Origin of the sequence: Sphingomonas sp. S2-65, from assembly GCF_021513175.1 — a bacterium.
GTDB lineage: Bacteria > Pseudomonadota > Alphaproteobacteria > Sphingomonadales > Sphingomonadaceae > Sphingomonas.
Genome location: NZ_CP090953.1, coordinates 3,056,991 through 3,284,080, shown reverse-complemented (window position 1 = coordinate 3,284,080; position 227,090 = coordinate 3,056,991). Strand labels below are relative to the sequence as shown.

General features: G+C 66.0%; 215 protein-coding genes, 2 tRNA genes and 1 pseudogene (2 of these 218 cut by a window edge). 121 read left to right on the top strand and 97 right to left on the bottom strand.

Features of this window, described 5'->3' with window-relative positions; translation table 11 throughout:
• The 3 genes in view from LZ586_RS15460 to LZ586_RS15450 are tightly spaced (at most 10 nt apart) and all read left to right on the top strand, a layout consistent with a single transcriptional unit that may run on beyond the window.
• Positions 1-382, top strand: partial view of an alpha/beta fold hydrolase gene (locus LZ586_RS15460; RefSeq protein ID WP_235077205.1) — the 3' portion only. Its footprint begins 509 nt before the window's first position; 382 of the gene's 891 nt are visible here — the last part of the coding sequence; its start codon lies beyond the left edge, outside the window; the stop codon is at positions 380-382.
• The gene (locus tag LZ586_RS15455) at positions 379-1,785 is read left to right on the top strand and encodes an aldehyde dehydrogenase family protein (RefSeq protein ID WP_235077204.1); all 1,407 of its coding nucleotides are present in this window, start codon (positions 379-381) and stop codon (positions 1,783-1,785) included. Before LZ586_RS15460 ends, LZ586_RS15455 begins: the two co-directional genes overlap by 4 nt.
• 10 nt (positions 1,786-1,795) lie before the next feature.
• A complete protein-coding gene (locus tag LZ586_RS15450) occupies positions 1,796-2,647 on the top strand; it encodes an aldo/keto reductase (RefSeq protein WP_235077201.1) in 852 nt (283 codons plus the stop codon).
• Positions 2,648-2,748: 101 nt separating this feature from the next.
• On the opposite strand, the gene LZ586_RS15445 is transcribed toward LZ586_RS15450, so the two are convergent.
• Positions 2,749-2,913, bottom strand: a complete 165-nt coding sequence (locus LZ586_RS15445; RefSeq protein WP_235077199.1) for a hypothetical protein — start codon at positions 2,911-2,913, stop codon at positions 2,749-2,751.
• Between the two features lie 146 nt (positions 2,914-3,059).
• Between LZ586_RS15445 and LZ586_RS15440 the strand changes: the two genes are divergently transcribed.
• A complete protein-coding gene (locus LZ586_RS15440; RefSeq protein WP_235077197.1) occupies positions 3,060-3,932 on the top strand; it encodes a LysR family transcriptional regulator in 873 nt (290 codons plus the stop codon).
• Between the two features lie 550 nt (positions 3,933-4,482).
• A complete protein-coding gene (locus LZ586_RS15435; protein WP_235077195.1) occupies positions 4,483-5,496 on the top strand; it encodes a zinc-binding alcohol dehydrogenase family protein in 1,014 nt (337 codons plus the stop codon).
• A gap of 40 nt (positions 5,497-5,536) precedes the next feature.
• Here the strand turns inward: LZ586_RS15435 and LZ586_RS15430 are convergent, their stop codons facing one another.
• The gene (locus LZ586_RS15430) at positions 5,537-6,439 is read right to left on the bottom strand and encodes a LysR family transcriptional regulator (protein WP_235077192.1); all 903 of its coding nucleotides are present in this window, start codon (positions 6,437-6,439) and stop codon (positions 5,537-5,539) included.
• A gap of 19 nt (positions 6,440-6,458) precedes the next feature.
• Here LZ586_RS15430 and LZ586_RS15425 point away from each other — a divergent pair, with 19 nt between their 5' ends.
• The 6 genes from LZ586_RS15425 (at position 6,459) to LZ586_RS18320 (ending at position 11,203) form a co-directional block, all read left to right on the top strand.
• On the top strand, positions 6,459-7,361 hold the full coding sequence (locus LZ586_RS15425; RefSeq protein ID WP_235077190.1) for an SDR family oxidoreductase: 903 nt from the start codon (positions 6,459-6,461) through the stop codon (positions 7,359-7,361).
• 313 nt (positions 7,362-7,674) lie between these two features.
• Positions 7,675-8,556: an N-acyl homoserine lactonase family protein gene (locus tag LZ586_RS15420; protein ID WP_235077188.1), complete on the top strand. Its 882-nt coding sequence runs from the start codon at positions 7,675-7,677 to the stop codon at positions 8,554-8,556.
• On the top strand, positions 8,553-9,764 hold the full coding sequence (locus LZ586_RS15415; protein WP_235077186.1) for an MFS transporter: 1,212 nt from the start codon (positions 8,553-8,555) through the stop codon (positions 9,762-9,764). The genes LZ586_RS15420 and LZ586_RS15415 overlap by 4 nt, the downstream gene beginning before the upstream one ends.
• A 277-nt stretch (positions 9,765-10,041) precedes the next feature.
• On the top strand, positions 10,042-10,500 hold the full coding sequence (locus tag LZ586_RS15410; protein WP_235077184.1) for a response regulator: 459 nt from the start codon (positions 10,042-10,044) through the stop codon (positions 10,498-10,500).
• Positions 10,501-10,691: 191 nt separating this feature from the next.
• A complete protein-coding gene (locus tag LZ586_RS15405; RefSeq protein ID WP_235077182.1) occupies positions 10,692-11,057 on the top strand; it encodes a hypothetical protein in 366 nt (121 codons plus the stop codon).
• Between the two features lie 17 nt (positions 11,058-11,074).
• A complete protein-coding gene (locus LZ586_RS18320; protein WP_413777297.1) occupies positions 11,075-11,203 on the top strand; it encodes a hypothetical protein in 129 nt (42 codons plus the stop codon).
• An 821-nt stretch (positions 11,204-12,024) separates the two neighbouring features.
• On the opposite strand, the gene LZ586_RS15400 is transcribed toward LZ586_RS18320, so the two are convergent.
• Entirely contained in the window at positions 12,025-12,537 is a 513-nt protein-coding gene (locus tag LZ586_RS15400; protein WP_235077180.1) for a helix-turn-helix domain-containing protein, read from the bottom strand.
• A 311-nt stretch (positions 12,538-12,848) separates the two neighbouring features.
• Here LZ586_RS15400 and LZ586_RS15395 point away from each other — a divergent pair, with 311 nt between their 5' ends.
• From LZ586_RS15395 to LZ586_RS15360, 8 genes are all read left to right on the top strand, one after another.
• Positions 12,849-14,555, top strand: coding sequence for a hypothetical protein (locus LZ586_RS15395; RefSeq protein ID WP_235077178.1), 1,707 nt, complete (start codon positions 12,849-12,851; stop codon positions 14,553-14,555).
• A 340-nt stretch (positions 14,556-14,895) separates the two neighbouring features.
• The gene (locus tag LZ586_RS15390) at positions 14,896-16,839 is read left to right on the top strand and encodes a DEAD/DEAH box helicase family protein (protein WP_235077176.1); all 1,944 of its coding nucleotides are present in this window, start codon (positions 14,896-14,898) and stop codon (positions 16,837-16,839) included.
• Positions 16,839-17,057, top strand: coding sequence for a hypothetical protein (locus tag LZ586_RS15385; protein WP_235077174.1), 219 nt, complete (start codon positions 16,839-16,841; stop codon positions 17,055-17,057). The genes LZ586_RS15390 and LZ586_RS15385 overlap by 1 nt, the downstream gene beginning before the upstream one ends.
• A complete protein-coding gene (locus LZ586_RS15380) occupies positions 17,047-18,990 on the top strand; it encodes a hypothetical protein (RefSeq protein ID WP_235077172.1) in 1,944 nt (647 codons plus the stop codon). Before LZ586_RS15385 ends, LZ586_RS15380 begins: the two co-directional genes overlap by 11 nt.
• On the top strand, positions 18,987-19,439 hold the full coding sequence (locus LZ586_RS15375; protein ID WP_235077170.1) for a hypothetical protein: 453 nt from the start codon (positions 18,987-18,989) through the stop codon (positions 19,437-19,439). The genes LZ586_RS15380 and LZ586_RS15375 overlap by 4 nt, the downstream gene beginning before the upstream one ends.
• A gap of 86 nt (positions 19,440-19,525) precedes the next feature.
• On the top strand, positions 19,526-19,963 hold the full coding sequence (locus tag LZ586_RS15370; protein WP_235077168.1) for a hypothetical protein: 438 nt from the start codon (positions 19,526-19,528) through the stop codon (positions 19,961-19,963).
• Positions 19,960-21,273, top strand: coding sequence for a DGQHR domain-containing protein (locus tag LZ586_RS15365; protein ID WP_235077167.1), 1,314 nt, complete (start codon positions 19,960-19,962; stop codon positions 21,271-21,273). Before LZ586_RS15370 ends, LZ586_RS15365 begins: the two co-directional genes overlap by 4 nt.
• A gap of 163 nt (positions 21,274-21,436) precedes the next feature.
• The gene (locus tag LZ586_RS15360) at positions 21,437-22,537 is read left to right on the top strand and encodes a hypothetical protein (RefSeq protein WP_235077166.1); all 1,101 of its coding nucleotides are present in this window, start codon (positions 21,437-21,439) and stop codon (positions 22,535-22,537) included.
• A 23-nt stretch (positions 22,538-22,560) separates the two neighbouring features.
• Here the strand turns inward: LZ586_RS15360 and LZ586_RS15355 are convergent, their stop codons facing one another.
• The 5 genes from LZ586_RS15355 to dndB are packed head-to-tail and all read right to left on the bottom strand — an operon-like array spanning position 22,561 to position 28,640.
• The gene (locus tag LZ586_RS15355) at positions 22,561-23,733 is read right to left on the bottom strand and encodes a cysteine desulfurase family protein (protein ID WP_235077165.1); all 1,173 of its coding nucleotides are present in this window, start codon (positions 23,731-23,733) and stop codon (positions 22,561-22,563) included.
• Positions 23,730-24,101 carry a DNA sulfur modification protein DndE gene (gene dndE, locus LZ586_RS15350; RefSeq protein ID WP_235077163.1) on the bottom strand — a complete coding sequence of 124 codons (372 nt, stop codon included), beginning with the start codon at positions 24,099-24,101 and terminating at the stop codon, positions 23,730-23,732. The genes LZ586_RS15355 and dndE overlap by 4 nt, the downstream gene beginning before the upstream one ends.
• Positions 24,082-26,073, bottom strand: a complete 1,992-nt coding sequence (gene dndD / locus LZ586_RS15345) for a DNA sulfur modification protein DndD (RefSeq protein WP_235077162.1) — start codon at positions 26,071-26,073, stop codon at positions 24,082-24,084. Before dndD ends, dndE begins: the two co-directional genes overlap by 20 nt.
• On the bottom strand, positions 26,070-27,563 hold the full coding sequence (gene dndC / locus LZ586_RS15340) for a DNA phosphorothioation system sulfurtransferase DndC (protein WP_235077160.1): 1,494 nt from the start codon (positions 27,561-27,563) through the stop codon (positions 26,070-26,072). Before dndC ends, dndD begins: the two co-directional genes overlap by 4 nt.
• Before the next feature lie 9 nt (positions 27,564-27,572).
• Positions 27,573-28,640, bottom strand: a complete 1,068-nt coding sequence (dndB, locus tag LZ586_RS15335) for a DNA sulfur modification protein DndB (RefSeq protein WP_235077159.1) — start codon at positions 28,638-28,640, stop codon at positions 27,573-27,575.
• A 114-nt stretch (positions 28,641-28,754) separates the two neighbouring features.
• On the opposite strand from dndB, the gene LZ586_RS15330 reads away from it, so the two are divergent.
• The gene (locus tag LZ586_RS15330; protein ID WP_235077158.1) at positions 28,755-29,066 is read left to right on the top strand and encodes a helix-turn-helix domain-containing protein; all 312 of its coding nucleotides are present in this window, start codon (positions 28,755-28,757) and stop codon (positions 29,064-29,066) included.
• A 326-nt stretch (positions 29,067-29,392) separates the two neighbouring features.
• Here LZ586_RS15330 and LZ586_RS15325 read toward each other — a convergent pair whose 3' ends face one another.
• The 4 genes from LZ586_RS15325 to LZ586_RS15310 form a co-directional block, all read right to left on the bottom strand.
• The gene (locus LZ586_RS15325) at positions 29,393-32,326 is read right to left on the bottom strand and encodes a TonB-dependent receptor (protein WP_235077156.1); all 2,934 of its coding nucleotides are present in this window, start codon (positions 32,324-32,326) and stop codon (positions 29,393-29,395) included.
• A gap of 179 nt (positions 32,327-32,505) precedes the next feature.
• Entirely contained in the window at positions 32,506-33,894 is a 1,389-nt protein-coding gene (locus LZ586_RS15320) for an ATP-binding protein (protein ID WP_235077154.1), read from the bottom strand.
• Between the two features lie 75 nt (positions 33,895-33,969).
• On the bottom strand, positions 33,970-35,010 hold the full coding sequence (locus LZ586_RS15315; protein WP_235077152.1) for a FecR family protein: 1,041 nt from the start codon (positions 35,008-35,010) through the stop codon (positions 33,970-33,972).
• Positions 35,007-35,495 carry an RNA polymerase sigma factor gene (locus LZ586_RS15310; protein ID WP_235077150.1) on the bottom strand — a complete coding sequence of 163 codons (489 nt, stop codon included), beginning with the start codon at positions 35,493-35,495 and terminating at the stop codon, positions 35,007-35,009. The genes LZ586_RS15315 and LZ586_RS15310 overlap by 4 nt, the downstream gene beginning before the upstream one ends.
• A 519-nt stretch (positions 35,496-36,014) precedes the next feature.
• Between LZ586_RS15310 and LZ586_RS15305 the strand changes: the two genes are divergently transcribed.
• Entirely contained in the window at positions 36,015-36,272 is a 258-nt protein-coding gene (locus LZ586_RS15305; RefSeq protein WP_235077149.1) for a hypothetical protein, read from the top strand.
• 286 nt (positions 36,273-36,558) lie between these two features.
• Here LZ586_RS15305 and LZ586_RS15300 read toward each other — a convergent pair whose 3' ends face one another.
• The 6 genes from LZ586_RS15300 to LZ586_RS15275 are packed head-to-tail and all read right to left on the bottom strand — an operon-like array spanning position 36,559 to position 40,039.
• Positions 36,559-37,602 (bottom strand): HoxN/HupN/NixA family nickel/cobalt transporter, encoded by a 1,044-nt coding sequence (locus tag LZ586_RS15300; RefSeq protein WP_235077148.1) that lies wholly within the window; start codon positions 37,600-37,602, stop codon positions 36,559-36,561.
• Positions 37,599-37,991, bottom strand: a complete 393-nt coding sequence (locus tag LZ586_RS15295; protein WP_235077146.1) for a DUF302 domain-containing protein — start codon at positions 37,989-37,991, stop codon at positions 37,599-37,601. The genes LZ586_RS15300 and LZ586_RS15295 overlap by 4 nt, the downstream gene beginning before the upstream one ends.
• Positions 37,988-38,698, bottom strand: a complete 711-nt coding sequence (locus LZ586_RS15290) for an aquaporin (protein ID WP_235077145.1) — start codon at positions 38,696-38,698, stop codon at positions 37,988-37,990. Before LZ586_RS15290 ends, LZ586_RS15295 begins: the two co-directional genes overlap by 4 nt.
• Entirely contained in the window at positions 38,695-39,030 is a 336-nt protein-coding gene (locus LZ586_RS15285) for an SH3-like domain-containing protein (protein WP_235077143.1), read from the bottom strand. The genes LZ586_RS15290 and LZ586_RS15285 overlap by 4 nt, the downstream gene beginning before the upstream one ends.
• The gene (nthA, locus tag LZ586_RS15280; protein WP_235077140.1) at positions 39,030-39,713 is read right to left on the bottom strand and encodes a nitrile hydratase subunit alpha; all 684 of its coding nucleotides are present in this window, start codon (positions 39,711-39,713) and stop codon (positions 39,030-39,032) included. Before nthA ends, LZ586_RS15285 begins: the two co-directional genes overlap by 1 nt.
• Positions 39,710-40,039 (bottom strand): SH3-like domain-containing protein, encoded by a 330-nt coding sequence (locus tag LZ586_RS15275; protein WP_235077139.1) that lies wholly within the window; start codon positions 40,037-40,039, stop codon positions 39,710-39,712. The genes nthA and LZ586_RS15275 overlap by 4 nt, the downstream gene beginning before the upstream one ends.
• A 254-nt stretch (positions 40,040-40,293) precedes the next feature.
• On the opposite strand from LZ586_RS15275, the gene LZ586_RS15270 reads away from it, so the two are divergent.
• The 5 genes from LZ586_RS15270 (at position 40,294) to LZ586_RS15250 (ending at position 43,478) form a co-directional block, all read left to right on the top strand.
• Positions 40,294-40,998 (top strand): hypothetical protein, encoded by a 705-nt coding sequence (locus tag LZ586_RS15270; protein ID WP_235077137.1) that lies wholly within the window; start codon positions 40,294-40,296, stop codon positions 40,996-40,998.
• 2 nt (positions 40,999-41,000) lie between these two features.
• Entirely contained in the window at positions 41,001-41,837 is an 837-nt protein-coding gene (locus LZ586_RS15265) for a hypothetical protein (RefSeq protein WP_235077135.1), read from the top strand.
• A gap of 111 nt (positions 41,838-41,948) precedes the next feature.
• Complete coding sequence (locus tag LZ586_RS15260; protein ID WP_235077133.1) at positions 41,949-42,869, top strand: CHC2 zinc finger domain-containing protein; 921 nt, start codon at positions 41,949-41,951, stop codon at positions 42,867-42,869.
• 185 nt (positions 42,870-43,054) lie between these two features.
• Positions 43,055-43,225 carry a hypothetical protein gene (locus LZ586_RS15255; RefSeq protein ID WP_235077132.1) on the top strand — a complete coding sequence of 57 codons (171 nt, stop codon included), beginning with the start codon at positions 43,055-43,057 and terminating at the stop codon, positions 43,223-43,225.
• A gap of 28 nt (positions 43,226-43,253) precedes the next feature.
• The gene (locus LZ586_RS15250) at positions 43,254-43,478 is read left to right on the top strand and encodes a DUF5818 domain-containing protein (RefSeq protein WP_235077131.1); all 225 of its coding nucleotides are present in this window, start codon (positions 43,254-43,256) and stop codon (positions 43,476-43,478) included.
• Positions 43,479-43,711: 233 nt separating this feature from the next.
• Here the strand turns inward: LZ586_RS15250 and LZ586_RS15245 are convergent, their stop codons facing one another.
• The 7 genes from LZ586_RS15245 to LZ586_RS15215 all read right to left on the bottom strand — a co-directional run bounded on the left by LZ586_RS15245 (position 43,712) and on the right by LZ586_RS15215 (position 55,673).
• Positions 43,712-44,359 carry a hypothetical protein gene (locus LZ586_RS15245; protein ID WP_235077129.1) on the bottom strand — a complete coding sequence of 216 codons (648 nt, stop codon included), beginning with the start codon at positions 44,357-44,359 and terminating at the stop codon, positions 43,712-43,714.
• A 53-nt stretch (positions 44,360-44,412) separates the two neighbouring features.
• Positions 44,413-46,641, bottom strand: a complete 2,229-nt coding sequence (locus LZ586_RS15240; RefSeq protein WP_235077128.1) for a S8 family serine peptidase — start codon at positions 46,639-46,641, stop codon at positions 44,413-44,415.
• A gap of 415 nt (positions 46,642-47,056) precedes the next feature.
• A complete protein-coding gene (locus LZ586_RS15235) occupies positions 47,057-47,953 on the bottom strand; it encodes a hypothetical protein (protein ID WP_235077126.1) in 897 nt (298 codons plus the stop codon).
• Positions 47,954-48,140: 187 nt separating this feature from the next.
• Positions 48,141-51,284: a UvrD-helicase domain-containing protein gene (locus LZ586_RS15230; protein ID WP_235077125.1), complete on the bottom strand. Its 3,144-nt coding sequence runs from the start codon at positions 51,282-51,284 to the stop codon at positions 48,141-48,143.
• 11 nt (positions 51,285-51,295) lie between these two features.
• Positions 51,296-53,965 (bottom strand): PD-(D/E)XK nuclease family protein, encoded by a 2,670-nt coding sequence (locus LZ586_RS15225; protein ID WP_235077124.1) that lies wholly within the window; start codon positions 53,963-53,965, stop codon positions 51,296-51,298.
• Between the two features lie 104 nt (positions 53,966-54,069).
• Positions 54,070-54,912, bottom strand: a complete 843-nt coding sequence (locus LZ586_RS15220) for a hypothetical protein (protein WP_235077123.1) — start codon at positions 54,910-54,912, stop codon at positions 54,070-54,072.
• 38 nt (positions 54,913-54,950) lie between these two features.
• Positions 54,951-55,673, bottom strand: coding sequence for a hypothetical protein (locus LZ586_RS15215; RefSeq protein WP_235077122.1), 723 nt, complete (start codon positions 55,671-55,673; stop codon positions 54,951-54,953).
• 177 nt (positions 55,674-55,850) lie between these two features.
• Between LZ586_RS15215 and LZ586_RS15210 the strand changes: the two genes are divergently transcribed.
• Together LZ586_RS15210 and rpsU are read left to right on the top strand one after the other, a co-directional pair.
• Positions 55,851-56,177 (top strand): ArsR/SmtB family transcription factor, encoded by a 327-nt coding sequence (locus LZ586_RS15210; RefSeq protein ID WP_235077121.1) that lies wholly within the window; start codon positions 55,851-55,853, stop codon positions 56,175-56,177.
• Positions 56,178-56,316: 139 nt separating this feature from the next.
• Positions 56,317-56,517: a 30S ribosomal protein S21 gene (gene rpsU / locus LZ586_RS15205; protein WP_184086449.1), complete on the top strand. Its 201-nt coding sequence runs from the start codon at positions 56,317-56,319 to the stop codon at positions 56,515-56,517.
• Between the two features lie 222 nt (positions 56,518-56,739).
• On the opposite strand, the gene LZ586_RS15200 is transcribed toward rpsU, so the two are convergent.
• Positions 56,740-57,054, bottom strand: coding sequence for an HU family DNA-binding protein (locus LZ586_RS15200; protein WP_261346011.1), 315 nt, complete (start codon positions 57,052-57,054; stop codon positions 56,740-56,742).
• A gap of 101 nt (positions 57,055-57,155) precedes the next feature.
• Here LZ586_RS15200 and LZ586_RS15195 point away from each other — a divergent pair, with 101 nt between their 5' ends.
• Positions 57,156-58,721, top strand: a complete 1,566-nt coding sequence (locus tag LZ586_RS15195; RefSeq protein ID WP_235077119.1) for a hypothetical protein — start codon at positions 57,156-57,158, stop codon at positions 58,719-58,721.
• 192 nt (positions 58,722-58,913) lie between these two features.
• On the opposite strand, the gene LZ586_RS15190 is transcribed toward LZ586_RS15195, so the two are convergent.
• A complete protein-coding gene (locus LZ586_RS15190; RefSeq protein WP_235077118.1) occupies positions 58,914-59,237 on the bottom strand; it encodes a hypothetical protein in 324 nt (107 codons plus the stop codon).
• Between the two features lie 95 nt (positions 59,238-59,332).
• On the opposite strand from LZ586_RS15190, the gene LZ586_RS15185 reads away from it, so the two are divergent.
• The gene (locus tag LZ586_RS15185) at positions 59,333-61,612 is read left to right on the top strand and encodes a Rab family GTPase (RefSeq protein WP_235077117.1); all 2,280 of its coding nucleotides are present in this window, start codon (positions 59,333-59,335) and stop codon (positions 61,610-61,612) included.
• Between the two features lie 549 nt (positions 61,613-62,161).
• The gene (locus tag LZ586_RS15180; RefSeq protein ID WP_235077116.1) at positions 62,162-63,055 is read left to right on the top strand and encodes a hypothetical protein; all 894 of its coding nucleotides are present in this window, start codon (positions 62,162-62,164) and stop codon (positions 63,053-63,055) included.
• On the opposite strand, the gene LZ586_RS15175 is transcribed toward LZ586_RS15180, so the two are convergent.
• On the bottom strand, positions 63,052-64,266 hold the full coding sequence (locus LZ586_RS15175; protein WP_235077115.1) for a helix-turn-helix domain-containing protein: 1,215 nt from the start codon (positions 64,264-64,266) through the stop codon (positions 63,052-63,054). The genes LZ586_RS15180 and LZ586_RS15175 overlap by 4 nt on opposite strands.
• 364 nt (positions 64,267-64,630) lie before the next feature.
• Here LZ586_RS15175 and LZ586_RS15170 point away from each other — a divergent pair, with 364 nt between their 5' ends.
• The 6 genes from LZ586_RS15170 (at position 64,631) to LZ586_RS15145 (ending at position 72,015) form a co-directional block, all read left to right on the top strand.
• Positions 64,631-65,134, top strand: a complete 504-nt coding sequence (locus LZ586_RS15170; protein ID WP_235077114.1) for a hypothetical protein — start codon at positions 64,631-64,633, stop codon at positions 65,132-65,134.
• 139 nt (positions 65,135-65,273) lie between these two features.
• Positions 65,274-65,720, top strand: coding sequence for a hypothetical protein (locus LZ586_RS15165; RefSeq protein ID WP_235077113.1), 447 nt, complete (start codon positions 65,274-65,276; stop codon positions 65,718-65,720).
• Between the two features lie 115 nt (positions 65,721-65,835).
• Positions 65,836-66,672, top strand: coding sequence for a hypothetical protein (locus tag LZ586_RS15160; protein WP_235077112.1), 837 nt, complete (start codon positions 65,836-65,838; stop codon positions 66,670-66,672).
• A gap of 120 nt (positions 66,673-66,792) precedes the next feature.
• Positions 66,793-69,042, top strand: coding sequence for a DDE-type integrase/transposase/recombinase (locus tag LZ586_RS15155; protein ID WP_235077111.1), 2,250 nt, complete (start codon positions 66,793-66,795; stop codon positions 69,040-69,042).
• Positions 69,042-70,028, top strand: coding sequence for a TniB family NTP-binding protein (locus LZ586_RS15150; protein ID WP_235077110.1), 987 nt, complete (start codon positions 69,042-69,044; stop codon positions 70,026-70,028). The genes LZ586_RS15155 and LZ586_RS15150 overlap by 1 nt, the downstream gene beginning before the upstream one ends.
• Positions 70,021-72,015: a hypothetical protein gene (locus tag LZ586_RS15145; RefSeq protein WP_235077109.1), complete on the top strand. Its 1,995-nt coding sequence runs from the start codon at positions 70,021-70,023 to the stop codon at positions 72,013-72,015. The genes LZ586_RS15150 and LZ586_RS15145 overlap by 8 nt, the downstream gene beginning before the upstream one ends.
• 281 nt (positions 72,016-72,296) lie before the next feature.
• On the opposite strand, the gene LZ586_RS15140 is transcribed toward LZ586_RS15145, so the two are convergent.
• Positions 72,297-72,971 carry a hypothetical protein gene (locus LZ586_RS15140; RefSeq protein WP_235077108.1) on the bottom strand — a complete coding sequence of 225 codons (675 nt, stop codon included), beginning with the start codon at positions 72,969-72,971 and terminating at the stop codon, positions 72,297-72,299.
• Between the two features lie 375 nt (positions 72,972-73,346).
• Here LZ586_RS15140 and LZ586_RS15135 point away from each other — a divergent pair, with 375 nt between their 5' ends.
• The 5 genes from LZ586_RS15135 to LZ586_RS15115 all read left to right on the top strand — a co-directional run bounded on the left by LZ586_RS15135 (position 73,347) and on the right by LZ586_RS15115 (position 78,005).
• A complete protein-coding gene (locus tag LZ586_RS15135) occupies positions 73,347-73,946 on the top strand; it encodes a hypothetical protein (protein WP_235077107.1) in 600 nt (199 codons plus the stop codon).
• 90 nt (positions 73,947-74,036) lie between these two features.
• On the top strand, positions 74,037-74,849 hold the full coding sequence (locus LZ586_RS15130) for a hypothetical protein (RefSeq protein ID WP_235077106.1): 813 nt from the start codon (positions 74,037-74,039) through the stop codon (positions 74,847-74,849).
• Between the two features lie 214 nt (positions 74,850-75,063).
• A complete protein-coding gene (locus LZ586_RS15125) occupies positions 75,064-76,017 on the top strand; it encodes a DnaJ domain-containing protein (RefSeq protein ID WP_235077105.1) in 954 nt (317 codons plus the stop codon).
• Positions 76,018-76,194: 177 nt separating this feature from the next.
• Complete coding sequence (locus tag LZ586_RS15120; protein WP_235077104.1) at positions 76,195-76,836, top strand: hypothetical protein; 642 nt, start codon at positions 76,195-76,197, stop codon at positions 76,834-76,836.
• Positions 76,837-77,657: 821 nt separating this feature from the next.
• Positions 77,658-78,005, top strand: a complete 348-nt coding sequence (locus LZ586_RS15115) for a hypothetical protein (protein ID WP_235077103.1) — start codon at positions 77,658-77,660, stop codon at positions 78,003-78,005.
• On the opposite strand, the gene LZ586_RS15110 is transcribed toward LZ586_RS15115, so the two are convergent.
• Positions 77,961-78,677 (bottom strand): hypothetical protein, encoded by a 717-nt coding sequence (locus LZ586_RS15110; RefSeq protein WP_235077102.1) that lies wholly within the window; start codon positions 78,675-78,677, stop codon positions 77,961-77,963. The genes LZ586_RS15115 and LZ586_RS15110 overlap by 45 nt on opposite strands.
• Positions 78,678-79,606: 929 nt before the next feature.
• On the opposite strand from LZ586_RS15110, the gene LZ586_RS15105 reads away from it, so the two are divergent.
• The 3 genes from LZ586_RS15105 to dinB are packed head-to-tail and all read left to right on the top strand — an operon-like array spanning position 79,607 to position 82,286.
• Positions 79,607-80,443 (top strand): alpha/beta fold hydrolase, encoded by an 837-nt coding sequence (locus LZ586_RS15105; RefSeq protein WP_235077101.1) that lies wholly within the window; start codon positions 79,607-79,609, stop codon positions 80,441-80,443.
• A 60-nt stretch (positions 80,444-80,503) separates the two neighbouring features.
• The gene (locus tag LZ586_RS15100) at positions 80,504-81,160 is read left to right on the top strand and encodes a sulfite oxidase-like oxidoreductase (protein ID WP_235077100.1); all 657 of its coding nucleotides are present in this window, start codon (positions 80,504-80,506) and stop codon (positions 81,158-81,160) included.
• A gap of 46 nt (positions 81,161-81,206) precedes the next feature.
• Positions 81,207-82,286 carry a DNA polymerase IV gene (dinB, locus tag LZ586_RS15095; protein ID WP_235077099.1) on the top strand — a complete coding sequence of 360 codons (1,080 nt, stop codon included), beginning with the start codon at positions 81,207-81,209 and terminating at the stop codon, positions 82,284-82,286.
• Positions 82,287-82,388: 102 nt separating this feature from the next.
• Here the strand turns inward: dinB and LZ586_RS15090 are convergent, their stop codons facing one another.
• From LZ586_RS15090 to LZ586_RS15035, 12 genes are all read right to left on the bottom strand, one after another.
• On the bottom strand, positions 82,389-82,526 hold the full coding sequence (locus tag LZ586_RS15090; protein ID WP_235077098.1) for a hypothetical protein: 138 nt from the start codon (positions 82,524-82,526) through the stop codon (positions 82,389-82,391).
• Positions 82,527-82,592: 66 nt separating this feature from the next.
• Entirely contained in the window at positions 82,593-83,057 is a 465-nt protein-coding gene (locus tag LZ586_RS15085) for a GreA/GreB family elongation factor (protein WP_235077097.1), read from the bottom strand.
• Positions 83,054-84,115, bottom strand: a complete 1,062-nt coding sequence (mgrA, locus tag LZ586_RS15080; RefSeq protein WP_261346010.1) for an L-glyceraldehyde 3-phosphate reductase — start codon at positions 84,113-84,115, stop codon at positions 83,054-83,056. The genes LZ586_RS15085 and mgrA overlap by 4 nt, the downstream gene beginning before the upstream one ends.
• Before the next feature lie 188 nt (positions 84,116-84,303).
• Positions 84,304-84,660, bottom strand: a complete 357-nt coding sequence (locus LZ586_RS15075; RefSeq protein ID WP_235077096.1) for a HesB/IscA family protein — start codon at positions 84,658-84,660, stop codon at positions 84,304-84,306.
• A complete protein-coding gene (locus tag LZ586_RS15070) occupies positions 84,660-85,142 on the bottom strand; it encodes an SUF system Fe-S cluster assembly protein (protein ID WP_235077095.1) in 483 nt (160 codons plus the stop codon). Before LZ586_RS15070 ends, LZ586_RS15075 begins: the two co-directional genes overlap by 1 nt.
• On the bottom strand, positions 85,139-86,338 hold the full coding sequence (locus tag LZ586_RS15065; protein ID WP_235077094.1) for a cysteine desulfurase: 1,200 nt from the start codon (positions 86,336-86,338) through the stop codon (positions 85,139-85,141). Before LZ586_RS15065 ends, LZ586_RS15070 begins: the two co-directional genes overlap by 4 nt.
• Before the next feature lie 146 nt (positions 86,339-86,484).
• Positions 86,485-87,570 (bottom strand): SufB/SufD family protein, encoded by a 1,086-nt coding sequence (locus tag LZ586_RS15060; RefSeq protein ID WP_235077093.1) that lies wholly within the window; start codon positions 87,568-87,570, stop codon positions 86,485-86,487.
• A gap of 202 nt (positions 87,571-87,772) precedes the next feature.
• Complete coding sequence (gene sufC / locus LZ586_RS15055) at positions 87,773-88,516, bottom strand: Fe-S cluster assembly ATPase SufC (protein WP_235077092.1); 744 nt, start codon at positions 88,514-88,516, stop codon at positions 87,773-87,775.
• A gap of 14 nt (positions 88,517-88,530) precedes the next feature.
• Positions 88,531-88,962: a hypothetical protein gene (locus LZ586_RS15050; RefSeq protein WP_235077091.1), complete on the bottom strand. Its 432-nt coding sequence runs from the start codon at positions 88,960-88,962 to the stop codon at positions 88,531-88,533.
• 19 nt (positions 88,963-88,981) lie between these two features.
• Positions 88,982-90,445 (bottom strand): Fe-S cluster assembly protein SufB, encoded by a 1,464-nt coding sequence (sufB, locus tag LZ586_RS15045; RefSeq protein ID WP_235077090.1) that lies wholly within the window; start codon positions 90,443-90,445, stop codon positions 88,982-88,984.
• Positions 90,445-90,855: an SUF system Fe-S cluster assembly regulator gene (locus LZ586_RS15040; RefSeq protein ID WP_235077089.1), complete on the bottom strand. Its 411-nt coding sequence runs from the start codon at positions 90,853-90,855 to the stop codon at positions 90,445-90,447. The genes sufB and LZ586_RS15040 overlap by 1 nt, the downstream gene beginning before the upstream one ends.
• A gap of 41 nt (positions 90,856-90,896) precedes the next feature.
• The gene (locus LZ586_RS15035; RefSeq protein ID WP_235077088.1) at positions 90,897-91,829 is read right to left on the bottom strand and encodes a helix-turn-helix domain-containing protein; all 933 of its coding nucleotides are present in this window, start codon (positions 91,827-91,829) and stop codon (positions 90,897-90,899) included.
• A gap of 242 nt (positions 91,830-92,071) precedes the next feature.
• On the opposite strand from LZ586_RS15035, the gene LZ586_RS15030 reads away from it, so the two are divergent.
• Genes LZ586_RS15030 through LZ586_RS15020 form a run of 3 tightly spaced genes read left to right on the top strand, consistent with a single transcriptional unit; the run spans position 92,072 to position 96,661 of the window.
• Complete coding sequence (locus LZ586_RS15030; RefSeq protein WP_235077087.1) at positions 92,072-93,073, top strand: quinone-dependent dihydroorotate dehydrogenase; 1,002 nt, start codon at positions 92,072-92,074, stop codon at positions 93,071-93,073.
• A gap of 46 nt (positions 93,074-93,119) precedes the next feature.
• Entirely contained in the window at positions 93,120-94,838 is a 1,719-nt protein-coding gene (ggt, locus tag LZ586_RS15025) for a gamma-glutamyltransferase (RefSeq protein WP_235077086.1), read from the top strand.
• Between the two features lie 38 nt (positions 94,839-94,876).
• On the top strand, positions 94,877-96,661 hold the full coding sequence (locus LZ586_RS15020; protein WP_235077085.1) for an AMP-dependent synthetase/ligase: 1,785 nt from the start codon (positions 94,877-94,879) through the stop codon (positions 96,659-96,661).
• Between the two features lie 129 nt (positions 96,662-96,790).
• Here LZ586_RS15020 and LZ586_RS15015 read toward each other — a convergent pair whose 3' ends face one another.
• Positions 96,791-99,643, bottom strand: coding sequence for a M16 family metallopeptidase (locus LZ586_RS15015; protein WP_235077084.1), 2,853 nt, complete (start codon positions 99,641-99,643; stop codon positions 96,791-96,793).
• Between the two features lie 156 nt (positions 99,644-99,799).
• On the opposite strand from LZ586_RS15015, the gene LZ586_RS15010 reads away from it, so the two are divergent.
• From LZ586_RS15010 to LZ586_RS14945, 14 genes are all read left to right on the top strand, one after another.
• Positions 99,800-100,378, top strand: coding sequence for a NifU family protein (locus LZ586_RS15010; protein WP_235079827.1), 579 nt, complete (start codon positions 99,800-99,802; stop codon positions 100,376-100,378).
• A 29-nt stretch (positions 100,379-100,407) separates the two neighbouring features.
• The gene (locus LZ586_RS15005) at positions 100,408-100,998 is read left to right on the top strand and encodes a malonic semialdehyde reductase (protein WP_235077083.1); all 591 of its coding nucleotides are present in this window, start codon (positions 100,408-100,410) and stop codon (positions 100,996-100,998) included.
• A gap of 4 nt (positions 100,999-101,002) precedes the next feature.
• Positions 101,003-101,635 carry a tRNA (adenosine(37)-N6)-threonylcarbamoyltransferase complex dimerization subunit type 1 TsaB gene (gene tsaB / locus LZ586_RS15000; RefSeq protein ID WP_235077082.1) on the top strand — a complete coding sequence of 211 codons (633 nt, stop codon included), beginning with the start codon at positions 101,003-101,005 and terminating at the stop codon, positions 101,633-101,635.
• The gene (locus tag LZ586_RS14995; RefSeq protein WP_235077081.1) at positions 101,632-102,105 is read left to right on the top strand and encodes a GNAT family N-acetyltransferase; all 474 of its coding nucleotides are present in this window, start codon (positions 101,632-101,634) and stop codon (positions 102,103-102,105) included. The genes tsaB and LZ586_RS14995 overlap by 4 nt, the downstream gene beginning before the upstream one ends.
• Positions 102,106-102,212: 107 nt before the next feature.
• A complete protein-coding gene (locus tag LZ586_RS14990) occupies positions 102,213-102,629 on the top strand; it encodes a MucR family transcriptional regulator (protein WP_235077080.1) in 417 nt (138 codons plus the stop codon).
• A gap of 112 nt (positions 102,630-102,741) precedes the next feature.
• Positions 102,742-103,164, top strand: a complete 423-nt coding sequence (locus tag LZ586_RS14985; RefSeq protein WP_235077079.1) for a Fur family transcriptional regulator — start codon at positions 102,742-102,744, stop codon at positions 103,162-103,164.
• Positions 103,136-104,017, top strand: coding sequence for a lysophospholipid acyltransferase family protein (locus tag LZ586_RS14980; protein ID WP_235077078.1), 882 nt, complete (start codon positions 103,136-103,138; stop codon positions 104,015-104,017). Before LZ586_RS14985 ends, LZ586_RS14980 begins: the two co-directional genes overlap by 29 nt.
• A gap of 8 nt (positions 104,018-104,025) precedes the next feature.
• Positions 104,026-105,336, top strand: a complete 1,311-nt coding sequence (miaB, locus tag LZ586_RS14975) for a tRNA (N6-isopentenyl adenosine(37)-C2)-methylthiotransferase MiaB (RefSeq protein WP_235077077.1) — start codon at positions 104,026-104,028, stop codon at positions 105,334-105,336.
• 61 nt (positions 105,337-105,397) lie between these two features.
• A complete protein-coding gene (locus LZ586_RS14970) occupies positions 105,398-105,925 on the top strand; it encodes a hypothetical protein (protein WP_235077076.1) in 528 nt (175 codons plus the stop codon).
• 124 nt (positions 105,926-106,049) lie between these two features.
• On the top strand, positions 106,050-107,114 hold the full coding sequence (locus LZ586_RS14965) for an NAD(P)-dependent alcohol dehydrogenase (RefSeq protein WP_235077075.1): 1,065 nt from the start codon (positions 106,050-106,052) through the stop codon (positions 107,112-107,114).
• 224 nt (positions 107,115-107,338) lie between these two features.
• The gene (locus LZ586_RS14960) at positions 107,339-108,346 is read left to right on the top strand and encodes a PhoH family protein (protein ID WP_235077074.1); all 1,008 of its coding nucleotides are present in this window, start codon (positions 107,339-107,341) and stop codon (positions 108,344-108,346) included.
• Complete coding sequence (ybeY, locus tag LZ586_RS14955) at positions 108,339-108,848, top strand: rRNA maturation RNase YbeY (protein WP_235077073.1); 510 nt, start codon at positions 108,339-108,341, stop codon at positions 108,846-108,848. The genes LZ586_RS14960 and ybeY overlap by 8 nt, the downstream gene beginning before the upstream one ends.
• 8 nt (positions 108,849-108,856) lie before the next feature.
• Positions 108,857-109,792: a hemolysin family protein gene (locus LZ586_RS14950; protein ID WP_235077072.1), complete on the top strand. Its 936-nt coding sequence runs from the start codon at positions 108,857-108,859 to the stop codon at positions 109,790-109,792.
• A complete protein-coding gene (locus LZ586_RS14945) occupies positions 109,789-111,183 on the top strand; it encodes a PQQ-dependent sugar dehydrogenase (protein ID WP_235077071.1) in 1,395 nt (464 codons plus the stop codon). Before LZ586_RS14950 ends, LZ586_RS14945 begins: the two co-directional genes overlap by 4 nt.
• Positions 111,184-111,198: 15 nt before the next feature.
• On the opposite strand, the gene LZ586_RS14940 is transcribed toward LZ586_RS14945, so the two are convergent.
• Both LZ586_RS14940 and LZ586_RS14935 read right to left on the bottom strand, forming a co-directional pair.
• Positions 111,199-111,501, bottom strand: a complete 303-nt coding sequence (locus tag LZ586_RS14940) for a polyhydroxyalkanoic acid system family protein (protein ID WP_235077070.1) — start codon at positions 111,499-111,501, stop codon at positions 111,199-111,201.
• A gap of 8 nt (positions 111,502-111,509) precedes the next feature.
• Complete coding sequence (locus LZ586_RS14935) at positions 111,510-111,929, bottom strand: VOC family protein (protein WP_235077069.1); 420 nt, start codon at positions 111,927-111,929, stop codon at positions 111,510-111,512.
• Positions 111,930-111,984: 55 nt separating this feature from the next.
• Between LZ586_RS14935 and lnt the strand changes: the two genes are divergently transcribed.
• The 4 genes from lnt (at position 111,985) to LZ586_RS14915 (ending at position 116,808) form a co-directional block, all read left to right on the top strand.
• Positions 111,985-113,526, top strand: coding sequence for an apolipoprotein N-acyltransferase (gene lnt / locus LZ586_RS14930; RefSeq protein ID WP_235077068.1), 1,542 nt, complete (start codon positions 111,985-111,987; stop codon positions 113,524-113,526).
• A gap of 73 nt (positions 113,527-113,599) precedes the next feature.
• A complete protein-coding gene (gene metK / locus LZ586_RS14925) occupies positions 113,600-114,805 on the top strand; it encodes a methionine adenosyltransferase (protein ID WP_235077067.1) in 1,206 nt (401 codons plus the stop codon).
• 160 nt (positions 114,806-114,965) lie between these two features.
• A complete protein-coding gene (locus tag LZ586_RS14920; protein ID WP_235077066.1) occupies positions 114,966-115,979 on the top strand; it encodes a hypothetical protein in 1,014 nt (337 codons plus the stop codon).
• 109 nt (positions 115,980-116,088) lie between these two features.
• Positions 116,089-116,808, top strand: a complete 720-nt coding sequence (locus LZ586_RS14915) for an EAL domain-containing protein (RefSeq protein WP_235077065.1) — start codon at positions 116,089-116,091, stop codon at positions 116,806-116,808.
• 3 nt (positions 116,809-116,811) lie between these two features.
• Here LZ586_RS14915 and LZ586_RS14910 read toward each other — a convergent pair whose 3' ends face one another.
• Complete coding sequence (locus tag LZ586_RS14910; protein ID WP_235077064.1) at positions 116,812-117,462, bottom strand: phosphatase PAP2 family protein; 651 nt, start codon at positions 117,460-117,462, stop codon at positions 116,812-116,814.
• 167 nt (positions 117,463-117,629) lie between these two features.
• On the opposite strand from LZ586_RS14910, the gene LZ586_RS14905 reads away from it, so the two are divergent.
• Positions 117,630-118,451: an EAL domain-containing protein gene (locus LZ586_RS14905; RefSeq protein WP_235077063.1), complete on the top strand. Its 822-nt coding sequence runs from the start codon at positions 117,630-117,632 to the stop codon at positions 118,449-118,451.
• A gap of 36 nt (positions 118,452-118,487) precedes the next feature.
• A complete protein-coding gene (trmB, locus tag LZ586_RS14900; protein ID WP_235077062.1) occupies positions 118,488-119,168 on the top strand; it encodes a tRNA (guanine(46)-N(7))-methyltransferase TrmB in 681 nt (226 codons plus the stop codon).
• Positions 119,169-119,196: 28 nt separating this feature from the next.
• Here trmB and xth read toward each other — a convergent pair whose 3' ends face one another.
• The gene (gene xth / locus LZ586_RS14895) at positions 119,197-119,967 is read right to left on the bottom strand and encodes an exodeoxyribonuclease III (protein WP_235077061.1); all 771 of its coding nucleotides are present in this window, start codon (positions 119,965-119,967) and stop codon (positions 119,197-119,199) included.
• Between the two features lie 53 nt (positions 119,968-120,020).
• Entirely contained in the window at positions 120,021-121,121 is a 1,101-nt protein-coding gene (locus LZ586_RS14890; RefSeq protein WP_235077060.1) for a GNAT family N-acetyltransferase, read from the bottom strand.
• A gap of 74 nt (positions 121,122-121,195) precedes the next feature.
• Between LZ586_RS14890 and LZ586_RS14885 the strand changes: the two genes are divergently transcribed.
• Together LZ586_RS14885 and LZ586_RS14880 are read left to right on the top strand one after the other, a co-directional pair.
• On the top strand, positions 121,196-121,654 hold the full coding sequence (locus LZ586_RS14885; RefSeq protein ID WP_235077059.1) for a DUF2721 domain-containing protein: 459 nt from the start codon (positions 121,196-121,198) through the stop codon (positions 121,652-121,654).
• On the top strand, positions 121,651-122,052 hold the full coding sequence (locus LZ586_RS14880; protein WP_235077058.1) for a DUF4345 domain-containing protein: 402 nt from the start codon (positions 121,651-121,653) through the stop codon (positions 122,050-122,052). Before LZ586_RS14885 ends, LZ586_RS14880 begins: the two co-directional genes overlap by 4 nt.
• Positions 122,053-122,058: 6 nt before the next feature.
• Here LZ586_RS14880 and LZ586_RS14875 read toward each other — a convergent pair whose 3' ends face one another.
• The 4 genes from LZ586_RS14875 to LZ586_RS14860 form a co-directional block, all read right to left on the bottom strand.
• Positions 122,059-123,642 (bottom strand): amidase, encoded by a 1,584-nt coding sequence (locus LZ586_RS14875; protein ID WP_235077057.1) that lies wholly within the window; start codon positions 123,640-123,642, stop codon positions 122,059-122,061.
• A 106-nt stretch (positions 123,643-123,748) separates the two neighbouring features.
• Positions 123,749-125,107 carry an efflux transporter outer membrane subunit gene (locus tag LZ586_RS14870; protein ID WP_235077056.1) on the bottom strand — a complete coding sequence of 453 codons (1,359 nt, stop codon included), beginning with the start codon at positions 125,105-125,107 and terminating at the stop codon, positions 123,749-123,751.
• Positions 125,104-126,246, bottom strand: a complete 1,143-nt coding sequence (locus LZ586_RS14865; RefSeq protein WP_235077055.1) for an HlyD family secretion protein — start codon at positions 126,244-126,246, stop codon at positions 125,104-125,106. The genes LZ586_RS14870 and LZ586_RS14865 overlap by 4 nt, the downstream gene beginning before the upstream one ends.
• A complete protein-coding gene (locus LZ586_RS14860; RefSeq protein ID WP_235077054.1) occupies positions 126,247-127,908 on the bottom strand; it encodes an MFS transporter in 1,662 nt (553 codons plus the stop codon).
• Positions 127,909-128,451: 543 nt separating this feature from the next.
• Between LZ586_RS14860 and LZ586_RS14855 the strand changes: the two genes are divergently transcribed.
• Positions 128,452-130,350, top strand: a complete 1,899-nt coding sequence (locus tag LZ586_RS14855; protein ID WP_235077053.1) for a ribonucleoside-diphosphate reductase subunit alpha — start codon at positions 128,452-128,454, stop codon at positions 130,348-130,350.
• 61 nt (positions 130,351-130,411) lie between these two features.
• Here LZ586_RS14855 and LZ586_RS14850 read toward each other — a convergent pair whose 3' ends face one another.
• On the bottom strand, positions 130,412-130,687 hold the full coding sequence (locus LZ586_RS14850; protein WP_235077052.1) for a DUF2171 domain-containing protein: 276 nt from the start codon (positions 130,685-130,687) through the stop codon (positions 130,412-130,414).
• A gap of 98 nt (positions 130,688-130,785) precedes the next feature.
• Between LZ586_RS14850 and LZ586_RS14845 the strand changes: the two genes are divergently transcribed.
• From LZ586_RS14845 to LZ586_RS14830, 4 genes are read left to right on the top strand one after another with little or no spacing between them, the layout of a single operon-like run.
• Positions 130,786-131,109: a hypothetical protein gene (locus tag LZ586_RS14845; RefSeq protein WP_235077051.1), complete on the top strand. Its 324-nt coding sequence runs from the start codon at positions 130,786-130,788 to the stop codon at positions 131,107-131,109.
• Entirely contained in the window at positions 131,106-131,324 is a 219-nt protein-coding gene (locus tag LZ586_RS14840) for a hypothetical protein (protein ID WP_235077050.1), read from the top strand. The genes LZ586_RS14845 and LZ586_RS14840 overlap by 4 nt, the downstream gene beginning before the upstream one ends.
• On the top strand, positions 131,321-131,635 hold the full coding sequence (locus LZ586_RS14835; RefSeq protein ID WP_235077049.1) for a hypothetical protein: 315 nt from the start codon (positions 131,321-131,323) through the stop codon (positions 131,633-131,635). The genes LZ586_RS14840 and LZ586_RS14835 overlap by 4 nt, the downstream gene beginning before the upstream one ends.
• Positions 131,636-131,657: 22 nt before the next feature.
• On the top strand, positions 131,658-132,710 hold the full coding sequence (locus LZ586_RS14830) for a ribonucleotide-diphosphate reductase subunit beta (RefSeq protein WP_235077048.1): 1,053 nt from the start codon (positions 131,658-131,660) through the stop codon (positions 132,708-132,710).
• 730 nt (positions 132,711-133,440) lie between these two features.
• Here LZ586_RS14830 and LZ586_RS14825 read toward each other — a convergent pair.
• Positions 133,441-133,791 (bottom strand): annotated as a pseudogene (locus tag LZ586_RS14825) (GIY-YIG nuclease family protein).
• A gap of 461 nt (positions 133,792-134,252) precedes the next feature.
• Here LZ586_RS14825 and LZ586_RS14820 point away from each other — a divergent pair.
• Both LZ586_RS14820 and LZ586_RS14815 read left to right on the top strand, forming a co-directional pair.
• Positions 134,253-134,879, top strand: a complete 627-nt coding sequence (locus LZ586_RS14820) for an outer membrane protein (protein ID WP_235077047.1) — start codon at positions 134,253-134,255, stop codon at positions 134,877-134,879.
• A 157-nt stretch (positions 134,880-135,036) separates the two neighbouring features.
• Positions 135,037-135,672: a DUF4893 domain-containing protein gene (locus LZ586_RS14815; RefSeq protein WP_235077046.1), complete on the top strand. Its 636-nt coding sequence runs from the start codon at positions 135,037-135,039 to the stop codon at positions 135,670-135,672.
• 4 nt (positions 135,673-135,676) lie between these two features.
• On the opposite strand, the gene LZ586_RS14810 is transcribed toward LZ586_RS14815, so the two are convergent.
• A complete protein-coding gene (locus LZ586_RS14810; RefSeq protein WP_235077045.1) occupies positions 135,677-136,279 on the bottom strand; it encodes a thermonuclease family protein in 603 nt (200 codons plus the stop codon).
• A gap of 219 nt (positions 136,280-136,498) precedes the next feature.
• Here LZ586_RS14810 and LZ586_RS14805 point away from each other — a divergent pair, with 219 nt between their 5' ends.
• Complete coding sequence (locus LZ586_RS14805; RefSeq protein WP_235077044.1) at positions 136,499-136,645, top strand: hypothetical protein; 147 nt, start codon at positions 136,499-136,501, stop codon at positions 136,643-136,645.
• A 150-nt stretch (positions 136,646-136,795) separates the two neighbouring features.
• Here the strand turns inward: LZ586_RS14805 and LZ586_RS14800 are convergent, their stop codons facing one another.
• Positions 136,796-138,895: a S9 family peptidase gene (locus LZ586_RS14800; RefSeq protein WP_235077043.1), complete on the bottom strand. Its 2,100-nt coding sequence runs from the start codon at positions 138,893-138,895 to the stop codon at positions 136,796-136,798.
• A 76-nt stretch (positions 138,896-138,971) separates the two neighbouring features.
• On the opposite strand from LZ586_RS14800, the gene LZ586_RS14795 reads away from it, so the two are divergent.
• A complete protein-coding gene (locus tag LZ586_RS14795; protein ID WP_235077042.1) occupies positions 138,972-140,207 on the top strand; it encodes a S1 family peptidase in 1,236 nt (411 codons plus the stop codon).
• Positions 140,208-140,249: 42 nt separating this feature from the next.
• Positions 140,250-142,046, top strand: a complete 1,797-nt coding sequence (locus tag LZ586_RS14790; protein ID WP_235077041.1) for an aminopeptidase P family protein — start codon at positions 140,250-140,252, stop codon at positions 142,044-142,046.
• A 70-nt stretch (positions 142,047-142,116) separates the two neighbouring features.
• Here LZ586_RS14790 and LZ586_RS14785 read toward each other — a convergent pair whose 3' ends face one another.
• On the bottom strand, positions 142,117-142,260 hold the full coding sequence (locus LZ586_RS14785) for a hypothetical protein (RefSeq protein WP_235077040.1): 144 nt from the start codon (positions 142,258-142,260) through the stop codon (positions 142,117-142,119).
• Positions 142,261-142,352: 92 nt separating this feature from the next.
• Between LZ586_RS14785 and LZ586_RS14780 the strand changes: the two genes are divergently transcribed.
• Positions 142,353-142,427, top strand: a tRNA-Thr gene (locus LZ586_RS14780).
• 57 nt (positions 142,428-142,484) lie between these two features.
• On the opposite strand, the gene LZ586_RS14775 is transcribed toward LZ586_RS14780, so the two are convergent.
• Positions 142,485-143,093 carry a hypothetical protein gene (locus LZ586_RS14775; RefSeq protein WP_235077039.1) on the bottom strand — a complete coding sequence of 203 codons (609 nt, stop codon included), beginning with the start codon at positions 143,091-143,093 and terminating at the stop codon, positions 142,485-142,487.
• A gap of 160 nt (positions 143,094-143,253) precedes the next feature.
• Here LZ586_RS14775 and LZ586_RS14770 point away from each other — a divergent pair, with 160 nt between their 5' ends.
• Genes LZ586_RS14770 through LZ586_RS14745 form a run of 6 tightly spaced genes read left to right on the top strand, consistent with a single transcriptional unit; the run spans position 143,254 to position 148,264 of the window.
• Positions 143,254-144,366 (top strand): S-(hydroxymethyl)glutathione dehydrogenase/class III alcohol dehydrogenase, encoded by a 1,113-nt coding sequence (locus LZ586_RS14770; protein WP_235077038.1) that lies wholly within the window; start codon positions 143,254-143,256, stop codon positions 144,364-144,366.
• Between the two features lie 17 nt (positions 144,367-144,383).
• On the top strand, positions 144,384-144,740 hold the full coding sequence (locus tag LZ586_RS14765; RefSeq protein ID WP_235077037.1) for a cupin domain-containing protein: 357 nt from the start codon (positions 144,384-144,386) through the stop codon (positions 144,738-144,740).
• Between the two features lie 10 nt (positions 144,741-144,750).
• Positions 144,751-145,578, top strand: a complete 828-nt coding sequence (gene fghA, locus LZ586_RS14760; protein ID WP_235077036.1) for an S-formylglutathione hydrolase — start codon at positions 144,751-144,753, stop codon at positions 145,576-145,578.
• On the top strand, positions 145,575-146,810 hold the full coding sequence (locus LZ586_RS14755) for an NAD(P)/FAD-dependent oxidoreductase (protein WP_235077035.1): 1,236 nt from the start codon (positions 145,575-145,577) through the stop codon (positions 146,808-146,810). The genes fghA and LZ586_RS14755 overlap by 4 nt, the downstream gene beginning before the upstream one ends.
• Before the next feature lie 36 nt (positions 146,811-146,846).
• Positions 146,847-147,719 carry a TraB/GumN family protein gene (locus tag LZ586_RS14750; protein ID WP_235077034.1) on the top strand — a complete coding sequence of 291 codons (873 nt, stop codon included), beginning with the start codon at positions 146,847-146,849 and terminating at the stop codon, positions 147,717-147,719.
• A 59-nt stretch (positions 147,720-147,778) separates the two neighbouring features.
• Positions 147,779-148,264 (top strand): DUF1440 domain-containing protein, encoded by a 486-nt coding sequence (locus LZ586_RS14745; protein ID WP_235077033.1) that lies wholly within the window; start codon positions 147,779-147,781, stop codon positions 148,262-148,264.
• Between the two features lie 57 nt (positions 148,265-148,321).
• Here LZ586_RS14745 and LZ586_RS14740 read toward each other — a convergent pair whose 3' ends face one another.
• The 4 genes from LZ586_RS14740 to LZ586_RS14725 all read right to left on the bottom strand — a co-directional run bounded on the left by LZ586_RS14740 (position 148,322) and on the right by LZ586_RS14725 (position 151,783).
• Positions 148,322-149,086 (bottom strand): exonuclease domain-containing protein, encoded by a 765-nt coding sequence (locus LZ586_RS14740; RefSeq protein ID WP_235077032.1) that lies wholly within the window; start codon positions 149,084-149,086, stop codon positions 148,322-148,324.
• 77 nt (positions 149,087-149,163) lie between these two features.
• A complete protein-coding gene (gene pgmG / locus LZ586_RS14735; protein ID WP_235077031.1) occupies positions 149,164-150,567 on the bottom strand; it encodes a phosphoglucomutase/phosphomannomutase PgmG in 1,404 nt (467 codons plus the stop codon).
• 107 nt (positions 150,568-150,674) lie between these two features.
• A complete protein-coding gene (locus tag LZ586_RS14730) occupies positions 150,675-150,989 on the bottom strand; it encodes a J domain-containing protein (protein ID WP_235077030.1) in 315 nt (104 codons plus the stop codon).
• Positions 150,989-151,783, bottom strand: a complete 795-nt coding sequence (locus LZ586_RS14725) for a division plane positioning ATPase MipZ (protein ID WP_235077029.1) — start codon at positions 151,781-151,783, stop codon at positions 150,989-150,991. The genes LZ586_RS14730 and LZ586_RS14725 overlap by 1 nt, the downstream gene beginning before the upstream one ends.
• Positions 151,784-151,862: 79 nt before the next feature.
• On the opposite strand from LZ586_RS14725, the gene panC reads away from it, so the two are divergent.
• Together panC and LZ586_RS14715 are read left to right on the top strand one after the other, a co-directional pair.
• On the top strand, positions 151,863-152,711 hold the full coding sequence (panC, locus tag LZ586_RS14720) for a pantoate--beta-alanine ligase (RefSeq protein WP_235077028.1): 849 nt from the start codon (positions 151,863-151,865) through the stop codon (positions 152,709-152,711).
• 71 nt (positions 152,712-152,782) lie between these two features.
• Positions 152,783-153,079, top strand: a complete 297-nt coding sequence (locus LZ586_RS14715) for a hypothetical protein (RefSeq protein WP_235077027.1) — start codon at positions 152,783-152,785, stop codon at positions 153,077-153,079.
• Between the two features lie 139 nt (positions 153,080-153,218).
• On the opposite strand, the gene topA is transcribed toward LZ586_RS14715, so the two are convergent.
• Positions 153,219-155,792, bottom strand: a complete 2,574-nt coding sequence (gene topA, locus LZ586_RS14710) for a type I DNA topoisomerase (protein ID WP_235077026.1) — start codon at positions 155,790-155,792, stop codon at positions 153,219-153,221.
• A 195-nt stretch (positions 155,793-155,987) separates the two neighbouring features.
• On the opposite strand from topA, the gene LZ586_RS14705 reads away from it, so the two are divergent.
• Together LZ586_RS14705 and LZ586_RS14700 are read left to right on the top strand one after the other, a co-directional pair.
• A complete protein-coding gene (locus tag LZ586_RS14705; protein ID WP_235077025.1) occupies positions 155,988-157,013 on the top strand; it encodes an alpha/beta hydrolase in 1,026 nt (341 codons plus the stop codon).
• Between the two features lie 104 nt (positions 157,014-157,117).
• The gene (locus LZ586_RS14700; RefSeq protein WP_235077024.1) at positions 157,118-158,665 is read left to right on the top strand and encodes a DUF4403 family protein; all 1,548 of its coding nucleotides are present in this window, start codon (positions 157,118-157,120) and stop codon (positions 158,663-158,665) included.
• A gap of 4 nt (positions 158,666-158,669) precedes the next feature.
• Here LZ586_RS14700 and dprA read toward each other — a convergent pair whose 3' ends face one another.
• Positions 158,670-159,749: a DNA-processing protein DprA gene (gene dprA, locus LZ586_RS14695; protein ID WP_235077023.1), complete on the bottom strand. Its 1,080-nt coding sequence runs from the start codon at positions 159,747-159,749 to the stop codon at positions 158,670-158,672.
• On the bottom strand, positions 159,742-160,353 hold the full coding sequence (plsY, locus tag LZ586_RS14690; RefSeq protein ID WP_235077022.1) for a glycerol-3-phosphate 1-O-acyltransferase PlsY: 612 nt from the start codon (positions 160,351-160,353) through the stop codon (positions 159,742-159,744). The genes dprA and plsY overlap by 8 nt, the downstream gene beginning before the upstream one ends.
• A gap of 127 nt (positions 160,354-160,480) precedes the next feature.
• On the opposite strand from plsY, the gene murI reads away from it, so the two are divergent.
• Positions 160,481-161,278: a glutamate racemase gene (gene murI / locus LZ586_RS14685; protein WP_235077021.1), complete on the top strand. Its 798-nt coding sequence runs from the start codon at positions 160,481-160,483 to the stop codon at positions 161,276-161,278.
• Here the strand turns inward: murI and LZ586_RS14680 are convergent.
• On the bottom strand, positions 161,275-161,436 hold the full coding sequence (locus LZ586_RS14680) for a hypothetical protein (RefSeq protein WP_235077020.1): 162 nt from the start codon (positions 161,434-161,436) through the stop codon (positions 161,275-161,277). The genes murI and LZ586_RS14680 overlap by 4 nt on opposite strands.
• 247 nt (positions 161,437-161,683) lie before the next feature.
• Between LZ586_RS14680 and hemA the strand changes: the two genes are divergently transcribed.
• Both hemA and LZ586_RS14670 read left to right on the top strand, forming a co-directional pair.
• On the top strand, positions 161,684-162,928 hold the full coding sequence (gene hemA / locus LZ586_RS14675; RefSeq protein WP_319937994.1) for a 5-aminolevulinate synthase: 1,245 nt from the start codon (positions 161,684-161,686) through the stop codon (positions 162,926-162,928).
• A complete protein-coding gene (locus LZ586_RS14670; RefSeq protein WP_235077019.1) occupies positions 162,925-163,359 on the top strand; it encodes a DUF695 domain-containing protein in 435 nt (144 codons plus the stop codon). The genes hemA and LZ586_RS14670 overlap by 4 nt, the downstream gene beginning before the upstream one ends.
• 15 nt (positions 163,360-163,374) lie before the next feature.
• On the opposite strand, the gene LZ586_RS14665 is transcribed toward LZ586_RS14670, so the two are convergent.
• The 3 genes from LZ586_RS14665 to LZ586_RS14655 all read right to left on the bottom strand — a co-directional run bounded on the left by LZ586_RS14665 (position 163,375) and on the right by LZ586_RS14655 (position 165,678).
• Positions 163,375-164,037 (bottom strand): class I SAM-dependent methyltransferase, encoded by a 663-nt coding sequence (locus tag LZ586_RS14665; protein WP_235077018.1) that lies wholly within the window; start codon positions 164,035-164,037, stop codon positions 163,375-163,377.
• Positions 164,034-165,278 (bottom strand): DUF3419 family protein, encoded by a 1,245-nt coding sequence (locus LZ586_RS14660; RefSeq protein ID WP_235077017.1) that lies wholly within the window; start codon positions 165,276-165,278, stop codon positions 164,034-164,036. The genes LZ586_RS14665 and LZ586_RS14660 overlap by 4 nt, the downstream gene beginning before the upstream one ends.
• Positions 165,279-165,396: 118 nt before the next feature.
• Positions 165,397-165,678, bottom strand: coding sequence for a hypothetical protein (locus LZ586_RS14655; RefSeq protein ID WP_235077016.1), 282 nt, complete (start codon positions 165,676-165,678; stop codon positions 165,397-165,399).
• A gap of 49 nt (positions 165,679-165,727) precedes the next feature.
• Here LZ586_RS14655 and rpiB point away from each other — a divergent pair, with 49 nt between their 5' ends.
• From rpiB to LZ586_RS14635, 4 genes are read left to right on the top strand one after another with little or no spacing between them, the layout of a single operon-like run.
• A complete protein-coding gene (gene rpiB, locus LZ586_RS14650) occupies positions 165,728-166,174 on the top strand; it encodes a ribose 5-phosphate isomerase B (protein WP_235077015.1) in 447 nt (148 codons plus the stop codon).
• A 2-nt stretch (positions 166,175-166,176) separates the two neighbouring features.
• On the top strand, positions 166,177-167,487 hold the full coding sequence (gene glyA, locus LZ586_RS14645) for a serine hydroxymethyltransferase (RefSeq protein ID WP_235077014.1): 1,311 nt from the start codon (positions 166,177-166,179) through the stop codon (positions 167,485-167,487).
• Positions 167,487-167,948 (top strand): transcriptional regulator NrdR, encoded by a 462-nt coding sequence (gene nrdR, locus LZ586_RS14640; protein ID WP_235077013.1) that lies wholly within the window; start codon positions 167,487-167,489, stop codon positions 167,946-167,948. Before glyA ends, nrdR begins: the two co-directional genes overlap by 1 nt.
• Positions 167,945-168,661 carry an RNA methyltransferase gene (locus LZ586_RS14635; protein WP_235077012.1) on the top strand — a complete coding sequence of 239 codons (717 nt, stop codon included), beginning with the start codon at positions 167,945-167,947 and terminating at the stop codon, positions 168,659-168,661. The genes nrdR and LZ586_RS14635 overlap by 4 nt, the downstream gene beginning before the upstream one ends.
• A gap of 15 nt (positions 168,662-168,676) precedes the next feature.
• Here the strand turns inward: LZ586_RS14635 and LZ586_RS14630 are convergent, their stop codons facing one another.
• Positions 168,677-168,982: a chorismate mutase gene (locus LZ586_RS14630; protein WP_235077011.1), complete on the bottom strand. Its 306-nt coding sequence runs from the start codon at positions 168,980-168,982 to the stop codon at positions 168,677-168,679.
• A 177-nt stretch (positions 168,983-169,159) separates the two neighbouring features.
• Between LZ586_RS14630 and rpsD the strand changes: the two genes are divergently transcribed.
• Positions 169,160-169,774, top strand: coding sequence for a 30S ribosomal protein S4 (rpsD, locus tag LZ586_RS14625; RefSeq protein ID WP_235077010.1), 615 nt, complete (start codon positions 169,160-169,162; stop codon positions 169,772-169,774).
• Between the two features lie 66 nt (positions 169,775-169,840).
• Here rpsD and LZ586_RS14620 read toward each other — a convergent pair whose 3' ends face one another.
• From LZ586_RS14620 to LZ586_RS14610, 3 genes are all read right to left on the bottom strand, one after another.
• Positions 169,841-170,272 carry an NIPSNAP family protein gene (locus tag LZ586_RS14620; RefSeq protein ID WP_235077009.1) on the bottom strand — a complete coding sequence of 144 codons (432 nt, stop codon included), beginning with the start codon at positions 170,270-170,272 and terminating at the stop codon, positions 169,841-169,843.
• Between the two features lie 111 nt (positions 170,273-170,383).
• Positions 170,384-170,689: a ribosomal protein L7/L12 gene (locus LZ586_RS18315; protein WP_413777296.1), complete on the bottom strand. Its 306-nt coding sequence runs from the start codon at positions 170,687-170,689 to the stop codon at positions 170,384-170,386.
• Positions 170,690-171,000: 311 nt separating this feature from the next.
• Complete coding sequence (locus LZ586_RS14610) at positions 171,001-171,291, bottom strand: hypothetical protein (protein ID WP_235077008.1); 291 nt, start codon at positions 171,289-171,291, stop codon at positions 171,001-171,003.
• 475 nt (positions 171,292-171,766) lie between these two features.
• Between LZ586_RS14610 and LZ586_RS14605 the strand changes: the two genes are divergently transcribed.
• The 5 genes from LZ586_RS14605 to LZ586_RS14585 all read left to right on the top strand — a co-directional run bounded on the left by LZ586_RS14605 (position 171,767) and on the right by LZ586_RS14585 (position 176,143).
• Positions 171,767-173,401: a M28 family metallopeptidase gene (locus tag LZ586_RS14605; RefSeq protein WP_235077007.1), complete on the top strand. Its 1,635-nt coding sequence runs from the start codon at positions 171,767-171,769 to the stop codon at positions 173,399-173,401.
• Positions 173,402-173,752: 351 nt separating this feature from the next.
• Positions 173,753-174,724, top strand: coding sequence for an agmatine deiminase family protein (locus LZ586_RS14600; RefSeq protein ID WP_235077006.1), 972 nt, complete (start codon positions 173,753-173,755; stop codon positions 174,722-174,724).
• A 10-nt stretch (positions 174,725-174,734) separates the two neighbouring features.
• Entirely contained in the window at positions 174,735-175,583 is an 849-nt protein-coding gene (gene aguB / locus LZ586_RS14595) for an N-carbamoylputrescine amidase (protein WP_235077005.1), read from the top strand.
• On the top strand, positions 175,580-176,077 hold the full coding sequence (gene folK, locus LZ586_RS14590) for a 2-amino-4-hydroxy-6-hydroxymethyldihydropteridine diphosphokinase (RefSeq protein ID WP_235079825.1): 498 nt from the start codon (positions 175,580-175,582) through the stop codon (positions 176,075-176,077). The genes aguB and folK overlap by 4 nt, the downstream gene beginning before the upstream one ends.
• Positions 176,068-176,143 (top strand) — tRNA-Lys (locus LZ586_RS14585). The genes folK and LZ586_RS14585 overlap by 10 nt, the downstream gene beginning before the upstream one ends.
• A 55-nt stretch (positions 176,144-176,198) precedes the next feature.
• On the opposite strand, the gene LZ586_RS14580 is transcribed toward LZ586_RS14585, so the two are convergent.
• Positions 176,199-176,678: an SRPBCC family protein gene (locus LZ586_RS14580; RefSeq protein ID WP_235077004.1), complete on the bottom strand. Its 480-nt coding sequence runs from the start codon at positions 176,676-176,678 to the stop codon at positions 176,199-176,201.
• A 38-nt stretch (positions 176,679-176,716) separates the two neighbouring features.
• Complete coding sequence (locus tag LZ586_RS14575; protein WP_235077003.1) at positions 176,717-177,580, bottom strand: SDR family oxidoreductase; 864 nt, start codon at positions 177,578-177,580, stop codon at positions 176,717-176,719.
• Between the two features lie 173 nt (positions 177,581-177,753).
• Here LZ586_RS14575 and LZ586_RS14570 point away from each other — a divergent pair, with 173 nt between their 5' ends.
• Positions 177,754-178,092, top strand: a complete 339-nt coding sequence (locus LZ586_RS14570; RefSeq protein ID WP_235077002.1) for a hypothetical protein — start codon at positions 177,754-177,756, stop codon at positions 178,090-178,092.
• A gap of 69 nt (positions 178,093-178,161) precedes the next feature.
• On the opposite strand, the gene LZ586_RS14565 is transcribed toward LZ586_RS14570, so the two are convergent.
• Positions 178,162-179,268, bottom strand: coding sequence for an NAD(P)H-dependent flavin oxidoreductase (locus LZ586_RS14565; protein ID WP_235077001.1), 1,107 nt, complete (start codon positions 179,266-179,268; stop codon positions 178,162-178,164).
• Between the two features lie 253 nt (positions 179,269-179,521).
• Here LZ586_RS14565 and LZ586_RS14560 point away from each other — a divergent pair, with 253 nt between their 5' ends.
• The 3 genes from LZ586_RS14560 to LZ586_RS14550 all read left to right on the top strand — a co-directional run bounded on the left by LZ586_RS14560 (position 179,522) and on the right by LZ586_RS14550 (position 182,631).
• Entirely contained in the window at positions 179,522-180,808 is a 1,287-nt protein-coding gene (locus tag LZ586_RS14560) for a dicarboxylate/amino acid:cation symporter (RefSeq protein WP_235077000.1), read from the top strand.
• A gap of 96 nt (positions 180,809-180,904) precedes the next feature.
• Positions 180,905-181,867: a serine O-acetyltransferase EpsC gene (gene epsC, locus LZ586_RS14555; RefSeq protein ID WP_413777295.1), complete on the top strand. Its 963-nt coding sequence runs from the start codon at positions 180,905-180,907 to the stop codon at positions 181,865-181,867.
• A complete protein-coding gene (locus LZ586_RS14550) occupies positions 181,864-182,631 on the top strand; it encodes a gamma-glutamyl-gamma-aminobutyrate hydrolase family protein (protein WP_235076998.1) in 768 nt (255 codons plus the stop codon). Before epsC ends, LZ586_RS14550 begins: the two co-directional genes overlap by 4 nt.
• A 65-nt stretch (positions 182,632-182,696) precedes the next feature.
• On the opposite strand, the gene LZ586_RS14545 is transcribed toward LZ586_RS14550, so the two are convergent.
• From LZ586_RS14545 to LZ586_RS14505, 9 genes are all read right to left on the bottom strand, one after another.
• Entirely contained in the window at positions 182,697-183,494 is a 798-nt protein-coding gene (locus LZ586_RS14545) for a MetQ/NlpA family ABC transporter substrate-binding protein (RefSeq protein ID WP_235076997.1), read from the bottom strand.
• A 12-nt stretch (positions 183,495-183,506) separates the two neighbouring features.
• The gene (locus tag LZ586_RS14540) at positions 183,507-184,172 is read right to left on the bottom strand and encodes a methionine ABC transporter permease (protein WP_235076996.1); all 666 of its coding nucleotides are present in this window, start codon (positions 184,170-184,172) and stop codon (positions 183,507-183,509) included.
• Complete coding sequence (locus LZ586_RS14535; protein ID WP_235076995.1) at positions 184,169-185,137, bottom strand: methionine ABC transporter ATP-binding protein; 969 nt, start codon at positions 185,135-185,137, stop codon at positions 184,169-184,171. Before LZ586_RS14535 ends, LZ586_RS14540 begins: the two co-directional genes overlap by 4 nt.
• Complete coding sequence (locus LZ586_RS14530; protein WP_235076994.1) at positions 185,134-186,147, bottom strand: LLM class flavin-dependent oxidoreductase; 1,014 nt, start codon at positions 186,145-186,147, stop codon at positions 185,134-185,136. The genes LZ586_RS14535 and LZ586_RS14530 overlap by 4 nt, the downstream gene beginning before the upstream one ends.
• Positions 186,144-187,061: an ATP-grasp domain-containing protein gene (locus tag LZ586_RS14525; protein WP_235076993.1), complete on the bottom strand. Its 918-nt coding sequence runs from the start codon at positions 187,059-187,061 to the stop codon at positions 186,144-186,146. Before LZ586_RS14525 ends, LZ586_RS14530 begins: the two co-directional genes overlap by 4 nt.
• A 178-nt stretch (positions 187,062-187,239) precedes the next feature.
• Positions 187,240-188,253, bottom strand: a complete 1,014-nt coding sequence (locus LZ586_RS14520; protein WP_235076992.1) for a phytase — start codon at positions 188,251-188,253, stop codon at positions 187,240-187,242.
• 26 nt (positions 188,254-188,279) lie between these two features.
• Entirely contained in the window at positions 188,280-191,072 is a 2,793-nt protein-coding gene (locus LZ586_RS14515; protein ID WP_235076991.1) for a TonB-dependent receptor, read from the bottom strand.
• A gap of 150 nt (positions 191,073-191,222) precedes the next feature.
• On the bottom strand, positions 191,223-192,539 hold the full coding sequence (locus LZ586_RS14510; protein WP_235076990.1) for a sensor histidine kinase: 1,317 nt from the start codon (positions 192,537-192,539) through the stop codon (positions 191,223-191,225).
• A complete protein-coding gene (locus LZ586_RS14505) occupies positions 192,529-193,914 on the bottom strand; it encodes a sigma-54-dependent transcriptional regulator (protein WP_413777346.1) in 1,386 nt (461 codons plus the stop codon). Before LZ586_RS14505 ends, LZ586_RS14510 begins: the two co-directional genes overlap by 11 nt.
• 141 nt (positions 193,915-194,055) lie before the next feature.
• Here LZ586_RS14505 and LZ586_RS14500 point away from each other — a divergent pair, with 141 nt between their 5' ends.
• The 6 genes from LZ586_RS14500 (at position 194,056) to LZ586_RS14475 (ending at position 202,232) form a co-directional block, all read left to right on the top strand.
• The gene (locus tag LZ586_RS14500; protein WP_235076989.1) at positions 194,056-194,310 is read left to right on the top strand and encodes a hypothetical protein; all 255 of its coding nucleotides are present in this window, start codon (positions 194,056-194,058) and stop codon (positions 194,308-194,310) included.
• 17 nt (positions 194,311-194,327) lie between these two features.
• Entirely contained in the window at positions 194,328-195,623 is a 1,296-nt protein-coding gene (locus LZ586_RS14495) for an efflux RND transporter periplasmic adaptor subunit (protein WP_235076988.1), read from the top strand.
• Between the two features lie 28 nt (positions 195,624-195,651).
• The gene (locus LZ586_RS14490) at positions 195,652-196,332 is read left to right on the top strand and encodes an ABC transporter ATP-binding protein (protein ID WP_235076987.1); all 681 of its coding nucleotides are present in this window, start codon (positions 195,652-195,654) and stop codon (positions 196,330-196,332) included.
• A 49-nt stretch (positions 196,333-196,381) separates the two neighbouring features.
• Positions 196,382-198,850, top strand: a complete 2,469-nt coding sequence (locus LZ586_RS14485; RefSeq protein ID WP_235076986.1) for an ABC transporter permease — start codon at positions 196,382-196,384, stop codon at positions 198,848-198,850.
• A 10-nt stretch (positions 198,851-198,860) separates the two neighbouring features.
• Entirely contained in the window at positions 198,861-201,353 is a 2,493-nt protein-coding gene (locus LZ586_RS14480) for an ABC transporter permease (protein ID WP_235076985.1), read from the top strand.
• A 192-nt stretch (positions 201,354-201,545) separates the two neighbouring features.
• Positions 201,546-202,232: a DUF1353 domain-containing protein gene (locus LZ586_RS14475; protein WP_235076984.1), complete on the top strand. Its 687-nt coding sequence runs from the start codon at positions 201,546-201,548 to the stop codon at positions 202,230-202,232.
• A 34-nt stretch (positions 202,233-202,266) separates the two neighbouring features.
• Here the strand turns inward: LZ586_RS14475 and LZ586_RS14470 are convergent, their stop codons facing one another.
• Positions 202,267-202,764 (bottom strand): PIN domain-containing protein, encoded by a 498-nt coding sequence (locus LZ586_RS14470; RefSeq protein WP_235079823.1) that lies wholly within the window; start codon positions 202,762-202,764, stop codon positions 202,267-202,269.
• Positions 202,764-202,985 (bottom strand): type II toxin-antitoxin system Phd/YefM family antitoxin, encoded by a 222-nt coding sequence (locus LZ586_RS14465; protein ID WP_235076983.1) that lies wholly within the window; start codon positions 202,983-202,985, stop codon positions 202,764-202,766. The genes LZ586_RS14470 and LZ586_RS14465 overlap by 1 nt, the downstream gene beginning before the upstream one ends.
• Before the next feature lie 201 nt (positions 202,986-203,186).
• On the opposite strand from LZ586_RS14465, the gene LZ586_RS14460 reads away from it, so the two are divergent.
• Positions 203,187-204,551 carry a cation:proton antiporter gene (locus LZ586_RS14460; RefSeq protein WP_235076982.1) on the top strand — a complete coding sequence of 455 codons (1,365 nt, stop codon included), beginning with the start codon at positions 203,187-203,189 and terminating at the stop codon, positions 204,549-204,551.
• A gap of 64 nt (positions 204,552-204,615) precedes the next feature.
• Complete coding sequence (locus tag LZ586_RS14455) at positions 204,616-205,821, top strand: alginate export family protein (protein WP_235076981.1); 1,206 nt, start codon at positions 204,616-204,618, stop codon at positions 205,819-205,821.
• Here the strand turns inward: LZ586_RS14455 and LZ586_RS14450 are convergent.
• The 9 genes from LZ586_RS14450 to LZ586_RS18180 form a co-directional block, all read right to left on the bottom strand.
• The gene (locus LZ586_RS14450) at positions 205,818-207,350 is read right to left on the bottom strand and encodes a tryptophan halogenase family protein (protein ID WP_235076980.1); all 1,533 of its coding nucleotides are present in this window, start codon (positions 207,348-207,350) and stop codon (positions 205,818-205,820) included. The genes LZ586_RS14455 and LZ586_RS14450 overlap by 4 nt on opposite strands.
• Before the next feature lie 111 nt (positions 207,351-207,461).
• Positions 207,462-210,386 carry a TonB-dependent receptor gene (locus LZ586_RS14445; protein ID WP_235076979.1) on the bottom strand — a complete coding sequence of 975 codons (2,925 nt, stop codon included), beginning with the start codon at positions 210,384-210,386 and terminating at the stop codon, positions 207,462-207,464.
• A gap of 166 nt (positions 210,387-210,552) precedes the next feature.
• Positions 210,553-211,878, bottom strand: a complete 1,326-nt coding sequence (locus LZ586_RS14440; RefSeq protein ID WP_235076978.1) for a glycoside hydrolase family 27 protein — start codon at positions 211,876-211,878, stop codon at positions 210,553-210,555.
• A 2-nt stretch (positions 211,879-211,880) separates the two neighbouring features.
• Complete coding sequence (locus tag LZ586_RS14435; protein WP_235076977.1) at positions 211,881-213,302, bottom strand: glycoside hydrolase family 43 protein; 1,422 nt, start codon at positions 213,300-213,302, stop codon at positions 211,881-211,883.
• Between the two features lie 7 nt (positions 213,303-213,309).
• Complete coding sequence (locus LZ586_RS14430; protein ID WP_235076976.1) at positions 213,310-214,338, bottom strand: arabinan endo-1,5-alpha-L-arabinosidase; 1,029 nt, start codon at positions 214,336-214,338, stop codon at positions 213,310-213,312.
• A 68-nt stretch (positions 214,339-214,406) separates the two neighbouring features.
• Entirely contained in the window at positions 214,407-215,990 is a 1,584-nt protein-coding gene (locus LZ586_RS14425) for an alpha-N-arabinofuranosidase (RefSeq protein WP_235076975.1), read from the bottom strand.
• An 82-nt stretch (positions 215,991-216,072) separates the two neighbouring features.
• The gene (locus LZ586_RS14420; protein WP_235076974.1) at positions 216,073-216,999 is read right to left on the bottom strand and encodes a Gfo/Idh/MocA family protein; all 927 of its coding nucleotides are present in this window, start codon (positions 216,997-216,999) and stop codon (positions 216,073-216,075) included.
• A complete protein-coding gene (gene araD1 / locus LZ586_RS14415; protein WP_235076973.1) occupies positions 216,999-217,991 on the bottom strand; it encodes an AraD1 family protein in 993 nt (330 codons plus the stop codon). Before araD1 ends, LZ586_RS14420 begins: the two co-directional genes overlap by 1 nt.
• A 74-nt stretch (positions 217,992-218,065) precedes the next feature.
• A complete protein-coding gene (locus LZ586_RS18180) occupies positions 218,066-218,194 on the bottom strand; it encodes a hypothetical protein (protein ID WP_261346009.1) in 129 nt (42 codons plus the stop codon).
• 119 nt (positions 218,195-218,313) lie between these two features.
• On the opposite strand from LZ586_RS18180, the gene LZ586_RS14410 reads away from it, so the two are divergent.
• Positions 218,314-219,081, top strand: coding sequence for a FadR/GntR family transcriptional regulator (locus LZ586_RS14410; protein ID WP_235076972.1), 768 nt, complete (start codon positions 218,314-218,316; stop codon positions 219,079-219,081).
• 184 nt (positions 219,082-219,265) lie between these two features.
• On the opposite strand, the gene LZ586_RS14405 is transcribed toward LZ586_RS14410, so the two are convergent.
• The gene (locus tag LZ586_RS14405) at positions 219,266-220,573 is read right to left on the bottom strand and encodes a sugar MFS transporter (RefSeq protein WP_235076971.1); all 1,308 of its coding nucleotides are present in this window, start codon (positions 220,571-220,573) and stop codon (positions 219,266-219,268) included.
• 139 nt (positions 220,574-220,712) lie between these two features.
• Between LZ586_RS14405 and LZ586_RS14400 the strand changes: the two genes are divergently transcribed.
• The 4 genes from LZ586_RS14400 to LZ586_RS14385 all read left to right on the top strand — a co-directional run.
• On the top strand, positions 220,713-221,852 hold the full coding sequence (locus LZ586_RS14400; protein ID WP_235076970.1) for an aldose epimerase family protein: 1,140 nt from the start codon (positions 220,713-220,715) through the stop codon (positions 221,850-221,852).
• 10 nt (positions 221,853-221,862) lie between these two features.
• Complete coding sequence (locus LZ586_RS14395; RefSeq protein WP_235076969.1) at positions 221,863-223,659, top strand: IlvD/Edd family dehydratase; 1,797 nt, start codon at positions 221,863-221,865, stop codon at positions 223,657-223,659.
• A gap of 179 nt (positions 223,660-223,838) precedes the next feature.
• On the top strand, positions 223,839-226,166 hold the full coding sequence (locus tag LZ586_RS14390) for a glycoside hydrolase family 127 protein (RefSeq protein WP_235076968.1): 2,328 nt from the start codon (positions 223,839-223,841) through the stop codon (positions 226,164-226,166).
• Positions 226,167-226,628: 462 nt separating this feature from the next.
• Positions 226,629-227,090, top strand: partial view of an energy transducer TonB gene (locus LZ586_RS14385; protein WP_235076967.1) — the 5' portion only. Its footprint extends 54 nt past the window's final position; 462 of the gene's 516 nt are visible here — the first part of the coding sequence; its start codon is at positions 226,629-226,631; its stop codon lies off the right edge, out of view.

Sequence of the window (227,090 nt, the reverse complement as noted above, 5' to 3'; positions counted from 1 at the left end):
GTATCTTGAGCGCTACTACCATGACATGGCCTTCGACGCCTCGGCCATCGATTACGAGGCGTTCCAGAGCTACGTCCGTAACTTCTCGCAACCCGGCGGAATGCGAGCGGGCTTCGAACTCTACCGCTCGTTCGCCAAGGACGTATCCGACAACCGACGGCTTCAGGCAGAGCAAGGGGCGCTCCGGATGCCGGTGCTGGCACTCGCCGGCGCAGGCGGCAGATACGCCGACCGCATCGGGCCGATGATGGAGGAAGTCGCCGCCGACGTTTCCGTCGGCGTCATTCCGGGCGCTGGCCATTGGCTCGCCGAAGAAAACCCACAAGCAGTTGCAGACGCGCTCACCGCCTTCGCGAACGGGCGTTCAGGAGAAATCAAATGATGCATCGCCTTCTGATCGATGGAAAGCTCACCGATGGAGCGTCGGTCACCGACGTGATCGATCCCACCAGAGGCGAGGCATTCGCCCAGGCTCCCCGTGCCGACAAGGACCAGGCAGAGCAGGCGATCGCCGCAGCGAAACGCGCCCAGGTAGACTGGGCGGCGCTCGGATACGACGGGCGAAGACCCTATCTCGAGCGCTTCGCCGAGGCGATCGCCACGAACCGGGACCGCATCGCCGAGACGCTCACCCGCGAGCGTGGCGGACCGATCGCGGATTGCCGCTTCGAGGTGAGCAGGGCAGCCGATGCAATCCGCCACTTCGCAAGCCAGAAGATCGAAGACCGCGTGATCCGGCGCAACGAACAGGAGCTGATCGTCGAGCAGCGCTACGCCCAGGGCGTCGTGGTGGCGATCATGCCGTGGAACCGGCCGATGACCCTGCTGTCGTTCAAGCTGGGTCCGGCACTCATCACCGGGAACACCGTCATCGCCAAGCCCGCGCCTTCGACGCCGCTTTCGACGCTGCTTCTTGGCGAACTCGCAGCCGACATCTTCCCGGCAGGCGTGTTCCAGACGCTGGTCGACGCGAACGATCTCGGCCCCCTGCTGACGAGTCACGCGGACGTAGCCCATGTGAGCTTCACGGGATCGACCCCGACCGGCAAGAAGGTTCTCGACTCCGCAGCCGAGACGCTCAAGCGCTTCACGCTGGAACTCGGCGGCAACGACGCGGCGATCGTGCTCGACGACGTCGACGTCGAGTGGGTCGCGGACAAGATCTATGCCGCCGCCTTCATCAACGCCGGGCAGGTCTGCTACGCGACCAAGCGGGTCTATGCGCCGCGAGCAATCGTCGAGAGGCTCGCGACTGCATTGGCCAAGCGGGCGCAAGCCGCAGTGCTCGGCGACGGAATGGACCCGGCGACCACGATGGGACCGCTGCAGAACAAGATGCAGTTCGAAAAGGTGCTGGCATTCATCGAGAGCGCTCGCGAGGAGGGCGGGACCTTCCTCACAGGCGGCCAGCCCACGGGTGAAGGATACTTCATCGCCCCGGCCATCGTGACGGGACTGCCCAACGACGCACGCCTGGTGCAGGAGGAGCAGTTCGGCCCTGTCCTCCCGATCCAAGCCTACGACCATGTCGACGAGGCGATCGCCGAGGCGAATTCAAGCGACTATGGTCTGGGTGGCACGATCTGGACCGGAGACGTCGAGCGCGGCATCGAGGTCGCGAGCAGGATCGAAACCGGCACCATCTGGGTGAACCAGCACATGGCCCTTCCGCTCGACGTTCCGTTCGGCGGCGCCAAGGAGTCCGGCATCGGACTGCAGAACGGCGTCGAAGGCATGGAGGATTTCACGCAGCTGCGCATCCTGAACGCCAAGCTCGCAGCCTGAGAAGCCAATCATGCAATCCACATTCACGATCGGCGGCGACATGACCGTCCGCCGCCTGGGCTTCGGCTCGATGCGCCTGACCGGACCCGGAGTCTGGGGCCCGCCGCGCGATCGCGCCGGGGCTCTCGAAACCCTGCGCCGCGTTCCGGAGCTGGGCATCAACCTGCTCGACACGGCGGACAGCTATGGGCCCGACGTGGCGGAGCCGCTGATCCGAGAGGCCCTGTTCCCCTACCCGGCCGATCTCCACATCGCGACCAAGGCCGGACTGCGCCGTCCGGGACCGGACGGCTGGCTGCCGCATGGCGACCCGACCTACCTGATCGGGCAGGCGCATCGCAGCCGCGAGTTGCTCAAGGTCGAACGGATCGACCTCTGGCAGCTGCACCGGATCGATCCGACGGTTCCGGCAGGCGAGCAATTCGGTGCCATCCGCCAGCTCCTGGACACCGGCGTGATCCGGCATGCCGGGCTCAGCGAGGTGGGGATCGCCGAGATCGAAGCCGCTCGAAAGGTCTTTCCGGTCGCCACCGTGCAGAACCGGTATAATCTCGCGGATCGCGGAAGCGAGGCGATAGTCGATTATTGCGAGGAGAACGGGATCGGCTTCATTCCGTGGTTCCCGCTCGCGGCAGGGCGCCTCACCGAAGCCGGCTCGGTTCTCGACCGCATCGCGCGCAGCCATCGCGCGACGCCGGGCCAGATCGCCATCGCCTGGCTGCTGCGCCGAAGCTCGGCCATCCTGCCGATACCCGGCACTTCCAAGGCGGCGCACCTGGAAGAGAACGTCCGCGCCTCGGCCATCGAGCTGTCTGACGACCAGTTCGCCCAACTCGACGAGGCCGGACGCGCCTCGGGCTGAACTCGTGGTCCAGCGGCGGCGGACTCCCAGGCTTGCCGCCGGCCTGCGGATCGGCTCAGCGAACCGAGCGGCCCGCCGAGGTGGCGGCGGGCCGCGCGAAGTCACTCGTCCAGCAGACGCGCGCCCTGAGCCATCACATCGTAGTGGGACGGCGGTGGTGACAGCGAGATCGGATCGCTCGCCGGGAAGGTCTCATCGAGCGCCTCGTCCAGCAGAGCCTCCCGGTGCGATGCCGCTACGCCGTCGTCTGAGATCGGGGTTGTCATCGTATTCTCCATGTTGGACCTTCGGGAGAGTGCCACGCGTCCCGGACGGATCCCACATGTGCGATGGTATGGCGTGCACACCGGCGGCACCATCCCGCTGGTTGCGTACGGACCGATGGCTTGACCAATTGCGCGGAGGATAACGTTTGTCGATCAGCTGGGATGACCTGAAGCTCTTCCTGGAGATCGCCCGGGCGGGAACCCTCACCTCCGCCGCGACCCGCCTCAAGCTGAGCCAGCCGACTGCCGGACGTCGGCTCAGGGCTCTCGAAAGCTCCGTCGGAGCGGCCCTGTTCCAGCGGACTTCGAGCGGCTTTCGCCTGACCGACGAGGGGGAGGCGATGCTGCTACACGCCGAGCAGATGGCGGAAGAGGCGTTAGCCCTCGAGCGCAAGGTAGCCGGAGGCGCGCGTGGGATCGAGGGCGTCGTCCGCATGTCCGCGTCGGACTGGGTCTCCTCGCGCATCCTCGCGGAGCCGCTCGCGACCCTCGCGATCGCCCAGCCCGGTCTGACGGTTGAGATCGTCGCAGACTCCCGACTGCTCGACCTGCAGCGCCGGGAGGCCGATCTGGCCTTCCGCTTCGTGCCATTCTCAGGGTCGGACATCATACATCGGCGCTTCCGCCGGATCCGTTACGGCCTCTATGCCTCGCCTGCCTACATCGATCGCTGCGGCGATCCCCTTTCGTCGTCGAGCGGCGAGGGGCATCGACTCGTCACAATGGACAGCGCCCTTGATCGTCTCGTTGACGTGACCTGGCTGCGGGCGCGCTGGCCTTCGGCGGCTCTCACCTTCCGCAGCAACAACCGCGAGGCTCAGGGTGCGGCCTGCGCAGCGGGGGCCGGCCTCGCCGTGCTTCCCCGCGTGATCGGCGACAACCTGCCGCTCGAGCAGCTAGGCGGCGAAGAGCCACCCGCCCGTGACCTCTGGCTCGGCTACCATGAGGATCTGCGCCGGCTTCGCCGCCTTCGGCGCCTGGTGGAGCATCTGGACGAGGTCCTGCCGGCGGACCTGTAGATTCGGTCCCCAAGTCATACCCGAGTAGGGGTGACCTGAGGCGAGCGTAGAATGGCTGAACGTTTGGCGCCCCGGCAAGATAGGCGAACCGCACAAGTCGCGGAGGTCACGGAAGCGCCAACATGCAGGTTCAGACCGTAAGCCGATCATCGGACATCCCCAGGGACGGGGCGGCCGACGACTTCACGAGCCTCGAGTGGCTCGTCATCGCAATCGGAAGCCGCGACGGATCCAAGCCGCTCCAATGGTCTGCGTTCGGGCGCCTACTGTCGAGGCTGCTGGAAGACCCACCGCTACCTCTCGCGTCGTTGCGCCTCGAGGCGCTCCGTCGAACGGCAAGCCTGGCGCGACGCTATGGCTGGACCATTCCCGCGGTTGAGATCGGCGCTTTCCTTCGCGCCGGCTGGTCGGAGCCTCAGCTCGAGCGTCTGATCGACGCCGTCTCACAATCAGGGCCATGCATGAGCGCATGGCCGACGTGCGAAGCTGTCGATGGCGATTTCCTGACCCAAGGCCGATCTGAGGCACGAACAAGGATGGAGATATTTTCATGAAGGCCATTGGATATCACGCGGCCGGTAGCATCGACCGGGATGACGCTCTGCTCGACCTCGAACTTCCGACGCCGAAACCAGGCCCACGTGATTTGGTCGTGCGGGTGAAGGCGATCTCAGTGAATCCGGTGGACGTGAAGGTCCGGAGCAGCAGCGCACGGACCGACGGCGATCCTAAGATCCTCGGCTGGGATGCGGCGGGCGTCGTCGAAGCGATCGGTGACGAGGTGAGCCTCTTCAAGGTAGGGGACGAGGTGTTCTACGCCGGGGATCTGAGCCGTCCCGGCACCAACTCCGAGCTTCACGCCGTCGACGAACGCATCGTGGGTCACAAGCCGTCTTCCCTGAACTGGGCCGAGGCCGCCGCGCTGCCGCTCACCGCGATCACCGCATGGGAGATCCTCTTCGACCGCCTGCGCGTGCCCTATGGGCAGAAGAAGGGTCCTGGCACCCTCCTCGTCATCAACGGCGCCGGAGGAGTGGGCTCGATCCTGATTCAGTTGGCGCGCCGTCTGACGGGCCTAACGATCATCGCCACCGCCTCACGTCCCGAAACCATCGACTGGGTCCGGAAGATGGGCGCGCATGTGGTCATCGACCACCACAAGCCGCTTGACGAGGAACTCGCGCGCATTGGCCATTCCGAGGTGGACTATCTTGCAGGCCTGACCGCCAGCGACCACTACCTGTCCCTGTTCCCGAAGATCGTCGCCGCTCAGGGCCACATCGCGCTCATCGACGACCCGAAGAGCTTCGACATCGTCCCGCTCAAGCGCAAGTCGATCACCGTCGCGTGGGAACTCATGTTCACGCGCTCGCTGTATCAGACCGCCGACATGATCGAACAGCACAAGCTCCTCGAAGAGGTGTCGCACCTGGTCGACGCCGGAGTGCTGCGCACGACGCTCACCAAGACCCACTCTCCAATCAATGCGGAGAACCTCAAGCAGGTGCACAAGCTCGTCGAGAGCGGAAAGGCGATCGGCAAGACGGTTCTGGAGGGCTTCTGAACGAAGGCTCGGCGGCGGGTGGCGGTCACGCCTCCCGTCGCTACTCTCTGCCGAACGAGTCCTTCAACACCGACACCAGGGCACGCAGCACCGCCGGGACGTGTCGATGGCCGGGATAGAAGATGAAAAGGCCGGGATAGGCGGGGCACCATGCCTCAAGCATCGCCACGAGAGATCCACGCTCTAGATGCGGTGCGGCAAGCCGCTCGGGCACATAGGCTACACCGAGGCCGGACAGTGCGGCGTCGATCATCAGCTCGGTGCGATTGAGCGTCAAGGGACCGGCAACCGCAATGGTCGACGTCTCTCCGTCACGCTCGAACTCCCATTGGAACGGTCGGCCGCCCGGCGTGCGGGAGCATATGCACCGATGGAGACGGAGGTCCTCCGGGCTCTCCGGCGGCCGATGTCCGCTCAGGTAGGCGGGGGTCGCCACGGGAAGCATCCTGGAAGGCCCGCCTACACGAACCGCAACCATGTCGCGGGGCACGGCCTCCCCCAGCCGGATCCCCGCGTCAAAACCTTCGGCGACGACATCGACCAGATCGGCAGTCGCGACCAGGTCGAGCGATGCATGCGGGAAGCGTTCGAGGAAGCGAGGGACCGCCTCCCGCATGAGCAGCATGCACACCGTCTCGGATGCGGCGATCCTGACATTTCCACTAGGCTCGTCGCGCTCTCCTTCGAGATCCGACAGAGCATCGTCGATCCCACCGAGCAATGGCGCCAGCCGCTCCACCAGCCGGGCACCAGCCGCAGTCGTGGCCACGCTCCGAGTGGTTCGGTTGAGGAGGCGTGTCTGCAGCCGAGCCTCGAGCTGCGTCATCATGTGACTGAGGGTCGAGGGAGCCAGCCCCAGCACGCCCGCGGCGCGACGGAAGCTGCGATGCGAGGCGACCGCAGCGAGCGCTCGGAGCTCGAGAAGGCTCGGTTGGGATTTCATGGCAAATCACCATCAGTCCATGCCGAACCAGCCGGCTAATTACCACGAATTACCTGTCTTATCTACCTTGCGGAAGGAGAAAGTCATGAAGAGTTGGTTCATCACGGGGATCAGCAGTGGCCTAGGTCGCGCGATGGCCGAGCAGTTGCTCAAGCGCGGAGATCGGGTGTTCGGCACCGTCCGCAATCTGGACATTGTCGCCGAGCTGGTGGCGGAGCATGCGCCCCGCCTCAGCGTGGCGCAGCTTGATCTCAGTGAAACGGATGCGATCCGCGCGGTAGTGGATTCTGGGTTCTCCGAGGGCAAGATCGACGTCGTCGTCAACAACGCGGGATATGGGCTCTTCGGCGCTGCAGAGGGGCTGACGGGCGATCAGATCCGCCACCAGATCGACACGAACCTCGTCGGGCCGATCGAAGTCGCGCGTGCTGCCCTCCCCCATCTGCGCCAACAGGGCTACGGACGCCTCATTGCCATCTCCTCATATGGTGGACAGGCAACCCATCCGGGAGCGTCGCTATACCATGCGAGCAAGTGGGGCTTGGAAGGCTTCTTCGACTCTCTGTCTCAGGAGATCGCACCGCTCGGCATCGGCGTGACGATCGTCGAGCCTGGCGCCTCCCGCACCAGCTTCCGTTCCACTGCCTCGGAACGGCTGGGGGCCGGCGTCGAAGCATATAACGAAACCCCCATTGGCCATCTTCAAGCCGTTCTTACGGACCCGGCGCGCACCCCGAACGGAGATCCGGAGCGTATGGCTGCCGCAATCATCAGCAGCGCCGACGAGGAGCAGGCGCCGCTTCGCCTCGTCCTGGGGAGCGATGCTCAAGCCATTCTCGATCGCGTGCTGAGCCAACGGCTCGAAGCAGTTCGGGCGCAGTCGGCAACGGCGGCGGAAACCGACTTCCCGAAGGCAGGCTGACCAAAGTTTCCGAGGCCAGCTCGACGCGGCCGATTTCGCCGCGTCGAGTTCCCCTCCGAAATGCGAAGCTGTGTAAGCTGCGTCCTCCTCCTGAGCATGCCGCGTGGGCAACCTCGGCACCGAACGATCAAACTGGACACGTTCCCACCTGTCTTTTGGTATTGCTGATCCCAGACCGATGTCCGGCTGCTCGCCACGATCGAAACATCGGAAATGCCCAGTCTCGGCATCGACTCGCTGCTGAGGCGCCGCTCGACCCGACCTGCGTCTCTGCGCCGCGCTCGATCCAACACGAGCTGTCCAGGAGACGACCATGCCCCTGAAGATCCACCCGATTAACCTCGGCAACATGACCCTCGACGCCAGCGGCCTCGTCATGTTCCGCACTCCAGGCGTGCAGGTCACGATCCCCGTCCTGGGCTTCCTGATCACAGGTGGCCAGGAGCCTATCCTCGTCGACACGGGATCCCGCAGCGTCGAGCAATTCGAGGCGTTCGGCCTGCCCTACGAGGTGACGCAGGAGATGACGATCGACCACCACCTCGCCGCGAATGGACTGAGGCGCAGCGACATCCGCCATATCGTCCACACGCACGCCCATCTGGACCACGTCGGGCAGGATTTCACGTTTCCCATGACGACGCAGGTGAGCATGGCACGTCAGGAGCTGGAGTTCATGGCATCGGGCATCATGGGGCCCGGGATGTACACGGCTCTAGATACCAAGCACCTAATCGACCGCCTCCACACGCGCGGAAGCCTGCGCCTGTTCGACGTAGACGGCACGTTCGAGGAGGAGCTGATTCCCGGGGTGGCCGTCCGGCTCTCGGGCGGTCACACGCCGGGATCGATCTCGATCCTGGTCGAGACCGACGGCGGCCTGGCGAACATTTGCGGCGACATCGCCTACAACCTCACCGACCAGATCATCGAGCCGATCCTCGACCAGGCCGCCCACGAGCCCACGATCACTGCCAATCGCGCGATGTCGACGCTCGAAGAGAAGCGGGCGATCAAGAAGGCCTTGGCGGGCAGCCGGTTCCTTCTGCCGAGTCATGACGCCCCGGCCCTGATCGAGGGTGGAAGGATTGCGGGCCTTGCGCTCGACGCGATCTCCAATCCCGCGATCGATGTCACGGAGGTCGGCAGCTACTCGCCTCTTGCAAAGCCCGTCGTCCCCGAGACGGCCGCGTGAACGCCTCCGTCACTGAGAGGCGCGGCGGCTTTCCGCAACCCGAGCTAGCCCGTCAGATCGAGCTTTCCACGGGGACCCTGATCCTCCTGGGACTCACGTGCGCCATCTGCGTCGCGAACAACTACTACAGCCAGCCGCTCCTCATCGACATCGCTCGCGATCTAGGTCTCTCGAAGTCGCTCTCAGGAATGGCGCCTACGCTGACCCAGTTGGGCATAGCCTTGGGCATGCTCCTGCTTCTGCCGCTCGGCGACCGCATCGACAATCGTCTAATCACGACAAGTCTGCTCGCCGTGCAGGCGGCCACACTGATCGTAATGGCTACGGCGACCGCACCCGCCCTCTACATGGCCGCCAGCCTCGTAGCGGGCCTGTGCGGCATCGTGACCTATCTTCTGCCCGCCTACGCGACGCGTCTGGTCGCGCCGGAACGCAGAGGGGCGGTGACCGGCATGCTCGCAACCGGCATCCTGACCGGAATCATGCTCGGCAGATCGGTCGCCGGAATCGCCGGCTACGCCGTGGGCTGGCGCACCGTCTACGCCACGGCAGCGCTCGCCACGCTCATCATGGCTGTCGTTATGATCCGTGCGATGCCGCCCACGCCCGGCCTGCGGCCACAGAGCTACCGCGGCCTTCTACAGTCCGTCACGGCCCTTGTGAGTCAGTCCGCCCTGCTCAGACGGGCCACCCTGCTTCAGGCACTCAGTTTCGGCAGCTTCAACGCCTTGTGGGTGGGACTTACGCTACATCTCCAAGAAGCACCATTCCATCTCGACACCCGCCGCATCGGCGAGCTGGCGCTTCTAGCCGTGACATCGGCGATTGCGGCGCCGTTCCTCGGACGATTGGCGGACCGCTGGAGCATGGCAGCGGTGGTACGCCTCGCCTTCCTAGTGACCGCCGCAGGCTGGCTGGCGGCGCTCGTCCTGCCCAGCGACTACATCGGGATCGTCGCGGCGATGGTTCTTGTCGGGATCGGAGCCATCGGAACCGACGTGACGCTCCGCGCTGCCCTTTACGGGCTCGCGCCGGACATCCGGATGCGGCTCAACGCCGTATATTCCACCGGGACCTTCCTCGGAGGCAGCATCTTCTCGCTCTTGACCCCCATCCTCTGGAGCCGCCTGGGCTGGCCCGCAGTCGCCGGAGTCTCGTTGCTGGCGACGATGGCCGGCTTCCTTCTGGTCCGAGACCAGAAGGTCTAGAGCCACCCCTCGCATCCTCTTTCGTTGACGAGAGATCACGCGGTCGAGAGCGCAGGAGGGCTATGCCCTCAGCAAGACCGTCGAAGCGGCTCATCTCGCGAACGCCGCCCGGAAGAGACAGCAGTACGCTGGACGCCCGTGTGACCATCCATCTAGAATTCAAAGACACCTACCAGGGTATGGGGTCATGCTTCTGGAGGTGATAACACGGAACCGGGGAAGACGGTCCGCGCTTCAGTCGCATCGATCCGGGCGAGCACCTTCGGGAACTGCCTAGATGCGACGCCTCGTCGAGCGTGACGTGTCAGCTGGAGACTTAGAGTTCGTGTCAGCAAGAACAGAAGATCGAGCCGGTTCCCCCCTCATCGCGGTCGTCGATGACGACGAAGACGTTCGGGCCGCATTGGAAGGCCTGCTCGGCAGCCTAGGCTACCGAGCGGCGCTCTTCGCCAGCGCCGACAGCTTTCTGCGCGCGCAACGTCTCGACGAGGTCACCTGCATCATCAGCGACGTCCAAATGCCTGGTAAGAGCGGGTTGAAGCTGGCTGAGGAAATCCAGGCGCAGGCGACGCCGATCATCCTCATCACGGCATTCCCCTCACCTGAGGTCGAGCAACGTGCGAAGGCGGCGGGTGTAAGCCGCTTGCTGATCAAGCCCTTCGAATCCGGTGAGCTCATCGACCAGCTGTCGAAGCTCGCCGTACATCCAGGCACGGCTGAACCAGTGAATCTCTGAAAGCGACCCGCGCGGGCCTGCCTAGAGCGAGGTAGGTGTGCGACTTCAGCGAACATCACGCCCGCAGAACAGGCCCTGCCGACGGACCAAGCTCAAGATCACCACGGAATGCGCCAGGCGCTACCGGAGTATGATGTCGGGACATCGGATTGCCGGCTAGAACGGCTGCTCATCCCAGTTGAGGCGACCCCATGATCTACGGCTTCATCATACTCGCGGTGGCCTATCGGTTCGCGATGCTCGCGAAATCCATGCGCAACGAAATCACGCTGCGCCGAGATGGTGCGGTCGAACATGGAGCCCTCAATTCCAAGATCCTGGCAGCCGTGCACGTCGCGTTCTATCTCGCCGCTTCTGTCGAAGGCATCGTTCGAAAGACGCACTTCGATGCCATCTCCGCCCTGGGGCTGGCGGTTTATCTCTTCGGCGCCGTCATGCTCTTCGTCGTTGCTCGCCTCCTCGGCCGGCTGTGGACGGTAAAGCTGCTCGTCGCTCGTGATCACACCCTCGTCCTTCACCCATTATTCGGGCCGTTCGGCACCCCAACTACTACCTGAACATACTTCCTGAACTCGTGGGGTTCGCGACGACCCTTCACGCCTTCGTCACGCTCATCGTGGGAATGGCAATCTACCTCGTGCCGCTCTTAGCGAGGATCCGTCTCGAGGAACGCGTCATGCGCGAGCGATTCACCAGATACTAATCGGTGCGGCTCGCCATCAACGCCCCTCAGAGACGGAGAAACGGGAAATGATGGGCTGAACTAGTGGCTGCTTCAGGGCACACCGATTGCCCACCTGAGTGTCCCGTTTATGGGCGGAAGCCGACCGGCAGCTAAGCGGCCGCAAGGACCCACATGCGGTCATTCACGGCCTCCTCTCGTATCCCCACCTTCTGCCACTCGTTCATCTGGCTTGCGCCACGTGATCGCGGTTGCTCATCTGAAGCTCGATGACGCTGTTTGAGACTTCGCGACCGTTCGTAATTTCCTGTGAAAAGACCGCTTTCCGTCGAACGCCGACATCATGAGCGTAGCCGCTTAATTTCTGGTTTGTGGCAAACTTGTTTCTGCAATGGTAATCATTGCCGAGTGACTACGCGCACTTACGTGTGGTTTTACGTTGGTGAGTTCGCTAATTCCATCAGGAGTGGGTTTCCAGCCTGAAGAGAACGATATGAGCCTTCCCCCTTTGAACGAACGCGCCCTCATTATTCTGGATGCCGAGCGCAAGCGCCTTGGCGAAACCTATCAAAAATGCGCGGAGGCGTTCGGCCCAAGCATTAGTCCTAGCGGGGCTCGAGCGTTGGACCGTATCAACGATGCTATGGAAGCTATCGAACGGGAGATTGCTACTCGCACAGGCACCTTGGCCCCACAAGCCGCCACTGAGCGCCTCTAAGCCGTTGCCCAAAAGCAACCGCCCGTTCAGCTGCATCTAGAACGGCGTGGCGGCACGAAAAGCGACCGGCCCGGTGCCAACAATCACGTCGTAGACTGGGAAGCAGCTTGGAAGTTCGTACTACTCAAGATCCTTTGTCATCCTGCGGTGTGAAAGACAGACCTAGCCCAGGAATTTTCAACCGCTCGCGGGACGAGGGGTCGATGGCAAAACGAAACACAGGCGCCAGCAGGATCTCGCCTTTAAAGTCTCGCAGCGGCCCTTGAATCACCGATGGCGACCCGAAATAGTTTGTCTTAGGTGCACGACTACCCGCTGATGCCCAATATTCAAGAGCAAGTTGCAGAAGCTCATCCTCGTTCGCAGCCAATTCCGCTGTCAAAACCTTCCATCCTTCCGCGCGGAACAACTCGACGTGGCGATCGGCTGCCGCCATGACCACCGACGGATGCACCTCAAAACCAGCGCATACCCGAACGAATGAACTCAGCTTGAGCGGCGAACTTCCCATTTCAACCTTAGTCCACGCGCTTGGGGTTACCCCGAGCCATTCGGCGACTTCAGCTTGGTGTCGACCGCGCTCGCCCCTTAATTCGCGAAGCAGGGCAAGGCAGAAGGTCGCGAAGGTGGTCAGCATGAACCTAAAACGATAAAGCCAGCAGCATGTTCCTGATGGGAAGATCTGCGTTCTTCGGGGGAAGTTGCATGCGCGCCGAGGAACGGTCAGGAGCTACCCAGTACCGCGGGCCACAGCCGGGACGGCCCGTCGTCTAACGGCGTACCAGTCGCAAGACCCATTCTCGGCCGTTCACCTGTGCTGCGGCGCTTCCCGAGATCGGACGCTTGATCAGCTGAAACCATTGCATCGCTCCTTCGCTAGAACGACGTGCGCCACGGGGCCGTCGTAGGTGAGCGCGCCACCCTTTCCGAGCGATCGCATAAGGAGCTATGCATTCCGCGATCCCCGTACAGGGGGAGCGCGATCTTTTGGGAGTGGCAATGGGGAAGCCGTCGACGGTGGTGTTCTGGGGAGCCGGTGCAACGGCCAATCTGGGCATGCGCGTGACGGCGAAGCAGAGCGTCTTCATCCTGACACTGGCGGGGGTAGCGGACCTCTCGCCGGCCAGCCTAGCGAAACGGGTGGAAGTCGCGCTCGGCCCAGGTGCCAACGCGCCGCAGCGCAAGCTTCTGGTCGATCTGCTCACCATTCTGGGTGACGGTACCGCTTCCGCAGCCCTCCACGACCCCACGGGCAAGCAGCTTGCCGCGATGGGGAGGAACTGGCGGGCGGGCGCCAGCGGCGACGAGTTGCGGGCACGTGTGCGAGAACTACGGCTCGCCTACGACTGGCTGGCGCTGCAGGACGTGCTCCGGGTCTGCCCGGGCGCCGCGGTCGGCGATCTGAAGATCAACGACCTCTTCAACATGCTCGACATGCATGCCCCTCTTGGTCATGGCTTCCGTACCGAGCAAGGTGCGTTCTTGGACGCGCGTCGTCTCATGGGGGCGAAGGCCGCGCTCAGGATGATCCTGCACGCGATGTTCTACATCGACTGGCAGAACTGCGTGCGCGACCGCTGTCGCCCGCTGGAGACCTACGAACGGTTCGCCGAGTGGCTGGGTCGGAGGATGTATCAATCAGAGCCGTCTTTCTCCGGTCGTCTGGACCGTGCCGAGTTCATCCGCGGCGATATCGCCTTCGTTAGCCTCAACTACGATCCCATCGCCCTCTGGACTCAATTTGTCGCGAACCGGAGACTGAATGGAGCACCGGACGTCGGGAAAGTCGATGGTGCGTCACGACGTATCCAGCTTTACCACGACATGGGCCACTTCATCCCCTCGCGGCGAATTGAACCGGCAGGGCGTCCGGACCTCTGGTATCCGATGAACGAGGCGTCGGCGCAGCGGATCAATGAGATCGACGCCGCAGGGTCGGAGCGGATCAGATTGAGCAAGTTCCTCTTTCCACACGGATGCCTCTGCTGGCGCGAGTGCCCGGACTGCGGCAAGCTGTCGGCATACCACGGAGACGAATGGAGCCTCCGATCGCCGTCCCTCCTGCCGCCCCCGCCCCTTCGTTGCTTCGACCGGCGATCGGCTTACCCGGACTTGGCGGCTCTCGACCCTGTGGATCGTGACAAACGTGAGAAGGAGAGCGACCTGTGGAGCAAGGGGGTGGTCGACGCGAGGGCCTGTCTGCACTGCCACACCATTACGACCACGGAACACGCTCAGACCGTGATGCAGAGTTCCTTCAAGCAAACGCCGCCGTCGTTCATCGACGAGATCCAGCGTGACCTGCGTGCCATCGTCATGCAGGCGGACCACATCATCCTGATGGGCTACTCCCTCCCGCCGGATGACGTGGCCTACCGCGCCTTCTTCGCCGCGCGCCGTCGTCGAACCGCTGGAGGGACACCGGTGAGATGCACCGTCGTGGGCTTTGACCACGCCCTGCCGCCACTTGCTGGCCCCGGCGGCATCGACCCGGCCGTGCTTGCTCGGCAGCCTGCCGTCGCCAGCGCACGCGAGATCTTCGGCGAGGATAATGTGCGCTTCTGCGGAGAGGGTGTGCCCGGCGCCTTCTGCGGCGCGCCCGGCGTGCTTTCCAAACTCAAGCTCGATGCTCTCTTCGAGTGGAAGCCGGTGTGATCGGACCGCGTGAACGCATCGATCGGCGGGGTTCGTCGACGGTTTCGGTCAGAGTTGTTGCCGTGTGCTCGCTACGGCATCCGTTTCCGTAGGCGACCTGACCAGCGTCGAAGTGGTCTAACAGACGACCATCTCGACCCACTTCCAGTCTTTCGGAGCACCATTACAGCCTCCAAGTTTCCGCCGTTCGCTCATCCCTTCGGCCGCTTTTAGCGCTAAGGGGGCAAGCAGCTAGCCTCGCGATGACAGCAAGAGTCCCGCAAGAGTGGATGTCGGCGGTTGCCAACCGCTCTCCGGCGTTGCAGTTTCGTCATCCCGGCGTGACGGGGCCGGGGGATGGATGGCAGGGGTTGATTTAGGATCAGGGAAGGATACGGCCGGGCTGCGCTCGCTGCCGACCGATCCCAAGTTGGACACGTCGACCGATCAGCTCATGGCGCGGCTCTACGTGCCGGCGCTGGCGCGCTCGGTGTCGTACGACCGCGGCGTCGGCTTCTTCACCTCGGCGTGGATGCGGATGGCGGCCGCCGGACTTCGCGGACTCGCCGAAAACGGCGGGGTTGCGAGGATCATCGCGAGCCCTATGCTGGAGCCAGGCGACGTCGCGGCACTGGCCGAGGGCAGCGACGCAATCCGCGACGAGACGTTGCGAGCGACTCTCCAACGAAGCCTCGACGAGCTGGAGGCCGCACTTGAGACTGACACGCTCTCCGCGATTTCCTGGATGGTTGCGGACGGGCTGCTCGAGTTCAAGGTCGCCTCGCCCGCGAACGCGCTGGACGGCGACTTCCACGACAAGTTCGGCATCTTCACGGACCGGGCAGGCGATGGCATCGCCTTCCATGGCTCGCCGAATGACAGCGCGAAGGCCTTCCGTAACTACGAGTCTGTCAGCGTCTTCTACTCTTGGATCGACGAGCGCGAGGGGCAGCGCGTAGCGGCGGAGCGCCGCCGCTTCGAGCTGCTCTGGGAGAATGCCGATCCGAACGTGCGGACGTTCGGTATGCCGGAGGCGATCCGGCGCAACCTAATCCAGTTCCGCGACCGTGCGCCGCGACCATATAGTCCGCCGGAACGTCCGCGCGAGGATCCGCGGTGGCGTCACCAGAAGGAAGCGCTCGCGCGCTTCCTCGAGGAGCGCCGCGGCGTGCTGGAAATGGCGACGGGCACTGGCAAGACACGGACCGCGATCAGCATCATGGACGAGCTGTTCGAGCGCGACGCGGTCCGGACTTCGGTCATTGCTGCCGCAGGCACCGACCTGCTCGACCAGTGGTACGGGATTCTCGGCAGCGGATCGCGGCCGGTCTACCGCGCCTACGAGCGCCACCACGAGGCACAGGCCTACCTCAACGATCCCGAGGACGCCGTGCTGCTCACGTCACGCTTTAACCTCGCCTCGGTCCTTCCCCGGCTTGCGCCACGGCTGGTGCGCGATGGCCTGATCGTGTGCGACGAGGTCCACGGCATGGGGGCCCCTTCGATGGTCGAGAACCTGCCAGGGCGCATCGAGCCGTTTGGGTGGCGACTTGGCCTCAGCGCAACGCCCGAGCGCGAGTACGATCAAAATGGCAACGACTTCGTCGAGCGCGAGATCGGGCCGGTGATCTTCGAGTTCGGCTTGGAGAAAGCCATTCGGCGCGGGATCTTGTGCGAGTTCGACTACCTCGATCTGGAATACGAGTTCTCGCTCGACGATAAGGCGGCCGTCCGTCAGGCGATCAAACGATATCATGCCCGCGCCCGAGTGGCGGACGCGCCGCCGATCGAGAGCCTCTACCAGGAGATCGCGCGGATCAGGAAGCTGTCGAAAGAGAAGCTGCCGCCATTTGCCGACCTAGTCGCGGAGAGGCCTGAAATTCTCCACCGCAGCCTGATTTTCGTCGAGACCGCTGAGTACGGCCTGCTGGTGCAGGACATCCTCATGTCGACTGGGATCGACTTTCACACCTACTACGCAGACGACGACCGGGCAAACCTGGGGAGGTTCGCGCGCGGCGATCTTGACTGCCTGATCACCTGCCACCGGATCTCCGAAGGCATCGACATCCGGTCGGTCGGCACCATCGTGCTCTTCGCCTCTGCGAAGGCTCAGCTCGAGACGGTCCAGCGGCTAGGGCGGTGCCTTCGCGTCGATCCGGCCGATCCCGGAAAGCGCGCGCTGGTGGTCGACTTCATCAGGACCGACGACGTCGCGCACGACGACGTGGGTGGCGAGGCGTCGGCCGACATCGGCCGGCGGGACTGGTTCAGGGCGCTGGGCGCCGTGCGGAGGGAGGAGTGATGGAAAACGGCGGCGGCAGGACAGACGGCCTCGACCCCGGCATCTTAGCCGCCCTGGACGAGGTGCTGACGGCGGCGGACGGCGGCGACGCCGCTCTGTTCGGGCGCGTGCGGGCGCTTGTGGAGAACTGCCTTGCCGACAACTACGATCCGACCGACGTCAGATCGGTGATCGAGCTTGCGGTCAGCCTAGACGGAGGGCGGTCCGATGGAGCTTAGGGTTGTCGGCTGGCGCTACGAAAACATTCGCGGTGGCATACGCAACGTATCGGTCGCGCTTGACGAGGGACAGCGATGGACGCTCGTTCAGATGCCGAACGGCACCGGCAAGACGACGACCATGACGCTGATGCGCGCCGCGCTGACCGGCGCGGACCTCACGCCTGACGAGGTCGCCGCGCTCCGCGCCGACGATGATGCGGAGGAAGGCCTTTTCGAACTACGCCTCGCTATCGACGATAAGCCATACCGCGTGGAGCTGCACCTCGACTTCGTCGGGCGCCGCGCGAGCTACACGACGACACGCGCGCAGCTTCAGGGCGGGGGCAGCGAGGAGGGATGGAAGCTGCCGCCACTTCTGCGCCGGCTGCTCACGCCCGAGTTCACCAAGCTATTCGTGTTCGACGGCGAGTTCGCCAAGGACATCAGGTCGGAGGGCAAGGATCGCACCACGCGCGCTATCCGGACGCTCTACCGACTCGACCAGCTCGACACCCTGAAGTCCGAGATCGCCAAGCTGGTGACAAAGGAGCAGGAGAGCGCCGCCGCGCTGACGAGCGCGAAGGAGCAGAAGGGCGTAACCCGGCTGGCGAACGTGCTGGCCGACGCGGAGGCTTCGCTGGCCGCGCTGAAGGCAAAGCTCAAGTCGCACCGAGCCGAGAGGTCCAAGCTGGTCGCGCGCCAGGAGGAGATCGGGGGCCGGATCGCCGACCGCACCGCGCAGGACGAGAAGTTCGCCGCGCGCAAGTCGAGGCTGGACGGCGAGCTGTCGACGCTCACGATCCGCATCGCCGTGCTGTCCGCCGACAGTCTCGCGGCCGTCCGCTCGCCGGCCAAGGTCAGTCCGCTGCTGCTCGCCCGCCTCCGCGGACTGGGTCAGCGTCTGACGACGCTACAGCTACCGAAGACCATCTCGCAGGAGTTCTTCCACGAGCTGGCGCATGCCACCCACTGCGTGTGCGACCGCGAGATCGGTGAGACCGAGAGCGCCGCGATTGTCGCCGGTGCCAAGAAGTATCTGGCCGAGGACCAGATCACGATCATCAACCGCATGAAGCGTAACGTGCGCGAGAGTGAGGCGACGGGCGGGGAGTTCGCCGACAGCGCTGGCGAGCTCAAGGCGAAGCTACGCGAGCGCAGGTCGGTTTACCAGCAGCTCGAGCAGCTCCAGCAGGAGCAGATCGCGTCCGGCGACGACGAGCTGAAGCGCCTGGTCCTGGAGCAGCGCCAGAACGAGCTCAGGCTTGAGACTCTGGATGCCGAGATCTCCCAGCTGAACACGTCCGACAAGCTGACGCAGATCCTGGAGAAGCTGGGCGCGCGCAACAACATCCCGTTGTGCCAGGCCGAGGTCGACCTTGCCAAGCGGCGCCTCGCCGCCGCTACGCAGACGGTGAAGTTCACCGGCGCCGCCGACCGCATCTCCGCGCTCATCGACACGGTCGCCGCCCGGGCGCTCGACAATCTGCGCGAAAGCGTGCGCGTCGCGACAAACGAGAAGCTGACGCGACTGATTAAGGGGGAGCCGCTGCGCGTCGCGCGGATCGGCTCGTCGCTCGAGCTCGCCTCGCAGGGCGTCGCGAGCAAGGGTGGCGTCAGCGAGGGGCAGAGCCTCTCAGTCGCCTACGCGTTCATCACGTCGCTTCTGGGCGCGGCGCCGTACCGGCTGCCCTTCATCGTCGACAGCCCGGCCGTGTCGCTCGACACCCGCGTCCGGCGCGAGGTCGGGGACGTGATCCCGACGCTATTCGAGCAGATGATCATGTTCGTGATCTCGAGCGAGAAGGACGGGTTCGCCGACGCCTTCTATCCGCGCGAAGACGTTCGCTACGTGACGATCTGGCAGGACCAGGGGGAGGAGTCGCAGATGCGCGAGGGGCTCGACGAGTTCCGCCGCTTCCACGCGACCGAGCCCGGGGAGAGGGCAGCATGAACTTCACACTGCCCGGCAAAGCGCGGCCGTTCTTTAAGACCGTGACCGAGCGCACGCCAAAGTACCTGATGTTCGATAGCTGGTATCTCTGTGCGCTCATCGGCCTGCGGGAGCGGACTCTAGGTGCGAAGGAAGAGCTCGAGGACGAGTACTTCATCGACCACTATCCGGAGGACTTCAAGGCCCAAGCCGACTTCCTCGCCGGGCTGCTGATCGACGCCGAGCTCGATCGCAACCGGATCAACGTGGACGACAAGGCGAGCGTCGAGCGCGAGATGATCCTGCTGCTTGATCCTTCCCGGACGACGGGGTTGAGCGAGTCCGGCGTCGAGATACTGAACCGGTATGCCGTGGGCGGGTTCGCCAAGTTGGAGGATGCGATGTTGCCGCCCGCGAACGTGGAGGACCTTCTTGTGAAGTATGCGGAACTGTGGGGAGGCCAGGACTGATGCCGGCGGCTCCAACTAGAGGGTGGTCGGATTTCCGTTCGGACCTTGCGAGGCGGACAAGGGTTCCGTTCGCGCACGTCACCTTCGTGATCTACTTCGTGGCCAGCATCGTGCTGATCGGCGGGCTCGGCCTGTGGGTCGAGCTCATCAATTACGCTCGTTCCACCAATCAGGGCGACCTCACGTCGGTCAGGACGGCCGTCGCCACGTTCTTTCCAGCCTTGATTGGCTCGACATGCCTGCAGGTACAGATTGGCAGATTCCAGAAGCAGGCCCGGGCAGTCTCGTTTCTCTCGCTGCTGGTCTTTGCGGTGGTTGGCTTCTGGCTGATCTTCGATCGCGGTCTGGCGGATCGCACCGTCTTGGCGATCGGCACGCTGTGCTCGCTGTTTTCTCTGTGGTTCTGGTGGGTCGCGAACGCTGACAACGTGGACCTGTATGACGACGAGCCGCCGAACGCAGCAACTGGCGGCGAGGACACCGGTCGGCCGCTCGGTGGCGACCTGACGGAGTTCCAGGCATGACCGCGCCCACATTCACCTTCCCTCATCGCGTCAAGGCGCTGCATGTGCGCCAAGAGCTCGCAGACTGCTGGGTAGCGGCTCTTCCAGCTGCCCTCCTGCTAGACGTCTGCTTCACCGACCGGCTGCGGGCGGAGCACACAGGGGATCCGACGTCCCCCTATCTGCTCGACGGGATTCAGCGCGAGTTCCAGGAGAAGCGGCTGCGGGAGATCGGCGCCTATATCGACCGTGACGATACCGCGTTTCCTAACTCGATCATTCTCGCGGCGAACGCCCGGCCCTCAGATGGCTTCAGCGAAGACGAACCCGAGGATCAGGCGGCAGAGGATGCCGCCGCGCTTGCGGACGGGGATCCTGCCGTCGATGATGCCCCAGATCCCGACCATGCGCCGGCCGAGGTTGATAGGCGGTGGCGGGTCGAGCTGGGCGAAGATGGCTGCTACGAGCTCGTTATACCGACGGCTGACAAGCTCGCGGCGATTGTGGATGGTCAGCACCGTCTGTTCGGGTTCGCCAAGGCGAAGGTCGTCGACCGACTGTCGATGGAGATGATCTGCGCGATCTACTTCGACCTGCCGAAGCCTTTCCAGGCGCAGGTCTTCGCGACGATCAACTCGAACCAGAAGCCCGTCGGCAAAAGCCTCACCTATGAGATGTTCGGCTACAACATCGACGACGAGGAGCCTGCATTCTGGAGCCCTGACAAGCTCGCCGTGTTCCTCACCAGAAGGCTGGGGAGCGACACCGACTCGCCTTTGAGGGGGCACATCTCGATCGCGCCCAAGAAGGACGACGAGTTGACAGAACTTACGAGCGAAGCCGAATGGAAGGTTTCGACGGCTGTGATCGTGGAGGGCATCGCCCGCCTGATCACGAGCAATCCCAAGTCGGACTCGAACAACTTGCAGACGCCGACGCGACTGACTCGCTCTGAGCTGGGGGTAAAGCGCAAGGACCGCTCGCCGCTTCGCGAAGCCTACCTAAGCGGCCAAGACGTGGTCATCTACACAATGGTCCTCAACTACCTGAAGGCGTGCGACGAGCTTTTCTGGAAGGTCGCTCCGCTCGACTCTTTCATTCGGAAGACGGTGGGAGTTCAGGCTCTATTAGATATTCTGCGGCGGCTTGCTCTGGAAGCCTACAGGAGCAAGGTTATTTCGGTCGCCCACTTCCACCAGATCCTCGAGCCAGCCAGGAACCTCGACTTCTCCGCCGACAGGTTCCGGAACGCCTCCGGTTCCGGGCGTAGCATCATCCGCCGCGCCATCGAGGCTGAGCTCGCGCGTGCCGATTTAGGACTGCCGTCATGATGGGATGGGAGTCTGACGTGCAGTCTCGCGGCAGGGCAATCCGACCTTGAATCGAACGCTGGCGGTGGACGTGAGGCGCGCCACGTGGCCACGGCGCGGACCGCCCGACTTCCCGGCGACGTTCCCGCATGGTCAGTCCTCTTACGATCTCGATGTACCCGGCATGCTGCTGCTGCTCGGCTATCTTACCACGCCGACGTCTTCGACTGGCGTCTCGCTAAGCGAATTCTGGGCATGGGTGCGCTATCTCGCCGCGGTCACGGGCGACGACGACCTGCGTCTGACGCGAAGCTTCGCCGACCTGGACGCCCATCAGAAGACGATCCTCAGCGACGACTTCGGGATGGGTGTGCCCATGCTCTGGCTGAACGAGCGGCTCGCGTTCGACCGTATATGCGACGGCCGCTACTTCATGCAGCGCTTCGCGGCCGATGTCGGCGCGACCGCGCGGCGGACGGCCAAGCGGGGACCGAACAAGACCCCAGACTTCGTCGGCCGGGATGCGGCGGGCGTATGGCACGTCGTTGAGTGCAAGGGGACGCAGTCGGGCCCGGATTATTCCGAGAACCAGCTCGGCGATCCATGGCCGTTCGCTACCGGTGGCGTCGCGCAGAAGCGCTCGATCGTATTCCCGCGCGCCTACACGGGGCAGCGACTGGTCTGCGGACTCTCTATCGGCGTCCAGGAGGGTAAGTTTGCCAGCCGGCTTACCGTCGTGGACCCTGAGCCGGAGGATCCGTTCGAGGTGAGATCGGACCAGATGTTTGCCGCGGATGATGCGGTGACTCGTGCCGTGGTATCTAAGGTCCTTCGCCTGAGTGGCTTCGAAATCTCCGCCGAGGCGACGGCGGCTCCCTTGGGCCGCTTTCCCTACAGTGTCCGCTCCAAGTCCCGGCGCTTCGACGAGGCGCGCCAAGCAGGCGTCGACGACCGGGACCAGCGAGCGAGGGACGAACTAGGTGCGACCGTCCGGGGTCGTGATGCCACAGCGTTCGAGGGCCGGTTCCGAGGCCGCGAAAGGCTCTTCGACCTACCGCGCCCAATATTGATCCACGGCGAGCCTGTGACGCGCGCAATCATCCGGCAGGGCGTCGATCAGGACGTGCTTCTACAGCTGCGCGAGCGCCCGACTATCGACGAGCCCTTGGCCGAAAGTGGTGCCGACTGGACGCAGTCGCTGGGCCAGACCGTCGTGAAGGGCGACGAGCGTAGCTCCTCCATGACGATCGGCGGGCTCTACCGGTCGGAGCTTATTCTAGACTGAGGGTGGATGGCGCAGCCAAGACCTCAGGCCGCATAGCGCCGCAGGTCAACAACCGCTTCGACGAGCGTCTCCCCGAACGTCCTCATCTCTTCAGCCTCCGTGAAGCGGCCGGGCGAAACGCGAAAGGCCTGGCGCGCGCGGGTCGTGTCTCCGAACATCGCGATCAGCACCGGGCTGGTCTGCACCTTCTCAGTCGCGCAGGCGCTGGATGCCGAGAAGCTCGCCACGCCGTTCAGGCGGTGGATCAGCGCCAGCGGCTCCACACCGTCGATCGATAGCGACAGGTTGCCCGCAAGACGTTCGGTCGGGTGGCCGTTGCGATGCACGCCGTCGACGGCAGCGCGCAGCTGGGCAAGCAGCGCATCGCACATGGCCCGCAGGCGCACGTCGTCGGCTGCCCCTTGCCGCGTCGCGATCTCGAGCGCCTTGCCGAGGCCAACGACGAGCGGCGTCGCGACCGTTCCGGGTCTGAGGCCGCGCTCCTGTCCTCCGCCGAAGGTGATCGGCACGAGTTTGGGCCGGGGCGAGCGTGATCGGACGTAGAGCGCGCCGACGCCCTTGGGTCCATAGGCCTTGTGGCCCGACACGCTGGCGAGGTGGATGTGCTCGGCTATAACGTCGACCCGACGGTGAGCCATCACCTGCGCGAGGTCGGTATGGAACAGCACGCCGCGCTCCTCGCAGGCCGCGCCGATCTCGCTGATCGGTTGAAGGGTGCCGACCTCGTTGTTGCCGCCCATGACTGAAACCAGGCCGGTGTCGTCCCTTATCGCTTCGGCGACGGCGGCTGGATCAACCCGGCCGTGCTCATCGACGCCGATGACGGTGACCTCGAAGCCCTCGCGCTCCAGCTGCCTGAACGGCTCGATCACGGCGGGGTGCTCGACCGCGCTGGTCACTAGGTGCCGCTTCTCGGGCCGCGCCCGCGCCGCGCCGAGGATCGCGATGTTGTCCGCCTCGGTGCAGCTTCCGGTGAACACGATCTCGTTGTCGCGCGCGCCGAGCGCCGCGGCCACCTGGGCGCGCGCCGTGCCGACCGCTTGTTGGGCGCGGTTGCCGTGGACATGCTCGACGCTCGACGGGTTGCCAAACACCTCCTCTAAGTAGGGTCGCATCGCGTCGGCTACACGCGGGTCGACCGCAGTGGTGGCGTTGTTGTCGAGGTAGACGGGGCCCCGCGCACCCGCTGCGCTCATGCGCACACCGCCAGCCGCCCCAAATCGACTATAGACTTCGCGCGCACGCTGAGTGTGCCGACGCCGCGGTGGATATGGGCGCGCAGGCGCGCGACCATCTCGTCATCGCCAAGGGGCTGCGACTCGCCCTCCGTCTCCTCCACGTGGCGCAACATCGCGCCGATCAGCGCTGTGTGGTCTCCCGTCAGCGTGTAGGCGTTGAACTCGGGACCCTTCTCGTCAGGCGCAGGGACGCGGATCGGGCCCTCCTCCAACGACATCATGATCGCCACCCGGATGAGCAGGTTCGGCGTCACGCCGGTCCGCTGGCGGATCGAGCGCAGCCGGCTGTTCGCGTCCTCGGAGATCCTAAGCCTGTTGTAGCGCACGCTGGTCCTCCTGACCAAAGTAGCCTGGGGTGGCGGTGGTCGACCGCGTCTCGGGATCGTAGTCGAGCCGGTAGGAATGGCTCACGTTGGGCGACAGGCGCTCGAGCAGCTCGTCGTCGACCTCCGTGTCGGTCGACAGCACAATGACCTGGTGGCTGGCCTCCGCGAAGTAGCGCTCGACGATGGTCGCCCGGTGCTCGGAGTCGAGGCGCGCCAAGGGTGTGTCAATGATCATCGGCAGCGCCCGGCCGCTGGTGCGGGCGAGCGCCCACAGCATTGCGATCGCGTAGATCTGCTTCTCGCCGGCGGACAGGCTGGACTTGCGAATCTCGGTGCCGGAGCGGTCGATCAGCGTCGCGTCGAAGGTGGTGGGATCGATCCGCACGTCCGCGACGAACCCACCCTTGCGCGCGAGGTGGTTAAAGCGCTCGACGAACTCGGTGCGGAGCTGAGCCAACTTGTGGTGGAGGAGGCGCTCTTCGTACTGCTGTAGCACGCGGCCCACGCGCGTGGCGATGGCCGCCCTCTGCTCGCCGGCGTCGACCTCGTTCTGGGCGTTGACGAGGCGTTTCTCCTCGCGCTCCAGCGTGAGCTTCTGGTATTCGAGCTGCTTCAACTCCTCGCTGCGGGCCTTGAGCTCGGCTTCGGCGGCGCCGACGTCCTTCTCAGAGAGCAGCAGCTCGTCCAGCACAACGGTCGCGCCCTTTCCAGCGGCGCGGACGAGTTCGGCTTCGAGCGGGCGGATCCGGCGCTGCAGCGCGTCCAGGTCCCGGACGAGGACGCTGACCCGTGCCGGCACGGCGTCCCGCGCGTCAGCGACCTTGGCGGCCAGCCGCCGGCGTTCCGCGGCGTCCAGACCGGCGAGGTGACCCGCGGTTCCTGTCACGGCGGCCGCCTCGGCCGCGAGGAAAGCGTCGAGGTCCTGCCAATGCGCGTCCTTCCAGGAGGCCTCGCGAGCCGGCTCGCCCGCCATGCGCCATCCCAAAAGGCGCATGCGGAGCGCCTCGGCCTCCTCGCGGCGCCCGGTCTCACCGGTCTGCGACAGCGCGGTGGCGAAGCGGCGCAGCAGCCGGGGGGCGGCCGCAAACGGCAGCAGCCCGTTGGCCAGGTCCCGCAGCTCGGCCTCGCGTTGCGCGATCTGGTTGCGCACCTCGTTGCGTTCGGCCTCGGTAGCGGCGCGCCGGTCGGCCGCGTCGCCGCCTTCGGCGGTGAAGCGCAGCCGCACGTTGTTCGCTGCCCGCTCCAGAGACGTGTGCCGCGTCTTCAGCTCGGCCACGTGCTCGGCCAGGTCGCCGATCCGCTTCTGGAGGGCCACCCTGTCCCGCACGACCGCCTGGAGGCGCTCGGCGCTGCCGCCGTCGTCCTTGCGGTTCCGCCTGGCGAGGAACAGCCCGATGTCGGTGCGCAGACGTCCGACCAGCTCGATGCCGAGCAGCCCTCGGACTGCTTCGGCGAGCCCTTCGTCGGGATCGTCCCGCGCGATCTCGGCGATCTTTTCGCCGTCGAAGAAGAACAGCTGCGACACGCCGGGCGGGATCAACTCCTGCAGGAAGCCGTGCCACTCCTCGCGGGGGACGGCGTCAACCGGCGCTCCGTCCTTCTCTAGCGTGAGCGTCTCCACGACCTTCGCTCCACGGACGATCCACCGGCGGGACACGCGGTAGTGCTGGACGATGCCAGCCTCGGCGTAGTCAAACTCGAGCCCGACGGACGCGACCGCGCTGGCGCGTCCGTTGGCGTCAACATGCACGCGGTTGCGCAGGTGCTCGTCATATTCAGACTGGCCGACGCGGGCGCCGAGCGCCCGGCGGCCGTAGAGCGCGAGGCGCACCGCCTCGAGCAGCGTGGTCTTGCCCGCGCCGTTGCGCCCGCCAAACAGGACGACGGGCCGGTCGCGGGTCGGCATGAGATCGAGCCGCTGCCGGCCGGCGTACAGTCCGAAGTTCTCCAGCTCGATACTGCGGAGGATCATCGTCCACCCTCCTCTTCCGCGTCAAAGCCGAGCTCCGCCTCGTCCTCGTCCGTGGTGTCGCCATCGATGCCGAGGTCGCGACGGCGCTCGTCGACGATGACGTCGAGATCGCGCCAGTCCAGCCGGAATGCATCCTCGATGCGGGTGTGGACGGCGTGACGGCGCTTCAGGCCGTGCGATGCGCGCTCGATGTCGAGGAGCTTCATCACCAGCTCGGTCGGCACGTCGTTCTCGGCGCAGATCGAGTCCAGCAGCTCGCCATCGTCTGAGGTGAACGCGACCGAATCTTCGGCAACCCAGTCGAGGTCCTTGCCGAGTGTCTCGCGCACGATCCTGGGCACGCTGTCCGCCCAGTCGCCGCGCTCGGTCCGCCATAGGCGCCGGATCTCGTGCAACTCCTCCTCCTGGATTAGCAGCGGCGCCTCGCCGATCGGCGCCTCGCGCGCCACTTGGACCTGCGTCTCGAGAAGCTGGCGCAGGATCTCGCGGCAGAACTCGAGCTTGTAGGGCCCGGGCATGACCCGGTCGGTGTCCTTGATGAAGGAGATGTGCCCTGTCCGTCGGCGGAAATCGCGAAAGTCGCGCTTGCGAGCCGGGTCCTGCGTCGCCGACAATTTGTCTCGGAAGTCAAGCAGCGGGGTCAGCCACTCCTCGCCGCTGTCGATCATCGCCTCCATGGCCTTGTCACGCTCGACGACGGTGCAGACCCAACAACCAAAGCGCGAGTTGCCGCACGACGGCGTGGACGTGTCGACGACCAGCGGGCACTCGCCCGACGCGGCGTTCCTGTACATCGCCACTAGGTCGCGGTTGTCGTTGCCCCATGGGGATGGGTTCTGCAGCAGGTAAGTCCAGACGTCATCAGTCGAGAACGCCGCAATCGGCGCGTAGACGAAGGCGTTGAGCAGCGACGAGTGGCGGGACAGCCTCGATCCGGGGATGCGGTGGAGCGACATCACCTGCGCGCGGGTCGCCGATTCTTGCGAGCGCACGCCGAGCACCATGACGACCTCGCCGAACTCGGCGACCCGGCTCTTGATGAAGTCGTTGGCCGGCTCAATCTTCAGTCGCTCTGTGCACCACCGGAAGCGGCGGGACGGCGCAGGGTAGCCCCGTCCGATCATGTTCACCCAGAAGCTCTTGTCGACCTCGGGCACCACCTTGTGCGCGACGATAGGCATGCCCTGCTCGGCGGCGGCCGACGTGATCTTGTGGAGGGTCTGGTCGATGTAGCGTGACACGACAGGCGTCTCGACCAGCGTGTCGGAGCTGATAACGTAGATCGGCTTAGTGCGCCGCTCGGGCGGAAGCGCGATGAGGGATGCCCAAATGAGCTGGAGCGCGGTGGTCGAATCCTTACCGCCGGAATAACCCACCACCCAGGGACGGTCGTCCTCGAGGTATATTTCCCGCACGTCCTCCATAAGCCGCGGCAGCAGGCCCAGCCCCTTGGCTGCCTCGTCCCCTATTTTCAGCTCGTCCATGTTCATGGCGCCAGACTAGTCCAAGTGACGGTCGGCGTCAGCATCGTTCGTGCTCCGTTCATCGGATGTGATCGCGCGGTGGATCGCGTCCGCCGTCAGCAGCACGCTCGTACGCGACCGGTTGATCCGGCCGCCGAGTAGCGCTCGCCCCTCCCACTGGGCGGCGTTCGCCCGGTCCCAGTCGATGCCACCTAGGCGGCCAAGTGCCTCGCGCCAGCCGTCCGGCCGTTCGTTTATCACCCGGGCGCCGGCAATCGCGATCGCTTCCAGCGCAACGCCGTGCGCGTGAACCCGGTCGCGCCGCAGCTCGGCGGCGGCGAGCTGGCCCCGGCCGGCGAGCCGCCACTCGGGCATTCCGTCTACGACCGCGCGCCAGAAGTCCACGGCTTGGTCTGGCCTGTCGTGCGTGACCTCAAGCCCCGCGTTCTCGATCAGCACGGACGTCGCGGTGTGTAGGTTGCTGAACGCGAACAGCTTGCGCGACCCAGCCGTAAGGTTGGTCCGCGTAAGGTCGGTGAGGTCGCGAAAGATGGGAACTGCCTCGACGACCGCCCGCGTAACGCGTGCAGCTTCGTCGCGCGCGTCGTAGAACAGGCGTAGTGACCGCGATGGCTTCACGCCGTGTTGATTAAGATCGACGAACATCTGCTGCGATCGCGCGAGGCCCTCGTCCGGAAACAAGGTCACGGCGATGGTCTCATCGCCAAGATGGGGCCGTTCTCGAAGTGCCTCGACGATGCCTGCCCTGCGGTGCTGACCGTCATTGATCACGATGATGGCCGTCATGTCGACTAATAGCGTGCCAAGCGAGCGCTCGCCGGGCACAGTCTCGAACCGCAGCGCTCCGTCGATGGTCGCCGATAGCGCGGACAGCACGTACTCTGCCGTATTCTGCGTCAGGTAGCGGGCGATCGCCGGAATCCGCGTCTTGTTCAACTCGCGCTGGGCCCGGAGTTGCGGCGGAAGTTCTGCCTCGTCGAAGCGGAACAGCCTTTCCACAGTCTTAAGCGGCACCATGGCGACGTAGTAGGCTCTTCCCGCCTGGACTCCTCGTATCGCGGCAAAGCTGTAGCTGTTGGCCATCTAGTTGCCTCTATCAATTCCAATCCTACGATGCGCAGAGCGAAGCGAGTATGTCAATAAGCCGGGGATATATATACCGTGGACGATCCGCGGTCTGACGTGCACGGTCGTCAGATGGCCTTGTCGTTCCAGAAGGATTTTGGCGAACGTATGCGGGCGCTGCGCGTCGAGGCGGGACGATCGCAGGAGGAGTTCGCAGCCTTGGTAAACATCGACCGTGCCACTTATGGGAAGTTGGAGCGCGGCGAGATTAATCCAAGTTTGATCACGCTCGCCCGCATCGCGGTTGCACTCGACACTAGCCTGTCCAGCTTGCTCAATGGCATCACGCTCGACGCAGACGAAGTACGCAAGATCCCCCGATTAGCCCGCGGACCTACCCCCATTTCCGCACGGCTTCGGCAGGCTAAACCAAGATCCGACTGACGTGAGTGGTTGCTGTCACGGCTGATATGGAAGCTATGCACCTTCAGACGTACAACATCGCTTAAGCAGCTTTCCATTTACCTGAACGAACGGGAGAGAAGGCCCTTCGGCTACCGCAAAGCGGCCGTTCGGCTTTCCACCCAACGTGTCGATTACGGCAACAGCAACAAGTGGGGGACTTTTCAGTCGCTCCGAGTACTGGCTGAACGTCATGATATGCGGGCAAGCTGATCGGCGGCTTCCAAGATCGTTGGGCTAATACCGGATGCTTAGGGACGTGGCGGCTTCCAGGCAGAACGAGAATCACGGGCTGAAGCTGAGCAGACCTAGAAGCGCCCGGAAAGAGCCAGGTCGAAACGACGGCCTCGCACATCGCCGTAAGGACTGGAGCTAGCGTCGTTCGGCGCAAGCGGCAATCTTCGATCGAAGAGGTTGAGCACTGCGAAACGCAGCTCCAGAGGACGCTCCGATCGCGAGGCTCTCGCGAACGGAAGTCGGATCCCGCCGGTCAGGTCGACGTAGACCTGAGCAGGAACGACGTCGAGGTCCAGCGCAGACGCATAGGCCTTGGTAGAGTCGAAGTCCCACGAGTTCACGGCGTCGTAAGGCCCGATGAATTGGGCCGCCAAACCGATGTTCACTGGACCACGGCTCCACGCCACCCCCGCATTGGCACGCAGGCTGAGGGTGCTGACGCGCTGCCAGGGCATCAACGGCGTGCCGCGCGTTCTATAGCGGGGCGTCCAAGTCGCGTTCGCCGTAAGACCAAGCTCGTCACCGCCAAAGCGGAGGCGATGATCCAGTTCGACATCGATCGCCGCAACCTCCGAGCGCCCGGTGGCCAGATTTGTGCCGTCGATTGCGGTGATCACCCCTGCGCGCAGCCCCGCGGCCGCGTCAGCTGCAGTCAGAGGAGCGCGTGCCACCCGTGCAGGCATCCTGCCTTCGTTGGCCAGGATGAACGGGATGCCACCGCCGGAATCGCCGAGCCTGCGCCACAGAAGTATCTGGCTGACGTCGACCGAGAAACGCGGCAGCCCTCCGCCCTCCTCGTTCAACACGAACCCAACCGAGGTCGATCTGGACATCAGGGGCTTCAGCCCAGGAGCGGCTCCTGTGGCATACTCAAAGGTCCCCTCGCTGCCGGTCAGCCGCCCACCCCGGAGCAGGTCTGGGTAAGCAGCTGAGCTGGCATATCGTTGTACAGAGACCTGAGAGATCGGAGTGGGAGCAGCGCCGCTGGCGACACTTCCGCGGATCATAACTCCGGAGAACGGTCGGATCCTGGCGCCCACAGTTGAGACCAGGGCCTGCTGACGCAGCACTGTCCTTGAGGCCTGGCTCCCCGCAGGCTCACCATCCGATCCGCCCCGATAACGAAACACCCGATCGTGGCGCAAGGCGAGCTGCAATTCGGCTGCCGAAACCCCCGGGCCAGCACCTTCGATCAGAGGCAGACGAAGCTCACCATATATCGATCGAGTGCGCTCCCCGAAGGGTTGAACCCGTGAGGTCTCTCTCGGCAGAGCATTACGTTCAAACGTCTGAAGCGCAGCAGGCGCATCCTCGCGACGATGCTGAAGGAGACCGGTGAACGTCGCTGCTCCCCCGGGCAAGTCCAGGATCGGACCGGCCATCCTTAGGCTCACGTCGGTCATCCTGTTCCGGAGCGTCACCCGTCTGAGGTAGGGAGCAGCGTAAGCCCGCAGTCCCGACACCAGCTCGGACCAGTCGCCCAGCGGATCGATCGGCGGCCTACCGCCGGGTGACCCGGCCAGAGCGTCCTCGATCCATCTGATGACCAGGACCCTTCCCTCGGTCTCTTCCCGGACTCGAGTCCATCCCTCCGCCAGATGAGCCACGGCGCTCCAATTGTCTCCAAGACGGGCGATCAAGCCGCCGGTCAATCTCACCTGAGCAAGATCCGTCGCCATCTCACGGCCCACATCCGAAGACGTGAAGGAGACGGTCACGTCCTGGCTGAACCGATTCAGGGGACTTCCCGCAGCAAGCAGTGCCTCGATCTGCCGCTCGGGAGCCTTCGCCCGCCCCCTGTCTTCGAATGCAATCAGATCCACGAAGGCCTGAACGCCCTCCCCTAGCTGTCGTCGCAGGTTGAACCGAAGCGATGTGGCCGAAGTGCCGGTCAGCAGGCTCTGACCTGCACCCGACCGATCTCTCGGCAGCGCGGCCTGGTCGGCTGGAGAAGTTCGGAGGCTGCTCAGAGTGAGCCCCTCGCTTCCCCGCGGCAGCAGCACGGAGTTCGTCCCGAGAGGCACAATGCCGTCAGCTGTCATCAGCGTCAGCGGCTCCGAGCCGCTGTATACGCGCACGCCGTCCGACGCGAAGTAGCGAGACAGAATGGTCCCGGGGCTGTTGCCTACCGCCTTGGCCCGGGCTCGCGCGGCATAGTTGCGCTCGCCTGCGAGGAGGCCGTCCCGCCGGTTCAAGCCGATGGACAGTTCGGCGGACGTTCGCCCTGCACTCCAGTTCAGACCGGCGCGTGCGTAGGCCCGGAAGGAACCTCCTGCGCCTTGCTCCGCCAGACCACGCTGAACCGCCGCATCCCCCCCTTCATACTCGTGGCGCATCACGACGTTCACGATACCGCCGAGCGCGCCCGTGCCGTAGATGCCGCCTGAGGTGAGGTTCAGAATCTCCATCCGCTCGACCGCCTCGACAGGCAATCCATTCAGATCGGGCTGGTGGAAGTAGCCATTAGCGTCGGGAACCAGCGGCATGCGGCTGCCGTCGACGAGGATGAGGGTCAGGCCCTCGCCAGTGCCACGTATGCTGATCTCGGACCGCGGCGTGGCGTTGAACAACGCCGGCTGCTGCAGCGGGGTCTGGACCTGGGCGTTGCTGGGCACACGCGTGCGAAAGAAGTCGTCGATCGCGCCAGCATGTGATGCCGCCAGCTCACTCCTGTCGACGACCCGATATGGCTGAACGTCATTCCGGGTGCGCGGAATGTCTACGTTCTGGGTCCTCGTGCCGACCACGAGGATCTCTGGAATCGCAGGCGGCTCGGCCGCCGCTCGGACGATCAGGATGGCGCCGCCTTCCGTGTGCCGAAAAGTAAACGGCGTGTCCGCGAGCAGCCGACTGAGAGCCTCCTCGAGGGTCATGCGGCCGCGTAGCGGGACACTGGCGGTAGAACCGATCTCGGATGGAGAGAAGAGAATATCCGCGCGAGTCTCCCGCGCGAGCTGGTTCAGCGCGTCCACAAGACGTGCGTGCGGGATGACAAGGTTGCGCACCGTCCCAGGGGCAATCTGACCCGAGGCAGGGGACGAAAGCGCGAAGCACCCCGCCAACACGGCGGCCGCGCCCAACGCTCCGCCCCTGTGCCGCTGCCCCACCATGAGTCAGATGAGGAAGCATGCAGACGACCCGAGTGCAACGCCTTTGTCGACACGGAGCGGTCCCGCTCCTCGGATCAGCCAGCGGCGAGCGGCAGTGTTACTTCGAAGATCGCCCCCCGCTGCGACGAGTTGGCACCCGAGACCTTGCCGCCGTGCAGTTCGATCATGGTCCGTGCGATGCTCAGCCCGATTCCCAGACCGTCGCTACGGGTGGTGAAGAAGGGCGAGAAGAGCTTGTCCCGCACATCCTCCGCTATGCCGGGGCCATTGTCCTCCACCTCGATGACGACGAACTCACCCCGCCTGCGATATCGCACGACGACGTGCGGATGGTCGGTCCCGGCCGCCTCCATCATCTGAGCCGCGTTCATGATGAGATTGATCAGCGTCTGCTCGATCTGGACAGGGTCCGCCGATATCAACAGCGTCTCGGGTCCGGGCTCAAGGACAAGTTCGATTCCCCGCCTTCCCAGATCATGAGCCACGAACGAGCTAGTTTCGAGCACGAGCGCATCCACGCACACCGGTTCGCGCAAGGGGGCGCTTCGCCGCGCCATGCGTCGGACGCGCTCGGCCACGGACGTCACCCGCGCCGCCTGCGAGATGATCCTCTCAAAGAATGTCGCGGTCAGCACGGGGTCGGCGTCACCGCGCTCCGCGAGGCCGAGCGCCGTCTGCGCATTCAGCTTGAGCGCAGTGAGCGGCTGGCCGATCTCATGGAAGATGGAGGCTGACAGCTCCCCGATCATCGACATGCGGGAGGAGTGGGCGAAGTCCTCCGGAGGGACGGGAGCATCAGGCAGGTCGCGTCGACCTTCCACCACGTCGGTGATCGCAATCGTCCATTCCCCCGACTTGAGAATGCCTGCCGACGTCACCGTGCAGGACGTCGCCCGAAAGCAGCGACCATCCTGCTTCAAGTGCTTTGAGCGGCGCTGAACGACCGGAACGCCGCGGCTGAAGCCGATCATGGCTTCCAGGAGAGCGGGGCATCGAGGATGATAGAGGTCCGCCACCTCCCTGCCGAGCAACTCATCAAGCTCGACCGCGCCGAACATCTCCAACGCTCTGGCGTTTGCACCGAGGACGGTCATGCCGACGAGTAACCCTCGATCGGCGCCAGGAGTGGCTCGAAGGCGACGATTTACTTCAGCCACTTCGGACTGGCTCATCTTCGCGAAGCGCTCGATTGCCGCGCTGGCGTCTACCCGCAGGACGGCCGCGGAAGGAAGAAAGCTGAAGAGAGCATCCCCTTCAGCTTCCTCATCCTGCAGCGCAGGATCATCCCCAACGCCGAAGCCAACCCTAGCGCTGGCTTCCGTCGGCAACCTGGAGGAGCAGCCTTCATCCGCCCGGGGCGGCCGAGCGGGCGCGCTGCCCAATCGATGCAGGGGCTTCGCCGGCAATGCCGCTACGCCTCTCGCGCCGCTTGTCCCGCTGCTCAAATAGCTGAGTGCCGCCATGCCCGTTTCCGTTCAGATCCAGGCACCGAAGCAGGTGCCCCTACCTTGAATTGAACGCAGGCTGTGCGGAAACCCTCACCTGCCGTTGCGGGGCAGCAGGATCAAGCTACCATCCGGCTGGCGGCGAACCCGTAGCGAATACAGGTCCGCCACCACCCGAGCGAAGCGGGCGCTGTCCGCCGCTCGGAACGAGCCGCTTATCCGAAGGTCACGAAGCCGTGGATGGGCGACAACCTTGACGGAAGAACCCTCGTTCATGCGTTCGATCGCGGTCGCAAGCGGTTCCTCCTTCAAGAGGATGCGGTCCGACGCTTCCTGCAGCGGCGCTCGGCCACCAGACACAACCCGCGCGCCCGACGAGTCCGCCTCGAAGGTGTCACCAGGCGCGAGAACGAAACTTCTCGAGGCATTCGCTATGTCGACCTTCTCACCGTCGAACACTGATACTCGACCGTGAATGAGACTCACCCGAAGGCGCGACCCGGCATGTTCGACCGAGAAGATCGTGCCTAGATCGGCGATGGTGCGCCCGCCGGCGAACACGCGGAACGGACGCGTCGGCGCGGAGGCGACGTCGAACGTCGCCTTCCCGTGCGAGAGGCGTACCACTCGAGCCGTGGCCGTGTATGTCGCCTCGATGGCACTGCCGCCCTCCAAGGTCGCTTTCGTGCCGTCGGCGAGGGCAAAGGTCCGCCGTTCGCCGGCCTCGGAAGCATACCGCCCGTTAGCGACCTCTGCAGCGTCGCGCGACGCTCCTCCGTCGAACGGCCAACGCTCGACGCTGAGAGCAAGCACGCCAGCTCCCGCTACTATGGCCACGCTTGCGGCCAGCGACATGGATAGCCAGCGTTGCCGCCGTGCACCGAAGGATAAGGACAGGGCTTCTTCCCGCATCGCTACCAGTGCCCCGTCCATCTCCCAGCCTTCGAAGCGATCCCAAGCGTCCCGCGCCTTCGACCAGGCCCAACGGTTAGCGTCGCTCTCCGCCAGCCAGCGATCTATCAGGGCCTCGCTCACTTCGGGGGGCGAGCGCTCGGCGCGATCGATGATGAGCGCCGCGGCGTCCTCCGCGGCCAGACCGGCAATTTCGCTCCAGGTGAGTTCGGCCTGGCTCAACGCTCGTCCTCCCCGCCAGCCGCAAGCGCCGTCATCGCGCGAACGACATGCTTCTCGACGGCACTCACCGAAATCCCGAGACGCACCGCTATTTCCTTGTGCCGCATGCCTTCCAGTCTTCGGAGAATGAAGATGGTGCGGGTCCTCTCCGGCAGCCTCCCGAGCGCCTCCGCCGAGGCCGCAAGGGCCAATCGCGCCTCCAGCTCCCGGTGCGGATCGATCCCATCCGTGGGCTGGCCGACCTCCTCGAGACCGACGTGATCCTCAATGTGGCGAGCCCGCCGCCGACGATGGCGATCGATCAGGATGTTGGCTGCGACGCGGTAGGCATAGCCTTCAAGATGCTCCAGCTCGTCAACACCTTCCTTCTGGACGATGCGCAGGAAGCTCTCTTGCACTAGGTCCTGCGCCTCGCTTAAATCCCCTGTCCGTCGCTTGAACCACACCGTCAGGCCAGATCGGAGCCGTTCAAGCCGCTGGATCACGCTCCCGCTTCGTTGCTCCTGAGTGCGTGACTGGTGCATTGCGTCGGCGACAGCTCGTAGAAGGCTGGGGAGCAGAGGATTCCGTGACGGGAAAGTAGCGGCTGAACTCTGCATTGCATTAGATCGAACGCATCAGCCAGGCAAATCCACATGCCGGCTACTCCACAGAGTGCGATGTCTGCTATCCGGCGCCGGTCCTCTCGTCGAGCAAATAGCAGACCCGATGCCGTCTTCATCGTCACGATGCCCCAGGTGCGTCTGCCGCTCACCAGAGCGCGCGATGTATCCCGGGGAGACGCAGCAACATGCCTTGGTATGGTCTACCCCACTCCTCCTTCCTGTCGATCCTAACATGCCGACCGAGTAGGGTGTCATCGATACTGTTCTCGCAGAAGAAAGTCGGTGAGATCTTCGCAGGCCTGAGCGCGATTGCCGTCATCTGTGTCGGTCACGCCCTGACCGAGACTGAGGCGCGTAAGACGCCGATGGAAGCATCCTGCCAGAGCCAGGAGATATAGCGTGGGTTATTGGGATATCGGACTGCGGCACATCGTCGATGTCGACGGTCAACTTCTCGCGATCGACGACGAGACCATCGAAGCGATCGATCTCCTTGCCCGAGCTAACCGCCCGACGGGCTCGCAGCTCTGGCTGCTTCTCGACGGCGAGCGCGTGCCGATAGGCCCCGAACAGCGCCTGTCCCTCTCGGAAGATGAGGTCCTCTTCTTCGAAACTTCCGACCGCGCATCGGGAGCCGGATGTCTGCTCGCCGCATGAGCACCGAAGCGTGCCGCTCGAACTCGCAAAGCATGGAAGTCGAACTCCCTAACCTGCGCTAGGGACGCTGAAACTTCAGTCCGCTCTAGAGGCTGAGCCTGACCTCGCCGTCCGCCACCGGCACGGGCTCATCCCGGTCGCGTGAGTGGGCTGGGACATTACAGCAGCCGACCACCGCAAGGCCGAATGCCACCAAGTTCCTTCCGTGGCACACGTTCAGTGGCCGGAGCTGATGGAGAAGTTGGCGCGTCCGCCGAATACGAACATCAAGAATGCCTCTCTAGGTTCAGGCCGCTAGTCGGCGATGCTCGACGGATCGGAAGATCAGGTAGGAGAGCCCCCAAGCCCCGGCGAACACGCCGATGATCGCGAAGCCGAGCGCGTTGAAGTTCTCGTTGAGCGCTATCGCCCAACGCGCCGCAGGACCTTCAAGCCCGAGCCGCCGCACCGCCAGCGCGACCATCTCCACTCCGCCGATGAACAGCGCCACTGCGATCGACATCAGCGTGATCGTCATGTTGTAGTAGAGCTTGCGCAGCGGCTTCACGAAGGCCCAGCGATAGGCTCCGACCATCATCACGCCATCCGTGGTGTCGAGCAGCGACATGCCCGCGGCGAACAGTACCGGGAACACAAGCGCCGCTCCGATGGGAACGCCCTGTCCCGCCTGGGTCGCCGACAGGCCGAACAGAGTCACTTCGGTGGCGGTGTCGAAGCTCAGCCCGAACAGAAAGCCCAGCGGCGCCATGTGCCACGAGCGGCTGATACAGGCGAAGAGCGGGCGGAACAGCCGAGACAGCGGTCCGCGACCGGCAAACATCAGGTCGAGGGCACCGTCCTCCATCGCCTCGCCGTCGCGCACTCGCCGGAGCGTGCGCAGTATCGTAGCAAGGATCATCAGGTTCATACCCGCGACCACCAGCAGGAACAGCGCCGAGACGCAGGTGCTGAACGTTCCGCCGACGTCTCGAAACTCCTCAAGGGCTTCGAAATTGCTCGCCGCGGCGATCACCGCGGCAGTCACCAGGACCACCACCGCCGAATGACCGATTGCAAACCAGAAGCCGACGGCGACCGGCTGCTGACGCTCCTGGATGAGCTTGCGCGTAACGTTGTCGATCGCGGCGATGTGGTCGGCGTCGACGGCGTGGCGCAGGCCGAGGCCGTAGACCAGCAGTGCGACGCCGAGCATCGCAGGTCGATCATGGAACAGCGCCAGCGCCCAGGCCCAGCCGCCGAGGTTCAAGACCGCGAGCACCGCGTAGACGAACGCGAGGTTGCGCCGGAATCCTTGGTCGGCGGGCAGCAGCGCGAGAAGGCGGGCGATCATGCCGCAGCCTCGTTCGCGAGCGCTTCGAGCAGATTGCGCATCGTGGCGGGTATCGTCCCGTCGGCGTCACCGCCATGGCGTTCGACCAGCCAGGCGGGATTGTTGTAGCCGATCCGCACCGCACCTTCGGCCTCCCAAACCAGCAGCTTTAGCGGCAGGTCGATCCCGAGGCTCGGCCGCGCCTGCATCAGCGGGGTGCCCGTTCGGGGATTGCCGAAGATCAACAGCGTCAGCGGCGCCAGCGCGAGCCCCGCCTCCGCGGCGGCGGCGGCATGGTCGATCCTGGCAAGCGGCACGAGACCGTGGCCGACCAGCGCCGCTTCGACACGGTCGAGCACTTCGGTGAAGCCGCCCCTGGCCTGCCTCTCGACCAGTCCCGCCGCGGTCATACGCCGGCCTTCGTGCGAGGAAAGAGGAGCACGACGACACACAACGCGACCAACGCGCCGGCGGCTTCGCCAAGCAGATAGGGCAGCGCCGAGCCTGCGCCGAGCGCAAGCGGCCCGCCAGCCACCAGCGCGCCAGCGATCACGGCAGGGTTTGCATAGGAGGTGGTCGGCGTCGCCAGCACGCCTGCGACCAGCCATGCGCCGACTGCGAATGGGCCCGTCGAGGCGCGGCCGCTCCGCGAACAGGCGAACACCACCAGCATAAGCCCGGCGCTGGCGACGAGTTCGCCGCCAAGTCCCTGCCAGCCAAGCCCTCCACTACCCGCAGCTTCGACCTGCCAGAGCCGGGCGGCGCACCAGCCGCCCGCCACGCCACCGATCAGTTGGGCGGCGACATAGGCGAGGGTGCACATGCCGCCCCGCTCGCCGGCGAGCCATTGCAGCAGGGTGATCAGAGGGTTGAAATGCCCGCCCGAAACGCTGCCCAGAGCCACTATCAGCGAAACGAGCGCGCCGGCGAGCACCAACGCCAGCACCGGGAGCACGAGACCCGGCACCGCGGCGAACAGGCGCGAGGCCGCAATCCCCGCGCCTGCCGCCGCCAGCACCAGCAGCAGCGTTCCCAGGGCCTCGGCCGCCGCGCGCCGCCACAGCGGCAGCGAAGGATCGGCCTCGTGGAAGCAGGTCGGCTGTGTCGGCCGCGTCACGCCGCCTCCTGGTCCGCGAAGCGCGCTTCTACCTGCGCCATCTTCTCGGCCAGCTCGGTGGGCGTGAAGAAGCCCTTGGTAAAGCTGATGTTGGAGAAGGCGACGATCCAGCGCTCGTAGTAGGGCAGCTTGCCGATCAGGCTTTCGCCCAGCGCCTCGACGCCCTTTCGCTTCTCCTCGGTGTTGATGAGCTTCTTGAAGTCGAGCACGTCGGCAAGAGCGTGGCAGCGCTTCTCCCAGGGCTCGAGCACATGCTCGACCCGCAGCACCGATCCAGCCTCGAATCCACCGATGTCGTTGGGCAGGCGGCTGGTGAAGTCCTGGGTCGCCATCACGCGGCCTCCTTGTCCAGTGTGACGGGGATAACCCCGATCATCGCGTCGCGCGTGACCAGCGCCGCGAGCTGCTCCTCGGACCAGCCTTCGGTGCCTTCCGGGCGGCGCGGCAGGACGAGGTAGCGCACCACCGCAGTGGAATCGCTCACGCGGATTTCGACCTCGTCAGGTATGATCGTGCCGAACTCCGCGAGCACCTTGCGCGGCTCGATCACGGCACGGGCACGGTAGGGCTTGAGCTTGTACCAGTCAGGCGGCAGCCCGAGCACCGGACGCGGATAGCAGGAACACAAGGTGCACACGATCAGGTTGTGCACGTCCGCCGTGTTCTCGAGCACGATCAGCTGGGTGTCGTCGTAGAAGCTGATTCCCAGCTCCTCGCACCCCTTGCGTCCGTCCTCGAGCAGCCGCGACTTGAACTCCGGATCGGTCCAGGCGCGCGCGACCACCGCGGCTCCGAGCGCTGGGGTGCGGCTGTCGAGCACTTCGATCTGGTGGCGGATGTCGTTGCCGGTGATGTAGCCCTTCTCGGTCAGGAGCTCTCGCACCGCGATCTCCATCACTTCGTGATAGCCGGGCTTGACGTCCGCAGCGATCGGGGCGTGGTCGTCATGATCGCGGCCGTGGTTGTGATCGTGATCGTGATCGTGATCGTGAAGATGCGGTTCGCTCGACATCATGCGCGCTCCAGCCAGGATTCGTAGATTTCGACGTGGAGCTCGTCGCGAGGCGATCCCTGATAGTCGTGCCAAAGTGACGGCAGCGAGATGGACACGCGGTAGTAGTGCCGCTTGTTGCCGGCGTTGCGCCCGTAGCCCTCCTCCTCGTTGTCCACTAGCGCGGGCTCGATCACACGCTCGATGGTGCCGGTGCTGCCGCGCAGGTAGACGGGGACCCGGTAGTGGCCAATCGGCGCGCGCGTGGCTACCCGCACCCGGTCGCCGGCAGCGAATGCCGGCAATTCATTCAAGGCCGGCTTGATCTGTTCCAAGATCGAAGCGCTCATGGCTTTCGCTCCTCATTTCCTCGATCGAGAGGATGCTCGAAGCGTTGCGAAGAGGCCATTCTACCGAGTCAGGAACGACCCCATACCACCGTCCAGATAGAAGACCGGCTTTGCCCCACGGCGCGCAGGGGCAGCACTTCGGACCGGCAGGCCAACTGCTCCGCTCGCTTCCAATGTGCTCTCCGGAACGACCGGCATTTCAGGACCGCCCATCCTAAATCCGCCTGCTCCTCAAACAGCATGGAGCAGCGCGCATGGCGAGCGGAAGAAGCAGGACGACGGCAGCCACGGGAACCGCGATCGCGGTGACGTCTAAAAGAGCCGGCACCCGAAGGATCGGAAATTACCTCGTCCCCGTCGAAGCGGTCTTCCACGTCCCCAGGATCGCTCCGGCGGCCAGAGGCCCGTGGAATGCCGAAGCAGAAAAGGTCGCCTGGTGGGACGAGATGTCCGGCTACGGCTGCATCATCCGGCGATCGGCGAAGAACGGCGCACTGGCAGGCTTCGTCGGCGTCGGTCCCGACCATCCGCTGTTCAACTTCGACCAGAGGGCAATCGAGAGCCTCGGGGTGCGCATCCATGGCGGCGTGAACTATAGTTGGCCATGCCAGGAGAGCGAGCCGGAATGGCGCTCGGTCTGCCACGTGGGGGACGCCAATCGCCGGGGGCAGGTCACCGCGAGGCTCGAGAGAACTTTCAATCAACCATTTCGCCATGACGAAATGTGGTGGGTAGGGTTCTCCTGCGACCAGCCGGACGACATCCTTCCGAACGACAAGAGGGACTATGCCGTGGAGTCGGCGCTCGATGGTCTGAGCCACCGCATCTACCGCGACGAGGCCTTCGTCTACGAGCAGTGCGTCTACCTCGCCGCGCAGTTCAAGGCGATCGCGGACAACCGCGATCCCGCCGAGGTGCCGGCCCCCTCAACCACCCCGGCAACGAAAACGGAGAGGTGATCATGCCCAAGGACATCGATCCCGAACTGCCCTGGGGATATTGGCTGCGCCTCGCGAACCGAACGAGCGGAACCGTCTACGTGGACGAGGACGGTAGCGAATGGGCAACGGTGCGCCAGGCTTTCTGGTGCGGCCGGCTTGGCATGCCGCTGATGCGCGACGAGACCCCGTCCGCGCTGCTCGAACTGCTGCATGCCGTCCTCGCTCACAAGACCCGGCATCCGCACCAACTCCTTTCGACAGACGACCTCTTCGAAGGGAACCGGCTCTTCATGCAGCACTTCACCTACTGGATGACCGCCACCGGCCTTCTTACCCCGCCGACGGACCGCACGAGTCTGGCGCTCGCCAGCATCAACGACGAAGCCGCATCGGTCCTGCTCATGCTTTCGGCAACTCGTCCCGAACCGGTGAAGCAGATGCGGCCGACCCATCCGTCGGTCCGCCAGCTGGTGGAACTCGGCCGCGGCCCGGTGCCTGGAGAGGAGCGACGCCGCGAAGTCGAAGATGCCGCCGGGCAGCTGAGCAGCGGGTTCGTCCGGCGCGCCCTGGGCAAGCCCGCGATCGTGCTCCGCCGCCGTGGCGACGGTCCAATGCCCGTCATCCGGACGACCTGGTCCCTGGCGTTCCGTGACGAGGAACAGCGCGACCGCTTCTACGGCTGGATGTGCGACCATCTCGATCGTTGGCCCGACTGGATCAAGATCGATGGCTCTCGCAACCTCACGGAGCACCTGCTGCGGGTCTTCGCATCCGAGCGCTTCGAGATGGCGGACGCGAACCATTCGGCGACGCCTGACCAGAGTTCCGCCAGGCCGCTGCTCGAACATCACCTCTGACCCGCCGAGCTCGCCGCCGATCCCAGCGGCGGACGTCAATTCATCAGCAACATCCGACGCCCTGGCGCACTCCACCGTGCGTCTGGGCGTCCCGTTCCGAGGTCGACCGCCATGCAGCATCCGCACCCGCGCGCCTTTCTCACCGACCCCAAGCAGATCGACACCGGGCGCCTGCGCGCGGCCGTCAGGATCTCCGAGGTGGCGGAACTGGGCACCAAGCTCCGCTTCGCCCAGGGGGCGCTTCGGGGCAGGTGCCCGTTCCATCAGGAGATGACGCCCGGCTTCATCGTCGACGACTCTGCCGGATCCTACCTGTGCCACGGCTGTGGCGCGCGAGGTGACGCACTCCGCCTCGCCCAGTTCCTGATCAAGTCCAGCTTCCTCGACACCTGCGACTGGCTCATGGCCAATCGCGCCGGGGCGAACCCCGCACGCCTTCCCAGCATCTCGCGTGCGGCGAAGCTGCGCCAGGCGGCGGTGACATCCGCCAAGCGATCGTGGCGTCACGCGAGACCACTGAGAGGCTCGCCAATTGATCCTATGGTCCAGAGGATGGGCTTCAGGTCCACGAAGATGGGATGCATGCGCTTCGAGTGGGCGACCAGGCTCGGTTCCGACGATGAACCCGGGCAGACGCATCCGAGTCTATCCATCGCGTTCCAGGACGTCGACGGCAGCGTCGTGGGCGTCGCGCGCTACCTGCTGAGCGACGACTTCACGTGTCAGATAGACGGCGATCCCGTGCGCGTCGGCCAGTTCAGCGGAGCGACGGCGCGCTTCGGGCCCGCACGCAGCAGAATCATCCTCGTCCCCGACATAGGCGACGTGCCCCTGACGATGCGCCAGTATCCGGGAGAAGCCGTGTGGGCCGTCCTGCAGCCCCAGGATCTGCATGACGTCGCCCTCCCCCACTGGGTAACGCACGTCACCATCTTCTCGACGGGCGAGCACATCGATCCGATCGCAAGAGTGGCGGCGCGCGTTTCCCTCGCGCCAAGCTGCGTGACGATTGACGTTGATGCTTCCTGTTGAAGGGATGACTCCCCTGCAGCTGGTCGAGCGGAGCCGCCATGGCCGCGCGTAAGCTGCGTTAGCGGAAAGGCGGCTCCACGAACCGGCGTTAAGCATCGAACGCAACGCGGTCCTATCTATGGCCATCCAACTCCGCTCCAATCGGCTGCCTTCCCTCGAAACTGGAAGCCCGCTAGCTTGCACCGATGATCGACCGCGAGACTTGGGGTTGCGCGAACCAGCTTCTGCGCCAGCACGGCGGCAACGCGCTGTCCTTGGCATCGCGGCGTGCGGCCGAGCTGCTCGCAGAAGGAACGGCGACGGCGACCAAACCTTCCTGCGCATCCTCCAGCGGCTTCGCGAGCTCGAGCGCATGATCACCCCTGGATCGGTTCAGTAGCCGCCATGCCGATGGGATCCAGGCACAGACTCACCGGACGGCTGGCGCGCTCCGCCCGCGGCCTGATCCTGAGGATGGACGATGGAGGCGTCTACGCGTTGGACGCGGACCGCAAGGCGGAGGGTCTCGTCGGATCGCGCGTCCTGATCGAGGGGACGAGGTCGGGCTTCGATCGCATCGACGTCGACTGGATCGGTCCGGCTGAACAGACTTCGCCGACCACGAGTTGAGCCTCCGGCCCTCCTCCGGCCCCGAGCTCGCCCGTGATTTGATCAACCCTGCCGGTCGAGCGAGGCGTGCGAGCGGGCCACCCACTCCGTCAGCCCGCGCTGCAGCGACCACGCCGCCGTAAGCGCTGCCACCAGCCTCCAGTCAGCGACGAGCTCACGACTGCGCGCGAGAACGCGATGCGCGCAAGCGCGTCGCCGACGATCCAGCCGAAGACGAACGGCACGGCGCGCCCTCAGAGCGCCGCGCCGCGCCTTTTCGGCGCCAACCTGTCCGCCTCGGCCTGCAGTGCGGCGTCGCGCGCACGGTCCCAACGGGCTCCCCGCGCGGCGGAGACGTCGACGATCGCTCCATTCGTGCGCACCGCGAACGTCGGCCCCTCGCTCATCAGAACCGCAGTGCCGCAGCGGTAGCCCGCATCGCACCAAGCGCCCGTTCGCATGGTGCCCACGGTCGGCCTTCCGAATTTGGTCCCGAGCTGGCGCAGCAGGTCGCCTTCCGCGACGATCCTCGTCTGCACGGTGAGGCTCAGTATCTTCACGACGGGACCCTCCCTGTCCTGTGCGAAGTCGATCCGCAGATGTTCCGAGTTCGGCCCTTTGCAGTTCAGCATCCCGGGCCCGCTGCCGCCCCACCGGATCGCTCGCTCCCCTCGGCGGCGCTTCACCTCGTCCTCCAGATCCTCGGCGAAGGTCACGCGCTTGCCTTCATCCGCGCAGGTGTAGGTGCCGGCGAGGACCGCCTTCACCTGCCGGTATGGCATGTTCAGCCGCACGCCTGCGACGTCGAAGGACATGACGCTTGCGGCAGGAGACTGCCGAGCCGAGGCGGGCGCGGCAGCGACGAGGGCCGCGACGGAAAGCGCGGCGATGGCATGCTTCATTGGAATGCTCCGCGGATCGTGGAAGTGCGAGAGGATGGAGGTCGCCAGGTCCGTCACCGCAAGGTGAGCGTGGCGAAGCCGGCGGTGTCGCTGACGCCGCGCACGTTGCCGGCGGAGATCGCATGCGCGAAGCCGAACCTCAGCCAGCCGTCGCGGGCGATCGCCGTTCCCCAAACAAGCTCGAAGTTCATCTCGCGCGAGCCGGGCGCCAGATCGAGTCGACGTGCATCCGACGAGATCGACCCGGCGTGCCAGTCGTAGGCGGTCGGCACGGTCAAGCGCATGCGCGCACGGTCGACGCGCAAAGGCGACGTCATGCCGAAGGTGCCGATGCCGCCGAGCGCCGGCGCGTCCGCCTGGAAGCGGAAGCCGGAGGAGAGGATCGGTCCGTCGAAGCGCATCACCGGCGAACCCGTGTCGACCGAGGTCGCGCCGCCCACCGCCTCGCCGGTCAGGATCATTCCGGCAAGGCTTCTGCTCCAGCCCAGCGTGAGCATCGTCGTCGAGCCGCCTGCGATCGCGAAGGCTCCCGAACCGCGCAGGCCCAGGGCGGAGCCGCGTTCGCGGTTGGAGGCCAAGCCGATCGTGAAGCCCTCCGGTGACGTCACCGTGACCCCGCCATAGGTCGCATCCGTGCTCGGCGCGCGGCGGGACCGGCGGCTCTGCGCCGCAGCGAACCCGATGCTCCATCCGTCGCGCACGAAGGCGACATCCGAGCCATCGGTCGCGATGCCGAGCGGACGCAGCATCGCGCCCGTGGCCAGGCCGCTCCGCTCGATCGAGCCTCCGACACGGCCCGTCACATAGCTGTCCGCCGAGGTGCGGAAGGCGAATGCGCCGGATTGCGTCGGGCGCGCCACCTGGCCACCGACAAGGCCGCTCGGATCGGCGGCCAGGCCGAGCACACCCGATTGGTTGATCGGTGCCGGCTGCCACGCGGCAGGGATTGGGCGAAGCAACCCGCCCACGAGAATGCCTCGCGGGGCGGCAGCCTGAGCCGACGCGATGCCGCCAAGGTTAGCGCGGTAGTCGCGCCCATAGCGGTCCATCACCACGACGTTCGACACTGCGGCATTCAGCCCGCCCGCCGAACCTGCACCGAAGACGCTCGGGAAGCTGAGCGAGCTGCCCGCGAGCGCGGCGGTTCCGAGGCCGGTCGTAAGGGCGGGCGCCTGCGCCTTCAGGGCGTTGTCGAGGTCGAGAAGACCGGCTCCATAGATCTCGTCCACGCCCGCCACGCCGAGATCACGAGCGGTGTCGAGCAGGATGCGGCTGATCTCCCTGCCGCCGAGCTGCGGCCAGTTCTGCTTGAGCAGGGCGGCGGCACCGGCGATGGCGGGCGCCGCGAAGCTGTTGCCGGTCACCGTCGTTGCCGCGCCGTTCTGATCGACGGTCTGGATGTTGGACGCCACCACGGCCAGCGTGCGGTCCGCGAGCGCCCCTGGAGTGCCGTTGCCCGGGGGCGGCTGCAGATTGGCGTCGACGCGGATGCCGAACAGGAACCAATCCTTATTGGAGAGGTCCGACCCGACCAGGTTCTCGGCCAGCTGCCCCTTGAAGCTGTCCTCGCCGACGTTGTTCGAGACGCTCTCGACGAACAGCAGGTTCTTCGCCCGCACCACGTCCATCGCCAACTTATGCTCGGTCGCGATCTGGCCCGTGGCCACGCCGTTCAGGCTCATCGTGAAGACGAACGCGCCCTTGTCCGCGCCATGCAGGATCGCAGGCGCGATCGCGGCCGCGTTGCCGCCCTGCCCCTCCCGGATCGGCGAGGTCGAACCCTCGGTGACGCCGCTAAGGTCGGGATTGGCGATCTTGAGCGCGATGATCGTCGACTCGTACGCGACCCCGTGCATGCCGCTCCCGTTCTTCGCGGCAGCGGCTATCGCCGCAGTCCCGCTGCCGTGTCCCTGGACGTCGTCGAGCGGAAAGCTGGCGGTCTCCGGCGCGCAGTTCGGGCAGCGCGCGATCCTCACGTCGAAGGACCTGCTGTCCGGCGAGATGCGGCCAGCGAACTCGCCGCCGTTCAGGTCGATGCCGGTGTCGACGACTGCGATGGTCACACCCTTGCCGGTAAGCCCCTTGGCGTAGGCGGCGTCCGCCTTCATGCCGACCGCCGCACCCGAAGCCAGATACTCGGCCGACTGCGTCGGCGCAGGTGCCGGGCTCGGCGTTGGCGTTTGGGGCGGAGCCGGCGTGGGAGCAGGCGCCGCAGGCGGCGCCGGGTTGGTGCCGGGCGAGTTGACGCCTCCGCCGCCGCTACCGCACGCGGCGAGCAGCATTGCGCCTGATATGACCGTGGAAATCTTTAGAACCGACCGGCTGCGGCCGTCATGGACCCTATGCATCAACGCCCCCGTGTCGGGCGGAGTCGCAGGCTCTCCCAGCCGGCGGCACCGCCTCATGTGATCGAGGCGATGCCGGCCCGAAAAGCCGGAGATTGGAAACCTGCGTTGAATCAGGCGCGAGCGTCTTTGGGCCCGAGGGCCTTGGACATACACGCCCGCTCCCCGGCCGAAACGGGTTCGACCGGGCCTTGCGGCTGCTCAACGACGAGGTTTCCACGCCTCGGTCCGCCTGCTGGCGAACAGTGCCATTCTAGGCGCGAAGCGTTAACATGTTCAACCGCCACGCGCGGCGGAGTCGATTTCGCGACGACCGGAGCCTCTTCGATGAAGGGGCCCCAGTTCTCCGCCGTCAGATAAGACGGGCCTCACGCAAATCGAACCGGCGAGGAAAGCCGCCGGCATCCGTGTCAAACTGCCCGCGCAGGTTGTATAGAGCGCCTGGCAGGAGGAGTTCACCGTCTTCCCGAAGGTCCTCGATCTTCACCAGGGCGCCCTCGCGGCCTTCCAGCTCGACGTAGAAGGCCCCTTCCAAAGCAACAAGGCGGCCGCTCCCGGACAACTCGCTCGCGCGGGATGCGGACGACAATCTGAGCGGTTCAAGCGCCACGTCCGGGAGTTCGGAGAATGCCGAAGGGGTGCGCCCCTCCAGCGCCGCCTGCCGACGATTACGATAGGCGGTGGCGGCCGCCCCATCGATCCGCAGGACCACCCCCACATCCGAATAGAGCGTCACCGCCTGCGCACCCTGCTCGATGACGATCTTGCTCGCCGTGCTGGCAACAGCACGCTGCGACGCCGAATCGTTCGCGAAGGTGCCGTAAAGGTCATTGAGAAGGCTGCCGAAGCTGAACAGGGTGCCGGCGACCGGCACCACCACCTTTAGGAAGTAGCTGCCCGTGCCCAGATCGACGACGTCCAGCCGGAAGTCCTGTCGCTCGCTGCGCCGAAGCCTGCGACGCGATCCACGCTCCAGCTGCGTAAGGAGCTCGCCAAGCACGCTCGCCGTGACTGGCCGATCAGTCTCGATGTGGATGATGAGGGATGGAAATTCCTTGCGATCATGACGCCCCCAACGAAAATCCGGCGGCAGCAGGAACCCCGGGGCTGCGCCTTCCAACCAGATCGGGGCTTCGCCACTCGCCCTGACGCGGAGGAAGCCACGCCCGTGGTCCTTCTCCATCAGCGAAAGCCACTGCTCCCGACCATCGGCCTGAGAAGCGTCATGGAGCGTTATCTCGTTCGTCAAAGATGCTTTCCCCCAAAACCCGGGCGCGCCGACATCGCCACCCGGCGGCAGGCCACCTAAATCCCAGCCCCTCCTACCCCGGTCACCTCCCTGGCGTAAGCACGACCAGCGCTGGATCGTCCACACCATCCATTCCCGAACCCTAGCTCACGATTCCCGCGCGTTCAGGTCAGAAGCGGTGCAAGCGTCAACAGGCATCCACGGCAATCCTGGTCATCACGCCGGCGATCGGCTGGTGAACCCAGAACTGATAGCACTCACGACCTGACGCCACGCGAAGGGCGCGGGAATACAGGTCAACCTGACCGGAGAACGCCCGAAGCCGTTCAGTGTCCATTGCCATCGAACCAGGGAAGCTCTTATGATCCATGATGGCGAAGCCATCCTCAAGCTCCACGAGGAGGTCGATCCTTCCTGAAATCACCTGTAGCGCCTCCACCGCGTGAACAGGGAGTTCGTGATGACGCGACGCACCGGGGAAACGTTCGTCGAGGAAAGCGCCAAGTCGGTCCGACGCCTCCACCAGATCGGCCGCTTCCACTTGCGAAGACTGCCACCGACGCAGAAGCTCCATTGCGATACGTTCACGGCGATCGCGATCGTTGCCGGGATCGTCACAGGCGAAGAACCGGTGGAACGCCTCTCCCACCGCCTGGAGGTCCGAGCTGCCGACGAGCGGAATGCGCTCACCCAGCAGGACCGTCTCGACGACTCGCGCCGCCCCTAGGAACCGGGTGCCGCTTGGACGCAATCGGAGCGGCGGATGACAGCTTTTCGGTGCTGAGGGACTTGCGAACTCAGACGCAAGCTCCGCAGGCTCCGGCGGCGGTTCCGAGCGTGGTGCCGACCGCAGCGGGAAGCATTGGCCGCCCACCTTGAGCTGGCTGCCGGTGAGGTCGGTCAGCGGCAAGCCATCATCCGATCGCAGTTCGTCGATCCAATCGGAGCCTCCGGCAAACGCAAGGGCGACGTGGTCCCGGGCGCGGGTCATGCCGACGTAGAGCAGCCGGGTCCGCTCCAGACGCTCCTCCCTAATCGCGGTCTCCCCCTCCCCGCTCGCCAGGGCGGCCTCATCCACACCGACGCCCTTGCCTTGCGTCCCGTAGGGCCACGGCCAGTAGCGCAGCACGCGTCCGGCGAGCGGATCCCACCAGTCGGGCGCCGCAACCTGTTCGGCCCGGATGCCGAAGGGGCTGCCCTTCGCCTTCGCCTCCAGTTCGGCGAGGATCACGATCGGCCACTCCAATCCTTTCGAGCCATGGTAGGTGAGCAGGTTCACCGCATCGGGATGCCGGCTCTCCGGCTGGGACGGCTCGTCCCGCGAAACGAGCCACTCGCAGGCGCCGACCAGTGTGACCGCCTGCCTCTCCGAGCGCCGTTCCTCCTGATAAGCCTCCAGGAGAACCCTGACGGCTTCGAGATTGGCAAGCCGCTGCTCCATCCGCCCCCAGCAGCCGATGGCCGGCAGCAGGCCGTCCGCGTGCAGGACGGCGTCGAACATCTCGACGGGGGTCAGCTGCGGAGCCTGGGCACGCAACGCCGCAAGCGGTTCCGCGAACGGCACGCAGTCGCGCAGAGCAGCCATGTTGTCGCTCGCGAACGCTGCGGTCAGCCAGGCATCGGAACCACAGGAAAGGCGGGCCACTTCGGTGAGAGCCAGGCTGTCATGCGGGTCCGCAACCCACCGCAACGCAGCCAGCACCAACTCCACCTCCGGCTGGTCCAGCAGCCCCGAACGCTCAACCGCCACCCTGACGCCCCTCGCCGCCAGTGCAACTGCGAGCTGGGCCACCTGCTCGTTTCCACGGCACAGGACTGCAACGTCACCGCCCCGGGCGGGTCGCAACGCGCCCCCTTCCAACCCGACCGGCCAGACCTCTCGATCCCTCAGAAGGCCTGCGATGCAGCTGGCCAAGTGGTCGCTTCGCTCCTCCTTCCTTCTTCCTTCCAAGCGCCAGACGGAGAGCGGCGAGCCATCGACCAGCTCGCCCCTCCCATATGCATCGAAGGTGACCTCCTCGACCTTCATGCCCGCGCGCAGGAAGTTTGGCGCGAAGGCCTCGTTGACGAATCGTCCGATGTCCGGCCGGGAGCGATAGGAGGTGCGCAGGAACTCGAATGCGCCGCCTGTGCCTGCTGTGATCGCCGCGGCCGCCGCCTGGGTCAGCGCGGGATCTGCATCCCGGAAGCCATAGATAGACTGCTTCGGATCGCCGACCCAGCAACTCGTCGAAGCGATGTCGGCGAGCGCCGAGAAGATGGCGATCTGGATGGGACTGCTGTCCTGATACTCGTCCACGAACACTGCGCCGATCATCTCCCGCAGACGTTCCGCGTTCCTATGGTCGCGCACGATCTCGAGCGCAAGCATCTCCTGATCGACGAAATCCACCAGTCCACGCTCGCGCTTGTAGCTGGCATAGTCATTCAGGCACCTGGCGGCGCACTCGAACTGTAGGCGGATGAACGCCTCCAGGTCCTCCCGCAGCCGCGGATGGCGGGGGTGGACGGCGGCCGCGGCCTTCACGTCGACGAACAGGACTTCGTCGCTCTTCGTGGCACCCAGCTTCGACAGCCTCGCCCAATTCGACCAGGACAGGTGCTCGCCGCGCCGGAGGACCGCAGCCGCCTCCTCGATGCACGGCAGGTCCTTGTCGAGCGTGCCCTTCTTCAGGGTCGCACGAAGCGGAACCAGCGCCTCCTCGCAGGCGAGCACCGCCCGCCCAAGCTGCTCGTCCAGAATGGATGCCGCCTGCTCCGCTGCCGTCGGCAGCAACCGGAGCATGCCTGTCACTGAGTGGTCGGCCGATGCCGCAAGGGCTTCCGCCCCAATTCCGTTCGACCTGGCGAGATCGACGATCCGCCGGATGTGGTCCTGCCAACCTTGCGCCATGCCGCGCGCGGAACGGCGGCCGCCCGGCTCCATGTCGAAGCGGCCTGCGATGGGCTGAATGCGCGGCACGAATTGAGACATCGCGGGCCCGATCGCGCGTTCGAACACCGTCTTGCGCCGCTCCTCGGGGATGACCTCTGCCACCGGGGATCTGCCGAGCTCGAAGGCGAATTCGGAGATCAGCGATCCGCAGACCGAGTTGACCGTGCCGATGCGGGCCGACAGCATCGCAGCTGCCACCTGCGGTCTTCCCTCCTCGATGAGCTTCGAGCGTATCCTTCCCGCAAGCTCGGCCGCAGCCTTCTTGGTGAAGGTGGTCGCCAGCAGACGGTGCGGAGGAAGTCCCGCGTCGATGGCAGCCTTGATGCGCCCGACCAGCGTGTAGGTCTTGCCAGTGCCCGCGCTCGCGACGATCGTGTCCACGCGGTTGCCGCCCATTCCGACCTCCATCACTTGAGCCCCCGCACGCGGCACAGGGTCTGATACTCACACCAGCCGCAGTTCGCCTCCAGGACAATGGGCAGATCCGCCGGAAGATGCTCTGCGGCATCGTCGACGCCGGAGGCGACGAGCCTGCCGGCCGATGCGGCGTTCGTCATCAGCCTCCAGGATTCCCTGACCGCCTGCCACGTCTCCGCATGCGCTCGGCCCCCGTTGACCAGCCGGCCGATCAGTCCGTCTTCCGACAGCGTGGCGAACTGGCGCTGGTTCAGCAGGAAGTAGCCTGCACGATACGGGGCGCCCTGCGCGACCATCGCGCCGTAGGTGGCGAGCTGGATTGCGGCCCCCTTTTCAAGCTCCGTCAGCCGTCCCTTGGGGTTGCGTGTCCATTTGAGGTCGATGATCACGTGCCGGCCCTCAGGATCCCGCGCGACCAGATCCACCGCGCCGCGCACCGCAAGCGCCTCGACGAAACTGGCGCTCACCTGCAGCTCCGAAGCCTCCACCACGAGCCGGTTCTCCGCAAGCGTGCGGGCGAGTTCCGCCATCGCGGACGGCAGCCGGTCCATGGCGTCGGCCAGTTGCGCCGCGAACTCCGGCAGGCGCAGAGGCGCAGCCATCGAGTCGACGAGTTCCGCGAGTATCACGCGAGCGCGTCGGGCAGCGTGCTCGGGCGCCGGAGGAGCGCCAGGCAGGAATATGTCGTGTGCGAGAGCATGCGCGAGATTGCCCAGGAGCTGGCTTGCATCCGGGATGGACCGCACCCGTCCCGAGCGCAGCCGCGCAACATGCTTCAGCGCCCACATCAACTGGCAGGCGAGACCGTTCTCGAAGGAGGTCGCCGAATGCTCCAGCCCACGAACCCGGTCGGCATAGCCCAGCGGCGTGGGCCACGTCGTCCTCCTCTCCGGGAGGGCGGCGAACTCCACCGCTTCGCGTTCCAGCGGGATGCCCGCGAGCGCCAGCGTCCGGGAGGACAACGCGTCCTCGATCCGGGTCGCCTCGATGAGGTGTTCGGCGGGCGCAATCCGATGCGCGAGCGGATGCATTGCGTCATCCTTGCCCGAATCCAATCTGCCCGCGACGAACACGATGCGTCCGCGAGCGTTGAGGACCGCGCGCTCCCACGCGGCGCTCGCCGCGCGTCCGGCACGGTCGGGAGCGTCGAGGGTGCAGCCTTGCTCAAGCAGCTCCTGTCTCTCCCGATCCGTCCAGGGCTGCCGTCGCGGAGCGTCCTCGTCGGCACCGAAGCCCCACCAGACGACACTCTCGACCGGTGCCCAGATCGAACCGGGATGCACGACGCTTCGCCAGGTCGCAGCCTCGGCCTCGACCGCCGGGTTACCTTGCCCCACGTCCAGAGCCTGATCGATCACCCGCTCGACCAAAGTGCGAGGGAGATGTTCGCGCCTGAGGGCCACGAGCGCGCGGCGAACGTCACCCGTGAGAGTCGCCGTGCCCAGATACAGCGCGTCGCCGTCAGCCGCATGGCGCACGCCGGCCCACGCGATCACGCGGTCGCATGTCTCCAACGCCTGCTCCAGCGGGATGCCCTGTTCCGCATCCACGATGGCAGGCTCCGCCCAAGCCCGCCACCGGCTCAGCCTAGCTTCGGCCTTCGCGAGGGCCGCTGCGTCCTGCTCAGCCGCGTTCCTCTCCGCGGCAGCCAGCTCGGACCAGGCATCGATCCAGGCAGGTCCTCCGCGTCCAGGTGCCTCCTCCAGTGCCGCAGCGAGCAGACGGCCTGCGCGCGGGGCGATCGGAGACGTCGGGAAAACGAGAAGCTCCATGAGGGCACTGGGATCGAAAGGCGCCCATGCGGCTTTGAAGGCGAGCAACAGAACCTGAAGCGATCCCCGATGGGCGGAAGCCCTGCTCCTTCCTGAGCGCGGGAGGCCCGCTCGGGCGAAGGCCTGGTCCAGCAGCTGCGTGTCGGCGTCCGGCGCCACGAGGACGACCTCCCCTTCGCCCTTGGCGGCGAACCAGTGGCTCGTCACCTCGGCGGCGAGCGCCTTGCTGACCGAGGTGGCGATCGTGACGGTCCCATCCGCAGCCCCTGCAAGGTCCTGCGAGCCGATCATCCACCTCTGCAAAGCGCCCAAGGCCGAACCATCCGGAGCGGCCGCAATCGGCTCGAGCTCGACAATGGCCACTCCGCAGGCTTCGACGCGGTCGAGCAGGCGCCGCCACCCAGCGGGATGTAGATGACGCGCATCGATCAGTCGGACCCGCCGCATCGGCAGCGGGGGCCTGTCTTCCAGAGCGGCCCATGCCGCAGCAATCCGATCCGCCTTCCCCGCAGGCAGGTCGCGGGCGGCAGCATGGGCTGCAGCGAGATCGGCAAGGCGGACGCCGTCATGGCCGGCACCCGGGCGCCACCCTGCTTCGATCAACTCATCGCGCCAACCGAGCAGCGTACGGGCCGTCGCCCAGCCGTCCACCCCGAGCGACCGGGACCAGAACCTCGAAGTGGAGGACATCGCTTCGAGAGCGGACTGGAAGGCTGCGATCCTCACCACCGCGGGAACCGAGGGCGAGCCGAGACCGCACGCGGTCTCGATCAGATCAAGCATGCCGTTGGGGCCGACGACGGGAGCTCCGAAGGATGCCGGGCCCTCTCCGCCGTGCTCCGGCCAAGCTCCAGCATCGGCCCAGAGGCCGAAAACAACGTCCATCATAAACATCCATCCTCGTTCCCAGGGAACACCGTCCCATCGGAGTCACGCAAGCCGCCGATCGAAGCAGCGCCTGCGAAGAAGGTCGGCTGGCCAGCGCCTCCCGGTCAGGCCTGCTCCGCCCGGACCGCCACGAGATGACGGGTTCCGCCATATACCCGCCGCATGAGCCAGGCGCGTTCATCCTCCACGCAGGCGGCCGATATGGACCGGATCCACGTTCTGCGCCCGGACGGTCTTCGGTAGCCCCGCTCCCGAAGCAGGGACGTCGCGCCTATCGGCACGGAGCCCGCCTCGACCATCAAGGCCGAGGCATCCTCCGGCTCCGACAGCGCCTGAAGCACCGAACGTCCGTCCGGAAGCCCAAGTTCGAGCAGATTGAGGATCACGTTCGTCCTGTCCCCGCCTGCATCCCCATCAAGGAACCAGCCGCATCCAGAGAGCAAGCCGCGGAGATCGCTGCGGGCGAAGCCGTGCGCATGCCAATCCACATCGTCGAGAGTGCACGTCCAGCGGGTCGCCGGAAGACAGAGGCGCCGATCGACGAAAGGGCGATGGTTAGATGCGCCGTGGCTGACGAGCATGTCGGCGGACGCGATCAGACCGAACGCCTCGCCATCGCTGATGGTGCGACCAGCCACGTCCAGCTGCGTGATGCCGGTCGCCTGAACCTGCTCGGGCGCAAGCTCGAAGCCCGGATCCTCGAACCAGCTCCGAGCCTCGTGCGTCTCCACGATGCGTCCGCAGGCATCCACGTTGGCTCTCTGGAGGGTGAGCCGGAGAATCCTGTCGCGCCGAACGTCGGGACCGGTGGTCACGAGATCGAGGACGCACAACGTGCGCTCGCCCTCGCGATTTCCACCGGAACGCCGTCTCCGCATCGGCTGAAGCCGCCTGAACACTTTGAAGTCGGGATCCTGCTCCAGGACGTGCGCCATGATCCGGGTCATGGCTGGAGCTGCCAGGAGCTCGCCCAACTGCGTACGCCTCATGCCACGCACCGCATGTCGAGGAACACCTCGAAGTCCGCACGGACCCGCTCCGGATATTGTGCGGCGCGGCACAGTGTCTCTAGGACGCCATCGGTCACCAGCGCGTCGGCCAGCGGATGCGACTCCTCGAAGCCGGAATACACCTCGATGGCGTCCCAAGCGTCCTCGCCGAAGCGCCTCAAGGCGCGGCCGCGAACCTCCTCCTCGTTCACGGCCATCGTGGCCCAGATCGCCTGTTGAGAGCCGTCGTGGAAATCCACGCAGCAGGTGAACAAGCCGAGCCCGGGGCCTTTCGCCTCGACTGTCGCCGGCCGACACACGGTAGGAGACCCGACGACTTCGCTTCCCGTCAGATCGCGATAGACTTCGGGATCTCCGTCCAACTCGGTCGACACCGCGTTGAACATCACGCCTCTGGCGAACAGCTCGTGGTCCTGAGCCGCCTCGATGGGCGCCAAGCGGTCGAAGACGCGGCGGGGCGCCAGCATCCAGGTCACTGGGTCGTGCGTGAACCCCAGTCTTTGGAACCGCTTACCAGTCTGGGCAGCCAACATGACGATCCGAAGAAGCTGACGCGCCGACATCGTCACCTCGGCGTCGCCCTCAAGATCTTCCGACAACGGATCCAGATCCACGATGCTCGAGAGTGGCTGCGGATCACTAGGAGCGACGGGCTGAACGACATCGGCTGGGCGATGGTGAACATCAAACAGGATCATATTCGATCTCCGCAAAGCTGACGGAACAGGACGTCCCGGCTTGTCGGTTCACAATACTATGGACCTCGACGCATATTTCAATATGTCCAGACGCGTGGACATATTGTATTTGATGGTTTATTGGTTCTTAGGCAATCGCCTTTGAGTTTCGTCCACCATCCTCCTATCAGCGGTGGAATGGATGCCGAGGAAGCCACGACCATGCTCTCCGCACTCGCGCAGTCGACCAGGCTGAACGTCTTCCGGGTGCTGCAGGATCAAGGCGCAGAGGGACTCGCAGCGGGCCTCCTGGCTCAAAAGCTCGGCGTTCCGCACAACACCATGTCGACTCATCTCAAGGTTCTCGAGCAGGCTGGGCTTGTGTCGTCACGGCGTATAAGCCGCTCTGTGATCTACCGCGCCGACGACCGGGCCTTCGGTCAGCTGGTCGACTTCCTGGGGCGGCGGATTGCACCGGAGGCAGAACCGCAGCCTGCCGCAGCGGAAGCGCGTCGGAAGGCATGAGGCACCACCTTCTTCAGGGTTCGCGACCGCCCGCGGTTGAACGAAGTTCCGAGCCGTGCGGACAGGCCCCTTGGCACGCGTCCAATGCGACCCTAGGGCCGCAGAATTTCACGCCAAGACAGCCGAAAGCCGATTTCGCATGCAGGTAATCGTCCGCGACAACAACGTCGACCAGGCACTCCGCGCTCTCAAGAAGAAGCTGCAGCGCGAAGGCGTCTACCGCGAGATGAAGCTCCGCAAGCACTACGAAAAACCATCGGAGAAGCGCGCCCGCGAACATGCGGCCGCGATCAGCCGAGCACGGAAGGCGGATCGGAAGAGAGCCGAACGGGATCGCTGATCGGGACCTCCCAGCGACGCCTCGTCAGCAGCGATCGTGGGATCCAGCACCATCATGGCGCTTCGGTAGCGGCAGGCCGGGCTCGCGCGACCAGGCCATGTGCGCGTCGCCTGAGGCCCGAAGGCCCTTGGATCTTCCGGCACACCTGGCGGGGGACGACGCGATGCAAGGAGCTGCGTCACCCGCGCTCGGTGGCCCGCCTTGAAGGCGGGCCTTGGAACCTCAGCCGTTCAGCTTGTCCTTGACGGCCTTGGCCGGCGTGAAGCCCAGCTTCTTGGACGCGGCGATCTGGATGGTCTCGCCCGTCGACGGATTGCGTCCCTCGCGCGCCGCGCTGTCCTTGACCTTAAACTTGCCAAAGCCGTTGATGGCGATCTCCTCGCCGGCGACCGCCGCCTCCGTCATCGCGACGAACACGGCGTCTACGATCTTGCGCGATTCAGCCTTGCTCAGGCCGTTGGTCTCGGCGATGCGATCGGCCAGATCAGAGTTGTTCATGTGGTGCCCTTTGGTTGTGGAAGCGGCTCTTAGCCACACCGGCCCGGGATTCGCTACCTTCGGCCTCGTTGCTCACACGCCTCGGTCACGACCGCAGAAGCCCGCTTGCGCGACACGCAGTCACCCGTGCCCTTCCGCGGGTGGACGGCACGCAAGTGACGGGCGCCTTCTCGACCGGTAGACGGAAGATCGTGCAAAGCCTTGGACAGCGCTATCACCGCGACAAGCTCGCGAAGCTGCTCTCGATGACGTCGTTCCGCGACATCGTCGGAATGAGCTGGAGCGCCTGGGCGATGCAGAACGGGCACGCGGACGCCGCCGGCAAATACATGAACTTCCCGCCAGAGGCCGCGGACGGGGAGGCTGGCGCAAAGTTGGTGATCTATCCTTGGCAGCTCGAGACGCTCGTGAACGAGGCGCTGGCACTGCAGCGCCGTGCCGACCCCCGAGGCCGGACCTTGGTGACCGACGACTTCTCCTCGATCCTGCGGCTGGTCAAGCTGGTCCAGCGGATCGAGGAAGCCGACGACGGCGCATTCCTGCAGTCCAACGACGTGCTCTACGAAATGCACCGCCTCACTCAGCGCCAGTTCGAGTGGCAGCGGGGCTTCGCCAACATGCCTCGCTTCTACCGCACCCTCCGGACGTTCGGAGGAAGCAGAACCGCCGAGCACTTCAAGCGGCAGGTCGGCTGCACGATTCCGGAGTTCATCGAAGCAGGGTTCTTCCTTTTTGCCGGCTCGACCAACTCCGCGACACGCATCTGGTCCAGCCACCATCTGCTCGAAGGCGTCACCGCAGAGCAACGCGATCTCGTGCTGCGGCGGATATCCACGACACCCGAACTCGCTTCGGTGGAAGCCGCGAAGCTGCGCCTGAACGGCGATCATGCCGGATACAAGCCCAGCGTGCTGCGAAAGCATCCGATCCTGCGCTTCGGCCTCGAAGGTAGGGAGGCGATGGCGCCCGTGCCGCCGCTGATCCTCCAGCGCATCACCTCCGGCCTCTACTTCGACATCGTGGACGGCGGCGGCGCGATCTGGGCAGAGGTGGGCAAGCAGTTCGAGGGATATTGCCTGGACTACATCGGAGCCATGCTCGACGCATACCGCGTCGCGCCTGAAACCCGCTACGGCCCGAAGGGGCGTGGTTTCGACACGCCAGACATCCTCGTCTCCGATGATCGCGCCGTCCGGCTCGCCATCGAATGCAAGGCCAAGCGGATGCCGATCGACGCGCGCTTCTCAGGAAACCCCGTGCGCGAGGCGTCGGGATCGTATGCGGAAATCGCCAAGGGTGTGTTTCAGGTCTGGCGCTTCTTCTCGCATGCGCGGCGGGGAATCTACGGCCCGCCGGTTGCCGAGGACTGCCTCGGCATGGTCGTGACCTCCGACCCGTGGCTCGTGATGGGCCAGAAGCTGCATCCCGAAGTGATGGCCATGGCCAACGCGATGGCCGATGCAGGGGATCCGGCGATTGCGGAGGTAGACCGCCGACGCGTCCCGATCGTCCTCGTCGATGACCTTGAATACCTCCTTCAGCACGCACCGCCCGAAGAGATGTTCGTCCGCCTGAGGGCGCTCTCGGCCGACGCGAGCGGCTGGGAGTGGTCGCTGGTGCATGGCCTCCCCGCCGGGTCCGAACGGTCCTACCCGTTCGCGCGCGAGCTAGGGCACATGCTCCCCCGAGCCTTTGCACGCGAATGACCACGTAGACCCTACTGCCACTGGCGGTCGCCACCCGGAGCGGAACGCACGGCGACCCCGCTGTCATGAGCCGATGCGATGCCGGGCGCGGCCGAAAGCTCCCGCTTGCGTAGATGCTGCGCCCGTCGCCGGCCCAGACAATGCCAGCGGGGCCGCACCTCATCGCTGGTCGGCCCCGCCAAGCCCCCGTCGTCACGGAAACCCGTGGCGTGCGATCGCCTGGCGGACGGCAGCGCGAATGCCAGGGTCACGGATGTCCATGCTCGATCGGCGGCTGACCGGAAACACGGCGATGTCGCCACGGGCGCCGATGATCGAGCGAATCCCCGCGCGCAGCCCGGCCGCATTCGAACGGGTCACGACCATGCGGGTCTGCTTGCACGGCCGAACCACCGCACCCACGGTCCGCAGATAGCCATCAACGCGCCGGTAGCGCAGGTCTCCCGGCGAGGGCTGATTGAGATCGAAGGTGACGATGTAGAGCCGCAGGCGGCTGAGCGGTAAGGGCTGAAGCATGACGATCCTCGTTGTTCCATGTTGTTCCAGGAGCCTCCTGGTTGCATGTCGGCCCTGACTGTGTCAATCCTTTCGGAACAACATGGAACAACGACATGGCGAAGCATCCGTTTACTGCATCCAAGACGAAGTCCGACCGCCCCGGATGGACCATCACGTTCCGCCACCCCCTCAAGCTCGACGGACAGAGGAAGCCGGGCAGGAAGGTGCGGCGCGGCCTGGGCACCACCGAGGCCGAAGAGGCCGACAGGATGGTTGCGCAGATGAACGAGATCCTCGGCGACGACACCTGGTGGAACCCCGTCCGGCGCCGCGAAGCCGAGACGAGGTTCGCCCCCGAGATCGTCTCGGCCTTCTATGACGGGATACAGGCCACGATGGCCGACGGCGAACAGCTGCGCGACGAAGTCATGCCGCTGCCCGGCGCTTCCGATGGATATTCGCGCGTGCTGTTCGTCGGAACCACCGGCGCGGGAAAGACCACCCTGCTGCGCCAGCTGATCGGGTCGGATCCCGACGAGGACCGGTTTCCTTCGACCGCCCCCGCCAAGACCACGATCGCCGACATCGAGGTGGTCCTCGCCGAGGGAGACTATTCGGCGGTGGTCACCTTCTTTTCGGAGCAGCAGATATCGACCCTCATCGAGGAATGCGTCCTGGACGCGGCCCTCGCCGCTCACGGCAACGCGGATCGAAGCAGGGTGGCCGAGCGCTTCCTGAACCATCGCGACCAGCGGTTCCGGCTCAGCTACGTCCTTGGTCCCTGGAAGTCCGACATCGATGGCGACGACTTCTCCTTCGACGATGACGAAGAGGTGGACGCCGGGCGCGACGGAGGAGATGGGGATGGCCTGAGCGAGGCAGAGCGCGAGCAGAACCGGCAGGCGCTCGAGGGCATGGTCGAGCGCATCGAAGGTCTGGCCCGGTCGATCACCCAGCGCGTCGCAGACGTGGTCGCGACCGGATCCGAAAACCTTCGGCCCGAAGACAGGGACGCGCTCGAGCAGCTTGTGGAGGAGGTCTTCGAGGCCGAGCTCTTCGATCAGGAGGACTTCAGCAACCTGGTCCACGACGTGCTGGACGCCATCAGATCGCGCTTCGCCATGGTCGAGGACGGGCAGCTGATCCTGTCACGCGGCGAGTGGCCGGACGGCTGGAGCTTCCAGACCTCGGACCGGACCGAGTTCATCCGGACCATCCGCTGGTTCTCGAGCAACTTCTGGCCGCATTTCGGCAGGCTGCTCACGCCCGTCGTTGACGGCGTGCGCGTGATGGGCCCCCTCTACCCAGCGATGCGCCCGCAAGGGGCTAAGCTCGTGCTCGTCGACGGACAGGGGATTGGACACACCCCGGACTACGGAGCCAGCATCTCGACGTCGGTTACCCGCCGGTTCGAGAAAATGGACGTCATCCTGCTCGTGGACAACGCGCAACAACCCATGCAGGCAGCCCCGCTCTCGGTGCTGCGCGCCGTCGCTTCGATGGGACATGGCGAGAAGCTGGCCATAGCCTTCACGCACTTCGATCTGATCAAGGGGCCCAGCCTCCAGAAGACGAGCGACCGGCGCGCTCACGTCATGGCCTCGGTGGTCAGCGCCCTTGCCCGCTTGAAGGACATCATCGGGGGCCAAGTGGTGAGCGCGATCGAACACGGCCTGGACGAGCGATGCTTCATGCTCGGCGGCACCGATCGCCGACTCGACCAGCTGCCACCCAAGGCTGCGACCTACATGCGCCGCCAGCTAGACGGGATGCTCACTCTGCTCGAAGCCGCGCATGCGGCGGAGGAGCCCGAAACCTCCGACGGCCCGACCTATGATGCACTCGGAATGCTCTTCGCGGTCCAAGACGCGGTGGCGAAATTCCGTCAGCCTTGGGCTGCCCGACTGGGCCTCGGAACCTACTCCAACGTGCGCAAGGAGCACTGGACCCGCATTAAGGCCCTCTCCAAGCGCATCGGCGGCGGATCCGCGGTCGAATACGACACCCTGCAGCCCGTGGCCGACCTTCATCGCCAGCTCCAGGAGGCGATCTCGCTCTTCCTCGACAATCCGACCAAGCCGCCCGCGGAGGACGCCGATCGCGTAGTCTCGCGCATCCGGCGGCTCGTGTCCGGAAGGCTGCTCCAGATAACCCGCCGGCGACTGATCGAAGAGGAGGCAACCGCCTGGTGGCACTCCTACTCGCTCGAGAGCGGCAAAGGCTCGACGGTGCGACGCGCAGAGCGGATAGCCGCGATCTACGCGAGGGCCGCGCCCGCGCCCGACGCCATGCTGACGTCCGAAGCCCGCGCGCTGCTCGACGAGGTGATCGAGGCCGTGTCGTCCAGCGTCGAGCTGGTCGGCGGCAAGATGGCATCCCGCGCCGGCCTCTGATCGCGTTGCCGTCCAGACGCTGCGGCGAGTGGCGGCTCGGCTCGCAGCGGACATGAGGACAGGGCCGTCTCGCCGCTCAGCCGCGCTTACGTCGTGGCTTCCAAGCCCCGGAGGCTGGCGACATCCCGCCGCGAGCGAGGGCAAGGCCATCAGTCCCGTGGCTAACGGTAGCACGCATGAACAAACCCGGCGAGCGGGTGTCGCGATCAACGATCTCGAACTGCTCCCCGCTCCTTACGCCGACCTCGGCCGGCAACATCCATCCGGCCAGCACCAGGCCAAATACGCCACCGCCTTTCTTAAGGTAGCGATGTTGGACCCCTAGGGACCGAGCGGCCCATGGGACCGCAGGTTTGCCGGAAAACCCTCACGTGGCACCCCGCCGTCTTGCAAACACGTCCTGCGGCGGAGCGTACGTCAGAGACGAAGTCGCCGATGCCGACTGATCACGCCGGCGCGTGACTGTCGCGCCGTGTTCCCCGCGATCAAGCTGAAGAAGGAGATGCAGATCGACTTGTCGCGGCAACGCCAAGTTGATGGAGGAATTAAGTGGACAGAGACGTCGCGATGCTGGCCGAGCTGCCGCCAGCAAAGTGGAGTGAAGCCCTGCGTCGCCTGGACGTGTTGAAGAGCTTCGACGCGCTGCCGGATCCGACCGGGAAAGATGTCGCGGAACACGCGGAACAGCTCGGACTCACGGTTCGGAGCTTCTACAGGCTCATCGAGGCTCACGAGATCCTCAAGATCACCGGCCGCGCACGCCGCTCTCGCCGCGGAAAGCGGCGCTGGCTGTCCTCCCAGCTCGAGAAAGTGATCCTCGAAACCATGCGGGACCTGGGGCCCGAGGCTCCCCAGCGGACAGTGCACCTAGAAGTCGTCAGGCGCTGCCGCGCTGCGGGGCTCGAACCGCCATCGGAGAACACGATCCGGACGCGGACGACCGGCACCGACGTCGACCTGCGCATCCGCCTTGGTCGACGCTTCGACATCGTCCTCGACGTCTGCCCCCTGTCGCTCGACGTGCTCGATGAAGCTGGAGAAGCGGCGATCGCGACGCTTGCCGGCGTCCAGGATGCGATCACCGGCAGGCTGCTGATCCACAGCCTGTCAGCAGGCGCTCCGAAACCTGAAGCACTCGCTCGAATGGTTGCTGAAGCGGCGGCCGAGGCTTTCGCCCAACGCGCGCTGATCGTCACCGGCGACCGCGCTCAAGCCTTGCTTCCTTACAGCGACGTGCTGAGCAAAGCCGGAGTGCGTCTGGACGCAGGCGCAAGCCACGGGGTGAGAGCGGGTTCGGCACTCATGTCGATCCTGGGACTGCGGATAGCCAAGGTGCCGTTCGCCCCCAGGCAGTCCAGGGCAGCCTCGCCGTCGCAAGCGGTAGAGCTGGCGGTGGCGCAGCGGGCGATCAGCCAATTCATACAGGAGCAGCAGTACCGCTAGGGTTGTGGCGCTTCGGTGGGCTCTGCAGGGAAATCCTCGCCGATCCTGCCGGCGCTCTCCCGCGCGGCAACGACGGCGTTGAGGGCCATGGCCGGCTCGAACACATCGATCAGCTGCTCCATGATGCGCTTCATCGAGGCTATCCGGCTCGGAGACGGCACCTTCCTAGAGCCTGGCGATATCGCCCAGCGAGACATGTAGTCATGCGAAAGCTGGATGTTGTAGTCGAGCACCTCAAGTGCCCGATCCATGCTCAAGGGTTCCGGATCTTCGTCGCGCCGCTCCACGAATGGTTCCGGAGTGGCGCGGATCATGATCTCCAGATCGCCTACGTAGCCTCCCAGGACCTTGGAAAGCGCCCCGCCGCGGCGATACTTGGCGCCGCCGACCGTTATGACCTCCACGGGCGGCTTCAACCCGGCGCCGCGGTCGACCACTCGATCCCCATCGTCATGCGAACGCTCGGGAAGCACCCAGGTAACCTTGCGCACGCGGCTGGCTACCTTCAATCGCGTGCGAAGCAGCGCGCCCATGCGACCAGCCGCGTGCGCAAGCGCCCATAGTGCAGCATCTTCCGTGCCGCTTGCGGGCCAGCGCCCGACGATGATCCCGCTGTCGGCATCCACCACGAAGGTCGCTACGAGCCAAGAGTAGCCTTGCTCCAATATCGGGATGCGAACCGCAGCCTGATCCACCAGCCATTCCCGGCCAAACTGCGCATCCGGCACCGGATCGTAGTACCTCCGATGGTGCAACGCCCGTCTGCGCACCGTCGAGGCTGAGGCGTCCGGATCAACCTCCCTGACACGCTTCACCAGTTCAGAAACCGAGAGATGCGGGCGCTGGACGATCGTGGCGGCGATGAGCTCATCAGCCTCTTCGGAGAGGGCCTGGTCCGCGTCGGCACGCTTCTTCCTGCCGGCGCCCGGAGTGGGCGCCAACGCGGCTACGGGCCCGAGTTCCTCCAGACGCTTGATCAAGCGATAGAGACTTCGGACCGTGACGCCCAAGGCGGCGGCGGCCGCTGCAGTATCGGCATTCCCGCTAGCCCGCGCCTCCAGATAAGCATCCAACTTAGCCAGGCGATCCACCACAAGTCGCTGCTTGGAGGCTGGCAATCGGGCGAACAGAGCCGTCTCCCGAGCTTCGTCCGAATTCCTGCCCGCCCTGCGGGAGAACATCTTCTTCAAAGCTGCGTCATCTTCCGCCATGCGGATCAGGTATAGCCGCCGCGTCGGCACAGCAAGCTACACAAGAGGCGCGGCCCCAAATCAGCAGGAGCGTTCGAGAGCCCGTCGGCGCGAGCCCGCCCACTTCCACCGGACGCCCAGAAGCTACCAGCCGCAAACCAGATCGAGCCAGCGAACGTGGCGCATAGGGCCTTCATCTGATTTTTCTTTCCCTCCTTCAAGTTGCAGAGATCATTAGACGATTTAGAATCAGTGACGTGATACCTGATTAGCCAAGTCAATTTTGCGTCGAAATGGCGCTTGACAACGGAAGCGCCCGTAAGCACCTTAGGGACACGATAGCGGAATTTCCTATCCAACCTAGTGTCTGCATAGAGGAGCTTACATGTCCTTCAAACATACCGCACTCGAGGAGGAACCTGGCCCTCCTCCCTCAGGAAGATCATGCGAGGTGGCCCCGCCGCCTTGCGGCAGCGAGATCAGGATCCGGTCCAGCCGCCTTCGACTGGTCGGCCGGGCAGGCTTCAATCTGATCCTGGCACATTCGACGCCGCCGTATGGCCTCTACCTGGTCGCGGATCGTGACGGCTGCCCGTCGCTGATGACGTGCAGCCAGTGGTCAGAACTGGCCCTTGTCGGCGAAGCCGAGGTGCTGCCCGCGATGCGGTCCTGCCAGGCTCCGGATCCGACCCTCAAGCTGCTCACCCAGGTTGAGCTTCTCGACGCGGCCGGCGTCAAGAACGGCGCGAAGGCAATCGCAATCTGGCTGCACCGGCACTGGACCGGGGATCTCCTCGCGACCTGGGGTCCTCACGACAACGTCCATACCATTCGCAAGTGGCGTGCCGGCGATCGTGCCCGCCGGGGCGGGGCCGCCCCGCAGAGCTAGGCGACGTCCAGCCTCAGGCGGAAAAGCCCCGCCTCATCCTTCTCGAACCATCTCCGCGCCGACCAGCACCCCTGCCCTGAAGGGCAGCGGAACGCCGTCCCGCGCCCGCAACCCAACCACCAGCACAAGGAACAGGAACATGAGCCACCGCAACCCCAAGCACGGCCTCCTCCAGCACGGGACCGTGCTGCTCGCCGACACCTTCCTCGAGGTCCGCCGCGTCGACGAAGGCAACAACGAGCTGCCGAAGGTCCGCCTGGTTGAGATCCCCCTCTACGCGCCCGAACCCAAGCGTCGTCCCATCGTCCGGAACATGGACGAGGCGCTGCTCAGCGCCGCCATCGATGCGGGCGAAGTGCTCGTCGTCGCAACGCGCAGATACGTGGAAGGCAAGCCCGTTCTCGCCTTCGATGCCGACATCGAGGCGCTGATGTCGCGCTGCTTCCGACCCCGCCAGCCGACCGCCAAGCCGACGATCGAGGATCTCTTCCGGCAGGGCGTCCTCTTCCGCGGCTCGGAACTCGCCGCGACGACCTACGCGTCGCGACCGCAGCGTGCAGGCAGGCGCAAACCGCAGAAGGCGTGATGCGGCGCTCCCGCCGTGAAGGTCGGGTGGCGCCTCGCCACCGGTCCGTGATGCCCAGGGCACCGCCACAAGGCGGAGCCCGCCACCGAATTCCACCAGACGATCAGAGGTCCAGATGAACAGCTTCGCCAACCACAACACCTCCTTCAATGCGAATGATCCGCAGCCGGATCATCCCGGCAACCGCCGCTCCGAATTCGTTCTGGGCGCCGAACGTGCAGCCATGTACCGCACCGACCCCCGGTTCGGAGCGTTCCCGCCGGTGACGAAGGTCGTCATCGTCCGCGCGCCGGACGGCGATCAACTCCGCACGCAGATCACCGGGCGCAAGAGCATCCGGACTATCGGCTATCCCTCCAAAAAGATGAGTAGGAACCGCTACGCGGAGGGCGCCACCGAAATCCTGCGCCTGCCCGAGGAGGAAGTGCGCGTCGACATCGTCAAGGCGATCGCCCAGCCCCTGCGCGTCGAGGCCTTGGTGGGAGGAGCATGGTGGTCCCACCTGCCCGACTTCTCCAACCTGATGGCCGACGGCAGCCGCGTGCTGATCGACGCAAAGCGGCACTGGAGTGACTTTCGCAGGCCCGAAGCCCGCAAGCAGTCGTTCCTCGGCCAGCTCGCCGCCGACGCGATCGGATACAGATACGAGCGGATCGTCCTCGCGAACGCGGGTGGCCAGCAGCGGCGGGAGAACATCGACGAGATCCAGGCGAGCCGGTTCGTGCATGTGCCCAAGCATCTCATCGCGCGGGCGGCGGCCGCCGTTTCCAGAGGCCCGATCTCCCTCGGCAGCCTCGCATCCATGCTCCACCCCATCAACGGCCGGTCGATGGCCTACGCCCTGATGGTGCAGCGCGTGGTCGAGATCGATCTCGAAGCGCGCCTGACCGAGCGCAGCGAGTGCCGGGCCGTACCGCCACTCCGGCTGGCCATGCCCAGCCTGCGCCGCTGAGTGCTCCACGACGGGCCTAGACCAGGACCGCCGATGCTTTCGAGGCCCGAAGTGGCCCTCTCCGAAATCGATCCACCCTCAGGCGCGCGGCCCGGCCGCGCGCAATCTCAGGAGCATTGCATGAACCTCAACATCTCCGGCGTCCTCGGGTCCACGTTCGTCGACAGCTCCGGCCTGAAGCTGCTGATCGAGCGCGATCTCGGCGACGGCCTCCTCCATGTCATCCGGCTGCCCTCCGGGGCGACGCACCGGGTTGAAAATCCCGAGACCGGCGAACTCCAGCTCACCGACTTTCCGTGGTTCGAGCGAAACCTCGCGGAAGGCGAGCTGCGCAAGATCGCGGACAGGAACGGGCCGGTGGCACCGGCACGGGCGCAGGCCCGGGTCTTCGACCGCGAATACATCCTCGAGAAGGACCCGATGGCCGAGGCGCGCCTCAAGCTGATCCTGGGCCTCGTGGAGCGGGGCGTCGACGCCAGCGACGCGCGGCTGGGCGCCGAGATCAAGAAGATCTGGACCGGCGACCTGGAGGAAAGGTTCGGCACCTGTCCCACGATCCCGAAGGTCCGTTCCTGGCTCGGGCGCATCATCGACACCGACATAACCCTCGAGCAGATGTTCTCGCTCAGCGGCCGCGTCGCGCGGCAGAACCGGCTCGCGTCCCAAATAGAGCAGATCATCCAGGAGGAGCGGCCCCGCTACTGGGCGAACCGCGGATACAAGATCATCGACGTCGAAGCCGCCGTAGTCACGCGCGTGCATCAGCTCAACATCCGCCGCGTGGCCGAAGGCGTGGATCCACTGCCCGTGCCGGGCAAGGAGACGATCCGGCGGCGCGTCAACGAGATGCTCTGCCGCGAGACCTACGCGGCCAAGTTCGGCGAGAAGGCCGCCAAGCGGAAGTTCGACGGGTCGGGCCGCGGCATCACCGCGACACGCATCCTCCAGATCGCGCTCATGGACGACACGATCGTCGATCTCGTCACCTGCCTGGACGTCGACCGGGGCCTCATCGCCGGACGGCCCTACCTCACGGTCATCCTGGACGTGCATTCGCGGTGCGTAATCGGGCTCACCGTCAGCTTCCTTCCGCCGAATTCGCAGAAGGCGGCGGACACGGTCCGAAAGGCGCTCCTGCCGGAGCGGTTCCGTGCCATCTCGGCCCAGTGCCTGCGCACCGCGAACTTCGCCAAGTTCGACGTCCGGCCCGACCGGCTGGCCCGGTTTCCGGCCCTGGCATATCTGTCCGGCAAGCCCGACAAGATCGTGACCGACAACGGGGCGAACTACGTGGCGCCGGCCTTCGGCGAGCTGCTGGCCGACCTCGGCATCACCCACGAACTCGCCCCGGTCGGCTCGCCCCGCCACAAGGGGATAATCGAACGCTTCTTCCGCACCCTCAACACCTTCCTCATCGACAAGCTGCCCGGCGCCACGCTGGATCCAAGCGTCCTGCGCAAGCTCGGCATCGATCCGGGGAGCGAGGCGGTGGTCACGGTCACCGAGCTGAAGGAGCTGATCGCGGACTTCCTGTTCGCGTATCACACCAACTTCCATTCCGGCATCAGTGCCGTTCCGCTGCAGAAGTGGGAACGCGGAATGACCGCAGGTCATCGCCAGATGATCCTCGACCGCCGGAAGATCGACATCGTCACGGGCACCACGGTGCACAACAAGCGCATCACGGTGGGCGGAGGCGCGCGCATGTTCGGCCTCACCTGGAAGGGGCCGAACCTTCCGGTCGTCACCGACAAGCTGGCAGCCAAGGAGCCGCATCGCAAGCGCCTCGACGCCACCGCCGCGATCACCACGAAGATCAAATACAACCCCGAGGACCTTCTGCGCGTCCAGGTCTTCGTCGGCGACGACTGGCTCGACCTCGAGAACACGCAGCCCGAATACGCAGACGGCCTCAGCCTCTGGCAACACAACCAGATCCGCGACTTCGCCAAGCGCGAAGCCCTGAAGTTCAGTTCGCAGGCCGAGCGCCTCGCGGCCAGATACGAGCTGAACAAGGCGATCCAGGAGGCGTTTCCCGACGCCGACGCCCGGGAGCGGCGTGCGATGGCACGGATGCTGGGAGGTTCGCCCGGCGCCTCGGCCGCATTCCCCGTCGAATACGCCGAGGCGGAACCGCGCCACGACGGCATGGCTCCCATCATCGAGCACGAGGCCCCCGCGAATGAGCGGGAAGACGCTCTGCGCGCCCAGAGCCGTCCGGGCTTCTCCACATCCGCCGAACTGGATGCCGATGCTGAAGGCGGCGAGGACCCGGAGGCGAGTTTCGACGCCGCCGGGCTCACCTTCCACATGCCCCCGCCGATCGTGGAACCCACGTCGAATGACGACGACTTCGAGGAGTTCAAGTGATGATCAGCCCCAAGCACAACCAGCTCTTCAGCGAGGCTGAGCTGCAGCCCGCCTCGGGATTTCCGGTCCCCTCTTCATCCCGGGAGAGGCTTGCGGCCCTGAAGGGCTGGAACGAGGTCCTGGAATCGATCTACGTCAACAATCCTAACCACGCCCCGGTCCTGAGGGCTCTCGACGAGATCGTCTCGCTGGGAAGGCCCGGATCCTGCTACGCGGTGCGCAACTCTGCCGCCAGCTTCGCAGGCAAGAGCGCCGCGGCAGACGAATACGCCCGCGTGATCGCCAGGCGGAAGACGTTTCCGGCGGAGGCCCGCCCCGTGGTGCGGGTGGAGCTCGAGCAGGCATGCACCTCGCGGCGCTTCTGGACCTCCATCCTCGATGCCTATGATGACGGATACACCTCGAAGAAGGACGAAGTGGCTCTCCGCAGGAGCGCCTACGACGCATTCGAGGAGCACGGCACCGTCCTGCTCATCATCGACGAGGTCCAGCACGCAGGCTACCGCTCGAGCGGCAACTCGGCCGCCACCGACGTCATCAAGCGGTTCATCAACGACGGCAGGGTCGGCCTGGGACTCTTCGGCAACGAGGAGGCAGGTAAGATCCTGCCCTCCAACAACCAGCTCAGCCACCGCCTGCGCCCGCCCTGCGACATCAAGCCGCTTCGCCTCGACGACACGGCAAGCCAGGCCACCTTCTCGAAGTTCCTCGGAAAATACGACCAGCAGCTCACCGGCAAGAAGCTCTTCGCCGAAACGTCCAACCTGACGGACCCCCGGGTCATGGCATGCCTGATGTCCATCTCGAGCGGCTACCTCGGCCGGGTGGTGGCCCTTCTGCGGGAGGCTGCACGCCATGCATTCCTTCGGAGCGCCGCGCGGATCGAAGTCTGCGACCTCTCTCACGCGACAAGCACCTGGGCGGTCGAGCAGAAGCTCGCGGCGAGCGACCCCTTCCGCTTCGGAGTGGTCAAGGCGAATGGATGACGTCGGCAGCAGCGCATCTGCGGAGCGGATGTCGGACGGCCCGGATGCACTGGCGCAGGCCAGTGCATCCGCGATCGCGCCCTCGCCGATCCAGGAACGCACCGGGCCCAGGATCCTGAGAGGGGTCACCCCGGTAGCGGATGAGAGCCTGATCGGTCTGATCGCGCGGTCCTGCGCCGCCAGCCACATGCCGCTCGTGACCCCGCTCCTCTCCTCAGTGGCTCCGGTGGGCCATGCCTACATGAACCTGGCCTGCCGCGAGGACGTAGACTTCGCGCAGCTCGCATGGGCGGCGCGCCTCACCGCGTGCGACGTGGAGGCCCGCCTCTATTCCAGGGTGGAGATCACATCCGACCTGCCCGGCTTCCGCTTCCACGGAACCACTATTGCCGCCTACGATCTGGGCCTCAAGCAGAGGCGCTTCGCGCCGGCATGGCTGGAGCGTGATGCACACCACTCCGCACTCGGCCATCTAGGGCTGCTCACGCATTGTCCGAGAACGGGTGAGGTGCTGATCGACCGGTGCCCGCGCTGTCGGACCGGCTTCACCTGGAGCAGCTCGGTCCTGCGCAACTGCCACCACTGCATGCTCGACCTGCGCACCTGCGACCGCGAACGCATCGCCGAGAACGACCTGCGATCGACTGCCCTGATGAGCACCATCCTCCACCCCGATCCCAAGCTGCATCTCGCGGCAGTCCGCCGCCTGCCGAAGCGCCTGACCAGCCTCGACCGCGGCGAGGTGTTCGAACTGGGCTGGCGCGTCGGCAGCATCTTCGCCGGGGTGGGCGTGGGAAAGCGCGACGGCGCAAGGAAGCTGCCGGCGACCACCCGCATCGAAATCCTGAAGGCGGGTTCGAAGATGCTGAGCAGCTGGCCGGAAGGCCTGCGGAAGGCATGCTCGGACGCGGCGTCCGCCGACGCGGCCGCAGGTCTGCGCCTGGCGAAGCAGCTGCGCCTGCTGGTCCGCGGGCGGAACTCGTGGCCCTGTCATGCGGACATCATGCTGGACGCCCTCCCCGGCCTCGCGTCCTCCGACAAGGCGACCTTGAAGAACGCAATCGGACAGGCCGGCAACTCCGCCGAGACCCAGCGTGTGCTGGGCGTTAGCCAGCGGACGTTCGAGCGACTGTGGAAGGCCAGCATCCTGTGTCCGATCGCCGTCGGCGGGACGATCAACCGCCACCAGATCTTCCGAACCGACAAGCTGCGCGCCACGGCCGCGCTTCTCGCCGACAGAATGGACCTCGGCTCCGCCAGCCAGCGCCTCGGCATCAGCCATCACGGCGTGGAGCAGCTGTGCGCCTTGAATCAGCTCAGCCTACTAGGCGATCCAGCGGTTCGCCTGGCGCTTCTTCGACGTCAGGTAAGCCGAAGCAGCTTCGACGCGCTGGTGGAAGCCTTGGAGAACAGCGCCGCCCAGCAGCTGTCAGGGGAAGAGCTTCCCCTGCGTCGGGCGGCCGCGGCGATCGGCGGACGCGAGAAGCCCTGGGGCGCGATCCTCGTCGCGATGATCGAGGGAAGCCTCGCCTTCCGGCTGGACGGCCAGCGAGATGCGCCTCTGACCAGCCGGGTCCTCGTGCCGAGACACCAGCTCGACGTCCTCACCGGCATGGACTTCGCGCGCCCGCGCCGATGCCGGATCGACTTCACCTCGCGCATCAACCGGCGAGACGCGGAGGAGCTGCTGAACCTCACGCCGCGGATCTTCCAGGAGGCCCTGATCGCCGGCGAGTTGCCCGCTTCGGAGAGCGGGACCTACGGCCGCGCCGACATTCTGCGGCTGGCGAGGCTTCACATCTCCGGGGGCGAGATCCTAGCCCGGTGGGGAGGACGCGGGCGCAAGATGCCCTCGCCGCTTCGTGCTCTGCCGCTCATCGGGAGCAAGGGGCGTCTGGGAAGGCTTCGACATGAGGTCGAGGCACTGATGGCCAAGCATGAGCGTGCTGACCGATATGATCTGAGCAGATTAGAAGCAGAGACTTGAGGGATAACCCGACTCCGGCCCATCTCCTGCCTGTAATCGGCCTTACGTTGCCCGCATTATTTCAAAGATATATTTCGCGGATGCGATCAGCTCCATTTACGAAATAAAGGAAGAATGATGGGAGATTATATTCTACTTGCCCTATGCATGACAATTGTCTCATGCGCAGGAGCATCGATACTTCTCGAAGGAGGAACGCCAGCCCGTAATCTTGCAAAGAGCGCATTTGCGATAACAAGCCTGGTGCTGTTTCTCGCCGTTCTTTCTGGAATCAGCGGCAGTTAAAACCATGCCCTGTCGAAGCGCTTCGGAGAACAAGTTGAGGGGCCTAGGTTAAATTCTCCGACGAAGGTGGATCTGTTAGTTGCAAATGCAATCGCTTCCCCCTTGATCACCACACCGCTAGGCAGCACGCCGTGCGCTGGGAAAATGGTCCACGGAAGAGCTTCGCCCGGTGCCAGTTCGAACGACGGAAACGTCAGCAGGTTCACGCCCAAAATGTTCTCAACCTTGAGACCTTCGATCTTTACTCGAGTTGACGCCAGATTTCGAATGCTGGCGGTCACCTCACCTGAGGTCGCATCGAGATCGCAACGGCAGGCGAGCGCATCTTCGCCGAACTTGCTTCGCTTCTCCTTGCCTTCCAAAAGACTTTTGTATCCCGCCAACAGCGCGATCAAACCAAAAAGTATCGCAACAAACGTGCCCACCACCCCGGTGCGCATGGATGCTAGATCCGCTGGAGGCGTGGAGGAGATTCGGGTCAGGTCGGGAACTGAGAATAGTCGGCGACACAGCCATGCCGCATCTCCCGGCGGCTTCGCTTCGGCGGCGATCTGCATCTCCGCCACGCAAGCCGACGATCCAACCTGCCACATAGCAATGCCGGCGATGAGGATCGGGGCCGTAAAAAGCCAAACCCAACCGATTCTCTTCACGAAGTAATCAATCTTCATCCTGCTGAGCTAGTCGAAAGAGGTTAATCAGATCTCCCTCCGCGAAGGCGAGGCCAGTCAATCATGAACAGGCGTTGCGGAGCCACCTGCTCTTCAACAACTCGGTGTGCTCCTCGAAATCACACGCAGTCATGCCGGACGGCGATTAGATCCGCCCCGATGTAAGGAGGATGGCGAAGTGAACGATTTCAATCCTTCAGGACAGTCTCAGGACAGTCTCAGGACGCTTGGAGAGGCAATGAACTGAAGTCGAGGCGGTGATGCCAAGGCCGGGCTGCGAGATGCTCGAAGCCCCCGCGCCATCTCGCGCAAAAGCGGCTTCACCCATGCCAGGCGGCAGCGTCACGCGATGAGCGAGAATATCGGAGGAAACGGATGTACTACCAGCCCGTGCAACATGTCCTGAGCGAACTGGAATCCGAGGCGCGACGCCTCCAGGCACGCATGCTCCAGGCGAGGTCCCGTGAGCAGATCGTGGCCTACAGGGCTCAGAGCGATGCTCTCCGAAGGCTCGCCGCGGAGTTCAGGGGAGACATGCGGGAGAGGGACGCAAGTGACAGGCGCTACGTCCTGATCACGATGATCGACTACGATCCCGTCGCCACGCTGCACATCGGCCTCCCAGCGCTGCAGGACGCCATCGACGAGTGCAACATGGAGCATCGCGATCGCATCAGGGACTGCGAGACGGTCTTCCAGTGGCACGAGATCGTGCTGCCCTCTAAAGAGCTGCACGATCCGGACGGCTCAGGTCCAGCGCCGGACAGGCGTCACGTGTTCATTGCCGAGCTACACGACGAACTGACCGCATCCGTGCACAACACCGAAGCCGACATGGAAGCGGCGATCGAAGCCTTCAGCGAAGAAAATGAAGAGGCCTACAGCGCCGGCTCCGCGGGCATCTACTATCACGAGATCGTCGTGCCGCCGCGGACCGCTGAGCGCCCTGAGCGAGCACTGCCAGGCTCACCTTGACCTAGTCGGGCGCCGCGGTCCCACTGCCGAACGAGTCTGCAGAATTTGGAAGACAAGGCGAGGAGCAGCGAACTGCGGAGGTGATGAAAGATGAACTCGACCCGCTCGCCAGAGGCTCAGCGCTTCGCCGTGCTGTGCTGCCTCTTGGCGCTCACATGCATCGCCGGCGAAGCACGCAGCGCACCCCTGGGACCCTCAAGGCATCAACTGCTTGATTACCCAGCCGTCCTCCCGCCTTTCGATCTCGATTTCTTCAAGGACCCGCCGATTGCCCTGGCTGACGGCCCTGCCCGTGATCCTGATGCGCCGAGAACGAGTCCTTGGCACTTTGATCCGAACTGCCTGCGTCGAAGACACCAGGTTGTCGTGATCAGCGGGCAAGTTCCTCAACAGGCAGCGATGCTTGAGATCGAGAGCGACCAACTCAACCTCCTGAACCCGCAGAGGATGGTGGTTTTCGCTTCGGACCGCGACTTCCCATCGTCGACCGAACCGGCCGCGGGGTTGGAGCGACATCACCAGACCGACCGTTCGCTCGATTGGAACCTGCGGAACCGCGGCGCGATCCCTCTCGGCGGCCACGCGTACTGCCTGACCGGCTACCACCAAGCTGAGAACGCTGAACGCAGTTTCCATCAAGATAAGCAGCAGCTTGTATCTGCTGATGTTCAGATTCGATCGACTCAACCGGTTCCCGATCGTCATCTCGCGGACGGCGGCCCACTGGGCGCAAAGATCGCTGTCCTCCCGATTCTGTGGATTGTTGCAACTGGGCTCATAGCCATAGGGGCGGTAGGGCTTGGACGCAGCCGCACCGGCTGGGGCCGACTGTTGGCCGTGGGACTGCTGCTCGCCGGGTTGGCCCTGCACGTGGCCGTTTCCCGCTCCCTCATCTTCAGCTGAAGCATCCGTCAGGACATACGGAACCCGCCGATGCATGTTGCTCCCACCAATCTTGACCAGCGGCGCTCTGCCGGATGAGTGCGGTTGAAGCATTGGAGCGGAGCTCGCCACCCCTCCAAACGTGGCAAACAGCCAAACAATGCTCGACGTCCCAGCGCGTCGTGTCGACTTGCGCCGGCCCTGATCTCGTTGCACCACAATGGCCGGAGGGGCGATGAACTACTACGAGACCATGGGCGTCGACAGGGGTGCGGAACCTGAGGTGATCGATGCGGCCTATCGCGCAATGATGCGCCGCTACCATCCCGACAGGTTCGATGGCTCCAAGGACGAAGCCGAACGCCGCTCGAAGGACCTAAACGAAGCCTATGCGGTGCTAAGGGATCCGGAGAAGCGGCGCGCCTACGATGCGACGCTCGCACCTGCCTTCCGCGCCCACCAAGGCACGGCTCCGGCACTCTCCAACCCCGCCTCGGCCCCGCGACGCGGATCAAGGCGCGCCGTACCCCTGGTCGCCTTGGGCTTGGCAGGCCTTGCCGCGGCCTACGCCTTCCCCGGTGGAACGTCGCGGCCTCCGAGGACGCAAGCGATAGCTCCGGACGTCGTCACGCCCACCCCACGGCCGACTGTCTCGGCGTCGCCGAGCTTGGCACCCACCCCCGCGGCGAGCCCGACGGATACGGCGAAGGCCGAATGCACCGGCGTTGCGTGCCGGGTGCTGACTCCGTTCGGATGGGGCGGCATCGAGGCCGGCGTGACGGTCGACAGCGCGCAGCATGCGACCGGTCTGCAGCTGCGCGACGATGGTCACTATACCGATGCGGGGGACGGCAGCTGCCTTGCCTATCAGGTGGTCGGCGGACCCAGGAACCTGCGCATGCTGGTTGAAGGCGGGGTAATCACGACGGTGGAGGTCCATGCCGCTCCATCACAACCGGTGTTCCGCACCGACACCGGGATCAGGCTGGGCGATCCGGAGGCGGCTGTGCGCGCGGCCTACAAGTCTCTCAAGCAGCTGCCAGACATCTATTCCGAGCCGCCCGACAAGAAGCTGTTCCACTACGAACCAGGAGGCGAGCGCGGGATCAAGTTCGACATCGTCGGCGGCAAGGTGGCCGGCATTTCAGTCGGCACGACCAGCATCGAGTATGTCGAGGGCTGCCTCTAGCCCCGCTCGGGTGAGCATCTGCTCCTGGGCAAGGCGAATGATCCGGAACAAGGTCTCTGACGGGATCATGGCGCAAGCCCCGCAAGACTGCGCCTCTCCCTTCGGGATGCCGAGCCAATCATCAGCAGCCAGGCGGGTCAGGCTGGTGGCGGCTCCAGGGCACCGATAAGCTGCAGCATGCGCAGAGACGATTTCAGCCAGCCGACCATCCAGCTTCTGGCCAAGCGTGTTGCCCATCGATGTTCGAATCCGGGGTGCAGAAAGCCCACGAGCGGGCCCGGAGGCGCCAGCGCCATAAACTTGGGCGTGGCGGCACATATCACCGCGGCGGCGCCTGGCGGCGCTCGGTTCGATCCAAGCCTCTCCGCCGCCGAGCGCGCCGACTTCGAGAACGGAATCTGGCTTTGCCAGCAGTGCAGCAGGCTGGTGGATGCGGATGAGTCCACCCACGAGATCTCGACGCTCCGCGAGTGGAAGGCGTTCGCGGAAGCAGCCGCCTTCATAGAGCTTCGCGGCTATGATGTCGTCCGCGCGCGAAACTTCGCCGACCTGGAACGCAAGATGCCGGAGCTGGTCGCTGAGATGCGCGCCGATCTGCGCCAGCAGCGCTTCACCCGCGAGTTCGTGGTGCTCTCAAAGGCATGGAGCTACAGTTCCGGACGAACGCCGCACTTCTCCTACTTCTTCGAGGACCACCCCGAGCTGCTCGGCAAGCTCCAGATCTGCGTCCACTATCGTGCGATCTATGACGTGAAGTACAATCAGGTTGATCGGTTCAACTTCTCCGAGGACTTCGCCGAGTATCTGCTGGATGCCTAGGTATGAGCTCCACGGGTGGCCCGCTCGGTCCTGGCCGAAGCGCTCTGGCCTCCGGTTCGCTCGATCCCCGGATTAGGGCGCCGATGAGCAGCCTCCGCTTGCCGACAGGCCGCACGACGAGGATCTGCGCAGCAGGCCGGGCGCCTGCTGCGCGCGACCTGCACGTCCTAAGAGGCAGACTCTCCGCGATGGCGAGAACGGCTTTGGCATGGCGGATCGAAGGCAGCTCTAAGCATCTGGTCTACCAGCAGCTGCTGGAGGCAGTAGCCAAGTCCATCCGGCTGAACGCAGCCGCTGCGGTGGTCTGGGGATTGCTATTCGTCTCGCTCGGCTACCCTTCGGCAGCGCGATCGGAGCGTCCTTTGGCGAGTGATCTCGGCCGAGAGGCATCTGCTCCAAGCGGGCGCCCCGATCATCGGCATCTGCTCGTGGCGCTGAGAGCCCATCGCGACCTCATGCGCTGACTTGGACGTCCCGGGGCGGTGCAAGGACACCCACCAGACCGTATTGGCGAGCGACGACGCACGCATAGCGAAAGTGGCGGCGCGCTTCCCTCTTCGCCAGCTGCATGACGGCGGACATGCGATAGTCCACCCGAGCGGAGCGGCACCTGCACTATCGGCAGCACATGCAGCGGTGCTCTGGATCCAGCTCAGTCGTCGGCCGCCGGTCGGATCCTAAGACCGATGGATCAACAACTTGTAGGGGGTTCGAAAGGGACGAGAGAGTCAGTCGGGGTGAGAAAAAAAGGCTGTCTGCTGACAGTCAGCCATCCAGACGCGGCAGATTGCGCAAGAGGAGTAGGACTAGAAATGAGTATTTTGCTGGATCGCGACATTTCTCCAGTTCCCTCCGCAGCCGAACGACTGACGGATCTGCGGCTTGCGGTCGATGTCTGGCTGACTCGCCACGAGGCGCAGGTGCGGGATCTCGGAAAACCAGAGGATGTCTCCTGCTTCCTCGGGGGACGCCGATTTGCGGGCTACGAATGCTTCGACTGCGACTTCGAAGGCGCCGGCGGGAAGCGACATGCGCTGACGGTAAGCGTGTGCTTCGAGAACCAACTCGCCAGTGGCGATGCCGAGGTCGTCGACGCGGTTTCCGCGATCACCCTGATCGCAATGCTACTTGAACGCGTCAAGATCAGGCCCATCCTCCGCGCGACGTGAAAGCCGGGCTGAAACCTCGACCAGCATGTGGAACGTCCGACGATCGGAAACGCGGACCGTGCCCGACTCGTCCAGGCGCCCGAAGCAGAAAAGAAGCAACTCGGCCCACTCTCCTTCCTGCCTTGAACTCATCGCCTCCTCGCCGGCGGCGAACATCGACCCCACGAACTGCCGGAACAATGAAGCACCCCTACCCCAGCCTCCAACATCCACTTCGACGCATGCGCCTCGCCGAAGCGCAAAGCGCACCACCGTTCCTGACCAGGATGGTCGGCTGCGCAGATTGACGCGAGACCACCAAATGCGCTGCTGACCGACCGGCAGGTCCGCGACACCAAGGTTCTTGAAGACCGTGCGATAGCGATCGATCGGCGCCTTCAGACCCGAAATGGCAAGCGGATTTCCTCGAGCTTCTGGAAACCTGATGAAGAACTCACACGCTCGGACGATGTCCTTGCCCGTGGATTCGGATTTCTCCCCCTCGCGCGCCTGAGCGGAACGCCTGTAGCGTCCTTTGCGAAGATCGCCGTCAACACCATCTTCCCCGACCGCGCCGAGGACCCTGCGCCTTTGCTGCCCAAAGTCTATCAAGCTGGGGCCGAATTCGGCTCTGCCCTTCTGCGATCGCACGGCGCGACTCTCAAGCGTCACCTCGACCGGGTCACGGTGCATGGGGCAACCCCGCACGTGACTAGATCTCTTTGCGACTCGAAAATAGTAGGATAGATGGTTGCACCCTTCGGCAGGCCTGCCGATCTCACAGCGCCCGCATGGCCATTTGACAACGTCAACGGGAACGGGAACTTCGCAAGTGGAACAGGTCCACGATCGGGCCTTCGCCTCTGCGAACGTATAGTATCCGACCGCCCGCTCGTGACCACCCTCTTCGACCGCCTTCTCCACCTCACCCCCGTTTCAGCTTGCCGAAGAGTCATGCCTGCCCGACGGTCGTCCAGCCGCGACGTAGCCCTCAGAAGTTGACAACAGGTGATCGACGCGGAACTCAGCCGGACCGAGGCTGGGCATAGATCGAAATCCAGTGCGGCCGCCGCCTGCAGGATGCTCTGAAGCCTCGCCTCATCGGGCGCCCTCATCGAAGGCTCAAATTAGCTGCGGAGGAGATCGAAGGCCTAAGTGGGTCTTCGACACCCAGCAGACATCCTAAGCGGGTTTGAAGCTGTGGGTCTTCGCGGAACGAGAGCATCTTTACGAGGGGAATGGAAAAAGTTCTTAATGGGTGCGATCACTCTTCCAAAGCTAGCGCCCGCCCCTTGCTGAGGTTTGACTTGCGCTGGGACAAGGCGCGGGATCCACTTGTCGCAGCAGCCGACTTGAGCGCAACGCAGATGCGCCGACCGCCCGCAGCACTTCATTCAAACTCATCCTCTGGCGACACTGCAGACTTGCTCCTGCAACCAAGCTGCGCATGTTTGCAGATGGCAGGGCGCGGTTCTCCGACTCAGAGGCGTCTCTTGCTCGATGCTGCAGCGTTCTAGAAAATAGAACGAAGCGTCGAACTTTTTACGGCTGATTGGGAGAGGGTCGGTCGGATATCTCCAAGCCACGGGCCGCGGCCCCACCACGCAGAGGGAGTTATCGTGATGAGCATCGTGACCACCAAGGACGGCGTCGAAATCTTCTTCAAGGATTGGGGGCCCAAGGACGCCCAGCCGATCATGTTCCACCATGGCTGGCCACTGTCGTCCGACGATTGGGACGCGCAGATGCTGTTCTTCCTCGCCCAGGGCTATCGCGTCGTGGCGCATGACCGCCGCGGCCACGGCCGCTCGGCCCAGGTCGATTTCGGGCATGACATGGATCATTATGCCGCCGACGCTTCCGCAGTCGCCGAGCACCTAGACCTGCGCAACGCCATCCATATCGGCCATTCGACGGGCGGCGGCGAAGTGGCACGCTATGTCGCGCAGCACGGCATCCCGCAGGGCCGCGTCGCCAAGGCCGTGCTGGTAAGCGCAGTGCCGCCGATCATGCTGAAGACCGAGGCATATCCGGGCGGCCTGCCGATCGATGTGTTCGACGGGCTTCGCAAGGCTCTGGCCGATAACCGCGCGCAGTTCTTCCGCGACCTGCCCGCCGGCCCCTTTTACGGCTTCAACCGCGACGGCGCGGACGTGAAGGACGGCGTGATCGACAATTGGTGGCGCCAAGGCATGATGGGCAGCGCACAGGCGCATTATCTCGGCATCAAGGCGTTCTCCGAAACCGACCAGACCGAGGACCTGAAGGCGATCACCGTACCCACGCTTGTCCTGCATGGCGACGACGACCAGATCGTGCCGTACAAGAATGCCGGCGTACTCTCGGCCGACATCCTGCCGAACGCGACGCTGAAGATCTACCAGGGCTATCCGCACGGCATGCTGACGGTGAACGCCGACGTCCTGAACGCCGATCTGCTCGCCTTCATCCGCAGCTAAACCATGAGCCGGGAGGATCCCGCAATCCCCCCGGCACACCATCAGCCCGAGGAGCATTCGATGGCCGACGACCTGCCCCCGCAAGATAGCAAGCTCACCCGCTCCAAGCGCGGCTGGGCCGAAGCGGGCAAGTTCCTGACGGGTCGGATCGCCCGGCAGGACAGCGAGCGGCTGCCGCCCGGGCAGCATCTGGTGAAGAACTGGCCGGTGCTCGACCTCGGCCGCCGACCCGATATCGGCCTGCATCGCTGGAAGCTTGCGGTCGACGGGCTGGTCGAACGGCCGCTGACGCTCGACTGGGACGGCTTTCTCGCGCTGCCGCACGAGGAGCGGGTGAACGACATCCACTGCGTCACGACCTGGTCGCGCTACGACAATCGCTGGAAGGGCGTCGCCACCCGCACGCTGCTCGACCTCGTCGATCCGCGCGACGAGGCAGTGGCGGTGATGCTGCACGGCTATGACGGCTACACCACCAACCTGCCGCTCGCCGACTTTGCCGCGGCCGACGCGCTGCTGGTGCGCGAATGGGAAGGCAAGCCGCTGACCCGCGAACATGGCGGACCGGTGCGGCTGGTGGTGCCGCATCTGTACTTCTGGAAAAGCGCCAAGTGGATCAGCCGCATCGAATTGATCGGCAAGGACAAGCCCGGCTTCTGGGAAGTGAACGGCTATCACATGCGCGGCGACCCGTGGGGCGAGGAACGCTATTCCTGAGGGATAGTGCGTTCCCCATCCGTTCGCATTGCGCTATAGCGCGGGCATGGCCTCGCCATCGGTCCGCAAGATTCTCCACGTCGACATGGACGCCTTCTATGCGTCGGTGGAGCAGCGCGATGCCCCCGAATTGCGCGGAAAGCCGGTCGCGGTGGGCTCGCCCAACGCGCGCGGCGTCGTCGCCGCGGCGAGCTACGAGGCGCGCACCTTCGGGGTGAAGTCCGCCCTGCCCTCGGTCACGGCGCTGCGCCGCTGTCCCGAGCTGGTGTTCGTGCGTCCCCGGTTCGAGGTATACAAGGCGGTGTCGCGGCAGATCCACGCGATCTTCGCCGACTATACCGATCGCATCCAGCCCTTGTCGCTCGACGAAGCCTATCTGGACGTCACCGACAACAAGCGCGGGCTGCCCACCGCCTGGACCACCGCCAAGGAGATCCGCGCGCGCATCCTGGAAGAAACCGGGCTGACCGCCTCGGCGGGAATTTCGTACAACAAGTTCCTGGCGAAACTCGCTTCGGACCACCGCAAGCCCAATGGCCAGTTCGCGGTCACTCCCGACACGGGCGCGGCCTGGGTCGAGACGCTGCCGGTGGCACGCTTCCACGGCGTGGGTCCGGTGACTGCGCGAAAGATGCAGTCGCTGGGGATCGAAACCGGCGCCGACCTGCGCGCCAAGTCGATCGAGTTCCTGCGTGCCCATTTCGGCAGCTCGGCCGGCTGGTATCACGCGATCGCGCGCGCAGAGGACGACCGTCCGGTGGATGGCGACCGCGTGCGCAAGTCTTCGGGATCGGAAACGACCTTCCACAACGACCTGACCGAGGCGGCGGAGATCGAGGCGGGCGTGCTGCGCATGGCCGACGATGTCTGGGAATGGTGCGGCCGGACCCACGCGTTCGGTCGCACGGTAACGGTGAAAGTGAAATATGCCGACTTCCAGCAGATCACCCGCAGCCGCAGCTATCCCGGCGTGGTGGACAGCCAGGCGGCGCTGCACGCCGCCAGCCTGGGGCTGATCCGCTCGGTACTGCCGGCGGAAAAGGGCATAAGGCTGGTGGGGGTGACGGTCTCGAACTTTGAGGCACGCGAAGAGATGGCCGCGGTGGAGTTGCCGTTGTTTGGGTAGCGCTGGGACTAACAGCTTAGAGCCGCGCTCGCACCAATCGGAAGCCAAGCGACCCACCGAACTCCCCGTCACCCCGGCCTTGAGCCGGGGTGACGAAGAGAGCTAGTCGTCCGACGGCGACTGCCGGTCTGGGTCGGTACCCGTAGCCGGCGTGTCGGTGTTGTCGCCGTCTTCCATGCCGAAGCGGGTGGTGTCGGTCTCGCCGGGTTTGGGAAGCACTTTCTCGGAATCGTCGGGCATGATGGCTCTCCTGCGTTTCAGCGACACAACGCGTTCGGCCCCTATCTGGTCCGCCAGAAACGGCGATCAGCCGAGCGGCTCGACCTGCAAGACTTCGATCGCCTCGGCGCGGCCGTTGAAGTCGACATGCTCGCCCTCCTCCGCGCCGATCAGCGCCTTGGCCAGCGGCGCCTGGAAGGAGAGCCGGTCGACGGTGGGTTCGGCTTCGTCGTGGCCGACGATTTCCAGCACGCGCTCCTTGCCGGCCAAGCGGATGCGGACGCGCGTGCCGATACCTGCAACGCCAGCTTCCGGCTGCGGTGTGATCTCGGCAGTGGTGCGGCGCGTGTTCCAGTAGCGCAGCTCGCGGCGAAGCATTTCGCGGGGCGCTTCCTCGGTTTCGGCGCCGATGGCTGCTTCCAGCTCGGCCACCTTGGCCTGGATCAGCGTGAGCCCGCGGGGCGTCACCAAGTTTGGACCCGGTACCATCGGGATCTCGAACTTCGGCTCCTTATGCTCCTCGTCGCTCTCCCGGCGAAAGGCGACGCTCATCGCTGGGGAAGCTCCTGAAGCGTTGACGAGACCTTCCAAAGATCGATCGCCCCCTCGGTCGCGTGACGGTCGATCTCAGCGAGCTCTTCGGGGCTGAAGGCCAGATTGTTGACGGCATCGAGCGAGTTGTCGAGCTGCTCGACCGTGCGCGCGCCGATCAGCGCGGAAGTGACGCGGGGATCGCGCAGCACCCAGGCGATCGCCATCTGCGCCAATGTCTGTCCGCGACGTTGGGCGATGTCGTTGAGCGCACGGATGCGGGCGAGGTTGTCCTCGCTGAGCAGTTTCTGCCCCAGCGAGCCGCCCTTGGCTGCGCGGGCATCCTGCGGTACGCCATTCAGATATTTGTTGCTGAGCATGCCCTGCGCGAGCGGCGAGAAGGCGATGCAGCCGGTGCCGAGATCATCGAGTGTATCGAGCAGATCTTCCTCGATCCAGCGGTTGAGCATCGAATAGCTCGGCTGGTGAATGAGCAACGGCACCTTATACTCGGCAAGGATCGCCGCTGCCTGGCGCGTCAACTCGGGCGAGTAGCTGGAGATGCCGACATAGAGCGCCTTGCCCTGGCGGTGGATTTGCGCGAGCGCGCCCATCGTCTCTTCGAGCGGGGTCTTCGGGTCGACGCGGTGCGAATAGAAAATGTCGACATAGTCGAGCCCCATCCGCTTGAGGCTCTGGTCGCACGAGGCGATCAGATACTTCCGGCTGCCCCCGACATCGCCGTACGGCCCCGGCCACATGTCCCAGCCCGCCTTGGTCGATACGATCAGCTCGTCGCGATGCGCGGCGAAGTCGGTCGCCATTACGCGGCCGAAATTTTCCTCGGCCGATCCGTAGGGCGGCCCGTAATTGTTGGCGAGATCGAAGTGGGTGACGCCGCGGTCGAAGGCGCGGCGGAGCATCGCGCGGGCGGTTTCGAACACGTCGGTGCCGCCGAAATTCTGCCAGAGGCCGAGCGAGATGGCGGGCAGATCGAGCCCCGAGCGGCCGGTGCGGCGGTACGGCATGCGGCCGTCATAGCGGGCGGGATCGGCGGTGTAGGGCTGCGGGAAGGACAAACGGACTCTCCAAACAAGTTGTCCAGCCGTGCCCAGTGCCGCCCCTCCCTGCAGGGAGGGGTTGGGGTGGGTGCGAGCCGGTGGCGAGCTTAACGCTTGGGGAAAGGAAAAGGGCCTGGGCATCGAGCCCCGCCCTTTTCAGAACCTGCCCCTTGATCTGCTCCCTTGCAGGGAGGGGAAGCCGGAGATCAGACGGTGAAGCTCTCGCCGCAGCCGCAGCTGCCCTTGGCGTTGGGGTTCTGGAACACGAAGCCAGCAGTGAAATCGTCTTCGACCCAGTCCATCGTCGAGCCGATCAGGTAGAGGATCGAGGCGCCGTCGACGAAGAAGATGCCACCCGGCGTCTCGATCCGCTCGTCGAACGGCTTGGCTTCGGTGACGTAATCGACCGAATAGGCTAGCCCCGAACAGCCGCGGCGCGGCGTCGACAGCTTGACGCCCACCGTTCCCTCGGGCGCCTTGGCCATCAGATCGGCGATGCGCTGCTCGGCCGCCGGCGTCAGGTTGAGCGCGGCGGGGCGAGCGCGGGTCTTCACGTCAGTCATCAGAGCATGCCCAGTTCGAGCTTTGCGTCGTCGCTCATCTTCTGCGGGTCCCATGGTGGATCCCAGACGAGGTTCACTTCCGCGTGGCCGATGCCGGGCACCGATCCAACGCGCAGCTCGACTTCGCCGGGCATCGATTCGGCCACCGGGCAATGCGGCGTGGTGAGAGTCATCTGCACGGCGGCGTGGCCGTCGCTGGAGATGTCGACGCCGTAGATCAGCCCGAGATCGTAGATGTTAACCGGGATCTCGGGATCGTAGATCTCCTTGAGCGCATCGATCACCGCATCATAGAGTTCGCCGCCGGGTTCGCCGGCCGGATGTGGCTCGGGCTTCTGCGACAGGAAACCGGACAGATAGTCGCGCTGGCGCTCCGGCTGCGCAGCTTCAACCGGAGCGGCCACCGCGTCGTCGACGCGGGCCCGGGGTGCCGCCTCAACCGCGTCGACCTCTTCCACCATGATCTTGCGCTCTTCGTTCATCCGAAGATCCTCGTCACTCTCTCGATACCCTTCACCAGCGCGGCGATGTCGTCCGCACCATTGTACACGCCGAAGCTGGCACGCGCCGTCGCCGGAACCCCAAGCACGTCCATCAGCGGCTGCGCGCAGTGATGGCCGGCGCGGATCGCGACATTGCCTTCATCCAAGATGGTGGCGACGTCGTGCGGATGCACCCCCTCCACCGCGAAACTGACGATCCCGGCGCTGTCGTCGGGACCGAACAGGCGTACGCTGTTGATCTGCGACAGCGCGTCGCGCGCCTGGGCGACGAGCGCAGTCTCATGCGCGTGGATGCGATCCAGACCGATGGCGTTGACATAGTCGATCGCGGCGTGGAGCCCGACGACGCCGACGATGTGGGGCGTTCCCGCCTCGAACCGGCCCGGCGGCGGTGCATAAGTGGTTTTGGCGAAGGTAACGCGATCGATCATCGAACCGCCGCCCTGGTATGGCGGCATCGCCTCAAGCAGGTCGTGGCGTCCCCACAGCACGCCGATGCCGGTGGGCCCGTAGAGCTTGTGGCCGGAGAACACGTAGAAGTCGCAGCCCAGCTCGGCGACGTTCACCGGCAGGCGAGGCACGGCCTGGCAGCCATCGAGCAGGATCTTGGCGCCTACGCCATGCGCCAGTTCAACCGCGCGCTTGGCGTCGAGCACCGAGCCGAGCACGTTGGAGACATGCGCCAATGCAACCAGCTTGTGCCGCTCGGTCAGCATCGCGGCCACCGCGTCAAGATCGATGCGGTGGTCGGGCGTGAGCGGGATCACGTCTATGTGCGCGCCGACGCGTTCCGCGACCATCTGCCACGGCACGATGTTGGAATGATGCTCGAGCGTCGACAGCAGGATGCGGTCGCCGACCTTCAATTGAGTGCCGGCCCAGCATTGCGCGACGAGGTTGATCCCCTCGGTCGCGCCGCGGACGAAGATCGTCTCTTCGGGCCTGCCGCCGATGAAGCGGGCAACTCGCTCGCGCGCGGCTTCGAACGCCAGCGTCATGTCGGCCGAACGCTGATACACGCCGCGATGCACGGTGGCATAGGTCTCGCCATAGCCGCGGGTGATCGCGTCGATCACCGACCGCGGCTTTTGCGACGTCGCTGCGGTATCGAGATAGGCCCAGCCCTGCGGGATCGCGGGAAAGTCGGCGAGGACGTCGAGGGGAGTGGTCTTCAAATCCTCCCCGGCACGGGGAGGGGGACCATGCGAAGCATGGTGGAGGGGGCCCTCCACCAGCGAACTGCCCAGGGAAGAACCCCCTCCACCACCAGCTTCGCTGGCGGTCCCCCTCCCCGTTCCGGGGAGGATTTGAGAGGTGTCACTCACAGCGCCGCGTCCAGCCAGCGTTCGGCGTCCGCCGAAAACGCTTCGCGTACCGTCTCTTCGCCGATGCGGCTGAGCGAATCCGCCACAAAGGCGCGCGTGAGCAGTGCCTTGGCGCGGTTTTCGGGGACGCCGCGGCTCTGGAGGTAGAAGAGCGCGCGCTTGTCGAGTTCGCCGACGGTGGCGCCGTGCGCGCACTTCACGTCGTCGGCGAAGATTTCGAGTTCGGGTTTGAGGTTCACCGTGGCGGTGCGCGCCAGCAACAGCCCGCGCAACGACTGTTCGCCGTCGGTCTGCTGGGCGCCGCGCGCGACTTCGACGCGAGCGGCTAGGCTGGCGACCGAACGATCGGCAGCGACCGCCCGCCAGAGCTGGCGCGACGTGCCTTCGAGCGCGTCGTGGCGCACGGCGACGGCCGCTTCCTGCTTCTGCGTGCCCGACGTGAGCAGCGCACCGCCCATTTCGGCGAAGGCACCCTTGCCGACCAGGGTCAGGCCGCCATCGATGCGGCTGGCCATGCCGCCGGCGGCGAGGAAGACCGAAACGAGGCTGGCTGCCTCGCCAATCTCCGCCTCGTCGCGGATCGACACGAAGCCGGTCGACTGGAGCAGCCGCACCGAGCGCATCAGCCGAGCGCCGCGGGCGAGCGTCACCTGGAGCAGGCGATTGGCCCAGCCGGCGCCGGCGAAGGTCTCGACCATAGAGGCGACGGCATCCTCGGCGAGGACGACCCGCGCGGGAACGTGGCTTTCGCCGCCCGAGCCGAGATGGACGATCTGGATATTGGTGACCGCGGCTTGCGCCACGAGGCTGAGGGTCCAGCCCTCCCCTTGTGCCAACTGGCCGAGCGGGTGCCCCGTTCCGGGCGTCCAGCGACTGATGCCGAGCGAGCCGGGGGTACTGCGCGACGGATCGAAGACGCCATCGACGAAGAGCAGGCGCGGACCTTCGAGATCGAGGAACAGGCTCGCGGGATCAATCCCGGTCGGCTGCGGGGCGCTATCGGCGGCAATGCGCAGCGCGGCCATGTCGGCCCAGCGCCATTCTTCCTGGCGGGGGGTCGGGAGCTGGAGCAGGCTGTTCATACCATTCCTCCCCTGCAAGGGGAGGTGGCAGCGCGAAGCGCTGACGGAGGGGTGTCGCCCTGTCGATAGCGGGTCACCCTTTCACCACGCCCTGCGGGCGATGAGCAGGTGACACGGCTCCCAGCCGTTCCAGCCACGCGCGGGGCGCGTGGCGACCTGTTCATCCCCCTCCCCTTGCCGGGGAGGATTTGAAGAAGCCCCCTCACGCCGCGATCGCTCCATAGCCTTCGCGCTCCAGCGCATGGGCCAACTCCGGCCCGCCCGAACGGACGATTCGGCCGTCGGCGAGGACGTGGACGAAGTCCGGCTTCACATAATCGAGCAGCCGCTGATAATGGGTGATCAGGATCACGGCCTTGTCCGGCGCGCGCATGATGCGATTGATGCCGTCGCCGACCGCCTTGAGCGCGTCGATGTCGAGCCCCGAATCGGTTTCGTCGAGGATCGCGAGCTTGGGGCCGAGAATGCCCATCTGGACCATCTCGTTCCGCTTCTTCTCGCCGCCCGAGAACCCGACATTGACCGGGCGCTTGAGCATTTCCTGGTCCATGCCGAGCGCATCGGCCTGGGCACGAGCGAGCTTGAGGAACTCGGCGCCTGACAGCGGCGTCTCACCGCGCGCACGGCGCTGGCTGTTGAGCGCCTCACGCAGGAAGTGGACGTTCGAGATGCCGGGGATCTCGACCGGATACTGAAAGCCGAGAAACAGGCCGACAGCAGCGCGCTGATCAGGCTCCATCTCGAGCAGATCCTGACCGTTCAGACTGACGCTGCCGCCCGTCGCTTCATAATTGCCGCGCCCGCCTAGCACATAGCCGAGCGTCGACTTGCCAGCCCCGTTCGGACCCATGATCGCATGCACTTCGCCGGCGTTCACCTGGAGGCTCAGCCCCTTCAGGATTTCCTTGCCATCGATCTCGGCGCGCAGGTTTTCGATTCTAAGCATGGTCATTCCAGGATTCAGAGCGGCACGGTCAGTAGGCGGACGCTGCTGAGCGGTTCGGGCGCGTTGTAGACGTCGACTCGGCCGCCATCGGGCAGCTGCCAGATGATCTTGTACTGCTTGGGCGTGACGATCGCCTCGGAGACATCGCGCTCGACGGCGTCCAGCGTGCGCTGCATGCGCTTCCACCAGCCGCCGCTCACCAGCCGGTCGCCCCGCTGGACGCGTCCCTGAGTATAGTCGCTCTCGATATAGGCCCGGCAGTCGCGCACGGCGGTGTCGATCGCGGTCTGGCGCGCGCCCTCATCCCGCGGCGCAACGCCGATGCGGCGGACGATGCAGCGGGCATGCCGCGTAGCGATGCCGATCTGTGGAACGTTGCTGACTTCGACGCCGCCGCTGACGGTCACGGTCTGCAAGGCGGCGGCGAGAAGGAATACGAAACTCATTAGACTATATCTCCGCGTCTTAGCCGACCGAGCCTTCGAGGCTGATACCCAGCAGCTTCTGCGCCTCGACCGCGAACTCCATGGGGAGCTGTTGCAGCACTTCCTTGGCGAAGCCGTTGACGATCAGTGCAACTGCAGCCTCCTGGTCCAGCCCGCGCTGGCGGGCATAAAAGAGCTGGTCCTCGCTGATCTTCGACGTCGTCGCCTCATGCTCGATCTGGGCAGAGGGGTTCTTGACTTCGATATATGGCACGGTGTGGGCACCGCACTGATCGCCGAGCAACAGACTGTCGCACTGCGTGAAATTGCGGACATTCTCCGCACCGGGCTGGACGAGCACCTGGCCGCGATAGGTGTTGTCACTGCGCCCGGCCGAAATGCCCTTCGACACGATGGTCGAGCGGGTGTTCTTGCCAAGGTGCAGCATCTTGGTGCCGGTGTCGGCCTGCTGGCGGCCGTTGGTGACGGCGACCGAGTAGAATTCGCCGACCGAACCGTCGCCCTTCAGGATGCACGAAGGATATTTCCAGGTGATCGCGCTACCGGTCTCGACCTGAGTCCAGCTGACCTTCGAGTTCTTGCCCTCGCACAAAGCGCGCTTGGTCACGAAGTTGAAGATGCCGCCGACGCCGTTCTCGTCGCCGGGATACCAGTTCTGGACGGTGGAATATTTGATCTCGGCATCGTCATGCGCGACCAGCTCGACCACGGCGGCGTGGAGCTGGTTCTCGTCACGCATCGGCGCGGTGCAGCCTTCGAGATAGGAGACGTAGCTCCCCTTGTCGGCGACGATCAGCGTGCGCTCGAACTGGCCGGTATTCTCGGCATTGATGCGGAAATAGGTGCTCAGCTCCATCGGGCAGCGCACGCCCTCGGGAATGTAGACGAAGGTGCCGTCGGAAAAGACCGCGGCGTTGAGCGCCGAGAAGTAATTGTCGCGCACCGGCACGACCTTGCCGAGATATTCCCGGATCAGGTCTGGATATTCGCGGATCGCTTCTGAGATCGAGCGGAAGATGACGCCGGCGGCCTCCAGTTCCTTGCGGAAGGTGGTGGCGACCGAGACGCTGTCGAACACCGCGTCCACCGCGACTTTCCGTGCACCCTCGACGCCGGCGAGAACCTTCTGTTCCTCGATCGGGATACCGAGCTTTTCGTAAACGCGCAGGATCTCCGGATCCAACTCGTCGAGCGACCCGATCGTCTTCTTCTGCTTGGGCTCGGCGTAGTAATACGCATCCTGATAGTCGATCTCGGGGATCGCCAGCTTGGCCCATTCGGGCAGCTCCATCGTCTGCCAGGCGGCGAACGCCTTCAACCGCCAGTCGAGCATCCAGACGGGCTCGCCTTTCTTGGCGGAGATATAGCGGACGGTATCCTCGCTCAGCCCCTTGGGCGCGAACTCCTGTTCGACGTCCGAGGCGAAGCCCCATTCATACTTCTTGTTCGCGGCGGCATGCGCCTCGGCATTCCTGGTGGCCATCAGGCTTCCCTACTCAAACTCGCGAGGCTCACCCCCGCCAACGCGCCCTTCACGGCGCCATTCACAGCGGCCCAGTGCGGGCGGACCCGGCACGAACCCTCGACTGCGCAATCGTGGCGGCTCACGTCGACACATGTCGTCAGCGCGATCGGCCCCTCGATCGCCTCGACGATGTCGGCAACCGAGATCGCCGCAGCCGGCCGGGCGAGGCGGAAGCCGCCGCCCGTGCCACGCGCACTTTCGATCAGCCCCGCCGCCGAGAGCTTGCTCACCAGCTTCTGAACCGTAGGCAGCGGCAAGCCGGTCTCACCTGCAAGGGCAGTAGCGGTCAGTCGGCACGACGCTCCGCAATGGCGGGCGGCGGCGGCCATCATCACCACGGCATAGTCAGTAAGGCTGGAAAGGCGCATCTTCTACAATCGGACGAATATGTTCCGATTGCGAGATGGGCTCAAATGACCCTGAGGTCAACCTCCTCGGGGAAAACTTCGGGGAGGAAGTGGAAGTCGGCATCGCCGAGCGTGACCGCCAGCACGGGGTCCACGCCCGAGCGCAGGCTGGTAGGGGTGTGTCCAGTGAAGTGCTTGACTTCGTTGATCATGTGCGACTGGTCGGCGAAGGGGCCGAGGATATCGGGCATCGGCGCGCCCTGATATATCTGCATCGCCGCGCGGATAGCGCGGAACTTGCGCTTCAGCTTGGCCGGCGAGCTGCCAAAATACTCGAGGCAGAGGCGCTGTACCTGACGCTCGCCCAGGCCACTGGACTGGAATATGGTGGCATAGAGCTGCTCGATCGTCGGATCGTCGCTGCTGGCCGCCCAGTCGCGCACCGCCGCGAGGAACGGGAAATGCGCCTCGGGAACCGGTTTCACTTCCTCCTGGCGCATGATCAGCAGGGGCGCGAGTGCGGAGATCATCTCGTCGAGCGAGGACATGCGCCGCAACTGGCTGAGCAGCATCGGCGCCTTTTCGCAGAACAACTTCTCGCCATCGATATTATGATCGGTGAACTTGTTGGCGGGAAGGCCAATCAGCGCCTTCCACCCTATCGCCCGCAGCGTGACGCCAAAGCAGGTGACAGGCCCCCGAAGCCGGTAATGAGCCGCAGCGGTGCCTGGACCCGAGACCATGATCGGCTTGCTGCGCTCGACATGACCGTCGGGATAGGTAACCTCGCCCTCCCCCTCGATGAGAAAGCGGATCTGGCCAAGATCGACGCGCTCGGTGCGTTCGAACTCCTCGGCATCACAGCGATACAGAAAATAGCTGTCGACGTGCGGCAAGAGACGGCCCGACGCCTTTTTCACTTCAATCGTGGCCTGCGCGACGGCGATCGTGCCGACGGGCTCAGGTCCTTCTTTTCGGCGAATGGCGGCCCGCATTGCTAGACCAAAGCTCCCAAAGGCAGACATTCTCTATCTGCGAGAGGGATATATCAGGAAGCTTAAGAAATAAAAGTAGCCCGGCCGGTTGCCCGGCCGGGCTAGGTAAAAGGGTTCCCCCCGTTGAAAGAAGAACCCCTCGGGTCGCAAATCCTGACTAGCGCGACTCGCTTCCCAGGTATTGGACGGAATCGACATTCGGCGCTTTGACGGCGGGAAATCGAGATGCGAAGGGCGTTTGCATGGCTTATCCCCTTAGATCTGCCCTGTTCAAGCTGGAAGCCGAGCGAGCGCACCGGGCCACGATCGCCGCGCTGCGTGGCTGGTCTGCGATCGGCACGCCGTTTCGGACCTCCATTTCGGATACGTCTCTGCGGGTGCAGGTGGCAGGAATCGACTTCCCCAACCCCATCGGGCTGGCGGCGGGGCTCGATAAGAATGGCGAGGCAATTGCCGGTCTGTTCGGACTTGGCTTCGGCGCGGTCGAGATCGGCACGCTGACGCCGCGCCCCCAGGCCGGAAATCCCAAGCCCAGGCTCTTCCGGCTGGCGGAGGACGAGGCGGTGATCAACCGGATGGGCTTCAACAATGACGGGCTGGATGCCGCACTGGCGCGAGTCGCGCGCTTGAGGCGGCACGCCGGGGTGCTCGGCATTAATGTTGGGGCCAATAAGGACTCGGCAGACCGGGTCGCCGACTATGCACTGGGCGTCGCCCTTGCCGCGCCGGTCGCGGACTATCTGACGATAAATGTCAGCTCGCCCAACACGCCCGGACTGCGCGACCTTCAGTCCCGGCCCGCGCTCGACGAACTGCTGGCCGTAGTGAACGCCGCGCGGGCGCTTCCCGATGGAAGCCGGCGGCCGGTGTTCCTCAAGATCGCACCCGACCTCGACCCGGCGGGCGTTGAGGGCGCGATCCAGGCCGCTACCGACAATCAGATCGACGCGTTGATCGTGTCGAACACCACCATTTCACGCCCGCCGCTCGGCTCGGCGCATGCCGCCGAAGCTGGCGGGCTCTCAGGCGCACCGCTTCGCGAACTCGCCCGAGCCAAGCTGGCAGAGGCGCATGCGATTGCCGCCGGCGCGCTGCCGCTGATCTCCGTGGGCGGGATCGACAGCGCCGATGAGGCCAGGCGGCGCCTCGACGGCGGCGCAGTGCTGGTCCAGATCTATAGCGCCCTGGTGTTCCGGGGTCCCGGATTGGTGCGCACGATGCTGGAAGGCTTGTCCGGCCATTGACGTAGCGCCTTTGCCACACGGGCAAACCGGGCTAGTCCCTGAAGCAATGAAGAAACTGGTCGCAGCGCTCGTCCTCCTGTTCCTGCCGGTGCCCGCATCGGCGCAGGGCATGGTCAGCGCGGCCGATCCGCGGGCAGCGGCGGCGGGGGTGGAAATTCTGCGCGCCGGCGGCAGCGCCACCGACGCGGCGATCGCCACCATGCTGGCGCTCAACGTCGTCGAGCCGCAGAGCTCCGGGATCGGCGGCGGCAGCTTCATCCTGCAATATGACGCCAAGTCGAGGCGCACGACCAGCGTAGACGGGCGCGAAACCGCGCCGATGGCCGCCGACGGGCGCTGGTTCTACGATGCCAACGGGCGACCGATGAGCCATGCGGCGGCGGTGCCGGGCGGGCGCAGTGTCGGGGTGCCGGGGGCATTGCGCGCCATGGCGCTGGCGCACGGCAAGGCGGGCAAGCTGCCTTGGGCCAGGCTGTTCGATCCGGCGATCCGGTTGGCGCGCGACGGCTTCCAGGTCACGCCCCGGCTCAACAATTCGCTCACCCAGTTCGGCGGCCATGTCGATGCCGGGCTGCGCGCGATCTTCTTTCAGCCGAGCGGTGCGCCGCTGCCGGTCGGCACCACCGTCCGCAACCCCGCACAGGCCGCGCTGTTCGAACGCGTGGCGACGCTCGGCCCCGACAGCTTCTATGTCGGCCCACAGGCGCAGAAGCTGATCGCGACCGTGAACGGCGCGCCGCGCAATCCGTCGAAGATGACCGCCGGTGACCTTGCCGCGTACTTGGCCAAGGAGCGCCCAGCGCTGTGCGGCAAGTATCGTGTCTACAAGATCTGCTCGATGGGTCCGCCCTCCTCCGGGGGCATCACCGTGCTGATGATCCTCCGGCAGCTCGAGCGGTTCGACATGGCCGGGCTCGGCAAGGACTCGCCGGCCGCCTGGCACGTGTTCGCCGAATCGTCGCGGCTGGCCTATGCCGACCGTGATCAGTATCTGGGCGATCCCGATTATCTGCGAGTGCCGCTCAAGGGGCTGCTCGACCGCCGCTACATCGCGCGCCGTTCCGCGCTGATCGATCCTACCTCGACGATGCCCGGCGTCCTCGCGGGCGTTCCTGCCGGGGCTCCGAAGCGAGTGCGGGTCGCGCCAAGCGAAGTGTCCGGGACCACCGATCTGGCGGTGGCCGATGACGCCGGCAATGTCGTGCAGGTGACCACCACCGTTGAGGGGCCGTTCGGCTCTGGCCTGTCGGTGGACGGCGTGGTGCTCAATAATCAGCTGACCGATTTCGACATCGTGCCGGAGAAGAACGGCTATCTGGTCGCCAATCGGCTGGAGCCGGGCAAGCGGCCCCGCAGCTCGATGGCACCAACCATCGTCTATGGCCCAGACGGCAAGGTGCGCCTGGCGATCGGCGCGGCCGGTGGGTCGACGATCATCGCTCAGGTTGCCAAGGCATTGATCGGCGTGATCGATTGGAAACTCTCGGCGCAGGACGCGATCGGGCTGGGGTTGCTGTACGCCCCTGGGCCGGGCGCGACGGTCGAGCAGGGCACGGCGCTGGAAACGATAGTGCCCGCGCTCCAGGCGCTGGGAGAGACCGTTCGGACCGCGCCGATGGGGCTGAAGGCCAATGCGATCGAACGGGTCGGCGGGCGCTGGATCGGCGCCGCCGATCCGCGCAGCGAAGGCGCGGCGATGGACCAGCAGGGCCGCACGACCGTTATCCGCCGGATAGGCACGCAGCCGAACCGGCCGTCGGAATAATCGGGATGCGCATAAGCGCACCCGAACAGGGGAGAAGGATGCGTACACTCGAACGGTTCGAAAACCTGGTGCAAATGTTCTTCGCGCGCGCGCGGGAGAAGGGCGAAGCACCATTTCTGTGGCACAAGACCGACGGTGCCTGGCAGCCGACCAGCTGGGCCGAGACGGCGCGCCAGGTCGCCAGCCTGGCGACCGCGTTCAAGGCGCTGGGGCTGAAATCCGGTGACCGGGTCATGCTGGTGGCGGAAAACCGGCCGGAATTCTGCATCACCGACCTGGCGATCATGGCCGCAGGCTGCGTGACGGTGCCGACCTACACCACCAACACCGAACGCGACCATCTGCACATCATCGAGAATTCGGGGGCGTGCGCGATCGTCGTCGCCAACGCAAAGCTTGCCAAGACGCTGCTGCCCGCCGCGATCCGGTCCTCCTCGGCGCGGATGATCATCGGCATCGAAGACCTGCGCATCGGCCAGCAGGGCAGCCTTGCCTTTCACGACTGGCGCCAGCTGATCGCGGACCATCCCGCCGACCCCGATCATGTCGATGCGCAGGCGACCTTCAACCGATCCGATCTGGCGTGCATCATCTATACCAGCGGTACCGGGGGATCTCCGCGCGGCGTGATGCAGCATCACGGCGCGATCCTGCACAACGTCAATGGCTGCTGCACCGTCATCTCCGAGGATTTCGGCTGGGAGGACGAGGTGTTCCTCTCATTCCTTCCCCTTTCCCACGCCTATGAGCATAGCGGCGGACAGTTCTTCCCGATCGGACTGGGCGCGCAGATCTATTATTCCGAAGGGCTGGAGAAGCTCGCCTCCAACATCGAGGAAGTGCGCCCTACGATCATGGTCGTGGTGCCTCGGCTGTTCGAAGTACTGCGCACCCGCATCACCAAGCAGGTCGAGAAGCAGGGCAAGTTTGCCAATTACCTGCTCGGCAAGGCGCTGGAACTGGGCGGCAAGAAGGCGGCGGGTACCGGTTCGTTGCTCGACAAGCCGACCCAGCTGCTGATCAACGCCACGCTCAAGCCCAAGATCTCCAAGCGCTTCGGCGGGCGGATCAAGGCGATGGTCTCAGGCGGCGCGCCGCTCAACCCGGAAGTCGGCATCTTCTTCGACTCGCTCGGACTCACTCTGCTGCAGGGCTATGGCCAGACCGAAGCCGCGCCGGTGATCTCGTGCAACCGGCCGCAGGCGGGGCTGAAGCACGACACCGTCGGCCCGCCGCTTGCCAACACCGAAGTGCGGATCGCCGAGGATGGCGAGATCCTGGTGCGTGGCGAACTGGTCATGCATGGATATTGGCGCAATGACGAGGAGACCGCGCGCGTCCTCAAGGATGGTTGGCTCCACACCGGCGACATCGGCCTGATCGACGACAAGGGCCGCATCAAGATCACCGATCGCAAGAAGGACATCATCGTCAACGACAAGGGCGACAATGTCGCACCGCAAAAGGTCGAAGGCATGCTGACCCTGCAGAGCGAGATCGTCCAGGCGATGATCGCCGGCGACAAGAAGCCCTATATGACGGCGGTGATCGTGCCCGATCCCGAATGGACCGCCGAATGGTGCGCGAAGAACGGCACGCGGTGCCACTTTAGGCACCTGAGCCGCGATCCCGAATACAAGGCTGCAGTCGGGCAAGCGGTTGAGCGTACGAACCGCGAGCTGGCGGTGACCGAGCGGGTTCGCAAGTTCATCATCGCCGACGAGCCGTTCACGATCGAGAACGAGCAACTGACGCCGAGCCTGAAGATCCGCCGACACATCCTGCGGCAGGTCTATGGCGAGCGGCTGGACGCGCTGTACTGACCGCCTGCAGCGACGCCCCTCCACCACTCGCTAACGCGATCCCCCCTCCCGTCGCGCGCGAAGCGTGACGGGAGGGGGCGTCACCGCAGGCTCAAGCCTCAGAGACCGCCGCCACGAAAGCTGCGGCACTTACTTCTCGGGCACCACCGTCATCGTCCAGTCCGCCTCCGGCCGCAGATACTTTGCCGCCAACGCCTGGATATCCGCCGGAGTAACGCGGGCATAATCCTCGGCCAGCGTCTGGACGCCGCGAACGATCGCGGGGTCATAGCTTCCACCCGCCACCAGCCGCATCCAGAACATGTTGCCACTGGAAGCGCGCAGGATCTGCTGCTTGAGCGGCGCGACGGCGCGGGCGAGTTCGTCGGCGTCGATCGGCTTGGCCACTAGGTCGCCGGCGATGTCGCGCGCAAGCTTGAAGAAGAACGCGGTCTTGTCCGGCGGCACCATGCCCAATGCGATCAGCTTGCCGCCCGCAGCCATGCCGAGCGGCCATTGGCTCGCCACGTTGGGCGAGTAACTGACGCCAGCCTGACTGCGCAGTTGGTCGATCAGCCGGTCGCGGAAAATCGCGGCGAGCAGGTCGAGCCGCCGGCTCTCGCTGATCCCGGAGGTGCCGCCACTGGTCGGCCAGGCGATCGCCGCCGCGGCCTGATCGTTCTTGCCGGTGTGGGTCCGCACCACCGGCGCCAGTACGTGCGCAGGGAAGCTTACCGGGGTGGCGGGAGTTGTAGCGACAGCGCGCGGCTTGAGCGCGCCGAAGGTTGCGGCGACTGCCTGGACCGTCGCCTCGGCATCCATGTCGCCGAACACTTCGACTTCGATCGGCCCGGTCGCAAGCAGCGGCTCCCAGAACTTGCGGAAGGACGCAGGCGTGGTCGCCTCGATCACTTCGCGGCTTGGCAGGCCGAAGCGCTGATCGCCTGAATGGCTGAGCCTTTCGAGATCCCGCCCCAGCACCCCGTCGGGGGACGCGGAGAGCCCGGCATAGCCCGACAGCATCGCCGCCTTCGCCCTCAGCACCGGGTTGGGGTCCCAGGTCGGATAGGCCAGCTTGGTCGCGAACAGCCGAAGCTGGTCGGCAAGGTCGGCCTTGTTGGTCTGGCCGAGGAAGCTGAACGCATCCTCCCCGATGTCGAAGTTGAGGCCGATCTGGCGGTTGCCGGTCAGCGCATCGAGTTCCTCCTGCCCGAGCTTGCCGATGCCGCTGGCCATCAGCGCAGGCTCGCCGGCCCAGAGCGGCGTCGGCCGGTCCCCTGACACTGCGTTCAGGCCTCGCCCAAAGCGCACATTGACATAGACCTTGCCGGTTTCCGAGGCGTCCTGACGCATCAGAAGCCGAACGCCGTTCGAGAGCACGACCTTCTCGATGTCGGTACCTGGCAGCAACGACTCGCGGCTGGTGACGGTCGCCGGCCTGCCCAGCTTGGGCAGCTGGTCGATGCTGACATTGCCGATCGCCCTGCGCTTCGCCGCGCCGGTGATGTTGGCGTTGAGCGCGGCGGTCACCTTGGTCACGGCTTGGGGGTCGGGGGTGCGGGTATTCACGAGCGCGCGCACCGCGGTACCTTCGAACACGCGCTTCGATGCAGACTGCACGGTCGCTGGCGTGAACATCTTGGCCGCGATCGCGGTCTTGAAGATGTCGTAGCTGGCCTGGGGCGTCGTAACGGTTTCGTTGATGTCGACGGCTTCAACCAAATCATCCGCGAGGCTGGCGCCAGCTTCGACCGGCGCGGTGTTGATCCGCTGCTGCATCGACGCGCCGATCTCGGCAAGTTCGCGGTCGATCTCGGCCTGGGTGGGCGGAGTCGCGGCGGCGTCGGCGATCATGCCGCGCACCTCGCGCAGCGCACCTTCCCAGTCGTCGCCCGACGGCAGCACCTGCACGGTCGTGATGTTGGCCGAACGCGCGATGTCGCTCAGGTCGGCGCCCGCGGCGATGAACGGCCCGCCCGAGCGCGCACGCGACTCGAGCCGCCGGTTGATGATCCGAACCGCAACCAGGTCGACCATGCGCTTCTGGTTGAAGATCACGGTGTCGGCGAACACGGTCCATGGGCGGACGATCGCCATCATCGCAACCGGCTGCAGCGCGGATTCGACCAGGCTGGCGGCGATGGGATGGCCAGTCTCCGGCTTGCCGAAATCGGGGTTCTTGGGCGCGTCGCCAACGCCCTTCCACGCGGTGAAGTGCTTCACCACCATCGCCTCGAGCACCGCTGGATCCACATCGCCGACAACGATCACGGTCGCGCGCTCTGGCCGATACCAGCGATCATGGAACGCCTGCACCGTCGAGGGCGTCGCCGCGGTCAGCGTCTCGGGCGTGCCGATCGGCTCGCGGTCGGCGAGCGGCTGGCCTGCAAACATCAGCTCGAGCATCTGGTCTTGCATGCGCTTTTGCGGCGCGGGCTGCTCGCGTCCTTCGGCGACGACCACCGGGCGCTCGGCATTCAGCGATGTCGCATTGATCACCGGCCCCGACATCATGCCCGCCAGGATCTTCATGCTCTCGTCCAGGCCAGCAGGCGTGGCCATCGGCAGATCGAGCTTGTAGACCGTCTGGGTAAAGGTCGTGCTGGCATTGCTGTCCGACCCGAAAGTCACGCCAAGCCGCTGCCAGATCCGCTTGGATTCGCCGTCGGGCACATATACCGAGCTGCGGAACGACAGGTGCTCGAGCAGGTGGGCGATTCCCCGCTCCTTCTCCTGCTCCATCAGCGATCCGGCATCGATGCGGACACGCACCGAAACCTGACCAGGCGGCACGCCGTTCTTGCGCACGGCATAGCGCAGGCCGTTCGACAGCCGCCCGAACTTCCATTGGGCGTCATGGACGAGGTCGCTGCCCTTGTAGAGCCAGGGATCATCGGCGGTCTGGACCTGACGGGGAGCAGTCTGCGCTTGAACCGGCAGCACCGGATTGAGCGAAAGAACGGCAAAAGAAGCGAGAAGCGCGGTGCGCAAGGAACGAAGCATGCGGCCTCATGTAGTGGGGAGCGGACAGCCTTGCCAGCGCGAAGCTTTCGCGGAGGTGTACGGGCGCGGCAGCCTAAAGCGGGCGGTGCCGGGGTGAAACCAACTGTTTCCGCGCCGCGGGTTGATCGATCGCGCACATGGGACCACATGGACATCATGCTGATCGAGACCGAACCGACGCCCAATCCAGCCACGCTCAAGTTCCTTCCGGGCCGTGCCGTCATGGAAGCGGGCACGCGCGACTTCGCCACGCCCGAGGAAGCCGAGGCTTCTCCGCTCGCGGACGCGCTGTTCGGACTGGGCGATGTGACGGGCGTATTCTTCGGCCGCGACTTCATTTCGGTCACCGCGGCGCCCGGCGTCGACTGGATCGGGTTGAAGCCCGACGTCCTCGGCATCCTTCTCGATCATTTCTCGGCCAACATGCCGCTGTTCCGCGCGAGCAATGCCGCCGGCTTCAGCGTCCCACCCGAGGCTGCCGACTTTGGCGGCGACAACCCCGAGGACGCAGACATCGTCGCGCAGATCCGCGAACTGATCGAGACGCGCGTGCGCCCCGCAGTAGCAAATGACGGCGGCGACATCGTCTATCGCGGCTTCGATGCGGGCAAGGTCTACCTTCAGATGCAGGGCGCCTGCTCGGGATGCCCGTCTTCTTCCGCGACGCTCAAGAACGGGATCGAGCAATTGCTCAAGCACTACGTTCCCGAGGTGACCGAAGTCCGGGCCGTCTGATCCCTCTCCCAATACAAAGGATATAAGGCATGGGCCAACCCCTGGACGATGCAGGGCTGGATACGATCTTTCGTACCGCGCGCAGCTATAACGGCTACACCGATGCGCCGATCACCGAAGACGATATCCGCCGTATCGACGCGCTCGCGAAGCTGGCGCCCACCTCGGTCAATCAGCAATCGGCCCGCTTCGTCTGGGTGACCAGCCCGGAAGCGAAGGAGAAGCTCGCCGCGCTCGCCACCGGCAGCAATCCCGACAAGATCCGCAAGGCGCCGGTCACCGTGATCATCGGCATGGACCTGGGTTTCCACGAGCATCTCGAGTGGCTGTTCCCGCATGCGCCAGGCGCGCGCGACTGGTTTCCGGAAGACAGCCGCCGCGATCACGCGTTGCGCAACTCTTCGCTGCAGGGCGCCTTCCTGATCGTCGCCGCCCGCGCGTTGGGCTTCGACACCGGGCCGATGTCGGGCTTCGACAATGCAGGCGTTGACGAGGCGTTCTTCAGCGACCAGCCCGGCGTGAAGTCCAACTTCATCTGCACGATTGGCCATGGCGATCCTTCCTCCATCCACGACCGGCTTCCCCGCCCCGAATTCGAGAAGTTCAATCGCCTCGTCTGAGGGCGTGACTACCCTCGTCATCGAAACGGCCACCGCCGCCTGCTCGGTTGCGCTGCTGCGCGACGGGGCGGTCGTGGCACACAGGCACGAAGTCGTCGGCCGCGGCCATGCCGAGCGGCTGATCCCGATGGTCGCGGAACTGCCCGCCCAGGGCCGGCCCGACCATATCCTGGTCGATGTAGGTCCGGGCAGTTTCACCGGCGTGCGTGTCGGACTGGCGGCGGCGCGGGGGCTGGCGATCGGCTGGGGCTGCGCGGTGCGGGGCTACTCATCGCTTGCGCTGCTCGCCGCGTCGGCTTTCCACGCCGACTCAGACCTCGAGTCGCTTGCTGTCGTCCTCGAAGGGGGCCACGGTGAAGTCTTTATGCAGAGCTTCGCGTCGTCTCCGTTTCGGGAGGAAAGCCCGCTTGCGTCGTACCTTCCGGTCGCCGCGCTCGAAGCGCTGGGCGGGCGGCGGGCCATCGGCAGTGGCGTGCCCCGCCTCGCAGCGTTGCAGGCCGGCCTCGACTTGCGTGAGGCATTGCCCGATGCGGCGGACGCCATACGCCTTCCGGCGGCTTTCGCCGCGCTGCCGCCGCGCCCGCTCTACGGCCGCGCGCCCGACGCTAAGACGCTCGCCGAGCGAGGGCTGGCATGACTCGTGTCCAACTGACCGAATTGCGCGAGGGCGGTAGTCAGGACATCGCATCGGTAAACGCGATCATGCAGGATGCGTTCGACCCGCAGTTCGGTGAGGCTTGGACCGGACCGCAATGCCTGGGCATGATGTCGCTTCCCGGGGTGTGGCTGGTCATCGCCAGCGCCGAAGGGGAAGATGCCGGCTTCGCGCTTGCGCGGGAAATCGCTGGCGATGCCGAACTGCTCCTGCTCGCGACCCGCCGTTCGGCACAGCGGCGCGGCATCGGCTCGGCGCTGGTCCGCGCGATACTTGCCGAAGCACAAGAGCGCGGAGCCCAGCAACTACACCTTGAGGTGCGTGCCGGTAACGATGCCGTCCGGTTGTACCGGAGTGAAGGCTTCGACAAAGTTGGTGAACGCAAAGACTATTATCGGGGCAAGACCGGTCAATTGTTCGATGCACAGACCTATGCTCGAAGGTTGCGCTGAAAAATTCCCCGAACCCAGGGTTAACGGCTTGCACGCTGTGCGAAATGCTCCGATAGGACCGGCGAGGGGACAGTAATAGTCGCCCATATCGGGTCGAAAGGAATATCATGGACTCTTCATCGGACATTCAGGAAACGCTCATTTCGTTGACGGCGGACATCGTCGCGGCACATGTCAGCAACAACAGCGTTGCCGTATCCGATCTTCCGCAGCTCATTCAAAATGTTCACGGCGCGCTGACCGGTCTTGGTTCGCCGCCAGCCGAGCCCGAAGTGAAGCAGGAACCGGCCGTGTCGGTCCGCTCCTCGGTAAAGCCCGACTACATCGTCTGCCTGGAAGACGGTAAGAAGCTGAAGATGCTGAAGCGGCACCTGATGACGCACTATCAGATGACTCCGGAGCAGTACCGCGCCAAGTGGAACCTGCCGGCCGACTATCCGATGGTCGCGCCCAACTATGCCGAGCAGCGCCGGACGCTGGCTAAGAAGATCGGCTTGGGCACCAAGCGTCGCAAGACGCGCTAAGCCCACCCCGTTCCCGCGCGAACGTCAAACGCCGGTGCGAGCGCAGGCCCGCACCGGCGTTTTGCATGTCCGCCCCTTTTCCCGTGCCGCCAATGCGGCTACATCGGCGCCCATGCCCCGCAAGATCGACCTCGAAGCACTGTGCCAGGAAAAAGGCCTGCGCATCACCGAACAGCGCAAGGTGATCGCGCGCGTCCTGTCGGACGCCGAGGATCATCCCGACGTCGAGAAGGTCTATGAACGCGCCTCCGCGATCGACCCCGGCATCTCGATTGCAACGGTGTACCGCACGGTGCGCCTCTTCGAAGAGGCCGGCATCCTCGACCGCCATGATTTCGGTGACGGGCGAGCCCGCTACGAGCCCGCGCCCGAGGCGCATCATGACCATCTGATCGACGTCGAGTCGGGCAAGGTCATCGAGTTCGTCGATCCCGAGCTCGAGCTCCTGCAGAAGCAGATCGCCGAGCGGCTTGGCTTCCGCCTCGTCGATCACCGCATGGAGCTCTATGGCGTCGCCCTCGACCGCAAGCCCTGATCCGCGGCGCGCGGCTGCCGCGGATGGGCACCGCATCACCCTGACGTTTGCCGAGCGGGCACGGATGTGGCGCCGCGTCGGCCTTTTGCTGCTGGCGGTGCTGACTCATGTGCCGGTGCACGGGGCCTGGCGGTTGTTCCGCCTCCCCTCGCCTTGGCCGCGGCGCTTTCTAGGCCGGGTCGCGCGGATCGTCGGAGCGCGGGTGGAGACGATCGGCACGCCGCGTGGGCGCGATGTGTTCTATGTCTCCAACCATGTCAGCTGGATCGACATATTGGCGCTGGGCGGCGCGAGCGGCACTGCTTTCGTCGCCAAGGCGGAGATCGGCGCGGCGCCGGTCGTCGGCTGGCTGGCCGGGCTGAACCGCACCGTCTATGTGAACCGCGAAAATCGAATGGGCGTGGCCGGGCAGATCGAACAATTGCGCGCCGCGCTGGACGGCAATTGGGCGATCACCGTCTTTCCCGAAGGCACCACCACCGACGGCAAGTCGCTGCTGCCGTTCAAGACGCCGATGCTCCGCGTGCTGGAACCGCCGCCGCCCGATGTAATGGTGCAGCCGGTTCTGCTCGATTACGGCGCGGCCGGCGAGGACATCGGCTGGGTCGGCGAGGAAAGCGGGCTCGACAATGCCCGGCGCGTGCTGGCGCGCAGGGGAAGCTTCCCGCTGCGGGTGCATTTCCTGGAACCGTTCGACCCCGCTGACTTTCCTGGCCGCAAGGCGATCGCCGCCGAAAGCCGCAGGCGGATCGAGGCGGCGCTGACCGCCGCGCTCGGCCACGCGCCCCGCCCCTTCGCCTATGTGGAACAAGCGCGCAGCAACCCTCCCCCTTCGGAAGAGAAGTCGGTATAGGCGCGCCGATGAAACCGACTCCCAAGACCTTCCACGTCAAGTCGTTCGGCTGCCAGATGAACGTCTATGACGGCGAGCGCATGGGCGAGCTGATGGCGGCGCAGGGCATGACCGCGACCGACGACGCCAATGCCGCCGACCTCGTCGTGCTCAACACGTGCCACATCCGCGAAAAGGCGACCGAGAAGGTTTATTCGGACATTGGCCGGCTGCGGAAGCACGGGCGCACGCCGATGATCGCCGTCGCCGGCTGCGTCGCGCAGGCCGAGGGCGAGGAGATCGTTCGCCGCGCCAAGGTCGATGTGGTCGTCGGCCCCCAGGCCTATCACAACCTGCCCGAGCTGGTGCGCGATGCCGCCGCTGGCACCGCCACACTCGACACCGACATGCCGGCACTCAGCAAGTTCGGCGCGCTGCCTGCCCGCCGCAAGGTGAGCCCGGGCGCGTTCCTGACCGTGCAGGAAGGGTGCGACAAGTTCTGCACTTATTGCGTGGTGCCCTATACCCGCGGTGCCGAGATCAGCCGCCCGTTCGCGGCGATCGTCGACGAGGCCAAGGCGCTGGTCGATGCCGGCGCGCGCGAGATCACGCTGCTGGGCCAGAACGTCAATGCGTGGGACGATGACGCGGGCACCGGGCTGCACGGGCTGATCCGCGCGCTCGACCGGATCGAGGGGTTGCACCGCATCCGCTACACCACCAGCCACCCCAACGACATGCGCGACGGCCTGATCCGCGCGCATGCCGAGGTGGAGAAGCTGATGCCGTTCCTCCACTTGCCGGTGCAGGCAGGCAGCGACCGCATCCTCAAGGCGATGAACCGCAGCCATAGCCGCGACTCCTATCTCCGCCTGCTGGAGCGGGTCCGCGCTGCGCGGCCCGACATTGCGCTGTCGGGCGACTTCATCGTCGGCTTTCCCGGCGAGACCGAAGCGGACTTTGCCGAGACGCTGAGCCTGGTCGACGCGGTGGGCTACGCCCAGTGCTTCAGCTTCAAGTACAGCCCGCGCGCGGGCACCCCGGCAGCGGACATGGCAGGGCAGGTAGCGGCCGAGGTGATGGACGCGCGGCTCCAGCGGCTGCAGGCCGCGCTCAATCGCGATCAGGCGGCGTTCAATGCCGCGACGCTGGGCAAGACGTGCCAGGTGCTGATCGAGCGCAAGGGCAAGCTGCCGGGGCAGATGCTCGGCAAGTCGCCGTGGCTCCAGTCGGTGCACCTGACGACAAGCGCGCAGATCGGCGACATGGTGGAGGTCGACATCGTCCGCGCCGATCCCAATTCGCTGGCGGGTATGGAGCGGGTGAAGGCGGCGGCTTGAGCTTATGGTTGAGTGCGAAGACTTGCTTCGTTACGGCAGCGTTCTGAAAATGCGGGGACCCATGATCGAGAAGCTTTGCGTCGCCGCGGCCCTGCTCGCGGCATCGTCCGCCGCACCGGCCGCGGAGCCCGCTGCCACGCCGGTGCCGGCATCGGTACGCGCGCTCAGCGGATGCTGGGAAGGGCGCGGCGAGGTGATGGGCAAGGCGGTGGCGGTGGCGATATCCGCTTATCCCATCGTGGGAGATGCGATGGTGGCGGTGGAGGCGGCAAGCAGCGCGATCGCCGATCCCGAGGATCAATATGCGGCGCACTTGATCCTGGGCGGCGGCGGCAAGCAGCCGAATAAGGCGGCGGAGCCTATCGTCGGATATTGGGCCGACAGCTTCGGGGGCGCGTTCGCGGCGTCCGCCCGTGGCGAAAGCCGCGCCGACGGGTTCGACATGACCTACCAATATCCCGACAATGCCTATGTAAACCGCTGGCGCATCGCGGGCGACCGCCTCACCTGGGAGATCGTCGCCCGAAGCAAGGGCGGCGTCCAAAAACCCTTTGCGAAATACGCGCTTCGCAAGGGGGCGTGCCGCTGACGGTCGCGCGCGGCAGCATTTTTGCCCGGAACGGCCCGCCTCCCCCTGAAACGCGGGCAATCCTCCCTATCTATGCTTCGCGCGATATCGCGCCCATTCCAAAGCAAAGATCAGGGAAGCCTCCATGCCGACCCCAGCCAAAGCCTATGCCGCGCACGATGCGGAATCGTCCTTCGCGCCGTTCGATTTCCAGCGCCGTGATCCCGGCCCGCGCGACGTAACGATCGACATCCTGTTCTGCGGGGTCTGCCATTCGGACCTGCACACCGCGCGTGGCGAGTGGGGCGGCACGCTGTACCCCTGCGTACCCGGCCATGAGATCGTCGGCCGCGTCAGTGCCGTCGGCAGCGACGTGACCGACCTGGCGGTGGGTGACATCGCCGGCGTCGGCTGCATGGTCGACAGCTGCCAGGATTGCCCGTCCTGCAATGCCGGCGAGGAGCAATATTGCGAGAAGACCGGGTTCGTCGGCACCTATAACGGTCCGGACAAGCATCTCGGCGGCCACACCTTCGGCGGCTATTCGGATCACATCGTCGTCGACCGGGGCTTCGTGCTCAAGGTCGGGCATGACGAAAAGGACCTTGCCGCGGTGGCGCCGTTGCTCTGCGCGGGCATCACCACCTATTCGCCGCTCAAGCACTGGAAGGTCGGCCCCGGCCAGAAGGTCGGCATCGTCGGCCTGGGCGGTTTGGGCCATATGGGCGTGAAGATCGCCGCGGCCATGGGCGCCGAGGTCTATGTCTTCTCGACCTCCCCGAACAAGCGCGACGATGCCAAGCGGCTGGGGGCGGCCGACCTGATCGTGTCCAGGGATGCCGACGCGATGGCGGCCCATGCCGGCAGCTTCGACTTCATCCTGAACACGGTGGCGGCAAGCCACGATCTCGACCCGTTCCTGGCGCTGCTCAAGCGCGACGGCACGATGACGCTGGTCGGCGTGCCGGAAGAGCCGCATCCCGCGCTCAACGTCGGCACGTTGGTGTTCGGGCGCCGCTCGCTTGCCGGCTCGCTGATCGGCGGCATCGCCGAGACTCAGGAGATGCTGGACTTCTGCCGCGATCACAACATCGTGTCGGACGTCGAGATGATCGACATCCAGGAGATCGACGGCGCGTACGAGCGGATGGTGAAGAGCGACGTCAAGTACCGCTTCGTCATCGACATGGCGTCGCTGAAGCAGGACTGACGCAATCGCATGGCAGGGGGAAGATCGATGCATCTTCCCCCTGTCCTTGTTGGAAATGCTCTGTCATCCTTCGCGGCGATCATGCGCAACGGAACCTCCGCTCCCGTTCCCAGTTACGGCCTCGATGGCCGCGCAGCCCCTTTTTGCATGAAGTTGCGAGACCCATGTGAGAACCGCAACTTTCTCAACTTCACTGATTTTCCCGTTTATTTTCAAGGAGCCGCATGAGCCGCAAGCCAGTCCCCGCCCAGTCCGGCGAACGCTCCCGGGTCGAGGTGACGTTCGACAAGCCGCAGCTCCTGCCCCAGCTGTTCGGGGAATATGATTCGAACATCCTCGCGCTCGAGGAACGTCTGGGCGTCTACATCCACGCCCGCGGCCAGCGCGTGGTGATCGAGGGATCGGCCGAAGCGGTGGCACACGCCCGCGAAGTGCTGACCGAGCTCCAGACGCGGGTGATCCGCGGCGAGGCAATCGACACCGGGCTGATCGAGGCAGTGATCGCCATGTCCGACGAACCGACCTTTGCCGGCATCATGCGCGCCGATCCCGAAGGCAGCGGCCCGCCGCCTTCGGTGATGATCCGCACCCGCAAGAAGACGATCGTGCCGCGTTCGGTGGCGCAGACGCATTACATGCGCGACCTGATCTCCAACGACCTGATCTTCGCGCTGGGGCCAGCAGGTACCGGCAAGACCTATCTGGCCGTCGCGCAGGCGGTGGCACAGCTCATCACCGGCAACGTCCAGCGGCTGATCCTGTCGCGCCCGGCGGTGGAAGCGGGCGAGCGGCTGGGCTTCCTGCCCGGTGACATGAAGGAGAAGGTCGATCCCTATCTCCGCCCGATCTACGACGCACTGTACGACTGCCTGCCCGCCGAACAGGTCGAGCGGCGCATCGCATCGGGCGAGATCGAGATCGCGCCGATCGCCTTCATGCGCGGCCGCACCCTGGCCGACGCGTTCGTGATCCTGGACGAGGCGCAGAACACCACACCGTCGCAGATGAAGATGTTCCTCACCCGTTTCGGCGCGAACAGCCGAATGGTGGTGTGCGGCGATCCGAACCAGACCGATCTTCCCGGCGGGTCCAACGCCTCCGGCCTGAACGACGCGGTGCGGCGCCTGGAAGGGCTGGAAGGCATCGCCATCAGCCGCTTCACTGCCGCCGACGTGGTCCGCCACCCGCTGGTCGGGCGCATCGTCTATGCTTATGAAGGCCCGGATGCTTGACGTTGCCGCCCTTCCCGAAGCGCCGTGGCCCGACGCCGACTGGGACGCGTTAGCGAACCGGGCTGCCGAGGCGGCGATCCGCGAGACGCCCTATGCCGAGTGGCTGGATTGGCCAACCGCGATCGAAATCGCGGTGCGGCTGACCGGCGACGAGGAAGTGCGCATCCTCAACCGCGACTATCGCCAGAAGGACAAGCCGACCAACGTGCTGTCCTTTCCGATGATCCAGCCCGATCTGCTCGAGGCCGTGACGCAGAACAGCGACGACGGCGAAGTGATCCTGGGCGACATCATCCTGGCGCATGACATCTGCGTCGCGGAGGCTGCGGAGCGCGGCATCTCGACGCAGGATCACGCCACCCACCTGATTGTTCACGGCGTGCTCCATCTGCTAGGCTATGACCATATGGACGATGCCGAGGCCGATGCGATGGAAGAGATGGAGCGCGCCGCGCTCGCCAAGCTCGGCCTGCACGACCCCTATACCGTTCGCGAGGATTGACCACGAACATGCCCGAGGGCCCCAGTACCGGCACCCCATCCGGTCACGCTAACACTCATCCCGAATCCAGCAGCGAAGGCGGCGGCATATGGCGCAGTATTCGCGCCCTCCTGTTCGGTGACGAGCAGGAGGAAACGCTGCGCGACCGCCTGGAAGAGGCGATCGACGAAGCCGACGAAGAAGGCGCCAAGACGCCCGTCGGCGACCTGGCGCCGATCGAGCGCCAGATGCTGCGCAACCTCCTCCATTTCGGCGAATGCGATGCCGGCGACATGGGCGTGCCGCGCGCCGACATCGTCGCCGTAGAGGAAGGCACCAGCTTCGCCGGACTCGTCGCATTGTTCGCCGAGGCCGGGCATAGCCGCCTGCCCGTCTATCGCGGCGAGCTCGATACCATCATCGGCATGGTCCACATCAAGGACGTGTTCGCGATCCTGGCGACCGAAGCGCCGCACCCGGAGAGCATCGCCGACCTGATCCGCCAGCCGCTCTATGTTCCCCAGTCGATGGGCGCGATCGACCTGCTGGCGCAGATGCAGCTGAGCCGCACCCATCTTGCCGTGGTGCTGGACGAATATTCGGGCACCGAGGGACTGATCACGATCGAGGACCTGATCGAGGAGATCGTCGGCGAGATCGAGGACGAGCATGACGAGACGCCGACGGCGCTGATCGTGCCGATCGAAGGCGGTGGCTGGGAAGCCGATGCCCGTGCCGAGCTGGAAGATATTGGCGAGATGATCGATTCGCGGCTGGCCAAAGTGGAAGAGGATGTCGACACGATCGGCGGCCTCGCCTTCGTGCTTGCGGGCCATGTGCCCAAGCCCGGCGACTGCCTGGAGCATAGCAGTGGCTGGAAGCTGGAAGTGATCGACGCCGACGGCCGCAAGGTGAACCGCCTGCGCCTGCACCCGCCCGTCCGCCTGGCCGAGGATGAAGAATGAACAAGCTCGTGAAGCGCCTGCTGATCGTACTGGCGGTCCTGATCGTCCTGGGCGGCGGCGCACTGTTCTGGCTGAGCCGGCCTGACCGGGCGCAGTTGAGCGAGCAGGCCGTGACCGGCCGCGTGCCGCAGCTGAGCACGACCCGCAGCCAGGCGCTGCTGCCCACGGTCGGCGTCGCCAAGCCGGTCGGCTGGAACGGCGGCAAGCCGACGCCCGCGGCGGGCCTGCAGGTCGCCGCCTTCGCCGACAAGCTCGATCATCCGCGCTGGATGTATCGCCTGTCCAATGGCGACGTGCTGGTGGCGGAGACCAACTCGCCGCCGCGCAAGGGCGGCGGCATCACCGGCTTCTTCATGCGCGTGTTCATGGGCCGCGCCGGCGCCGGCGTGCCTTCGGCCAACCGCATCACCCTGCTGCGCGATACGAACGGTGACGGCGTTTCGGACCAGCGATCGGTATTGCTGACCGGACTCAACTCGCCTTACGGCATGGCGGTCGTGGGCGACTGGCTCTACGTCGCCAATACCGACGCGCTGGTGCGCTTCCCCTTCAAGGCCGGGGAGACCCGCATCACCGCCAAGGCGGAGAAGATCGTCGACCTGCCTGGCGGCGGCAATCACTGGGCGCGCAACGTCGTCGCGGCGCCGGACGGCAAGTCGCTCTACGTCAGCATCGGATCGGCATCCAACATCGCCGAGAACGGGCTCGAGGCCGAAGGCGCGGCCTATAGCGCGACGACGCCCGCAGAGATGGCGCGCGCCAGCAGCAAGGCGGGCCGGGCGATGATCGTCCAGGTCTTCCCCGACACCAAGAAGCTGCGCCTGTTCGCCTGGGGCCTGCGCAACGTCAACGGCATGGGCTTCGAACCGCACACCGGCGCGCTGTGGGCGGTGGTGAACGAGCGCGACATGCTCGGTTCCGACATGCCGCCCGATTATCTGACTCAGGTCGATTTCGGCGGCTTCTATGGCTGGCCGTGGAATTTCTGGGGCGGCTATGTCGACAAGCGGGTGACGCCGGAGCGGCCGGACCTGCGCGAATATACCAAGCGCCCCGACTTCGCGCTGGGTGCCCACACCGCGCCGCTGGGCTTGAGCTTCGCGACCGACGCGAAGCTGGGTGGCACCTGGAGCAGCGGTGCGTTCGTCGGGCTCCACGGATCGTGGAACCGCGAGCCGCCTTCGGGCTACAAGGTCGTCTATGTGCCGTTTGCCGACAACGGCTTCCCGCTGCGCGACGCCAAGCCGGTGGACGTGCTGACCGGCTTCATCAATCCCGACGGCAAGACCGTGAAGGGGCGCCCGGTCGGCGTCATCACCGACGCCACCGGCGCGCTGCTGGTGGCGGACGATGTCGGCAACATGATCTGGCGGGTCAGCGCGGCGCGCTGACCCTTCAGCGGCCGCTTATTTGAGGAGCTTGGGCGCCTCGCGCGCGAGCTTCTCGCGGATCTTCGAGGCGAACAGCGCCAGCATCGGCGGCAGGTCGACCACGGCGTGAACCTTGTCCTCGAACACTTCCAGCCGGCTGGCGACCTTCTGCCCCATCGCGCTGACCGTGAAGTGCATGGTGTCGCCCTCCCAGCGCTGATCGACCGCCGCGCCGCCGGGGAACATGTCGGCCAGCTTGCCGATGCCGCCGCCTATGCGCGCCTTGGCGGCGTCGCGGCCGAGCTTGTGGGGGATGTCGAGCGAAATGGGATCAGCCACGGGTAACCTCAGCGTGCGAAAAGAAGGGAATCATCGGCAAACGCCTTGAACTCGAGGGCGTTGGCGCTGGGATCGCGGAAGAACATCGTCGCCTGCTCGCCGACCTGCCCCTTGAAGCGGACATGCGGCGCGATGCCGAAGGGAATGCCGGCGGCTTCGACGCGAGTCGCGAGCGCTTCCCAGTCGGGCATCGTCAGCACCACGCCGAAATGCGGGACCGGCACAGCATGGCCGTCGACGGCGCTGGCGGCGGTGACCGGCTGGGCGGCGGGATCGAGATGCGCGACGATCTGATGGCCGAACAAGTCGAAGTCGATCCAGTGGTCGGACGAGCGGCCCTCGGGACAGCCGAGCACGTCCGCGTAGAAGCTGCGCGCGGCGGCGAGGTCGTGGACGGGAAAGGCGAGGTGGAACGGGCGAAGAGTCATGCCTGTCGCATAGCCGATCCTTTGCCGCAGGGGGAGTATCCGGTAAGGCGCCGTCATGCTTCGCCGCCCGCTGCTCGTCGCCCTTGCCCTAGGGCTGCTCTCCCCCACCGGCTTTGCGCCGCTGAACCTGTGGTTGGTGACGCTGGGCTGTGTCGCGGTGCTGCTGTGGCTGGTGCATGCCGCCCCTACCCTCAAGGCCGCGTTGCTGCGCGGGTGGGTGTTCGGGGTCGGGCACTTTACGGTGGGCAACAACTGGATCCAGCACGCCTTCGACTATCAGGACCGGATGCCGCCGGTGCTGGGCTATTTCGCGGTGGTGGCGCTGGCGCTGTACCTGGCGGTGTTTCCGGCGCTGGCGCTGGGACTTGCCTGGCGGTTCAGCCGGGCGGTGGGGCCACGTTCCGACCGGCCTGACCTGGGCTTCGTGCTGGCTGCCGCGGCGGCGTGGATCGTCAGCGAGTGGCTGCGCGGCAGGCTGTTCACCGGGTATCCCTGGAACCCGCTCGGCGTGCTGTGGCTGCCGACGCCGTTCGCGCAGAGCGCGGCCTGGATCGGCACCTACGCATTGTCGGGGATGGCGGTGCTCGCCGCAGGCACGGTGATGCTCGCGGCCACGCGCCGCTTCGTGCCGCTGGGCGTGGCCGTCGCAGTGTTCGCCGCCACCTTCCTGCTTCCGTCGCGCGGGCCCGAACCGGCGGCCGACGCGCCGCATGTCCGCGTGGTGCAGCCGAACCTGGGGCAGGAGAATGTCGATGATCCCGACTATCCCGACCGCGCGATCGAGCAGCTGATGGCGGGCAGCGGGCAGCCAGGCACCGTGCCGCGGCTGATCGTCTGGCCCGAGGGCATGGTGAACCATTATGTCGAGGACGATTATCCCGACCCCCGCTTCTATCGCCGCGGCGACCCGCGGTGGCTGCGCGGGCGGATCGCGGGAATCCTCGGGCCGCGGGACATCGCGCTGATCAGCGGCAACGCGCTGTTCTTCGATGCGAGCGGCACGCTGACCGGAGCGGGCAATTCGGTGTGGCCGCTCGAAGCTTCGGGCATGCTCGGCCAGCGCTACGACAAGGCGCACCTGGTGCCCTATGGCGAATATCTGCCGATGCGCGGCCTGCTCGAGCCGCTGGGGCTGTCGCGGCTGGTGATGGGCGATGTCGACTTCGTTTCGGGACCCGGGCCCAAGACGCTGGCAGTGCCCGGCTTCGGCAAGGTCGGCGTGCAGGTGTGCTACGAGATCATCTTTTCCGGCCAGGTGGTCGACCCGAAGAACCGCCCGGATTTGATCTTCAACCCGTCGAACGACGCGTGGTTCGGCACTTGGGGACCGCCCGAGCATCTGGCGCAGGCGCGGCTGCGCGCGATCGAAGAGGGACTGCCGGTGCTGCGCTCGACCCCTACCGGCATCTCCGCGGTGATCGATGCCCGTGGCCGCATCCTGGCAAGCGTTCCGGCAAGCCATCGCGGCGCCATCGAGTCGCCGATGCCCCGCCCGCTGCCGCCGACGCTGTTCTCCCGGCTGGGCAATTGGGCGGCGTTCCTCGTCGCGGCCGCCATGCTGCTCTTGGCCGTTGCCTTCCGCCGCCGCGCGAGCTAGTGCCGTCATATAAGGAAAGCTTTATATGGCATGGCAACGGCCCGGCTGTCCTTCCCACGACCCGAGGAAAATCATGCGTTCCAATTATCTCTTCACGTCCGAGTCGGTCTCGGAAGGCCATCCCGATAAGGTCGCCGACCAGATCTCCGACGCCATCGTCGACCTGTTCCTGTCCAAGGATCCCGAGGCGCGCATCGCCTGCGAGACGCTAACCACCACCCAGCTGGTCGTGCTGGCCGGCGAGATCCGCTGCAAGGGCGTGTACGAGAACGGTGCCTGGGCCGAGGGCGCGCAGGAAGAGATCGAGCGCACGGTCCGCAACACGGTGAAGCGGATCGGATACGAGCAGGACGGCTTTCACTGGGAGAGCTTCCGCTTCGAGAACAACCTGCACGGCCAGTCGGCGCACATCGCGCAGGGCGTGGACGCCAGCGGCAACAAGGACGAAGGCGCCGGCGACCAGGGCATCATGTTCGGCTATGCGGCCGACGATACGCCCGACCTGATGCCGGCGACGCTCTATTACAGCCACAAGATCCTTGAGCGGATGGCCGCCGACCGCCACTCGGGCGCCGCGCCGTTTCTCGAGCCGGATGCCAAGAGCCAGGTCACGCTGCGCTACGAAGGCAGCAAGCCCGTCGCGGCTACCGCGATCGTCGTCTCGACCCAGCATGGCAAGGGCTATGACGAGGGCGACAAGGAAGCCGAGCTCCACGCTTATGTGAAGAAGGTCGTCGCCGACATTCTCCCCGCCGAGCTCCTCAGCGAGACGGTCTACCACATCAACCCGACCGGCAGCTTCGAGATCGGCGGCCCTGATGGCGATGCCGGCCTGACCGGCCGCAAGATCATCGTCGACACCTATGGAGGCGCAGCCCCGCACGGTGGCGGCGCGTTCTCGGGCAAGGATCCGACCAAGGTCGATCGTTCGGCAGCGTACATCACCCGTTATCTGGCTAAAAACATCGTCGCGGCCGGCCTCGCCCAGCGCGTTACGATCCAGCTGGCATATGCGATCGGCGTATCCAAGCCGCTGTCGCTCTATGTCGACACGCACGGCACCGGCACGGTGGGCGACGACAAGATCGAGCAGGCAATCCAGGGCATCGAGAAGCTGGGCGGCCTCACCCCGCGCGGCATCCGCACCCATCTGGGCCTCAACAAGCCAATCTACGAGCGCACCGCCGCCTATGGCCATTTCGGCCGTCAGGCCGAGGGCGACTTCTTCCCCTGGGAGAAGACCGACCTGGTCGATGATCTGAAGGCAGCGCTCGCCTGATCTTTTCCACCTGAACAAAAAGGGGCCGGAGGCGTGATCCTCCGGCCCTTTCTGTTTGCGGACGTCACGAACCGGCGCTCGTGGTGTCTGGAATAGCTATGCTTTACTAAGTCCGCTCGATCCGCGTAGCCTCCTGGCGACAGAAGGGGGAGAAGAACGGATGCGCATGTGGGTGCTGGTTGCGACGATGCTGCTCGCCATGCCGGCAGCGGCGCAGCGTACGCTGGAGGTTCCGGCAACGGCATCCTGGAAGCATGCAGAGACCGGACTGGTGCTGCGCCCCGCCATCATCGGTCTTGCTCGCACCAAGATCTCCGATCTGACGACTGCCGAACTCGACATCGCCGCGCAATATGGCAGTGTCGAGGACGTGGCGGTCACGCTGTACCTGTTCCGGCCGGCACTGTTCAGCGTCCCGGTGTGGTTCGACCGCGCCGAAACCCAGATCCTGCAACGAGACATCTTCGGGAACGCCGCACCGCAAGGTGAACCCCGCGCCTTCGCCCCGCCCGGCGGCACCGTCGCAAGCGCCTTGCGCAGGGCGTACAAGCCCGACAAGCCGGCCTTCAAGAGCACCGCGTTGGCCGTCATCCCTGTTGGTGATTGGCTGATGGCGATCCGCATCAGTGCGCGCGATCTGGACCCGGCGACGCTGGATTCACGATTGTCGGCGGTGATCGAGGCGGTCGGCTGGCCCAAGGGGATCGCCGAAGGCCCGATCGCAACGCCGATTGCCGCCTGCACCAACACCCTTGCCTACGCACGCAAGGCCAAGCTCCTGCGGCCAGAGCTGCAAAGCAGCATTTTCGGCGCGCTCGTCGCCGGCGTGGGTGCGAACCGCCGCCGAGACACCGCACAGGCCATGTTTTGCCGCGACGGCAAGGGCAACCTGGAATATGGGGTGTATCGTCAGCCGGACAGCACGGACAGCTACATGCTGGCAATCCAGGATGCCGGGCGTGTCATCCGCGTCTATCCTGCCATTTCCTTGCAAAAGGCGAATGCAGGGTTCTCGCTGAGCTTCGACAATCTCGCCAAGACGATGATCTACCCCAACTTCAACAGGCTCCCTGCCCCCGAAGCCGCGTGGAAGGCAGTGCGTACCATGGCGCCGGTATCGAGCACCTCCCTTCAGGGCACAAACCAGACTATCGAGGTTTCCGCGCCAAAATAGCGCGAGTCGGTCTTTGCGGACCTGGGCGTAAACGCTTCGGTAACCCAGTTTCTTCAGACAGGAGCTCGAAAGGAGCTGGGCAATGGAGTCGCAGGGGGAGCCCCGACGCATGTCCGAGAACGGAGCCACCATGGCGTTCCAGCCGATCGCCGATACCGGCGCTGGCAGGGTCTATGCCTATGAAGCCATGTTGCGCGGTCCCGATGGCGCGAACCTGGCCGACGTCCGCAGCTCGATGGATGCCGAAGCACGCGTGAACTTCGATCGCCGCTGCGCGGTCGGTGCGATCAAATGGGCCATGTCCGCTGGACTGGGCACCAGCGGCGCGCGGCTGTGCATTCCCACTTATGCCGACGCAGTGACGACGCCTGCCGAGCATCTTGTCCCGGCGCTGCAAGCGGCACGTGCCTGTGGCCTGATTCCGGAACGGCTGATCTTCGCAATCCACGACTACCAGTCCGTCAGCGGACCCCATCTGGCCGAGATCGTCCATGTCTATGGCAAGCTCGGCTGCCTGACCGCGTTTGTCGGCCTGGGCGAAGGCCAGTCCGGGCTGGGTGTCTGCGGCCGCTACAAACCCGATCTCGTGATGCTCGAACCCAGCCTGGTGTGCGGCATCGCCTCCAGCTGGTCGCGCCGGATCATTCTGGAGGACCTGACTCCGCGGCTACGCAGCCTGGGGCTGAAGACGGTCGCAACCGGAGTCGATTGCGACACGGTGCTTCAGCGGCTGGGCGGCTTCGACCTGCATCTGGTAAAGGGCGATGCCATCGCGAAGCCCGAAACGGCCAGCCTGCCGGTCCCGCAGTTGCGGCGGGCGGCCGCCTGACGCTCAGGCTCCGCGCGTACGAAGGATTACGGCCCCGGCGCCCATCGCCTGGTCGACGATAGCCTCGGCCACCAGCCCGACTATTGCGCCCGCGGCGACATCGCTCGAGAAATGGGTTCCTTTCGGCAGCTGGACGACCCCTACCGCCGTCGCCAACGCGGCGGCCGCGCCGGAGGCACCCGGATATTCGCGGCTGAAGGCGCGACCGACGGCGACTGCGCCGGCGGTGTGACCCGACGGAAAGCTGTTCCACGGCCCTTCGTTCTTCTGCGCCTTGCTGTCCTTGTGAAGCTGGTATCTTCCATCCTCCAGCATCTTGTGCGGTCGGGTGCGGGCGACATAGCGCTTGATCACCGCCTTCATGCCGGTCGCCACCGCTTCGCTTGCCAGCATCCTAAATCCGACGCGGGCGACGCGAGGCCGGCGCAGCAGCAACCCCGCAGCGAGCGTGACCGATGATGCGACGAGCAGCGGCGGCTGGTCCGAAGCGTCGCTCAACAAGCCCACTGCCCTGACTGCGAGATTGTCGCGGTGCTTCACCGCGGCGGCGGCAATTGCCGCGTCGATGCGCTCCGCCTTGCTCGCGCGCTCCGCGGCTTTCGGCGCCTTAAGCTTCTTCCTGGATCCCATGCGGTCATAACCCACCGCGTCCATGAAGGTTCGGCATGGCGCTGTGACAAACCGTTTCCGGGCGAGCGGAGCCATCCGACAGGTGCGGTTGCCTCGGGAGAATCCCTATCGGGGCGAACCCAATGCGGCGACGCACGGAGTGTCCTGACGCTGCGTTAACCAATAGTTCAGGACTCGAAAGGGGAAGCTCCATGACCTCCCGCACGATCTCCGCCATCGATCCCAGTCTCGCCCTTCGCATCGCCTTCCAGCCGATGCACGCCGCCGGGATCGCCCAGCCCTTTGCCTATGTCGCGCGCGCGACGCCGCAGGACGGGTGCAGCTTCAGTGCCGTTCGCGCCGCGCTTCCGCTCGAAAAGCGCTCCGCGCTGGAAGCCAGCCGCATCGCCCTTGCCCTGGCGGCGGCGGTTTCAACTGGGCTTCGCGACTCCGGCGCGCTGCTCGCGATACCCGTGGAGGCCACGGCGGGAATGGCCGAGCCGCTTCTTTCCCACCTGTTCCGCACCGCGCTTGCCTATCGCTTTCCGATCGATCGCATCGTGGTGGAGATCAGCGCAGACGAGGGTAGCAACTTGCCGTCCGCCGCCGCAATGGCACGGGCCTGCACCGGGCGCGGCCTGGCCATCGCTTTCGACAGCTTCGCCGCCGGGCCCGTCGCGCTCAAGCTGCTCGGCAGCTTCACGCCGCGCTACGTCAAGCTCGACCCGGCGCTGGTCCGCAACATCGACTCAAGCCCATCACGCCGGCTGGTCGCCGAGGGTGTCATGCGCCTGGCCCGCAGCATGGGAGTGACGGTGGTCGCACGCGGCGCGGACAGCGAAGCTGCGTGCGCGGTGCTCGCCGCGATCGGTGTTCGCCACGTTCAGGCTGAACGGCCGCTGCCGCTGCCCGCGCGAGACCTGCCGCGCCGCGAGGCCCGCACCGTCCAGCCGGCGCATCGCCGGCTTGCCCACCATCAGCGCGCCGCGATTTCGCCGCGCACGATCCCGCCGGTCATGGCGATGGCCATCTAGCTTGCACCTGCCGGCTGGGGCGCTAACAGGCGCTGCGTGTCCGATCCCGTTTCAATCCGTCGCCTGTATGGCCGTCGCCAGGGCCATAAGCTGCGCGCCGGCCAGTCCGCACTTGTCGAGGACTTGCTGCCTCAGGTCAGCGTGCCCGATAGCGGCCCGCTGACCGCCGAAGCGCTGTTCGGCGACGATCGTCCGCTCGAGTTCGAGATCGGTTTCGGTGGGGGCGAGCACCTCGCCGGACAGGCGGCAATGCGCCCCGGCCATGGCTTTATCGGCTGCGAGCCGTTCCTCAACGGCGTGGTGGGTGCGCTCAACCATATCCGCGACGAGAGGCTGGACAATGTCCGCCTGCATATGGGCGACGCCCTGGAAGTGATGGAGCGCCTGCCCGACGCCAGCCTGAGCCGCGTCTACCTGTTGCACCCCGATCCGTGGCGCAAGGCACGCCATGCCAAGCGCCGGATGGTGAACCACGGCCCGCTCGACCTGATTGCCGCCAAGCTCAAGCCGGGAGCGGAGTTCCGCCTGGGCACCGACGATCCGACCTATTGCCGCTGGTCGATGATGGTGATGAACGACCGCAGGGACTTTGCGTGGCAGGCCAAGACCGCGCAGGATTTCCTCAATCGGCCCGAGGATTGGCCCGAGACGCGCTACGAGCGCAAGGCGCGCCGCCAGGGGCATGAAGTCTGGTATTTTCGCTACATCCGCGTCTGATTTGCGCCGCCGGCGTGCGGACCTCTAGCTAGGATAGCTCCACCCAGACCGGGGCATGGTCGCTGGTCTTTTCCCAGCTGCGAACCGTCCGGTCGACCTCGGCCGCCTTGAGCCGCTTGGCCGCCGGGGCGTTGAGCAGCAGATGGTCGATGCGCAGGCCCGCATCGCGGCTCCAGGCGTTCCGGAAATAGTCCCAGAAGGTATAGATGCGTTCGCCGGGGTGAAGGGTGCGGAGCGCGTCGCTCCAGCCCTGGCCGAGCAGACGGGCATAGGCGTCGCGCGCTTCGGGGGCGAACAGCGCGTCGTCCAGCCAGCGCTCGGGCTTGTACACGTCGAGATCGGTGGGCATCACGTTGTAGTCGCCCGCCAGCACTACCGGTGCGTCCATGCCGACCAAAGTCGCGGCATGGTCGATCAGCCGCTCCATCCAGCGCAGCTTGTAGTCGAACTTGGGCCCGGGCTTGGGGTTGCCATTGGGCAAGTACAGGCCGCCGACCAGCACGCCGCCGACCGCAGCCTCGATATAGCGGCTGTGGGTATCTTCGGGCTCGCCGGGCAGGCCGCGGCGGGTCTCCACCGGATCGCAGCCCTTGGCGAGGATCGCGACGCCGTTCCAGCTCTTCTGCCCCTGCCAGATCGCGCCGTAGCCCGCGTCGCGGATCGCGGCTTCGGGAAACTTCTCGTCGGGCGCCTTCAGTTCCTGAAGGCACACCACGTCGGGCTGGCTCTCCTCCAGCCACCGCAGCAGGACAGGCAGGCGTCCATTGACGCCGTTGACGTTGTAAGTCGCGATCCGCACACAGGCTCATGCCCTGGCGAGGCGATCGGTTCCGCGTCGGCTGGGTTATCGCGTCAGCGGGCTTCCGGCCGGCCGCTGCGCCGCCATAGGCCCTTCAACAGAGTCGCGGCAGCGGCGGGCAGGCCCGGGCGCACGAACAGCCAGTCGCGGATGGCGGGGCCACGCTCGGCGCCGATCACTTGCTTGTAGCCGCTGTCGCCGGCACCCCAGTCGACCGCGGTGACGCCCTCTTCGATCGCCTGCACCAGATTGCGGTAATAAAGCAGCTTGCCCGGGGAATGCTTGGCAAAGGCCGGGTCGTAGCTGTTGGCAATCGCGTATTTGAGCGTGCCGGCGTTCAAGTCGAACGAGAAGGCCGCAGGCGCGCCGTCGACCTGGAGAGTGGCGGCCCACATCATCTTTGCGAGCACCGGGTCCTGCGCCGCCGCGCGCCAGAAGACGCCATGCCCCTCGCGCGTGAACTTGGCGTCCGAACCGTCGGTGCGCGCGGCGATCCAGCTTTTCTGCTCGACGGCGGCGAGGCTGTCGAACGCAGCCTCGTTCCAGTCTTCGCCGGACACGAAGCGCCAGGCGAGATCGCCGTGGCTGCCGAGGTGCTTCTCGTGAAAGCGGTTCTTGCGCAGCGTCGAATTGCGCGGCCAGGAGCCCTCTGCGCGCAACGCGGCAATATCGAGCAGGAAGCTGTCGGCGACGAACCGGTCGAGCACCGCCCATCCCGCTGCCTGCGCCGCTTCCTTGAGCAGCTCCAAGGCAGGATCGCCGTCATAGACCGGGCCCAGCCGCAATGCCCTGGCCTGGCTGGCGAGGCCGCTCAGCAGCGCCCCGGCCTCGGCCACCGCGGCATCGGCGCGCACCGGGAAACTGCGGAACGGCCAATAGCATCCGGGCACCGACACCAGGCCGAGCCGATGCGGACCCACAGGCACCACCGGCAGCGTCGCCATCTTTTCCCCCTCGCGCGTCACGATCAGGGTCCGGGCGGCTCCACCATAGGCCTTGAGCGCGGCGGCGAACCATCCGTAGCGCAGGAAGCGATGAGTCGGCGGCGCGGAAGCCGCGACCTGATCGATCGCAGCCGAAAGCCCGTCGACACTCTCGACCCCGAGCACGGGCGACAGGCGCGTGAAGCTGGCGAGCGGCATCGGCTTGGTCATGGGCCCGGTTGTAACCCCAGCGGGTTACCAACAGGTTTGACGCGGAGCGTTTGCCGCCGTCATAAGCAGATCACATGGAAAGCCCCTATCTCTCGACGGTCGCTGCGACGATCCAGACCGCCATCGCCCCGGTCTTCCTGCTGGCGGGACTAGGTGCCATCCTCAACGTCATGGTCGGCCGGCTCGCCCGCATCGTCGACCGGGCGCGCAAGCTCGAGCAGCTTCACCCCAGCTCGACCGGGCCCGAACATGACCGTCATGTCTGGGAATTGCGGCTGATCGACCGGCGCATCTCGGTGATCAACACCGCGATCTTCCTGTGCGTGTCGAGCGCGCTGGCGACCTGCTTCGTGGTGGCGCTGATGTTCGTGTCGCGGCTGTTCTCGCTCCATGTCGGCGCGATCATCGCGGCTGCATTCGTGGTGTCGATGGTGCTGCTGATGGCCTGCCTGATCTACTTCCTGTTCGAGGTACGCATGTCGCTGGGGGCGATCCACGTCCGCGAGGAACTGCTGGAGATGGAAAAGAAGTGAGCGCACGCGCCGAGAAGCGCCTGTTGCAGGCGGTGATGGCGATCACGCTCCTGTTGCCGCTAAGCGCCGCGCTGGCAGGGGTTGCCGGCGGCCCGCGGTTCCTCGGGCATCCACCCGTCATCCCTACCGATCTCGACAGCCATTTCCGCTATGTCTCGGGCTTGTTCCTGGGCATGCTGCTGCTGTTCGCGAGTTGCATCCCGCATGTGGAGCGCAAGGGACCGCGGCTGCGGCTGCTCGGCGCAATGGTTATGCTGGGCGGCGCCGCGCGGTTGTTGTCGCTGGTGGTTGTAGGCGTGCCGTCGGTGGGGCACCGGATCGGGCTGGGCATCGAGCTGATCGAAGTGCCGCTGCTCCTCCTGTGGCAGGCGCGTATCGCCAGGCGATCTCGCGCCTGACCGCTCCTAGCGGCCTCGCGGACCCAGATCCGCCGGCAAGCTCGCCCGGAACTGCGGCACGACCCGGGCATGGCTTGCCTGCTCATAGGCGTATCCGGCGTTCAGCAGCAGCGGTTCGGAATAGGCGGTGCCGATGAACGACAGGCCGGCCGGTAGCCCGTCGACCAGGCCCATCGGCACGGTCAGATGCGGGTAGCCCGAGACTGCAGGGAGTTCGCTCGCCGAAGGGCCGGTGAACTGGTCGCCATGGGCGGGGTCGCTTAGCCACGGCGTGCCGTAGGTGGGGGTCACCAGCAGCTGAACGTTCCCGGCCTTCAGCATCGCGTGGATGCCCTCTGCCCCCGCCTGACGTTGCGAGCTGGTGCGGGCGGCCAAGTATTCGGGATCGGCGAGCCCCTTGGTCTTCTCGGCGCGCAGGAAGCTTTCCTGGCCGAAGAAGGGCATCTCCTCGGCCCTGTGAGCCTCGTTGAAGGCGATCACGTCCGCAAGGGTGCGCGTCTTCACCGTTCCGGGGGTGGTGGCGAGATAGGCGGCCAGATCGGCCTTGAGCTCGGTGTAAAGGACCAGTGACTCGGCGTCGCCCAGCCCCTTGAGCTCGGGCATCTTCACTTCGACCAGGATCGCGCCGGCGAGGCGGAGCTGATCGAGAGCGGCGTCGAAGCTGGCACCCAGGCCTGCGTCCATCTGCGGACGCCAATAGCCGATCCGCATGCCGCGGAGCGCCGTATCCGAAAGGCTGGCGGCATAGTCCCTGCGAAAGCGCGCCGCATCCTTGGTCGCCGCGTCTTCGGGATCGGTGCCGACCATGGCCGAGAACAGGATCGCCGCGTCCTTGACAGTGCGGGCCATCGGACCCGGCGTATCCTGGCTGTGACTGATCGGAACGATCCGGGTGCGGCTGACAAGACCAAGCGTCGGCTTGAGGCCGACCAAGCCATTCATCGCGGAGGGGCAAACCACCGAACCATCGGTTTCGGTACCGATCGCCACTGGCGCGAGGCTGGCGGCCACTGCGGCGCCGGAGCCACTGGAAGAGCCGCAGGCGGTGCGGTCGAGGGCGTAGGGGTTCCTGACGAGACCCCCAACCGCGCTCCAGCCGCTCATCGAACTGGTGGAGCGGATGTTGGCCCATTCGCTGAGGTTGGTCTTACCGAGGATCACCGCACCCTGGGCGCGGAGTTGGGCAACGACCGGGGCGTCGTGGCGCGTCCAATTGTCCTTGAGCGCCAGGCTACCGGCGGTGGTGGGCAGTTCGCGGGTTTCGATATTGTCCTTGATGAGCACCGGGATGCCGTCGAGCGGCCCCTTGAGCTTTCCGGCCTTGCGCCGCGCGTCGCTGGCGCGGGCTTGCTCCAGCGCGTTGGGGCTGATCGCGATGACCGAACGGAGGGTGGGCCCGCGCTGATCGAGCAGCTTGATGCGTTGAAGGTAGAGCTCGGCAATCTCTGCGCTGGAGCGCTGTCCCGAAGCCATCATGCCACGCAATTCGTCGATCGAATTTTCTTCGAACGTGGCGGGCAGATCCTGCGCGGCGGCAGGGGCGGCGAGCGTCAGGGCCGTGGCCAGTGCCAAACAAGTCGTGCGCCGCATGCTTCCCCCAAAGCCTTCAGACTATAGGGACAATCCGGTTTGGCAACGATCTTGTCGGTGCGGATCCCGATGCTGGGAGCGGCGATGACCAGGCCATTACAAGGACTCAGCCGGCCCAGCCGCCGCCAAAGGCCCGGTAGAGATCCACGAGGGCGGTAAGGCGGTCCAGGCGTGCCTGGATCAACGTCAGATCCGCCGCCAACAGCCCGCGTTGCGCGTCCAACTGCTCGATATAGGACGCATAACCGGCCCGGTAGCGGCTGCTGGCATGGACCAGCGCCTCCGCCAGCGCGGCACGTTGGGCGCGCACTTCGGCCTCGACGCGCGCCTGGCGGTCGACGGCGGCGACACCGTCCTCCACCTCGCGGAACGCGGTGAGGACGTTGGTGCGATACTGAAGCACGGCCTGGTCACGCTGCGACGCGGCTGTTTCCACGCCGGCGCGCAGACGGCCGCTGTCGAAGATCGGCGCGAGGATGCTGCCGCCCAGCGAGAACAGCGTGATCGGATCAGCGAGTACCGAAGACAATGCCAGACCGGCAGTGCCGGTGAGGCTGATGCGCGGCAGAAACTGCGCGCGCGCCGATTCGAGGCGAGCGTCGCTGGCGGCGATGCGGGCTTCCGCGGCGAAGATGTCGGGCCGGCGGCGGAGCAGATCGGAGGGCAAGCCGCCGGGAACCGAGGGCAGGACGAAATCGGAAAAGGCGCGGCCGCGCGGGATGGAAGTGGGAGCGATGCCGAGCAGGACGCTGAGCGCGTTTTCGGAGCGGCGAATGGCCAATTCGGTCTGTGGCACGACCAGTGCGGTTGCCCGGTACTCGGCCTCGGCCTGATTGAGTTCGAGCCGCGAGGTATAGCCGGTTTCGGCGCGGCGGCGGGCGACGCGAAGCGCTTCGCCGCGCGCCGCAAGGGTGTCGCGGGCAACCTGAAGCCGCGCGTCGAGCGCACGCAGGGTGAGGTAGTTCGACGCGGTAGCCGACGCGATGGTCAGCGCAGCCGCGTCGCGGGCGGCTTGGGCGGCGACGGTGCCGAGCCGCGCAGCCTCCCGCGCAGGTCGGTTGCGGCCGAACAAGTCGAGTTCATAAGCCACGCTGAGCGACGGCGAGGCTTGAGTCTGTTCGATCGGCGTACCAAGTGCGCCCACCGAGCGCGCGCGTGCCGCGGAGGCCCCGGCGCCGATGTCGGGCGAAAGCGCCGCGCGGGCGAGCCGTTCCTGCGCCCTCGCTTCCTCGATCCGGACAGCGGCAAGTGCGATATCGGGATTGTTGGCGAGAGCCTGACGGACGAGATCGCCCAGCACCGGATCGCCGAACGCGTTCCACCATTCGGGCCGGACTGTGACACCGGCAGCCGACGCCGCATCGCGCCAGGTTGGCGGCACCTGCGGACCGGCCGGCGGCGGCGTGCGCGGGCCCGGACCGGCGCAGCTCGCCAGCAGCAGCGCCAGCGTCAGCGCGCGCTTCAACGCAGCCCCTCCACGCGGGCGCGCACCGACATGCCCGGGCGCAGCCGCTGCGCGAGCGGCTGGTTGGGATCGATGCGGATACGCAGCGCGATGCGCTGCGGGATCTTGACGAAGTTGCCGGTGGCGTTGTCCGGGCGGATGACAGCGAACTCCGAGCCGGCAGCAGGCGCGAGCTGTTCGACCCGGCCGGTCAGGCGGGCGCCGTCCAACGCATCGACCGTGAAGCTGGCGCGCTGACCAGGGCGCATCTTGCCGGTCTGGCCTTCCTTGAAGTTCGCGGTGACCCAGAGCATCCGCGGGACCACCGCCATCAGCTGGGTGCCGGCAGTGACATATTGGCCCTGGCGCACGCCGATCTCGCCGAGCTGGCCGTCGACGGGCGCGCGGATCACGGTGTTGGCGAGATCGATCTGCGCCAGGCGCAGCGCGGCCTGGGCGCCCTGCACCCCCGCCTCCAGCCCGCCGCGGCCGACCTGAACGGTGCGCACTTCCTGCTGGGCGATGGTGCGGGCGGCATTCGCCTGATTGACCGCGGCCTGCGCCTGGCGCAGCGAGGCCAGCGTCTGATCGCGCTCGCGCAGCGATACCGAGCCGTCCCGCACGAGATCGTTGACGCGCGCCATGTCGGCCTGCGCGCGCATCAGCTGGGCGCGGGCATTCTCCACCGCCGCCTGCTGCGAGCCGACGCTGGCCGCACGCGAGGCCGCGGCTTGAGTCGAGTTGGCGAGCTGTGCACGCTGGTTGGCGAGCGTGGCGAGCGCCTGATCGACGCGCTGGCGGTAGATGCGGTCGTCGATCCGGGCGAGCACGGCCCCTGCTCGCACGCTCGCGAAATCCTGAACCGGCACTTGCGTGACATAGCCGCTGACCTGAGGACTGATGATCGTCACTTGGCCGCGGACATAGGCGTTCTCGGTGGATTGCTCGTCGGTGGTGAAGGGCCCCACCCGCCACGCCATGAGGATTGCGATCAATGCCGCGACCAGGATCACCCCGGCGATGATCAGCGAACCGACAGTCGGACGGGGCGGGTTCCAGCGGCGCGCCGCGGGTGCCGGGGGCGGATCCCCGCCTTCGGTCGCGGCGGCGGTCGCCTGATCGGTTTCCGCCTGGGTGGACGGAGACGCCCGGTCAGCCATTCACTTCGCTCCTGCCTGTGCCGCGGCCCGAGCGAGATTCTCTCGCCGGATACGCATGATAGGGACCGAGGCCCAGATAAGGGTTCCCGCCGCGATCACCGCGATCAACAGAAAAACATCGTTATAAGCCAGAATGTTCGCTTCACGACTTGCTTGTTGCGCCAATATTGCCGCGCCCTCCGCCTGGCGCAGCGCGGGATCGACGAGGATGCGCGCATAGGCGGCGGCATTCTGCTGCACCCGCTGGGCGATCTGGGGGTCGGCGGCGATCAGGTTGGCGGCAATATCGGCGCTGTGGACGCGCTCGCGCAGCACCTGGAAGGTCCCGAGCATCGCCGAGCCGAACAGGCTGCCGACGCTCTGGGTGATGCTGAACAGCGCGAAGAAGCTGACGAAGTGCGTGGGGCCCCGCGCCAGTGCGCGGGTAAGGCCGATCATCATCGCCGGGCCGATGAAGATCGCGGTGGCGAAGCCAAGCAGCGCCTGGCTGAGGTACATGTCGTGCGGGCGCGTCAAATTGGTGGAATGCGAGTCGAGCAGCGCGCCGATGCAGATCAGTGCCAGCGCAACCATGATCGGCCGGCCGAGGAACAGCGGGTCCATGAGAAGCGCACTGACGATCGCGCCGGCCAACGTGGCGAGCAGCACGACCAGATAAAGAGTGCGGATCTGGTCGGCGCCCATCCCGACCACCGCAAGCAGCCCCGAGGCGCCGATGCTCTGTTCGGACAGCACCACGCGCACCAGCACCGAGACCAGCGCGAAGCGGAGGATGTCGCGGCTCGCCAGCCAGCGGGTGTTGAGCAGCGGATTGCGGCGGTTATGCTCGATGAAGAAGGCGATCGGCAGCAGGATGCCCGCGCCGATCAACGCCGGCGCTATCCACGGCGCCTCGAACCACCAGAGCGTGCGCCCCATGCCCAGCACCGCGACCAGCAGCGCCATGCCGCCGGCGAAAAAGGGAAAGGTGACGAAGTCCATCTTTTCGAAGGCCTTGATCCGCTGCACCGGCGGCAGCGCCAGCAGGCGCACTGCGGCAAGGCAGGCAAGCGCCAGGCCGAGTTCGAACAGGTACATGGTCTGCCAGCGATCGGGCTCGAACGCTTCGCTGGGGAACAGCCGCGCGAGCGGAATCGCGGTCTGCGGCAGCGCGATCGCGGCGACGATGCCCTTGAGCCGGTGGGCCGGGGTCGGGACCTGGACCATGTAGAGGAAGCCGACGGTGCTGCACGCGGCGGCCGCGACGCCGCTGATCGCGCGCACGGCGATGGCGGTGGCAAAATTATGAGTGACGAGGTGCGCCGCGGTGGTGAGCACGAACAGGATCAGAAATATTTGCGTGAACAGGCGGATGCCGAACTGCTGGCGGAACTTTATCAGCACCAGGTTCGCCGAGACATTGGTCATCACATAGACGGTCGGCAGCCACTGGATTTCGGCCTGGTATAGGCCGAGCGAGCCCTGGAGCGTGGTGAGATTGGCCGCGACGATCGCGTTGCCGAGCGAGCCTGCCATCAGCACCAGCGTGGCGACCGCGGCATAAGCGATGCGCCGCGCGGGAGGATGCCACGGCGTTGGGGGCGAGCCCGGGATCGGCGAGCGTTCGTGCGGGGCGGGCTGCCATTCCTGCTGGTCGCCTGCCGATGCCGCATGTGTCGCCATGAGCGCATAAAGCGGCAAGCGGACGTTCGATCCAGTGCCCGATGCAGGTTAGTGGTTGCAGGGCGCATAATTGCGGGGGTGGGCAGCTTTTGGGCTCGAGGGGCGTCCGGTGCGAGGCGAGCGGCGGCACTTCGCCGGGCACGTGATCGACCTGACCCACAAGAACCGGTGGCGGGCTCCGGGCCTTTAATTTTTTTTCGGTTCCGCGTCCGTTCTCTTGCCTTTCGCGGAGGCGAGGGTTGACCATGCGTCGCGCGGGTCTGACCGCTGTTCCGGCGGCGAACCGTTGGTCGCATGCTCCGATTGGGCCTTGTGCCCGGACGGACTTTGGCACAATTTGTAGTGGCTGCATCAGGGGGCAGCCTCAAGGAGTGGTAGAAGCCCGCGCGCATGCTTATATGTGGAAGCGGCTTCGAACACACCGAGCGCCAGGACGATGGACTTGTTTTGTTCTCAGGCCTAGGCTGCGGAGGCACCTGCTGATTCGCACCACGTCCTGCCCGACCGGGCCGGGCCGGTAGAGCGGGATCGAGGGGCTAAGTCATGGAATTCAGGGACACGGAAACCAGCGTGAACGATAGCGTCGCCGAAGCCACCGCCGCCCCCAGGGCGGCCCCCAAGGAGCGGGACAGCCGCGCCATCAATCCGCACCTATATGCCGTCGAGGTCGACCATAGCCGCGACGCGCTGCTCACCGAATTCGGCAAGGAGACGCTCAAGGATCGCTATCTGCTGCCGGGCGAGAATTTCCAGGACCTGTTCGTGCGCGTCGCCTCGGCCTATGCCGACGATGCCGGCCATGCGCAGCGGCTTTACGACTATATCTCGAAGCTGTGGTTCATGCCCGCCACCCCGGTGCTGTCGAACGGTGGCACCGGCCGCGGCCTGCCGATCTCATGCTTCCTCAATTCGGTGCCCGACAGCCTGAACGGCATCGTTGACACCTGGAACGAGAATGTCTGGCTCGCCTCGCGCGGCGGCGGCATCGGCACCTATTGGGGCAATGTCCGCGGCATCGGCGAGCCGGTGGGCCTGAACGGCAAGACTAGCGGGATCATCCCGTTCGTCCGGGTGATGGACTCGCTGACGCTGGCGATCTCGCAGGGCTCGCTGCGGCGCGGGTCGGCGGCATGCTATCTCGACGTCTCGCACCCCGAAATCGAGGAGTTCCTCGAGATCCGCAAGCCGTCGGGCGACTTCAACCGCAAGGCGCTGAACCTGCACCACGGCGTGCTGATCCCCGACGCCTTCATGGAAGCGGTGCGCGACGGCGCCGAATGGGAGCTCAAGAGCCCCAAGGACGGTTCGGTCCGCAGCAAGGTGGACGCGCGCGCGCTGTTCCAGAAGCTGGTCGAGACCCGGCTGGCGACCGGCGAGCCGTACATCGTCTTTGCCGATCATGTGAACTCGACGATGCCCAAGCATCACCGCGACCTGGGGCTCAAGGTCTCCACGTCGAACCTGTGCTCCGAAATCACGCTGCCGACCGGCAAGGATCATTTGGGCAATGAGCGCACTGCAGTGTGCTGCCTGTCGTCGATGAACCTCGAGACCTGGGACGAGTGGAAGGACGAGAAGGGCTTCGTCGAGGACGTGATGCGCTTCCTCGACAACGTCCTCCAGGACTTCATCGATCGCGCCGAACCGGGGATGGAAAAGGCGGCATATAGCGCCGCACGCGAGCGTTCGGTCGGGCTGGGCGTGATGGGCTTCCACTCGTTCCTGCAGGCGCGCGGGATCGCGTTCGAGGGCGCGATGGCGAAATCTTGGAACCTGCGCATGTTCAAGCAGATCAAGGGTCAGGTCGACGAGGCGTCGATGCAGCTCGCGGTCGAGCGCGGCCCTTGCCCCGACGCTGCCGACATGGGCGTGATGGAGCGCTTCAGCTGCAAGATGGCGATCGCGCCGACCGCGTCGATCTCGATCATCTGCGGCGGCACCAGTGCGTGCATCGAGCCGATCCCGGCGAACATCTATACCCACAAGACGCTCAGCGGCTCGTTCGTGGTGCGCAATCCGTATCTGGAGAAGCTGCTCATCGAGAAGAGCAAGAATTCCGAAGCCGTGTGGAATTCGATCCTGGAGATGGGCGGATCGGTGCAGCATCTCGACTTCCTGAGCGTGGAAGAGAAAGACTGCTACAAGACCAGCTTCGAGATCGACCAGCGCTGGATCCTCGAGCTCGCAGGCGACCGCGCGCCCTATATCGATCAGGCGCAGTCGCTGAACCTGTTCATTCCTGCCGATGTCGAAAAGTGGGACTTGCTGATGCTCCACTTCCGCGCCTGGGAGCTGGGCATCAAGTCGCTATATTATCTGCGCTCGAAATCGGTGCAGCGCGCGGGCTTTGCCGGCGGCGTGGAAGCGGACAATACGATCGAGAAGCCGCAGTTCAACCTGGGCGAGAGCACGGATTATGACGAATGCCTGGCGTGCCAGTGAGGTGGCCGGGCTAGGTCACCAGGGTATGCCCCTCCCCCCGATGGGGGGAGGGAGCATGGGGTCAGAGCGCCTGACCGCCTTCTTCTTCCTCGAAGGTGATCGCCACGTCGGCGTTCGCGCTCAGGCGGACCTGGTCGCCCTCGACTTCGGCGACGAGACCGAGCGAGATGAAGTGGTGATGCCCTTCATGAGACTGCTCGGCGCCTTCGATCTGCGCACCCGAGTCCTTCTTGGTGAGCTTGATCCGGTCGCCTTCGACCTTGTCGACGGTGCCGACATGGACGCCGTCGGCGCCGATGACTTCCATATGTTCGCGGATTGCAGTTGCGTCAGCCATTTGAACTCTCCGGTGGTTGGTTCGCGCACTGAACGCGCGCGGCAGCGAAACGATGCAGCACCGCGCGGACCTCGTCACTCATACGCAAGGATAGTCGCATGAAGCCGTATCGCACCGCAGCTACCCTGGCCCTCTTCGCCCTCCTGGCGGCGTGCGCGCGCCAGGCGCCGAGCGCGGTCGAGGCGGGCGCGCCGGGGCTGCTGTTCGGGATGTGGCATGGCTTCATCTTCCCGGTCGCGTGGCTGTTGAGCCTCTTCGTGCCCGACATCGCGGTCTATGCCGTGCCGAACAATGGCGGCTGGTACGATTTCGGCTATTTCCTCGGGATCGTGTTCTTCGGCGCCGGATCGTGGCGCGGCAAGAAGATCGTGTACCGCACCAAGGTGGTCCGCGACCGCGGCACGGTGATCGACCACCGATGACCCGCGGGCTCGCCATCATGGCCGGGATCGCCGGAGCCTCGGGCGCGGTCGGCCTCACCACGCTGGTGAAGCCGGCGCTGGTCCGCGACGCGCTGCGCCTCCCGGACGCGGAGGCGACCACCTATGCGCTGCGCATTGCCGGCATGATGCTGTTCGCGCTGGGGCTGTTCCTTGGCGGCTTTGCGACCGTTGCAACTCTGGCGGGGGCGGCATGAGCCTCACCGGGATTCCTGAGCTCAAAGAGAGCTATCGCGCACTTGGGGCAACGCGCTTCTGGCTAACGATGATCGGTTTGCTGGTATATTGCGGTGGGCTCGCCGCTCTAATGATTGCGACGGATCACCCGGAGAGTGCAGGCTCGACCTGCCGGCGCAAATGCATGATCGAAGCCTATTGGTTCAGCCCCCATCTGCTCGGCGGCGGGGCAATCGAATGGCTGGCGTTCGCGTGGCTTTGGTCAATTCCAGCCTTTGTCCTCGGCTTCATTCTCTATGCGCGCCTTAATAAGCGCCGCGACCGTCTTTAACAGTTTTTCTCGGAGTAACCCCATGCCGCTTCTCGAAGCCCGCAAGACCTACAAGCCCTTCGAATACCCCTGGGCGTTCGATTTCTGGAAGCGCCAGCAGCAGGTCCACTGGCTGCCCGAGGAAGTGCCGCTCGGCGAGGATTGCCGCGACTGGGCGCAGAAGCTGACCGAGCATGAGCGGAACCTGCTGACCCAGATCTTCCGCTTCTTCACCCAGGCCGACATCGAGGTGCAGGACTGCTACCACGAGAAATATGGCCGCGTGTTCAAGCCGGTCGAGATCAAGATGATGCTCGCCTCCTTCTCCAACATGGAGACGGTGCACATCGCGGCCTACAGCCATCTGCTCGACACGATCGGCATGCCCGAAAGCGAGTACGGCATGTTCCTCGAATATAGCGAGATGAAGGACAAGCACGACTATCTTCAGAAGTTCGGCGTGGACACCGACGAGGACATCGCCAAGACCCTCGCGATGTTCGGCGGCTTCACCGAGGGGCTGCAGCTCTTCGCCAGCTTCGCGATGCTGATGAACTTCCCGCGCTTCAACAAGATGAAGGGCATGGGCCAGATCGTCAGCTGGTCGGTCCGCGACGAGAGCCTGCACTGCGAAGGCATCATCCGGCTGTTCCACGCCTTCTGCAAGGAGCGCGACTGCCTGACCAAGGCGGTCAAGGAAGACATCATGGACACCTGCCAGACCACCGTGCGGCTCGAGGACGCGTTCATCGACCTGGCGTTCGAGCAGGGCCCGGTGACCGGCATGACGCCCAAGGAGATCAAGAAGTATATCCGCTACATCGCCGACTGGCGGCTGGGCCAGCTGGGGCTCAAGCCGATCTACATGATCGACGAGCACCCCCTACCTTGGCTCGCCCCGCTGCTGAACGGCGTCGAGCACGCCAATTTCTTCGAGCAGCGCGCGACCGAATATTCGAAGGGCGCGACGCGGGGGCAGTGGAACGACGTGTGGGATTCGTTCGACAAGCGCCAGAAGGTCAAGGTGATCCCAGCGGCGAACGAGGAAGTCGGCGAGGGCGACATGTTCTCGCAGGCCGGGGTGGCGGCGGAATAAGGTCGCTCCCACGAGCCGAGGCTCCCCTCCTCTTTACGCTGTCGGGAGCCAACGGTCCCTTCGGGGCGCATGCGAGAACTTCGGGTAGGCACTGCGTGGGCGGTTTCCGCCATTGCCCCTCGGGCACTCGCTCGGAGCCGCGGGTTCGGGCGCCGGCTGTCCGCCCCCCTTGTCGCTCAGTGAACCCCGGCACGAGGCCGGGGCGCCATGGCGTGGGACGTACTGATCGCTGGATGCAATGCCTGCCGAACCGTGGATCCCGGAACAAGTCCGGGATGACGGTGGGGACGGAGGAGAGCGGTGCCGTTCATCCTTCAGCGCTTTCGAAGAATTCAAGATATTGAGGGTCAAGGACGAGGCGCTTGCGGAGGCGGCCGCCTGCTCGGCCCGCGCCTCAGGCTGCGTTGCTGACTGGCCCGGTAGGCCCCGGCACAAGGCCGGGGTGACCCTGGGAGGTGGGTGTACGGCGTCAATCCGCCAGGCTGCACTGCGGCGGCGGCTGGACCACCTTTCAACACGCGATCGTCACCCCGGCCTCGTGCCGGGGTCCACCTGGCCGGCTGGACTGACGGGTTGGGTTGGAGCGCAGGGGGGCTGCGTGCCCGCTTGGTATGCGCCTCGGGCTGCATTACTCTGCGGCGCGGTGGGCCTCGGCACGAGGCCGGGTGACCCGCGCGGTTGGACCGCAGCGCGACTTTGAGGAAGGGGTGCGGCAGCGCAATGATGCGCGCTACTCCTGGCCGGTGTCGCAGTCCGGGTCGCTGCCAGGGATCGGCTCCAGCGGCGGCAGCCCGAACCCAACCGCTAGGTCGTTCCATTCGGGGTTCTGCCGCTCGATCAGGTTGCGCTTCCATTCGCGGCGGTAGCGTTTGAGCTGCTTCTAGCGCGCGATGGCCGAGGCCATGCATTCCCCGGTTTCGAAATAGACTAGACGCTTGATGCCGTGCTTCTTGGTGTGGCCGTCAAAGGTGCCTTCCCGGTGCTGGATCACGCGGCCGATCAGGTTCGAGGTGACGCCGACATAAAGCGCGCCGTTGTACCGGTTGCCGAGGATGTAGACGCAAGGCGTGCGGTCGATCATCGGCTGCATAGCCTGCCGCGCGGTGGACCTCGGCACAAGGCTGGGTGACTAAGAGACCTTTCGCCCTGACTGGAGACCGGTCGCGGCTAAATCGATCGCCTTGTGGCTCGCGGTTCCTCACGTTCTGCTAAAAATTTTTAGGCCTGTATAAATGTGGCACCTGCGAAACAAAGTGTCACAGGATCGTCATGACCAGGTTCCGAACCGATCGAGCCTGGTGGTTGAACGCGCCAATTCGACAAGGCAGGGGGGCCAACCCGCCGGATTCTCGCCATTTTTCAGGCCAAAACGACCGTGACATTCCTGCAACAGGGCGGCTGGTATCCGACCTTGTACGCTAGTCGCACTGCAACAAAAGCCTATCTGATCGCTTCTGCTCCGTGACGGCACCGCCCAGAGCCCGGCGTATCGGGGCCTGCGGTGCCGGCTAGTATTTTAACTGCGTAAGAGGTTTTTTCACCATGCGTACCCTCCTTGCTGCTGCAGCCCTCGCTGCGGTCCTGCCGACTGCTGCCTTCGCTCAGGACACCACCGACACCACGGCGACCACCACCGCCGACACCACCGTCACCGAGACCGCACCCGACGGTTCGCCGGCATTCGGCATCGAGCCGTATTTCGGCGTGATGGGCGGCTGGGAGCAGTTCGACGACAACAAGATCCCCGCCGGCATCCCCGCTTCGGCGAACGGCCAGGACTATGACGGCGGCATCGTGCAGGGCGTGCTGGGCGTGAACGTTCCGCTGGGCCCGGTCTTCGTCGGTGCAGAAGGCAACGTGACCAAGGGCTTCTCGGGCGCGATCGATTGGGAATATGGCGTTGCCGGCCGCGCGGGCGTCCGCCTGGGCGACAGCGGCATGATCTATGCCAAGGCCGGCTACCAGTGGGTCAATTTCGACCGTCTGGGCGATGACAGCCGCGACTTCCACGACATCACCGCCGGTCTCGGCGTCGAAGTCGGCCCGAAGGACATCGGTCTGGGCGGCATCACCGGTAACTCGGGCATCCGCTTCCGCCTCGAGCTGAACAGCTTCGGCAAGGACTTCAACAGCTTCCAGCCGCTCGCAGGTGTGATCGCACACTTCTGATGCTGGACTGACGGGACGCGGGCAGCGGCAACGCCGCCCGCGTCTCATCGCATCGGCCACTCGGCTGGGCGATGTCTTTACGCTTCGTTAACCCGCGCCCTTCACCTTTTGGTAACGCATGCAGCGGCTTGTCGCGAGTGCAGCTCCAAGGTGGTTCATGGTACGGCGCAGCGGCATTTTCCTGGTTCTTCCCCTTGCGGCCGCACTCGCCGCATGTGCGGGTAAAGAGCGGCCGGCAACAGCGATCGCCGTCGAGGCGGTCGAGACCCCGGTCACCTGGCGCGACACGATCGCGCCGCACGATCGCCTGACCCTAGACGCGCTTCCCCAGCGACTGGCCAGCTTCGCGGCCAAGGTACCGACCCGCCAGCGCCAGGCGCAAGCGCCCCTGCTCGATCCGGCCGCGGCGCTCGATCATGCCACCCTTCCCCCCGGCGCCTATCACTGCCGCGCGCTGCGCGTCGCACGCGCGACGATCCGCAAGGGCAGTGCCGATTTCTGCCATGTCAGCGGCGAGCCCGAAGGCATGGGCTTCGTGAAGCAGACCGGCACCGCGCCGACCGCGGGGTATCTCTACGCCGATGGCGACCGCTACGTGTTCCTGGGCGCGAAACAGCGCCGGGCCGGCGAGAATGCCGTGGCCTACGGCACCAACCAGGCCGCGGATGTGGTCGGCGTGGTGGAGCGGGTCGGGAACTTCCGCTGGCGCATGGCGGTGGCGGGAGCGGCACCCGGGCAGTTAGACCTGTACGAGCTGACGCCAGTGCCGCCCGAGCAGCAGCCGCGCGGCTAAGGGCTCAGCACCAAGGGCGACGACGGCCCTCCCACGGGCGAGCCAGGCCCTCCTCGACGAGTTGCTCGCCCAGCGATTGGCCGCCGCGCATCACGACGCGCAGCTTGCGGCCATAACGGTCGGTATCGCGGTCCTCGATTGCCAGCGTGACCGGGCCCTTGTTTAGCAGCGCCTGGAGCCGACGCGTCGCCGCCTTGCCCAGGCGCGCCTCGCTGGCGCAGCGCGGCGGGTGGGTTTCCGGGGCGTCGATGTCGGCCACCCGCACCTTTTCCCCGCTTATCCACACGGTATCGCCATCAACCACGCAATTGGTGCCGCCGCCGGTGTGGCACAGGCCGAAGCGCGCCTTGACCGTGGTCACCGGCATGGCGGCGCTGGCCGATGGCCCGGCTTCAGTTCCGGCGGGGGAAACCCCGGGTTTGGCGGCTTCGGCGGTGTGCGGCCCGACAATGGCTTCCCAGCTGCCGGCTGCGAGCCCAGCGGCTGCTGCGCCAAGCAGCACCAGCACGGCCTGGCGGGGACCGATCGAGCTGGCACGGCGGGGGCTTGGGTCGGCCTTGGGAAAAGGCTGGCGATAGCCGCGGCGCGAGGTTGAGGGAGAACGCATTCCCGCATCTTGCCCGCACAGGGTTAGCAATAGGTGGACGGCAGGTCCGGATCGGCGGCGTCGCCGGACAATCGGCGCGGGATCGGAGCGGTTGATCGGTTTGCTCCGTTACGGATGCACTTGACCCCGAAACGGACCTAGCCTGGGCTATGGTCACGCATGGCAGAAGGCGGTGCTCCTCGGGTCGAATACGAGTGCGAACGCTGCGGCGGAACTGCAGTGACTCGCGAGGCATGGGCCGAATGGGACACCCCGGCACAGGCATGGGTCCTCAGCGCGACGTTCGACTTCGCCTTCTGCCACCAATGCTGCCGCCAGACCGTGCTGATGATGCGCATGGCGGGTAGCGACGCTCGAAGTGAGTGAGTGATGGTTGTTCCCCCGTGCTTCAGCGGGGGAGATGGCGCGCTCCGGCGCGACGAAGGCGCACATCCTCAGCTATATTGCTCCCGGGGGCAGCCCCCTCCGCCGTAGCGGTTCCCCTCCCCCGCTTCGCGCGGGAGGGACTCGGGAGCGTTATGCCTCCACCCCTAGCTGCCAGAGAATGAAGGCGATCTCGTCTGCATATTCCTTCAGGCTCTCCCACCGTCCGGATTTGCCGCCATGCCCTGCGCCCATGTTGGTCTTGAGCAGGAGGATGTTGTCGTCGGTCTTGGTGGCGCGCAGCTTGGCGGCCCATTTGGCGGGCTCCCAATAGGTCACGCGCGGGTCGTTGAGCCCCCCGGAGATGAACATCGGCGGATAACCCTGGGACTTCACATTGTCGTATGGGCTGTAGGAGCGGATCTGCTCGAACGCCGCCTTGTCCTCCACGGGGTTGCCCCATTCGGGCCACTCGCCGGGGGTCAGCGGCAGGCTCTCGTCGAGCATGGTGTTGAGCACGTCGACGAACGGCACGTCGGCAACGACGGCCCCCCAGAGCTCGGGATCGGAGTTGACCACCGCGCCCATCAGCTCGCCGCCCGCCGAGCGGCCGGCGATGGCGATCTGGCCGGCCGATGTGAAGCCGAGATCGATCAGCCCCTTCGCCACGTCGACAAAGTCGTTGAAGGTATTGGTGCGCTTTTCCAGCTTGCCGTCGAGATACCATTGCTGGCCGAGATCATCGCCGCCGCGGATATGGGCGATGGCAAAGGCGATGCCGCGGTCTAGAAACGACATACGGCTGGTGGAGAAGCCCGGCGGAATGGCGTGGCCATACGCCCCGTAGGAATAGAGATACAGCTTGCCGGTGCCGTCGCGCGGGAAGTCCGCGGGATAGACGATCGAGACCGGCACCTGGGTGCCATCGCGCGCGGCGATGTGGAGGCGTTCGGTGCGGTATTTCGACGGATCATAGCCCGACGGGATCTCCTGGACCTTCAGGGTTTCCAATGCGCCGGTAGCGACGTCGTAATCCTGGACGGTGCCGGGGGTGACCATCGACTCGTAGCCGAGGCGAAGCTTTTCGACCGTATATTCGGGATTGTCGCCCAGGCCGGCGACATAGCTCGCTTCGGGGAACGTCAGCCGCGTGGGGGCGATGGCGGAATCGTAGCGGTGGAGCTCGATCTGATCGAGACCGTCCTCCCGGCCCTCGACGATGAAGAAGTCGGCGAAGCAGGTGATGCCGGTCATGTAGAAGTGGGGCGACGGCGCGATGCGCTCTACCCAGTCGCCCGGAGCGTCGATCGACGCGGTGACGAGGCGGAACTGCGGATCGGTGTCGTTGGTGTGGATGAACAGCGTGCCCTCATGCTCGTCCACGTCATACTCGCGGCCCTGCTTGCGCGGGGCGACGAGGATCGGCGTAGCAAGCGGATCGTCGGCGGGGAGCAGCCGGATCTCGCTGGTCTCGTGATCGCTGGTGGTGAGCGCGATCCACTTGCGGTCGCCGACCAGCTCGACACCGACCGAGAAACCGAGTTCCTCCTCGTGATACACGACGATGTCTTCGGCCGGCGAAGAGCCAAAGCGGTGCAGCTTGATCGTGCGGGTGCGCCAATTGTCGTCGGTAATGCCGTAAAGGATCGCACTGCCGTCCGTGGTGAAGACGATGTTGCCGATCGTACCCTCGATCGACACATCGCCCCATTTCCCCGCGGCGCTTTCGATCGCCTCGCCGATCTCGTCGCTGGTGCGCAGGTCCTTGAAGCGGATCGTGTAGCGCTCAGAGCCATCATCGTCGGTCGAATAGGCCATCAGCGCGCCGTCCTCGCTGATCGAAATGGCGCCGACGCGGAAATACTCCTTGCCCTCCGCCATCGCGGGTTCGTCGAGGATGAGCTGGTCGGCACCACCGGCGACCGGGCGCCGCCAATAGCGCGGATACTCGCCGCCAACCTCGTGATCGCTCCAGTAAAGCCAGTCGCCGTCCTTCTGCGGGACGGTGGATTCGTCTTCCTTGATCCGGGCGCGCATTTCCTGGAACAACCGCTCGCTGAGCGGCTTCAGCGGCGCCATTACCGTTTCGAAATAGCGGTTCTCTTCCTCGAGATAAGCCAGCACGTCCTTGTCGGTGACGTTGGGGTAGTTGGGGTCCCGCAGCCAGGCCCAGGGGTCTTCGATGGTGACGCCGTGGCGCGTGAAGCTGTGCGGGCGGGTCTGCGCCACAGGCGGCTTGGGAAAGTCGTTCATGCGCCGGCCTTAACGCAGCAAGAGGGCTGCTGTCGAACGCTGGCGAAGCACCGCAGCACGCCTTACATCGCGGGTTATGGGTTCTCACTGGTTTTCGGCATTGCTGCTGGCGGTGCTGGTCGCGCCGCACGCGTCCGCACAGGTGCAGACGCGCGAGCAGGCGCTCACGCAGGATGCGGGCGAATATGCCCGGCTGTACGACGTGGCGCAGGACGAGGCGCTGCAGCGGCTGCACGCGCAGGCCGAGAGCGTTCCCACCACCGATGCCATCGCAAAGCGGTATCGTGACCGGCTGGCCGGCATCTCGATCCAGCATCGGCCCGATTACCGCATCATCGTCTACCTGACCGGTGGCGATGCCGTGCCCGAGCAGCGGCTGCGGGTTGGCGGCATGACCGTGCCGATCACCTTCCGCACCGGCGCCAAGGCAAGCCGCGAGCGCGTGGTGTGGGCGATCACGTATCACCAGGCGGCGATCAACGCCGCCCTGCCCTCGCCGCCATCGATGGGCCTCGACCCGCGTACCGGCGAGCTGGTGGTGATCGCCGGCAGCGCCGTCACCGCGCAACAGGGTGGCGCGGCGGCCCTGGACGCGAAGCTCACCGCGCTGACCGGCGTGCCGGTGCAGGTTCGGGTGATGGAACGGACCGACGTGAACCTGGGGCTTCATGGCGGATCGCGCGTGGACGGGATAGATCCGGCCAACGGCAGGCGCTATCGCTGCACCACCGGTTTCGCGGTACGCGATGCGACGCGCAGCGGCATCACCACGGCGGCACACTGCCTGGACGACATGACCTATTACGCGCCCGATCGCAGCACGACGCCGCTCAGCTTTGTCGGGCAGTGGGGCTGGGGTTATCACGACGTGCAGATCTTTGCCGGCGCCGCACCGGAGCGTCCGCTGATCTATTCGGACACCGCGCGCACGGTCGAGCGTCCGGTGCAGGCTCAGGTGAGCCGCCCGAGCACGCGTGCGGGCGACTTCGTCTGCCACCGGGGCGAGAGCAGCGGCTATAGCTGCGCCGAGGTCGAACTGGTCGACTTCGCGCCGGCAGGCGACTTGTGCGGCGGCGCGTGCCTGCCGACCTGGGTCGCCGTGGCAGGCCCGACCTGCAAGGGCGGCGACAGCGGCGGCCCGGTATTCAGCGGCACCACTGCCTACGGAGTGGTCAAGGGCGCGAGCTATCGTCGCGACGGGTCGTGCGCCTTCTATTTCTACATGTCGCTCGATTACCTGCCCGCCGGCTGGTCGCTGCTGACCGAGCCCGCCCTTGTCCCCCCGCGCCGACATCTGCCACACACGCGTTGAGCCGGCCCGCCGGTATATGCCACGAAATTTGGAACCTGCCCGATGCCCAGCCATGCCGACCGCCTTCGCGCCCTTCGCGACCAGCTTGCCAAGCAAGGCCTGGATGGCTTCGTCGTACCGCTCACCGACGAACACATGTCGGAATATGTCGGCGGGTACTCGCAGCGGCTGGGCTGGCTGACGGGGTTCCAGGGATCGGCAGGCAGCGCGGTGGTGCTGGCCGACAAGGCCGCTATCTTCACCGACGGGCGCTACACGATCCAGGTACGCCAGCAAGTGTCGGCGGAAGACTGGGAGTATGTCGGAGTACCGGCGACCAGCATCACCGCCTGGCTGGAAGCGCATGTGCCCGAGGGCGGGCGGATCGGCTATGATCCGTGGCTGCACACGCGCGGCTGGGTCGATGAAACGCGGGCGGCACTCGCCGAGCGCGGCGCCGAGTTGGTGGCAGTCGAGGCAAATCCCATCGATTCGGTGTGGAGCGACCGCCCGGCCCCGTCCGACGCGCAGCTTTCGGTGCAGGATGACGATCATGCCGGCAAGTCATCGGCGGCCAAGCGCGCCGAGATCGCCGAATGGTTGGGCGAGCGGCAGGCCGATGCAGTGGTGCTGTCGGCGCTCGATTCGATCGCCTGGGCGTTCAACGTCCGTGGCGACGATGTCGCGCACACGCCGGTCGCGCTGTCCTATGCCATCGTCCATGCCGATGGCACCGGCGACCTGTTCGTCGAGCCGGGCAAGGTGACCGACGCGGTTCGCCAGCATCTGGGCAACGCAATCCGCATCCAGGATCGATCGGCATTCGCCCCGGCGCTGAACGCGTTCGCGGGCAAGCGTGTCGCCGCCGATCCGGAGCGGGCGGTTGCGGCGATCTTCGATGCGCTGGATGCCGGCGGAGCCAGAGTGATCGCGGTGCGCGATCCGGTGGTGCTGGCCAAGGCGATCAAGAACCCCGCCGAAATCGCCGGCCATCAGGCGGCCCAGGCGCGCGACGGTGCGGCGATGGTCCGCTTCCTCAAATGGTTCGAGGAGACTGCGCCGCAGGGCGGGCTGACCGAGATGTCGGCGGCGGACCGGCTGCAGGCCTTTCGCCAGGAAACCGGGCTCCTCAAGGATCTGAGCTTCGACACGATCTCCGCCACCGGCCCGAACGGAGCGCTGCCGCACTACAAGGTGACCGACGAGTCGAGCCTGCCGATCGAGCCGGGCCAATTGTACCTGATCGATTCGGGCGGGCAGTATGCCGACGGAACCACCGATATCACGCGGGTGATGCCGGTGGGGGAGCCCAGCGCGGAGATGCGCGATCGCTTCACGCGCGTGCTGAAGGGACATATCGCAATCGATGCCGCGGTGTTCCCCGATGGCACCGTAGGCGCGCAGCTCGACAGCTTCGCGCGGCGGCCGCTGTGGGAAGTAGGGCTCGATTTCGGGCATGGCGTCGGCCACGGCGTCGGCGCGTATCTGTCGGTGCATGAAGGGCCGCAGCGGATCGCCCAGCCTTACTATCCCGGCGGCCAGAGCCTGGAACCACTGCGCGCGGGCATGATGCTGTCCAACGAACCAGGCTATTACAAGCCGGGTGAATACGGGATCCGCATCGAGAATCTGGTACTGATCGTCGAGCGGGAAATCGCCGGCGCCGAGCAGCGTATGCTGGGGTTCGAGACGCTGACCTTCGTGCCGATCGAGCGGACGCTGATCGAGCCCAGCCTGTTAACGGATCAGGAACTGCGCTGGCTTGATACTTATCACGCACGCGTGCTCGAGCTGATCGCGCCGCAACTGCACGAGGAGGAACGCCGATGGCTGGAGGCGAAGTGCGCACGAATCGCGTGATCTGGTTCCTGGCGGGGGCCGTGACCATGGCGATGTACCTGGTGGGTCCGCAGGGCATCGCCAGCCGAGGTTACGAATCGGCCCGTTTGGTGTCGGAGTGGGCGGCGCGCTGAGCATCGGCATCGTCCGATTGCTCCCGCGCCTGCGCCTTTCGCTTGCGGAGATTCTGGCGGAGCGCGGCGGCGAGGCGGGCCTTCTTTTCGGTTTCGTCCATGGCCCACGCGATAAACCGTACAAGTTCAGGTTGACAATCGGGCGGGCCCAAGCACATAGGCGCCCTCCACCCGGCCAGTCAGGCCGGCGAGTGCTGCCGTAGCTCAGTGGTAGAGCGCATCCTTGGTAAGGCTGAGGTCGTGAGTTCAATCCTCACCGGCAGCACCATTTTTCTCCTGAAGATCAAATGGTGACGATCCGCGTTCCGTACGGAACATCGCGGCGTCACAGCGGCGTGCCGTCCTTGTCCCGCACCTCGATCCGATAGGCGCACCCGTACAGGGTCTTGCCCGGATGGGTGGTCGCATTGGCGATGGTGCGCGCGACCACGGTGTGGCTGCCGAAAGATTCGCCATTCTCTGCCCGCTGGGTTTCTTCCTTCAGGATCCGCTCGCCCACGAATTTGCGGAACTTGAATTCGGCTTCGACCTGCGCGCGCGTCGCCTTGCCCGAGGCGACGATCTCGGCGATCATCGGCTCGATATCGAAATCGTTGGTGATCTGCTCGGGGCCGGCAAGCACCGCCGGATCGGGCACGTCGAGGATCGCCAGGATCGCGTCGCCGGAAAAGGCGATGCGCTGGGTGGAACGGCCTGCGACGGTGATCGGCGCGGGCAGCCGGTATTCGCGGAGGAACCCCTCGGAGCCGACCTGCTTCCAGCCGCGCTTCCGGGCGACGCCGTCCTTGCCATCCAGCGCCAGCGCGAAACCCATATAGCTGGGCACATCAAGACGGCAGTTGATCGCATCGACTTCGGCGATCTGCGCCGGATCGGCTTCCTGGAGCGGCAGGGCGAGCGATAGGGCGTAGAGCGTCAGCGAGAGCAGCGGCATGGCCCCACGCTAGCCGGGTCGGCAGGCGATTGGAAAGCGTTGCCTTTGCCCGCCCGGATTGCAGCAAGCCGCGGGCATCGTTGCAGGCTTGTGCCTTGCATGCCGCCGCGCCTTCCCCGATTAGCCTGAACCATTCCCTTTCGTCCCGAGGACCGTTTCCATGAAGACCCGCGCCGCCGTCGCGTTCGAAGCGAAAAAGCCCCTGGAGATCGTCGAGCTCGACCTGGAAGGCCCCAAGGCGGGCGAAGTGCTGGTCGAGATCATGGCGACGGGCATCTGCCATACCGACGCCTACACGCTGGACGGGCTGGATTCCGAAGGGCTGTTCCCGTCAGTGCTGGGGCATGAAGGCGCCGGGATCGTGCGCGAAGTGGGCGCGGGCGTGACCAGCGTCGGCCCGGGCGACCATGTCATCCCGCTCTACACCCCCGAATGCCGCCAGTGTAAGTCGTGCCTGAGCGGCAAGACCAACCTGTGCACTGCGATCCGCGCCACCCAGGGCAAGGGGCTGATGCCCGACGGCACCACCCGCTTCAGCTACAAGGGCCAGCCCATCTATCATTATATGGGCTGCTCGACCTTCTCGAACTTCACCGTGCTGCCCGAGATCGCCGTGGCGAAGATCCGCGAGGACGCGCCGTTCAAGACCAGCTGCTATATCGGTTGCGGCGTCACCACCGGCGTCGGCGCGGTGGTCAACACCGCCAAGGTGCAGGTGGGCGACAACATCGTCGTGTTCGGGCTGGGCGGGATCGGCCTCAACGTGCTGCAGGGCGCCAAAATGGCCGGCGCGAGCAAGATCGTCGGCGTCGACATCAATCCGGACCGCGAGGAATGGGGCCGTCGCTTCGGCATGACCGACTTCATCAACGGCCGCGGCAAATCACGCGACGAGGTGATCGCCGAAATCCTGGCGCTGACCGATGGCGGGGCGGACTTCACCTTCGACTGCACCGGCAACACCGAAGTGATGCGCACCGCGCTGGAGGCGTGCCACCGCGGCTGGGGCACCAGCATCATCATCGGCGTGGCCGAGGCCGGCAAGGAAATCAGCACCCGCCCGTTCCAGCTGGTGACCGGGCGCAATTGGCGGGGCACGGCGTTCGGCGGCGCCAAGGGCCGTACCGACGTGCCCAAGATCGTCGACTGGTACATGAACGGCAAGATCGAAATCGATCCGATGATCACCCATGTGCTGAGCCTGGAAGAGATCAACAAGGGCTTCGACCTGATGCACGCCGGCGAAAGCATCCGCAGCGTCGTGGTATATTGAGCCCAAGCGGAGCCGGCATGCAGGACAAGATCAGCCTCCTCGCGGCGTTCGAGCGCTTTTCCGAGCATTGGGCGCCGCGGATCGTCGCGAGCTACAATGGCGACGACATCCGGATCGTGAAGGTGGAAGGCGAGTTCGTCTGGCACACCCATGACGACACCGACGACTTCTTCCTGGTCCTGGACGGCACGCTCGACATCGAACTGCGCGACCGCACCGTCACGCTGGAGCCCGGAGAGCTGTTCGTGGTGCCGCGCGGAGTCGAGCATCGACCGGTGGCGCGGCATGGCGAAGTGAAGATGTTGAACATCGAGCCGGGCGGCACGCACAATGTCGGCGAAGGATCGCCGCAACATGCGCCCGTGCAGGCCTGAAGGAACAGTGATGGAAACCCTCAGCACCAACAAGGCGCATGGCGGAACGCAGGGCGTGTACCGCCACAGCGCGACGGGCACCGACATGACCTTTTCGGTCTATGTGCCCCCGCACGCACCCGGCGCGGCGCTGCCGGTGCTGTGGTACCTCTCGGGGCTGACCTGCACGCACGCCAACGTCACCGACAAGGGCGAATATCGCCGGGCCTGTGCCGAGCATGGCGTGATCTTCGTGGCGCCCGACACCAGCCCGCGCGGTGAGGGCGTGCCCGATGACGATGCCTATGATTTCGGCCAGGGCGCAGGCTTTTATGTCGATGCGACGCAGGCGCCCTGGGCCGCGAACTTCCGGATGCGGACCTATATCGAGCAGGAACTGCCGGCGCTGATCGCGGCCGAGTTTCCGGCCGACATGGGCGCCCAGGGGATCACCGGCCATTCGATGGGCGGCCATGGCGCGCTGACGGTCGCGTTGCGCAATCCCGAGCGGTTCCGCAGCGTGTCGGCCTTCGCGCCGATCGTCGCGCCCGCGCTGGTACCCTGGGGCGAGAAGGCGCTGGGCGGCTACCTCGGGCCAGACCGCACGGCCTGGGCGCAGTATGACGCCTGTGCACTGATCGGCAGCGGTGCGCGGGTGGCCGAGCTGCTGGTCGACGTGGGCGACGCCGACCCGTTCCTGGCCGAGCAGCTGCGTCCCGAGCTGCTGGAAGCGGCATGCGCGGCGGCGGGGATCCCGCTCACCCTGCGGCGGCAGCCGGGCTATGATCATAGCTATCACTGCATCTCGACCTTCATGGCCGAGCATGTCGCCTGGCATGCGGAGCGGCTGAGGGCATGACCCGGTACGACGTGCTGATCGTCGGCGCGGGGCATGGCGGCGCGCAGGCGGCGATCGCGCTGCGGCAGAACGGCTTCACCGGCACGGTGGCGCTGATCGGCGAGGAGCCCGAGCTGCCTTATGAGCGGCCGCCGCTGTCCAAGGAGTATCTGGCGGGCGAGAAGCCGTGGGAGCGGCTGCTGATCCGCCAGCCGGCATTCTGGGAAGAGCGGAACGTGGCGATGCTGCTCGGGCAGACCGCCGTGGCGGTCGATCCGGTGGCACGCAGCGTGTCCACTGCGGCAGGCGAGACGATCGGCTATGGCAGTCTGATCTGGGCGGCGGGCGGCCATGCGCGGCGCCTGCCTTGCTCTGGCGGCGACTTGATCGGCGTGCATACCGTACGCAACCGCGGCGATGTCGACCGGCTGCTCGGCGAATTGCCCGATGTGGCGCGGGTGGTGGTGATCGGCGGCGGCTATATCGGCCTTGAGGCGGCGGCCGCGCTGACCAAGCTGGGGCGGCACGTCACGCTGGTCGAGGCGCAGGACCGGGTGCTCGAGCGGGTGGCGGGCGAGCCGTTGTCGCGCTTCTTCGAAGCCGAGCATCGCGCGCACGGCGTGGACCTGCGGCTGGGCACCCAGGTGGATTGCATCGAGGGTGTCGAGCGGGTGACCGGCGTGCGGCTGGCCGATGGCGACGTGCTGGCGGCGGACATGGTGATCGTCGGCATCGGCATCGTCCCCGCCGTTGCGCCCCTGCTCGCAGCCGGGGCGCAGGGCGGTAATGGCGTGCTGATCGATGGCCAGTGCCGCACGTCCCTGCCCGGCATCTTCGCGGTGGGCGACTGCGCGCTGCATGCCAACCGCTTTGCCGAAGGAGCGGTCATCCGGCTCGAATCGGTGCAGAACGCGAACGACCAGGCCAGCATTGCGGCCAAGACGATCCTGGGGATCGACGCGGAGTATGACGCCGTGCCCTGGTTCTGGTCGAACCAGTACGAGCTGAAGCTGCAGACCGTCGGCATCTCGGCCGGGCACGACACCGCGCTGGTGCGCGGCGATCCCGAGACGCGCAGCTTTTCGGTCGTGTATCTGCGCAACGGGCGGGTGATCGCACTCGACTGCGTCAATTCGATCAAGGACTATGTTCAGGGGCGCAAGCTGGTGGTGGACGGGGCCACGCCCGACCTCGCGGCGCTTGCCGACGCGTCGCGGCCGCTCAAGGAACTCGCATCGCTTCCGGCAAGCTGATAGCTTTCCCCGAACGCTGTTTTTGGGGGAAAGATCATGCGGAAGTTCCTTGCTGCGCTGGCGCTGACGTTCGCGCCGGCTGCCTATGCGCAAACCACCACCGACTCGGATCCGGCGCTGTGGGTCGTGAAGGACGACGACACGACCGTGTACCTGTTCGGCACGGTGCATGTGCTCAAGCCGGGGCTTAGCTGGTTCGACGAAGCGGTAAAGACCGCGTTCGACAAGAGCGACCAATTGGTGGTCGAGATGATCGAGCCCGATCAGGCGGCAATCCAGCAACTGGTCATGAAGATGGCGGTGAACCCCGCCGGGCCAACGCTGACCGAGAAGCTGCCCGCCGACAAGCGCGACGCCTATGTCAAAGCAATGGCGGATGTGGGCATTCCAGCTCCGGCATTCGATCGCCTCGACCCCTGGGTAGCCGCGATCACGCTTGGCGTGGCAGGATTGCCCAAGCTCGGCTACGATCCCAATAGCGGCGCCGACAAGGTGCTTACCGCCGCGGCGAAATCAGCCAACAAGCCGGTGCAAGGGCTGGAGACGATCGAACAGCAGCTCGGCTATTTCGACGGGCTGCCGGAACCGCTGCAGGTCAAGTTCCTGGTCTCCACGGTCGACGATTACAGCAAGATCGGCAGCATGCTCGACACGATGATCAAATCCTGGTCGGCGGGCGACGCCGACACGCTGGGCAAGACCATGAACGAGGAACTGCGCGACACGCCCGAGATTGCGAAGGTGCTGCTGGCCGATCGCAACATGCGTTGGGCCGACTGGATCCAGACGCGTATGGCACAGCCCGGTACCGTGTTCGTAGCGGTGGGTGCGGGACATCTCGCCGGCGCCGACAGCGTCCAGGCGCAACTCGCCAAGCGCAAGCTGACCGCCGCGCGCGTCAACTACTGATCACACGGACCCCGACGCCGGACGCCGCGTTCGGGTTCTTCACCCTCGGGAGCAGTAGCATGGCGAAGCAACCACGTCCTTTTGTCGGATTGGCCGCCGGAGTGGCCGCGGGATTGGTCGCATCGGCGGCGATGTCGGCATTCCAGGCACAGGCGCAGAAGCTGCTGCCCGACCAGGGCGGCGGCGGCGAGGATCCGGCAACGGTACAGGCCGCCGATGTGGCAAGCGAGGCGATCGTCGGCGATCCGGTGCCCGACCCGTATCGCGAGCGCGCCGGCCAGGCCGTGCATTATCTGGTCGGGGGCGTGCTGGGAGGCATCTATGGCGTGCTGGCCGAATATAAGCCGGAGGCCAGCGCGGGGTTCGGCACCGCCTACGGCATCGCGACCTCCGCGCTGCTCGACGAAGGCGCGGTGCCCGCGGCTGGCCTGGCACCGCCGCCGACCGAGACGTCGCTGGTCAGCCATGTCTACGGCACGGCGTCGCACCTGGTCTTTGGCTGGGTGCTGGAATCGGTGCGGACGCTGATCGCCGGCCGGAACTGAAGCGCCGCTTGCTCTTCGTTCCCCGGCGAAGGCCCGGGAACTGCCTTCAACCTCGCGTCAGAACAGTTCCGGCTGCCTGGTCACGCGGCGCGTCACTGCCCCCCCGCCCGTGCGGCGGAAATATTCCTGCTCGGCGGTGTGGCGGACATCCGGGTCGCGGTCGGTCAGGAAGCCGGCAAGCGATTCCTCGCCGATCTCATGCCATTCCTTGCCGCGATCCGGTCCGTAGCGGACACGCGGCAGCAGGCCGGGTTCCTTGGACCATTGGATCAGTTGCTCGACGCCGACTTCGTTGAGCATGTCGCGCAAGTGATGCGCCGTGACATAGGCGTCGGGAAAGGCACGGTGCGCCGGCAGGCCGCGCGCATGCTCCAGGCCGTCGGGCATCCGCCAATAGCGCAGCATCTGGTTGGAGAAGCCAGGCGAGCCGGGCCAGAGCCGCATCGAGCACTTCCAGGTGCAGATCCAGTCGGCACCGCGGGTGAGCGGCGCGGTGCAATATTGCTCCTCGAAGTCCGAGCGGTGCGCCGCGAGTGCGATGCGCCGCGGCCAGGGATCGAGGATCGGCCGGGCCACATCGTGCCAGAACGGCGCGTCGGCGACATCCTCGTTGCGGATATGATGGACCGCCATGGTGAGCGGCGGAATCTGGCGGCCCGGATTGACGAGCCGATGTCCCCCCTCGCCCTGCAATTCCCAGCGATCGTCGGCGCCGAGCGCGACGTCCTGCCAGCCGATCTCACAAACCCCGTGGGTCGGCGGGGCCTGGCCGGTGGTTTCAAGGTCGATGACGCGAATGATCTGAGGAGGTGGCGGAGCCATGCGGCGGATGTGGGGCTTTGGCGCCGATTTTGCCAGCATTTAAGCCCCTCCCGCACAACGGGAGGGGCTAAGCCGGATCAGTGCGCTGCTTGCGGGCCGCGCTGGAGACCGCTGGCGGCGAGCTGGGCGTCGATCATCGCCATCAGGCGGTCCAGGCCCTCCTGGCTCTTCGCCTCGGCGCGGGCGACGAGCACGTCCTGGGTGTTGGACGCGCGCAGCAGCCACCAGCCATCGACGGTGTTGACGCGGGCGCCGTCGGTGCGGTCGACATCCGCGCCTTCGGCCTCCAGCCGCTCCAGCACTTCGTCGATCACCGCGAACTTGCGCGTCTCGTCGACCTGGAAGCGCATTTCCGGCGTATTGATCATCGCCGGCATGTCGTCCTTAATCTGGTTCATCGACTTGCCGATCGTGTGCACCGCGCGGATCAGCTGGACCGCGGCGAACTGCGCATCATCATAGCCGTAATAGCTGTAGAAGGTGTCGGCGAAGAAGATGTGGCCGCTCATCTCGCCGGCGAGCGGCGCATGGGTTTCCTTCATCTTGGTCTTGATCAGGCTGTGGCCGGTCTTCCACATCACCGGCTTGCCGCCCAGTTCGGCGATCCGATCGTACAGCGCCTGGCTGGCCTTCACGTCGGCGATCACGGTCGCGCCGGGTTCGGCCTTGAGCAGCGGCTCGGCGAGGATCGACAGGATCTGGTCGCCCCAGATCACCCGGCCCTGCCCGTCGATCGCGCCGATGCGGTCGCCGTCGCCATCGAACGCCAGGCCGAAGTCGAGGCCCTTTTCGGCGACCAGCGCCTTGAGGTCGGCGAGGTTCTTTTCCTCGGTCGGGTCGGGATGGTGGTTGGGGAAGTTGCCGTCGACATCGGTGAAGATGGTGAAATGCTCGCCGGGAAGCTGGGCGACCAGCTTCTCGATCACCGGGCCGGCGGCACCGTTGCCGGCGTCCCAGCCGATGCGGTAGCTGCCACCGGCATAACCGGCGAGCAGGCGGCCGACATAGTCGTCCTCGATGTCATAGTCGGTGACGGTGCCTTCCTCCCCCGCCTCGACCGTTTCCCAGTCGCCTTCGGCCGACAGGCGGCCAAGCCCCTGGATGTCCTCGCCGAAGAACGGGCGGTGCTGGAACACCATCTTGAAGCCGTTGTAATTGCCCGGATTGTGGCTGCCGGTGATCTGGATGCCGCCATCGACCTCCAGCGTCGCTTCGGCATAATAGAGCATCGGCGTCGGCCCCATGCCGATCCGCACCACGTCGCAGCCCGATGCGGTCAGTCCCTCGACCAGCGCCGCCTCAAACTCGGGCGAGGATAGGCGGCCGTCGCGGCCCACCGCGACGCGGTGACCGCCCGCGCGGCGCAGCAGCGTGGCGAAGCTGCGGCCGATCGCGCGCGCATCGTCGGGCCCAAGCGTCTGCCCCACGATCCCGCGGATGTCGTACTCGCGCAGCGAAGTGGGGTCGAAACGATGCGTCATGGTGCCTCCCGGAAGATGATGCTGGCCCAATCCGCGAAACGGGCAGAAGTTTCAATTTCGGAAGCGTAACAGGTCGGGATTTCGCGGCGAACGACGCCGGCTGCGCTTCAGGATCGCAGCAACAGGTCGCGCGCGGCGTTCACGCGCCGAGTCAGTTCCGCCGATCCGCCGCGATCGGGGTGGACCGCCGATACCAGCCGCCGGTGCGCCGCCTTGATCTCCGCGGGTCCGTCGCCCTCCCCCACGCCCAGGATCGCACGCGCCTCGGCACGGTCGAGCGACACTGCCACCGGCAACTTGGGGCGCTCGCTACGCTTGGGCGCGGGCCGATGAATCGGCCTCCCGGCGGTATAGCGCCGCGGTCCCCGCCACAGCAGGTAGAATCCGTAGATCACCAGCAGGGCGAGGATCAGCTTGGCCATCAGGCGACCGCCGGCAGAGCGGGCTCCGGCAGCGCCAGTCCCGCCATCATCTCGCGCAGTTCCTGGCGCGCGGCGACATGGCTGAGGCCCATCGATCCGAATTCACCCGCATCGAGCATGGTCAGCCCCTGGGGGAACAGCTCGCGATAGATCACGCGCTCCGACAAGCCCGAGATCACCCGGAAACCCACGCGCTTGGAAAGCTGATCGATCGCATCGGAAACACGACGCATGTTGCGCGCCTCGATGTGCTGCATGCGGTTGCGCAGCACGACCCAGTCGATGGTCTCGCCATTAGCGCCCGCACGACGCTTGCGCGATTCCCAGATCAGCTCGGAGTAGAAGCTGGGCCGCTGCACCCGGAACGTCTCCGGGTCGACATGCCCGATCAAGTCGAAATCGACGAAGCTGTCGTTCATCGGCGTCACCAGCGTGTCGGCATTGGTGACGGCGATACGCGCGAACTTGTCGTCACGGCCGGGCGTGTCGATCACCAGGAAATCGGCGTCCTGACCCAACCGGTCCAGCGTCTCGGCAAAGAAGTCCATGCTCTCGCCGTCATGGGTCTCGTATGTCGGAACGGGCAGCGCGCGGCCGGTGCGCTTCATCGTCGCATGGCGGTTGTCCAGATAGCGCCCCATCGTGCGCTGGCGGTGATCCAGGTCGAAACACGCCACCCGCGCGCCCTTGAACGCCAGGGCGATGGCGGCGTGCACGGCAGTGGTGGATTTGCCCGTACCACCCTTCTCATTCGCAAAAACGAGAACATGCAAGCGCTTAGCTGTCTCGGTCACCGAGAAGACTTCCTTTGTTGATCGCGCCGCCTCCTGCCCATAGAAGGCCGCGCTCCTGCTTTATCGAAAGAGCCAAGTCGTGCAAACCGTCCGTCAGCTTCCGGTCCTTCGGGAGGCCCTCGCCGCCTTTCGCGCAGCCGGGGAGCGGGTGGCGCTGGTTCCCACCATGGGTGCGCTGCATGACGGACATATGGCGCTGGTGGAAGCGGCAAAGCGCGCGGCCACTCGCGTGGTGGTGTCGATCTTCGTCAATCCCAAGCAGTTCGGCCCCAGCGAGGATCTGGCGAAATATCCGCGCAAGGAGCTGGCCGATTCGCGGATGCTCTCCACCACCGGCGTCGACCTGTTGTGGCTGCCTCCGGTCGAGGTGATGTATCCGGACCGCTTCGAGACGACGGTGTCGGTCGCCGGCGTGAGCGAAGTGCTGGACGGGGCGGCGCGGCCGGGTCACTTCGACGGCGTGGCGACCGTGGTCACCAAGCTGTTCAACCAGGTGCAGCCCGATGTCGCGCTGTTCGGCGAAAAGGATTGGCAGCAGCTTCAGGTGATCCGCCGCATGGTCGCCGATCTCGATCTGCCTGTGGAGATCCAGGGCGTGCCGACCTATCGCGACGATGACGGCCTCGCCCTCTCCTCGCGCAACGCCTATCTGATCCCCGAAGAGCGTGCGCGCGCCGTCGCCCTGCCTCGCGCGCTGGGCTTCGCCGAGCGTGCCATTGCCAAGGGTGACGATCCCGAGGCGGCGCTGGCGCAGGCGCGCGAAACGCTGGGCGCCGCCGGGTTCGAGGTCGACTATGTCACCCTGGCGGATGCCGAGACCCTGGGCGATCCGGTCTCCGGCCGGCCGATGCGGCTGCTCGGCGCGGCCCGGATCGGCGGCACGCGGCTGATCGACAACATCCCCGTCACTACGAACGAACACGGTTAACCTCGTTAACCATTTCTTCCGACTTCGCCGTCAAAACCAGGATCAGAGGGATCAGATTTTGAGGTGACGGCATGGGCAACAGCCTGAAGAGCGCACGTTTCCTGATCGAAAGCCGGCTGCGCGACGCGGCCAAGGGCGACGCATCAGCGTGCTACGACCTGGGAATGGTATATTCGAGCGGCGCCGATGGCGTCGACGTGGACCTGACCGAAGCGCATAAATGGTTCAACATCGCCGCGGTGTCGGGCAGCAGCGAAGCACAGATGTGCCGCGCCGAAATCGCCGAGGACATGACCGCGCGCGAGATCAACGACGCGCAAAAGGCGGCACGGGCGTGGCTGCGCGGGCTGCAGCTGCGGGCCGCCTGAGGCTCCCATTCAGTTGAGCGGGCACTCGGTTCCCCGGCGAAGGCCGGGACCCAGTCGCACCGCGGTCAGCGAGGGTGGTCTCCGCTCGTGGAGTGAGTCGAGCCTGGCCCCCGACCTTCGCCGGGGAACAGGATAGTGGTTACTCCCCAGCGTCCGCCTTCTTTGGCGCTGCCTTCTTTGCCGCAGGCTTTTTGGCTGCCGCCTTGGCGGGTGCCTTTTTCGCCGGCGCCTTCTTCTTCGCCGCCGGCTTCTTCTTGCCCTTAGCCGGAGCCGCCGCCGCGCGCGCGTCGATCAGCTGCGCGGCCTCCTCCAGCGTCAACTGATCCTTGTCGATCGACTTGGGCAGCGTCGCGTTGGTCTCGCCATCGGTGACATAGGCGCCGTAGCGGCCTTCCATCAGCTTGATCTCTGCCTCGCTGCGCGGATGCTTGCCCAGCACCTTGAGCGGTTCGCGCGCCGCGCCGCGCGCCGGGCGTCCGCCGCCGGCCGCCGCTTCGGCCAGCTTCACCACCGCCGCGTTCATGCCCGTCTCGAACACGTCAGCGGTGGTCTGTAGCCGGGCATATTTCCCGGCGTGGGCGAGATAGGGCCCATAGCGGCCGATCGACGCCGTGATCGGCTCACCGGTCTCGGGGTGGTTGCCGATCTGGCGCGGAAGCTTCAACAGCTTGAGCGCCCATTCGAGGTCGAGATCGATGTCCTTGGGGATCGACGCCTTGGGCGCTTCCTTGCCCTCGCCCAGCTGGATGTAGGGCCCGAACCGTCCCGACTTGCGCTCGACCTGCAAGCCCGTGTCGGGATCCGTGCCGAGCACTTCCGGCCCCGTCTCCTCGCCCTCGCCGCCCGGCTGGGCAAAACGGCGCGTGAACTTGCACTCGGGGTAGTTCGAGCAGGCGATGAACGCGCCGAACCGCCCGCCGCGCAACGCCAGCTGGCCATTGCCGCAATTGGGGCACAGCCGCGGGTCGGATCCGTCCGCCTTTTGCGGGAACAGATACGGCGCCAGGAACTGGTCGAGCTCGGCGGTGATCGCCGAGGGCTGCTGCTCCATCACTTCGCTGGTGCGCGGCTTGAAATCCTTCCAGAACGCCTCGAGCACCGCCTGCCACAGCGCACGGCCACCCGACACGTCGTCCAGCTCTTCCTCAAGCTCCGCGGTGAAGTCGTAGGAAACGTACTTTTCGAAGAAGCGCTCGAGGAACGCCGTCAGCAGCCGGCCCGATTCCTCAGCGAAAAAGCGGTTCTTCTCGACACGCACATAGGCGCGGTCCTTCAGCACCTGGATGATCGAAGCATAGGTCGACGGGCGACCGATGCCGAGCTCTTCGAGGCGCTTGACCAGCGAGGCTTCGGAGAAGCGCGGCAGCGGCTGGGTGAAGTGCTGCTCGGCATTGACTGCCTTCTTGGCAGGCGCGGCGCCTTCGCTCATCCGCGGCAGGCGGCGGCTATCCTCATCGCCTTCATCGTCGCGCCCTTCCTCGTACAGCGCGAGATAGCCGGGGAAGAGCACGACCTGACCGGTAGCGCGCAACGCGTGCTGGCCGCTGCCGTCCTGCAATTCGATGGTGGTGCGTTCCATGCGCGCCGAAGCCATCTGGCTGGCGAGCGCACGCTTCCAGATCAGGTCGTACAATCGACCATGATCGCCCGAACCGGCCCGGTCCTTGGAAAAGTCGGTCGGGCGGATCGCCTCGTGCGCTTCCTGGGCGTTCTTCGCCTTGGTCTGGTACTGGCGCGGCTTGTCCGGCACGTAGCTGCCGTCATAGCGGGTGACGACCGCCTTGCGCGCCTCCTGGATGGCACCGCCGTCCATCTGGACGCCGTCGGTACGCATGTAGGTGATCGCGCCGTCCTCATACAGGCCCTGGGCGATGCGCATGGTGTGGCTCGCCGAGAAGCCGAGCTTGCGCGCCGCCTCCTGCTGAAGCGTGGACGTGGTGAAGGGCGGCGGCGGATTGCGCGTGGCGGGCTTGGTCTCGACCGACACGACGGTGAAGCGGCCCTCCTCGACTGCCTTCTTGGCGGCAAGCGCAGTGCCTTCGTCGCCGATCGAGAGGCGGTCGAGCTTGTCGCCCTTGAACTTGACCATGCGCGCCTGGAACGGAGTGCCATCCTGTTCCAGCTCGGCGATCACCGACCAATATTCCTGGGGCTTGAAGCTTTCGATCTCGCGTTCGCGGTCGACGATGATGCGCAGCGCCACCGACTGGACGCGCCCCGCCGACTTGGCGCCGGGCAGCTTGCGCCACAGCACCGGCGACAGCGTAAAGCCCACCAGATAGTCGAGCGCCCGGCGCGCGCGGTACGCGTCGATCAGGTCGGTATCGAGCTCGCGCGGCGCCTTCATCGCCGCCAGGATCGCCGGCTTGGTGATCGCGTTGAACGTGACGCGCTCGACCTCCTTGGGGAGCGCCTTTTTGAGCCGCAGCACTTCCTGAACGTGCCAGCTGATCGCCTCACCCTCGCGATCAGGGTCAGTCGCCAGGATCAGTCGGTCAGCCTTCTTGGCCTCGTCGGCGATCGCCTTGAGCTGCTTGGACTTGTCGGCATAGGTTTCCCACTCCATCGCGAACCCTTCATCCGGGTTCACCGATCCGTCGCGCGGCGGCAGGTCGCGGACGTGACCATAAGAGGCCAGGACGCGGTAATCCTTGCCGAGATACTTCTCGATGGTTTTCGCCTTGGCGGGCGATTCGACGATGACAAGCTGCATGAAGTTCTCGGAAGTCCTTACGTGTACGCGTACGAGAGTGGGGAGCCGACGGGGCAGCCGTCAAGCCGCGCCACTAAGCCGCAGGCGCCGCGAAGGCCAGCCGCGGGGACGAGATTTCGGCCAAGCATCGGGAACGGCACGGGATTCGCTTCGTTCTCCTGCCACAATCAACACAGATCAATCGGAGATAAGCGCATGGCCCTTTTCGGCTGGGATGCGGACGGACCTGCGCGCCTGGATCACAGCATGCAGGAAGTGCTGGACGAAACCCGGAAGCTGGGACTGACCCCGCCCTGGACATTGTCGCCTGCGGAAGCCCGCAAGCAGCCGACGCCTGCCGATGGCGCCAGGCAGGTCATGCGCAACCGCGGCATCGATCCCGACGCCGATCTGGGTGTGGCGACCAAGGACTTCACGATCTCCGGCCCAGGCGGCGAGATCCAGGCGCGCCTTTATGGCCGCCAGAATGAAACCGGCACCAAGCCGGTGGTGGTCTATTTTCACGGCGGCGGCTGGGTGATTGCCGATCTGGACGTCTATGATTCGACGCCGCGTGCGCTCGCGCTGGCTACCGACTGCATCTTCGTGTCGTGCCATTACCGTCAGGCGCCCGAACACAAGTTCCCCGCCGCGCATGAGGATGCCTGGGCCGCGTACCAATGGGTGGTCGAAAACGCCGCCAGCTTCGACGGCGATCCAAGCCGCGTCGCCGTGATGGGCGAAAGCGCCGGCGGCAACCTGGCGGCCAATGTCTCGATCCGGGCGCGTGACGAGGGCTTCCAGCTGCCCGTTACCCAGGTGCTGGTCTATCCGATCGCGGACAACGACACGAACAGCACCAGCTACATTGAAAATGCCGAAGCCATGCCGCTCAACAAGCCGTTCATGGAATGGTTCGTCAGCCATGTGTTCGACAATCAAGGCGAGACTGCGGATCCGCGGATCAAGCTGGTGTCTGCCAACCTCGCCGGCCTGCCGCCGACGACGATCATCGCCGCTGAGATCGACCCGCTGCGTACCGAGGGCAAGATCCTGGCAGCGCGCCTGGAAGCGGCCGGCGTGGATACCAGCTACACCTGCTATGAAGGCGTGACGCACGAATTCTTCGGGATGGGTCTGGTGGTGAAGGATGCGGCCGCTGCTCAGACCAAGGTGGCGACGCACTTCAAGAAGGCGCTTCGCGTCGGCATTCTCGGCAAGATCGCCAACGCACTCTCCTGATCGCGCCGCCATCTGCCCGCGCCGGCCAAGGCGCAGGCGGATGGTTACGGAACCGAGACGATGGTCTGGCGTATCGCCTAGGACCCTTCGTCTGGAGTTCGCATTTGGCCAGCGCCCACCCCCTCACTCGCCGTTTTTTCCAGCGCCGGCGGCTGTGGATCATCGGGATCGCGTCGGCCATCTTGCTGGCGGGTATCGCACTGATCCTCGTGATCGGCAGCCACAAGGTCCAGCAGCCACCACGCGTGACGGATCCGATCGCGCCGCCACGCCAGTTTTCGGCCATCGCGGTGCCCCTGGACGTCAACACGGCGGTGGTGTCCCAGGCCCTCGAACGCGAAATCCCACGCACGCTCTGGTCGATCGATCGCGCGGTGCCGGATTGCGTACCGCCGGCGCGGGTCAAGCTGCTCGGTGCGAAGATAAAGGTCACGCCGGAGATAGGCTGCACGATCGTCGGCACGGTCACCCGCGCGCCGATCCGGCTGCGCGGCCGCGGCGAGGAGATCATCGCCGACGTACCGATTCACGCGCAGATCAGCGCACGCGACGTGGGCGGCGTGCTGAAGGGCGAGACCGCGACAGGATCGGCGATGGCGCATGCCCGCATCCGGCTGAGGCTGATGGAGGATTGGAGCGTTCGGGCCACCGTGCGGCTGGCCTATGACTGGACCGACGCGCCGGGGATCGACTTTCTCGGCCGGCGGATCACATTCACCGATCAGGCCGATGCCCGGCTTCAGCCGATCGTGCGCGAGCTGGAGCGAACGCTGCCGCGCGAAATTGCCAAGCTCAACATCCGCGCACGGGTGGCGGACGCTTGGGGACAAAGCTTCACGTCGCTTCAGCTCAACAAGAACAATCCCCCGGTGTGGATGCGGATCACGCCGCAACGGCTGAGCTATGGCGGCTACAGCATGGCGGGGAGCACGCTGCGGCTCCGGCTCGGCATGCAAGCGATGACCGAGACCTTTGTCGGCCCGCGCCCGCAGGATTCTCCGGCAACGCCTTTGCCGCCGCTGACGCGCGAATCCGGCGGCGAACGTTTGCGCTTCTTCATCCCGGTCACCGCCGATTACGCGCAGCTCGAACCGGTGATCCTGAGGGCGCTGGTCAAGCGCGCGCGGCGTCCGTTCCACGTACCGGGCATCGGCGCGGTTGCGGCGCGCTTCGAGAAGGTGACCGGCTACGCCACCAAAGGCGGACGGATCGCGCTGGGCATCGCCCTGGCGGCAAGGCGCCAAGGAGAGGAACAGGGCACGCGGGGCGTGGTGTGGGTCACCGCGCGGCCGGTGAACGCCGAGAACTCGCAGCGGGTCGGATTCTCGGAGCTGGCGGTGGACGGCGACACCGACGGCGTCGGCGGCGACCTGCTGGTGCGGCTGATCAACACGCCCGGAGTGTCACGCGTGGTGGCAGATTCGCTGACACAGAACTTCACCAAGGATTTCCAGGAACTGCTGGCCAAGGTGGAGCGTGCGATCGTGGAGAAGCGCGCAGGCGACTTCGTGATCCGCGCCGACATCGGCCAGGTTCGGACCGGCGTCCTCAAGGTAGGCGGGCAGGGATTGTACCTGCCGGTCTGGGCCGATGGATCGGCCCGCGTGACCTATGTGCCGGGCGCCCCGCGCACCCCCGGCCAAAGAAAGTGACGATCTAGACGAGGCTGACCCGCGCGCCCGCATGCCGGTCGAGCCGGCCGGCAAGCTCCAGCTCCAGCAGCACCGTCTGCACCGCGGCCGGAACCAGACCCGACTGGCGGATGAGTTCGTCGACTGCCACCGGGACCGGTCCCAGCAACGCTTCCACGGCACGGCGTTCCGCGTCGGTGGCATCTGCAGCAGGCGGACCGGCGAAGTCGGCGCCGGGCGCGCGAACCGCCCTCGCGTCGATCGGCCGCACCGCTTCGAGGATGTCGTCCACGCTCTGGACCAGCGTGGCGCCCTCGCGGATCAGCAAATTGCAGCCCTGCGCGCGCGGATCGAGCGGCGATCCCGGCACCGCCATGACGTCGCGCCCTGCTTCCGCAGCCAGGCGGGCGGTGATCAGCGAGCCCGAGCGGGGCGCGGCTTCCACCACCACCGTTCCTTGCGCCAAGCCCGCGATGATCCGGTTGCGCGACGGGAAGAAGCGCGCGAGCGGTTCGGTACCGGGCGGCTGCTCGGCAAGCAGCAGACCCTCGCGGGCGACCTGTTCCTGAAGCTCGGCGTTCTCCGGCGGGAAGGCGATGTCGATGCCGCTGGCGATCACCCCCACCGTGCCGCCGCCGATCGCCCCGCGATGGGCTGCGGTGTCGATCCCGCGCGCCAGCCCCGAGACCACGGTGACCCCCGCCTCGCCAAGCCGGAACGCCAGTTCGCGCGCGAAGCGGCACGCGGCGGCGGAAGCATTGCGGGCACCCACCATCGCCACGCAGGGCCGCAACGCCAGAGCGTGGTCGCCGCGGACGATCAGCGCGGGCGGCGCGCTTTCGATCGCGGCGAGCAGCGGCGGATACTCCGCATCCTCAAGGAAGAGATAGCGGGCGCCGAGCCGCTCGACTGCGGCGATCTCGCGCGTGATCCGTGCCGGATCGGCGAGGACGGGTGCCCTGCCTCCAGCGCGGGCGGCGAGCATCGGCACCGCCTCGAGCGCGGCTTCGGCGGTGCCGAACCTGGCGAGCAGCTGGCGGTAGGTAACAGGGCCGATATTCGCGGAGCGCAGCAGCCTGAGGCGCGGCGCCCGCGAGTCAGCCACGCTTCTTGCCGATGCGCGGTTCAGTGCCGCTCAGCAGCCGATCGACATTGTCGCGATGCTTCCACAGCACGATCAGCGCGAGGCCGAGCAGCAGCAGCACCAGGTCGATCCGCCCCCAATAGGCGGCGCTGACCGGCGCGCTGATCGCCGCCGTCATCCCGGCCAGCGAAGAGATGCGCAGCGCCGCCAGCAGCCCGAGCCACACCGCCGCGTAGACCAGCCCCGACGGCCAGTGCAGCGCGACGACGATGCCCATCAAAGTCGCGACACCCTTCCCCCCGCGGAACTTGAGCCAGACCGGGTAGCAATGGCCAAGAAACGCGCCCATCCCGGCGAGCGGGCCGGTGCCGGGAAACAGTGCCTCGGCGATCAGCACTGCCGCTGCGCCCTTGCCGAGATCGAGCAGCAGCGTCGCCGCCGCCAGTCCCTTGCGTCCGGTGCGCAGCACGTTGGTCGCGCCGATATTGCCCGATCCGATGGCGCGCAGGTCGCCCGCGCCGAACCAGCGCGTCAGCAACACCCCGAACGGGATCGAACCGAGCAGATACCCCAGCACGATCGCAATCGCCGGCGCTGCCCATGGAACTTGCGTGAACACCGTCATCCCCCTTTGCAGCGGAACATAGTCGATACGGCCGGCTGCGCAATGACGTGGCGCAATCGGGCGCAGACGGAGTTCGCCCCGCTCCCGCACGGTTGACGCCGGTGGGCACGGTGGTCATTTCCCAGCGATGCAAGACACGCGCCCGATCCTGTTCTTCGACTCCGGCATGGGCGGGCTGTCGGTCCTGGCACCGACCGCCAGGCTGCTGCCTCACGCGTCCATGGTCTATGTCGCCGACTCCGCCGGTTTCCCCTACGGGACGCGCAGCGAGGCGGAGATCGCGGCGCGGGTCCCGGCGTTGCTCGGGCGACTGGCCGAGCGCTATGATCCCCGGCTGATCGTGATCGCGTGCAACACCGCCTCGACCATCGCGCTTGAGCATGTCCGTGCGGCGCTCGACGTGCCGATCGTCGGGACCGTGCCCGCGATCAAGCCCGCCGCCGAACGCAGCCGCACGCGCGTAATCGGCGTGCTTGGAACCGAAGCGACGGTGCGCCAGCCCTATGTCGACGATCTCGCCCGCCGCTTCGCCGCCGATTGCACGGTGCTGCGCTATGGCTCCGCGGCGTTGGTGACGATCGCCGAAGCGATGCTGGGGGGCGAGGCTCCCGACCCGGCGCAGCTACGCGCCGAACTCGATGGCCTGTTCGAACAGCCGGGCGGCGATCGGCTCGACATGATCGTCAACGCCTGCACCCATTTCCCGTTGCTGGAGGATGCGCTTGCCGACGCCGCGCCGCGTTCCGTAGGCTTCGTGGATGGCGGGCCGGGCATCGCCCGCCGCGTCCAATATCTTACGCAGGGGCAGAACTGGCCGGACCAGCCCGCTCCGGGCCGTGCCGTGTTCACGCAACGCAGCGATCGCACCGACGCCTTGGCGCCAGCACTGATCCGCTTTGGACTGACCGAGGTCGAGTCGCTTTAGGCGGCCGTCGGCAGGGTCACCAAGTTGCGCAGCATCGCTGCATAGCGCTCTGCCATTTCCAGATGGAGGCGGCGCGCGATCGTGCCGTTAGCGCATTCACCGCGAAGACGTTCCTCGCGCTCACGGCGCGTGTAATAGTCGAAGTCACGACTGTTCATGGCGGCGCTCCATTCAAGCGGGGGCACGACAACTTTCCGCCGCAAGCTTCCTCGACTCGGAGGTGGCTCGCGATGGGACTTTCATACCATTTTTCCCGACTTGAGTCCCAACCAACATCAACTTGGGCGGACCATGCCAACGATTGGCGGATGCGGGTCTCGCCGGGCGGCGCGATCACGGCAGCGCGCATAATCGCTGTTCCATAGTGCTGGAAAATCCCCGACTTTGGGCGTACTGCCCCCTGCCATGCACAGCACTGACAGCGCCGCGCCCGCCGTGGATTATTCGCGGGTCTTCAATCAGGCGATCGACCGACTGCATGCCGAAGGGCGCTACCGGGTGTTCATCGACATCCTGCGCAACAAGGGCATGTTCCCGAACGCGCGCTGCTTTGCCGGCCATAACGGGCCCAAGCCGATCACCGTGTGGTGCTCGAACGACTATCTCGCCATGGGCCAGCATCCCAAGGTCATCGCCGCGATGGAGGAAGCGCTCCATGATGTCGGCGCGGGCTCTGGCGGCACCCGCAACATCGGCGGCAACACCCATTACCATATCGAGCTCGAGCACGAGCTCGCCGACCTGCACGGCAAGGAAGGCGCGCTGCTGTTCACCAGCGGCTATGTCTCAAACGAGGCGACGCTGTCGACGCTCGCCAAGATCATGCCGGGCTGCATCATCTATTCGGACGAGCTCAACCACGCGTCGATGATTGCCGGCATCCGCAACTCGGGCTGCGAGAAGCGCGTATTCCGCCACAACGACCTCGCCCATCTCGAAGAGCTGCTCGCCGCCGACGATCCCGGCATTCCCAAGCTGATCGCGTTCGAAAGCGTCTATTCGATGGACGCCGACATCGCGCCGATCGCCGAGATCTGCGACCTGGCGGACAAGTACAACGCGCTCACCTATCTCGATGAGGTCCACGCGGTCGGCATGTACGGCGCACGCGGCGGCGGCATCTCCGAACGCGAAGGCCTGGCGCACCGGCTGACGATCATAGAGGGGACGCTGGGCAAGGCATTCGGCGTGATGGGCGGCTACATCACCGCCGATCAGGTGATCATCGACGTGATCCGCTCTTATGCCCCGGGCTTCATCTTCACCACGTCGCTGTCGCCCGTGCTGGTCGCCGGCGCGCTGGCGAGCGTGAAGCACCTCAAGAGCTCAAGCGCCGAGCGCGACGGCCAGCAAGCCGCCGCGGCGCGGCTGAAGGCGATGATGGCGGATGCAGGACTTCCCGTCCTGCCATCCACGACGCATATCGTGCCGCTGATGGTCGGCGATCCGGTCAAGGCCAAGAAGATCAGCGACGTGCTGCTCGCCGAATACGGCGTGTACGTCCAGCCGATCAACTACCCGACCGTACCGCGCGGCACCGAGCGTCTGCGCTTCACTCCCGGCCCGGCGCATGACGATGCGATGATGCACGAGCTGGTCGACGCGCTGGTCGAGATCTGGGGCCGGCTGGAACTGCGCCTGGCGGCATGATCGATCGCGATCCCGATGCTAACGCCTGGCTGTTCCTGACAAGCTCTGGGCGCGACACCCCGCTGGTGGTCCGGGTCCGCGCGCGCCGGCCGAGCGAAGACGAGCGGGAGGAGAGTCCCAATCTCGTGGTGATCCGCTGGGCCTATGAAGGCGAGGCCGGAGCGTTTCCGGACGAAGACTTGCTGACGGACATGGCGTCTTTGGAAGAACAGCTGTTCACGGCAATGGAGCATGATGGCTGGGGTACGGGCGTCGCCGTGATCACTGCCAGCGGCGCACGCGAATGGCGCATCTACACGCAGGATTTCGAGCGTTTCCAGGACGGGCTCAACGAAGCGCTGGCCGGGGCGCCGCAATACCCGCTGGAGTTCACGACCTTCGAGGATCCGGACTGGAGCGGATATTTCGAATTGCTGCCGGACCCGGCCTGAAGCTCGGCGCCGCCTTCACGGTTTCCGCAACACCCCACTCCAGGCATAGCCGCGCAGCAGCGGCGTGACGTCGGCCCGGAGCCCGTCCGCCGCGGCTATCCGGTCCAGCACCGCCGGCAGCTCGCCGCGCGGATAGACGTGGAAGTCGTTCAACGACTTGAAGTGCAGCCGCCGGGCCAGTGCCGGCAGGCGCTCATACTGGCCGAAGTCGACGACGTGCAGGCTGCCGCCTGGCGCCAGCACACCGGCGCCCTGCTCGAGCGCCGCGATCCAGGGCGGGATCATCGACAAGGTGTAGCTCATGAAGACGCGGTCGACTTGCGCCAGCCCGAACAGCGCGGCGGTGTCGAACTTCCCCGCATCGCCATGCGCCAGCGTAATCCGACCGGCGAGTCCATGCCGTGCAACTGAAGCGCGCGCGGTCTCCAACATCGCCTCGCTAATGTCGAAGCCGAAGAAGCGCGCCTCGGGCCAGCGCTTCGCCGCGACGATCAGGTTGCGGGCCGTGCCGCAGCCGACTTCCAGCACCGTGCCGCCCGGCGGCGGGGCAAGCTGGCGGATCAGCCGGTCGCGTCCGAACAAATAGAACTTGCGGGTGAAGTCGTAGATGTGGCGGTGGAAGCCATAGGTGGCGTCCATCAGCCGCTTCTGGTCGCTCACCGCCTCCATGCCGCTCATGCGTGCGGCTTCAGCGTCCAGAGATGAGTCGCGCCATATACCGCCGAACGATCCCGCCGCGTCCAATCGTCGCGCAGCGCCTGGGGCGCATAGTCCCACTGGCCAAGCAGGGTGTCGGGGATGTGTCCCTGTACCACGTCGGGCGCGGCCGCGGTGCGATAGAGCACGCGCGCGCCCGGCTTGGCGGTGCGGGTGATCGCCGTCCACAGCCGAGTCAGCTGCGCATCGGTCATCCAGTCCTGCGCATCGAGCAGGACATAGCGGTCAAGCGACTGGGCCGGCATCGATTCGAGATACTCGGACATGTTCTGGTGCCGCACCTCGACCCGCGCTGCCCGGTCGCGCACCGCGTCAAAATGCTTCGCCTGCAGATAGGGCGGCAGCGGCGCCTCCGGCCCCTGGCCATAGCCGCGCCCGAACGCCTGCCACGCGTAATAATTGTCCTTCACGTCGAAGTCGCAGGCTAGCTTGCGCAACCGGCTCTTGAGCGCGCCGGTGATCCCGGCCTGGTCGTCTGCCTTGAGCAGGTCGTACTGCGCCGGCGGGATGCCGAAGCCGAACAGGGCGGCGGGCTGGTCCACCAGCCAGCGCAGGAACTTCTTGTCGAAGATCGGTGCCAGCTTCGCCTCGAAGATCGCCTGCTGCTCCTCGATGCTGCGTGCCTGCAATATCTCCTGGGGATCGACGCCGTAGCGGCGCGCAAGCCAGTGCACGAAGCCGATCAGCTTGCCGAGCACGCCCTGCTTGTAGAAGCCGGTCGTGAACCCCTCGATCCGGCGCACGCCAGTGGCGGAGCGATGCTCCCAATAGGTGCGGGTGGCATCGTCGAGATGCGGGCGAATATGCGTCCAATACGCCTGCGTGTTTTCGGCTTTGTCCGCCTGCCCGAAGAAGCGGTGGAACGCCTGCTGATCAGGCAGGTGCAGCGCTGCCGCCCGCTTCAGTTTGTTCAGTGCGACATGCGCGGGATTGAGGTCCACCGCAGTGATCGCCTTGGGATTGGCGGTGAGGTAGGAGAAGACGTTGCACCCGCCCGAGGCGATGGCCACGACATGGCTGTCCGGCGTGATCACCAGCGCCTCCATGTCGATGTCGGGGTCTTCCCAGATCTGCGCATAGACCAGGCCGCGAAACGCGAAGGTGAAGGCCCGCTCGAGCAACCCCTCCCTGCTCAGATGCTCGTGCCGGTGCACTGCGCCGCGAACGGCGCCGTTCTTGGGTGACTTGGCCGCAATACCCATTTGATCCCTCGCAAGGGGCGCTTCCAAGCACCGGAGCGCCTGGAAGCCGTCCCTAACGGCGGGGTATGACGGTGCAGCGTCGTCCCGTTTACAAATCGGCGTCGCCGCGCCGGATCGCTCAGCGGGTCTCGTTCTCCACCGCGTGGCCAACACGGTCGGCACGCTCACCGACATCGTCCGCGGCATTGCCGATCTCATCGCCGGCGTCGTCGGCAACATTGCCGATCGCGGCGCCGGCGTCCGCGGCGGCATTCTGGGCCACGTCGCTGGCGTCCGACGCGACGTTCTCGATCGCGTCACCGGCCTTATCGAGCGAGTTCTGCAGATTGTCGTCGGACGACTGCGAGCATGCCCCAAGGATCAGCAACGCGGGGGCGAGGGCGAAAATCTGTCTGCGCATGTATCTCTCCAACTAGCCATGGCGGCCACTCCGGCGTAGGAGCGCGCGCATGTCGCGCCGCATCGCCATCGCCTCGGACCATGCCGCCTTTGCCATGAAGGCAGAACTCGCGGAATGGTTGCGTAACGAAGCATGGACGGTGGCCGATCTCGGCCCCGACGGCACCGACAGCGTCGATTATCCCGATTATGGCTATGCCCTGGCGCGCACGATCGAAGCCGGCGAGGCCGATTTCGGCGTGGCGCTGTGCGGATCGGGGATCGGCATTTCGATCGCGGTCAACCGCAACCCCGCCGCGCGCTGCGCGCTGGTGTCGGAGCCGCTGTCCGCATCGCTCGCTCGCCAGCACAACGACGCCAACGTCATCGCCCTCGGCGCCCGGCTGACCGGGATCGAGATGGCCAAGGCGTGCATCGCCGCTTTCCTGTCCACCGACTTTCTCGGCGACCGCCACCAGCGCCGCGTCGAGAAGCTGAGCAACCCGCAAGGAGCCTGACCATGAGCACCAACCCGCAAACGGCAGGGCTCCAGCCCGAAGGTTTCTTCACCAAGTCGCTCGCCGATGTCGACCCGGCCGTGTTCGCCGGCGTCTGCCACGAGCTCGAGCGCGAGCAGTATCAGATCGAGCTGATCGCGTCGGAGAACATCGTCTCCAAGGCAGTGCTCGAAGCGCAGGGCAGCGTCTTCACCAACAAATACGCCGAGGGCTATCCCGGCAAGCGCTATTACCAGGGCTGCCACCCCTCGGACGAAGTCGAGCAGTTGGCGATCGACCGCGCCAAGCAGCTGTTCGGCTGCGAATTCGCCAACGTCCAGCCGCATTCGGGGGCGCAGGCCAATGGCGCGGTGATGCTCGCGCTGACCAAGCCCGGCGACACGATCCTGGGCCTCAGCCTCGATGCCGGCGGCCACCTGACCCACGGCGCCCGCGCGGCGATGAGCGGCAAGTGGTTCAATGCCGTGCAATATGGCGTGAACCCCGAAACGCATCTGATCGACTTCGACGAGGTTCTGGCCAAGGCCAAGGAGCACCAGCCCAAGCTGATCATCGCCGGCGGCTCGGCCTATCCGCGCCACATCGACTTCGCCAGGTTCCGCGCGATCGCCGATGAAGTCGGCGCGATCTTCATGGTCGACATGGCGCATTTCGCCGGCCTGGTCGCGGGCGGAGTCCACCCCACGCCCTTTGGTCATGCCCATGTCGTGACCACCACCACCCACAAGACCCTGCGCGGCCCGCGCGGCGGCATGATCCTGACCGACGATGAGGCGATCGCGAAGAAGATCAACAGCGCCGTCTTCCCCGGCCTCCAGGGTGGCCCGCTGATGCACGTGATCGCCGCCAAGGCCGTCGCGTTCGGCGAGGCCCTGCAGCCCGATTTCAAATCCTATGCCGCCGCCGTGGTCGAAAACGCCAAGGTGCTCGCCGCGACGCTGAAGGAGCGCGGCGCGAACCTGGTTTCAGGCGGCACCGACACGCATCTCGCGCTGGTCGATCTCACTCCGCTCGGCGTCACCGGCCGCGATGCCGACGAGGCGCTGGAGCGTGCAGGCATCACCTGCAACAAGAACGGCATCCCCAACGATCCGCTGCCGCCGGTCAAGACCAGCGGCATCCGCGTCGGCTCGCCCGCCGGCACCACCCGCGGCTTCGGCACCGGCGAGTTCCGCGAGATCGGCAATCTGGTCGCCGATGTGCTCGACGGCCTGCGTACCAAGGGCGAGGCCGGCGACGCCGCAGTGGAAGCCGACGTCAAGGCCCGCGTCCGCACCCTGTGCAAGCGCTTCCCGATCTATCCGGGAATGTAATGCGCTGCCCGTTCTGCGCCAATGAAGACAGCCAGGTAAAGGACAGCCGCCCCACCGAAGACGGGGCGGCGATCCGGCGGCGGCGGCAGTGCGAGGCGTGCGCCGCGCGCTTCACTACGTTCGAGCGCATCCAGCTGCGCGACTTGACCGTGCTTAAGAGCGGCGAGCGGCGCGAGCCGTTCGAGCGCGACAAATTGCTGCGCTCGGTGTCCACCGCCTGCCGCAAGCGGCCGATCACCGCCGTGCAGATCGAGAAACTGGTGTCGGGCATCCAGCGCCAGCTCGAGACGCTGGGCGACGCCGATATCCCCTCGCAGCGGATCGGCGCGATGGTCATGGACGGGCTCAAGGGCCTCGATTCCGTCGCTTATATCCGCTTCGCCAGCGTCTATAAGGATTTCCGCGAGGCCAAGGATTTCGAGGAGTTCGCCGGCAACGTGACCGAGGCGGGCAAGGCATGAACCCGGTCATCGTCCTGGTCCGCCCGCAGCTGGGCGAGAATATCGGCAAGGCCGCGCGCGCCATGCTGAACTTCGGCCTGACCGAGATGCGGCTGGTAAGCCCGCGCGACGGATGGCCCAATCCCAGCGCCGGCCCTGCCGCCAGCGGCGCGGACATCGTGCTGGAAAATGCGCGGGTCTTTGAAACCGTCGCGGACGCGGTGGCCGATTGCTCGCATGTCTACGCCACCACCGTCCGCAAGCGCGGCGTCACCAAGCCGGTGGTCACCCCCGAAGTCGCCGCGCGCGACATTCGTGGCGCCCAGGGCCGCGCGGCGATCCTGTTCGGGCCCGAGCGTTCGGGGCTCGAGACCGATGACGTCGCCCTCGCCCGCACGATCATCACCGTGCCGATCAACCCCGAATTCGGCTCGCTCAACCTCGCCCAGGCGGTGATCCTGGTCGCCTATGAATGGTCCAAGGGCGCCGCGCTGGAAAGTCCGCCGCTGGTCGACCTCGATCCGCCGGGCTCGCAGGAAGATCTCGAAGGCATGCTTGCCCAGCTCGAAACGATGCTGGCCGATACCGGCTATTACTTCCCGCCGGACCGCGTCCCCGCGAACCGCCGGACGCTGCGCACCTTGCTTACCAAGCCGGGCTGGTCGTCGCAGGAACTGCGCACCTTCCGCGGCGTGCTTTCCGCGCTGGAAGGCAAGAAGCCGCGCCGTAGCTGAAGCGCGCGGCGGCGCTCAGCGGCGCCGGTCGAACGCCTCGAGCTCATAGGCGATCGAGGCTTCCACCAGCCGCTCCCACATTTCGGCGATGGCGGCCTCGGGCAATCCGGCCTTGGCCGCTTCCGCCACTGCGTTCGCGATCACCTGTGCCTTGCGGTCCTCGTCGCGGACCAGATCGCGCTCGGGCTTGATCCGCGATGCCGCGTCCATATAGCCGAAGCGGCGGTGGAGCAGCGCGACGAGCGCGCGGTCGACCGCGTCGACCCCGGCGCGGACTTCGGTCATCGTCTGGCAGGCTTCGGGATCGCGGATGTCGTGCATCGCCGCTCCATGGCGCGGGCCATTGGCGGTGTCCAGCTTGACTCGGAACCCCGCCGCCGCTAACCGCCACCCCTTCGCATTGGCCCCGCACCCCGGTGAAGCGGTGGCCCTGCCCTCCTCGTGAGACCAGCAGGCGATACCGGGAACAACGTCGTTAGCATTTGCCAAGGAAATATCATGTCGAAGCGCCACAGCGCCAAGCACAAGCTCGACCGCCGTCTCGGCGAGAACATCTGGGGCCGGCCCAAGAGCCCGGTCAACAAGCGCGAATACGGCCCGGGCCAGCACGGCCAGCGCCGCAAGGGCAAGATGTCGGATTTCGGCATCCAGCTGCGCGCCAAGCAGAAGCTCAAGGGCTATTACGGCGACATCACCGAGAAGCAGTTCAAGAAGACCTATGAAGAGGCGTCGCGCCTGAAGGGCGATACCGGTCAGAACCTGATCGGCCTGCTCGAGCAGCGCCTCGACATGATCGTCTACCGCGCCAAGTTCGCGCCGACGATCTGGTCGGCTCGCCAGCTCGTCAACCACGGCCACGTCCAGGTCGACGGCGAGAAGTGCAACATCGGTTCGCGCCGCATCAAGCCCGGCCAGACCGTCTCGCTCTCGTCCAAGGCGCAGGAAATGGCGCTGGTGATGGAAGCCCAGGCCCTGTCCGAGCGCGACGTTCCCGAATATGTGGCACCCGACGGCGCCGCAAAGATCACCTTCAACCGCGTACCGACCCTCGACGAGGTTCCCTATCCGGTGAAGATGGAGCCGAACCTGGTCGTCGAGTTCTACTCGCGCTAAGTCCCGGGCTTCAGCCGAAACAGCAAAGGGCGGTCCCGCGGGGCCGCCCTTTTTGTATCCAGGCCTTCAGCGCCGGGGTGCCAGGGCTGGCGAATAATCGGCCAGCGTCATGAAGATGCTGTCCACCCTGGTCACCAGCTTGCCGCCCGCTTCGGAGGTGGCGACCACCTCGCGCCACTCTGGATCCGCGCCGAACGCCGTCCAACTGGCGTCGCGCGCTGCGCGGCTGGGATAGGCCAGGACATAGACGATCCTTCCCTCGGAATTTTCCTTGCTCGATTGCTCGTTCCAATAGGCCACGTTGCGCATGCCATGCCTGGCGAAGAGCCCCAGCGTATGCTCCCGGAACCGAGCGTTGAGTGCCGCGAGCTTGCCCGGCGCGGGATAGTAGATGCGCAGTTCGTAGATCGCGGTCTGCGGATCGAGCGCAGCCTGCTGGCCCACCGCGGGCACGGCGACTGTAGTCAGGGCAAGGCAGGCATACAGGGCAGAGCGCATCGGATTCTCCCGAGAAGTTGGCGCGGCATCATCGGCGAGCCGATAGGTGGCTCAGTCCCTGTTTCGACATGTTTAAGCAGAGGATCGCAAGGCAGCTGACGCCCAGTCCTGCTAAAGCGCCTCGACCAGATCCTTGGCTTCCTTCAACCCGAGGCGCGTTGAGTCACGGACAAGTTTTATCGCTTCGATCTTACCTCCGGCTTCGAGCAGCGCGCGGACCTCTGACTCGATCTTAGGGGGTAATGTCGCGGGGGGTGTAAGTGACGATGGTTGGCGGACCGACACCGGTCGTGGACCGAATGCTCTCGGCGGCCCACCGAGCAGCGGATCGCGCTTGCGTGACCCGCGGATGATTTGCGCTGCCATGGCGAAAAAGATGAGGCCCAGGACAATCACGATTGGAACGGGGACGAACATCGCTGCTCCTGCGTTCGATTGGATGCGGAACGCTACTGGTAAGGTGCCGCTTAGCGCCGGCCAGCATTACTTCATCTGAGCCGCCCGAGTGGTTCGGGGAAGCGCGTTGTGGGTAGCCCATGATGAAGCTTGCAGCATGGCCGCTCAGGTCGCCGAAGAATGCATGCGAGGCAACCCCACGTCGATTTGAAATGGTGAGGAGTTCCGCGTCAAGGTGACCAAGGGCACCGGATTGCTTCTCTTCACCATCATCATCCCGGGGGTAAACGCCGCTGCCGTGTCGAACCTCTGACTGCGCAGCTTCCCTGCTTTCACACTCCGCCGCTCTTCTGGCCGCCCTGGCCGACCGCGCCGGGTTCCTCAGGATCGACCTTGTTGCCGTCATCCTGGCCCTTGCCGAAGTACCCTCGAGTACTTTGGCCCCCTTCGAAGCCCTCGCTCTCGCCACGGGCTTCCTTGCCGGTATGAGGGTTCTCATAGGCCGCGCCATCAGATTGGCTCTTGCCGTCCAAGCCGTGCGTATCAACGTCGCTAACGCCATCGCCTCGCAGTTTGGGACTGTTCTGCCCACTTGCCGGCATCGGCACTTTTCCGTCGCTCATATTGCGTTCCTTTGCATGCTCCAGGTCAACGTTGGCCGGCGATGATCGTTCATCCGTCGAACAATAGCTCGGAGCGGCACTCGGTGACGAAGAAGTTGCCGGAGGGCGTTCTGCTCACCCCCAAGGATATCCGACAGTGCGCCCCAGAAGCCGCCATCGTGCGTTCCACCCAGTTCAGCCACCACGCAAATTGCTGGCAAAATAGGATTTGCGCTGCTGTCATTGGCCCATGTCCGATCCGCTCGCTCCTGCCACGCCCCGCGCAAAGCCGCGTCAGACCGCAACTTCGTCAACTTCACGAGCGCCGGTAACCCGCAAAATCGGCGGGAATCCGGCGATTCCTCAACCAACCAAAAGGTTGGTTGTTGGCGCGCCTCACCCGATCGATCGCGATTCGCAAGCCAGGCGAATAGGCCTTCCTACCCGCCCTTCCCGCTGCCAGACTGGCACGTCTCACCGCTTGTCAGGAGTCCGCATGCGTCTCGCCATTTCCGCCCTTTCTCTTCTTCTCGCCGGCACCGCCGCTTCGGCGCAGACCGCACCGGCCATTTCGCTCGACACGCTCAAGACCGTGACCAAGACGCTCTCGTCCGACGAATATGAAGGCCGCGCTCCCGCCACTGCGGGCGAAGAGAAGACAGTGCGCTATCTGGTCGAGCGCTTCCAGAAGGCGGGGCTGAAGCCCGGCAACAAGGGCAGCTGGCTGCAGGACGTGCCGCTGGTCGAGATCACCGGCAGCAACGTCCAGCCGCTGACCTTCACCGGGGGCAAGACGCCGGTCAGTCTCGCCTATCGCAAGGACATGGTGATTGCGACCTATCAGGTGACGCCGCGCACCGAAGTGAAGAACAGCGACGTCGTGTTCGTCGGATACGGCATCAATGCGCCCGAGCGCGGCTGGAACGACTATGCCGGGGTCGACGTGAAGGGGAAGACGGTTGTCATCCTGATCAACGATCCCGATTGGCAGACCCAGGGGCTGGAGGGTCCGTTCGGCGGCCGCGCGATGACTTATTATGGCCGCTGGACCTACAAGTTCGAGGAAGCCGCGCGGCAGGGCGCGGCCGCGGCGATCATCGTCCACGACACCGAACCGGCGGCCTATGGCTGGGGCGTGGTCCAGTCGAGCTGGACCGGGCCGCAGCTGGAGCAGGATACGCCGGGCAACCACCTGGACCAGTCCAAGGCGATCGGCTGGATCCAGCAGGACGCGGCCAAGGCGCTGTTCGCCAGCGCAGGCAAGGATTATCCCGCACTGATCGAAGCGGCGAAGCACAAGGGCTTCAAGGCCGTGCCGCTGGGCGTGAAGGCGTCGCTCGGCTTCGACAATGCGATCCGGCGCCAGGCGTCGAAGAACGTCGTCGGCATCCTGCCGGGCACCGAACGGCCCGACGAAGTCGTGCTCTATTCGGCGCATTGGGACCATCTGGGCCGCTGCGACGCGGTGAACGGCGACGACATCTGCAACGGCGCGCTCGACAATGCGTCGGGCACCGCCGGGCTGGTGGCGCTGGCGGAGGCGCAGGTGAAGGCCGGCGCGCCCAAGCGATCGATGGTGTTCCTGGCGGTGACCGGCGAGGAATCGGGGCTGCTCGGCTCCAAATTCTATGCCGAGAACCCGGTCTATCCGCTGAACAAGACCGTCGGCGGCGTCAACATGGACGGCGTCAACAATCTGGGCCGGGCGAAGGACTTCGTGCTGATCGGCGTCGGCAAGTCCGAGCTGGAGGATCTGGTGAAGCCGATCGTCGCGGCGCAGGGCCGCGTGATCGTTCCCGAGCCGACGCCCGAAAAGGGCTCTTACTATCGGTCCGACCATTTCAGCATGGCCAAGCTGGGCGTGCCGATGCTGTACGGCGAAAGCGGCGAGGATCTGCGCGTCGGCGGCAAGGAAGCCGGCCACAAGGCGTCCGAGAACTATATCGAACTGCGCTACCACAAGCCGCAGGACGAATATTCGGACAGCTGGAACTGGGACGGCGCGCTGGAGGATCTGGGAATCTTCTACACGCTGGGCCGCCAGCTGGCCGAGGGCTCGACCTGGCCGAACTGGTATCCGACCGCCGAATTCCGCACGGTGCGCGACAAGAGCCGGGCGGGCATGAAGTAGACGCATAAAAATCCTCCCCGGTACGGGGAGGGGGACCGCGGCGAAGCCGTGGTGGTGGGGGGCTTCCTCGGGCGAGATCGCTTGCGGCGCTCCCCCTCCACCAGCTTCGCTGGTCCCCCTCCCCGTTCCGGGGAGGAATTTGGCAGCCTCCCAATCCTCCCCCGGAGGGGGAGGTGGCGCGCGCAGCGTGACGGAGGGGTATTCTCCGCGGGCCATACTGCTGGCGGCACCTACCCCTCCACCACTCGCTTACGCGAGCGGTCCCCCTCCCCCTCCGGGGGAGGATTTTTGAAAGGGAGGATTTCACACCACCCCTCCCCCTCCACCACCAAACCCACTACATGGCGCGCCATGACACTTCCGCCTCCCGCCGAATGGGCTCCGCACGACGCCGTCTGGATCGGCTTTCCCAGCCATCCCGAGCTGTGGCTCGAAGATCTCGAACCCGCCCAGGCCGAAGTCGCGGGCTTCGCCATTGCCGTGCATGCCGACGGGCGCGGCGAGCGGGTGATCCTGGTGGCTGCGAACGACGAAGCCGCCGAAGCCGCACGCCGGCTGGCGCCCCAGGCCGAGGTGATCGTCGAGCCGTTCGGCGACATCTGGCTGCGCGACACCGCTGCGATCCTCGACGGCGCCGGCGTCGCGCATGATTTCGACTTCAATTATTGGGGCGGCAAATACGACCTGCCCGGAGACCGCGACGTTGGCGCACGGCTGGCGGCGCGGGCGCAGCTCAAGGCGCGACGGCACGATTGGGTGCTCGAAGGCGGCGCGATCGACGGCGACGGCACCGGGCGGCTGGTGACGACCGAGCAATGCCTGCTCAACCCCAATCGCAATCCCGAGCTCAGCCGCGAAGCGATCGAGGCACGGCTCGAGGCCGATCTCGGCTACACCTCGGTGCTGTGGCTCGGCGACGGGCTCGCCAACGATCATACCGACGGCCATGTCGACAATCTCGCACGCTTCGTCGGCGAGAACCGGCTGCTGGTGCCCCAGGGCACCCACGACGATCCGAACACCGTTATCTATGACGATGCGGCGGCGCGCGCCGCGGCGGTGGGCGTCGAAGTGGTGCGCTTCCCCTCCCCCGGCCGCGTGGTCGACGAGGAGGGCGAGATCATCCCCGCCAGCTATATGAACTTCTATATCGGCAATGCCGTGGTGGTGGCGCCGGTCTATGGCCAACCCAACGACCAGGCCGCGCTCGACGCGCTGGCCGCGCTGTTCCCCGGCCGTGAAATCGTCGGCGTGCGCGCCGACCATATCTTGACCGGCGGCGGCAGCGTGCATTGCATCAGCCAGCAACTGCCCCGGCTCTGAAGGACCTGACATGACGCAGATCACCGTTGGCGCGCTGCAGCTCGCTTTTTCGAACGATATCGACGCCAATATCAAGGCAGTCAGCGAGATGGTGCGCGAAGCCGCCGGCCGCGGCGCGCAGGTCGTGCTGCCTCCCGAACTGTTCGAGGGCGAATATTTCTGCCGGGTCGAGGATGAGGGCCTGTTCTCCAACGCCAAGCCGGTCGACGAGCACCAGGCAGTGCTGGCGATGCAGGCGCTCGCCGCCGAGCTGCGCATCCACATCCCCACCAGCTTCTTCGAAGCCGATGGCCCGCACCATTATAACAGCCTCGCGATGATTGGCCCCGACGGCAAGGTCGCCGGCGTGTACCGCAAGAGCCACATCCCCGATGGCCCGGGCTATGAGGAGAAATTCTATTTCCGCCCAGGCAATACCGGGTTCAAGGTGTGGAACGGCCCCGGCGCCAAGCTGGGCGTGGGCGTGTGCTGGGACCAATGGTACCCCGAGACGGCGCGCGCTATGATGCTGATGGGCGCCGAAGTCCTGTTCTACCCCACCGCGATCGGCTCCGAGCCGCACGACACCAGCCTCGACACCGCACGGTTGTGGCGCCGGGCGATGGTCGGGCACGCAGTGTCCAACGTCGTGCCCGTGGTCGCCGCCAATCGCGTCGGCACCGAGCATGATCAGACCTTTTACGGCACCAGCTTCATCACCGACGAGCGCGGCGACATCCTGGCCGAGCTCGACCGCGAGGAGACCGGCGTGATCACCGCCACGCTGAATCTCGATCGCGTGAAACGCCACCGCGCCGCCTTCGGCTTCTTCCGCGATCGGCGTCCCGAGCTGTACGGCCGGCTGGTCGAGGATATCTGACTCCGACCCGCTATGTGATCGCGCTAGGATCGAACCGGCGCGGGAGGCACGGCAGCCCGGAGCGCGAGATCGCCGCCGCCCTGGCTGCGGTGGGCGGCCTGCGCAGCGCGTCGCGCATAGTGCGCACCCTGCCGCTCGGGCCTTCCAAGCGCCGCTATGCCAATGCGGTCGCGCTGATCGACAGCAACGAGGATCCGCCGGCCCTGCTGCGCCGGCTTAAGCGGATCGAGCGGGACTTCGGCAGGCGACGGGGGCAGATCTGGAGCAGCCGCGTCATCGACCTGGACATCCTGCTCTGGTCACGCGGCGCCTGGTCCAGCCCTGGGCTCACGGTGCCGCATACCGCGTTCCGCCAGCGCCGTTTCGTGCTGGACCCGCTGGTGCGGATCGCGCCCGATTGGCGCGATCCGCTCACCGGTCTGACGGTACGCCAGCTGGCAGCCCGGTTGACCCGCCCGATTCCGGAGATTAGGTGCGCGCATGTGGGTCCGTAGCTCAGTTGGTAGAGCAAGCGACTTTTAATCGAGAGGTCATGGGTTCGAATCCCATCGGACCCACCACTCAAGCGCGAACCTGTAGGGACATGCGCCCATAGAAGAAGCCGACGCGCTTCGCTTACAGGAGCGTCCCCTCGGCGACCATTTCGCGAGTGCGCTTGAGCGTGGACAGCAGCGCACTTGTGTATCCCTTGTCCGCGCTGTCGAATTGCGCCTGCTCCGCCTGCTCTTCGGGGCCGCCCGGCTTTTTCCCGCGCAGGCCAATGTAGCAGTAGAACTTGAGTTGCAGTTCGCCGGCATCGTCCTCGAACAGTTCGTTGATGATCGCACCCTCGCGCGGCCCGGTTGCCTGGAAGAAAGTAACCTTCCTATGCGGGTCGAGCACGATGATCTCCCGCAGGTCGGCGCCGCCAATCGTGGCTTCACGCACGAAATGGGTGTCGCTCTCCTCTACCACCTCGCATCGGGTGCAAAGGCCGGGCGGAAGGAACAGGCGCGCATCGCGTGCCTTCAGCGCAAGGCCCTTCCAGACCTGATCCCGCGTGAGCTTGGTCTCTCCGTCGGGATTTACCGGAACGGTGGCGGTCGAGTAGATCATGGCGTTTCTCCTGAAATGTTTGTTGTCGCTGGTGGCGCTCAGCCCGCAATCTGCGCGGCGTAGTCGCGGTAGGAGCGAAGCGGGCGGCCCAGCAGGCTAGTCAGCCTGTCGATGTCGCCGCTGTCCGGCACCATGCCATCGCTCAGGAAGCGTTCGGCCATCAAGCGCATGTCGAGCGCCATCCAGCTCGGCATGAACTGGCGCAGGTTCTGCTCGAAGCCCGCGGTATCGTCGCCCGGATAGGTGATCTGCCGGCCAAGGGTGTCCGACCAGATCGCTGCCGCGTCGGCGCCGGTCAGGGTGTCCGGACCGACGACGTTGATGCGCTCCAGCGGAAGCGGCGTGGCGGACTGCTCGCGGCGGATCAGTTCGATGGCGGCGATCTCGCCGAGGTCGCGCGGGTCGATCATGGCGATGCCCTTGCTGCCGATCGGCATCGGATAGATCCCGTAGCTCTTGATCATCTCCTTGATCGTGACGTCGTTGTCCATGAAGTAGGCCGGGCGCAGGATCGTGGCGTTGAGGCCCATCTGCTCGATCATGCGCTCGACGCCGAACTTGCCGGCGAAGTGCGGGACGTTCACGTAGACGTCGCTGTGGATCACCGAGAGATAGACGATCCGCTCGATCCCGGCCTCGCGGGCGACCGCCAGCGTCACCAGCGCTTGCGTATATTCCTCGGCGACGACGCCGTTGAGCAGGAACAGCGTCGAAACGCCTGAGAAGGCGCTCCGTAGGGAGTCCACGTCGAGCAGATCGCCCTGGACGATCTCGACGCCCGCCGGAAAGCTGGCCTTTTCGGGACTGCGGACCAGCGCGCGTACATCGGCGCCGCGATTGACAAGCTGTTCTACGACGTTGCGCCCGACATTGCCGGTAGCGCCTGTTACGAGGATGGTCATGGTGTCACTCCTGGTTGAAGCATCTGCTGCCACTGAAATGAGCGATCCACCTTCATCCAAATAGCCGCCATATCTGGACGCACCGTCTCACCGGTGGAACGATCCCCGTCAGGCTGGCTCTCGCAGGATCTCGAGGGTAGCGCCGGCAGCGCTTTCGCTGATAGGGCCGGCCTATGAACCGCAGGCAGTCCAAGAAAGACCCCTATGGGGATCTGCACCGTCAAGACGAGGCGCCCGCCGCGCCGGAACTGTGCTGGCTATGTGGCCGACCGACGGCAAAGACGATCGTGTGGCATCACCCGGTGCCTAAAAGCCGCGGCGGGCGCGACGTCGTGCCGATGCACTCCATTTGTCAGCAGACGCTGACCGCGAATTTCAGCAATGCCGAGCTGCAGCGCCACGGCATGGATGTAGAGGCACTGTTGGCGAACCCGAACGTGCGCAAATTCGTCGATTGGGTGGCGAACAAGGACCCCGATTTCACCGCAACGATTGCCAAAAAGCAGCGGTGACGCACCGCCTGGTCCCGCTACCGCGTCAACCCTTGATGGACTGAACTCGCCGGAAGAAGGTTCGCTTCGTCATGCCGGCCTGGCTGGCAAGTACGCCATCGTCGCCTGCGGACGCTGCGAGGCGCGGCAGCGTTCCAGTTCCGCTTGCAGGGTTTGGACCAGCTCGAAGGCCGGCATGGCACGCGTCAGCGGCGCCCCCTGCCCGGCCCATTGCGCACCGAAACCATATTCGCCCCGCGCCTTGGCTGCCGCGTGCAGCGCCTTTCCGGCGTCATAGGCTCTCGGATAGTCCGGCTGCATGCGCCCACCGAGCTGATCGGCCAACGCGGTAAACCGGTTCGCCAGCGCTCGCGCCGGTCGCCCCGAGATGAGCGACGTAAGCGTGGTGTGATATGCCCCGGGTCCGTTCAGCGCCGCGCGGTACGCCTCGTCCGCGGCGGACTCCGGGCACGCCACGAATGCGGTGCCGAGTTGCACCGCGACCGCCCCGAGATCGAGGGCAGCGGCGATGCCCGCCCCATCCATGATCCCGCCGCTTGCGATGATCGGCAGTTCGCACCGCCGCACCAGCAACCGGGTAAGCGCGACGGTGCCGAGTGCATCGTCCGGCGCGCCGGGGTCGAACATGCCCCGGTGACCGCCGGCTTCGATCCCTTGTGCGACGACGGCGTCGATCCCCGCCGCTTCGATAGCACGCGCTTCCTCAAGGCTGGTGGCGGTGGCCATCAGGTAGATGCCCCGGTCCCGCAGTGCCGACAACACCGCAGACGAGGGCAGTCCGAAGTGGAAGCTGATGACAGGCGGCGCCAGTTCCAGCAGCAGCGCCAGCATGTCGGGATCGTCGGCGAAGCTCTTGTAGATGGTGCGGAGCGCCGCCGGCGGCGCTGCGCCGAAGTCGGCGAACAGGGGCGCAAGCCATTCGAGCCATGCCGCTTCGCGCTCTGGATCGGCCTTTGGGCTGCCATGCACGAACAGGTTGACGTTGAACGCGCGGCTGGTGCGGCTGCGTAACTCTTCGATCATGGCGCGGGCGCCGGCAGCATCCGTGGCGCCCAGCGCGATCGAGCCCAACGCGCCGGCTTCGCAGGCCGAAGCTGCCAGCAGCGGTGTCGAAACGCCCGCCATCGGCGCCTGGATCAAGGGCACGGTGAGTTGAAAGCGGTCGAGCAAGGACATGAGCACAGTGCTTCTACAGGAACGACGTCCACTTATGGACCCGTCGCGCCGCGAAGTGAACGTCCGCTCTTGCGACGCCTGAGGCCAGGCGGGAGCGTCGTCGCCACGGCTCGCCGCAGGGTCCCCGCACCACCCGCCAAGGAGGACATATAAATACTTTAGCGGAGGGAAGGTTATTCCTACTTAGCTGCTGGGAATAAGGCGCCATGTTACACCGATGGCCAGTTCAAGGATTGAAGCCGCGGGCAGCGGCATGCGCATATCGTTCGGCGCGCAAGTGACGATGGGGATGGTCGCCGGTCTCGCATTCGGACTGCTCGCCCGCGACAGCGGCGCGGTATGGCTCGGCGAGACGCTGCACACCGTCGGCCAGATCTTCGTCCAATTACTCAAAACGCTGGTCCCTCCGCTCGTGTTCACCGCGATCGTCGCCTCGATCGCTGCGCTGCGCGATCTCGAGAACGCGGCCCGGCTGGTGACGCGGACGCTTGGCTGGTTTGCGATCACCGCGCTGATCGCCGTGACCATCGGCATCGCGCTCGGGCTGCTTCTCCAGCCGGGGCTTCATGCCGGGGTGGACGCGGCCACGGCCCGGGCGCCCTCAAGCAGCGGGTCCTGGCTCGACTTCCTCAAGGGGCTGATCCCGGCGAACTTCCTTGGCCTGACGGCGTCGACGACGCTGGCGGAGGGCGGCAAGCCTGTCACGCAACTCGGGTTCAACGTGCTCCAGGTGATCGTCGCGGCGATCGCAGTGGGGGCCGCGGCGGTGCGCGTGGGGCCGCCGGGCGAGACGTTCCTGGCGTTCAACGCCTCGGCGCTTGCGATCTTCCGCCGGTTGCTCCGCTGGATCATCGCGCTCACGCCGATCGGCAGCGCCGCGCTGATCGGCGATGCGGTGGTGCGATATGGCTGGGAAGCGCTGTCCACGCTCGCCGCCTTCGCCTCTTCGGTCTATCTCGGCCTCGGGCTGGTCCTTTTGGTCGTGTACCCGCTTCTGCTCGCGGCCAACGGGCTCAACCCGGTGCGCTTCTTCGCCGCCGCCTGGCCGGCGATCCAGCTCGGCTTCGTGTCGCGCTCGTCGATCGGCACGCTGCCGGTCACCGAGGACGTGACCGAGAATGCTCTGGGGGTGCCGCGGGCATATGCCGCTTTCGCCGTGCCGCTCGGCGCGACTACGAAGATGGACGGGTGCGCCGCGATCTACCCCGCGGTGTCGGCGATCTTCGTCGCCCAGTTCTTCGGCGTGCCGCTGCACCTGGCCGATTACGGACTGATCGCCTTTGTCTCGGTGATCGGATCGGCGGCGACGGCGGGGCTTACCGGCGCGACGGTGATGCTCACCCTTACCCTTTCCACGCTCGGGTTGCCGATCGAGGGCGCCGGGCTGTTGCTGGCGATCGATCCGATCCTCGACATGGGCCGCACTGCGGTCAACGTCGCTGGCCAGGCGCTGGTACCGACCATCGTCGCGAAGCGCGAAGGCATCCTCGACCTCGCGCGGTATGGCGGCGGCGCGAGGCTTGCCCCGCACCCTGCCTGACCTCCAGCAGCGGAGATTTCCCGTGTCCCTCACGATCTTCAATACCGTTCCGGACCGCAGCCGGGATCGTGCCTCAGCCGGAAGCAGGGCGGTGGAATGGGCGTGACGGCGGGTCCTCGCGCGGCCTTTGCAGCCGAGATCACGCAGGCGACCACTGGGCTCAACGCCGCGCGCGCGGCGTGGCGCGAGTCTCAGGCCGGGCGTGCGAGCATTGCCAGTTTTCCCAAGCCGGAAGCGCTTGCCGAGGTAATGCAGCGGCTGTCAGCGGCGCTGTTCCCGGTACGCCTCGGGGGCTTCCGTGGCGGCACGATCCCAGAGGACGAGTTCGTCGCCGATGCGCTCGCCCGCGCTTTTGCACTGCTCCACGCCGAGGTGGCCAGCGAGCTGGGATATTGGAGCGAAGGGTGCGGCGCGCCGTTCGAGCCGGACCAGCCCGACCTGATAGTCCGCATGTTCGCCGCCAGCCTCCCGGACATACGCCGGCTGGTCGACAGCGATGTCCAAGCGGCGTTCGTGGGCGATCCATCGGCGCGTACCGCCGACGAGATCCTCGTGAGCTATCCCGGGGCACATGCGGTGCTGCATCACCGCGTCGCACATCAGCTCTTCGCCCTTGGCGCGCCGATCGTCGCGCGCGCGATCTCCGAGCTGGCCAACGCCCGAACCGGGATCGACATCCATCCCGGCGCCACCGTCGGGCCCAGCTTCTTCATCGATCATGGTACCGGCGTGGTGATCGGCGAAACCGCGATCATCGGTCGCAACGTGCGTCTGTACCAACATGTCACTCTGGGCGCGCGGGCACCCCTCGGGCTTACGCATGTGAGACCGCACGAGCGCTTCGCCCGCCACCCGATCGTCGAAGACGATGTGACGATCTATGCCGGCGCGACGATACTCGGGCGCGTGACGATCGGGCGCGGATCTATCATCGGCGGCAATGTCTGGCTGCTCCGCGACGTCCCGCCCGACAGCGTGGTGGTGCAGCCCGAGGCCTCGGTGCTCGATGCGGCATCCGCCGACGGAGTCGCGGCGCAACTGGGGCTGGCCACCACATGAGCCGCGCCAGCTTCGTGCCACGCATTCCATCGGCTCCCTTGAAGCCGCTGATCGGCGTGCTCTGTTGCAACGAGACCGCCGATCGGCCCATCCAGGCGGTGGCAAGCCGCTTCATCGAACCCCTCGCGCTCGTCTCCGACGCGACCGTGCTGCTGGTACCCGCGCTTCCCGACGCGAACGACATCGGCCAGCTCGCCGAACGGCTCGACGGGCTGCTGCTCACCGGCTCGCGGTCGAACATCGCCGCGGCCCGCTACGGCGCCCCACCGTGCGGCCAGGACAGGCTGGACGAACGCCGCGACGAAGTCGCACTGGCGCTCAGCGCCCGGATGATCGAGCGCGGCCGGCCGGTGTTCGGGATCTGCCGCGGCCTGCAGGAACTCAACGTGCTGTTCGGCGGGACGCTGTGCTGCGCGCCGGACAGCCATCAGCGCGCCGGTCCCGACACCAGTTACGAGGCATGGTTCGACCATGAGCATGAGGTCGACCTCGCGCCGGGCGGCATGCTTGCCACGGCGCTCGGCGACACGCGGCTGCGCGTCAATTCGGTGCACGAGCAGGGCGTCGACCGATTGGGAGCGGATTTGGTCGCCGAAGCGATCTCCACCGACGACGGGCTTGTCGAAGCATTCACCGCCCGCCCTTGCGGGGGGCCCGTCGTCGCCGTGCAGTGGCACCCGGAATGGGACTATCGCCGACGCCCGGCAGGAAACGCCTTCTTCAAGCTCATCGGCGACGCGCTGCACGGCGGACCCGCGGTTTAGATCCGCCCCTGCGCGAGGCACCGCTATCAAGCCGCGAGCCACCGGCCGCAGCCGAGCACCGAGCCTCAGAAAGCGGGCAGCACCGCGCCGGCATATTTTTGAGCGATGAAGGTCTTCACCGCGGGGCTGCGCAGCGCGGCAACCAGTTTCTGCACGCGCGGGTCGGTGCGGGCGCTCTCCAGACCGACGACGAAGTTGACATAGGGGCTGTCCTTGCCCTCGATCAGCAGCGCGTCGCGCAGGGGGTTGAGCTTGGCATCGAGCGCGTAGTTGGTGTTGATCAGGGCAAGGTCGACCTGGTCGAGCACGCGCGGCAGGGTCGCCGCCTCCAATTCACGGAACTTCAGCCCCTTGGGGTTCTCGACGATGTCCTTGGGCGTCGCGGAGGCGCTCTTGGGGTCCAGCAGGGTGATCAGCTTAGCCTTGGCCAGGAGCTGGAGTGCGCGGCCGCTGTTGCTTGGTTCGTTGGGGATGGCCACGGTCGCGCCGGCGGGCAGCTGCGCGATCGCCTTCCACTTGGACGAATAGGCGCCGAACGGCTCGACATGCACCCCGGCGATCGTGACCAGATGGGTGCCCTTGGATCTGTTAAACTCCGCCAGATACGGCTCGGTCTGGAAGTAATTGACTGCGATCCGACCCTCGGCGACCTGGGTGTTGGGCTGGACATAGTCGTTGAACACGCGGACATCGAGCTTGAGGCCCTGCTTGGCGAGTTCGGGCTTCACGAAGTCGAGGATTTCCGCGTGCGGCACCGCGGTCGCCGCGACGACAAGGGTGTTCGGATCCACGGCCGCGGGCTTGCCGCCACAGGCGGACAGGGCAAGCAGGCCAGACGCGAGAAGCAGGGTGCGGCGGTTCATGGGGATCCCTTTTTATCGGCGGCTGAAATGGCGGACCAGGCGGTCGCCGGCGGTCTGGAGAAGCTGGACGAGGAGCAGCAGAAGCGCGACCGTGACCAGCATCACGTCGGACTGGAACCGCTGATAGCCGAAGCGGATCGCAAGATCGCCAAGGCCTCCGGCGCCCACGACCCCCGCCATGGCGGTGAACGAGACCAGCGCAATCGCCGTGACAGTCGCCCCGGCGGCGATGCCGGGCATCGCCTCGGGCAACAGCGCGCGGAACACCAGGTCGCGGGTGGTGGCGCCCATCGCCTGGACTGCCTCCACCGTGTTGCGGTCCACTTCGCGCAGCGCGGTCTCGACCAGGCGGGCGAAAAAGGGCGCGGCTCCCACTACCAGGGGCGGGATCGCCCCGGCCACTCCCAGGGAAGTGCCGACCAGCAGCACCGTCACCGGGATCATCACGATCAGCAGGATGATGAACGGCACCGATCGCAGCAGATTTACAAAGAGGGACAGCGCCCCGTTGCCGATCCGACTGGCCCACACCTGTCCCGGGCTGGTCAGGAACAACAACAGCCCCAGCGGCAGCCCGAGCAGCACCGTGAGCACCAGCGAACCGCTCAGCATCGCCAGCGTGTCGAGACACGCCCGCCCGATTTCCGGCCAATCGACATTGCCGAACCACCCGATCATGCCGCTACCTCGCCATGCTGGCGCAACGCGGCCAGCGCCGCTTCGGTATCGCCGCCGGTGAGCCCAAGCGTGAGCTGCCCGAAGTTCGTCGTCTTAAGACGCCCGATCCGTCCATCCAGGATCGCAAAGTCGGTGCCGGTCTGGCGGGCAATGCGCGTCAGCACCGGGTCCCACACCGCATCGCCGCGCAGCGTCAGCCGGACCACGGTTCCCGGAAAGTCGAAGTGCGCGCCATGTTCCTCGGTCTCCTCGATCATCGCGCGCGTCTCGGGCGCTTGGGGGTGGAGGAACAGGTCGGCCACGGCGCCGCTCTCCACCACACGCCCGGCGTGAAGCACCGCCACGCGGTCGCAGACCTGGCGGATCACATCCATTTCATGCGTGATGAGCACGACCGTCAGCCCCAGCTCGCGGTTGAGGTCGCCGATCAGGTCGAGAATGCTCCGCGTGGTTTCCGGATCGAGTGCGCTGGTCGCCTCATCGCACAGCAGGATGTCGGGACCGGTCGCCAGCGCGCGGGCGATGCCGACGCGCTGCTTCTGCCCGCCCGAGAGCTGCGCGGGATATTTGCCGCCCTGATCGGCAAGTCCGACGCGCGCCAGCAATTCGGGCACGCGGGCAGCGATGGTCGCGCGGTCGGCGCCGGCGATCTTCAGCGGCAAGGCTACATTGTCGTGGATCGTGCGGGACGAAAGCAGCCCGAAATGCTGGAAGATCATGCCCACCCGGCGACGCAACTGGCGCAGCGGCGCGCCCGACAGCGCGGCGACGTCGACTCCGTCGATCCGCACGCTGCCGGCGGTCGGCCGCTCGAGCCGGTTCAACAACCGCACCAGCGTGGATTTGCCCGCGCCGGAACGGCCGATGATCCCGAACACCTCGCCACGTTCCACGGCCAAGTCGACGCCGGCCAGCGCCGCGTGCCCGCCGCTAAACGCCTTGTGTACGCCTTCCAGCGCGATCACGCGTTGATCACCTGCGCGGCGAAGCGCTCCATTTCCTCGCGCTGCGGGCTCATCTGGAGCAGCAGCAGGTCCAGCCCCGCCGCCTCGTACTCGGCGATGCGCTCCTGCAACTGTTCGGGCGTGCCCACCAGGTTCGGGCGCAGCCCGCGATTGGAAACCGAATATTCCTGGATCTTCAGCTCGCGCTCCAGCTGGGTGCCCGACAGCCATTGGTCGAAATTGGCATAGCCTGCGGGCAGCTCGCGGACATCGGTGATGCGGGCAAGCTCGCGCTTCGCCTCGGCCTCGCTGTCGCGGACGATGGCATAGGCCGCCATGCCGAAGGTCATCGGCGCGCCGCCGACGGCTTCGCGGCGCGCGCGCATGTCCGCGATCTTGGGGGCGATCGCCGACACTGGATCCCCGTGCATGACATAGGCGTCGCACTTGGTGCTGATCATGATCTTTGCGGTCTCGCTCTCGCCGCCGGCATAGAGCACCGGCGCGTGCAGCGGCTTGGGCGCGCAGATCGCGTCCTCGGTACGGTAGAACTGCCCTTCGAAGCTGAAGCGCTCCTGCGTCCACAGCCCCTTGACCACCTCCAGCCATTCGGAGGTGCGGGCATAGCGGTCGTCATGCTGGTCGAATTGCAGCCCATATTGGCGGGCCTCGTCCGCCCACCACGATGACACCACGTTCAGCGACAGCCGCCCGCCCGAAATCCGGTCGATGTTCGCGGCGGCCTTGGCGAACAGCGCCGGCTGGTGGAAGTTCGGGCGGACCGCGACCATCAGCTCCTGCTTCGACGTCACCGCCGCCACCGCCGCCGCGGTCGACCAGGCGTCGAGCGCGGGCTCGGTCACGCCCTTGATGTCGTTGAGGTTCAATTCGGCGATCAGCGTCAGGTCGAAACCGATCTGTTCGGCGCGCACCGCTAGGTCGCGGGTATAGTCCCAGCTGGCTTCCATGCCCTCGTCGGGCACGTTGCGAAGCCAGCCGCCGAACACCGGCATCCAATATCCGTATCTCACGCCTTCGTCTCCCGGATCACGCCTTCCAGCCAGTCGACCAGCCGCTCGTGCGGGTCCCAGCCCAGCACGTCGATCGGCTTGGCGACGAAGTTGGAGAGCGCGTTGATGTCATAGAAACGTGGGGTGCCGTCGCGATCGTCGATCATCACTTCGACGCCGCCGACGTCGAGCCCCGCCGCCGCCGCGATCCGCTCGGCCGCCTCGATCAGTGCCGGTTCCGGCTCGGCCCGCGTGATGGTGATGCTTGGCTTGCCCGCCTCGGTCAAACACACATCGGCGGGGCACAGGTCGAAACTACCGCCACCGTCCACGTCGATCGCATACAGGAACTTGCCTCCCAGCGTCTCGATCCGGGTGATCTTGCCGCCGCGCGCGGGCACATATTCCTGCACCAGCAGCACGCGGTCGATGCTGTCGGGTACCATGCCGTCCGCCACTGCCGCCGCCAGCGCTTCGGCACTGTCATAGCGGACGATCCCGGCGCCCGACCCGCCGATATTGGCCTTCACGACGATCGGGAAGCGCAGCCCCTGCGCCGCAGCGGGGATGTCGGCGGCCCGGTGCACCACCCGCGTCGCCGGCACGCTGAGCCCGAGGGCGGCGATCAGCGACAGCTGCCGCGCCTTCGACGCATCGACGGCCAGCACCTCGGCGTCGTTGAGGACGCGCGCGCCGCATGCTTGCCAATGCGCCAGCAGGGCCTGGGTGTAGAAGATCGGATGCTCGCCGCTGCGGAGGAAGCTCGACATGGCGATGCGGTTGAAGACGACCGGAGCAGGTGTGTCTTGTTCGGCGGGGTCGAAGGCGTGCCCATCGGCGTGCAGCGCGGAATAGCCGATGCCGCGTGCGTCCAGCGCCGCGAACAGCGGCGCGAACCATTGCGGGTGCTCGTACAAAATCGCGAGATCGGCCATGTCGGTCCTTATGGGAATCGGACCGCCGCTCTATTCGATGCCCGGCCCGATCCCAGCAGAGTTCGGCTTTGACCACCGATAGATGAAGTTGCCTCTCCCCGGCAGAGTGACGCCGGAGCGTGAGGAACCCTCGGTCCGGTGGTCAGCAGCCCGACGATGAGCCCCGCACGTCCGCCGCTCAGCGCGGCAAATGCAGGACCGCCGCGATGTCATCCCAGCGCACCAGCTTGAAGTTCTGCGCCGCGGGTGCGTTCATCCCATCCTGGACCACCATCATGCCGGCGGGGAACTCAGGGCCGAAATCGCCGGTCATGACCTCCAGGCCATCGGTCTCCTCGGTGCTGCCGACCACGCCCGCCGCGACACGGAAGCGGCCAACATAGGCATCGTCGCGCAGCCGGATCACCGTGTACGCATTGTCCCCCTGGCTGGAGACGATCAGATACCCGCCATCGCCCTCGCCGATCCTCGCAAGCGCCAGCCCTTCGACATCCGCGATCAGCCGCGAGCCGTCCGCCGCGAGCACCGGAACAGGGGTGACGGCATCGTCCGGGCGCGCGTCGAAGCGCCACACCCCGACATCCTCCTCGCCGACATACAGACGGTGCGTACGCTCATCGGCGACGCACCCTTCGGACTGTGTGGCGAGCTTCATCGTGCGGACGATGCGCCCGGTGGGAACCGAGCCGCTCAGGTCCAGCGCCATCTGGTGGATGGTGCCGTCCTTCAGCACGTTGAACGCGAACAGCTGGTCGCCCGCGCGGTACAGGCAGATGCCATAGGCCTCGCCCGCACCCACCGGCAGCGTCGCCAGTGCCGTCAACTGCGCGGTCGCGGGATCGAGCCGGTACAGCGCCACCTTGGCGGAAAGCGGATCGTTGCGATCGCTTGCCGCGACGATGATGCCTGCCGCGCCCATGTCCCGCAGGTCGACATTGTTGACGCGCCCCGCCGGTGCGAAGGCGCGGCTGGGTCCGCCCAAGCCATAGACGTGCAGGCCCGCCCGCTTGTCGGTCGCGACGATCAGGCTAGCCGCCGGATCGCGCGGGTTGCGCCAGATCGCGGGATCATCGGCGGCGTCGGCATTCCGCGTCGCGACCGCCGCCGTCTCGGCTCGCGCCTGCACGGCGGGTGCCGGCGCGAGGACGATCCGAGGCGCGGTGGTCGCGCAGCCCGCCACCGCAAGAGCCATCAGGCCCGCGATAAACACGCCGCGCATCAGAAGGTCACGCGGAAGCCGGCCGAGTAGCGGCGGCCGAAGCGCTCCCACTCGATCGTCTGGCTGTCGATGCGCGCCGTCGGGGTGCCGGTAGCGCTCAGCAGGTTGCCCGGCTCGGCATAGCGGCGGCCCGGCTGGTTGAGCACGTTCTGGGCATCGGCGAAGATCTCCACGGTCGGCGAGATCGCATAGCGCGCCGAAATGTCCATCTCATCGTCCGCCGCCCAATAGGTATCGCCGGCATCCGTCAGATCGTCGGCGATGCCGTCCAGCCAGGTGCTGCGGCGCTGATACTGCACCCGCAGCGACAGCCCGTATTTCTCGTAATAGCCGCCGATATTATAGACCAGGTCCGACGTGCCGGGCAGCCGCACCTTGCGCGCCGGAACGGTGCCGATCCCCGGCTTGGTGATCTCGCTGTCGTTCAGCGTGACGTTGGCGGAGATGCCGAAGCCGCCCAGCCAGCCATCGACCCAGGGTTCGAGCTGCAGCTGCGCGGCGGCTTCCATGCCGAACACGCGGCCATCGCCGCCATTGGTGATGCCCGAATAGACATAGGATGACCGGTCGATGCCGTTGCTGTCCAGCGCGCTCGAGCCGAAGGTGCGCGTCTGGCGATACAGCACATCCTTCACTTCCTTGTAGAAGGCGCCGATCATCAGATAGCCCTGAGGGCGCAGATACCATTCGAAATAGCTGTCGATGCCGTAGGCGCGTTCCGGCTTCACCGCCGGGTTGCCGCCGGAGATCGACTGGTTGCTGTCGTTCACCACCACGTTCGGGCGAAGCTGGTCATAGTCGGCCCGCGCCGCACCCGAGTTGAACGACAGGCGCAGCTTCTTGGTGTCGTCCAGGTCGAAGTTGAGGTGGAGGCTGGGGAAAGCGAGCGTCTGGCTCGACTCCGCCGTCACTCGCCCGGTGGTCGCGCCGATGGTCGCGTCGGCGATGCCGCGGTTGGTGATGTGCTCGACGCGGACGCCGCCCAGGATCGAACCCCAGTCGTAATTGAGCGTGCCCATCACGAACCCGGCATAGACCCGCTCGCGCACATCGTAATTGTTCGCGGTGTTGGGGACGAACGCGAAATTGTCGCGCGCGGCGTCGGACACCTGGCGCATCTTGCCGGTGTCGAAATAGCCGAAGTCATAGCCCAGCGGGATCTTGCCCTGGAATGGTTCGTCGGTCTGAAACTGCGCATAGCTTTGCGGCAGGCCGATCGTGGCGAATTGCGCCGCGGTGCTGAGCGCGATCTGCGCCTCGTCGGCCACCTTGGTGCGCTGGTCGAACTGGAAGCCCGCCTTCAGGATCGCTTCGCCGCCCAGCAGCTGGGTCTCGTTCGATAGCACGATCTTGCCGGTATAGGCCTTGGTCTTGTCGACCGCGTCGAGCACGGTGAACGAAGACGGCGCGCGTGCGAACGCGTTGATGTCGCGCGTCTCGGCGCCGGCCTGGAAGCGCGTGGGGCCGCTCAACTGGTTGGTGCGGAACAGCCGCAGCCGCGCGTGATTGGGATCGCTGAAGTCATAGGCGACCGTCGGGCGCAGCGTGCGCGTGCTCGGGCTGTCCCACGATGCTTCGCCGACCACCGAGCGGTCGTCGGTCGACAGCGTGTAATTGCCCAGCCAGGCGAGATGCCAGCCCTCGGCGAAATCATGATCGCCCGCCAGCGTGTTGGTGAAGATCGATTGGCGGAACGCCCGTAGCGTGGAGCGCTGGCGGATGTCGATGCCATAGATCGTGCCGACCTGCGGCGTGTTGCCGACACAGACATCGGCATAGCCGCTGGTGGCCGGGGTCGGGTTCACCGCCGTGGCGCAGGCGGCGGGGTTGGCGACCAGATCGCCCTGGCGGTCGTCCAGGTCGAACCGGAAATTGTCGCGCGCCTCGTCATCGGAGAAAGTCGTGTAGATCGACCGCAGCGAGATCTGGTTGTCCGAATCCGGGTGCCAATCCAGCCGGCCCGAGGCCGACCAGTTGCGGCGGGTCAGGCGGTACAGCTTGTTTTCGGTCTCATGTACCCAGAAGCGAGTCTGGCCGCCGGGGCGCTGGTCCTGCGCCACGCGCTCATAGTCGTTCTCGAAATTGTCGGTGATCATCGCGCGCTCGTAGAAGCTGCCCGACACCAGCACACCCACTTCGCCGCCGCCGACCGCGAACCGGTCGGAGACCACCGCGGACGCTTCATATTGCTTGCGGTCGCCCAGTTCGGCGATGCCCGCGCCCAGCTTGGTCGCGATGCGCAGCCCGGCATAGTCGAAGGCGGACCGGGTGATGACGTTGACGTTGCCCGCCACGGTCTCGCCCGGCATCTCCGGCGTGACTGCCTTGGATACGATGATCTGCGACGCGATCGCCGAGGGGATCGAATCGAACCGCGCGTCGCGGCCTTCCGGGCTCACCACGTTGATCCCGTCGAACGACAGCGTGGTCCAGTAATTGGGCGCGCCGCGCAGCGAGATGTAGCGGGCCTGCCCCTGGTCGCGCTCGACCGCAACGCCGGGCAGGCGGCTGGCCGCCTGGGCGATGTTCTGATCGGGCAGGCGCCCGACGCCGTCCGCCGCGGCCACCGCGACCAGCGAATCCGAATTCTGCTGCACCCGCAGCGCGGTCGCTTCGGCCTCGGCGATCGGACGCGTGCCGGTCACCACGAGCTCACCATCCACCGCGTCCGCGACGCTCTGCGCCGTGGCGGGCGTGTTGCCGGTGTCCTGAGCCGTGGCTGGCGCGGCAAGCGCAAACGTCAGCGCAATCGCGCTCGCGCCCGCGAACGGACGAAGAATACGGCTCGTCATGAAGTCCCCCTGTTGTCGCGGTGCACCTAGGGGGCTCGTGTGACGACATGGGGTGATCCGCGTTGCGGTATCGCGTCAGATCGATGACGGTTTCGTTACGCTGTCAGCAGGAACGCTCTTGGAAGCCGACGTGCACCGCCCACGCGCCCGCTAGAGCAGTATTCGAAACAGCGCACCGCCTCCGGGCGCATCGGTGACGTCGATCGTCCCGCCATGGGCGACGACGATCTGCCGCGCCAAGTTGAGCCCAACCCCGGTTCCGGTCGTCCGCGTGGTGAAGAAGGGCAGGAATATGTCCTGGCGCAGGCTCTCCGGAATGCCCGGGCCATTGTCCTCGACTTCGATCGCAGTGCCGTGCCGGTCGTCCAGGATGCGAAGCACGAGGCACGGCGCCCTATCGGCATCCCGCACCGCCTGGGCACCGTTGCGCAACAGGTTGATCAGCACCTGCGCCAACAGATCCGGATCGCCCTCCAGCACCAGCGATTCGGGCACGTCCACCAATAGCGGGATGTCGGGGGATTGCGCCGCGAACAAGCGGGCGAGTTCGCCGGCCCAGGCATGGGCGGCAAACGAAACCCGCTTGATCTCCGGCGTCCGCGCCACTGCGCGATATGCCTCGATGAAGTTGCCGAGCCCAGCCGCGCGGCGTGCCAGCGTGGCCACCGCCAGGCGCGCATCGCCGATCCGCGGGTCGTTCAGGTCGGCACCGGCCAACAATTCGTCCGCAGTCGCCGCGAGCGACGTCACCGGGGTGAGCGAGTTCAAAATCTCGTGCGTGAGCACTCGCACAAGGTCGGTCTGCGCCGCCATCTCGACAGTGTCGAGCGTCCCGCCGAGCGGCTGCACCGTGACCACGCGGGTGCGATGGCCCAGCCGATCCAGCGACGTGGAGCGTACCAGCACCCGCTGCGGACGTCCGTCGATCACGTTGATCATCAGTTCGTCCTGGTTGGACTCGCTGGCCAGCCGCTTGGCAAAGGTGGCGCCATAGGCGGCGAAGCTGTCCGCGGTGGTACCGCCCGCCGCGAACAGCCGCCGCGCCGCCTTGTTGGCCAGGGTGACCTGCCCGCGCGCGTCGATCGTCAGCACGGCGACGGGCATGTCGTCGACCAGCGCTTCGACATAGCGCAGTTCGCCGGTAAGCCGGTTCTGCTCGGAACCGAACCGCGCCATCGCGTCGTTGAGCGCGCCGGACAATTGGCCAAAGCCTGCGCCCGACGCCGCATCGAACCGCAGCGAGATGTCGTTGAAGCGCAGTGCCTCGACGAAGCGGGCTACGGCACGGTTGGTGCGCGTCACGTGCCGCCACAGCCCGGCAAAGGCTCCGGCGGCGAGCCCCAGCGCGACGACACGCGCCGCTCCCAGCCCTGGAGTCAGAAGCGCGGCCCCCAGCGCGAGCACCGCCACGCCGAGCGCGACGATCCAGCCGATCAGCCCGGCGGTGAAGCGCCGGTCAAAGCCCATGCTTTTCCATCCGGCGGTAAAGCGCCGCCCGCGACAGCCCGAGTTCGGCGGCGGCGAGCGAGATGTTGTAGCCGTGCTTTCGCAGCGCTTCCTCGACCAGCCTGCGCTCGACCCGGTCCAGATTGAGGTCATCGGGAGGCGGTGCGCTCACCGGCGCGGAAACCCGTGGCACCGCCGCGACCAGCGCGAAATCCTCCGGCTCCAGCGGATGGTCCTCCCGCGCCAGGATCACGGCGCGTTCCAGCGCATGGCGCAGCGCGCGGACATTGCCGGGCCAGTCATGCGTGAGCAGCGCGCGCTCCGCCGCCGCGCTTAGCTTCGGCACCGCGCGCCCGTACCGCTTGGCATAATGGTCGAGATAGTGGCCGATCAGCTCGGGCAGATCTTCGGGCCGGCTCCGCAGCGGCGGCAGGTCGATCTCGATCGTGTTCAGCCGGAACAGCAGGTCCTGCCTGAAATGCGCTTCGCTGCGCAGCTTCTCGGGCGGCAGGTTGGTGGCGGCTATCACGCGGATGTCCACCGGCACCGGCTTGTTCGCGCCGACCGGCGTGACCTGGCGCTGCTCCAGCGCGGTCAGCAGCTTGGGTTGCAGCCGCAGCGGCAGGTTGCCGATTTCGTCCAGGAACAGCGTGCCGCCGTCCGCGGCCTGGATACGCCCGACCCGATCGGCGCGGGCGTCGGTGAACGCGCCCTTCACATGCCCGAACAGTTCGGAATCGATCAGTTCCTCGGACACCGCGCCGAGGTCGACGGTCAGCATCACCTTGTCCGCGCGCAGCGACTGGCGGTGAAGCTCGCGGGCGACCAGCTCCTTCCCGGTTCCATTCTCCCCCAGCACCAGCACATTGGCGTCGGTCGGACCCGCACGCGCGATCAGCGAGTGCACCCGCGCCATCGCCGGCGACTGGCCTAGCAGCGTGGAACTCGCCGGCCCGGCGGCCGGGGGCGATGCACCACCCCGTCCGGCGGCGACCCGCGAGCGGCGCAGCGCCGCGGCGGTGCGCACCGTCGCCAGCAACCTGTCGTTCGACCAGGGCTTGGACACGAAATCGGTCGCGCCCCGCTTCATCGCGGCGACTGCCACCTGGATGCCGGCATGGGCGGTGATCATCACCACCACCATTTCGGGGTCGGTGGCGAGCAGCCTGTCGAGCCAGGCGAGCCCCTCCGCCGCGTCGGTCGCTCCCCGCGCGAAATTGGCGTCCAGCAGCACCACGTCGGGCATATGCGCGCGGATCAACGGCAATGCCTCATCCGGTGTCCGTGCGGTCGCAACCTCCGCGAACAGCCGCCGCAACAGCAATTGCGACGCCACGAGGATGTCCTCGTCGTCGTCGATTACCACGCAAAACCCGTATTCCGGCTTGCTCGCCATCATCCACCCCGCTCCCGACAGCCCTGCTACTGTGACCGTCGGTACGGGGACAATCAAATCGCGTGCCACTCCGATCGACTTGGCACGGCTCATGCTCCTGTATCGGGCAGGAAGGTGTTTTTCATGTCTCGCCGATCGTCCATGTCTCAAGCAAAGCTCCTGCTGATCGCCCTTGCGGCGGCCAGCGCGATCGCCGTGGCACCGCCCGCCCCGCTGGCGCTCGAACTCGACGTGAAGGGCGGCGGCAGCAGCCAGGCGGTGTTGCGCGTCGGCTTCGCCACGGTGCGCATCGTGTTCGATTCCGAACACCTTTGTCCGGATCCGGACAGTTGTTCCGCCCCCGGGACACTCGGGGCACCTGTGGCGGCGCTGGCACGCGGATTGCTGAAGCTGTGAGCATGGGCGTGGTTCGCATGGATCAGACAAGCACCGGCGACCGCCCGGTGACCGGCAAGGGCATGGATGCGGCTGTGCCCTCGAACCGCTGGCCGCTTTGGGTCAAGGCGGGGATCGCCGGCGCGGCGCTGCTGATCGCGGCGGCGCTGTTCTGGTGGTTCGCACCGGCGAACGACAGCCAGACCGTGGATGCCCAGCATGTCACGGTGTCCACCGTCACGCGCGGCACCTTCGACGACTTCATTCCATTGCGCGCGCGGGTGACGCCATTGCTCACCGTCTATATCGACGCGGTCGAAGGCGGCCGGGTCGAAAAGATGCTGGTCGAGGATGGCGCCAACGTGGCCAAGGACCAGCCGATCGCGCTGCTGTCCAACGCCGAGCTCCAGCTTTCGACTCTGGCTCGCCAGACCGAGGTCGAGCAGCAGATCAACAACATGCGCAGCCAGGAACTGGCGCTGGCTCAGACGCGCCTGACCAACGAACGCGCGGTACTCGAGGCCGATCTCGCGCTGGACAAGGCGCGCCGCCAATATGAGCGCGAGCGCCCGCTCGCCACGCGCGGCTTCGTCACTGCCAAGCAGTTCGACGACACGGCTGCCGACTATCGCTACCAGCAGCGCCGGCTCGCCGCGCTCAAGCGCAGCCAGGCGACCGATGCCCGCCTTCAGACCAGCCAGCTTTCGCAGCAACAGGCGGCGGCACAGTCGATGCAGTCGGGCCTCTCGATCGCGCGCGCCAACCTCGACGCGCTTCAGCTGCGTGCGCCCGTCACGGGGCAGCTCTCCGGCTTCTCGGTACAGGTCGGCCAGTCGCTTCAGCGCGGCGAGCGCGTCGGGCAGATCGACAGCCCGGGCCGCAACAAGCTGATCGCCGGCGTCGACGAATATTATCTCGGGCGGGTCCAGCTTGGCCAGACCGCGGCGATCGACTGGGCGGGCAAGCGCTACCAGGCGCGCGTCGCCAAGATCTATCCCCAGGTCCAGAATGGCCAGTTCCAGCTCGACCTGCAATTTCTCGGCGCCGAGCCGGGACAGCTCCAGCGTGGTCAGACGATGCAGGCGCGCTTGACGCTCGGCGACCCGGCGCCTGCGCTGCTCGTGCCGAACGGCGCCTTCTACAACGAGACCGGCGGCAGCTGGATCTTCGTGGTGGCACCGGACGGCCGCTCCGCCGTGAAGCGCCCGGTGCGGCTGGGCCGCCGCAACGCCGATTTCATCGAAGTGCTCGAAGGGCTCGATCGCGGCGAGAAGGTGCTGACCTCGCCTTACACCGGCTACGCCGACAAGGCGCGCCTGGATCTGACCCGATGAGACAACGCCAAACAGAAAAGGAATGCCGATGCTGAAGATGCGCGAACTTTCCAAGGTGTACCGTACCGATACGGTGCAGACGACCGCGCTCGATGCGATCGACCTCGACATCGCCGAGGGCGAGTTCGTGGCGATCATGGGTCCCTCGGGGTGCGGCAAATCGACGCTGCTCAACATGATCGGCATGCTCGATAGCCCGTCGAGCGGGTCGTACGACTTCAACGGCAAGGAAGTGGCCGGGCTGTCCGAAGGCAAGCTGGCCGAGGTCCGCAAGGAGAATATCGGCTTCATCTTCCAGAGCTTCAACCTGGTCGACGAACTCAGCGTGCGCGACAATGTCGAGCTGGCGCTGCTGTACCACAAGGTGCCTCCTGCCGAGCGCCGCGCGCGGGTCGACGCGGTGATGGACCGGGTTGGCATCGCCCACCGCGCCAAGCACCGGCCGAGCCAGTTGTCGGGCGGGCAGCAGCAGCGCGTGGCGGTGGCGCGCGCGCTGGTCGCCAGCCCCAAGCTGATCCTCGCCGACGAGCCCACCGGCAACCTCGACACCCAGCATGGCGAGGAAGTGATGCGCATGCTCCAGACGCTCAACGCGGAAGGATCGACCATCGTCATGGTCACGCACTCGCCCGCGCACGCCGATTATGCGGGCCGGATCGTCAGCATGGTCGATGGCCGCATCCTGCAGGAGCGCCGCCGCGCGGCATGAAGACACGCGTCTGCGAAGCGGGCGGTGGATTGAGGGGGATACTCGAAGGATGTGGCGCAACTATCTTCTGACCGCGTGCCGGCAGCTGGCGCGGAGCCCGGCTTACGCCGCGATCAGCATCGGCGGGCTGGCGCTCGGGCTGGCGGGATGCCTGCTGATCCTGGGCTATGTCCGGTTCGAACGCACCTATGACGCGTGGCTTCCCGAAAGCGGCCGGGTCTATCAGGTCCAATCCACGATCCACCCGCCCGGACAACCGCCGGTCTACACGCAGACGAGCCCCTTCCCGCTCTACGAGCGGCTGCCGGCGGGTTTCCCGCAGGTGGAATCGATCACGTCGGTCGCGCTGGGCAAGACGGTGACGCAGCGTGACGGCAAGCCTCTGTTCGTGGACTCCGCCACGGTCGATGCCGGCTTCTTCCAGGTTTTCGCGCTGCCGTTCGCGCAAGGATCGGCGGCGCGGGCGCTGCCCGACCTCAACTCGGTCGTGCTGACGGAGAGCGAGGCGATCCGCCAGTTCGGCACTGCCGATGCGCTGGGCAAGCTGATCAGCCTGGGCGCCGGCCCCGGCAAACGCGACTATCGCGTCACCGGCGTGCTGCGCGATCTTCCCGCCAACACCAATTTGAAGCTCAACCTCCTCTTCCGCCGCGATCTGGGCGACGCAGCCTTTCCGCCCGAGATGCGCGGCTGGGGCAATGTGAACCAGCAGCATTGGGTCAAGCTGCGCCGCGGCGACGACGCGTCGGCCGTGAATGCCGGCCTGCCCCGCTGGGAAGCGCGCGCGATCCCGCCGGAGAGGATCGACGGCAAACTCGCGACGATGTCCGACCTGTTCGACTTCCACCTGGCGTCGATCCGCGATGTCCATCTCGGCGCGGTGCGTGAGGGCGGATGGGTGCCGGGCGGCGATCGGCGCGCGCTCGCGACCTTCGCCGTCGTCGCGCTGCTGACGCTCGGCATGGCGGTGATGAACTTCGTCAACCTGTCCACGGCGCGCGCTGTGCAGCGGGCCCGCGAAGTGGCGCTTCGCAAGGTGCTTGGCGCGTCGCGCGGCCAGTTGATCCTCCAGTTCCTGTGCGAAAGCGCGCTGATGTCGGCCGCGGCGATGCTGATCGCCTTGGCGATGGTCGAGCTGGCGACGCCGTGGATCGGCGGGCTGCTCGGCGTCGGCCTGCGCTTCGTCTATCTCGGCGAAGGCGGCATGCTGATCCCGGCGACGGCGCTGTTCGGCTTCACGGCGCTCGCGGGCGGCCTGTACCCCGCCTTCTACCTCAGCCGGTTCAAGCCGGGGCAAGTGCTGCGCGGCAGCTGGGCGTCGGCCGAGACGCCCGGCAGCGGGCGCATCCGAACGGCGCTGATCGTGCTTCAGTTCGCCATCGCCATCGGATTGATTGCGAGCACGTCAATCATCTACGCGCAGACTCGCTTCGTCGAGACCGTCGACGCCGGGTACCGCCGCGACGGACTGGTGCAGATCGCCAACGCCTGGCGCTTCACGCAGGGCAGCGAATATGACGCCGCGCGCGCAGCGATGCTTGCGATCCCCGGCGTCACCGCGGTGGGACGCGCGCGGACGGCGCTAGCCTCGCCGGAGAAGATAATCCGGCTGGTGCGCGCGCCCGGCGCCACCGACTACCTGTCGATGACGCTGTACAATGTCGATGCCGACTTCCTCCAGACGATGGGCGTCGGCATCGCGGCGGGTCGCCCCCTCGGCGACGGCTTCGCGGCCGACCGAGTCACGACGGCGGATCCGAAGCAACTCGCCGCGCGCGGGCTCAACGTGATGATCAACCGCGCCGCCGCCACCCGCTTCGGGTTCAAGGCGCCACAGGCAGCGGTCGGGCAAGTGATCCAGGCAGCGATCACCGGGCTGGACGTCGTTCCCGCGACGATCGTCGGCGTGGTCGGCGACACGCGCTTCGGCACGGCACGCGATCCTGTCGATCCGATCGTCTATATCTATGCGCCCGAACAGACCAATCAGGTGCTCGTGCGCTATGTCGCCGCGCGGCCCGGCGCGGTGATGGCGGCGCTCGGGAAGGTCTGGGCTCGCTTCGAGCCCGAACTGCCGTTCGAGGCGCGCTTCGCCGAAGACATCGTTCGCGAAACCTACGCGGCCGAACGGGCGCGCGGGATGCTGTTCGCCGGGTTCGCGGTACTGGCGGTCATCATCGCCTGCCTTGGCCTCTACAGCCTGGCCTCTTTCGCCACCGAGCGGCGCACCAAGGAGATCGGCATCCGCAAGGTGTTGGGCGCCAGGGTGCACCACATCGTCCGCCTGCTCGCGTGGCAGTTCTCCAAGCCGGTGGTGCTGGCCAACCTTCTCGCCTGGCCTGTCGCCTGGTGGGCGATGCGCGGCTGGCTCAACGGTTTCGACCTGCGAATCGGCCTAGGCCCTGCGCCCTTCCTTGCGGCCGGTCTGCTGGCGCTGGCGGTCGCGCTGGCGACCGTCGCCGGCCAGTCCATCCGCGTCGCCCGCACCAAGCCCATCCACGCGCTTCGCTACGAATAGGAACCCGATCATGTGGCGCAACTATCTGACCGTCGGCATCCGCGCGCTGACCAAGAACCGCACCTATGCCCTGATCAACATCCTGGGCCTCGCCATCGGGCTGGCCGCGTGCCTGCTGATCCTGCTCTATGTGCGCGAGCAGGTGTCGTTCGATCGCTTCGTGCCCGATCACGATCGCATCTATCAGCTTCAGGCGGCGCATACGGATACGGAAACCGGGATGGTGAATCCGATCCAGCCGTCGCCTTATGCCGCAGGCCAGGCGCTGAAAAAGGACTTCCCTCAGATCGAGGCGCAAACCTATCTCGCCAACAGCCAGCCGATCATCATGGACAAGGGCGAGCCTCGGCGCTTGACGATCAGCCGCGTCAGCCGGGACTTCTTCAAGGTATTCGACCTGCCCTTCGTCCAGGGCAATGCGGCGACCGCGCTGCCCGACGTCAACGCACTCGCCATGTCGCAGCGCACGGCGAAGGCATTGTTCGGCACCGAGGACGCGGTCGGCAAGACCGTGTCGGTGGTGGTCGGCGACGCCACGCGTGACATGCGCGTTACCGCCGTCTTCAAGGACCTGCCCCGCACGTCGCATAACCAGATCGGCATGGTGGCGTTGGTGGACGAAACCCTGATGGCGCCCGACGAGCTGACCCAATGGGGTTGGTATAGCGGGTACAATTATGTGAAGCTTCGTCCCGGCACCGACGTGGCCGCCATCAACGCCCAGCTTGGCGCGTGGAAGCTGCGCAACGCGCCGCGCGACACGATCGGCGGCCGCCTGGTCAGCCAGGCGGAGGATACCGATTTCACGCTGCTGAACCTGGCCGACATCCACCTGGGCAAGGCACAGGGCGGGCCCGCCGGCAACGAACAGGATCGGTCGACCGTAGTCACATTCGGCGTGCTGGCAGTGCTGATCCTGGTCATGGCCTGCGTGAACTTCACCAACCTCGCGACGGCCCGCGCTTCCCAGCGCGCGCGGGAGGTCGCCCTGCGCAAGGTGCTGGGGGCGAGCCGCAAGCAACTGATCGCGCAGTTCCTCTGCGAATCCGTGCTGGTCACCGGCATCGCCATGCTGCTCGCGCTGGCGGTGGTGGAACTGGCATTGCCATGGCTCCGCCAATTGCTCCGCGCCGACCTGACGCTGCGATATTTCGGATCGCAGGGTGTGCTGCTTCCCGCTATCGGGCTGAGCCTGCTGGTCGGGCTCGCCGGTGGGCTTTATCCCGCCTTCTACCTGACGCGGTTCCAGCCCGCCCGCGTGCTCAAGGCCAACAAGTCCGCAGCCGAGGCGGAAGGATCTGGGAGCCTGCGCAACGTCCTGGTCGTCGTCCAGTTCGCGATCTCGATCGGCCTCATCGTCTGTACGGCGGTGGTGTACCTCCAGACCGATTATGTGCGGAATACCGATCCCGGCTTCAAACGAACCGGGCTGCTTCAAATCGAAAATGCCGCGCGCAAGCAGGTCGCCTCGAACGCCGAAGCCATTGAACGCGAACTGGCCCGCGTACCTGGGGTGCGGTCGGTCGCGCGAACGGAGATCGCGATGGCGACGAACACGGTCAGCAACAACAGCGTGATGCTGCCCGGTCGGCCGACGCCGCTGACGCTTGGCACCTATAACGTCGGCTGGGGCTATTTCGACACGATGGGCATCAAGCTGGTTGCAGGCCGCTATTTGTCGCGAAGCTTCGCCATGGACGATGCCACAACCAGCGCCGTGCACGATCTCGCGCGGGAACGGGCGCTGGTCGCACGCGGCATGAACGTGGTGGTGAACGAATCCTCCGCGCGTCAGATGGGCTTCCGGTCGCCCCAGGAGGCGGTCGGCAAGCAAATTCAGGCCGGCTTCGTTTCGTCCGAACTCGGCATGGTGCCGGCCACCATCGTCGGAGTGGTCCGCGATACCCGCTTCCGGTCCGCCCGCCAGGAAGTGGAGGACGCCATCTACTTTCACGACGACGACCAGTTGGGCTACTTCGTCGTGCGCATCGAGGATGCGGATCCTGCCAAAGTCGCGCGCGAAATCGAGGCGGCGTGGCGGCGGGTCGTTCCCAACGTTCCGTTCGAGGCCGAATTCTCGGAAGCGGCGGCGGCGCGGCTATACGCGTCGGACGAGGCCGTTGGCCGGGCTTTTGCCGGATTTGCACTGTTGTCGGTGCTGATCGCGTGTCTGGGCCTGTTCGGACTCGCTGCTTTCACTGCCGAGCGCCGCACCAAGGAGATCGGCATCCGCAAGGTTCTGGGCGCCCGGACGCGCGACATCGTTCAACTGCTGGTATGGCAATTCAGCAAGCCGGTGCTGATCGCCAACCTGGTGGCGTGGCCATTCGCCTGGTGGGCGATGCGCAACTGGTTGAACCAGTTCCAGGCGCAAATGCCATTGGGGCCGGCACCCTTTATCGCTGCCGGGCTCCTCGCCATCGTCATCGCCATTGCCACCATCGGCTCGCACGCGTTCCGGGTGGCCGGCACCAACCCGGTGCATGCGCTGCGCTATGAATAGGATGTCCGGGAGCCAGGCACCGCGGCGCTGAGCACTTGTAAGCGGCGACGTCACACCACCTACGATTTGCCTTGGACTTGAGATAAGATCGGAGTCATCCTCGATGCGACATGCTTCGAGATGACTCCGGCATCATGATCTTGTAGTATTTGTCACGGTCGCGCTGGAGATCTGAAGCGAGAGGATTGGCCGATGCCCGAAATTGACAGCCCGTTCGGCAGATATGTCGGTGAGTTGGTGGTCAAGCTCTTGCCCGACGGGCGTCGGGTACAGCTTTTTCAGGAGTTCGGCTTCGTAGATTCTGCCCAGACGATTTGGCACGTTCCTTCCGACGTGATCGTCGATGGCGCATCGATCCCGCAAGCGCTCTGGCCGCTAATGGGCGGCCCGTTCGAAGGAAAATACCGGGACGCGTCGGTCATCCACGACTACCATTGCGACACCAGAACGCGGCCATGGAAGGACGTGCACCGGGTTTTCTATGACGCCATGCGCGTCTCTGGCGTCGGCGAGACGCGCGCAAAGATCATGTATGCGGCGGTGTATTTCAAAGGTCCGCGATGGAGCGATGTCACGGTCCACAATGTGAACAAAGCGCGCGACGAGCCGCCATTGGCCGACCTGCTTGCCGCTTCCGCTTTCGAGCGCGAAACTGCCAAGGCCGTGACGCTCGACGGGATCACCGTCGATCAACTGCTTCTTCGTGGGCAACCCATGCCTCCGGAGGGTCGGAAAGCCGTGCTGGATCTCGATATGCTCTCCAGCGCGATCGCAGCTGAAAACCCAAGCCTCGCCGAGATCGAGGTCTCGCTCGACATGCTGGAACCGTTCGCGAACACCGATGAGCGCGTGCTGGTCGTGTCGGACATGAAAGACTGACGCCCAGGCCCCAAGCGAAGGTCGGCAGCCGGCATCAGCCGCGGATGAACAGGTTGCGAAGCCAAAGCGGGCCGCCGCGCCCCGCGGTGCGCCAGTCCGCCTCGTCCTCCGTCTCGGCTGGTCGGTAGCCGGTGGGATCGTAGAGGCGGACCCGTGCGCCCTTGAACGCCGCCTTGTTGCGCGTCACCAGCGACAAGCCATGCTCCAGCGCCGTGGCGGCGACCAGCGCGTCGCGCGTCTCGGGGATTGCCAGGTCGCCGCACCGCCGGGCCACCGCCGCATCGAGCGGGAGTATGTGCCCTTCGAACGCCGGGACGACCTGATCGTCGATCCACGCCCGCAGTGCCGCACCCGACGCCTTGTTCGCGCGCCCCGCCCGCGCCGCCGCCGCGCCGAGTTCCACCAGGCTGATCGCCGACAGGAACAGCCGTTCGCGCGCGACACCCGAAGCCCACCCTGCCAGTCCCCTATCGCTTGGCCCCGTGCGGGCCTTGCGCAGGTCGAACACGATCGGGGTGTCGAGCAGGTACATCACCAGCGCTCCGGCGCGCCGAGCTCGACATCGTCGGTACCCGGCAGCGCGAGCAAGTCGACGATGCTGTCGCGCTGGCCACTCAGTTGGCGGAATGCGTCGATGCTCATCAGCACGTGCGTCGGCCGGCCACGGTCGGTGACGAAGACCGGCTCGAGCCGCGCGAGTCGCTTCGCCGCGCTCACATCCTGGTTCAGCTCGCGGCTGCTGATCACCTTCATCGCCTCATCCGCCCCCGACATTGCTCACGTTGTCATGTAGGTACGTTACTACCCTGTGGACGACGCGCAACACAAAGCGCGAGCATCCCGGAAAAGTGCATGCGTCCGCAGGATTGACGTTGCGCGCCGCCCAAAAGCGAGGCTCCATACCCTCCGCTGCAGGCACGAAGAGGCCGCGCGAACCGAGAAGGGGAGGTTGAATTGGCTGATTTGTTGCACGAATCCTGGGTGGCGCTCACCGACGTGTTGAACCCGCACGGGCCTGCCGTTGCCGCGGCGAAGAGCTATGCGCCGTCAGATTTCAGCATCCACTTCTTCCTCCAGCTCGCGATCATCATCCTGGTCTGCCGCGTCGTCGGCTGGCTCGGCCAGAAGCTGTTCAAGCAGCCGCAGGTCGTTGGCGAGATGATCGCCGGCGTCGTGCTCGGGCCCTCGCTGTTCGGCCTCCTCTTCCCCGACCTCCAGCTCGCGATCTTCCCCAAGGAGACTCGCACCGTCCTCTATGTCGGCGCGCAGCTGGGCGTGGGGCTCTATATGTTCATGGTCGGCCTGACGCTGCGGCTCGATCACTTCCAGACCAAGGCGAAGAGCGCCGCGGCGGTGTCGGCGGCGGGCATCGCGGTGCCATTCCTGCTCGCCGCGCTGATCACGCCGTATCTGCTGACCGTGCCGGGGCTGTTCACCGCCGGCATCAGCCAGGGCAACGCGACGTTGTTCATGGGCGCCTGCATCGCCCTCACTGCCTTCCCGATGCTGGCGCGCATCATCAACGAGCGGGGGCTGGCCAATTCCTCGCTCGGCACGCTGACGCTGACCGCAGGCGCATTCGACGACGCGGCGTCCTGGTGCGTGCTGGCGGTGGTGCTCGCCACCTTCGGCGCGGGTGCCGGCGTCGCGGTGATCGCGATCGGCGGCGCCATTCTCTACGCCGGCTTCATGATCCTGTTCGGACGCAAGCTGCTCGCCCCGCTCGGCCGCGCTGTCGAGGCGCGCGGCGAGATGAGCACGCAGGTGCTGGCGGTCACGATGATGCTGTTCTGCCTTTCGGCCTTCCTGATGGACGCGATCGGCATCCACGCGATCTTCGGCGGCTTCCTGATCGGCGTGTGCATGCCGCGCGGGCTGTTCGTCGAAGAACTCAAGCGCAAGGTCGAGCCGCTCGCGGTCGTCCTGCTGCTGCCGATGTTCTTCACCTATTCCGGGCTCAACACCCGGATGGACATGGTCAATTCGGTGCCGCTGCTGCTCATCGCGCTCGGCGTCCTGGTGGTGTCGGTGATCGCCAAGTTCGGCGCCTGCTATGCCGCCGCGCGGCTGTCGGGTGAGGACAACCGCACTGCGCTCGGTATCGGCGCGCTGATGAACTCGCGCGGACTGATGGAGCTGATCATCATCAACATCGGCCTGCAAAAGGGCATTATCGGCCCGACGCTCTTCTCGATGCTGGTGCTGATGGCGATCATCACCACCGTCATGGCCACCCCGCTGTTCGAAGCGGTGTACGGCAAGAAGGCGCGCGAAAGCGGCGAGCTCGACCGGATCGACACCCGCCTCGCCACTGCCTGACGTTTCCTCCCTGGCGCCCGCTCCCATTTGCGTGAGCGGGCGCGCTTTTCTCGGACGACCGATCATGAAGACTGCAATCGCCTGCGCCGCCGGGCTGCTGGCCTGCGCCCCCGCGCATGCCCAGGATGTGAAATTCACCCCCGGTGCCGAGGTGCGGCTGCGCTACGAGCATGCCGATCAGGCCGGGCTGCCACGCGACGCCGACGCAGTGACGCTCCGCGTGCGCCCGAGCGTTACTGCCACACTCGACCGCTGGTCTGCCTTGGTCGAAGGCGAGGCGGTGGTCGCGCTCACCCGCTCCTACAATGACGGGACCAACGGCAAGACCGCCTACCCGCTGGTCGCCGACCCCGAGAATCTGGAGCTCAACCGCGCTCAGCTTCGCTACGCCGGCGACGCCACCGCCTTCACCGCCGGCCGCCAGCGGGTCGCGCTGGCCGACGAACGCTTCGTCGGCACCGCGCCCTGGCGCCAGAGCGAGCAGACCTTCGACGCGGCCCGGGTCCAGCTCGGCAAGCTGCAGGGGCTCAGCACCGACGTGACCTATAGCTGGAACGTGCGCACGGTGAACGGGCGCAACGGTGCCGGCGCGCGCCCTAGCGACATTGGCGGCGACAATCTCTTCGCACTGGTCAATTACGGCACACGCATCGGCACCCTCACCGGCTTCGCCTATCTCATCGACCAGGACGAGGCCGCGGTGCAGGGCTTCCGGCTGTCCAACCAGACCTATGGCGTCCGCTTCGCCGGCAGCACGCCGATCGGCCGCGACATGAAGCTCGGCTATGCCGCCAGCCTGGCGCGCCAGAGCGACTGGCACCGCAATCCCAACGACTATGCCGCGACTTATTGGCTGGGCGAAGCCAGCCTGACCGCGCATGCGCTGACCGCCACTGCCGGCTATGAAGTGCTCGGTGCCGATCGCGGCGTGGCGCTCACCAGCGTACAGACGCCCCTCGCCTCCGCCTTCAAGTTCAACGGCTGGGCCAGCAAGTTCGCGACGACGCCGCCCAACGGGCTGCGGGACCTGTACGGCACGCTCGGCTATAGCTGGAAGCAGGCCGGGCCGTTCGACGCAGTCACGCTCACCGCCGTCTGGCACCAGTTCGACAGCGACCGGCTCGACCAGCATTACGGCGACGAACTGGACCTGCTGGCCGGCGTAAAGCGCGGCCACTACGCGCTGTCCGCGCGCTACGCGCATTACAAGGCGGACGCCTTTGCCACCGATACCGACAAGTTCTGGCTCCAGCTGGACTGGAACCTCTAGGCGCCCAATGACGCGCCTTCGTTGATCTGCCGGATCAGCGCGCGGTGAGTCGGCAGGTCCTCGGTCGCGCGCGCGCCGAAGCTTCGGATGCGCGCGAACAGCTTCTCCGCACCGGCCATGTCGGGGAAATCCGCACGCGCGCCGGACAGGTCCGTGCGGAAGTCCATGCCGTACAGGATGTACTGGTAATTGAAGAACGCGAAGCTTTCGAGGTCGACGAGGAAGTCGAAGCGGCTGGGCGGGCGATGGCGCCACGCCTCCAGCAGCGCCTGCAACGCCTCTGGAATCGACGCCGTGTTGCGATTGTCGCGCCAAAAGGGTTCGTCGCGGCGGCTGAGGCAGTAATGCAGCTTCAGGAAGTTGATGATCGTCTCGTAGCGCGCGGTCATCAATTGATTGAACCGCCGGGCCGACGCGTCGGCCCGCCCGTGATGCGGATAGAAGTCGGCGATCATCGCCACCGCCGCCTCGATCAACACGATACCGGTGGATTCCAGCGGCTCCAGGAACCCGCCCGCGAGCCCCACTGCGACGCAGTTCTTCACCCACTGCGTCTCGCGGTAGCCGGGCTCGAACGGGATGATCCGCGCCGAATAATCGTCATGGCCGATATAGCCGCGCAGGATCTCGGCGGCCTCGGCATCGTCCATGTGCGCCGACGAATAGACGCAGCCGATCCCGCGCGCGCCTTGCAGGCCGATGTCCCAGGTCCACCCTGCCGGGTGCGCAGTGGCGACGGTGAAGCTTTCGATCGGGGCGTCGGGGCTTCCATAGGGTAGCTTGCAGGCGAGCGCGCGTTCGGTGAACAGCTGGTGCTTGACCGACTTCAGCCGCGTGCCCAGCGTCTTGCCGATCAGCTCGGCGCGGAAACCCGAGCAGTCCAGGTAGAGATCGCCCTCCAGCGCGCCATGTTCGGCGGTGTGGACGCGGGCGATGCTGCCGTCCTCCGCCTGGTCGACGCGCGTGAGCTTGCCTTCCAGGTGCCGGACACCGAGCTCGACGGCGCGGGCGCGCAGCACCTCGGCGAGCCGCGCGGCGTCGAAATGATAGGCATAGTTGAGCGGCCCGGCATAATCGCCCTCCCCAGGCCGCTTGGGCGCCCGTTGCGCCTCGGCGACTCGGTTCTGGATCGTCATCGCGTCGGCGAAGGGCGGTCGAGTCGCGTGGTCCTGGAGCAGCCAGTACGGCACCAGGCTGGTCCCCTCGGTGTAGAACGGCGCCTCGAACGGGTGGAGATACCGGTGGCGCTCCCCCTCCGGCGTGGCCGCGTGGAGCCAGTCGTCGAACCGGATGCCCTGCTTGAACGTCGCCGATGCGGCGCGGATGAACCGGCTCTCGTCGATGCCCAGGAACTGCAGCGTCGACCGGATCGTCGGGAACGCCCCCTCGCCTACGCCGATGATGCCGATCTCGCTGGATTCGAGCAGCGTGACCGCGACGCGGCCGTCGAACACGCGTGCCAGATAGGCGGCGGCCAGCCAGCCTGCCGTACCTCCCCCGACTATGACGATTCCGCGCTTTCCCGACATCGCCGCGACTCTAGTCCAGGACGCCGCGCACGGGAACCGGCATCACACCGCAGCCGGCGCTCGATCCGAATGACCGCCGCCGGAGACAGGCTCCAGCGGCGGTTCTTCCGATCACATCGAGAAGCGCACTCCCAGCGCGAAGGTGCGATCGAGCAGCAGCGTGCTGGAATTGAACTGCTCCGCCCCGCCGACATCGCCGAACTGGTAATAGTTCTGCTGCTTCGATTTGGTGAGGTTCACTGCGTCGAAGGTGACGCCGATATCCTTGGTGACGTTCCAGGTCAGCTGGAAGTCCAGGCTGCTCTCGGGCTTGCGCCACATGCCGATCGGGTTTGCGAAGGCGCGGGCTTCGTTGTTGTTGAGGAAGCCCTTGCGCCAGATGTACGACAGCCGGGCTCCGATCGGGCCGTTGTCGTATGCCAGCGTGGCGTTGTACGAGAATTTCGAGACCGCGAAGAACGAGGAGTTGCTTTCCCCGGTGATGGCTCCGTTCGCATCGGTGATCGGGATCGTCTGGGTGGAATCGAGGATCGTCGCGCTGCCCGTAAAGCCGAGGCCGTCGAGCGGCCCGGGCAGGTAGCTCGGGAAGTAGGTAACCCCGATCTCCACGCCTTTCAGCACGCCATTGGAGGCGTTGATCGGACGGGTGATGTTGAAGATCTCGGTATAATTGTTGGTCAGATAGTTGTTCGGCAGAACCTCGCGGATCGTCAGCGGCACGACCAGCCCGTCGATCTCGCGGCGGAAGCCCGTCACGTAGATCGCGCTGTTGCGCTCGAAATACCATTCCAGCGCGAGATCGTAGTTCTTCGACTGCGTCGGCCGCAGCGTGGCGGTACCCGCCGAACCGGTGCCGAAGCCGACGTTCGAAAGATCGCCGGTCAGCGTGTAGTTCGGGTTGAGATCGCCGAACGCCGGGCGGCGCAGCGTCTCGCCATAGTTGAAGCGCAGGCGCAGATTGTTCGTCAGCTCGTAGCGCGCGGTGACGCTCGGCAGGAACTTGGACGATCCGGTCGACACGCGCGTCCGCGCACCGTTGCTGCGGTCATAATAGGTATAGTCGGTGTCGATCGCGACGAAGCGCACGCCGGCCTGCAGCTGGAGCGGACGCCCGAACAGCGAGATTTCGCCATCGGCCAGGGCATAGGCCGCGGTGTTGATCTCGTTGATGTCGAATACGCGGGTGAACTCGAGCTGGTCGGACAGCAGCAGGTTCGGACTCACCGCGCGGTAGCGCGTCCGCAGCGCGTCGGCGTCCCCGTAGAGCGCCGCCGCGTCGGGGAGGACCCAGCTGGCCGGCACGTCGGCGCGGCCATCGAAGAAGTTCGAGTTGGTGAAGATCGCGTCCTCGCCGAGCGCGGAGAGGTTCGTTCCCAGCGGCGCACCGCCCTGATCCCGCACGAAGGTAGACGCTTCGCGATTGTCGTAGCGGAAGCCCAGCTTGATGCGGCGCAGGAAGCCGTCGTCCCACTTCTGCTCGCCGTCCAGCATCGCAGTGATCGCATTGCCCGTACCGCGGGTGCCGCTGTCGTACAGCTCGCCCAGCGTCCAGGCAGTGGGATCGGTCAGGACGCCGGGATTGCCGAAGCTGTAGGCCGGGATGCCACCGCCGGCGTTGAAATCGACGTCCAGATCGAGCGGACCGCGGTTGGTGCGGATTGCGAAGAACGCGGTTTCGTTGGTGCTGTCCTGATAGGTGACGTCCGCGCTGATCTTGCCGCCGGTGCCGACGTCCCAGGTGCCGTTGAGCGCATAGACATAGCTGTCGGTCTTGTTGGTGGCATAATCGGCACTGTTGAAGCCGGCCACCGCCCCGGCGCGGCGCGACTTGATGATGTTGGTGCCGTCATACAGCTCGAAGGTTGAGGCGGGGTTGGGGCCGAGATTGCCCCACCAGTCGGCGAAGGTGAACAACAGGTTGTTGGACGTGTTTCCGCGGAAGCCGCTGTAGAAGAACTCGGCGGTGTAGATCGAGCTGCTGTTGGGCGCCCATTGCAGCGCCGCGTTGACCGACGGCCGCTCGCGTTTGCCGTACAGGTCCGAACTGATCACCGCATCGCGCGACAAGTAATAGGGGATTTCGGCGCCATTGATGTTGAGCGTCGAGCCGGCTTCGGTGGAGAGGCCGCGATCGAGGCCTGGCGTCCAAGTTGAGCCGAAGCGATTGGCGGGGGTCGTCACGCGGCAATCGGTTGGGAACAGGCGCTCCAAACCAACAAAGGCAGGGGGCGGATTCACGCCGGGGCAGGTTTCGGTCGCAGTGACCGCCGGACGCGGACCATCGGCAGTCAGGAAAGGTACCAGCGCGCCCGACTGGACGTTCTGGTTGCGGTATTCGTAGCGCGAATAGCTGCCGTTTATCAGCAGCCCGATATCGCCGATCCCGGTGCTCCAGCGGTCGCTGACCAGCAGCGCGACATTGGGATTAATCTTGTCGGCCTGTTCGCTGTAGATCCCGCGGGCGAGGCCCGAGATCGCGAAGCCGTCGAAATCGAGCGGACGGCGGGTCTTGATGTCGATCTGGCCGGCAAGCCCGCTCTCGATCTGGTCGGCGGCGCGCGTCTTGTAGACGTCGACTTGCTTGACCAGGTTCGCGGACACGTCCTGCAGCGCGAACGAAGTGCCCGCAGCGGTGAAGATGTTGCGACCGTTGAGGGTCGTCAGCGCGTCGGGAAGGCCGCGGATCGTCACCACGGCCGCCTCGCCGCCGGCACGGTCGGTCACCTGGATGCCCGTGACGCGCTGCAGCGCTTCCACGACGTTATTGTCAGGCAATTTGCCGACGTCCTCGGCGACCACCGAGTCGACGATCTGCACGGAGTCGCGGCGCACGTTGAGCGCGCCGACGATCGATCCGCGTACGCCGGTGACGACGATCTCTTCTTCCGAGGCGGTCTGATCCTGCGCAGCGTCTGCAGCGGTGTCAGCACCTGGCGTGCCGGCTTGGTCCACCGTCTGCGCCGCGGCGGGCATGGCAGTCGCGAGGATCAGCGAAGCAACGGACGCGGTGCACAGAAATGCGGGCTTGAAAGCCATATCCCTCTCCATCCAGAGGCGGCTCCTCGCCGCTCTATTAGTAGGAGTAAAATTACTGCATCGTGACGCGGCAATGCAAGCGCAATTCGCACTCCCCCCTTGTCGATCTGCCAAAAAGCATGGCGGATCGGCGACGGGCGCGGTCGGCACTTTGTCTTATTGTCTGCTAAATCAACCGGTAGAGCAGCGACGCGTGAGGCGCGAGCTTGACGGGCATGGTGGTCTGGACAGGAGCCATGTCCCGCCGCGCCCAGAGATCGCGCACCTGAACCCGTGATGGGAAACCCAGCGTCGCCAGCGGCACGCTGGTTTGCGCCGCCTTTCCGCTCGTGTTGAACACCGCCAGATAGCGCCCCTGCTCGGCCCGCGCCGTCCACACCCGCAACCCGTCCGCCACGAAGTGCGGCCGGTTTTCGGAACTGCGCTGGTTCACTGCCAGCACTTCGGGATTGGTCAGCAGCGCCAGCGTCGGCGCATCGAGGTGCCGCAAGTCGCCGCCCATGATCAACGGCGATCGCGCGATCGACCATAGGTTCATCAGCGTGCGCTGCTCGTCGGGCGTAAACTTGGTGTCGCGCTCCCCCAGCGCCAGCCGCCCCAGCGGCAGCATGTCGGCATCGGGCCACGCGCCGGGGCCGGCATGCTGCGCCCAATTCTCCAGCCGCGTGAACTGCGCCTCGAGCAGCGGCCACTCGTCCCAGAAGTCGTCGCTGACTCGCCACATCTGCGCGAAGCGGCGGACATGATCGGCACGCGCCACCGGCGTCTCGCCGGGCGACAGGCTCAGCAGCATCGGTCGTCCGGCGCGCTCGATCGCACGGTGCGCCGCCTCGATCTCGGGGGCATGCGCGTCATAAGGCCGGCTCATATCGTCCATCTTGACGAAGTCGACGCCCCAGCTCGCATACAACGCGAACACGCTGTCGTAATACGCCTGTGCGCCCGGCCTGCGCATATCGACCCCGTACATATCGGGGTTCCACGGACAAATGCTGTTCGTGTCGGCGATGTCTCGCGCCCGCAATTTGGTGCCCAGCACCGGCAGGTTGCGCTCCACCGCCAGCCGCGGGATGCCGCGCATCAGGTGGATGCCGAAGCGCAGCCCCAACGCATGCACCTTCACCGCTATCGGCGCGAACCCCTTGCCGCCCGCGGCTGAGGGGAAGCGGTTCGGAGCGGGCAGCAACCGGCCATAGCCGTCCATCGCCGGCTGCGGCTTGGCATTGTAGGTGTAGCTCTTGGCCTCGGGCTCATACCATTGGATGTCGATGGTGAAGATGTCGTAGCCCGAGGGCAGCAGCCTCGCCGCCTGGATCGCCGCGGTTTCCAGCGCCTGCGCCTCGGTGATCGTGGTGGCGAAGCTGTTCCAGCTGTTCCACCCCATCGGCGGCGTCGGTGCCAGTGGTGCAGGCTGCGCGACGGCAGGTCGCACGCGCGCCGCGAGCGCGGCTCCGGCAACGCTGCCGGTCAGCATCTCGCGGCGATTCACCATGCTCAGCTGACCCGGAAGTTGGTGCTGGGCGGCCAAGCTCGGTCCTGCATGCCGACCATCACCGTGCCCGCGCGGTGCAGCAGATACTGCCCGCGGCGCCCGGCCGCGGCAAAGCGCACCTCGTCCTTGCCGACGTTCTGGCGAAGGAAGGTGGTCGCCTGCCCCACCGGGCCCAACGACACCGCGCCATCGCTGCCGGCGGTCAGCGCACGGTCGGGCGCGTCGATCGGCACCAGCACCACTGCGCCACCCGGACGCGGCACCGAACGGAACTGGCTCGACGCGATGTCGCCCTTGCCGGCCAGCACGCGGCTACCCTGATGCCGCAAGAACTGCCCGCCGGCATTCACCGGGCTGAAGCGGTCGGGCACGGGCCCGTTACCCACCGGAATGCCGAAGTCGGGCGTGCCATCGTCGCGGTAATAGATCCGCTGCACGCGGGTGTGGCGGTTCGGGTCGAACAGCGGATCGCCCTTGATCGCCTCATAGTCGCGGCCGTGATAGACCAGCACGTCGCGGCCCTGCTCGTCGACGGTGAAGCTGTTGTGCCCGGGCCCATAGACGTTGGTCACCCGGGAGGTGACGAACACCGGCTCGGGCGACTTGGTCCAATTGGCGGGGTTCATGATGTCTGCATCGTCGCGGCAGGTGAGCATGCCCAGGCAGTAGCGCGCATCGGTCGCGCTCGCCGAATAGGTCAGGAACAGCCGCCCGTTGCGCGCCAGCACCGCGGGCGCCTCGGCGACCTTGAAGCCGCGGACTTCCCAGTCGAGCGTCGGCACCGTCAGCCGCGCGGGCTTGGCCGCCAGCGTCAGCGGCGTCTTCATCGGCGCGAGATACAGGTTCGAGTTGGTCTCGATCCCCGGCTCGCGCTCCGCCCAGCAGAAATAGCGGACCCCACGGTGCACGAAGCTGGTGGAGTCGAGATTGAAGCCGTCGAACGGCGACTGGAACTTGCCGAGCACGCGCCACTTGCCCGTCATCGGATCGCGCCCGTCGCACACCACGGCGTAGGTGCGGATGCGGAACACGTCCTCGCCGCCGCCGCTCGGGCCCGCCGCGAAATACATGATCCACTTGCCGTCGATCAGGTGCAGCTCGGGTGCCCAGATGAAGCCCGACATCGGCCCGCTCTTCTCGTGCCGCCACAGCACGCGCTCCGGCGCGGTGGCCAGCCCGGCGATCGTGCGCGAGCGGCGCAGCACCAGCCGGTCATATTCGGGCACCGACCCGGTCAGATAATACCAGCCATCGGTGTGGCGAAACACCTGGGCATCGGCGCGGTTGCGCACCAGCGGGTTGACCGGCACGGGCGCGGCGGCAGCGGCGCCCGGCTGTGCCAGCCCAGTTGCCTGCGCCTGCGCGGCGACCGCGGTGCCGGCGGTGCCGGCCAGGAACAGGCGGCGGTTCACGTCGATCATCATATTCTCCTCAATATTCGGCGATCGGCCAGCCGTCGGCGCCCCAGCGGACCGGGGCGATGCGCAGCGTCGGCGCGCCGCGCGCTTCCTTGTCATAGGCGTGGTAGACCACGTAATCCTGGCCATCCTTGTCGTGCAGCCAGCCGGCATGGCCGGGGCCGCGGAAGCGCTGCTGCTCCTGCAGGTCGGCACGCAGGAAGATGCTGCCCCCGCCTTCCATCAGCTTGCTGCCGTCCTTGCCGACATACGGCCCGGTGATCGCCTTCGACCGGCCGACCACGGTGTAATAGGTGCTGTTCACGCCCTTGCAGCAATAGTCATAGGACACGAGCAGATAGTAGAAGCCGCCATGCGGCACGATGAACGGCGCCTCCACCGGCGCCGGCCCGCCCGCAGGCGCCGGGCGGCGCGCGATCGAATAGGGCTTTGCTCCGGGCTTCAGCGGCTTGCCGGTCCGGCGGTCCAGCTCGAACAGCTTGATGCCCGTCCAGAAGCTGCCGAGCGACAGCCAGTGCCGCCCCTGCGCATCGGCCACGAAGTTCGGGTCGATCGCGTTGAAATCGTCCGACGGCATCGACTGCACCACCAGCCCCTCGTCGCGCCACGCAAAGTTGGGCGACTTGGGGTCGAGCGTGGCATTGGTCGCCATCCCGATCGCCGAACGGTTCGATCCAAAGGTCGACACCGAATAATAGAGCCGCCAGCGCCCGTTCACGAAGCTGATATCGGGCGCCCACATGCCCCCGGTACCCGGCACCGCCTTGGGCGCCCAATCGGGCATCTTGGTGAACACCGGCGCACCCGCGGTCCAATGCACCAAATCCTTGGAGCTCCTGGTCTCCACCAGACGCTCGCCATGCCCGGTCGAGAACACGTAATAGGTATCGCCATCGCGCGCGATCACCGGATCATGCGTCGCCACCAGATCGCCGGTAAGCCGCGAATTGAGCGTGGCACCGCCCGGCGCAGCCTGCTGCGCGGGGGCCGCACAGCTCAGCGCCAGCACGGCAGCGGCGGACAATAGGCCAAGCAACTTCATTCGAAACCTCTCCGGAGCGTAAAACGGGCAAGCGGCGCCCGGCCCATTCGCCTGGGCGCCGCCGCATCTTATTGCAGGTCGAGCACCACCACCGACTTGGCCGGCAGCGTGACACTCAGCGTGTCGCCGCTCACCTGCGCGCCGTTGAACGGCACCGGCTTGACCGCGTCGGGCGCGTCGAACGTGTTGTGCGTGTTGATCGCCGGCGCGGTCAGTACCCGGCCAGACACGCTGCCGGCCGTCACGCCGCTCAGCTTCACCGTCACGGTGTTGGGCCGGTTCGGGTCGAGATTGGACAGGCCGATATGCACCCGCCCATCCTTGCCGCGCACCGCCGATCCGCTGACCGCCGGCATCACGAACTGGTTCTTGTTGTACCAGGGCGCGTTGATCGTGATCGGCAGCACCTTGGCGTCCTGCCACGGCTTGTACATTTCGAACACGTGGTAGGTCGGCGTCAGCACCATCTTGCTGCCGTCGGTCAGGATCATCGCCTGGAGCACGTTCACCATCTGCGCGATCGCCGACATGCGGACGCGGTCGGCATGCTTGGCGAAGATGTCGAGATGGATCGAGGCTACCAGCGCGTCACGCAGCGTGTTCTGCTGGCGCAGGAAGCCCGGATGCGTGCCCGGATCCTGGGCGTACCAGGTGCCCCATTCGTCGACCGCCAGGAAGACGCGTTTCTGCGGATCGTATTTGTCCATGATCGCGCTGTGCTTGGTCACCAGCTCGTCCATCCGCCACGCGCCGGCGAGTGCATCGGCCCAGCCGCTCTCGTCGAAATTGATCGGGTCGGCCTTGGGGGGCCAGCCGCCCTGGGGCAGCGTGTAGTAATGCAGCGACAGCGCATCGAGCTGCCCGGCCGCCTCGCGCATCATCGTCTCGGTCCAGCGATAATCGTCGACATTCGCGCCGGCGGCGATCTTCAGGATGCGCGTGCCGGCGGGTGCCTTGATGAAGGTCGCATAGCGCTTGGTCTCGTCCGCCGCGAACTCGGGCCGCATGTTGCCGCCACAGCCCCACAGCTCGTTGCCGACGCCGAAATAGGGAACCTTCCACGGCTCCTTGTGCCCGTTCTTGGCGCGTTCGTCGGCCAGCGTGCCCGCGGGCGAGGTCATGTACTCGACCCACTCGGCCATTTCGCGCGCAGTGCCGTTGCCGACATTGCCGGCGACATAGGCCTCGGCGTTCACCTGGCGCAGCAGCTCGAAGAATTCGTGGGTGCCCACCGTGTTCGGCTCGGTCACGCCGCCCCAATGGGTGTTGATCTTCACCGGGCGCTGCTTCTGCGGGCCGATGCCCTCACGCCAGTGATATTCGTCGGCGAAGCAGCCGCCCGGCCAGCGGATCACCGGCACCGCCAGGTTGCGCAGCGCCGACACCACGTCGTTGCGGAAGCCATTGGTGTTCGGGATCTTGGAGTTCTTGCCGACCCACAGCCCGCCATAAATGCCGTTGCCCAGATGCTCGGCAAACTGCGTGAAGATGCGCCGGTCATAAGTCGGCGCAGCCGGATCGGCCTTCACTTCGATCGAGGCAGTGCCTGCTTCCGGTGCCGGCGCAGGAGCGGGCGCGGTCTGCGCGGTGGCGGCGAGCGGTGTGCTCGACAGCAGCAGGGCGATCGCCGTGCGGCGTAGCGTGCGGATCATCTCTCTCTCCCAATTCGCCGGCTTGCCCGGCATCCGTTTGGCAAGAAGCCGACCGCTCAAAAGGAGCAACCGGCTCGTTCGGTCAGTCGTGAAATTCTTCCACTGCCAGGCGATGCCCGCGCAGGAACGCGTCGGCCACCAGCCGCAGCGGCGCGGTGTCGACATCGCGCGTGCCGGCATGCACCAGCTCGGCGAAGCGCGCGTAGAGCCCGGGATATTCGCGGTCTTCCGCAGTCCGCGTGCCCTCCGGCGTGGTCAGCACCGCGCCGCCCTTTTCCAGCTTCAGCGTGCCGCCATCGGTCTCGACCGTGATGTCCCAGCTCTGCGGGCCGGTCTGGCGCCAGTCCAGATCCATATGCACGGGCGTGCCGTCGCCGGTGCGGAAGTGCAGGTCGGCGGCGATCGGCGCGGCGCGGTTGGCGGGCAGCGACAGCCGCCCCTCCAGCAGGAAGAAGGCCGGCAGGATGTGCGTCGCGATCGACAGCGCGTTGATGCCGGGATCGAATACGCCGAGACCGCCCGGCTCCCAGATCCAGTCCTGCCCGGGATGCCACACGCGCACATCCTCGCGCCAGACGATCGATGCGGCAGTGATCGTGCGGCCGCTCAGCCACTGACGGGCCGGCTCGACACCCGCGGCGTAGCGCGAGTGCCAGCTTGCGAACAGCGTCACGCCGGCCGCTTCGGCCTGTGCGTCGAGCATCGCCACTTCGGCCAGCGTCGCACCCGGCGGCTTTTCCAGGAACACATGCTTGCCCGCAGCAATCGCCTGCCGGGCAAGGTCGTAGCGGACCTGCGGCGGAGTGCAGAGCGCCACCGCGTCGATTTCGACCCCGGCTTCGAGCAGCTCGCCCAGCGTCCGGAAGTGCGGCAGGCCGTTGACGGCCTCACCGCGCGAACTCACGGTCGCCGCCAGCTCGAAGTCGGCATTGCCCGCGATCGAGGGCAGATGCTGGTCATGGGCGATCTTGCCCATGCCGACGATGGCGATCTTGATCGGGGCCGCCATCAGAGCGCCTTCACCACGACGCTCTGCGCGGCTTCGCGCGCCAGTGGGTTGCGCAGCGGCAGGGTGAAGGGCTTGGCCTCGATCTCGAACACGTCGCCTTCCTGCGTGCGGATGCCGTCGCTGAACGACAGCGTCGCAGTGCCGAAGAAGTGGACGTGGATGTCGCCCGGGCGCCGGAACAGCGCATATTTGAAGTGGTGATGCTCGAGGTTCGCCAGGCTGTGCGACATATTGTCCTCACCCGACAGGAACGGCTTTTCCCACAAAGTCTCGCCGTTGCGCACGATGCGGCTCGCCCCGCGCACGTCGCGGGGTGCCTCGCCCACCAGCAGCTCGGGGCCGAGTGCCGCCTGGCGCAACTTCGAATGCGCCAGCCACAGATAATTGTGCCGCTCGGTGACATGGTCGCTGAACTCGTTGGCCAGGCAGAGTCCCAGCCGGTGCGGCGTGCCGTCGGGGCCGATCAGATAGATGCCGGCCAGTTCCGGCTCCTCGCCGCCATCCTGCGCGAAGGCCGGCATCGCCAGCGGCTCGCCCGGGCCGACCAGCTGCGAACCGTCGCCCTTGTAGAACCATTCGGGCTGCTGCCCGGTCTCGCCCGCTGCCGGCTTGCCGCCCTCCACGCCTTCCAGGAACATCCGCATCGAATCGGTCTGCTTCTCGGCAGCCGCCGCCTCGCGGTGCATCTTGTCGCGCCCTTCGGCCGAGCCGAGATGGGTCAGGCCGGTGCCGGTCATCACCAGGTGCGCGGGATCCTCATGGCTGATCGGCGAAACGAAGTTGCCCGCGTCGAACTCGGCCCGCAGATCGACCGCCGCGCCTTCGCCGGCGGCGTCGATGACGTCCGCCAGGCTGTGTCCGGCCTCGATCGCCCGAAGCGCCAGCGCGCGTACGCTCGCCACGCCCGGCACGATCGTCGCGGCGTCACCGCGGGCGGCCACCACGGACAGCGTGCCGTCGGCACTCCGATGCTGCAACAGGCGTAAGCTCATCTTCCGTTCCTCAGTTCAAGAATGTTGCGGCGCGCGGGCGCCTGGTATGTCGCGGGCGGGCGGGGACATCGCTATCAACGAGCGGCATCCTTGATGCCCATGAGCGGGAGATACAGGCAAGCGGCCATCGCCACGCCCGCCGCAGGCCAGGAGATCACGCGCATCGACGGCGCATATCCCTCGGGTAAACGGTCGACAGGCATTCCTCTCTCCTTTTAGTCGGACATATTCTGATTGCCCCTCATAGGCAATCTTTCGTTCTTCGCGATCGGCTGTTAGAGTTCTGCAACAACAAAGCGTCCACGGTCACGAACGGGGTCGAATGAAAGCTGCCGGAGAGGCCATCGAGCCCGCACGTCAAGAAGAAGAGCCCGATGCGGCCCGCCCGCGGCGCGGCACCGGCCGGCGCCTGCACGGGGCCATCGCGCACAAGCTGGGCGCTGCCATCGTCTCGGGCGAATATGCCCCGGGCGACCGGCTGGAGGGCGAAGTCGCCTTTTCCGAAACCCTGAACGTGTCGCGCAGCGCGTATCGCGAAGCGGTGCAGGTGCTGGTGGCCAAGGGCATGGTGGAAAGCCGGACCAAGGCGGGCACCCGTGTGCTGCCGCGCAGCCGCTGGAACCTGCTCGACCCCGACGTGCTCGCCTGGGCGTTCACCGGCGAGCCGGACATCGACTTCATCCGCGACCTGTTCGAACTGCGCAAGATCGTCGAGCCTGCCGCCGCGAGTCTCGCGGCCGAGCGTCGCGACCGCGACGACTTGAAGGCGATGAAGACCGCGCTCACCGCGATGCGCAAGCATTCGCTCGCCACCGAGGCGGGCCGCACCGCCGACCGCGACTTCCACAACGCGCTGCTCCAGGCGACGCGGAACGAAGCGGTGGTGGCGCTCAGCGCCAGCATCGGCGCGGCGGTCAGTTGGACCACCCAGTTCAAGCAGCGCGCCCGCGCCCTGCCCCGCAACCCGATCCCCGACCATGTCCGCGTGTACGATGCCATCGCCGCAGGCGAACCCGCCGCCGCGGCCGAGGCGATGCGTATCCTGGTCGACCTGGCGCTGGAAGACACTCGCAGCGCAATGCAGGTCTAGGCGTCCTCGTCATCCCGGCCTCGAGCCGGGATCCCGCTTCTTCTGCCGGTTCAAGCCAGCGGACCCCGGCTCAAGGCCGGGGCGACGAAACATCTCTCGGGCTAAAACGAAAACGGGGACCGGCAACCGCCGATCCCCGCTTCATTCCACAGGCAATGCCGCACGCAAGCACGGCTCGCTTGGGTCACACCGGCCGCTGATCCGGCAGCGGATTGGTCGTCTTGGACCCCCACAGCGCATAGAACAGGATGTACAGCTCGCAGATCGCGGTCAGCAGGAACGACTGCTGCAGACCGTACTCATCGGCCAGCCAGCCCTGCACGAACACCAGCGCGCCGCCGGCAATCGCCATGATCAGCAAACCCGAACCTTCTTCGGTCAGCGGGCCTAGGCCCTTGATGCCCAGCGTGAAGATCGTCGGGAACATGATCGAGTGGAACAGCCCCACGGTGATCAGCGACCACATCGCAACTTCGCCGGTGGTGAACACGGTGATGATCATGACCAGGAAGGCAAGGACCGAGAACACCGCCAGCACCGTCTCGGCGGCGACGCGCTGCATGATCGCGGATCCGACGAAGCGGCCGACCATCATGCCGCCCCACAGCAGCGTCAGATAACGCCCCGCCTGCTCGGTGGTCATGTTGCCGATGTCGGGACGGCTTACGAAGTTCACGAAGAGGTTGCCCACGCCGATCTCGGCGATCAGGTAGATGAAGATCGCGCCCATGCCGAACATCAGGTTGCGATGCTTGAACAGCGAATGCTTCTTGCGCTCTTCCTTGGCGACGCGGTTGGTCGCCAGCCCGATCGCCGGCAGCGGGAAGCGGGCGATGACCACCGCCAGCACCACCAGCACCACGGCCACCAGCGCATAAGGCAGGATCACCGACTGCGCGTCCGCCAGGCGCTCGGCCTGAGTCAGCACCGTGCCGGTCTCCGCGGTGCCGCCCTTGGAACGGCCAAGGATGAGATAGGCGCCGAACAGCGGCGCGAGCATCGTGCCCGCCGAGTTCATCGCCTGCACCAGGTTGAGGCGCGACGACGCAGTCTCCGGCGCGCCGATCACCGCAACATACGGGTTGGCCGCGACCTGGAGCAGCGTGATGCCGCTGGCGATCACGAACAGCATCACCAGCGTGACGCCATAAGACGGCAGGCTCGCCGCCAGCGTCATGCCGAGCGCGCCCACCGCCATGATCAGCAGCCCGGTGACCAGCGACTTCTGATAGCCGATCCGCTCGATCAGCTTGGCCGACGGGATCGACGCGAAGAAATAGGCGATGAACCAGACGCTCTCGATCAGCGAGGCCTGGAAATAGCTGAGCTCGAACACGCTGCGCAGGTGCGGCAGCAGCGTTCCGTTGATGACGGTGATGAAGCCCCACATGAAAAACAGGCTGGCGAGCAGCGTCAGTGCGGGACGGTAGCTTCCGCCGGCAGCGGGCTGGTGCCCTGCCGCCGTGGAGGCTGCGTTGATGGGTGCGGGCATCGCGATCCTTCTCTCCTTGGAGCGGCCGGCCTAGCGGGTCTATCCAAGGATTCCCAGCCAGCTTCCATTCCGATTTTTGTCAGACTATATAGCGCGGGAAGGGCGCGTCAACGGCGCCGACGACCCGAGAGGAGATGCAATGGGCAAGGCAAGACTCGCAATTGCGGGCGCGATCGGCGCGATGCTGACGGCGCATTCGGCCAGCGCCGCGGAAGCAAAGCGCGAAGCGGCGGGCACGCTCAAGGACGGCACCGCCGTGGAAGCCGTCACTCTGTCCAACGCGCACGGCGTCTCCGCCCGCATCCTCAGCTACGGCGCCACGCTGCAGTCGTTCAAGGGCCCCGACAAGTCCGGCAAGATCGCCGACGTCGTGCTCGGCTATGACGACCTCGCCGCCTATGTCGATCGCCCGAACTATTTCGGCGTCACCGTCGGGCGCTATGCCAACCGCATCGCCGGCGGCAAGTTCGCGCTGAACGGCAAGACGTATCAGCTGCCATTGAACGACAAGACCACCTCGCTCCATGGCGGCGGCCAGGGGTTCGACAAGAAGGTGTGGCGCATCCTCTCGGTCGACAACGGCCCCACCGCCCGCGTGGTGTTCGGCCTCACCAGCCCCGACGGCGACTCGGGTTATCCGGGCACGCTGGAGGTGAAGGTCACCTATTCGCTCGACGAGGAAGGCGCGCTCCAGATCGCCTATGATGCGGCGACGACCAAGCCGACCGTGGTCAACATGACCAACCACGCGATCTTCAACCTGGCCGGCGAAGGCTCGCCAATGGGGGCGATGGGCCATCTGCTCACCATTCCGGCCACCGCCTACACCCCGGTCAACGCCGCACTGATCCCTACCGGCGAGCTTCGCCCGGTGTCCGGCAGCGTGTTCGATTTCCGCAAGGCGCGCATCATCGGCGAGGGGCTTCGCGACGGCACCGACCAGCAGATCCGCTACGGCCAGGGCTACGACCACAATTTCGCGCTCGACAAGGGCGTCACCGCCAAGCCCGAACTCGCCGCCCGGCTGGAAGACCCCGCCTCGGGCCGCGTGCTCGAAGTGCTCAGCACCGAGCCCGGCGTCCAGTTCTACACCGGCAATTTCCTCGACGGCACCTTCTACGGCAAGGCCGGCCACCTGTACCGCATGGGCGACGGCATCGCCTTGGAACCGCAGAAGTTTCCCGATGCACCAAATCAGCCGGCATTCGTTTCCGCTCGCGTTGATCCGGGCAAGCCGTATAGGCATGTCATGATCTACCGCCTCTCGGTTTCCCAGTAACGGACCTGTCATGACCGCTCAAAATCCCCCCAAGCTTCGCTCGCGCGCCTGGTTCGACAATCCCGACAACATCGACATGACCGCGCTTTATCTTGAGCGGTACCTGAACTTCGGACTCAGCCTCGAAGAGCTCCAGTCGGGCAAGCCGATCATCGGCATCGCCCAGACCGGCAGCGACCTGTCCCCGTGCAACCGCCATCACCTGGTGCTGGCCGAGCGCGTGCGCGAAGGCATCCGTGAGGCGGGCGGCATCGCCATCGAATTCCCGGTCCACCCGATCCAGGAAACCGGCAAGCGTCCGACCGCCGGCCTCGACCGCAACCTGGCCTATATGGGTCTGGTCGAGCTGCTGTACGGCTACCCGATCGACGGCGTCGTGCTGACCATCGGCTGCGACAAGACCACCCCGGCCTGCCTGATGGCCGCCGCCACCGTGAACATCCCGGCGATCGCCCTGTCGGTCGGCCCGATGCTCAACGGCTGGCACAAGGGCGAGCGCACCGGTTCGGGCACCATCGTGTGGAAGGCGCGCCAGATGCTCGCCGCCGGCGAGATCGACGACAAGGAGTTCATCAAGCTCGTCGCATCGTCCGCGCCGTCGACCGGCTATTGCAACACCATGGGCACCGCCACGACGATGAACTCGCTGTGCGAGGCGCTCGGCATGTCGCTGCCCGGCTCGGCGGCAATCCCCGCGCCGTATCGCGACCGCCAGGAAGTGTCGTACATCACCGGCAAGCGCATCGTCGAAATGGTGGCCGAGGACCTCAAGCCCTCCGACATCCTGACCCGCGAAGCGTTCGAGAACGCGATCGTCGTCAACTCGGCGATCGGCGGGTCGACCAACGCGCCGATCCACTTGGCCGCGATCGCCCGTCATATCGGTGTCGAGCTGCCGATCGAAACCTGGCAGGACAAGGGGCACAAGGTGCCGCTGCTGGTCAACCTCCAGCCCGCCGGCGAATATCTCGGCGAGGATTATTACCGCGCAGGCGGCGTTCCCGCGGTCACTGCCCAGCTGATGCAGCAGGGCCTGATCCACGAAGGCGCGCTGACGGTGAACGGCAAGTCGATGGGCGACAATTGCCGCGACGCGACGATCGAAGACGAAAAGGTCATCCGTCCCTTCGGCCAGCCGCTGATCGAGGACGCCGGCTTCATCGTCCTCAAGGGCAATCTGTTCGACGCGGCGATCATGAAGACCAGCGTGATCTCGCCCGAATTCCGCGACCGCTATCTCTCCAACCCGGAAGATCCCGACGCGTTCGAGGGCCCGGCGGTCGTGTTCGACGGTCCCGAGGACTATCACCACCGCATCGACGATCCCGCGACCGGCATCACCGACCAGACCCTGCTGTTCATGCGCGGCGCCGGCCCGATCGGCTATCCCGGCGCGGCCGAGGTCGTGAACATGCGCCCGCCGGCCTATCTGATCCGCGAGGGCGTCCACGCGCTGCCCTGCATCGGTGACGGCCGCCAGTCCGGCACCAGCGGCAGCCCGTCGATCCTCAATGCCAGCCCCGAAGCCGCGGCGATGGGCGGCCTCGCGCTGATCCAGACCGGCGACCGCGTCCGCATCGACTTGAACAAGGGAACGGCGAACGTCCTCATTTCCGACGAGGAACTCGCTGCCCGGCGCACCAAGCTCGAGGCTGAAGGCGGCTACAAGTTCCCGGCGTCCCAGACCCCATGGCAGGAGATCCAGCGTGCGGTGGTCGGCCAGATGAACACCGGTGCGATCCTCGAAGGTGCCGAAAAGTACCAGAAGATCGCCCAGACCATGGGCCTTCCCCGCGACAATCACTAAGCTCGCGAGGGCATAAATCCTCCCCCGGAGGGGGAGGTGGCAGCCCGTAGGGCTGACGGAGGGGTAGCTATCCACGAGCGGCGTCGCTTGCGGAGAATACCCCTCCACCACGCTAACGCGTGGTCCCCCTCCCCCTCCGGGGGAGGATGGAGGCGGCGCATAAAAGCAGGAGTGGACCGATGACCCTCACCCCCACCCGCCGCCACTTCCTCGCCGGCGCCAGCATCCTCGCCTTGACCGGCCCCGCGCTGGCCCAGACCAAGGTCCAGGACCGAGCCACCCGCGCCGAGCCGGTCCCCGCGCGCAACGTCACACTGAAACCCTCGCCCTTCGCCGACGCCGCCGCGGCGAACCGCCGCTATCTGCTCTCGCTCGACCCCGAGCGCCTGCTCCATAACTTCTACACCTCCGCGGGCCTTCCCGCCCCCGCCCCGGTCTATGGCGGCTGGGAAGCCGCCGGCATCGCCGGCCACTCGCTCGGCCATTGGCTCTCGGCCTGTTCGCTCGTCGTCGCCGACACCGGCGACCGCGAGATCGCCGCGAGGCTCGACCACGCCCTTGCCGAGATGGCCCGCATCCAGGCCGCGCAGGGCGACGGCTATCTCGGCGGCACCACCGTCGAGCGCGGCGGCAAGACCGTCGACGGCAAGATCGTCTTCGAGGAAGTCCGCCGCGGCGACATCCGCACCGGCGGCTTCGACCTCAATGGCGGCTGGGTGCCGGTCTATACCTGGCACAAGGTCCATGCCGGACTGATCGATGCCCATCGCCTGGCGAACAACCCGCGCGCGCTCCCCTTGCTGCTCGGGCTCGCCGGCTATTTCGGCACGATCATCGAGGGGCTGTCCGACGATCAGGTCCAGCAGATCCTGCGCGCCGAACATGGCGGCATCAACGAAGCCTATGCCGACACCTACGCCATCACCGGCAACCCGCGCTGGCTGCGCCTCGCCGAGCGCCTTCGTCACAAGGCAGTGCTCGACCCTCTGACCGCCCGCCAGGACAAGCTCGCCGGCCTCCACGCCAACACGCAGATCCCCAAAGTCATCGGCCTCGCCCGCCTCCACGAACTGACCGGCAACCCCGCCCACGCCACCGCCGCGCGCTTCTTCCACGCCACCGTGACGCAGCATCACAGCTACGCGATCGGCGGCAACAGCGACCGCGAGCATTTTGGACCACCCGACCACCTCGCCGACGCGATCGCCGAAACCACCTGCGAGGCGTGCAACAGCTACAACATGCTCAAGCTCACCCGGCATCTGTACGGCTGGGCACCTGAAGCCGCGCTGTTCGACTATTATGAGCGCGTCCAGCTCAACCACATGCTCGCCCATCAGCGCCCCGACACCGGCATGTTCGTCTATTTCATGCCGATGGCCGCGGGCGGCCGCCGCTCCTATTCGACGCCCGAGGAAAGCTTCTGGTGCTGCGTCGGCTCGGGCATGGAGAGCCACGCCAAGCATGCCGACTCGATCTACTGGCAGTCGGCCGACACGCTCTTCGTCAACCTGTTCATCCCCTCGGCGCTGGACCTGCCCGCGCGCGGCTGGAAGCTGGCGCTGGACACCGCCTATCCGATGGATGGCCAGATCACCCTCTCGATCGAAAACGCGCCGCGCGCCGCGTCGGAACTGGCGCTGCGGATTCCGGGCTGGGCACAAGGCGCGACGCTCACCCTGAAAGGCAAGCCGATCCCGCTCACCCCGGCTGCCGGCTATGCCCGCCTCAAGCGCCGCTGGAAGGCCGGCGACCGCCTTACCCTCACTTTGCCGATGACGCTCCGCACCGAAGCCATCCCGGGCGATCCCGACACCCTTGCCTTCCTCAGCGGTCCGCTGGTCCTGGCCGCCGATCTCGGCCCGGCCGACCGCCCGTTCGAGGGCGTAGGCCCTGCGCTGGTCGCCGCGGGCAATCCCATTCAGGAGGCCAAGCCGATCCTCGGGGCCATGCACCAGTACCGGATCGCCGACCCGCTTGGCGGCGAAACCACACTCAAGCCTTTCTACCCGCTCTACGACCGCCGCACCGCTGTATATCTCAAGCACTTCACCCCCGAACGCTGGGCTAAGGCGCGCGACGCCTATGTCGCCGACGCCGCCGCCCGCGCCGAACTCGCCCGCCAAACCATCGACGTCTTCTATCTCGGCGAAATGCAGCCCGAGCGCGACCATGCTTTTCAGTCGGCGAAAAGCGAGGCCTTCCAGCTCAACGGCCGCAGCGGCCGCAAGCTGCTGCCCGGCCAGTCGATGCAGTTCCGCCTCGCCCGTGAACCCGGCGCCACGATCCTGCGCGTCACCTACTGGGGCGCTGACATTGATCGCGTCGCAGCCATCCAGGCCGACGGCAAGCCGCTGGCTACCGAACGCCGCGCCGGCCCGGCGACGCAGGGGTTCGTCACCGTCGACTACCCCCTGCCGGCGACGGGAAGCGCCACAACCCAGATCAACCTCCGCGCCGAGCGGGGCGAAACGCTGCTGTATGAAGCCCGGACTCTGCGACCCTAAGCCGCCGCCTCTCCCCTTCCACATAAGTCGGGAGAGGCGCTTGCCAGGCCGCGACACCCGAGTCACACTGCTTGCCTGATCTTCGATTCCGATGGGCAGGGCTGCGCGTTGAACCGTCACACGCCACCGATATCCTCCCGCCGCGCGACCATCGCCGCGCACGCACAGTATTCCGGATTGCCCCGCCGCGAGCGAAGCCTGATCGCCTGCTTGACCGCAGTAGCACTAACGTCGGCCTTGGCACTGCTCCTGTTCGGCACCGCGATCCAACCCGCCAACTCGCCGCAGCTTGGCCGCAGCCCAATGCACCTTTTCGACGTGCCACCACCGCCACCCCCTCCTCCACCTCCACCGCCGCCGCCTCCGTCTGCGAAGGTCAAACCGCCGCTCCGACTCGCCGAAGCCACTAGACCGGCAGCACCAGCTGGCGGCCGCTCCGCGAGTCAGCCCCCAGCGCCGGTGATGCCGAACCCGACGCCGATCCCCGCCACACCCCCTCTCGCTCCGCTCATCAGCCCGCAAGCACCAGCCGCAGCGGTTCCGCTCCCGGGCCTTGGTACTGGCGGCGACGGCACCGCCGATGGCCGCGGACGAGGGTCAGGCGACGGGGCTGGAGATGGTGACGGCTCGGGCGCAGATGGCGGCGGAGGCACCCGCTACGCCCGGGCGGAATGGATCGAAAGGCCAACCCGCAAGGATTTCGAACGCGAATGGCCACCGATGTACCGAAAACTCGATGCGCCGGTGCGTGTCATATTAGCCTGCTACGTCAAGCCGACGGGACGTCCCTATCGGTGCACGGTCGCGGCAATCAACCGCCGCAACAGCGGCTTCGGCTCGGCGGCGATTCGGCTGGTACAAGGCGCGCGTGTCCGTCCGGTGCTGCGGAACGGAGAGATGCTGGACGTACCGGTGCTCGCCCCG

Coding starts and splice junctions, on each gene's coding strand:
- LZ586_RS15455 (WP_235077204.1), top strand. CDS start 379: ATGATGCATCGCCTTCTGATCGATGGAAAGCTCACCGATGGAGCGTCG.
- LZ586_RS15450 (WP_235077201.1), top strand. CDS start 1,796: ATGCAATCCACATTCACGATCGGCGGCGACATGACCGTCCGCCGCCTG.
- LZ586_RS15445 (WP_235077199.1), bottom strand. CDS start 2,913: ATGACAACCCCGATCTCAGACGACGGCGTAGCGGCATCGCACCGGGAG.
- LZ586_RS15435 (WP_235077195.1), top strand. CDS start 4,483: ATGAAGGCCATTGGATATCACGCGGCCGGTAGCATCGACCGGGATGAC.
- LZ586_RS15430 (WP_235077192.1), bottom strand. CDS start 6,439: ATGAAATCCCAACCGAGCCTTCTCGAGCTCCGAGCGCTCGCTGCGGTC.
- LZ586_RS15425 (WP_235077190.1), top strand. CDS start 6,459: ATGCCGAACCAGCCGGCTAATTACCACGAATTACCTGTCTTATCTACC.
- LZ586_RS15420 (WP_235077188.1), top strand. CDS start 7,675: ATGCCCCTGAAGATCCACCCGATTAACCTCGGCAACATGACCCTCGAC.
- LZ586_RS15410 (WP_235077184.1), top strand. CDS start 10,042: ATGCGACGCCTCGTCGAGCGTGACGTGTCAGCTGGAGACTTAGAGTTC.
- LZ586_RS15405 (WP_235077182.1), top strand. CDS start 10,692: ATGATCTACGGCTTCATCATACTCGCGGTGGCCTATCGGTTCGCGATG.
- LZ586_RS15400 (WP_235077180.1), bottom strand. CDS start 12,537: ATGCTGACCACCTTCGCGACCTTCTGCCTTGCCCTGCTTCGCGAATTA.
- LZ586_RS15395 (WP_235077178.1), top strand. CDS start 12,849: ATGCATTCCGCGATCCCCGTACAGGGGGAGCGCGATCTTTTGGGAGTG.
- LZ586_RS15390 (WP_235077176.1), top strand. CDS start 14,896: ATGGCAGGGGTTGATTTAGGATCAGGGAAGGATACGGCCGGGCTGCGC.
- LZ586_RS15385 (WP_235077174.1), top strand. CDS start 16,839: ATGGAAAACGGCGGCGGCAGGACAGACGGCCTCGACCCCGGCATCTTA.
- LZ586_RS15380 (WP_235077172.1), top strand. CDS start 17,047: ATGGAGCTTAGGGTTGTCGGCTGGCGCTACGAAAACATTCGCGGTGGC.
- LZ586_RS15375 (WP_235077170.1), top strand. CDS start 18,987: ATGAACTTCACACTGCCCGGCAAAGCGCGGCCGTTCTTTAAGACCGTG.
- LZ586_RS15365 (WP_235077167.1), top strand. CDS start 19,960: ATGACCGCGCCCACATTCACCTTCCCTCATCGCGTCAAGGCGCTGCAT.
- LZ586_RS15360 (WP_235077166.1), top strand. CDS start 21,437: ATGCTGCTGCTGCTCGGCTATCTTACCACGCCGACGTCTTCGACTGGC.
- LZ586_RS15355 (WP_235077165.1), bottom strand. CDS start 23,733: ATGAGCGCAGCGGGTGCGCGGGGCCCCGTCTACCTCGACAACAACGCC.
- dndD (WP_235077162.1), bottom strand. CDS start 26,073: ATGATCCTCCGCAGTATCGAGCTGGAGAACTTCGGACTGTACGCCGGC.
- dndC (WP_235077160.1), bottom strand. CDS start 27,563: ATGAACATGGACGAGCTGAAAATAGGGGACGAGGCAGCCAAGGGGCTG.
- dndB (WP_235077159.1), bottom strand. CDS start 28,640: ATGGCCAACAGCTACAGCTTTGCCGCGATACGAGGAGTCCAGGCGGGA.
- LZ586_RS15330 (WP_235077158.1), top strand. CDS start 28,755: ATGGCCTTGTCGTTCCAGAAGGATTTTGGCGAACGTATGCGGGCGCTG.
- LZ586_RS15320 (WP_235077154.1), bottom strand. CDS start 33,894: ATGGCGGCACTCAGCTATTTGAGCAGCGGGACAAGCGGCGCGAGAGGC.
- LZ586_RS15300 (WP_235077148.1), bottom strand. CDS start 37,602: ATGATCGCCCGCCTTCTCGCGCTGCTGCCCGCCGACCAAGGATTCCGG.
- LZ586_RS15295 (WP_235077146.1), bottom strand. CDS start 37,991: ATGACCGCGGCGGGACTGGTCGAGAGGCAGGCCAGGGGCGGCTTCACC.
- LZ586_RS15285 (WP_235077143.1), bottom strand. CDS start 39,030: ATGGCGACCCAGGACTTCACCAGCCGCCTGCCCAACGACATCGGTGGA.
- nthA (WP_235077140.1), bottom strand. CDS start 39,713: ATGATGTCGAGCGAACCGCATCTTCACGATCACGATCACGATCACGAT.
- LZ586_RS15275 (WP_235077139.1), bottom strand. CDS start 40,039: ATGAGCGCTTCGATCTTGGAACAGATCAAGCCGGCCTTGAATGAATTG.
- LZ586_RS15270 (WP_235077137.1), top strand. CDS start 40,294: ATGGCGAGCGGAAGAAGCAGGACGACGGCAGCCACGGGAACCGCGATC.
- LZ586_RS15265 (WP_235077135.1), top strand. CDS start 41,001: ATGCCCAAGGACATCGATCCCGAACTGCCCTGGGGATATTGGCTGCGC.
- LZ586_RS15260 (WP_235077133.1), top strand. CDS start 41,949: ATGCAGCATCCGCACCCGCGCGCCTTTCTCACCGACCCCAAGCAGATC.
- LZ586_RS15255 (WP_235077132.1), top strand. CDS start 43,055: ATGATCGACCGCGAGACTTGGGGTTGCGCGAACCAGCTTCTGCGCCAG.
- LZ586_RS15250 (WP_235077131.1), top strand. CDS start 43,254: ATGCCGATGGGATCCAGGCACAGACTCACCGGACGGCTGGCGCGCTCC.
- LZ586_RS15245 (WP_235077129.1), bottom strand. CDS start 44,359: ATGAAGCATGCCATCGCCGCGCTTTCCGTCGCGGCCCTCGTCGCTGCC.
- LZ586_RS15240 (WP_235077128.1), bottom strand. CDS start 46,641: ATGCTGCTCGCCGCGTGCGGTAGCGGCGGCGGAGGCGTCAACTCGCCC.
- LZ586_RS15230 (WP_235077125.1), bottom strand. CDS start 51,284: ATGGGCGGCAACCGCGTGGACACGATCGTCGCGAGCGCGGGCACTGGC.
- LZ586_RS15225 (WP_235077124.1), bottom strand. CDS start 53,965: ATGATGGACGTTGTTTTCGGCCTCTGGGCCGATGCTGGAGCTTGGCCG.
- LZ586_RS15220 (WP_235077123.1), bottom strand. CDS start 54,912: ATGACCCGGATCATGGCGCACGTCCTGGAGCAGGATCCCGACTTCAAA.
- LZ586_RS15215 (WP_235077122.1), bottom strand. CDS start 55,673: ATGATCCTGTTTGATGTTCACCATCGCCCAGCCGATGTCGTTCAGCCC.
- LZ586_RS15210 (WP_235077121.1), top strand. CDS start 55,851: ATGGATGCCGAGGAAGCCACGACCATGCTCTCCGCACTCGCGCAGTCG.
- rpsU (WP_184086449.1), top strand. CDS start 56,317: ATGCAGGTAATCGTCCGCGACAACAACGTCGACCAGGCACTCCGCGCT.
- LZ586_RS15190 (WP_235077118.1), bottom strand. CDS start 59,237: ATGCTTCAGCCCTTACCGCTCAGCCGCCTGCGGCTCTACATCGTCACC.
- LZ586_RS15185 (WP_235077117.1), top strand. CDS start 59,333: ATGGCGAAGCATCCGTTTACTGCATCCAAGACGAAGTCCGACCGCCCC.
- LZ586_RS15175 (WP_235077115.1), bottom strand. CDS start 64,266: ATGGCGGAAGATGACGCAGCTTTGAAGAAGATGTTCTCCCGCAGGGCG.
- LZ586_RS15170 (WP_235077114.1), top strand. CDS start 64,631: ATGTCCTTCAAACATACCGCACTCGAGGAGGAACCTGGCCCTCCTCCC.
- LZ586_RS15165 (WP_235077113.1), top strand. CDS start 65,274: ATGAGCCACCGCAACCCCAAGCACGGCCTCCTCCAGCACGGGACCGTG.
- LZ586_RS15160 (WP_235077112.1), top strand. CDS start 65,836: ATGAACAGCTTCGCCAACCACAACACCTCCTTCAATGCGAATGATCCG.
- LZ586_RS15155 (WP_235077111.1), top strand. CDS start 66,793: ATGAACCTCAACATCTCCGGCGTCCTCGGGTCCACGTTCGTCGACAGC.
- LZ586_RS15150 (WP_235077110.1), top strand. CDS start 69,042: ATGATCAGCCCCAAGCACAACCAGCTCTTCAGCGAGGCTGAGCTGCAG.
- LZ586_RS15145 (WP_235077109.1), top strand. CDS start 70,021: ATGGATGACGTCGGCAGCAGCGCATCTGCGGAGCGGATGTCGGACGGC.
- LZ586_RS15140 (WP_235077108.1), bottom strand. CDS start 72,971: ATGAAGATTGATTACTTCGTGAAGAGAATCGGTTGGGTTTGGCTTTTT.
- LZ586_RS15135 (WP_235077107.1), top strand. CDS start 73,347: ATGTACTACCAGCCCGTGCAACATGTCCTGAGCGAACTGGAATCCGAG.
- LZ586_RS15130 (WP_235077106.1), top strand. CDS start 74,037: ATGAACTCGACCCGCTCGCCAGAGGCTCAGCGCTTCGCCGTGCTGTGC.
- LZ586_RS15125 (WP_235077105.1), top strand. CDS start 75,064: ATGAACTACTACGAGACCATGGGCGTCGACAGGGGTGCGGAACCTGAG.
- LZ586_RS15120 (WP_235077104.1), top strand. CDS start 76,195: ATGCGCAGAGACGATTTCAGCCAGCCGACCATCCAGCTTCTGGCCAAG.
- LZ586_RS15110 (WP_235077102.1), bottom strand. CDS start 78,677: ATGCACCGTGACCCGGTCGAGGTGACGCTTGAGAGTCGCGCCGTGCGA.
- LZ586_RS15105 (WP_235077101.1), top strand. CDS start 79,607: ATGAGCATCGTGACCACCAAGGACGGCGTCGAAATCTTCTTCAAGGAT.
- LZ586_RS15100 (WP_235077100.1), top strand. CDS start 80,504: ATGGCCGACGACCTGCCCCCGCAAGATAGCAAGCTCACCCGCTCCAAG.
- dinB (WP_235077099.1), top strand. CDS start 81,207: ATGGCCTCGCCATCGGTCCGCAAGATTCTCCACGTCGACATGGACGCC.
- LZ586_RS15090 (WP_235077098.1), bottom strand. CDS start 82,526: ATGCCCGACGATTCCGAGAAAGTGCTTCCCAAACCCGGCGAGACCGAC.
- LZ586_RS15085 (WP_235077097.1), bottom strand. CDS start 83,057: ATGAGCGTCGCCTTTCGCCGGGAGAGCGACGAGGAGCATAAGGAGCCG.
- LZ586_RS15075 (WP_235077096.1), bottom strand. CDS start 84,660: ATGACTGACGTGAAGACCCGCGCTCGCCCCGCCGCGCTCAACCTGACG.
- LZ586_RS15070 (WP_235077095.1), bottom strand. CDS start 85,142: ATGAACGAAGAGCGCAAGATCATGGTGGAAGAGGTCGACGCGGTTGAG.
- LZ586_RS15060 (WP_235077093.1), bottom strand. CDS start 87,570: ATGAACAGCCTGCTCCAGCTCCCGACCCCCCGCCAGGAAGAATGGCGC.
- sufC (WP_235077092.1), bottom strand. CDS start 88,516: ATGCTTAGAATCGAAAACCTGCGCGCCGAGATCGATGGCAAGGAAATC.
- LZ586_RS15050 (WP_235077091.1), bottom strand. CDS start 88,962: ATGAGTTTCGTATTCCTTCTCGCCGCCGCCTTGCAGACCGTGACCGTC.
- sufB (WP_235077090.1), bottom strand. CDS start 90,445: ATGGCCACCAGGAATGCCGAGGCGCATGCCGCCGCGAACAAGAAGTAT.
- LZ586_RS15040 (WP_235077089.1), bottom strand. CDS start 90,855: ATGCGCCTTTCCAGCCTTACTGACTATGCCGTGGTGATGATGGCCGCC.
- LZ586_RS15035 (WP_235077088.1), bottom strand. CDS start 91,829: ATGCGGGCCGCCATTCGCCGAAAAGAAGGACCTGAGCCCGTCGGCACG.
- LZ586_RS15030 (WP_235077087.1), top strand. CDS start 92,072: ATGGCTTATCCCCTTAGATCTGCCCTGTTCAAGCTGGAAGCCGAGCGA.
- ggt (WP_235077086.1), top strand. CDS start 93,120: ATGAAGAAACTGGTCGCAGCGCTCGTCCTCCTGTTCCTGCCGGTGCCC.
- LZ586_RS15020 (WP_235077085.1), top strand. CDS start 94,877: ATGCGTACACTCGAACGGTTCGAAAACCTGGTGCAAATGTTCTTCGCG.
- LZ586_RS15015 (WP_235077084.1), bottom strand. CDS start 99,643: ATGCTTCGTTCCTTGCGCACCGCGCTTCTCGCTTCTTTTGCCGTTCTT.
- LZ586_RS15010 (WP_235079827.1), top strand. CDS start 99,800: ATGCTGATCGAGACCGAACCGACGCCCAATCCAGCCACGCTCAAGTTC.
- LZ586_RS15005 (WP_235077083.1), top strand. CDS start 100,408: ATGGGCCAACCCCTGGACGATGCAGGGCTGGATACGATCTTTCGTACC.
- LZ586_RS14995 (WP_235077081.1), top strand. CDS start 101,632: ATGACTCGTGTCCAACTGACCGAATTGCGCGAGGGCGGTAGTCAGGAC.
- LZ586_RS14990 (WP_235077080.1), top strand. CDS start 102,213: ATGGACTCTTCATCGGACATTCAGGAAACGCTCATTTCGTTGACGGCG.
- LZ586_RS14985 (WP_235077079.1), top strand. CDS start 102,742: ATGCCCCGCAAGATCGACCTCGAAGCACTGTGCCAGGAAAAAGGCCTG.
- LZ586_RS14980 (WP_235077078.1), top strand. CDS start 103,136: ATGGCGTCGCCCTCGACCGCAAGCCCTGATCCGCGGCGCGCGGCTGCC.
- miaB (WP_235077077.1), top strand. CDS start 104,026: ATGAAACCGACTCCCAAGACCTTCCACGTCAAGTCGTTCGGCTGCCAG.
- LZ586_RS14970 (WP_235077076.1), top strand. CDS start 105,398: ATGATCGAGAAGCTTTGCGTCGCCGCGGCCCTGCTCGCGGCATCGTCC.
- LZ586_RS14965 (WP_235077075.1), top strand. CDS start 106,050: ATGCCGACCCCAGCCAAAGCCTATGCCGCGCACGATGCGGAATCGTCC.
- LZ586_RS14960 (WP_235077074.1), top strand. CDS start 107,339: ATGAGCCGCAAGCCAGTCCCCGCCCAGTCCGGCGAACGCTCCCGGGTC.
- ybeY (WP_235077073.1), top strand. CDS start 108,339: ATGCTTGACGTTGCCGCCCTTCCCGAAGCGCCGTGGCCCGACGCCGAC.
- LZ586_RS14950 (WP_235077072.1), top strand. CDS start 108,857: ATGCCCGAGGGCCCCAGTACCGGCACCCCATCCGGTCACGCTAACACT.
- LZ586_RS14945 (WP_235077071.1), top strand. CDS start 109,789: ATGAACAAGCTCGTGAAGCGCCTGCTGATCGTACTGGCGGTCCTGATC.
- LZ586_RS14935 (WP_235077069.1), bottom strand. CDS start 111,929: ATGACTCTTCGCCCGTTCCACCTCGCCTTTCCCGTCCACGACCTCGCC.
- lnt (WP_235077068.1), top strand. CDS start 111,985: ATGCTTCGCCGCCCGCTGCTCGTCGCCCTTGCCCTAGGGCTGCTCTCC.
- metK (WP_235077067.1), top strand. CDS start 113,600: ATGCGTTCCAATTATCTCTTCACGTCCGAGTCGGTCTCGGAAGGCCAT.
- LZ586_RS14920 (WP_235077066.1), top strand. CDS start 114,966: ATGCGCATGTGGGTGCTGGTTGCGACGATGCTGCTCGCCATGCCGGCA.
- LZ586_RS14915 (WP_235077065.1), top strand. CDS start 116,089: ATGTCCGAGAACGGAGCCACCATGGCGTTCCAGCCGATCGCCGATACC.
- LZ586_RS14910 (WP_235077064.1), bottom strand. CDS start 117,462: ATGGACGCGGTGGGTTATGACCGCATGGGATCCAGGAAGAAGCTTAAG.
- LZ586_RS14905 (WP_235077063.1), top strand. CDS start 117,630: ATGACCTCCCGCACGATCTCCGCCATCGATCCCAGTCTCGCCCTTCGC.
- LZ586_RS14890 (WP_235077060.1), bottom strand. CDS start 121,121: ATGACCAAGCCGATGCCGCTCGCCAGCTTCACGCGCCTGTCGCCCGTG.
- LZ586_RS14885 (WP_235077059.1), top strand. CDS start 121,196: ATGGAAAGCCCCTATCTCTCGACGGTCGCTGCGACGATCCAGACCGCC.
- LZ586_RS14875 (WP_235077057.1), bottom strand. CDS start 123,642: ATGCGGCGCACGACTTGTTTGGCACTGGCCACGGCCCTGACGCTCGCC.
- LZ586_RS14865 (WP_235077055.1), bottom strand. CDS start 126,246: ATGGCTGACCGGGCGTCTCCGTCCACCCAGGCGGAAACCGATCAGGCG.
- LZ586_RS14860 (WP_235077054.1), bottom strand. CDS start 127,908: ATGGCGACACATGCGGCATCGGCAGGCGACCAGCAGGAATGGCAGCCC.
- LZ586_RS14855 (WP_235077053.1), top strand. CDS start 128,452: ATGGAATTCAGGGACACGGAAACCAGCGTGAACGATAGCGTCGCCGAA.
- LZ586_RS14850 (WP_235077052.1), bottom strand. CDS start 130,687: ATGGCTGACGCAACTGCAATCCGCGAACATATGGAAGTCATCGGCGCC.
- LZ586_RS14845 (WP_235077051.1), top strand. CDS start 130,786: ATGAAGCCGTATCGCACCGCAGCTACCCTGGCCCTCTTCGCCCTCCTG.
- LZ586_RS14840 (WP_235077050.1), top strand. CDS start 131,106: ATGACCCGCGGGCTCGCCATCATGGCCGGGATCGCCGGAGCCTCGGGC.
- LZ586_RS14835 (WP_235077049.1), top strand. CDS start 131,321: ATGAGCCTCACCGGGATTCCTGAGCTCAAAGAGAGCTATCGCGCACTT.
- LZ586_RS14830 (WP_235077048.1), top strand. CDS start 131,658: ATGCCGCTTCTCGAAGCCCGCAAGACCTACAAGCCCTTCGAATACCCC.
- LZ586_RS14820 (WP_235077047.1), top strand. CDS start 134,253: ATGCGTACCCTCCTTGCTGCTGCAGCCCTCGCTGCGGTCCTGCCGACT.
- LZ586_RS14815 (WP_235077046.1), top strand. CDS start 135,037: ATGGTACGGCGCAGCGGCATTTTCCTGGTTCTTCCCCTTGCGGCCGCA.
- LZ586_RS14810 (WP_235077045.1), bottom strand. CDS start 136,279: ATGCGTTCTCCCTCAACCTCGCGCCGCGGCTATCGCCAGCCTTTTCCC.
- LZ586_RS14800 (WP_235077043.1), bottom strand. CDS start 138,895: ATGAACGACTTTCCCAAGCCGCCTGTGGCGCAGACCCGCCCGCACAGC.
- LZ586_RS14795 (WP_235077042.1), top strand. CDS start 138,972: ATGGGTTCTCACTGGTTTTCGGCATTGCTGCTGGCGGTGCTGGTCGCG.
- LZ586_RS14790 (WP_235077041.1), top strand. CDS start 140,250: ATGCCCAGCCATGCCGACCGCCTTCGCGCCCTTCGCGACCAGCTTGCC.
- LZ586_RS14785 (WP_235077040.1), bottom strand. CDS start 142,260: ATGGACGAAACCGAAAAGAAGGCCCGCCTCGCCGCCGCGCTCCGCCAG.
- LZ586_RS14775 (WP_235077039.1), bottom strand. CDS start 143,093: ATGCCGCTGCTCTCGCTGACGCTCTACGCCCTATCGCTCGCCCTGCCG.
- LZ586_RS14770 (WP_235077038.1), top strand. CDS start 143,254: ATGAAGACCCGCGCCGCCGTCGCGTTCGAAGCGAAAAAGCCCCTGGAG.
- LZ586_RS14765 (WP_235077037.1), top strand. CDS start 144,384: ATGCAGGACAAGATCAGCCTCCTCGCGGCGTTCGAGCGCTTTTCCGAG.
- fghA (WP_235077036.1), top strand. CDS start 144,751: ATGGAAACCCTCAGCACCAACAAGGCGCATGGCGGAACGCAGGGCGTG.
- LZ586_RS14755 (WP_235077035.1), top strand. CDS start 145,575: ATGACCCGGTACGACGTGCTGATCGTCGGCGCGGGGCATGGCGGCGCG.
- LZ586_RS14750 (WP_235077034.1), top strand. CDS start 146,847: ATGCGGAAGTTCCTTGCTGCGCTGGCGCTGACGTTCGCGCCGGCTGCC.
- LZ586_RS14745 (WP_235077033.1), top strand. CDS start 147,779: ATGGCGAAGCAACCACGTCCTTTTGTCGGATTGGCCGCCGGAGTGGCC.
- LZ586_RS14740 (WP_235077032.1), bottom strand. CDS start 149,086: ATGGCTCCGCCACCTCCTCAGATCATTCGCGTCATCGACCTTGAAACC.
- pgmG (WP_235077031.1), bottom strand. CDS start 150,567: ATGACGCATCGTTTCGACCCCACTTCGCTGCGCGAGTACGACATCCGC.
- LZ586_RS14730 (WP_235077030.1), bottom strand. CDS start 150,989: ATGGCCAAGCTGATCCTCGCCCTGCTGGTGATCTACGGATTCTACCTG.
- LZ586_RS14715 (WP_235077027.1), top strand. CDS start 152,783: ATGGGCAACAGCCTGAAGAGCGCACGTTTCCTGATCGAAAGCCGGCTG.
- topA (WP_235077026.1), bottom strand. CDS start 155,792: ATGCAGCTTGTCATCGTCGAATCGCCCGCCAAGGCGAAAACCATCGAG.
- LZ586_RS14705 (WP_235077025.1), top strand. CDS start 155,988: ATGGCCCTTTTCGGCTGGGATGCGGACGGACCTGCGCGCCTGGATCAC.
- plsY (WP_235077022.1), bottom strand. CDS start 160,353: ATGACGGTGTTCACGCAAGTTCCATGGGCAGCGCCGGCGATTGCGATC.
- murI (WP_235077021.1), top strand. CDS start 160,481: ATGCAAGACACGCGCCCGATCCTGTTCTTCGACTCCGGCATGGGCGGG.
- LZ586_RS14680 (WP_235077020.1), bottom strand. CDS start 161,436: ATGAACAGTCGTGACTTCGACTATTACACGCGCCGTGAGCGCGAGGAA.
- hemA (WP_319937994.1), top strand. CDS start 161,684: ATGCACAGCACTGACAGCGCCGCGCCCGCCGTGGATTATTCGCGGGTC.
- LZ586_RS14670 (WP_235077019.1), top strand. CDS start 162,925: ATGATCGATCGCGATCCCGATGCTAACGCCTGGCTGTTCCTGACAAGC.
- LZ586_RS14665 (WP_235077018.1), bottom strand. CDS start 164,037: ATGAGCGGCATGGAGGCGGTGAGCGACCAGAAGCGGCTGATGGACGCC.
- LZ586_RS14660 (WP_235077017.1), bottom strand. CDS start 165,278: ATGGGTATTGCGGCCAAGTCACCCAAGAACGGCGCCGTTCGCGGCGCA.
- LZ586_RS14655 (WP_235077016.1), bottom strand. CDS start 165,678: ATGCGCAGACAGATTTTCGCCCTCGCCCCCGCGTTGCTGATCCTTGGG.
- rpiB (WP_235077015.1), top strand. CDS start 165,728: ATGTCGCGCCGCATCGCCATCGCCTCGGACCATGCCGCCTTTGCCATG.
- glyA (WP_235077014.1), top strand. CDS start 166,177: ATGAGCACCAACCCGCAAACGGCAGGGCTCCAGCCCGAAGGTTTCTTC.
- nrdR (WP_235077013.1), top strand. CDS start 167,487: ATGCGCTGCCCGTTCTGCGCCAATGAAGACAGCCAGGTAAAGGACAGC.
- LZ586_RS14635 (WP_235077012.1), top strand. CDS start 167,945: ATGAACCCGGTCATCGTCCTGGTCCGCCCGCAGCTGGGCGAGAATATC.
- LZ586_RS14630 (WP_235077011.1), bottom strand. CDS start 168,982: ATGCACGACATCCGCGATCCCGAAGCCTGCCAGACGATGACCGAAGTC.
- rpsD (WP_235077010.1), top strand. CDS start 169,160: ATGTCGAAGCGCCACAGCGCCAAGCACAAGCTCGACCGCCGTCTCGGC.
- LZ586_RS14620 (WP_235077009.1), bottom strand. CDS start 170,272: ATGCGCTCTGCCCTGTATGCCTGCCTTGCCCTGACTACAGTCGCCGTG.
- LZ586_RS18315 (WP_413777296.1), bottom strand. CDS start 170,689: ATGTTCGTCCCCGTTCCAATCGTGATTGTCCTGGGCCTCATCTTTTTC.
- LZ586_RS14610 (WP_235077008.1), bottom strand. CDS start 171,291: ATGAGCGACGGAAAAGTGCCGATGCCGGCAAGTGGGCAGAACAGTCCC.
- LZ586_RS14605 (WP_235077007.1), top strand. CDS start 171,767: ATGCGTCTCGCCATTTCCGCCCTTTCTCTTCTTCTCGCCGGCACCGCC.
- LZ586_RS14600 (WP_235077006.1), top strand. CDS start 173,753: ATGACACTTCCGCCTCCCGCCGAATGGGCTCCGCACGACGCCGTCTGG.
- aguB (WP_235077005.1), top strand. CDS start 174,735: ATGACGCAGATCACCGTTGGCGCGCTGCAGCTCGCTTTTTCGAACGAT.
- LZ586_RS14580 (WP_235077004.1), bottom strand. CDS start 176,678: ATGATCTACTCGACCGCCACCGTTCCGGTAAATCCCGACGGAGAGACC.
- LZ586_RS14575 (WP_235077003.1), bottom strand. CDS start 177,580: ATGACCATCCTCGTAACAGGCGCTACCGGCAATGTCGGGCGCAACGTC.
- LZ586_RS14570 (WP_235077002.1), top strand. CDS start 177,754: ATGAACCGCAGGCAGTCCAAGAAAGACCCCTATGGGGATCTGCACCGT.
- LZ586_RS14565 (WP_235077001.1), bottom strand. CDS start 179,268: ATGTCCTTGCTCGACCGCTTTCAACTCACCGTGCCCTTGATCCAGGCG.
- LZ586_RS14560 (WP_235077000.1), top strand. CDS start 179,522: ATGCGCATATCGTTCGGCGCGCAAGTGACGATGGGGATGGTCGCCGGT.
- epsC (WP_413777295.1), top strand. CDS start 180,905: ATGGGCGTGACGGCGGGTCCTCGCGCGGCCTTTGCAGCCGAGATCACG.
- LZ586_RS14550 (WP_235076998.1), top strand. CDS start 181,864: ATGAGCCGCGCCAGCTTCGTGCCACGCATTCCATCGGCTCCCTTGAAG.
- LZ586_RS14545 (WP_235076997.1), bottom strand. CDS start 183,494: ATGAACCGCCGCACCCTGCTTCTCGCGTCTGGCCTGCTTGCCCTGTCC.
- LZ586_RS14540 (WP_235076996.1), bottom strand. CDS start 184,172: ATGATCGGGTGGTTCGGCAATGTCGATTGGCCGGAAATCGGGCGGGCG.
- LZ586_RS14525 (WP_235076993.1), bottom strand. CDS start 187,061: ATGGCCGATCTCGCGATTTTGTACGAGCACCCGCAATGGTTCGCGCCG.
- LZ586_RS14520 (WP_235076992.1), bottom strand. CDS start 188,253: ATGGCTCTTGCGGTGGCGGGCTGCGCGACCACCGCGCCTCGGATCGTC.
- LZ586_RS14515 (WP_235076991.1), bottom strand. CDS start 191,072: ATGACGAGCCGTATTCTTCGTCCGTTCGCGGGCGCGAGCGCGATTGCG.
- LZ586_RS14510 (WP_235076990.1), bottom strand. CDS start 192,539: ATGGGCTTTGACCGGCGCTTCACCGCCGGGCTGATCGGCTGGATCGTC.
- LZ586_RS14505 (WP_413777346.1), bottom strand. CDS start 193,914: ATGGCGAGCAAGCCGGAATACGGGTTTTGCGTGGTAATCGACGACGAC.
- LZ586_RS14500 (WP_235076989.1), top strand. CDS start 194,056: ATGTCTCAAGCAAAGCTCCTGCTGATCGCCCTTGCGGCGGCCAGCGCG.
- LZ586_RS14495 (WP_235076988.1), top strand. CDS start 194,328: ATGGATCAGACAAGCACCGGCGACCGCCCGGTGACCGGCAAGGGCATG.
- LZ586_RS14490 (WP_235076987.1), top strand. CDS start 195,652: ATGCTGAAGATGCGCGAACTTTCCAAGGTGTACCGTACCGATACGGTG.
- LZ586_RS14485 (WP_235076986.1), top strand. CDS start 196,382: ATGTGGCGCAACTATCTTCTGACCGCGTGCCGGCAGCTGGCGCGGAGC.
- LZ586_RS14480 (WP_235076985.1), top strand. CDS start 198,861: ATGTGGCGCAACTATCTGACCGTCGGCATCCGCGCGCTGACCAAGAAC.
- LZ586_RS14475 (WP_235076984.1), top strand. CDS start 201,546: ATGCCCGAAATTGACAGCCCGTTCGGCAGATATGTCGGTGAGTTGGTG.
- LZ586_RS14470 (WP_235079823.1), bottom strand. CDS start 202,764: ATGTACCTGCTCGACACCCCGATCGTGTTCGACCTGCGCAAGGCCCGC.
- LZ586_RS14465 (WP_235076983.1), bottom strand. CDS start 202,985: ATGAAGGTGATCAGCAGCCGCGAGCTGAACCAGGATGTGAGCGCGGCG.
- LZ586_RS14455 (WP_235076981.1), top strand. CDS start 204,616: ATGAAGACTGCAATCGCCTGCGCCGCCGGGCTGCTGGCCTGCGCCCCC.
- LZ586_RS14450 (WP_235076980.1), bottom strand. CDS start 207,350: ATGTCGGGAAAGCGCGGAATCGTCATAGTCGGGGGAGGTACGGCAGGC.
- LZ586_RS14445 (WP_235076979.1), bottom strand. CDS start 210,386: ATGGCTTTCAAGCCCGCATTTCTGTGCACCGCGTCCGTTGCTTCGCTG.
- LZ586_RS14440 (WP_235076978.1), bottom strand. CDS start 211,878: ATGGTGAATCGCCGCGAGATGCTGACCGGCAGCGTTGCCGGAGCCGCG.
- LZ586_RS14435 (WP_235076977.1), bottom strand. CDS start 213,302: ATGATGATCGACGTGAACCGCCGCCTGTTCCTGGCCGGCACCGCCGGC.
- LZ586_RS14430 (WP_235076976.1), bottom strand. CDS start 214,338: ATGAAGTTGCTTGGCCTATTGTCCGCCGCTGCCGTGCTGGCGCTGAGC.
- LZ586_RS14425 (WP_235076975.1), bottom strand. CDS start 215,990: ATGATCCGCACGCTACGCCGCACGGCGATCGCCCTGCTGCTGTCGAGC.
- LZ586_RS14420 (WP_235076974.1), bottom strand. CDS start 216,999: ATGGCGGCCCCGATCAAGATCGCCATCGTCGGCATGGGCAAGATCGCC.
- araD1 (WP_235076973.1), bottom strand. CDS start 217,991: ATGAGCTTACGCCTGTTGCAGCATCGGAGTGCCGACGGCACGCTGTCC.
- LZ586_RS18180 (WP_261346009.1), bottom strand. CDS start 218,194: ATGCCTGTCGACCGTTTACCCGAGGGATATGCGCCGTCGATGCGCGTG.
- LZ586_RS14410 (WP_235076972.1), top strand. CDS start 218,314: ATGAAAGCTGCCGGAGAGGCCATCGAGCCCGCACGTCAAGAAGAAGAG.
- LZ586_RS14405 (WP_235076971.1), bottom strand. CDS start 220,573: ATGCCCGCACCCATCAACGCAGCCTCCACGGCGGCAGGGCACCAGCCC.
- LZ586_RS14400 (WP_235076970.1), top strand. CDS start 220,713: ATGGGCAAGGCAAGACTCGCAATTGCGGGCGCGATCGGCGCGATGCTG.
- LZ586_RS14395 (WP_235076969.1), top strand. CDS start 221,863: ATGACCGCTCAAAATCCCCCCAAGCTTCGCTCGCGCGCCTGGTTCGAC.
- LZ586_RS14390 (WP_235076968.1), top strand. CDS start 223,839: ATGACCCTCACCCCCACCCGCCGCCACTTCCTCGCCGGCGCCAGCATC.